Source organism: Pseudomonas sp., assembly GCF_017744435.1.
Classification (GTDB): domain Bacteria; phylum Pseudomonadota; class Gammaproteobacteria; order Pseudomonadales; family Pseudomonadaceae; genus Aquipseudomonas.
In genome coordinates, this window is record NZ_JAGIBG010000003.1 from 57,672 (window position 1) to 229,565 (window position 171,894).

The following is a 171,894-nucleotide window of genomic DNA, read 5'->3' on the forward strand; positions in this document are numbered from 1 at the left end:
ACTGACCGACCTCGACCGCCAGGCACGCGACCTGTTCGTCCAATGGACCGAGGCCGCCGGTTGCAGCGTCAGCGTCGATGCGGTGGGCAACATCTTCGCCCGGCGCCCTGGGCGTAACCCCAAGCTGCCACCGGTGATGACCGGCAGCCATATCGACACCCAGCCCACCGGCGGCAAGTTCGATGGCTGTTTCGGCGTGATGGCCGGGCTGGAAGTGCTGCGCACCCTCAACGACCTGGGCATCGAGACCGAGGCACCGCTGGAAGTGGTGGTGTGGACCAACGAAGAAGGCTCGCGCTTCGCGCCGTGCATGATGGGGTCGGGTGTGTTCGCCGGCAAGTTCACCCTGGAAGAAACCCTGGCCAAGCACGATGCCCAGGGCGTTTCGGTAGGCGAGGCACTGAACGCCATCGGCTATGCCGGCCAGCGCCCGGTGCTCGGCCACCCGGTCGGTGCCTACTTCGAAGCGCATATCGAACAGGGGCCGATCCTCGAAGACCAGGCCAAGACCATCGGCGTGGTGCTCGGCGCCTTGGGGCAGAAGTGGTTCGACCTGACCCTGCGCGGCGTCGAAGCCCACGCCGGCCCGACCCCGATGCACCTGCGCAAGGACGCCCTGGTGGGCGCTGCGGCCGTGGTCGAAGCCGTCAACCGCACCGCCCACGCCCATCAGCCACACGCCTGTGGCACGGTCGGTTGCCTGCAGGCCTACCCCGGTTCGCGCAACGTTATCCCCGGTGAGGTGCGCATGACCCTGGATTTCCGTCACCTGGAGGGTGATCAGCTGGACGCGATGATCGCCGAAGTGCGTGCGGTGATCGAGGCGACCTGTGCCAAGCACGGCTTGAGCCATGAACTGGTGCCTACGGCGGACTTCCCGGCGTTGTACTTCGACCGCGGCTGCGTCGATGCCGTACGCCAGTCGGCCCAGGCCCTGGGACTACCACACATGGACATCGTCAGCGGGGCAGGGCATGACGCGATCTTCCTCGCCGAGCTGGGGCCGGCGGGGATGATCTTCGTGCCTTGCGAGAATGGCATCAGCCATAACGAGATCGAAAACGCTACGCCCGAGGACCTGGCGGCAGGTTGCGCGGTGTTGCTGCGGGCCATGCTGGCGGCGTCGGAGGCGATCGCCCGCGGGCGCCTGGCAGCATAGCAACGCACTGAAAGGGGCCGCTTTGCGGCCCATTCGCGGGCCCGCCCGCTCCCACAGTGACCGCACATGCTTCAAGGCTTGCGCTAAACCTGTGGGAGCGGGCGTGCCCGCGAATGGGCTGCAAGGCAGCCCCGGCGATCTCAAGCCTGAACGGCGACCAGGCACCCATCACGGTCGATATGGTAACGCTGCAGGTCCTGAGCCAAAGTCAGGTGCCCGGAGTAATGGGCCTGCGCTTCATCCCGCACATCATCAATGCACGGGCTGCGTTTTGGGTCCCCCTGGTACCGCGCACTGAAATGCGTCAGCACCAGATTGCGCACCCCCGCCGTTTCAGCGAACTGCGCCACTGCCGCCGCCGTACTATGCCCGAACGTATTGCCACTGCGCTCGACAATGGGCTGGGTATAGGTCGCCTCATGCACCAGCACATCCGCGTTCCTTGCGACCTCGGCGAGCAATGCCGGGTTGTCGTTGTCGCCACACACGATCACCCGCCGCGGTGGCCGCGAGGCTTTCAGGTAGTCACGCGGCTCGAGCCGTTGCCCGTCATGCTCGACCACCAGCCCCTTGGCCAGGTCACCCCACAACGGCCCGCGCGGGATCCCTTCGGCCTCCAGCCGCTGAATGTCCAGGCGTGGTTCAGGGTTCAGTTCGGTGAACACGAAGCCAACGCTCGGCACCCGGTGCGACAGCTGCACGGTGCTGACCTGGATGTGCTCGCTCTGCCACTGCCCCAGGCCCTCGACCGGCAACAGGCGCAGTTCGAACGGCAGGTAGGTTTCACTGGCAACCAGGCTCAAACGCACCCAGTCCTGCAGGGCGGCGGGCAGGATCAGGTCGAGCGGTTCGCTGCGCCCGCCCATCCCGGCGCTGGCCAGCAGCCCGGGCAGGCCGAAGCAATGGTCGCCATGCACATGGGTGATGAAGATGCCGCGCAGGTCGCGCACCGAGAGCGAACTGTGCAGCAATTGGTGCTGGGTGCCTTCACCGCAATCGACCAGGTACCAGTGCTTGCCGCTGGCTTCGATGACGGCGGTGGCGCTGACGTTGCGGGCTTTTGTAGGCACCCCTGAGGAGGTGCCTAGAAACTGCAGGTCCACTTCAGGTCCCCCGGCGGCGAACTAACTTGATTTGCAATGAGCGCTTGTAGCTGAACATGGCTGCTGATGATCCTCACCCTTCGGTGCACAGCTCGCGAGCCGTGCGCCACAGGTAGTGCAGATCGTCTGCCATGCGTGCGGCCGTCTCACTCCTGCTTCGGGCATCAAGCAAGACTTCCAGGTGATCGTCACTCGGGCTCTTCATGTTCAGCTCGGTGCAGTAGCGCCAGAACAGGCCATTGCTGGTGTTGCCATTGTTCGGAACCACTTCGCCCAGTGCCTTCAGACGAGCGTGTTCGTGGGGATAGGTTTCAACATCGCAGCTGTAGCCCGTATAGAAACGATGATTGAGCTCGAGATAGATCGACCCGGGCATGAACCCGAGTGAATAGCTGAGGCCATAGTACTTGTTGTTCTTGGCGGTGCTGTAATAACGATCGATGATGCTTGCAGTTGGCGCCTCACAAGGCGCGGGCAGTTCAGGGTACTTTTGCTTCACTTGCTCGACCACGTCTTGCCACAGAGCCAGCTGGAGGTCCTTCAATGTCTCCATATAGGCCTTTTGCAGGTCTTTCACCAGTAGAAGATTCTTGTCCTTGAGCAGTGTCTGTTTGAGCATGTCCATGTACTTTTGGCCTTGGTCCTTTGAGGTCAACTTGCGAATCAGGTCGATGTACTGCAGCAGGCTTTCGCGTACCGCCGCTTCGCGAACTACCCAGGCCTGGCAGCGTTCGAGCCATTCCAGGATGTCGCTGGAGTAGCTGACTCGGTGGTAGTCGATCCCTTTGCAGCTCTTGCTGTCCGCATCTTCGCCATCGAGGGTGAGGTACAGGGTATCAATCTGTTGGAAGCCCTCGGACTGCAGCGTTTTTACGTAGCGGTAAAGCTGTTCGTGCTGGTCCTCTGCATGAATCTTGTTCTCAAGAATGATTGCCTGCTGCTTGCTGTTGCGGATGAGAATATCAATGTTTCGATACTCAACTTGAACAGTGGCACCTCGGCAGTCGAAGTGCGCAATGCCGAGGCCTTCAAGCAGCGACTGCAACGGTTTCGCACCTGCGTTGTGAGCACCTTGGGGATCCAGGAGGAATGCCAGGAAACGTGAGTGCAGGCGGACCTCATCAGAAGCGCTGCGCAGCAAGGTGAAAAGATTGAAGCTGGGAGGGCGATGATGCTCGGCACGCAACACCGCTGCGCGATTGATCAGATTAAGCAATTGAGCGTCTCCTTGTGCTCGCGATAGCGGCATTGATTCTATTGAGCCACTATCGCGCAGTACAAGCGCCGCATTCAATTGTTGGATGGCGCGGGGTTTCCAGCAGGTTCTTCGCGCCAGATCAGCTTGCTGGTGTCATAACCCTGCTTACGGGCAATCGCCAGCAGCTGGTCACGGGTCTGGTCAGTGATCGCTGGCGTGCGTGACAGCAGCCACAGGTATTCGCGGTTGGGGTGGCCGACCAGCGCCACGCGGTAGTCCTTGTCGTGGTACAGCACCCAGTACTCGCCCTTGGTCATCTCCGGCGCCAGGCGGCTGAACCAGTTGTCGAAGCGCACCCAGAGCTTGTCGGTCTTCCCCGGCACCTGGGCTTCGGCGATGCCGCGGGCTTCGTTCCATGTGCCGTCCTTTTCCTTGCAGCGGTTGGTCACGTCGATGCGGCCATCCTCGCGCAAGCCGTAATGGGCTTCGGACTGCATGCAGTTGCGCTGGAAGAACATCGGCAGGCGCGCCAGCTCGTACCAGGTGCCCTGGTAGCGTTGCAGGTCGACCTGCTCGGTGGTCGGCGGGGAGCGGTGATCGTCGTTGGAACCGATGCAGCCCATCAGGGCAAAGGTCATGCAGGAAAGCATCAGGGCCGTGCGCATCGCCATGGCAAACCTCCTGTCAGCGAGTGTGGGGCTTACCTTTGGTTCGATGCGGGCGGGGCGCAAAAGTTGTATCGGTTCAGGCATTGTCCGGTGGCAGGTCGAATGAGCCGGTCTGCACTTCGCCCACACGCACATAACGGGCGATGACCACGCCTTTGGGCGTCACTTGCGAATGCTTCAGGGTGAACGCCCATGGTGCAGCATCGTCGCCGAACAGGCGCTTGCCATGCCCCAGCAGCACGGGGTGGGTGAGCAGCTGAAGCTCATCGACCAGGCCGGCGGCGAGCAATTGTTGCACCACATCGGCGCTGCCCTGGGTGAGCAGATCGGCACCCTCCTGCTGCTTGAGGGCACGTACCGCCGCGACAATATCCGCGCCCAGCGCATGGCTGTTGTGCCAATCGAGGCTGTCCGGGTCATGGGTGGCGACGTGCTTGGCCACGCTGTTGAACAGGTTGGCGATGGAGAATTCCTCGGTGTCGTCTTTCACCTTCGGCCAGTAGCCGGCAAAGATGTCGTAGGTGCGCCGGCCCAGCAGCAATTCGAAAGGTTGGCTGAACAGTGCCTGCATCGCCTGGCCAAACACTTCCTCGGCATAGGGCACGAGCCAACCGCCGAAGGTGAAACCACCACTGGTATCTTCCTGAGGCCCGCCGGGGGCCTGCATGACGCCGTCGAGGCTGACGAAGGCGGCTACGATGAGTTTGCGCATGGGGGCTCTCCTGAAAGACCTGTCGGGGGTGATGATTCACCTATGGTCGAACGGCGCGCGGCGATTTCGACAGGGCAAGCAGTCCCGTTTTTGGCACAAGCACGGTCACCTGCCTGGGTTACCATCCACGCCGTGAACCCTTTCCCCACAGGAGTGCCGCCCGTGACCGAGTACACCGCGTTCAAGGTCGAACTGACCGACAACATCGCCCATGTGCAGATCAACCGCCCGGAAAAGATCAACGCGATGAACGCGGCCTTCTGGGCGGAAATCGTCGAGATCTTCCAGTGGATCGACGACACCGATGCCGTGCGCGCGGTGGTGATCAGCGGTGCCGGCAAGCACTTCTCCGCCGGTATCGACCTGATGATGCTGGCCTCGCTGGCCGGGCAGATGGGCAAGGATGTCGGCCGCAACGCACGCTTCCTGCGCAAGACCATCCAGCGCCTGCAGGCCTCCTTCAATGCCGTGGACAACTGCCGCAAGCCGGTGCTGGCGGCAGTGCAGGGCTACTGCATCGGTGGCGCCATCGACCTGATCTCCGCCTGCGACATGCGCTACTGCAGCCGCGATGCGCAATTCTCGATCAAGGAAATCGACATGGGCATGGCCGCCGATGTCGGCACCTTGCAACGTTTGCCACGTATCATCGGCGACGGCATGATGCGTGAGCTGGCCTTCACCGGGCGCAACGTGGAAGCCGATGAGGCGCTGCGCATCGGCCTGGTCAACCGGGTCTATGATGATCAGGCCGCGCTGCTCGACGGGGTCTTTGCCATTGCCCGCGAGATTGCCGCAAAATCGCCGATCGCCGTGGCCGGCACCAAGGAGATGCTCAGCTACATGCGTGACCATCGCATCGACGATGGCCTGGACTACATCGCCACCTGGAACGCCGCGATGCTGCAGTCCGAAGACCTGCGCGTGGCCGTGGCGGCGCACATGAGCAAACAGAAACCGACGTTCGCCGACTGACCGGGCCGGGGGACGCAGCAAAGGAACCCCCGACATGTCAGCTCGCTGGACTACCGCAGTACTCGACCCACAGATCACCGGGGGGCTGGCCGTGGCCCGCAGCCCGGAAGGGTTCCTGGTGGACGCCAACGGCGCGCTGTTCCCCCGCGACTGGCTCAAGCGCCAGGACCTCGACGTGCTGTGTGAGCACGGCATCGGCCACTTCGACGGCGAGCCGGTGTTCCTGCTGGAGTTGCGCAGCGCGGTCGAGGTGCCTGGCTGCAGCTGGCGCGGGCTGCGCGCGTTCATGCTGGAAGGCGACTTCGACACCTACAAGGTGCTCGGCTATGCCGCGCAGATCGGCACCTGGGCCCGCGAACACCGCTTCTGCGGCAGCTGCGGCCAGGCGATGACGCAGATCCGCTGGGAGCGGGCGATGTACTGCCAGCCCTGCGACCTGCGCAGCTACCCGCGCATCTCGCCGAGCATGATCGTGCTGGTGACCCGTGGCGACGAGATCCTGCTGGCCCGTTCGCCGCGCTTCGTCACGGGCGTTTACAGCACCCTGGCGGGCTTTGCCGAGCCGGGCGAATCCGCCGAGGACTGCCTGGTGCGCGAGGTGCGCGAAGAGGTGGCGGTGGAGGTGCGCAACATCCAGTACGTCGGCAGCCAGTGCTGGCCATTCCCGCACTCGATGATGCTGGGCTTCCATGCTGAATATGCCGGTGGCGAGATCGTCATGCAGCCGGACGAGATCGAGGACGCCCAGTGGTTCAGCGTCCATGACCTGCCGCCGCTGCCGGCCGGGCGGTCCATCGCCCGGTACCTGATTGACCTGTATGTCGCCAGACGTTTAGGCCTGCCCGAACCAGGATTGCCTCACTAGCCGTACCTTTTGAGCGTAAACAGGAAAAGGGGAACTATCATTTATGATAGTTTCAAGACTCGTTCTGAATACTTAGTCTGAACGGAAATCAAATGGGAGGCTCTATGCCACATTTCATTTCCGAGGGAGACGACTGTACAAGAAGTGGTGACCTGCTTTTAGACGGATCAGTGCTCGACCGCTCTCGCGCAACACCAATCACCACATTTAGCTATACGTCTTATGGGGATGATAACTACGCGCTTGGTAAGCGGCTTTTAGGATTTAACGCGCAGTTCCGAGATTCGCTGTCAGGCCTGTATCTGCTGGGTAATGGTTATCGAGCTTATAACTGTGAATTGCAGAGGTTTCACTCGCCAGACGCCTTAAGCCCGTTTCGTAAGGGGGGCGTGAACGCGTACGGTTACTGCGCAGGGGACCCCGTGAACTACCTTGATCCCTCGGGTGCCATTCGGTGGTGGTTTCGTAAGACGATAAGGTTCGAGGGTGATTATCAAATTCTTTATCCGGGCTCCGAGAAATCACCCAGTTCGTTCCACAAAGAAGTATTCAAGAGTGGTCACGCCGGGTTCGTGACCCACGGCAACGCAGAGAAAGGCCCGGTGCTGATGAATCAAAAAGGAGAGATGGTGCCAGCTAAGGATGTTACCAGGAAAGAAATTGCGCCCAGATTGAGAGGGTTGGGTTCATATGGCAAAGATTCGAAGAAGCCTATCTACCTGTTTGCTTGTTCGGCGGGGGCAAGCGGCGCAGCACAACAGGTCGCTGATGAGTTGGGTAGACCTGTTATTTCCTATAAATATCTTACCCTTCACCTCAAAGCGCAATTCATGAATCTCCAACCAGAGACTGACCCTGTACTGGGGATGATGGAGCTTCCTCCGGTTCCTTATGCGCCGAGAATAGCCGAGCCACTCACATTTATTCCCGGCGCAGTGAAGGCGGTTCGCAAGTAGAAAATACTTAAAGCATCATGCCTGCCCGAACCAGTGCTGCCACGCTAAACGCACGGTCAGCGCCAGCACCACGGTGATGAACACCGGGCGGATGAACTTGCTGCCGCCACTGATCGCCGTGCGTGCGCCGAAGAAGGCGCCGACCATCACCGACAGGCCCATGCACAGGCCGACGATGTAATCCACCTGCCCGGAAATGATGAACACCGTCAGCGCCGCGATGTTGCTGACGAAGTTCATGCTGCGTGCCACGCCGCTGGCACGGACCAGGTCGATGGGGTAGAGCAGCAACGTGCTCACGGTCCAGAACGCACCGGTGCCGGGGCCGGCCACGCCGTCGTAGAAACCGAGGGTGAAGCCTTGGGGGAACTGCCATTTCTTCTTGATCGGCGCATCGGCATCCAGCGGTGCCTTGGGCGTGCCGCCGAACAGCAGGTAGATGCCACAGGCGAAGACGATCACCGGCAGCATCTTGTTCAGCCATTCGGCCGGCATGTAGTGGGCCACCACCGCACCGATCGAGGCGCCGACCAACGTTGCGAACAGGGCCGGGCGCCATTGTGCCGGGTGGAACAGCTTGCGCTTGTAGTAGGTGAAGCCGGCGGTGGCCGAGCCGAAGGTCGAGCTGAGCTTGTTGGTGCCGAGCACCAGGTGCGGCGGCATGCCGGCGGTGAGCAGCGCCGGGGTGGTCAACAGGCCGCCGCCACCGGCGATGGCATCGATGAAACCGGCGACGAAGGCGACCAGGGCGAGGATCAGCAGGGTGAGCGGTTCAACGGTGAGTTCGAAGGGCATGGGTGTCTGGCAGGCAGAGGGCAGGGCGTGCGGCAAATCGCCGCGCTGGAAGAAAGACATGGTAAGCCTGGGCGCAAACGGTTGCCAGTACCGGCCTCTGTGGGAGCGGGCTTGCCCGCGAAGAGGCCGGTACAGCAAACCCTATCAACTCTGGATGAACGCCAGCAGATCCGCATTGATCACATCGGCATGGGTAGTCGGCATGCCATGCGGATAGCCCTTGTAGGTCTTCAAGGTGCCATTGGGCAGCAACTTGGCCGACAGCGGCCCGGAATTCTCGTAGGGCACGATCTGGTCATCATCGCCATGCATCACCAGCACGGGCTGCTTGATGCCCTTGAGATCCTCGGTGAAGTCAGTCTGCGAGAACGCCACGATGCCGTCGAAATGCGCCTTGGCGCTGCCGATCATGCCTTGGCGCCACCAATTGCCGATAATGCCTTCCGAAGCCTCTACACCCGGCCGGTTGTAGCCATAGAACGGCCCGGTCGGCACATCACGATAGAACTGCGCGCGGTTGCTGGCGACCTGGGCCTGGAAGCCATCGAACACCGACTTGGGCAGGCCGCCGGGGTTGGCCGGTGTCTGCACCATCAGCGGCGGCACGGCGGCGATCAGCACGGCCTTGGCCACCGGGTCACCGGGATGCCGCGCCATGTAGCGCACCACTTCGCCGCCACCGGTGGAATGGCCGACATGTACCGCGCCCTGGGTGCCGAGGTGCGCGACCACGGCGGCTACATCGTCGGCATAGTGGTCCATGTCGTGACCGTCCCACACCTGGCTGGAGCGCCCGTGGCCGCGGCGGTCATGGGCGACCACGCGAAAGCCTTTGGCCAGGAAGAACAGCATCTGCGCGTCCCAGTCATCAGAACTGAGCGGCCAGCCGTGGTGGAAGTGGATGACCGGCGCATCGCGCGGGCCCCAGTCCTTGTAGAAGATCTGAACGCCATCCTTCGTGGTTACGTAGCTCATGGTCGTGTCTCCTCAGTGCAGGAACCGAAGTGAGCTATTGAGAATAGGAGGGATTTCGTTCGGCATCGGGAAATGTGTTGGCAGTACCGGCCTCTTCGCGGCGGTTCGGCGCCCCGACATGCCCGCTCCCACAGGTATCGCACAGGCCTTGAGGCTAGCGCAGGACCTGTGGGAGCGGGCGTGCCCGCGAAAAGACCATCACCGATGTCACATGAACCAGCGGTACTCCCGCGCACTGACTTCCTGCATGAACGCCAGATGGTCCTGGCGCTTGTTCTCGCAATACACCATCACGAACTCCTCACCCAGCCCCTCGTTCACTGCCGGGTGGCTGCGCATGGTCGCGACCGCGCCAAGCATGTCCTTGGGAAAGTCGATGCCGCTGCTGCGGTCTTCGTTCAGCGGCGCAATCGGTTCCTGCCCGGCATCCAGCCCATGCTCCATGCCGCACAGGATCGCCGCCAGCACCAGGTAAGGGTTGGCATCCGCCCCTGCCAATCGATGCTCGATGCGCAGGTTGCGGGCATCCGACTCGGGAATGCGAATGCACGCATCGCGGTCTTCGAAGCCCCAGCTGGCGCGGCTGGCAGCATTGACCATGGCGCCATAGCGGCGGAACGCGTTGTGGTTGGCGGCGAAGATCGGCATGCAGTGCGGCAGCAGTGCCAGGCAGCCGGCCACGGCGTGGCGCAGCGGGCGTTGCTGGTTGGCGGCCAGCAGGTTGTTGCCGGCCTGGTCGTACAGGCTTACATGCACATGCATGCCACTGCCCGGCGCCTGCAGGTAAGGCTTGCTCATGAACGAGGCGCGCAAGCCGTGCTTGAGTGCGACACCCCGGGTGCTGCGGCAGAACAGGGCGGCCCAGTCGGCGGCTTGCAGGCCGTCGTCGCAGTGGCCGAAGTTGATCTCGAACTGCCCGGGGCCCAGTTCGGCGGTGATGACGTTGGCATCCACACCTTGGGCATTGGCGGTCTCGACCATGTCGTGCAGCACCTCGCTGAAGCGCGACAGCCGTTCGATGTGCATGTTGGGCTGGTCGTCCGGGTCATCGCTGAGCGGGTCGCGGGGGAACTGCGGCAGGCCCTGCTTGAGCGCGCGGTCGAACAGGTAGAACTCCAGCTCGAACGCCACCACCGGGCGAATGCCGCGTCGTTCCAGGCGCTGCAGCACACGGGCGAGGACCTCGCGGGGTTCGAACTCGATCGGCGCGGCAGTGCCGTCGGAGCTGATCAGCATCTGCCCCAGCGGCTCGCGCTCCCAGGTCACCGGCTTTAGCGTGCCGGGGATCAGGCGGCGGACGGCATCCGGGTCGCCGTCGTTGAAGCAGTAGTCGCCAATCGGGAACAGCCCACCTTGTACGCCCAGCAGCACGCAGTTCTGCGGCAGCTTCAGCGGGCTGCCGGCGGCGACTTTCTCCAGCATGTCGATGGGGTAGCGCTTGCCATAGAAGTGCCCGGGGATGTCCAGGCTGAGCAGGTCGACATGGCTGACGTCGGGGTAGCGGGCACGGAACGCGCGGACTTCACTGAGCAGATCGGGAAAGCCTGTTGTTATGGTCATGCTGTGCTCTCATCGGAAAACCCAGAGGACACGGGTCGTCTGGTCGGTCAGGTTGGCGTAGCGGAAGTGGCGGTTGGGCGGCAGCTGGAAGCTGTCGTTGGGCGCGAGGGTCACGGCTTGCTCGTCGTCGGCGAGCCACAGGGTCAGTTCACCTTCGAGGACGAAACCGCCTTGCTCGGAGCTGTCGTCCAGGTGCCCTTCGCCACTGCTGGCGCCGGGCGCCAGGTGGCTTTCGAGCATGGCGAAACGGCCGTTGAGCGTTGGCGAGATCAGCACGTCGCTGATGCCTTCGGCGTAATAGATGGTGCGCCGCTCGTTGGGGCGGGTGACCCAGTCCAGCGCGGGTGGCTGGCTGGCCTGGTAGAAGTAGGTGGTGGGCACCTGCAGGGCTTCGCTGATCGCCGTGAGGTCGGCCACGGTCGGCTGCGACAAGCCGCGCTCGACCTGGGACAGAAAACCCAGCGAGCGCTTGACCTTGCCCGCCAGCTCATCGAGGGTCAGCCCGCGGTGCTTGCGCAGGTCGCGGATCAGCAGGGCCAGGCCCTGGGCGTCTTCAGACATGATCGCGCATCCTGTACCAGGCCTTGGCCGCCGCCTCCAGCGGTGCGGCCAGCAGGTCACCGCCGGGGAAGCGGCCGTTGTCGATGCCCTGGTACAAGGCCAGCAGGTCGTCGTCGCCGAGGATGGCATCGCTCACTGCCCGCGCGGCGGCCAGGGTCGGCAGTACGCCGTGACCGGAGAAGCCTTGCAGCCAGTAGCGCTGGCCCTCGCGGCCGACGTCCGGGGTGCGCTGGATGCTGCAGTCGATGTGGCCGCCCCAGGCATAGTCGATGGCCACCCCGGCCAGTTGCGGGAACACCCGTTCCAGGTAGGGGCGGGTGGCGCTGGCGACGTCCTTGGGGATGCCGCCCAGGTAGGTGCAGCCGCCACCGAACAGCAGGCGGTGGTCGGGGGTGAGGCGGAAGTAGTCGGGCACGAACTGGTTGTCGATCACGCAGCTGTTGCGCGGCAGCAGCGAGCGGGCCAACTCGGCATCCAGCGGCGCGGTGGCCACCTGGTACGAGCCGACCGGCAGCAGCCGGCGCGAGAGGCTGCGGTCGAGGCGGTCGATGTAGGCGTTGCAGGCCAGTACCAGCACCCCGCAGCGTACCTCGCCATGCTCGGTGCGGGCCACATAGCCGTTGGCGCCGGGCTGATAGTCGAGCACCTGGCTCTGCTCGAAGATACGCCCGCCATGGGCTTCGATCGTGGCGGCCAGGCCCTGGGCCAGTTTCAGCGGGTTGAGGTGCGCGCCCCTGGCGTCATACAGCGCGGCCTGGTAGCGCGGGCTGTCGATCCATTGCGGCAGCTCGTCGCGGCCGATCAGGCGCAGGGCGTCGTAGCCCCATTTGTGCTCGGCGTCGTGCAGGGCTTCTTCGAGCATCTTTATCCGCCGAGGCAGCACGGCGGTCCACAGGCTGCCTAGCCGGTAGTCGATGTCGAAGCCATGGCGCAGGGGCAGCTCGCGCATCTCGTCGGCGGCCCAGCACATGCTGTCCCACAGGCGCCGGGTGCGTTCCACGCCCAGCGCTTTCTCCAGTGGCGGCATGTCGCACGACCAGCCCAGCAGCGCCTGGCCACCATTGCGCCCGGAGGCGGCCCAGGCCACCCGGCTGGCTTCCAGCAGGGTCACGCGCTTGCCGGCCAGGGTCAGGCGCAGGGCGGTGTGCAGGCCGCTGAAGCCGGCGCCGACGATCAGTACATCGGTGTCGTGCGGGCCTTGCAGGGTAGGGCGCAGGGGGATGCTGGCGGGGTAGGTCTGGGCGTAGTAGCTGGCGACGTGCTGGGCGGATTGCTTGAACATGCCTTGGCCTCGTGAAATTTATTGTGGTTATTTTCATGAAAATTTAGCAGGGAATTTTCATGGCGCCAGGACCGTTCGTCTTTGAATCCTCGTTGCATATATGATGCTGGGGCCGCTGGGCGGCCCATTCGCGGGGCAAGCCCGCTCCCACAGAGACCGCGCTGGCCCTGAATTCTGTGGGAGCGGGCTTGCCCCGCGAATGGGCTGCCCAGCGGCCCCAGAGGCCCTGACAGGAAAAACAATGCGCCGCCTGCCTTCCCTGACCGCCCTGCGTACCTTCGAATGCGCGGCCCGCCATGGCCATTTCGGCCGCGCCGCTGCCGAGTTGTGCGTTACCGACAGCGCCGTCAGCCACCAGATTCGCCAGCTCGAAGAGCAGCTCGGCGTCGCCCTGTTCGAACGCGTGGGGCGCCAGGTGCGCCCCAGTGCCGAGGCCGAACGCCTGCTGCATCATTTGCAACAGGCCTTCGAGCTGATCGGCAAGGCCTGCGACGAACTACGCGACCCGGCTTCGCAAGCGGTGCTGCGGGTCGCGGTGACGGCGGAGCTGGCGCAAAAGTGGCTGGTCGCGCGCCTGGCTGATTTCAGCAGCCGTTACCCGCACATCACCCTGCACCTGCACGATCAGCCGATCGATGCCGGAGCCCCGGCGCTGGACGTCGACCTGGCCATCACCTACGGCACCAGCGCCCTGGACGCCAGCACCCACTTCGTCCGGCCACTGCCGCTGCTGCAGTTCTTCCCCGTCTGCAGTCCGGGCTTGTTCAACCAAGGCGGCCTCAAGCGTCCACGCGACCTGGTGCGTCACTGCCTGTTGCACGACGACCAGGATGGCCGCACCTGGACCACCTGGTTGGCCACCCATGCCGAGGACGCGCTGCCCACCCGCCAGCTGTACTTCCCCCATGCTGCGCTGGCGCTGGAAGCCGCGTTGCTTGGGCAGGGCGTGGCGATGGGCGATAACCTGACCTGCCAGGCCGACCTGCAGAGCGGCCGGCTGGTGCGCCCGTTCAGTGCCAGCGTGACTGCCCAAGGGCAGTACGCACTGGTGTGCGAGCGACTGCGCCTGGAGCGGGCGCCAGTGGCTGACTTCATCGAATGGTTCATCGAACAGCTGGGCGATAGCTGAATTGAATTCAGCTATCGCTGAGTTTTCATCGTTGGATGCCGCAAGCGGGGCGGCGTAGCGTGCAGCCATCACTCACCGACACGAGGTTGACCCATGGCACGTTCGCTCACCACCACTCCCAAGGCCGATGGTTTCCGCCTGCCCGGCGAATTCGAGCGCAAGGCCGGCTGCTGGCTCGGCTGGCCAGAGCGCCCGGATGTCTGGCGCAATGGTGCAAAGCCTGCGCAGAAAGTCTGGGTCGAGATCGTCAGCGCGATCGCCTCCAGCGAGCCGGTCACGGTCTGCGCCTCCGCTGCCCAGTACGCCAATGCCCGGCGACTGCTGCCACCGCAGGTGCGGGTGGTGGAAATGACCTGCAACGACACCTGGTTCCGCGATAGCGGTGCCTGCTTCGTGGTCAATGACAACAGTGGTGAAGTGCGAGGTGTCGACTTCGAGTTCAATGCCTATGGCGGGCTCGATGGCGGCCTCTACTACCCGTGGGACAAGGATGACCAGATCGCCCAGAAGATCCTCGAGATCGAAGGCCTGGACCGCTACCGTGCGCCGCTGATCGCCGAGCTTGGCGGCATCCAGAGTGACGGCCAGGGCAGCCTGCTGACCACCGAGCAATGCCTGCTCAACCGCAACCGCAACGCCCACCTGGGCAAGGCCGAGGTGACCCGTCGGCTGGAAGACTACCTGGGTGCCGAGCAGGTGATCTGGCTGCCGCGTGGCTGCAAGTTCGACGAGACCGATGGCCACGTCGACGACCTGGCCTGCTTCGTGCGCCCCGGCGAAGTGGTGCTGCAGTGGACCGACAACCGTGACGACCCGCAGTGGGAGATCTACCAGGAGGCCTACGACATCCTGCGCAGCACCCGCGATGCCCGTGGCCGTGAACTGAAGGTGCACAAGCTGCCGCAGCCCGATGTGCTGGAGTGGACTGCCGAAGAAGCCGCCGGGCTGGACCAGGTCGACGGTACCCACCTGCGCGAAGCTGGCACGCGCATCTGCGCCTCGTACATCAACTATTACGCGGGCAACTCGGCCATCGTCGTGCCGCTGTTTGGCGACCGCAATGACGCCATTGCCCAGGCGACCCTGGCGGAGCTGTTCCCCGATCACCGCATCATCGGTATCGAGAACTCCCGCGAGATCCTGCTCGGTGGCGGCAATGTCGCCTGCATCACCATGCCGCAATACGCTGGAGGCCGCCGCTGATGAAGCTGAGCGCACTCACCCTTGCGCTCGCCCTGGGCTGCGCCGCCTCGGCGGCCCAGGCTGCCGACGCACAACAGCCGACCGTCAACCTGTACATCTGGGGCGAGTACCTCGCCCCCGATACCTTGACCCAGTTCGAGAAGGAAACCGGTATCCGCGTGGTCGCCGACCACTTCGATTCGCTGGAAACCGCCGAGACCAAGCTGTTGACCGGTGGCAGTGGCTACGATGTGGTGCTCACCGCCGGCCAGCACCTGAGCCGGGCCATTACCAGCGGCGCCCTGCAGCCGTTGGACAAGGCCCAGCTGCCGCACCTGGCAGGGGTGGGTGAAGAGTTCCGCCAGCACATGGCGTTGTTCGACCCAGGCAACCGCTATGCCGGGACCTATGCCTGGGGCACCACCGGGGTGGGTTACCAGCAGCAGGCAGTGACGGCACGCATGGGCGATGCACCGCTGGACAGCTGGGCGATGCTGTTCGACCCGCAGGTGGTGGCGAAATTTGCCGACTGCGGGGTGAGCCTGCTCAATGACCCCAACGAAGTGTTCGCCGCCGTGATGCGTTACATGGGCCTGGACATCAACCAGCAGCGCCTTGAGGACTTGAAGGCGGCGGAGGTGCAACTGCGCAAGGTGCGCCCGTACATTCGCTACTTCGACAATGATCGCAACATCAACGACCTGGCCAATGGCGAAACCTGCGTGGCGATGTCGTGGAACGGCAACGTGGCCATCGCCGAGGGGCAGGCGCAGCAGGCCGGCAAGGCGTTTGAGCTGGACTACAGCATTCCGAAGGAGGGCACGTTGATCTGGCTGGATGCGCTGGTAGTGCCCAAGGATGCGCCGCATCCGGACGCGGCGTGGAAACTGGTGGATTACCTGATGCGGCCGGATGTGATTGCGCCGATTACCGACACCATTCATTACGCCAATGCGATCACGGCGGCGGATGGGTTGGTGGATGCGCAGATTCGCAATGCGCCGGGGACCTATCCACCGGCCGAGGTGCGGGCGCGGTTGTATGGCAAGAATGACAACGGCAAAGCCTTCAACCGCGAACTCACCCGGGCGTTCAGCCGGCTGAAGAGTGGTACCTAGCTTATGATTTGTGCTGCCTGTGCTGGCCTCTTCGCGGCTAAAGCCGCTCCCACAGGGGCCGCGCCGCCCTCGGGACCCGCTCAACACCTGTGGGAGCGGCTTTAGCCGCGAGGAGGCCAGCACAAGCGCTGCATCAGCCAGAGGCCTTGCGCCGTGGCTGCCGCGGCTTGCTGGCAGCTGGCTTGCCATCAGCCGCCTTGCCTTTACTGGTACTGCGCCGCTTCTTCTTCCAAGGCGCCGCCTTGCCCACCGCTGGCCCGGTAATGGTCATGCGCATCCCGCGGCAACGCTCCACCAGCTTGCCCATCCACGCCGACTGCCGGGCAACGAACTCCTCCAGGCTCATCTCGCCGCTCTGCACCATGTCCAGCGCCTGTTCCCAGATGGCCGTGGTGCCAGGGTCGGCAATGGCGCGGGGCACGGCGTCGATCAGGCTGAACGCGGCCGGGGTGGCGGACAAGGCCTTGCCGTTTTTCACCAGATAACCGCGATCGAGCAAACCCTGGATGATGCTGGCACGGGTGGCTTCGGTGCCGATGCCGGTGGTTTCCTTGAGCTTCTGTTTCAGCCTTGGGTCGTCAACCAGCTTGGCGACGTTCTTCATCGCCTTGATCAGGTCGCCTTCGGTGAACGGTTTGGGCGGCTGGGTCCACAGGTCCTTCAACTGCACGCCGTGCACGTTGCACTCCTGGCCATCACGCAAGGCCGGCAGCACCTGGGCGGGCTGGGCCTCGCGGCCCTTGGCCGGGGTGAGTGCCTCGGGCAGGGCGCGGCGCCAGCCAGGCTCGACGATCTGCTTGCCGACGGCGCGCAGGGCATGGCCGGCGCAGTCGAACTCAGCCTGGGTGCGGTCGTACTCATGGTTGGGCAGGAACTGCGCCAGGTAGCGGGCCCGGATCAGCGTATAGACCGCCTTGTGCTTGGCCGGCAGGCGTGCCGGGTCGCTGGCGGCTGCCGTGGGGATGATGCCGTGGTGGGCGCTGACCTTGGCGTCGTTCCAGGCGCGTGAGCGGAGCTGCGGCTCCAGGTGAGCCTGCAGTGGCGCCAGGCTGGCGTCGGCCCGCTGCAGCGCCGCGAGGATGGCTGGCGCTTCGCCGTGCTGGCTGACGGGCAGGTAACCGCAGTCGCTGCGCGGGTAGGTGATCAGCTTGTGGGTTTCGTACAGCGCCTGGGCGATGTCGAGGGTTTCCTGGGCGCCGAGGCCAAACTTTTTCGAGCACAGCTCCTGCAGGGTGCCGAGGTCGAAGGGCAGCGGTGCGGCCTCGCGCACGCGCTCGGTGGCGACTTTCAGTACCCGCGCCGTACCGGCATTGCTCATATCGGCAGCGGCCTGCTGGGCCAACGCCTGATTCAGGCAGCGGCCCTGATCGTCGCAGGTGTCTTCCGCTGCGCGCCACTGGGCGTTGAAAACCTGGTCCGCACTTTCCAGTTGGACATCAATGGCCCAGAACGGTACTGGCACGAAGTCGGCGATGCTGCGGTCGCGGTCCACCACCAGGCGCAGAGTCGGGGTTTGTACCCGCCCAACGGGCAGCACGCCCTGGTAGCCAGACTGGCGGCCGAGCAGGGTGAACAGCCGGCTCATGTTCATGCCGATCAGCCAGTCGGCGCGGGAGCGGCCCAGGGCCGAGTGGTAGAGGTTGAAGGTTTCCTGGCCGGGCAGCAGCCGTGCCAGTGCCTTGCGGATCGAGGCGTCATCCAGGGCCGACAGCCACAAGCGCTGGATCGGGCCACGGTAGCGACAATGCTCGACCAGTTCGCGGGCAATCATTTCGCCTTCGCGGTCTGCGTCGGTGGCGATCACCAGTTCGCGGGCTTCGCCGAGCAGGCGCTTGACCGCCTTGAACTGGCTGGCGGTCTTGGGCTTGACCAGCATCTTCCACTTTTCCGGGATGATCGGCAGGTCGGCCAGGTTCCAGCGCTTGTAACGGTCGTCGTAGCTGTCGGGCGGGGCGGTTTCCAGCAGGTGGCCGATGCACCAGGTCACGCAGACGTCGCTACCCTGCCAGCAGCCGTCAGCCTTGCGGTTGGCGCCGAGCACCTTGGCGATGTCTTTGGCCTGGGAGGGTTTTTCGCAGAGGAACAGGCGCATGGCCGGGAACGCTTCATCGGGGAATGATGGGCACTAGGATGCGCAAGCGGGGGCGCAGAGGCAAGTTTTATCTGGATGGATGTACAGGTTTTTGTGAGGGGGAGTGTCTTTACCTGTGCTGGCCTCTTCGCGGGCACGCCCGCTCCCACAGGAACCGCACAGATTCTGCAAGCTGTGCAGTACCTGTGGGAGCGGGCGTGCCCGCGAAGAGGCCAGTGCAGGTTAAAGATCAGGCGCGCGAGTCGCGCACCATGTCCACGTGCGGAATGCCGGCTTCGAGGAACTCTTCGCTGACTACACGAAAGCCCAGGCGCTCGTAGAACGGCGTGGCATGAACCTGGGCACTGAGCATCTGCTGCTTCAGGTCACGGTCCTGTGCCTCGACGATCACTGCATTCATCAGCGCATCGCCGACCTTCAGGCCGCGCCAGTCCTTGAGCACCGAGACCCGGCCAATGGTGCCGTCGGGCAGCAGGCGGGCAGTGCCGATCGGGTAGTCGCCTTCCAGCGCCAGGAAGTGCGCGGCGCTCGGATCGTCCGAATCCCACTCCAGCTCCGGCGGTACATGCTGCTCGGCAATGAACACGGCTTCGCGGATACGGCGGATATCAGCGTTGTCCTTGTGCCAGTCGGCAAGGCGCACACGAATCTTATTCATTGGCGAATCCCAGGCTTCCTTGTTTGATCAGCTGCTGTACCAGCATAAGGCCATCTTCATCCTGCAACCACTGCTCAAGGTTGTCGATGTGTAACGCATCCGCCGAGCACACCAGCTTCAGCAGTTCGCGCAGCTTGGCCGGCAGTGGGCAGCTGCGGCCGCTGGCGAACAGCATCAGGTCGTCGCCGAGTTCGGACCAGGCCATGCGGGCGCTCGGGTTGCGGATCAGGATGGCGCCGTCTTCCAGGGCCTCGATCAGCTCGTCCTCGTCCATCTCTTCACCCACCACCTGCTCCGGGTAGCGCGGTTCGGTCATGAACTGGCCGAACCAGGTCAGCAGCAGGTCCTTGTCGTTGGTGTGCTTGTCGATCAGCGCCTTGAGGCGGTCGAGGGCATCGTGCTGGATCTGGTGCGGGTCGCTGGCAGGTTGCGCGTCGGCGTCGCTGTAGCGCTCTTCTTCCGGCAGGAACTGGCCAAGGAAGTCGGTGAAGTGGGTCAGCACTTCGGCCGCGCTCGGCGCACGGAAGCCGACCGAATAGGTCAGGCAGTTGTCCACGGCAACGCCGTAGTGGGCCAGGCGCGGCGGCAGGTAGAGCATGTCGCCCGGCTCCAGGGTCCACTCGTCGCTCTGTTCGAATTCGGCGAGGATCCGCAGGTCGGCGTGCTCCAGCAGCGGGCTGTCGCTGTTGCACATCTGGCCGACTTTCCAGTTGCGCTCGCCGTGGCCCTGCAGCAGGAACACGTCGTAGTTATCGAAGTGTGGGCCGACGCTGCCACCCGGGGTGGCGAAGCTGATCATCACGTCATCGATACGCCAGCTTGGCAGGAAGCGGAAGTGCTCCAGCAGCTCGGCGACTTCCGGGACGAACTGGTCGACGGCCTGCACCAGCAGGGTCCAATCCTGTTCCGGCAGTTCGGCGAAGGTGTCTTCGGTGAACGGGCCGCGGCGCAGTTCCCACGGGTGGGCGCCGTGCTCGAGGACGATACGCGACTCGACTTCCTCTTCCAGGGCCAGGCCGGCCAGCTCGTCGGGGTCGATCGGGCTTTCGAAGTCCGGGAAGGCCTGGCGCACCAGCAGTGGCTTCTTCTGCCAGTAGTCGCGCATGAATTCGCGGGCCGAGATGCCGCCGAGCAGCTGCAGTGGAGTATCAGGATTCATGTTCAACCTATTGAAAAAACGTAATTTTCGTCCGGGAATAAAAACGCCCGGCCAGGCCGGGCGTTGAGCGCGTCGGTCAGCTTAGATGCGTTTGGCCTGGGCTGCCGCGTTACCGATGTAGGTAGCGGGGGTCAGCAGCTTCAGTTCGGCCTTGGCGTCGGCCGGCATGTCGAGGCCATCGATGAAGGTCAGCAGCGCGTCTGGCGTGATGCCCTTGCCACGGGTCAGCTCCTTGAGCTTCTCGTAGGGGTTCTCGATGTTGAAGCGGCGCATCACGGTCTGGATCGGCTCGGCGAGGACTTCCCAGCAGGCGTCCAGGTCGGCGGCGATGCGCGCTTCGTTGACTTCCAGCTTGCCGATGCCTTTCAGGCTGGCTTCGTAGGCGATGACGCTGTGGGCAAAGCCCACGCCCAGGTTGCGCAGCACGGTGGAGTCGGTCAGGTCACGCTGCCAGCGCGAGATCGGCAGCTTGCTGGCCAGGTGCTGGAACAGTGCGTTGGCGATGCCCAGGTTGCCTTCGGAGTTTTCGAAGTCGATCGGGTTGACCTTGTGCGGCATGGTCGACGAGCCGATTTCGCCGGCCACGGTCTTCTGCTTGAAGTAGCCCAGCGAGATGTAGCCCCAGACGTCGCGGTCGAAGTCGATGAGGATGGTGTTGAAGCGGGCGATCGCGTCGAACAGCTCGGCGATGTAGTCGTGCGGCTCGATCTGGGTGGTGTACGGGTTGAACTGCAGGCCCAGCTCGTCTTCGATGAAGGCGCGGGCGTTCTGCTCCCAGTCGATCTGCGAGTAGGCCGACAGGTGAGCGTTGTAGTTGCCCACGGCGCCGTTGATCTTGCCCAGCAGCGGCACGGCAGCGACCTGGGCGATCTGGCGCTCCAGGCGGTACACGACGTTGGCCAGTTCCTTGCCCAGGGTGGTCGGCGAAGCCGGCTGGCCGTGGGTGCGCGAGAGCATCGGCACGTCGGCGTGGGCGTGGGCCAGGGCGCGGATGGCGTCGGCGATCTGGCGCATCAGCGGCAGCAGCACGTCGTCACGGCCAGCGCGCAGCATCAGGGCGTGGGACAGGTTGTTGATGTCCTCGCTGGTGCAGGCGAAGTGGATGAACTCGCTGACCTTGGCCAGCTCAGGCAGCTTGGCGGCCTGCTCCTTGAGGAGGTATTCGATCGCCTTGACGTCGTGGTTGGTGGTGCGCTCGATTTCCTTGACGCGTTCGGCGTGCTCGAGCTTGAAGTCGGTGGCCAGGCTGTCCAGCAGGGCGTTGGCTTCGGCGGAGAACGCCGGCACTTCACCAATCTGCGGGTGGGCGGCCAGGCGCTGCAGCCAGCGCACTTCGACCAGGGCGCGGAAACGGATCAGGCCGAATTCGCTGAAAATGGGGCGCAAGGCCTGGGTTTTACCGGCGTAACGGCCGTCTACAGGGGAAACCGCAGTGAGCGAAGAAAGCTGCATGGGGTGTTCTCGGACAGTCAGGCTTTTGGAAGGGCGCATATCATACATGAAAATTGCGCCCGAGTCGGGTGGCTGACCAAAGGTCGGCCCAATTTGAATCTGCTGGCAAACCCTGTGGGAGCGGGCGTGCCCGCGAACACCGGCGTAGCCGGTGCCAACCACCGAGTCGCCTGCTTCGCGGGCACGCCCGCTCCCACAAAGGTGCAGCTCAGCCCATCAGTTGGGGCTGCGCATCATGTCGTACAGTTCGTTGAGCAGCTTGCGCCGGCTGAATACCAGCTGCCAGCGATGCCCGCCCAGCTGGCGCCACAGGCGTGCGGCGCGGATGCCGGCGAGCAGCAGGGCGCGGATCTTCGAGGCGTTGCTGGCCTGCTGCAGGAAGCGCATGTCGCCGTGCACCTGGATACGCTGGCGCAAGGTGCTCAGGGTGTCCTGGTACAAGGCTCCGCTGGAAGCGATGACATTTTCGTGAACCAGGCCGAAATGGTCGGCCTGGGACTGGATCTGTGGCAGGCGGTTGCCGATGGTGTCGAGCAGGTCGCCGCGCTTGTTCAGCTGGCGCTCCAGACCGAGCATCGACAGCGCGTAGCGCAGCGGCTCGCGCTGCAGGCTGCTGGGGTCGCGTTCAAGGGCACCAACCAGGGCACGATAACCGTCACGCAGGTTGAGGTCGTCGCCGCCGAACACCTCCAGGGTGTCCTTGGGGTCACGTACCAGCAGGCTGCCAAGCATGCAGCCGATATTGGCTTCGCTGGCCTGGCCGGTGCGGGCGATACGGTCGACCAGCACGGCGGCCTGGAACACACCGCCCAGGGCAATCAGCTGCTCCTGCAGGTTGCTCATGCGCGCGGGCTCCACGGCTCGGCAGTTTCGATCACGCCGCCGCCCAGGCACACCTCGCCGTCATAGAACACCACCGACTGGCCCGGGGTCACGGCGCGCTGCGGCTCGTCGAACACGGCGCGGTAGCCGGTTTCGGTCAGCTCCAGGGTGCACTGCTGGTCGCTCTGGCGGTAGCGCACCTTGGCCGTCAACTGGCGTGGGCTGCTCAGGTCGATCGGGTTGACCCAGAAGATTTCCGAGGCGAGCAGGGCGCGGGAGAACAGCCACGGGTGTTCGTTGCCCTGGCCGACCACCAGCACATTGCGGGTCAGGTCCTTGTGCAGCACGTACCACGGCTCGTCACCGGCATCCTTCAGGCCGCCGATACCCAGGCCCTGGCGTTGGCCGATGGTGTGGTACATCAGGCCGTGGTGGTGGCCGATCACTTCACCTTCGGTGGTTTCGATGTTGCCTGGCTGAGCCGGCAGGTATTGCTTGAGGAAGTCGCTGAAACGGCGCTCGCCGATGAAGCAGATGCCGGTGGAATCCTTCTTCTTGGCGGTGGCCAGGCCGTGTTTTTCGGCGATGGCGCGCACTTCGGGCTTTTCCAGTTCGCCGACCGGGAACAGGGTACGGGCAATCTCTTTGCCGCCGACGGCGTGCAGGAAGTAGCTCTGGTCCTTGTTCGGGTCCAGGCCTTTGAGCAGTTCGGTCAGTTCGCCAGTGTCGCGGCGGCGCACGTAGTGGCCGGTGGCGATCAGGTCGGCACCCAGCGACAGGGCGTAGTCGAGGAACGCCTTGAACTTGATTTCCCGGTTGCAGAGGATGTCCGGGTTGGGTGTGCGGCCGGCCTTGTATTCCTCGAGGAAGTGCTCGAACACGTTATCCCAGTATTCGGCGGCGAAGTTGGCGGTGTGCAGCTTGATGCCGATGCGGTCGCACACGGCCTGGGCGTCGGCCAGGTCCTCACGGGCGGTGCAATATTCGGTGCCGTCGTCTTCTTCCCAGTTCTTCATGAACAGCCCTTCCACCTGGTAGCCCTGCTCCATGAGCAGAAGGGCGGAGACGGAAGAGTCCACGCCGCCGGACATGCCGACGATGACGCGGGTCTTGGCGGGGTCTTTGAGTGCTGGGCTGGTCATGGGTACCGGTGTGTATCAAGGGGGAAAAACGCCGATTCTATCAAAACCGGCGCGGCGCGTCAGTCACGCAGCAAGTCGAGACTGTGCAGCGGGCCGGCGAGGTAGTCGTCGAGGCAGCGTGGCACCAGCTCGCTGCGCCAGCGGGCGGGGTCGGCCAGCAGTTCGTCGCGGGTCAGCCACACGGCGCGGACGATGTCGCTGTCCAGGGCAAGGTCGGCGTGGTGGCGCACGGGGCGGGCGGCGAAGCAGATGCGCTGGTAGGTCACGCCGTTGCTCGGAGCGGTATAGAGGTAGATGCCGACCACGCCGGTGAGCTCGACTTCCCAGGCGGTTTCTTCCAGGGTTTCGCGCAGGGCGGCCTGGGGCAGGGTCTCGTTGGGTTCGAGGTGGCCGGCGGGCTGGTTGAAGACGTGCTGGCCGGCTTTGAATTCTTCGACGAAGAGGAACTTGCCTTCGTGTTCGACGATGGTGGCGACGGTGATGTGGGGTTGCCAGGTCATGAACAGCTCCATCAGGGCTGACACGGGCCCTGTGGGAGCGAGTTTGCCCGCGAATGCGTCAGTGGGCCCAGCATCGCATTCGCGGGTAAACCCGCTCCCACAGGGTTCGCGTTGGCCACTAGAAATCATTGAACTAGAAAGCACAAACCCCGGTGCGTGGCCGGGGTTTGTGCTGTTACTTCAAGCGAACCTTACAGGGCGGCAATGGCGCTGTTCAGGGTCTGGCTTGGGCGCATCACCTTGGCGGTCAGCGCGGCATCCGGCGCATAGTAGCCACCGATGTCGGCTGGCTTGCCCTGAACGGCGTTGAGCTCGGCGACGATGGTCTCCTCGTTCTCGGTCAGGGTCTTGGCCAGTGGCGCGAAGCGCGCCTGCAGGGCGGCGTCGTCGCTCTGGGCAGCCAGGGCCTGGGCCCAGTACAGGGTCAGGTAGAAGTGGCTGCCGCGGTTGTCGATACCACCGACTTTGCGCGAAGGCGACTTGTTGGTGTCGAGGAACTTGCCGGTGGCCTGGTCCAGGGTGTTGGCCAGGACCTTGGCGCGCGGGTTGTCGTAGGTGTTGCCCAGGTGCTCCAGGGAAGCGGCCAGGGCCAGGAACTCACCCAGCGAGTCCCAACGCAGGAAGTTCTCTTCCACCAGCTGTTGCACGTGCTTCGGCGCCGAACCACCAGCGCCGGTTTCGAACAGGCCACCGCCGTTCATCAGCGGCACGATCGACAGCATCTTGGCGCTGGTGCCCAGTTCCATGATCGGGAACAGGTCGGTCAGGTAGTCGCGCAGCACGTTGCCGGTCACCGAGATGGTGTCCTTGCCTTCGCGGATGCGGGCCAGGGAGAACTTGATGGCGTCGACCGGAGCCAGGACACGGATGTCCAGGCCTGCGGTGTCGTGATCTTTCAGGTACTGCTGCACCTTCTCGATCATCACGCCGTCGTGGGCGCGGGCCGGGTCCAGCCAGAACACCGCCGGGGTGTTGCTCAGGCGGGCACGGTTGACGGCCAGCTTGACCCAGTCCTGGATCGGCGCGTCTTTGGTCTGGCACATGCGGAAGATGTCACCGGCTTCGACGTTCTGTTCCAGAACGACCTTGCCCTGGCCATCGACCACACGGACCACGCCGTCGGCCTGGATCTGGAAGGTCTTGTCGTGGGAGCCGTACTCTTCGGCCTTCTGCGCCATCAGGCCGACGTTCGGCACGCTGCCCATGGTGGTCGGGTCGAAGGCGCCGTTGGCCTTGCAGTCTTCGATGGTGGCCTGGTAGATGCCGGCGTAGCAACGATCCGGGATGATCGCCTTGGCATCCTGCAGTTCACCGGCGGTGTTCCACATCTTGCCCGAGTCACGGATCATCGCTGGCATCGAGGCGTCGACGATGACGTCGCTCGGCACGTGCAGGTTGGTGATGCCCTTGTCGGAGTTGACCATGGCCAGCGCTGGGCGCTCGGCGTACAGGGCCTGGATGTCGGCTTCGATCTCGGCCTGCTTGTCGGCTGGCAGGTCCTTGATGCGGGCGTACAGGTCGCCGATACCGTTGTTGGCGTTGAAGCCGACTTCAGCCAGGGCGGCGGCGTGCTTGGCCAGCACGTCGTTGTAGAACTCTTCGACGATGACGCCGAACATGATCGGGTCGGAGACCTTCATCATGGTGGCTTTCAGGTGCACCGACAGCAGCACGCCGGAGGCCTTGGCATCGGCGATCTGCTCGGCGATGAAGGCTTTCAGGGCCTTGCGGCTCATGGTGGCGCAGTCGACGATTTCGGCGGCTTTTACGGCGGTCTTGGCTTTCAGCACGGTGGTGCTGCCATCTTTGCCGATCAGCTCGATGCGCAGGCTGTCGTCAGCCTCGATCAGCGCGGCTTTTTCGCTGCCGTAGAAGTCGCCGTTGTTCATGTGGGCAACGTGCGACTGCGAGTCGGCAGCCCAGGCGCCCATCTTGTGCGGGTGCTTGCGGGCGTAGTTCTTGACCGACAGCGGCGCGCGGCGGTCGGAGTTGCCTTCGCGCAGTACCGGGTTCACGGCGGAGCCCTTGATGCGGTCGTAGCGGGCGCGGGATTCTTTCTCGGCCTCGGTGGACGGCTCGTCGGCGTAGTCAGGGATGTTGAAGCCCTTGCCTTGCAGTTCCTTGATCGCGGCCTTGAGCTGCGGTACCGAGGCGCTGATGTTCGGCAGCTTGATGATGTTGGCTTCAGGGGTGGTAGCCAGCTGGCCCAGTTCCGCCAGGTGATCGCCTACTTGCTTCTCTGCGCCCAGTTGCTCCGGGAAGGCGGCAAGGATACGGCCAGCCAGGGAGATGTCGCGAGTTTCGACGGCGATGTCAGCGGAAGCGGTGAAGGCTTCGACAATCGGCAGCAGCGAGTAGGTGGCGAGGGCGGGGGCTTCGTCGGTGAAGGTATAGATGATCTTGGAACGGGTGGGCATGCGGGTTAACTCTCTGTGTGCTGAGCGTGCTCGAGTCTCGTGTTGCGCAGGGTAGGCGCATCGCCCTGGCAACGCCATGAGCGGAAAGTCGAGAGGCTGCGAGCGGTGATGGTGGATGCATCAGTCGAGCGTCAAGTGCTGGGGTGCGGTAACACGCCAGGCTTAGTGGCCATTCCTGGCCAAGGGCGGTCCGCATTTTCCTGGGATTCGCCCCGATGACCCTTCGGTCGCGGCGGAGTATACCAAACCATTCGGGCTAATCAGCAAGGCGAAGTGACATCGGCGCCATTTATAAGACCAAAGACGTAGGGGCAATGTGGTGTATTGCCGCACTGCTTGCAGGTCAGCGGATGTGGTTTAGGCTCAGTGGATCGCACGATGTCCAATCACACCCGACAGCGGAGTAGTGCAAGCATGGGATACCAGAAAATCAAGGTTCCGACCGACGGCACCAAGATCACCGTCAATGCAGACCATTCGCTCAACGTTCCTGACAACCCGATCATTCCTTATATCGAAGGCGACGGGATTGGCGTCGATGTCTCGCCAGTGATGATCAAAGTGGTCGATGCCGCCGTGCAGAAGGCCTACGGCGGCAAGCGCAAGATTGCCTGGATGGAGGTCTATGCCGGCGAGAAGGCCACCCAGGTGTATGACCAGGACACCTGGCTGCCCCAGGAAACCCTGGATGCGGTGAAGGACTACGTGGTTTCGATCAAGGGGCCGCTGACCACCCCGGTCGGCGGCGGCATCCGCTCGCTCAACGTGGCCCTGCGCCAGCAGCTCGACCTGTATGTGTGCCTGCGCCCGGTGCTGTGGTTCCAGGGAGTGCCAAGCCCGGTGAAGAAGCCCGGCGATGTCGACATGGTGATCTTCCGCGAGAACTCCGAGGACATCTATGCCGGCATCGAGTGGAAGGCCGGCTCGCCCGAGGCGAACAAGGTGATCAAGTTCCTCAAGGAGGAAATGGGCGTCACCAAGATCCGCTTCGACCAGGACTGCGGCATCGGCGTCAAGCCGGTCTCGCGCGAGGGGACCAAGCGCCTGGTGCGCAAGGCCCTGCAGTACGTGGTGGACAACGACCGCGAGTCGCTGACCCTGGTGCACAAGGGCAACATCATGAAGTTCACCGAAGGCGCCTTCAAGGACTGGGGTTATGAAGTGGCCCGCGACGAGTTCGGCGCCGAACTGCTCGATGGCGGCCCGTGGATGAAGTTCAAGAACCCGAAAACCGGCCGCGAGGTGATCGTCAAGGACGCCATCGCCGACGCCATGCTCCAGCAGATTCTGCTGCGCCCGGCCGAGTACGACGTGATCGCCACCCTCAACCTCAACGGTGACTACCTGTCCGACGCCCTGGCGGCGGAAGTGGGCGGCATCGGCATCGCGCCGGGCGCCAACCTGTCCGACACTGTGGCCATGTTCGAGGCTACCCACGGTACTGCGCCGAAGTACGCCGGGCAGGACAAGGTCAACCCTGGCTCGGTGATCCTCTCGGCGGAGATGATGCTGCGGCACATGGGCTGGACCGAGGCGGCCGACCTGATCATCAAGGGCACTAATGGTGCGATTGCAGCCAAGACCGTGACTTATGACTTCGAGCGCTTGATGGACGGCGCTACGTTAGTGGGCAGCTCGGGCTTTGGTGATGCGATGATCAAACATATGTAAGGCAATAGAAAACCGGCCGCTTCCGTTAAAGAAGCGGCCGGTTTTATCGTATACCGGCAGAGAGCAGGGGTCAGACTTGCACGGTTACGCCCTCGGGTTGGCCTGCGGCGCTGGCCGTGGTGGCAGCAATAGCGGCGGCGTCCCTGATATTGACCGCATGCAGGCCCTTGGGGCCCTGAATGATCTCGAATACCACGGATTGGCCGGCCTTGAGCGTCTTGTATCCGTCCATCTGCACCGCTGAATAGTGCGCGAACAGATCCTCGGTTTTACCCTCCTCATTGACGAATCCGTAGCCCTTGGCATTGTTGAACCACTTGACTTTACCGCTTGCCATCCCTATGTCCCTCTGCAAAGGACTCCATCACTGGAGTATCATCCACTTCATCCGCATACGAACCATGCGAAAAATCTGGTTGACTGCGCGGATCTTTATCGACCACGGTGGGTTCTTATTGGTTGTAACACCGTTTTGCCGATAGTCAAGGTCAGGTGGCGCGTGCGCCAGCGGCCGCAAATGCAGTCAACCCACAACCTTAACCTGACGCTCATGATGAAATTCTTTCCATGCATGCACCCAGTGAGATTCGACTAACATTCAATCAGGATCGCCCGCAAACGAACGAGGACGACGGCTCAGGTCTTGCCGTTCAGGAAGCCAAGCCGATCCTGCAGGCACCGCCGATGTACAAGGTGGTTTTGTTCAACGATGACTACACGCCGATGGATTTCGTCGTCGAAGTGCTCGAAACGTTCTTTAGTCTGAACCGCGAGCTGGCGACCAAGATCATGCTGACCGTCCATACCGAAGGGCGGGCAGTGTGCGGATTGTTTACCCGTGACATCGCCGAAACAAAGGCCATGCAGGTCAACCAATACGCCAGGGAAAGCCAGCATCCGCTACTCTGTGAAATCGAGAAGGACGGTTAATCGCCGACCACTTGGGTATGAGGTGAAGCTATGTTAAACCGCGAGCTCGAAGTCACCCTCAATCTTGCCTTCAAGGAGGCTCGTTCGAAGCGTCATGAGTTCATGACCGTCGAACATCTGCTGCTGGCACTCCTTGACAATGAGGCTGCTGCGACCGTTCTGCGCGCCTGTGGCGCCAATCTCGACAAGCTCAAGCACGACCTGCAAGAGTTCATCGACTCCACTACACCCCTGATCCCCGTCAACGACGAAGACCGCGAAACCCAGCCGACCCTGGGCTTCCAGCGTGTGCTGCAACGTGCCGTGTTCCATGTGCAGAGTTCCGGCAAGCGCGAAGTCACCGGCGCCAATGTGCTGGTGGCGATCTTCAGCGAACAGGAAAGCCAGGCCGTGTTCCTGCTCAAGCAGCAGAGCGTGGCCCGTATTGATGTGGTCAACTACATCGCCCATGGCATCTCCAAGGTGCCGGGCCATGGTTCGCATTCCGAAAGCGACCAGGAAATGCAGGACGAAGAAGGTGGCGAAACCTCCTCTTCGAGCAACCCGCTGGACGCCTATGCCAGCAACCTGAACGAGCTGGCCCGTGCAGGCCGTATCGACCCGCTGGTGGGGCGCGAGCAGGAAGTCGAGCGTGTGGCGCAGATTCTCGCCCGTCGGCGCAAGAACAACCCACTGTTGGTCGGTGAGGCGGGCGTCGGCAAGACCGCCATCGCCGAAGGCCTGGCCAAACGTATTGTCGACGGCCAGGTGCCTGACCTGCTGGCGCAGAGCGTGGTCTATTCGCTGGACCTCGGTGCGCTGCTGGCGGGTACCAAGTACCGTGGTGATTTCGAAAAGCGCTTCAAGGCGCTGCTCGGTGAGCTGAAGAAGCGCCCGCAAGCGATTCTGTTCATCGATGAGATCCACACCATTATCGGTGCCGGTGCGGCGTCGGGCGGGGTGATGGATGCGTCCAACCTGCTCAAGCCATTGCTGTCGTCCGGTGAGATCCGCTGCATCGGTTCGACCACCTTCCAGGAGTTCCGTGGCATCTTCGAGAAGGATCGTGCCCTGGCGCGTCGCTTCCAGAAGGTCGATGTCAGCGAGCCATCGGTGGAAGACACCGTCGGCATCCTGCGTGGGCTGAAAGGCCGCTTCGAGAGCCACCACAACATCGAGTACAGCGACGAAGCCCTGCGCGCCGCCGCCGAACTGGCCTCGCGCTACATCAATGACCGGCACATGCCGGACAAGGCTATCGACGTGATCGACGAAGCGGGCGCCTACCAGCGCCTGCAGCCGGAGGCTAACCGGGTCAAGCGCATCGACGTGCCGCAGGTCGAGGACATTGTCGCCAAGATCGCGCGGATTCCGCCGAAGCATGTCACCAGTTCCGACAAGGAGTTGCTGCGTAACCTCGAGCGCGACCTGAAGCTGACCGTATTCGGCCAGGATCAGGCCATCGACTCGCTGGCCACCGCCATCAAGCTGTCCCGGGCCGGCCTCAAATCGCCAGACAAGCCGGTGGGTTCGTTCCTGTTCGCCGGCCCGACCGGTGTGGGCAAGACCGAAGCAGCGCGGCAGCTGGCCAAGGCGTTGGGCGTCGAGCTGGTGCGCTTCGACATGTCCGAGTACATGGAGCGCCACACCGTGTCGCGCCTGATCGGTGCGCCGCCTGGTTACGTTGGTTTCGACCAGGGTGGGCTGCTGACCGAAGCCATCACCAAGCAACCGCACTGCGTGCTGCTGCTCGACGAAATCGAGAAGGCCCACCCGGAAGTCTTCAACCTGCTGCTGCAGGTGATGGACCACGGTACCCTGACCGACAACAACGGGCGCAAGGCCGACTTCCGTAACGTGATCCTGATCATGACCACCAACGCCGGTGCCGAAACCGCCGCGCGGGCCTCGATCGGCTTCACCCATCAGGACCACGCGTCCGATGCCATGGAAGTCATCCGCAAGAGCTTCACGCCGGAGTTCCGCAACCGTCTGGACACCATCATCCAGTTCGGCCGCCTGAGTACCGAGACGATCAAGAGCATCGTCGACAAGTTCCTCATCGAACTGCAGGCGCAGCTGGAAGACAAGCGTGTGCTGCTGGAAGTCAGCGATGCCGCCCGCGGCTGGCTGGCGGTTTCCGGCTACGACGTACAGATGGGCGCACGGCCGATGGCGCGGCTTATCCAGGACAAGATCAAGCGGCCGCTGGCCGAGGAGATCCTGTTTGGCGAGCTGGCCGAGCACGGCGGCGTGGTGCACGTCGACCTGCGCGATGGCGAACTGGTGTTCGACTTCGAGACCACGGCTGAGGTGGCTTGATAGTTTGGGGCCGCTTTGCGGCCCTTCGCGGGCACGCCCGCTCCCACAGGGGCTATGCGTATCCCTGTGGGAGCGGGCGTGCCCGCGAAGGGCTGCGAAGCAGCCCCCTGCAATCTCACAGGCACAAAAAAGCCCGGCACATGGCCGGGCTTTTTCATGGCTAGAGCTTAGCGCGCACGGTAAGTGATGCGGCCCTTGCTCAGGTCGTAAGGCGTCAGTTCGACGCGGACCTTGTCGCCAGTGAGAATACGGATGTAGTTCTTGCGCATCTTTCCGGAGATGTGCGCGGTTACGACGTGCCCGTTTTCCAACTCCACGCGGAACATGGTGTTGGGCAGGGTGTCGACGACAGTACCTTCCATTTCGAAGCTGTCTTCTTTCGACATGCAGTAGAGCCCTCGGATCCAGTGTTGGCCCGACGCATAACCGCACCGGGCAAAAAAGTGGCGTGGATTATGCCCGAAAACTGTGTGTCAAGCCAATGCTTTCAGTTGAGGGTGACCCAGCGCTGGTTTATCAACAACTCGATAGGCCGGTACTGCGTCTTGTAGTTCATTTTCTTGCAGTTCTTGATCCAGTAACCCAGGTACACCGCCTCCAGGTCCTGGCGCAGGGCTTCGGTGATCTGCCAGAGGATGGCAAAGCGCCCAAGGCTGCGGCGTTCTTCTTCAGGTTCGTAGAAGGTGTACACCGCCGACAGGCCGTTGGGCAGCAGGTCGCAGACGGCGACAGCCAGCAGGCGGCCCTCCAGGCGAAACTCGTAGAACCAGCAGAACGGCAGGTCGCGGACCAGGAAAGTGGAAAACTGGTCGCGGCTTGGCGGGTACATGTCGCCATCGGCGTGACGGGTCTCGATGTAGCGCCGGTACAGGTCGAAATACTCTTCCTTGAATGCCGGGCGGGCGGCCGTCACGGTCAGGTCGGCGTTGCGCTTGAGGATGCGCCGCTGCTGGCGGTTGGGAATGAAGCGCGCGGCGGGAATGCGCGCCGGTACGCAGGCATTGCAGTTCTGGCAATGCGGGCGGTACAGGTGGTCGCCACTGCGGCGAAAGCCCATTTCCGACAGGTCGGCATACACATGCACGTCCATCGGCTGGCTGGGGTCGAGGAACAGCGTGGTGGCCTGTTCGTCCGGCAGGTAGCTGCAGGAGTGGGGTTGAGTGGCATAGAACTTCAACCGCGCCAACTCTGTCATGATCAACCCCCTCGGTGAGACTTTGCTTTAAGTGTAAGCCAGCTGGCAGAACTCGCCTAGCAAACCCAGGTGGCGCTGTTGGGCTGGTCGAGGTGGCGCGTCAGGTAGTCGGCGAAGCGGGCGCGGCTGATGGCGCGGGCGCCAAGGCTGTGCAGGTGGTTGGTCGGCATCTGGCAGTCGATCAGCACGAAGCCGGCCTGGCGCAAATGTTCGACCAGCGTCACGAAACCGACCTTGGAGGCATTGTCGGCGCGGCTGAACATCGACTCGCCGAAGAACAGCTGGCCGATGGCCAGACCGTACAGGCCGCCGACCAGCTCGTTGCCCTCGCGCACTTCCACCGAGTGGGCGATACCGCGCCGGTGCAGCTCGCAGTAGGCATTGCGCATGGTGTCGGTGATCCAGGTGCCGTCGGCGTAGTCGCGTGGGGCCGCGCAGGCGGCAATCACCGCCGGGAAGTCAGTGTCGAAGCTGACCTGGTAGCGGCCCTGGCGCATCAGCTTGGCCAGCGAGCGCGAGACGTGCAACTCGTCCGGGAACAGCACCGTGCGCGGGTCGGGTGACCACCAGAGGATCGGCTGGCCGTCCTGGTACCAGGGGAAGCAGCCGTGTCGGTAGGCTTGCTCCAGGCGCTCGGGGCTCAGGTCGCCACCAGCGGCGAGCAGGCCGTTGGGGTCGTGCAGGGCCTTTTCCAGGGGCGGGAAGGTCAGCGAGTCGCGGGTTAGCCAGGTGAGCATGGTCTATCGTGCGGTGGGGGAGGGGAGAGGGCAGCATGGCGCGCAGGGCTTGCGGGGTCAATGCTGGCAGGGTCAAGAGTCATTGGCGGGCAGCAGAATGGGCAATTTCCTACACATTCATGAAAGCATAGGCACCATCCGCTACATTTGCTGTCACACCTGTGCAAAAACACAGCATAAGCCTTTGTCACAAAAGAAAATGCATGCTCAAATTGCACCTATACGAAAGTCGCCCCCACGCGAGAGCCATACGGCGTGCCGTCATGGCGGCTGGCGGGCAGTAATGTTAAAAGTAGTGGTTCATTGGCCAGACACCGGCCGATCACTACTGGACGCGCAGCACGCGCAGGAATAGACGCGTTTTGAAGAAATCCACCGCAACTCCAGCTCCCTTGCCCGTGCCCCTGTGGCGCCAGCAGCTGCATTACCGCCTCAAGGAAGGTGCGTTGATCGCTGTCGGCGCCCTGTGCCTGTACCTGTGGATGGCACTGCTGACCTACGACACGTCGGACCCGGGCTTCAGCCACACCAGCAACATCGACCAGGTGCAGAATGCCGCCGGGCGTGCCGGTGCGTACTTCGCCGACATCCTGTTCATGGTGCTGGGCTACTTCGCCTACATCTTCCCGCTGCTGCTGGCGATCAAGACCTGGCAGATCTTCCGCGAGCGCCATCAGCCGTGGCAGTGGAGTGGCTGGCTGTTCTCCTGGCGGCTGATCGGCCTGGTGTTCCTGGTGTTGTCGGGCGCGGCCTTGGCGCATATCCACTTCCATCCGCCGGCGAGCCTGCCGTTTTCCGCAGGCGGTGCGCTGGGCGAAAGCCTCGGCGACCTGGCGCGCAACCTGCTGAACGTGCAGGGCAGCACGCTGATGTTCATTGCCCTGTTCCTGTTCGGCCTGACCGTGTTCACCGACCTGTCGTGGTTCAAGGTGATGGACATGACCGGCAAGATCACCCTCGACCTGTTCGAGCTGGTGCAGGGCGCGGCCAGCCGCTGGTGGGAAGCACGCAACGAGCGCAAGCGCCTGGAAGCGCAACTGCGTGAAGTTGACGAGCCGGTGTTTGACCTGGGGCCGAAGGCCACCGACAAGCGCGAGCCGGCCAAGCCGGCACTGCGCGAGCGCATCTTCAAGCGCGAGGAAGCACCGGCCCAGCCCGTTGAACCACGCGAGCCGACCCTTGCCCGTGAACCTGTCGTGCGCAGTGAACCGACACTCGCCCGCGAACCTGTCGTGCGTAGTGAGCCGACCCTCGTCCGCGAGCCTGTCGTGCCGCGCGAGCAGCCGCCTGCAGCGACCCCGACCATCGTGCCACCGGCCGCGGCCAGGGCGCCGGAACCGAGCAAGCGGGTGATGAAGGAAAAACAGGCGCCGCTGTTCGTCGACAGCGCCGTGGAAGGTACCTTGCCGTCGATTTCCATCCTCGATCCGGCCGAAGAAAAAAAGATCGAGTACTCGCCAGAGTCCCTGGCCGGGGTCGGACAGCTGCTGGAAATCAAGCTCAAGGAATTCGGCGTGGAAGTCTCGGTGGACTCCATCCACCCGGGCCCGGTGATTACCCGTTACGAAATCCAGCCGGCTGCTGGCGTCAAGGTCAGCCGCATCGCCAACCTGGCCAAGGACCTGGCGCGATCGCTGGCGGTGACCAGTGTGCGGGTGGTCGAAGTGATCCCCGGCAAGACCACCGTGGGTATCGAGATTCCCAACGAAAACCGGCAGATGGTGCGCTTCTCGGAAGTGCTCGCCACGCCGCAGTACGACGAGCAGAAATCGCCGGTCACCCTGGCCCTGGGCCACGACATCGGCGGCAAGCCGGTGATCACCGACCTGGCCAAGATGCCGCACCTGCTGGTAGCCGGTACCACCGGTTCTGGTAAGTCGGTGGGTGTCAACGCGATGATCCTGTCGATCCTGTTCAAGTCCAGCCCGGAAGACGCGCGGCTGATCATGATCGACCCGAAAATGCTCGAACTGTCGATCTACGAGGGCATTCCGCACCTGCTGTGCCCGGTGGTCACCGACATGAAGGACGCCGCCAACGCCCTGCGCTGGAGCGTGGCCGAGATGGAGCGGCGCTACAAGCTGATGGCGGCCATGGGCGTGCGTAACCTGGCCGGCTTCAACCGCAAGATCAAGGACGCCCAGGAAGCCGGCGAGATCATCCATGACCCGCTGTACCGCCGCGAGAGCATGGACGACGAGCCGCCGGCGCTGAAGACCCTGCCGACCATCGTCGTGGTGGTCGACGAATTCGCCGACATGATGATGATCGTCGGCAAGAAGGTCGAAGAGCTGATCGCTCGTATCGCCCAGAAGGCGCGGGCCGCCGGTATCCACCTGATCCTCGCTACCCAGCGCCCGTCGGTGGACGTGATCACCGGCCTGATCAAGGCCAACATCCCGACCCGCATGGCGTTCCAGGTATCGAGCAAGATCGACTCGCGGACCATCATCGACCAGGGCGGCGCCGAGCAGTTGCTCGGCCACGGTGACATGCTGTACATGCCGCCGGGCACCAGCCTGCCGATCCGTGTCCACGGTGCATTCGTCTCCGACGATGAAGTGCACCGCACGGTCGAGGCGTGGAAGCTGCGTGGCGCGCCGGACTACAACGACGACATCCTCAATGGCGTCGAAGAGGCCGGCAGCGGCTTCGACGGCGGCGGCGGCGGTGGCGACGGTGACGATGCCGAAACCGATGCCCTGTATGATGAAGCCGTGCAGTTCGTGCTGGAAAGCCGCCGCGCGTCCATCTCGGCGGTGCAGCGCAAGCTGAAGATCGGCTACAACCGCGCCGCGCGGATGATCGAGTCGATGGAGATGGCCGGCGTGGTCACCCCGATGAACAGCAACGGCTCGCGGGAAGTGATTGCCCCGGGCGGCCCGCGCGACTGATGAACACCTTGCCGGGCGCCAACGGTGGCGCCCGGCCTTTTCAATGCTCAATGAGGATTCCCATGCGCGCGATTCGCATGCTGTTGGTTTCTGCCCTGACCCTGGGCTCGGTTACTGCTTATGCCGGTGAGCAAGACGTACAACGCCTGACCCAGCTGCTGGAAAAATCCCAGACCATCGAGGCCAATTTCTCCCAGCTGACCCTGGACGCCGGCGGCACCAGCCTGCAGGAAACGTCCGGCAAGATGACTGTGAAGCGCCCGGGGCTGTTCTACTGGCACACCAATGCGCCGCAGGAGCAGGTAGTGGTGTCCGACGGCAAGAACGTCACCCTGTGGGACCCGGACCTGGAACAGGCGACCATCAAGAAGCTCGACCAGCGCCTGAACCAGACCCCGGCACTGCTGCTGTCCGGTGACGTGTCGAAGATCAGCCAGAGCTTCGACATCACCTCCAAGCAGCAGGGCGACGTGATGGACTTCACCCTCAAGCCGAAGACCAAGGACACCTTGTTCGACTCGCTGCGCGTGTCGTTCCGCAAGGGCCTGATCAATGACATGCAGCTGATCGACAGCGTCGGCCAGCGCACCAACATCCTGTTCAATGGCGTCAAGGCCAACCAGGCGGTGCCGGACAGCCAGTTCAAGTTCGACATCCCCAAAGGCGCCGACGTCATCAAGGAGTAAGCAGAGCTCGCCATGGACCTGTTTCGAAGCGAACCCGTCGCCCAGCCTCTGGCAGCCCGCCTGCGCCCGTCCAACCTGGACGAATACGTCGGCCAGGAACACCTGCTGGCGCGCGGCAAACCGTTGCGCGAGGCGCTGGAGCAGGGTGCGCTGCACTCGATGATCTTCTGGGGCCCACCCGGGGTAGGCAAGACCACCCTGGCGCGGCTGCTGGCGCAGTTCTGCGATGCGCACTTCGAAACGGTGTCGGCGGTGTTGGCCGGGGTCAAGGAGATCCGCCAGGCCGTCGAAGTGGCCAAACAGCAGGCCGGCCAGTATGGCCGGCGCACCATCCTGTTCGTCGACGAAGTGCACCGCTTCAACAAGTCCCAGCAGGACGCCTTCCTGCCCTATGTGGAAGACGGTACGCTGCTGTTCATCGGAGCCACCACCGAGAACCCGTCGTTCGAACTGAACAACGCCTTGCTGTCGCGGGCGCGGGTCTATGTGCTCAAGAGCCTGGACGAAGCGGCGCTGCGCAAGTTGGTCAACCGTGCGCTGACCGAGGAGCGTGGGCTGGGCAAGCGCAACCTGCGCGTCGGTGACGACGCCTTCAAGATGCTCATGGCCGCCGCCGATGGCGATGGCCGGCGCATGCTCAACTTTCTCGAGAATGCCTCGGACCTTGCCGAAGATGGCAGCGAGATCGACGTCGAGATGCTGCAAAGCCTGCTCGGCGACAGCCGTCGGCGCTTCGACAAGGGCGGCGAGGCGTTCTACGACCAGATCTCCGCGCTGCACAAGTCGGTGCGCGGCTCCAACCCCGATGGCGCCCTGTACTGGTTTGCACGCATGCTCGACGGCGGCTGCGACCCGCTGTACATCGCCCGCCGCGTGGTGCGCATGGCCAGCGAAGACATCGGCAACGCCGACCCGCGCGCCCTGAGCCTGTGCCTGGCCGCCTGGGACGTGCAGGAGCGCCTGGGCAGCCCCGAGGGCGAGCTGGCGGTGGCCCAGGCCATCACCTACATCGCCTGCGCGCCGAAGAGCAATGCCGTGTACGTGGGCTTCAAGACCGCGTTGCGCGAGGCTGCCGAACATGGCTCTCTGGAAGTGCCGCTGCACCTGCGCAATGCCCCGACCAAGCTGATGAAGCAACTGGGCTACGGCGAAGAATACCGCTACGCCCACGACGAGCCCGATGCCTATGCCGCCGGCGAAGATTACTTCCCTGAAGAGCTCGAGCCGCGCCAGTATTACCAGCCCGTGCCGCGAGGCCTGGAGCTGAAGATCGGCGAGAAGCTGCGCCACCTGGCCGACCTCGACCGCAATAGCCCCCGCCAACGGAGAAAACCGTGATTGCACTGATTGCCGCCGTCAGCGCGGGCGGTATTGCCGGTACCTTGATGCGCTTCGCCACTACCAACTGGGTCGCGGCCCACTGGCCACGGCACTTCTATCTCGGTACGCTGGCGGTCAACCTGATCGGCTGCCTGCTGATCGGCCTGCTCTATGGCCTGTTCCTGCACAAACCGCTGGTGCCGGTCGAACTGCGTGCAGGCCTGATCGTCGGCTTCCTTGGCGGCCTGACGACCTTTTCCTCCTTCTCGCTCGATACCGTGCGCCTGATCGAAAGTGGGCAAGTGCCCCTCGCCTTGGGCTATACCAGTATCAGCGTGGTGGGCGGGCTCCTGGCCACCTGGGCCGGCCTGTCCCTGACCCGATTCTGAACCAACACCTACCTATAACGAGAGAACGATATGCTCGATTCCAAACTGTTACGCGGCCAACTTCAGGAAGTGGCGGATCGCCTGGCCTCCCGTGGCTTCAGCCTGGATGTCGCGCGCATCGAATCACTGGAAGAGCGGCGCAAGGCGGTGCAGACCCGCACCGAGCAGCTGCAGGCCGAGCGTAACGCCCGTTCCAAGTCGATCGGCCAGGCCAAGGCCAAGGGCGAGGACATCGCCCCGCTGATGGCGGACGTCGAGCGCATGGCCAATGAACTGGCTGCTGGCAAGAGCGAACTGGACGGTATCCAGGCTGAGCTGGACGGCATCCTGTTGACCATCCCCAACCTGCCGGACGCCAGCGTACCGGTCGGTGCCAGCGAAGACGACAACGTCGAAGTGCGCCGTTGGGGCACCCCGACCGCCTTCGATTTCGAGATCAAGGACCACGTCGCTTTGGGCGAAGTCAGCGGTGGCCTGGACTTCGAAGCCGCGGCCAAGCTGTCCGGCGCACGCTTTGCCGTGCTGCGTGGGCCGATCGCCCGCCTGCACCGCGCCCTGGCGCAGTTCATGATCAACCTGCACACCGGCGAGCACGGCTACGAGGAGCACTACACCCCGTACCTGGTCCAGGCCCCGGCTCTGCAGGGCACCGGCCAGCTGCCGAAGTTCGAGGAAGACCTGTTCAAGATCACCCGCGAAGGTGAAGCCGACTTCTACCTGATCCCGACGGCCGAAGTGTCGTTGACCAACCTGGTCGCCGAGCAGATCCTCGACGCCAAGCAGCTGCCGTTGAAACTGGTTGCCCATACCCCGTGCTTCCGCAGCGAAGCCGGTGCGTCCGGCCGTGACACCCGTGGCATGATCCGCCAGCACCAGTTCGACAAGGTCGAGATGGTCCAGGTGGTCGAGCCGTCGAAGTCGATGGAAGCCCTGGAAGGCCTGACCGCCAACGCCGAACGCGTACTGCAGCTGCTGGAGCTGCCCTACCGCGTACTGGCCCTGTGCACCGGCGACATGGGCTTCGGCGCCGTGAAAACCTACGACCTGGAAGTGTGGGTGCCGAGCCAGGACAAGTACCGCGAAATCAGCTCTTGCTCCAACTGCGGTGACTTCCAGGCGCGCCGCATGCAGGCCCGCTGGCGCAACCCGGAAACCGGCAAGCCTGAGCTGGTGCACACCCTCAACGGTTCCGGCCTGGCTGTAGGCCGTACCCTGGTGGCCGTGCTGGAAAACTACCAGCAGGCCGACGGTTCGATCCGCGTACCGGACGTGCTGAAGCCGTACATGGGCGGTGTCGAGGTCATCCGCTAAATGGATTACCTGCCGCTGTTCCACAAGCTGCAGGGCGGCCGGGTTCTGGTCGTCGGCGGCGGTGAGATCGCCTTGCGCAAGGCGCGCCTGCTGGCTGATGCCGGCGCCGCGCTGCGCGTGGTGGCGCCGGATGTCGACGGCCAGCTGGCCGCGTTGGCCCGGGAAGGTGGCGGAGAGGTGCTGGTGCGTGGCTATCAGGCGGCCGACCTGGTCGGCTGCCGGCTGGTGATCGCGGCCACCGACGACCCTGGGCTCAACGCCCAGGTGTCGGCCGATGCGCAGGCGTTGAGCCTGCCGGTCAACGTGGTGGATGCGCCGGCCCTGTGCACGGTGATCTTCCCGGCCATCGTCGACCGTTCGCCGTTGGTGATTGCGGTGTCCAGTGGCGGTGATGCCCCGGTGCTGGCGCGGCTGATCCGCGCCAAGCTGGAGGCCTGGATTCCGTCGGCCTATGGCGAACTGGCCGGGCTGGCAGCGCGGTTCCGGCACAAGGTCAAATCCTTGTACCCGGACGTCAATCAGCGCCGTGGCTTCTGGGAAACCGTGTTCCAGGGCCCGATTGCCGAGCGCCAGCTGGCTGGGCAGGGCGCCGAGGCCGAGCGCCTGTTGCAGGCGATGGTCGACGGTGCACCGGTGCAGCAGGGTGGTGAGGTGTATCTGGTGGGGGCGGGGCCGGGTGATCCGGACTTGCTGACCTTCCGTGCATTGCGCCTGATGCAGCAGGCCGACGTGGTGCTGTACGACCGCCTGGTGGCACCTGCCATCATCGAGATGTGCCGGCGTGATGCCGAGCGTATCTATGTTGGCAAGCGCCGCGCTGACCATGCCGTGCCGCAGGACCAGATCAACCGCCTGCTGGTCGACCTCGCCCAGCAGGGCAAGCGTGTGTTGCGCCTGAAAGGCGGCGACCCGTTCATCTTCGGCCGGGGTGGCGAAGAGATCGAAGAGCTGGCCGAGCACGGCATCCCGTTCCAGGTGGTACCGGGGATTACCGCGGCCAGTGGTTGTTCCGCCTATGGCGGCATTCCGCTGACTCACCGTGACTATGCCCAGTCGGTGCGTTTCGTCACCGGGCACCTCAAGGATGGCACCAGCAACCTGCCGTGGGATGACCTGGTGGCGCCGGCCCAGACCCTGGTGTTCTACATGGGGTTGGTGGGGTTGCCGACCATCTGTGCCGAGCTGATTCGTCATGGGCGGGCGGCGAGTACGCCGGCGGCACTGGTGCAGCAGGGCACTACGCGCAATCAGCGGGTGTTCACCGGTACCTTGGCAGATCTGCCGGCGCTGGTGGCCCGGCATGAAGTGCATGCGCCGACCCTGGTGATTGTCGGGGAAGTGGTGCAACTGCGCGACAAGCTGGCCTGGTTTGAAGGTTCGCAGAACAGCTGAAGCCGTCGGGGCCGCTTTGCGGCCCTTTCCGACCGGTCCGGCGCCCCGGCAAGGCCGCTCCTACAGGAAACGCGTATCCCCTGTAGGAGCGGCCTTGCCGGGGCGCCGGACCGGTCGGAAAGGGCTGCAACGCAGCCCCAGCGATCTCAAGCCTGGTAGATCCCTTTCCCCACCAACCGCTCCCGATCATGGGGCAGGTTGAAGTCCTGCAATGGCCCCTTGGGCACGATCCCGTTCGGGTTGATGGTCTTGTGGCTCATGTAATAGTGCTTCTGGATATGCTCCATATCCACCGTCCCAGCCACCCCCGGCCACTGGTACAGCTCGCGCAGCCAGTTGGACAGGTTGTGGTAGTCGCTCAACCGTCGCAGGTTGCACTTGAAGTGCCCGTGGTAGACCGCATCGAAGCGCACCAGGGTAGTGAACAGGCGCACATCGGCCTCGGTCAGGTATTCGCCAGCCAGGTAGCGATTGCGGCCCAGCAGCGCTTCCAGATGATCCAGCTCGTCGAATACCTCATCGAACGCCGCCTCGTAGGCGTCCTGCGTGGTGGCGAAGCCTGCGCGGTATACACCGTTGTTTACCGCCGGGTAGATGCGTTCGTTCAACGCCTCGATGGTCGGGCGCAGCGGCTCGGGGTACAGGTCCAGGGTATTGCCGGTCAGCTCGTTGAACGCGCTGTTGAAGATGCGGATGATCTCCGACGACTCGTTGTTGACGATGCGCTTCTCTTGCTTGTCCCACAGCACGGGCACGGTCACGCGGCCAGTGTAGTGCGGGTCGTCCTGAGTGTAGCGCTGGTGCAGGTACTGCAGGGCATCGAGGTGGTCGCCGGTGGAGCCTTGCTGCCGGTCGAAGGTCCAGCCATGGTCTTGCATCAGCCAGCTGACCACCGATACGTCGATCAGCGGTTCCAGGCCTTTGAGGGCGCGGAAGATCAGGGTGCGATGGGCCCATGGGCAGGCCAGCGAGACGTACAGGTGATAACGGCCGGCTTCCGGGGCGGGCAACTGATTGCGGCGCTGGGCGTTTTCCCGTTTGAAGGTGCCGTCCTTGCCGTTTTCATACCACTGGTCATGCCAGCGGCCGTCGATCAAAAGGCCCATGGTGAGCTCCTCGGAAACAAAGTTGTTTGTCGTTGGAGCCCAGTCTAGGTGAAATCGTTCGAATAACTAGCGCAAAGACCGCACCCTTATTATCTAGATATCCGATTGGTTTCGTGCGGCCCAGTAACCACGTGCGGTGGCGAAAGCCTGTTCGCGATCCTGGCCAAGGCTACGCAGCGCCAGGGCCATGGTCGCTACAACGGCCATTTCGCCGTAGCTGTCCTCGGCTTCGCCACGCCACACCGCCAGCAGCTGCTCGGGCTGCAGGCTCGGTGGTTTTACATGGCGGCGTTCGCTCAGTGCCGGCCATTCCTCGTCCCAGGCTTCGCCTGCGCTGGTGCCGTAGAGGTGGCTGATGACATCGGGGTTGACCTCGATCTCGCCGCCGTCGCCCTTGATCACCACGGCATGGTCGCCGAGCAGGCGGCTGGCTTCGCGGTGCACCGCCTGGTAGCCGGGGTGGAAGATGCTCTGCAGGCCGCAGCGTGCACCTAGCGGATTCAACACCCGCGCCAGGGAGTGGATGGGCGAGCGCAGGCCAAGGGTGTTGCGCAGGTCGATCATCCGCTGCAACTGCGGTGCCCAGTCGTGCAGTGGGGCAAAGGCCAGGCGCTGTTGGTCGAGCGCCTGGCTGACCGCCGCCCAGTCACGGCACAGCGGGATCTCCAGCAGTGCCAGCAGCTGTTCGGTATACATGCGCCCGGCGGTGTGGGCGCCGCCGCCGTGCATGAGGATGCGCACGCCATTGGCGGCCAGGCACTTGGCGCTCAGCAGGTACCAGGGCAGGTGGCGCTTCTTGCCGGCGTAGGTTGGCCAGTCGATGTCCACGGCGATACGCGGCGCCTGCAGGTGGGCACGCAGGGCTTCGGTGAAGCCGGCAAGCTCTTCGGCGCTTTCTTCCTTGTGCCGCAGCAGCATCAGGAAGGCACCCAGCTGGGTGTCCTCGACCTTGCCTTCCAGCAGCAGGGTCATGGCGGCGCGGGCTTCCTCGCGGGTCAGGCCGCGGGCGCCGCGTTTGCCTTTGCCAAGGATGCGCACGAATTCGGCGAACGGGTGTTCGGCCGGGGTTTCCAGGGTCAGCGGGCGGGCGTCGGTCATATGCAATTGGTCGGCTTGGGCAGGCCCGCCAGCTTGGCGGCGAGTTTGGCGGGGGTGCCGTTGAACAGGCGGTTGAGGTGCGGGCTGTTGCCCTTTTCCGTGCCCAGCTTGAGCGCGGTGTACTTGATCAGCGGGCGGGTGGCCGGCGATAGCTGGTATTCGTCGTAGAACTGGCGCAGCAGTTCGAGGATTTCCCAGTGGTCGGCGGTCAGGGCAATGCTTTCGCGCTGGGCCAGCGCCTCGGCGACGGGGTGCGACCAGTCTTGCAGGTCGACCAGGAAGCCGTCCTTGTCCAGGGCGATGGCGCGATCGCCAACGTTCAGCGTACTCATAGCCAGCTGTTGACCTTGTCGTAGTGCAGCGAAAGCTCGACGAAGGCCTGGTAGTCCACGGCCTTGGCCAGCGTGCTGCTGATGCCACGGGCCTGCAGGTCTTCGTCGAGGGCGAACAGGCGTTGCGCCAAGTTGGCAGCCTGCAGCTGGCGTTGCGTGTCACTGCCGTCGCGCAGGGCGTAGACCGCATCGCCGCACAGCAGCACGCCATCGTCAGTGCCCAACAGGCGCAGGCAGCTGTCCAGGCGCTCGTCGCCGAACGGGGAGTGGGATAACACGTGCAGGGTTGGCATCAGAGCGTCACCACTTGGTCGAAACGGGCAATCAGGGCTTGCAGGGCTGTGTCGTCGAGCACTTCCACCGGTAGATCCAGGCCATCGGCGGCCAGGCCACGGCGCGCCAGGCTGTGCTGACAGGCAAACAGCTCTTCGACGCCGAACATCGGCAGCGCCTGCAGGTTGGCGGCGAGGTTCTTCTGCTCCACGGCGGCGGGTTGCTGGCCGGGCGCCAGCTGGAACACGCCGTCATCGAGGAACAGCATGGCCAGCGGCAGGTCGAAGGCGCCGCCGGCCAGGGCGATATCCAGCGCTTCGCGGGCGGATGGGCCGTTCCACGGCGCCTGGCGGCTGATGATCAACATGGACTTGGCCATTTCAGTCGCCTCCGAAGCAGACCAGGCGGTCGGCAGTTTGTGCAGCTTCATGCAGTTGGCCGAGGCCAGACAGCTCCCACGGCTTGGGCAGGTTCACCGCCGGGCGCTGGTAGCGGCTGGCTTCGGCTTCATCGAGCACGCCACGGCGCAGGGCGGCGGCGATGCACACCACGGCGTCGAGCCGGTTGATGTCGATGAAGGCCCGCCACTGCGCGGCGATGTCTTGTTCATCCTGGGGCGTGACCACGTTGGCCGAGGCGCTGTGCACCCCGTCCTGGTAGAAGAACAGCCGGGCAATCTCATGCCCGCCAGCCAGCAGCGTCTCGGCGAAGCGCAAGGCGCGGCGCGAGGAGGGCGCATGGGCCGGGGAAAAAACCGCGATTGCGAATTTCATGGGCAACTCGTGCAAAGGAATGCCGCCATGATAAAGCAAAAAGCCCGCGCAAGTGGGCGCGGGCTTTGTCGGCAGGGCAAGCGCGGATCAGGCGTTTTCCTTGCTCTCCGGCAGGAACCAGTTCAGCAGCAGGGCGCAGATGCCACCGGTGGCCACCCCCGATTCCAATACATGGCGGATCGCCGCTGGCATGTGCGCCAGGAACTCCGGCACCTGTGCCACGCCCAGGCCCAGCGCCAGCGAAACGGCGATGATCAGCAGGGCGCGACGGTCCAGGCGAGTACTGGCCAGGATGTTGATGCCCGACGCGGCAACCGCGCCGAACATGACCATGGCCGCGCCACCCAGCACCGGCTCAGGCACCGCCTGAATCACACCGGCCACGCTCGGGAACAGGCCCAGCAGCACCAGCATGACGGCAATCCAGATACCGATATGGCGGCTGGCAATACCGGTCAGCTGAATCACGCCGTTGTTCTGGGCGAAGACCGAGCTGGGGAAGGTATTGAACAGGCCGGCCAGCAGCGAGTTGGCACCGTTGACCAGCACGCCGCCCTTGATGCGCGACATCCACAGCGGGCCTTCGACCGGCTGGCGCGAGACCTTGCTGGTGGCGGTAACGTCACCAATCGCTTCCAGCGAAGTCACCAGGTAGATCACCAGCATCGGGATGAACAGCGCCCAGGAGAAGCCCAGGCCGAAATGCAGCGGCGTCGGCACCTGGAACAGCGCGGCTTCGTGCATGCCGGTGAAGTCCAGGCGGCCGAGGTAACCGGCCAGGGCATAGCCGACCGCCAGGGCAATGACGATCGCGCAGCTGCGCATCCACACCACCGGGATACGGTTTAGGATCACGATCACCGCCAGCACAGCGCCCGACAGCAGCAGGTTTTCGCCGTTGGCAAAGGTGCCATTGGCCATGGCGCCGAAGCCGCCACCCATGCTGATCAGGCCGACCTTGATCAGGGTCAGGCCGATCATCAGCACGACGATACCGGTTACCAGCGGAGTGATCAGGCGTTTGACGAACGGCAGGATGCGCGACACGCCCATCTCGACGAACGAGCCCGCAATCACCACACCGAAGATCGCCGCCATCACGCTTTCGACCGGCGTGCCCTGCTTGACCATCAGCGCGCCACCGGCAATCAGCGGCCCGACAAAGTTGAAGCTGGTGCCCTGCACAATCAGCAAACCGGCACCGAACGGGCCGAAACGCTTGCACTGGACGAAGGTGGCAATACCGGAGATCACCAGCGACATGGAGACGATGAGGTTGGTATCGCGAGCCGAAACGCCCAACGCCTGGCAGATCAGCAGGCCAGGGGTGACGATTGGCACGATGATCGCCAGCAGATGCTGCAGCGCTGCCAGCAGGCCGATCAACAGCCGTGGCTTGTCCTCAAGGCCAAGTACCAGTTCGTTGGCAGGCGCCGTGGCGCCCGGGCTGTGTTCGTGTGAGCTCATCGGTGAAGCTGCCCCGGTAGAAAAAAGGAGCGCATTCTACGGGCAGACGTGCGATTGCGGTAGGGGAATGCACGATACCGACAAGATCGGCGATCATTTGCATAACTATCTGACTTTTAAGTCAAAGAATGGGCGCAAAAAAGCCCGCCTAAGCGGGCTCTTCTGTAAAACCAACCCAATCAGTCGTCGCGGCCCATGATGCCGAACAGCTGCAGCAGGCTGATGAACAGGTTGTAGATCGATACATACAGGCTGATGGTCGCCATGATGTAGTTGCGCTCACCGCCATGAATGATCGCGCTGGTCTGGAACAGGATGCAGACCGACGAGAACAGCACGAAGCCAGCGCTGATTGCCAGTTGCAGGCCGCTGATCTGGAAGAAGAAGCTCGCAACCACGGCACCCAGCAGCACAAAGAAGCCAGCGGTGATGAAGCCGCTGAGGAAGCTCATGTCCTTGCGGGTGATCAGCACATAGGCCGACAGACCACCGAACACCAGCGCGGTCATGGCGAAGGCCGAGCTGACCACTTCGGCGCCACCGGCCATGCCCAGGTGACGGTTGAGGATCGGGCCGAGGATAAAGCCCATGAAGCCGGTGAGGGCGAAGGTGGACACCAGGCCCCAGACCGAATCACGCAGTTTGTTGGTCAGGAAGAAGAGACCGTAGAAGCCGATCAGCACGACAAACACGTTCGGGTAACCGACACGCATCTGCTGGGCGACGAAGGCCATGACACCGCTGAAGGCGAGGGTGAGTGCCAGCAGGCTGTACGTGTTGCGCAGGACTTTGCTGACCTCCTGCTGCTCGGCTTGCTGGCCGTGGTGTACGGCATAATCCTGTTCGCGCATGGCGACACTCCTTATGGATCCATGGTTTTGGACGTTCAGATGCAAGCAGTCTAACAGAGGCTCCACAACCCGCGACACAGAGAGTTTGACAGCGTGTTTCATTACGGTATTATGGCGGCCGCAAAACGAGCTGGAAGCGTGGCCGAGTGGTTTAAGGCAACGGTCTTGAAAACCGTCGATGGGCAACTATCCTAGAGTTCGAATCTCTACGCTTCCGCCACTAATTCTGATTAAGACCCTGATAATTCAGGGTTTTTTTATGCATCCAATATCTCAGCCCATCCTTTAGCAGAGCGACTCATCGCACCTGCTAATCTGTCAAGCGGAAGCTGTCTCGCTTCAGTCAGGTGTTTGCCAACCGAAAACCATGCACTCATAGCTGGATTTCGACCCTTTAAGCGACAGGCAGCGAAGTCTTAGGTTTTAACTGTGCTTTGGATGCTGGGCATTGGAAGAGATGCTCCTTGGTTCGGCGGATAGGACGGTTTGTCTCAGCGGTGCCCAGTCACCCACTACCGCGTTCTGCAAAGCCACCTTGAGGCGTTATGCGCCAGTTCAAATGGGCCTCAGCTACCGGCAGATTTTCGAGTGGCAGAAACCCGACCAACATTCAGCGAGCTGACCGGTTCCTCTACCTGCAGTAGCACGCATTCGGCGGCGAGGTCACCTGGCAGACGTTCGGCACCGCCACCACTGAGCCGGCTATCAATCTGCTGCGCTTTGAGGAGAATCTGTCCGCGGCATGGCAACGCCTCGTCGGCACCTATGTCGAAAATTTGTCCTGGCTCGCCTGTGCCGAGCGCTACGATCGACCACACCTTCTTCTTCATGCCCCCTTACTGGCAGACTACTGGCTATGGCATGGAGCAAGCTGGCGAGGCCATAGCGGCGTAGCTTTTCGCAAGCTTGTCGAAGCGGCTAGCGTTCCTGCGCTTCTCATTCAGCCGGCCAAGCATGCGCTCAAAGATGTTGCACTGCCGGTACTTGGGCCGATCAAACAGTCTGGGTAAGCCAGGTTTGGCTTTGCGCTTCATTGAGCGCAGCGGGATGACAGGCTGCATTCGATGTTGATCGCAGTAGCGGCGTAGCGCTTCGGTGTCGTAGCCCTTGTCAGCAAGCAACCATTTACAGCGTTTACGCGGGCGGCCACGTTGGCTTGAGGGAATGCTGACGTCGTCCAGCAAGTCTGGGCGTAGCTGATGTCACTGGCTTGACCGCCAGAGAGAAGGAAGCGCAACGGTGTCCCGTTGGCGTCGCAGAGCATATGGTTTTTGGTTGTAAGGCCGCCGCGACTGCGGCCTAGAGCGTGATCGGGAGGTTCGTCAGGCTCATTCAGTCGCAGGTGCAAGCGTTTGAGCATTTGATCGAATGTCCCGTGGTTTCGCCAACCCCGAAACCGTTGATAGGCCGTTGACTGCGGGCCAAAGCGATCAGGCATATCTCGCCATGCGTCACCCTGGCAGAGCACCCAGAGCACGCCATCGAGCATCAACCGGTCGCTTAGTCGGGGCTGCCCCCGACTATGGTTTTCGATGGAGAGATCAGAGACCACGTCCCAGGCCTCGTCCGAGAGTTCGTAACGCTTTGCCATACAGAATTCCTCTCCGTCGATGGCGGGGGGCTTTACAAAATCTCAGCGTTCGAGGGGCGGTGATTGGGTTTCTCGGGATTTCGTTCAGAGCCTAGAACGGCATCCGAGCCCTGAGCAAGCTGCTCATCAACTACCGAGGCTGAGACGGCATGACAGGCGTAGGCGGTAAGGGCATCGACACTGTGCTGGAGACCATCAACCGCTGGGCGCCGAGCAACGAGAACGACACCCAGTCCTATGCTGGCGGGGCCTTCGTGATCATTGAGGAGTGCGCTTGATGATGTATGCACAGATTGAAGGTGGTATGGTCGTAGAGCTTTTCGAGACGGATGAGAACATCACCGAGATGTTTCATCCCGATCTCAACCGGGTGCAGACATCCGGATGATGTCGGGGTCCGTGCGGATGGTCTCATGTTAGCGGAGGCTTCTCGCCCGCTACCTCGTTGCAACCTAGGGAATCGTTGGATGAAGCGCGTGGGCAGCTGAGCGCATTTGTTCAATTTGTTATGGATGCCGAGGCAACAACACGAGGTTATGACAGTATCATTTCTCTTGTACGTATGCCTCGAGCACAAACGAGGTCTTCCGCGCTGAGGGGCAGGCTTGGGTATGAGTTGGTAAATGATGTAAAGGATGGGCGCACTGTCCCTACTGAGGAGGAACTGTTGAGCATGTTGCTGGCCATTAATTGGCCTCCTGCGGCTTAAGGGTTCTAGTTTAAAGGCGGTTGATTCACCAGGAAATGGTTATGCAGGGGATTAGTAAAAGCGCTCAGCGAGTTTCAAGCCTCGATGGTATTCGAGGGTGGGCTGCGCTGTTTGTCGTCATGTATCATGTTTTCGTACAGAATTTTCCTAGTGGCTCTATCTCGTCGGACTTCCTTGGTAGGCTGCTGCCTTTTCGCGGCAACTCAGCGGTATTTGCTTTTTTCATTATCTCTGGATATGCATTGTCGATTGGCTATCTTCGGAGGAATGATTTTGGAGTTTTAGCTCGCATTGCTGTTGGTAGGTATTTCCGTCTAGTTGTTCCAGTCGCGCTTGGGTGCGCAGTCGTCTACCTCTTTGTTGCTTCTGGTTTGGTAATTACCCCAGCTCGTAGAGAAGCAGCAGGGGATATTTCTGTGGTTGCGCACTTTGCATTCATTGGAGCATTTTCGTTCGATCAGACTGCGGCAGTGAGGCCTATACCTCAGCTTTGGACTATGCCCTATGAACTTGTAGGTTCATTTTTGACATTGTGTTTTGTTTTCATGCTGTCTCGAAGAAGCTGGAGGTTCTACGGATACACTGCGGTTTTCCTGGCGCTGCTAGCTGTTCAGCCAATTTACGCGGCATTTGTCGCTGGAATAGTTTTGGCTGAATCTAGAACGCTGATTGGTGATGGTCGTGTCAATTTTAACTATTCCGGGCTTGCCTTTTTGGGTTCTGCATTATTGCTCGCTTTCATTCCGCAAGTTGAATATGTAGTGCTTGTTGTTTTGTTGTCCGTCGTGATTGTGTGGTCTGCTGTTTTCAATGAGGGTATCCAGGAGTTTCTGGATAACTCCGTTAGCCAGTTTTTTGGTGCGATTTCTTTCCCGTTGTATATCTTGCATGGGGTTGTTATTCACTCCCTCGGGGTTTGGTTGCATCAGGTGTCAGATGATTCGTTGCCGGTTTGGGTGGTTGTGAACAGTGTAATTGTATGTGCTTGTGTTGTGTTTGCTCGGGCATTTAAGTGGATTGACGTTATGGGTATAAAGTTTTCGCATTTTGTGACCAGAATAGTGCTTCCTCAAAAATTGCAGCGTGTAACTATTAGCTAGCGTTAAAACACCTTTGTGAGGCCCGCCCTGTGCGGGCTTTTTTTTTGCCTGGAGAAACACAGTGGAGCGGGCAGAGGCTGGTCGGGTCTCTGCAAAGCGTGATAGCGGAGACCGTCTGGCCGAGGTGATCGGCGAGCGCGGCGCTCGGCAGGAAAAACGACGCGCCACGGCGCAGGAGGAAGCGAGAGTCCATGGCCAGGAAGAGCGAACGACTGCTGATGCTGGCGCTGCTGACGCCAATGCTGTTGGCCAGTGACCGCGCAGTGACGCCACCCAGCTCGCTGCCGCCGTCAGTTGCCCCGGCATGGATACCGCCGCTGTCGCCAGAGGCGAAACAGCCAGCCGCGCCGCCATGGCGCTCCCCGACCTGCTAAGCCGGTCTGTCGAAACGAATCGAGACCTGGGGCAAGTTTATGACCGCGCCAGGATTGCTGGCCAACAGTGCGAGCGTGAGCACGATGCCCTGATTCCGTCAGCCTAGATCAGTCGGTAAACCAGTGGGTGATGTCTATCCTGTGGTTGCAGCGTAATCGGTTGCCTATCTGCTCCAGGCGGACGTGGGGGCCGTTGGCGCGCAGGGACTCGGCGGCTCTCCTAATTGATCTCAACCAGTTTCGTGATGTTGGCCTGGGCCTTTGGGTGTGGTTTCGTGTCGGCAGAACGCCGGAGGAGGGGTGGCTGTCTAAAACCGCGCTACAGCTTCTCGGTTTTACTGTGCGAAAAACGCCCAAACTTGCCAATGCATATTAGACAGGCTCGACGCACAGGCCGCTAACGGCGCGGCCTGAGGTCGATTTTCCACACTACTGCTGCGGTACTGGAAGGCTGGGTACTGGCCCCAGCCTGGCTGGCTCAAATGAAATGGACCTAGTTGCCGGAGCCGTGAACGACCATGCCGATCATCGAACAGCCAAAGATGATGGAACAGATAGCATTCGTGATGCCGCGCTTGTTACGAGGAACCGAGAGCAAGATGATATACCAGAGGACCGTCAAGGCTAAGATGACAAGGATGTACTTCATGAAAACTCCATTGCTGAGCACTGAACGCCGTTCGTTCAGCTCGTGCTCAAACTGCTAATCGACACGTTTCCCAGAAATCTTTACTCCGGATCGGAAAAACTTTCAGCTTGGCCGTCCGATGAGGAGTTGAGCTCTGGCGAATGCACTTGAAGTAGCTCCCGAAGCCTGAATTTTCGACTCCAAAACCGAAACCGACACTCTTGCAGTATGCGGCCTGTAGTCGTGCTGTTTCGTCTTTGTTTTGGAATCGATTCTGCCCTACAATGCGCGCCGCACAAGGGGTTATGGCACGGTCTTGAAAACCGTCGATGGGCAACTATCCTAGAGTTCGAATCTCTACGCTTCCGCCATATTCAAAGCCCTGATTATTCAGGGTTTTTTGCGTTTCTGGGGCATAGGAAAAACCTCCCGTGGGAACACACTTGGGAATGACTGTGATGATCGACCTACCGCTGCTCCTTGCCTTCATCGCCGCTGCCTCGGTTCTTGCTGTAACGCCGGGTGTCGATACCGCCATGGTACTCCGGGCTGCGGCGGTAGATGGGCGTCGTACGGCACTCCTGGCAGCCGTGGGTATCGCGCTCGGATGCCTGGCCTGGGGCGGCGCCGTCTCGCTGGGGCTGGGTGTGCTGCTGCAGCGTTCCGAGGTTGCCTATACCGTGCTGAAGTCGGCCGGTGCCGCATACCTCCTGTGGGTTGGGGGCAGGCTCCTGCTCAAGCCTCGTCAGTCCTTCCAGAGCAAAGTCGAGGGCGGTATCACAGCTTCAGGCTGGAGCGCTTTTGCTCGTGGTCTTCTGACCAATCTCCTGAACCCCAAGGTCGGTATCTTTTACGTGACCTTTCTACCCCAATTCATCCCGGCCGGTGTTGCACTGTCGACGTACTCGTTTTTCCTGGCGTCCATTCACGTGCTCCTGACCGTCGTCTGGTTCGGCCTGCTGATCGCGGCCACGATGCCGCTGAAAAATCTGCTGAGTCAGCCGTCAACGGTGAAAGCGCTGGATAGGGTCACTGGGGGTATCTTCATCGCATTCGGGCTGAAAATCGCGGCCTCGTCTGCTCGATAGCGTTCGCTTGTTCAAGGCCAATATCGGCCTCAAACCATAGCGGGCGTTCTTCCCTGAGATCTGGTGGCAAGTGGGTGAGCTGCCGTCACCCACAAGCGCAGGGCCGCGCTGGTTGTTTCCAATGCGCGTAGCGATGACCTCCTGCAACGGCGCGCTATTGCCCAAGCGTGCTATCTCACGAAACCGTCACAGCCACCTTGGCGGAAGCCTTTACGCTTCGGCGATAGGCCAGCAACAGGCCGATGTACCAGAACGGCATCACGTACAGCGCTGTTCGTGTATCAGCTTCCAATGCCAGCAAGCACAACACGAACATGAGGAACACCAGGGAGAGCACAGCGCTGAACCTGCCACCAGGAAGCTTGAAGGTCGAGCGCTGGTGGGCCTCTGGAGAAGTACGTCGGTAGGCCAGGTACGAGAGCAGGATCAACGACCAGGTCACAACCACCATGACCGCCGAGATGGTCGAGACCAAGGTGAAGATGCCCATGACATCCGGGATGACAAACAACAGCGTCAGGGCGATGGTCATGCACAGGCCAGAAAACATCAGGGCACGAATGGGCGTACCGGCCCGCGACAAGATGCCGAATGCGTGAGGCGCTTGCTTGTTGTGAGACAAGCCGAACAGCATGCGCGAGCCGGAGTAGATGCCGCTGTTGGCGGACGAGGCAGCGGACGTCATCACGACGAAGTTGATCATGCCAGCCGCTGCAGGCAGGCCACCGAGCAGGAACAGCTCAACGAAGGGGCTTCGGTTTGCCGGGACGTGGGCCCAGGAAATGACGCTGATGATGCAAGCGAGCGCAGCCACGTAGAACAGCAGGATGCGCAGCGGGATGGTGTTGATCGCTTTGGGCAGTGTCCTTTCAGGGTTGTGGGCTTCGGCTGCAGCGGTGCCGATGAGCTCGGTGCCCACGAACGAGAAGATGGCAATCTGGAATCCGGCCAGGAAGCCCAGCACACCGTGGGGCATCATTACACCCGGCTCGACCAGGTGGCTGAAGGAAGCCGTGATCCCGTCCGGAGAGGTGTAGGAGGTGGCCACCATGTACAGCCCTGTGAGCACCAAGGCAACGATGGCGAGAATCTTGATCAGCCCGAACCAGAACTCCACTTCACCAAATGCCTTGACCGCCAGCATGTTGAGCGCCACCAGCAGGAACATCGTGCCGAAGGCGGGTATCCAGGTAGGCAGGTCAGGGAACCAGAATTGAAGGAAGCCTGCGACAACTACGACATCGCCGACGGCAACAACGACCCAGCTTAGCCAGTAGGACCAGGCGAGGATAAAGCCAGCCCGAGGGCCCAGGTGGTGGTGGACGAGCTCTGCAAACGAGCCCATTTCCAGGTTGGCGAGGAGCATTTCGCCCATGGCTCGCATGATGCAGAAAACGAAGAAGCCGATGATGGCGTAGACGAGAAGAATTGAAGAACCGGACAAGGCGATCATTTTTCCAGACCCCATGAACAGGCCTGTCCCGATAGCACCACTGATAGCAATAAGCTGAATGTGGCGATTCTCGAGCCGGCGCTTCAACGCTTGGCCGTCGCCACGCTTCGCTTCTTGCAAGTTGCACGCTTGATGCATAGTTGACCTCTTATTCTTTTTTTATGAAGAAAGCCGCTCCCCGCCCTCAAACAGAAGGTGAAGTCTTGACTCGGGGTTCTAAATGTTAAGCCCACTCACAAAGTCGAATGTAGAGTGGTACAGATGCAGACGATAAAGGCGAATTCCAGTCGAGCGCCTTCATCAGGGTTATAAAGTTGTCGAGAATCTCACCACGCTAAGTGTTGCCCCTCTGCACGCATGCATCCTGATGGGCTGGAGTGGCCATTCTGCCAGCCATAGTTGCCAATCGGAACGCTACAAACTGATATCCCTGCGGGAGGGGTTTGGCAAAGTGAATAGTGTCTGTAGCAATGTGCCAAACGGCACTGGCAGGGCGAAATGTTGAGCCGTCCAGGCTACATCTTGAAGGTCGATAGCAGGATGCTGGTCTCGGTATTTTCGATGTGCTGAATGGAGCGGATGGTGTTGAGGGCCTTGTCGAAAGCTTCCAGGGTGTCTGCTCTGAGCTCTGCCATGAGGTCCCATCGACCGTTGGTGGTGTGGATCGCCACGACGTTCGGATGCCCCCGCAGCGCGTGCTTTACCTCGGCAGCGTGGTGCCCACTGATGCTGATGCTGGTGATCGCCCGCACCCCCCGCTCTATGGCATCGGACTGCAGGCGGATCGTATAGCCCATGATGATGCCTTGCTCCTCAAGCTTGGCGATGCGGTTTTGAACCGTGGCACGAGCAACCTTCAGCTTCTTGGCCAAGGTCATCACAGGCGTACGTGCATTGTCTCGCAGAAGCGCGATCAGCTCGCGATCGGTGTTGTCCATTTGCCTCGTCCTACCATATTGTTGTTTTGAGTGAGCAGATTGTCTAGAAAGCTGTTGAATCTGGCAACCTGTAGGCTTCAAATTGCTTCATTTCTTCATCAGAATTTTGCAGGCAGAACAATTTACAATAAGCGTCCCTTTCTCATGTCATGAGGGCGGACGCACTTGCAAGGTGCATAATAATGACGCATTTCATCGACGTGCCTACTATGTCCGATCTCGTGAGTGATATCGGTGTAGTTGATTTTCTGGGTGAACTTTCGGATGTAATACGCGATGACTTCAAACGCTGGCCTGAGTTTGACAAGTCAGCGCGAGTGGCGAGCCACTCCGATGTTGGGGTGATCGAGTTGATGCCTGTGGCAGACGCCCGCCAGTACGCGTTCAAGTACGTGAATGGGCACCCCTCCAATACCTTCAAGGACCTCCACACGGTGATGGCCTTCGGTGTATTGGCGGACGTCGACACCGGTTACCCGGTGCTGCTGTCCGAGCTGACTATCGCCACTGCGCTGCGGACCGCTGCGACCTCGCTGATGGCCGCCAAAGCGTTGGCCCGTCCGAATTCTCGGAAGATGGCGCTCATCGGCAACGGCGCTCAAAGCGAGTTTCAGGCACTGGCATTCCACAAGCATTTGGGCATCCAGGAGATCATGGCCTATGACGTCGATCCCCTGGCAACCGCCAAGCTGATCCGCAACCTGCAGGAATACACCGACCTGAAAATCACGCGTGCCCAGAGCGTTGCCGAGGCGGTTCGTGGTGCCGATGTCGTGACCACTGTCACTGCCGACAAGGCTTACGCCACCATCATCACCCCGGAAATGCTTGAACCAGGCATGCACCTGAATGCCGTGGGCGGCGACTGCCCTGGCAAGACCGAACTGCACGCTGATGTGCTGCGTAACGCTCGGGTGTTCGTGGAGTACGAGCCACAAACCCGTGTCGAAGGTGACATCCAGCAGCTCGAAGCCGACTCGCCTGTCGTTGACTTGTGGCGGGTGCTGACCGGTGAGCAGGAAGGGCGTCAGAGTGATGAGCAAGTTACCGTCTTTGACTCGGTAGGTTTCGCCCTGGAGGACTACTCGGTGCTGCGCTATGTCCTGGAACAGGCCCAGAAGCGCGGGGTTGGCAGCAAGATCGACCTTGTGCCGTGGGTTGAGGACGATCCAAAAGATCTGTTCAGCCATACCCGTGGCCGTTCTGCCAAGAAAGGCATCCGACGCGTTGCCTGACGCCAAGACCCGCATCCAACATCGGTATACCTGAATGGCATTCCCTACGCGTTCGATTCAAGCCCCTGCGGCCGTGGTCATGGTCAAGCCCCACGCCTTCACCCCTAACCCGGAAACCGCTGCGGATAACGCTTTCCAAAGCTCAAACCCCGACATCGCGGCGCAAACGCTTGCCGAGGTGGCTCGGGATGAGGTTACCCAAGCTGCCGAAAGGCTGGAGGCCGAGGGTGTTCGTGTGCATCTGTTCGAAGACTTCGGCGAGCACAACACGCCAGACTCCGTCTTCCCGAACAACTGGTTCTCCACCCACCCTGGTGGCCACGTCGCCATCTACTCGATGTACTCGCTCAACCGTCGGCGTGAGCGTCGTGCCGACGTGATTGAAATGCTCAAGCAGCAATACAGAGTTCAGGACGTCATCGATTACTCTGGCCTCGAGCAAGATGAACTGTTCCTGGAGGGCACCGGCGCGATGGTGTTCGACCACATGTCTCGCGTGGCCTACGTCGCCCGTTCCAACCGGGCTGACCCGATTGCTCTGGAGCGGTTCAGCACGCACTTCAACTTCGAGCCGATGGTGTTCGACACGGCAGACGAGAAGGGCGCGCCGATCTATCACACCAACGTCCTGATGTGCGTGGCCACCGAGTTTGCCCTTGTTGGTTTTGGCACCTTCACCAACCAGGCTCGGGCACAAGAGGTGCGCATGCGGCTGAAGGAGTCGGGGCGGGATGTCATTGACCTGACCAATCAGCAGATCGGCGAATTTGCTGGCAATGCCATCGAGCTGTCCGGGCGTGATGGCCGGGTCCTGGCCCTCTCTCGCCGGGCGTTCGACAGCCTGACGCAGGAGCAGAAACAGCGCATCGAGCGCTCCGCCAGGCTCGTGCCATTGGATGTACCAACTATCGAGATGGCAGGGGGCTCGGTGCGATGCATGATCGCCGGGATTCACCTCTCACCTCGTCAGTAGTTCGATAACATCCCCACCCTTTGAGGTGGGGATTTTTCGAAGCCCTGAAGCCTGTTCACCGCTGATCGGATCGCACGTCGTGAGCAAGCTGCAATAACGAGAAAAATCTGGTTTCCTGACACGCTCAAGCAAACCGTTTTTCGGATGCTGAGTAGCCACCAGGATTGAAATGAGAAAGTACCTCACCGTAGTAATGGCACTGCTGGCCCCGCTGATGCTCTCTGCCTGCTCCACAACGGGCACCGCAAAGCCGCCCAGCGAAACGGCAATCACAACGCCCAAATACCTGAAAAGTGACCTGTACGGCGTCTGGTACTCCAACGCCGATGACGGCACTTCCCAGGCGCTGGCACTGTTGCTACTCAAGGCAGACGGTTCAGCCACCGACTTCCTGATCCTCAGCGAAAAAGACTCGATGCAAAAAATCGTGCAACAGTCGTCATGGTCGTATGACGCTGAACGTAATGTCTTCGAGCAGACAGTCAGCGAGGTAACCGTCCAGAAGGGCAAAGCGCCCGCGCAGGTCACTCATCCGCATGAAGTCATCCGGGCGTCGGTCGAGCTGGTAAAGCTGGAGAACAAAGTGATGGGCATCAAGTTCAAGCGAGAAGATGGCGAGGTCACCGGTTACCTCAAAGGCAGCGCCGCCATGCTCGAGAAACTCAAGCACATCCAGTAAGCACTAGTCGAAAGCCCGCCGAAGCGGGCTGATTGCTTTCACGGCTCCATGGCCGGGCATTCCACTCGCAAGAAGGGGAAAAGCTCGTCTGGATTTCGGCATTCATCGTTCAGCTTCACGCGCGCCGCTTCTGCCAGCGATCGGGTCGAGTAGCTCGGCTTCAAGCGCAGTTTTTCTTGATTGTCGTAAATGTCGAAGCCACCTGAATGGGTTGTGGCGTAGAAGCGGGATCCTGATTGAAAGGATTCTTTTTCGATGGGTACAGCTGGAACAATAACAAATCGTGTTTGCATGATTCGCGCCTCCCCAGGCATTAACCTTAGTATTAGCCTGAGGTGTTAAGGCATCAATATGACTCATCGAGACGATTCAGTGGCGCGTCGTGTCAGTGCTGTCAGGCAACCGTTTGCGCCGCTGGCGGCGGTTCAACGTTGAGCTTTCTGCCGCTGCGAGCGCTGGATACGGTTGACTGCGATCTGCACGCAGGCGGCCACGACGCAGAGCAAACCGACTTTCCAGCTACCCTCAAGGCCAAAATGCTCGGCCAGTTTCCCCGCGATGATCACGCACACGAAGATGGCCACAGGTAGGATCAGTTTGTTCATCAGGTCTTCCGGGGAGGGGCAAAGAAAGGCCTCAGTCTACTTCACTGGGCTTGCCCCGTGACAACGTGCACCAATAAGCGCTTCCCCGTGGCCCAGCTTCAGGCATCATGCTCCCAGCCCCACTCGAAAACCGACCTCTGCCAATGACCGACAGCACCAAACCCAACCGCGCCATCTACGACCTGGACATGCTCCGCGCCGTGGTCATGGTGGCCGACTGTGGCAGCTTCACCACCGCCGCCGCACGCCTGCATTCCACCCAGTCCACGGTCAGCCAGAAAGTGCGCCGGCTGGAGGAAATGGTCGGCCACCAGCTGCTCGACCGCAGCAACCGCGAGGTGCATCCCACCGACGCCGGGGAAACCCTGCTGCGTTACGCACGGCATCTGCTTTCAGTGAGCAACCAGCTGAGCGAAGCGATGTCGGGCGGGGTTTCGGTCACCGTGCGCATCGGCCTGCCGGACGATTTTGTCGCAGGCAAGACGATGCAGGCCCTGGCAGCCTTCAACCGGCTCAACCCGACGGTCAAGCTGGAAATCACCGGTGGCCTGAGCCGTGACCTGATGAGCACCTATGACCGTGGTGAGCTGGACCTGGTGCTGGTCAAGCAGCGGCGTCACAGCCGCGAGGCCAATGCTTGCCAGCCGGAGCGCATCGATTGGATCGACAGCGCGCAGTATCCCAGCTTCGCCCAGGACCCGATCCCGCTGGTGACCTTTCCGCCGCGTGGTCTGTACCGCGATGACATGATCAGCGCGGTCGAGGCCATGGGCCGCAGTTGGCGCATCGGTTTTACCAGTTCGAGCCTGGCGGGTATTCAGGCGGCGGTGGCCAATGGATTGGGTGTCAGCCTGCTGCCGTCGCGGGTGGTAACGGATGGGCATCGGGTGCTGGGGGCGGAGGAGGGGTTCAAGCCGATTCGGGTGTTCGAGGCGGCGATCTTCCATCGGCCTACGGCGGACCCGATGGTCAAGGAACTGGCCGAGATTCTGATCGGCATCCTGCGGGCGGAGGCTGAATAGGGTCCATGCCTGGTTGTAGGAGCGGCCTTGTGTCGCGAAAGGGCTGCGCAGCAGCCCCGGGATTTCAGCGCAGATGCAAGAGTAGCCGGGGCTGCTGCGCAGCCCTTTCGCGACACAAGGCCGCTCCTACAAGGGACCGCGTCAACGACGATTAGCGACGCAGTTCAGTGGTGAACTGCGCAGCCTTCAGTTGCAACTGCGCAGGCCCGCCCCAGAACGCGCCGTGGCGCACGATCACCCGTTCATGGATGGCGGCAGCCACGGCTGCCGCCGCATTCGGCGCCTTGAACAAGATGAAGCTGGCTTCATTACCCACCTTCAACCCGTAGTCCTGCTTGCCCATCACCCCGGCACTGGCCACGGTCGCCATCTCCAGCGCGACCCGCAGTTCCTCGTCGGTATTGAACCCGGAGCGGTAGCTGACCAGCATCGCCCGTTGCAACATGTCGCCGTTGCCGTAGGGCCACCAGGCGTCCTGGATATTGTCGTTGCCGGTGAATACCCGCACGCCACCCGCGCGCAGGCGCAGTACGGGCGGGAAGGCGTGTTCGCCGGGGGCGTTGGTCATGATCGACACGCCAGCAGCAGCCAGCATCTCGGCAGTGCGGTCAACCACGGCGTCACTGACATCACCCAGGCCGTAGGCGTGGCTGACCGCCACCAGGCCCTGCATGCCCAGTGCCTGGGTACGGGCGGAAATGCGCTCGAGCTGGGCAATGCAGATGTCGCCCGGTTCGTGCAGGTGGATATCGACCTTCACACCGTGCCGGTCGGCAATGCCGAACACGATATCAAGCTGGGCTTCGGCGTCGCCGTCCAAGGTGGTCGGGTCGATGCCGCCAACCACCTGAACGCCTTCGCGCACGGCGGCTTCCAGCACTTCGGCAGTGCCAGGGCAGGTCACTACACCGGCTTGCGGGAAAGCCACCAGCTCGATGTCGATCAGGTCCTTCCACTTGTCGCGGGCTTCGAGGATGGCGCGCAGGTTGGTCAGGCCGGTGCTGGCGTCGACGTCGACATGGCAGCGCATGGCCAGGGTGCCGAACGAGGCGGCCTGGCGCATCAGCGCGTCGGCGCGCTCGACGATCGGCGGGGCGCTGGCGAGTTCGCGCTTCTCCACGGCCAGGCGTTCGCGCAGGCTGGCAACGGGCTGGTGCGGGCGCCAGCGGTCGCCGACGAAGCTCTTGTCCAGGTGGATGTGGCCATCGACGAAGCCGGGCAGCACCAGCAGGCCTTCGAGGTCGATGGTCTCACCGGCGGCGGTGCTGGCCCGCTGTGGGCCGATGTGGCTGATGCGGCCGTCGCGCACGGCGATATTCAGGGGTTGGCCATCGGCGTCGATGGCATTGATGAACTCACGGTCGTTCATGATGGGGCCTTTTTTCCGAGGCTTGAGTACCGCCATACGGTAGGGATGATCCAGGCCCCCCACAAATTAATTATCAGGATCCACCGCAGTGCATTTCTTGATGCAGGCAAGTGCCGTTGGCCTGCATTAAAAAGTCCACTGAAGTCGATTCCGATAATTAACTTTCAAAGCCTTCGAACTCGGCCCAGGATTGACCGCGTGACCGGCCCGGCCGCCTGATACGGCGCTTTCAGGGCTGCTCAACACCCACAATAAAAACAAATGCCGTGTCGGAGTCCTCCCATGATCAATGATTCCAAGCTGCTGCGTGCCGCCTTGATTTTCATTGCCTGTACTTCATTCATCGTCTGTGGCGTGCAACCCATTTTCATGGGTTTGGTCACCGAGCAACTGAGCCTGTCGCTCGACCAGCAGGGCTGGGTGGTGTCGGTCGAGATGATCGGCATGACCCTGGGCACCTTGCTGTGCCCGATCCTGATGAAGCGCCACGGTGGGCGCAGCTTGTGCCTGGTGGTTGGCGCGCTGTGCGTGGCCCTGAGCGTCGCCACTGCCTTCGCCAGCACCAACACGGTGTTGCTGGTCGTGCGCCTGGCGGCCGGCACCTGCGCCGGGCTGGTGTATGCCTATGCGGTGTCGACGCTGGGTCGCCTGCCCAACCAGGACCGTTCGTTCGGGTTGATGCTGCTGCTGCAGACGCCTGAGTACTCGCTGTTTTCCGCGGCCTTGCCGATGCTTGCCGCGCAGAGCGGGACGGTAACCGCCTTGTGCGCGTTCGGCCTGTGGTACTTGCTGATCTGTGGCGCCAGCCTGGTGCTGCCGCGTCGCCCGGCAGTATCGCTGGCAAGCGGAGAAGGCTCGCCCGCCCAGGGTGGTTCGGCGCGCACCGGGCGCACGGCGCTGGTGGGCATGCTGTTCATGCAGATCGCCATCTATTGCGTGTGGGGCTTTATCGATCAGTTGGCGCGTGACCAGGGCATCGACGCTGTCGATATCGGCTGGGCGTTCGGGCTGTCGGCCATCGGCGGCCTGCCAGGGGCAGGGCTACCAAGCCTGCTGGGGGCGCGGGTCAACCGTCAGCTGATGATCGCCGTGGGGCTGGTCGCGGTGTTCATCTCCATTGCCATGCTCACCGGCCACACCCGTACGCCGATGCAGCTGTTCGTCGCGCTGCTGCTGATCAACTTTGGCTGGGTGCTGTCGCTGTCGTACTACATGGCGCTGATTACCACCAATGACCCCACCGGCAAGCTCACGCCGTTGGTCAGCATCACCTTGATGGGCGCTGCGGCGGTGACCCCGGCGCTGATCGCCCTGCTGGTGGAGGGCTCCAACCAGCAACTGATCTTCCTGCTGGGCACTGCGGCGTTGCTGGTTGCCTTCGCGGTAACCTGCCTGGGGGCGGGGACCCGGGCGATGCGCAGCAAGGCAGCCATCTGAACCATCACGCGTCGGTAATGGTCATTCAATCGACACATTACCCCCCTACAGTCGGGACAGGAGCCTTGCACGGCTCCTGACCGATCAACCGAACGGGATCGCGCGCGCATGAAGGCAATGGACACGGCTACAGCCAGACGCAAGGGCATCAAGCTTCGCGCCACGGTGATCTACCGCAAGGATGGCGAGGTGCTGTTCGTACGCAAGCGCAACGCCAAATGGAACCTGCCTGGCGGTACGGTGGAACACGATGAAACGCCGTTGCAGGCGGCGCATCGCGAGATGGTCGAAGAGACCGGCCTGGCCTTCGACGAATTGCGCTACATCGCCGAGTTCAGGGAAGACAAGGTCATCCACTACCTGTTCGAGGCCCGAAAGAGCGCGTCCAAGCCGCGCCCCTGCAACGAGATCGAGGCCTGCCGCTGGATCAAGCCGAAGGCGGTATCGAAGCGCCGGGTGAGGCGCCCGATCAAGACCATTCTCAAGCGCTGTGCTTGAGCTGACGCACGTGCAACAACGCCCCGCGCTGATGGGGCGTTTGCTTTTTTACTGCAGTGTCAGAGGTTTGGCCGCCTCAGGCAGTGCAGCCACCACGGCTTCTATCCGCGAAATATCCCGTCCCAGCCGTGCGGCTTCCTGGTGCTTGCCCTCGGCTTTCAAGCGATCCCGCTCTCGGCGCAGGTTGAGTAAATTCTTCTGCAAGGCCAGGCCAGATTTATTGTATTGATCCATGTTTCTCTCGTGCCATTGGCATCCGTGCCGTTGTAGGAAAAATGGACCGTAGCAGTCATAAAATCCTGCGGAAACTGAGGTTTCATACAGGAAAATGCCGTAATCACGATTCTCCTTACATGGCAGAGGGGAAGCTTCCTACAAATATGCTTGTAAGCTGTTTCAACTCATGTACATCAAATACCCGCCGGATGCCTGAATTTGCTGAGGATTGCGCCACAGCTGCTGTTTCAAATGCATGGCTAAAGCAACCCCGGCGTTCTGGCTCTAGCCGAAACGTTATGTAGCAATTGTCGCCCGTTCGGGAGGCGATCGGCATCAAGCAGTAACTACCTCAAGGCGGCTTGGCCGCTGCGCTGTGATCTGAGCTTTGCGTATTGCAGAGGTCAACCATGGCAAATACCCCTATCGCTGAACACTCCATCGACGCGTTTATCGCCAGCCGCCTGCCGGGCTGGTTGAGCCAGGCGCCTGTCTCGCGTTTGCACGAGCTCAATCGCTGCCTGCAATTGCAGCAAGATGTCCAGCACCAGTTGCTGCCCTTGTTCCGCGGGTTGACGCCCCTGGATAACTTTGCCGAAGGGTTGCTGGCACCGGCACTGGCCGAACGCCTGAAACGGTCGGTGAGTGTCCGCCAGGCCACGTTCGATTTGCGCTGGCTGCAACGTTTTCCCGCAGACCGAGCGGAAATAGCAGGTACCGTGCGTGTCTACCATTTTCGTAACAGCCTGCTGGCTGCGGCTTTGCACAATTTCAGCCACGTCGAGACCTTGCCACTAGGGTTGGCCGAAGGCACACAAGTGCTGGACGAGCAGGGGCAGCCCTTGCCGCTGAAGGCCCGGGCTTTTGCCGAACTCTGCCGCACGCTGGATGTGGGAGGCCAGTACCTGGCCTACCTCAAACGTCAGCTGACTCCGCAGGGCGAAGCCGGCGCGGCCATCGCGGAGTTGCTGGAACGGGGCCAGCGCTATGCACTTGAGGCTGCAGTACGCCTGGCGGCGTTGCGCGGCGAGATCGACGAGCAGATTTTCCTGCAATGCCTTCCGGCCATCAGGACCGACGAGGGCGCGGCCGATGGCGTGCAGCCCATGGGCCTGCGTCTGTTGGGCAAGCGTGTCAACGGCGTGGTGGTCTTCGAGGTGAATGGCAAAAGCCAGTCGCCAGCGGTGCCATCTGGCGTACTGTGCTGGATTCCCGAAGACCCGCAGGGGGCTGTGAGCTGGCACGCTTCCTGGGCGGCGTTGTTCGACATGCTGGGCAGGCGCATGCGCTTGCCGGGTTACCGCGCGTTCTTTCAACGCTTCATCAGCGAACGTGACCGCGTGCCATTTTCCCGTGCCCTTGCCAGTGCCGTGCCGGCGAGTGATGGGCAGGCAGCGGCCGTGCTGGATGGCCGGCCGCAGGCGATCGGCGAACCGTTGTACCGGCATCTGCGCAAGCGCCAGCTGGATGTGCTGTTCGATGATGCCAAGGTGCTCGCTGTGTCGACCGAGGCCCTCGATGAAGCCGAGCGTGCCCAGCGCTTGCATTTCTACTTGGGTGCGGGTCTCGACTTGCTGGGGCTGGCGAGCTTTTTCGTGCCGGGGCTCGGTGTCGCCATTCTCAGCATCGCCGCCTTGCAAGTGGTGGATGACCTCTATGAAGGTTACAACGATTGGACGTTGGGTGATCGCCAGGGTGCGTTGGAGCATCTGCTGAGCGTGGCGGTCAATGTCACGCAGACGGTAGTCACCGCAGGTGCAGGTACAGTGGCGGCGCGGCTGTTGAAGCGTTCTGCATTCGTCGATGGGCTGGCCCCCGTGGTCACGACCAAGGGCCAGCGCAAATTGCTCGATCCCGATCTGGGGGCTTACGCGTTGGCGGAGAGCGAAACGGCCGTTGGCCAGCATGCGACGGTTGACGGCCAGGCACGCCTGGGGACCCATCAGGCGGTCTATCAGGTGGCGGGTGACCCGGCTGACGAATCACTGCACCTTCTTCACCCCCAGCATGATGATGCCTACTCGCCAACGTTGCGGCGCCTGGACGCCGGTCGCTGGCGGCACGAGTTCGAGCAGCCGCACACCTGGCAAGGGGGGGAACTGGTGCAGCGCCTGAGTAGCACACTGGCCGATGTCGACGAGCAGACCGCGCATGAGGTGATGCAGACCACAGGCATGAGTGCTGACCACCTGCGCCTGCTGCACCTGAACGAGGAAAGCGCCCCGGCACGCCTGCTCGATGCCGTGCAACGCCACCAGTTGCATGAGCGCTACCCACGTCTGCGTGGGGACGCGTTCGAGCAGCATGTCGCCGATCGGCAAGTGCAACCAGGGCCTGCGGCACAGCTGTTACGTCGTGATTTCCCTGGGCTGACGGTACGCAGCGCGCAGCAGATTGTCGATCAGGCGGACGAACTGTTGGTCGAGCGTCTGATCGGCGAGCAGCGTGTGCCGTTGCCGTTGGCCGAGCAGGCCTGGTGGTCGGTCCGTGAAAGCCGGCTGGACCGTGCCTGTGCCGGGCTGGGGCAGGCTGCGGCAATCAACGCCGACACCGAGAAGCTGGCGTTCGGATTACTCGGCCAATGGTTGCAATGGCCCGACTCGATGCGCCTGGACTTGCGTGAGGAACACTCGGCGACCGCGCTTGCGCAGATCGGCGGGCAAGCAGCCAGCGAGGTGCGAGTGATTGTCAAGGGCGCGGCGGGCTACCAGGCCCGGGGCAGCTCGGGGCAACCCCTGGCCAATGCCAGGCCTGACGACAGCTTGATGCAAGCCTTGTGGTTGCAGCTTGACGCAGCGCAGCGGCAGGCGCTTGGTGAGGCCGGTGCCAGCGCCGAGGCACTCAAGCCAGCGCTGGTACAGCGCGCTTGTGACCAACGCGAAGCGCTGGCCGGGTTGCTTGGCATGGCACCACCGGGTAGCCGTGTGCGTCTGCCCAGGCGCTTACTGGATGGGCGTTTGGGCTACCCGTTGAGCGGGCGCGGCGAAAGCAGTGCGGCATCCCTGCGCTATGCGTTGATGCGCTTGTTCCCCAGCTTCAGCGACACCCAGGTCGAGGAATTTCTCGCCTCGTCGAGCCGACACGGTATGACGCCCTGGAATCGATTCTTCTCGCTGCAGGATGAATTCCGCCATTTGCAGAACGCCCTGGACACTTGGCGGCGTGAATCTGGCAGCCGCACTCAGGCCCTGCGGCGTAGCTGGGTCGCGCGACGGATTCGCCAAGCCTGGCAACGCAGGGGCCGCGACCAGCATGGTGGTTATCAACTGCACATCAACGGCTGGCGGGTGGGCGCGCTGCCCAGGCTTCCGGAACGAGTCGATTTCAGTCACGTCACGCACTTGAGCTTGAATCACATGAGCCTGCTGCGCATCGAAGACAGCTTCCTGCAGCGCTTTACTGGCGTGCAGCACCTTGATTTGCAAGACAACGTGTTGAGCGCCTTGCCCAATGGCCTTGAGCGATTGCCTGAACTCAGGGAGCTGCAGCTGGGGCATAACCACATCTTGCTGACGCTCGGCGATGCCAGGCGAGTCAACACCCTGCAGCGCCTGCACACGCTTGGCCTGAACGGCAACCTGCTTAGCCGGGCGCCAGAGGTCAGTGCGTTGTGGCGCTTGCGCAACGTGCATCTGCGCGCAACGGGTTTGCGCGAGTTGCCGCAAGCACTGCTGGCATCACCCTCGGTGACGTTTATCGACCTACGGGAAAACCACATCAGCGAAGTGTCGGATGCTGCGCTCGAACTGCTGCGCCATGATCCGCGACGGGTGTACCTGCACGACAACCCGTTGTCGGGGCAAGCTGTCCGGCGAATCCGGGCCTTGCTGGAAGACGTGGAAAGCGACCTGCTGCCGGTGCGCGGGCATGAGCACGGCCTGGAAGATGAACGCCTGCGCTGGCTCGAGGGAGTGGACCGGGCAGAGCAGCCCCGGCGCCTGGCGCAATGGGACCGGCTGGCGGCCGAGGGCGGGGCGCAGGACCTGTTCCGTTTCTTTGCGGACTTTTCCCGCTCGCGTGACTTCACCCGCCAGCCGCGGGAAATGTGTCGCAGGGCATGGGCGGTGATGGAAGCCTGCGAACTGAACAGCGAAGTCCGCGAGGCCGTGTTTCAGCAAGCGGCCGGGCCGCGCAGCTGCGCCGATCAGATGTTGCTGATCTTCAGCGCCCTGGAAGTGAGGACGCTGGCTGCGCAGCGTACGGCAGGGCTGGAAGGTGAGTACGCGATGCGCCCGCTGTTGCGTCTGGGGCGCGAGCTGTTCCGCCTGGACCAGGTCGACCTCATTGCATCGCGGCATATCCAGCAGATGCGAGAAGGTGATCCTTACCTGCCGGTGGATGATGTCGAGGTGCACCTGGCTTATCGGGTTGGCCTGGCCAATAGCCTGGCGTTACCCGGGCAACCTTCGCAGATGAACTATGCGACGGTCAGTGGCGTGCACAGCACCGACCTTGAGGTTGCCGAGCATGAAGTCTGGCGCGCGGAGACGCGTGATGCGCTCAGCCGATCGCTGGCAGAGCGGGATTTCTGGCAAGGCTACCTGCGCAGGTTGCATGCCGAATGGTTCGAGAACATGGACGAGCCGTTTCATGCGCGCCTGGATGCCTTGTACGAGCAGCGCCAGCACATGAGCGACCAGGACTATCGCGCTGCCGTCGAGGTCGTGCAGGACGAGCGGATGCTGGCGGAGCGGGCGCTGGTGCTGCAGCTGACCCGGAAGGCCTATGATCGGCACCCGAGCTGAATGGCTGCTGGGAGCTATTTGAAGAACTGGCTCGGCGTGATGCCGAACTGGCGCTTGAACATGCTGGCAAAGGCGCTCGGGCTATCATAGCCCAGCGTGCCCGCCACATCGATGATGCGCTCGCCCAGGGCGATGCGCTCCAATGCCTGCATCAGCCGCGCCTGCTGGCGCCACTGGCCGAAGGTCATGCCGGTTTCCTTGCGGAACAGGCGCTGGATGGTCTTCTCGTCGATGCCCAGGTGGGCGCCCCAGTCGGCCACTGTCGAGGTGTCGTGGGGCCGCTCGTGCAGGGCCGAGCAGATGGCTCGCAGGCGTTTGTCGCTGGGGTGCAGCAGTTTCAGCGGCAGGGTCGGCAGCACGCAGATTTCGTCGAGGATCAGGCGCATGATCCGCGCCTCTCGCGAGTCCTCGACAAATGGCCCGGCAAAGTCTACCGAGGCCTTGATCAGTTCACTGAGCAGCGGCGAGATGCTGATGGCCTTGCTTTCCAGCGGCAGCCCGCACGCCGCATCGGGGCGCACGAACACGCTGCGCATCTTCACGTCACCGACGCAGCGAATGGCATGCACCTGCCCGCAAGGCATCCAGATGCCGCGGCTGGGTGGCACGGTCCAGCGCTCGGCCTCGGACTCGACCAGCATCAGGCCTTTGATGGCGTAGATCAGCTGGTGCTTGGCATGCGAGTGGGGGGCGATGTGCCAGTCCGATGGGTAGTCGGTTGCCCGGCTACCCACCTCCCAGGTCCAATCATCGACCTCCATCAGCAGTTCGTGCTGGGGTTTGACCATGATGCTCTCGTCCAGTCCAACAGGCGCGGCCATCTTAGCAGCAGCGGGTAGGCCTCGCCTTCGAACGGGTTGCCGGCAGCAGTGCGGTGGCCAGGCCCAGCAGCGGCAGGAACGAGATCACCTGGTACACCCACTCGATGCCATGCAGGTCGGCCAGCTCGCCAAGGCCCGCAGCACCTATTCCGCTGATGCCGAACATCAGGCCGAACATCACCCCCGACACCATGCCGACGCGGCCAGGCACGGCTTCCTGGGTGTACACCACCAGTGCGGCGAAGGCCGACGACATCACCAGGCCGATGGCCACCGCCAGCACCGCAGTCCAGGCCAGGTTGGCGTACGGCAGGGCGAGAGCGAACGGGGCCACGCCGAGGAACGAGATCCAGATCACCGCCTTGCGCCCGATACGGTCACCGACCGGCCCGCCGGCAAAGGTGCCCAGGGCCACGGCGGCGAGGAACACGAACAGGTACAGTTGGCTTTGCTGCACGCTCAGGCCGAAGTGCTCGATCAGGTAGAAGGTGAAGTAGTTGGTGAACGACGCGATGTAGACGAACTTGGCGAACATCAGCACGGCAATCACGCCCACGGCGCGCCACATGGCACCTTTCGAAAGCCCGGGCGCCTGTTGCCCGGCCAGGCCCTTGAGCTGGGTCTGGCCGTGGCGGATGGTCCAGCCGGTGACGCGCAGCAACACGAAGATGGCCAGGCCTGCCGCCAGCATGAACCAGGCGATGGCGGGCTGGCCATGGGGAATGACGATGGCGGCGGTCAGCAGCGGGCCGATCGCCGAGCCGGTGTTGCCGCCGACCTGGAAGGTCGACTGCGCGGTGCCGAAGCGCCCGCCGGAGGCCATGCGCGCGACCCGAGAAGCTTCGGGGTGGAAGGTCGCCGAACCGATACCCACCACGGCAGCGGCGAACAGCAGCATCTCGTAGCTGTTGGCGAAGGCGAGCAGGGCGATGCCGACCAGGGTGAACAGCATGCCGGTGGGCAGCAGGTAAGGCATGGGGCGCTTGTCGGTGTACATGCCGACCCAGGGCTGCAGCAGCGAGGCGGTGACCTGGTAGATCAGGGCGATCCAGCCGATCTGGGCGAAACTCAGCGAGAAGTCGCTCTTGAGCATCGGGTAGATCGACGGCAGCACGGCCTGGATCAGGTCGTTGAGCAAGTGGGCGAAGGCGGCGGCACCGACGATGCGGACCAAAAAGCCCTGGGGTTGGTCGGCGGCTGTGGCGGCTGGGGCCAAGGAAGCGGCAGGAGTCGTCATGGGCGAGGCTCTTTTTCGAGTGGTGGCAAGGCATTGCCCGACGGAGGTTATCCAGCCGGGCAATGCCTGTCTCACGCCGAACAGGCACTCACTGTCGCGATTCGGACATTCAGTCGGCCAGGGTGGCGTTGTCGATCACGAAGCGGTACTTCACATCGCCCTTGAGCATGCGCTCGTAGCTGTGGTTGATCTGGTCGGCGCGGATCAGCTCGATTTCGGCGACGATCCCATGCTCGGCACAGAAGTCGAGCATTTCCTGGGTTTCGGCGATGCCGCCGATCATCGACCCGGCAATCGCCCGGCGCTTCATGATCAGGTTGAACACGTTCGGCGAGGGGTGCGCCGTGGCGGGCGCGCCGACCAGGCCGAGGGTGCCGTCGCGTTTGAGCAGGACAAGGAAGGCATCCAGTTCGTGGGGCGCTGCCACGGTGTTGAGGATGAAGTCGAACGACAGCTGGTGCCTTGCCATCGCCTCGGCATCGCGTGATACCACGACTTCATCGGCGCCCAGCGCCAATGCCGCTTCGCGCTTGGACTCGGAGGTGGTGAAGGCGACCACGTGCGCGCCCATGGCATGGGCCAGCTTGATCCCCATGTGGCCAAGCCCGCCGATGCCGACCACGCCGACTTTCTTGCCCGGCCCGGCGCCCCAGTGGCGCAGGGGCGAATAGGTGGTGATGCCGGCGCACAGCAGTGGGGCCACCGCCGCCAGCTGGGCTTGCGGATGGCGCACGCGCAGGACGTAACGCTGGTGTACCACGATCTGCTGCGAGTAGCCGCCGAGGGTCCAGCCCGGTTCGTCTGGCGTGGGGAAGTTGTAGGTGCCGATCATGCCGTTGCAGTAGTTCTCAAGGCCTGCGTCGCAGTCGGCGCAGTGCTTGCAGCTGTCGACAATGCAGCCCACGCCGACCAGGTCGCCGGGCTTGAAGCCGAAGACCTGGGCGCCGACGGCCGTGACCCGGCCAACGATTTCGTGGCCTGGAACGCAGGGGAACTGGGTGCCCTCCCACTCGGAGCGCACCTGGTGCAGGTCGGAATGGCAGATACCGCAGTAGTCGATGGCGATCTGCACATCCTCGGCACCTGGGGCGCGGCGGGTGATGCGGATGGGTTCAAGGGGCTGGTCGCTGGCGTGGGCACCATAGGCAATCACGTGCATGGGAGAGTCCTCGTGTGCGGGGGCAGGGTGTGCAGCATGTCCGACCGCTTCCGCTCAGGGGTAACTCGATCCGGCCGACGGATTGCCTGATTCTGCAGTTGCCTGTACCGGCCTCTTCGCGCCGAACCGCCGCGAAGAGGCCGGTACAGATTCCGATAATCAGTCAGGCAATCGGTTGTTCATCCTGCTATGCCTAAACATGGCGCATTCACCCGCCCCAGGCCCCGGCGCCCCCGGGGCGGGTGTCTGGCACAGGTGCCGAGCAACTGGGAGGTGCCATATGCTTTTCATCATTCAATGGAGCATTGCCCCGGAAAACCGCAACGCCGTCATGGCCCGCTTCGCCGAGACCGGCGGCAAGCCGCCCGCCGAGCTCAAGGTCCATGGCCGTTGGCATGCGGTAGGCGAGCTGCAGGGTTTTGCCGTGGTCGAAAGCAATGACCTGCAGCCGGTATTGCACTGGACGATGGACTGGAGTGACCTGGCGCACATGCAGGTCAGCCCGGCGATGACCGATACAGAGCTGGCTCCGATACTGGTGGCCGCAGTGAGCAAGATGACCCGCTGAGCAACGTCATCAGGATGGCTGGGGTGTTGTGCCTTCCCTGGCCATCCACTTCAACAGCGTAGCGATCGGTACGCGGCGATGCACCTCGTGACGCTGGGCATCGCCACCGTTGCCGTAACGTTCCCGATAACGGCTGACAATCAGCTCGCGCCCATCCTCCGAGACGCGGGCTTCGAGCTCGTGCAACAGCACCGGTTGCTCGGTCCCGCACTCCACGCGGCGGAACAGTGACACCGCATCATTCACCGGCAGGCCCTCCCTGGCACTGGCCCGGGCGCTTGCCGGGCGCGCCGAGCTGGCCCTCGACCACCCGGTTGGCGCGCTGTTGCGCGGTGAAATCGCGCACGGCCTGGTAGTAATCCGGCTGAGTGCGCAGTTTGTCGGTCACCGGTAACGCCTGCGCCCGGCCATCCACCATGCCGCCGGCCAGGGCCACGGTGCCCAGGGTTTCGACCGTATCGCTGTTGTCGCCGAACGGGTCCAGTGCCAGGCCCAGTACTCGGCCAGTCGCATCGCGCAGGTTGTGCGAGCCCAGCAGCGGCAACTCGACGATCGGGCCATCGGCGATGTTCCACACGCCGAAGGTCTGGCCGAAGTCCGACTCATGGCGGGCTAGCCCCATCTTGCCGGACACATCGATCAGGCCGGCCACGCCAAGGGTGGTGTTGAAGATGAAGCGGCTCAGGCTGGTCATCGCCCGCTCGCCGTTGCCTTGCAGCAGGTCGTTGACGAACACCTTTGGCTCACCGAAGTTGGCGGCAAAGTTGTGTACGCCTTGCTGGGCGAAGTTCGGCAAGGCGGTATAGCCGCGGGCGACCGGCGCCAGCACGTAGTCGTCGGCGCTGCGGTTGAAGGCGAACACGGCGCGGTTGGCAGGTTCGGCCGGGTCGCTGAGTTGGTAGGCGACCGGTCCGCAGGCAGTGGCCGGCGGGCGCTGGCTGCAGCCGCTGGCGGCGAGCAGGGACAAGGCCAGGACCGTGTTGCGGGCAGATAACCAGGCAGCGGAAGGGGTAGGCATGGGCACATTCCTGTGAAGAAGTGGCGCCGATGCTGCGGGGGATTGATTGCCTGGGAATGTCCGGATTATCTCGTGCCTGACACTTTGTTTCCGGGTTGAAATATATGACGGCAACCCGGTGATGGCCTTACAGTACACGGTAATTGCCTTTGTTTTCGGTGCCTGTTTTGAGCCATTTGCTGATTGTCGACGATGATGTCGAAGTACTCGATCTGCTGCAGAAGTTTCTCCGCCAGCATGGCTACGAGGTCGATGTGGCCCGCGATGGCAAAGGGCTTTGGCAAGCCTTGGAGCGGCGGGTGCCGGACCTGGTCATTCTCGACGTGATGCTGCCGGGCGACAGTGGCCTGGTGCTTTGCCAACGACTGCGTGCCGAGCACAAGGTAGCGGTGATCATGCTCACGGCCATGGCCGAGCTGAGCGATCGCGTGGTCGGCCTGGAACTGGGCGCCGACGATTACCTGACCAAGCCATTCGCTGCCCGCGAACTGCTGGCGCGGGTGCGGGCGGTGTTGCGCCGGGCAGGCGAAGCAGCGGACGGCGCGGCTGACAACCCGCGCACGCTGCTGGAGTTTTCCGGCTGGCAACTGGATGTGGTGCGGCGTGAGCTGCGTTCGCCGGAGCAGGTGATGATCCCGCTTTCCAACGGTGAATTCGAGCTGCTGCTGGTGTTCGCCGAGCATCCCCGGCGAGTGCTCAGCCGCCAGCAGTTGCTCGATCTGGCCCGAGGGGAGTCCTATGAGGCCTATGACCGCAGCATCGACGTGCAGGTCAGTCGGCTGCGGCGCAAGCTGGAGAGCGAAGCGGGCACCGAACCGCTGATCCGCACTCTGCGCAATGTCGGTTACCTGTTCACTGCCACCGTGGTCCGGCGATGAGCCTGTTGGCCAAGCTGCGCAAGGCCCTGCCGCGGCCACGCATCACCATCGCCCGCTGGATTGCCCTGACCACCCTGACGGCGATGTTCATCCTGCTGCTGCTCAAAGGACTGTTCAGCCTGTTGCTGAGCGTGTGGGCGCAGCCACCGTTGCTGGAAAGCGGGGTGATCGAGAAGGTCGCCACCGTCACCCGCATCCTGGATTCCGCGCCCGTGGCGCAGCGCGCCAGCATTGCCAGCGCGGCTGGGGATGGCTCTTACTCCGTGCAGTGGCTGCGCAGCCATGACCAAGCCGGTGTGCCTGAGCTGGTCGATGCCGAGTTTCGCAAGGGCACGCCAACCCTGCGTGCCTTGTTGAAGCGGCCTGATGCGCGGATCCAGGCCTTCGAGCCGTCCGACCTGCTGGAGTACGAACCGGCGCGCGGCTACGCGCTGATGATCGAATTGAGTGACAAGAGCTGGGTGCTGTACCGCGCCACGGACCGCAGCTGGGGCCTGGACGAACTGCCACGCAACCTGATCATCCTTACCTTGATGCTGCTTTCCAGCCTGGTGGTCGCGCTGTTCGCCACACGCTATCTGGCCCGTCCGCTGGAACGCTTCGCCGAAGGTGCTCGGCGATTTGGCAAGGATTTCAATGCCCCGCCGATCCCGGTGGTCGGCCCCCATGACCTGCGCCAGGCCATTCTCGCCTTCAATGCCACCCAGGCGCAGCTCAAGCACTTCGTGAATGATCGCACGCAGATGCTGGCGGCGATTTCCCACGACCTGCGCGCGCCATTGACGCGCATGCGCCTGCGCGGCGAGTTCATCGAGGACGCTGAACTGCAAGCCAAGCTGTTCAAGGATGTCGATGAAATGCAGGCGATGGTGGATGCCGCACTGGAGTTCTTCCGCGACGATGCGCGGCTTGAGCAGACCACGGCGTTCGACCTGGCCGAGATGCTGCAAACGGTGGTGGACGACTTCAAGGACGCCGGTATCAAGGTTGCCCTCGATGCGCCGCGGCGCTGCGTCTACGTCGGGCGGCCGGTGGGCATCAAGCGGGTACTGGTGAACCTGGTCGATAACGCCGTCAAGTATGGCCTGGCGCCTGAGATGCGGCTGGTGGTCACTGCCGAGCAACTGGAAATCACCGTGCTGGATCGCGGGCCGGGCATCGCGCCTGAATTGCAGGAGAGTGTGTTCGCGCCCTTTTTCCGCATCGAGGGTTCGCGCAATCGCGACACCGGTGGTGTCGGGCTCGGCTTGCCGGCGGTGCGCGCGATCGTGTTGGAGCAAGGCGGCAGCGTGACCCTGGCCAATCGCCTGGGGGGCGGGCTGGAGGTCAAGGTCAGCTTGCCCGTGGGCTGATCAGAGCCCCAGGTCGCTCAAGCCCGGATGATCATCCGGGCGCCGGCCCAGCGGCCAATGGAACTTGCGCTCCGCTTCGCTGATAGGGTGTTCATTGATGCTGGAAAAGCGGTTTTGCATCAGGCCATCTTCGGCGAATTCCCAGTTCTCGTTGCCATAGGCACGGAACCACTGGCCGCTGTCGTCGTGGTATTCGTAGGCATAGCGCACGGCGATGCGGTTACCGGTGAAGGCCCACAGCTCTTTGATCAGGCGGTATTCCAGTTCGTGGTTCCACTTGCGGGTCAGAAACGCTTCGACCTCGGCGCGGCCACGGGGGAATTCGACGCGGTTGCGCCAGGCGGTATCGACGGTGTAGGCCAGTGCCACTTTGGCAGCGTCGCGGCTGTTCCAGCCGTCTTCGGCGAGGCGGACCTTCTGGATGGCGGTTTCACGGGTGAACGGGGGCAGTGGAGGGCGGGACATCGGGTGGCTCCTCGGGAGTGGTTGGCAGGGAGTAGCGTAGTACTCGCTGGCTTGGCCGAGAATCCGTGCGGTTGGCATTTCATTGTTGCGCTTGGTGGAATAGTGGTCGGCGCTCGACCACATAGGCGACGCTAGCCTGAAGTCAGTCCCTTAACGCAACCGCAATTCCTCATCCAGCCCTCCCAGCATCACCCTGAAAAACGGATTCGAAGTCGCCCGCGAAAAGTTCCCCGCATCCACGATCAGCGCCCCACGCTCCCCGCGCATGTTCACGTTGCCCAGGTTCACCCCGTAATTTTCCTGGTCATCAGGGTGTTGCCCATACAGTGAATCGTCGATGGGGAATGGCAGTGCCACATGGGACAGCGAGATCAGGCTGGGCGGATACACCGCATCCAGCATCTGCTCGTCAGCCGTGGTTGCCAGGGCCGCGAAGCGTGTCGACTTGAGCTGCGCACTGCCCGGGCCTCGGGTCGCAATCAAGGTCCGCGCATAGGGGCGGGCCTGGGGTGTGAACATCCTGTCGCGCAGGGCCGCCACCGACGGCCTGAGCATGTCGTCGATACCCAGCGAGCCGGCAAAGCGGGCGTAGCGGCTGACGCCGATCATGGGCGAGATCAGCACCAGATGGGTGGGCCTGGCCAGGTGCGGGTCTTCCAGCGCGTCGAGGCTGTATTTGACAGCCAGTGCGCCGCCATTGGAGAAGCCGACGATGTACAACGGGCTGCCTGCGGGGGTGCGGCGGGTCGCTTCGCGCACGGCCAGGCGGGTGACGGCCATCCAGTCCTCCCAGTGGGCAGCGGTGAGGCCGGCCGGGACCGTGCCATGCCCGGGCAGGCGCGGGGCGAACACCACATAGCCCAGGTCCTGAAAGTGCCGGGCGAAGTGGCGCAGGCTGTACGGCGAGTCGGTCAAGCCGTGCAGCAGCACCACCGAGCCCTTGGCGGTCTGCCTGGGTTCGGCGATATAGGAGCGGTTCCAGTCATGGCTGAGATTGCCCGGAAACACCCGGCTGCTGGCCACGAAGCGGTTGTAGGCGGACGGCTGCTCGTTGACCAGCTGCTCGCGCATTTCCCGGTTGACCTGGTTGAACACGCGTTGCTCGGCAGCGAGGTAGTCGCCCCAGCTGGCGTGGTCGATGTCGCTGGCCGGCATCTTGTCCGGCACGTAGGTGTGCCACGGCTCCAGCTGGACATCGGCAATTGCGGTGATACGCAAGGCGAACAGCGCAGTGACCAGCAGGGCCAGTACCACCAGTACCATAGCCACCAGCAAACGGCGTATCGGCATCATTCCTCCCTGGACTGTTCCTATGGCGCTATCGGGCTGGCCCGGCTAGTGTCACTGGATTGTCCAGCGAGGCATCGAGCATGAACAGGACGTCAATTGCAGCGATCGGGCTGCTGGCAGTGAGTCTGGCCGTAATTGCCGAAGAAGGCGAGCGCGAGGGGGATTATTGGTACGTACAGACCAGTGCCTATACCAAGCACTGGACCCACGACCCGGAGCACAACAACCACCAGGAACTGATCGGCATCGAGCGCATCTACACCGACGGCCTGCTGTGGGGCGCGGCGACTTTCAAGAACTCGTTCTCCCAGCGCTCCTACTACGCCTACCTGGGCAAGGTCTGGGAGCACGAGCGCTATCCCGTGTATGCCAAGCTGAGCGCGGGGTTGATCGAAGGCTACAAGGGCGAGTATGACGACAAGATCCCGTTGAACCATTTCGGCGTTGCGCCGGTGATCATTCCGTCGTTCGGCGTGCATTGGGGGCCGGTGGGGGCCGAGTTCGTGGTGCTGGGAGGGGCGGCGGGGATGATCAACGTAGGACTGAGGTTCTGAAGGGGAGCAAGGGGGCTGCAAGGCAGCCCCCGGTGCCAATGCCTCAGTCCCAGGCCGGTGCCAGGTTTGCCGGGCTGACTTCGCGGCCATTGCGTTCGAGCGTGGCAATGCGCGCCATGTCATCGGCATCCAGGCGCAGGCTCTGGGCAAGCAGGTTGCTGGCCAGGTTCTCACGCTTGGTCGAAGACGGGATCACTGCGTAACCCAGTTGCAGGGCCCAGGCCAAGGCAACCTGGGCGACCGTGGCCTTGTGCTTGTTGGCAATCTCGGTCAGTACCGGGTCTTTCAGGACCTTGCCATAGGCCAGGGTCATGTAGGAAGTGACGGTGATGCCCTGCTCCTTGAGGAACGCCGTCAGTTTGCTGTTCTGCAGGTACGGGCTGAGCTCGATCTGGTTGGTGGCGATTTCGCCTTTGCCGACCACGGCGATGGCCTGGCGGGTCAGTTCGATGTTGAAGTTGGACACGCCAATCTGACGGGTCAGGCCCAGCTTCTTGGCCTCAGCCAAGGCTCTCATGTATTCGGCCAGTTCAACGCCGTTGCCCGGGGCCGGCCAGTGGATCAGCAGCAGGTCGACATGGTCGGTGCGCAGTTTCTGCAGGCTGTCGCGCAGGCTCGGGATCAGCTTGTCCGCGGCGTAGTTATCAACCCAGACCTTGGTGGTGATGAACAGCTTGCCGCGTGGCACGCCGCTCTCGGCGATGGCCTGGCCGACCTCGGCTTCGTTCTGGTAGATCTGTGCGGTGTCGATGACCCGGTAGCCCAGTTCCAGGGCCGACTTGACTGAATCGATGACAGTTTGGCCGGTCAGGCGGAAGGTGCCGAGGCCGAAGGGTGGGATGCTCATGGATCTGCTCCTGGTAAGTGAAAGACGAACCGACTGAGCCTAGTCGCTCAGCATCGCTCGATCTTCGAATGGGAACAGTGTGCGGGTTTGCCGAGGATTGATTAAGACCGGGCAGGGCCAAGGTCATTTGTCCTGGAGTCACGAATGGGTGGGGCGACCGTGATTCAGGTAAAAACAATGACGCAAACGAAACGGCCCGCCAAAAGGCGGGCCGTCGGGCATTGCAGGTGACAATCAGCGGCGGCGGAACAGCGGCAGCGGCTCGTCGGTGGCGCCCTGGTAGGTCACCGAGAAGTCCTTCAGGCTCTGCAGCGCGTCTTCCGGGTCCTTGTCGGCACGGATGGCGAACGCGTCGAAGCCGCAGCGGGCCATGAAGAACAACTGGTCGCGCAGCACGTCGCCGATGGCGCGCAGCTCGCCCTTGTAGCCGTAGCGGTCACGCAGCAGGCGCGCATTCGAATAGCTGCGCCCGTCGGTGAAGGCCGGGAAGTTCAGGGCGATGACCTGGAAGTGCTGCACGTCGTCGCCGATTTCTTCCGCTTCCTGGTCGCTGTCCAGCCACACACCCAGGCCGCCGTCACGGGCCTTGAGCACGTGGGCATGGTCGCGCCACATCTGCAGCGGGACGATGTAATCGTCGCAGTTGCTCAGCTCGTCGAACGAGAAGTCCTTGGGCAGCAGGTGCCAGGTTTCGTCGACGATCTGGTTGTTCTTAATGATTCGCTGCATAGACGCGTTCCTTGAAGGGGTCGATGCCGATACGCTGGTAGGTGTCGATGAAACGCTCTTCCTCGGTACGTTGTTCGACGTACACGGCGATCAGCTTTTCGATCACATCGGCCATGTCATCCTGGGCAAAGGACGGGCCGAGGATCTTGCCCAGGCTTGCGTCGCGCGCGGCGTTGCCGCCCAGCGATACCTGGTAGAACTCCTCGCCCTTCTTGTCCACCCCGAGGATGCCGATGTGGCCGACGTGGTGGTGGCCGCAGGCGTTCATGCAGCCAGAGATGTTCAGGTCGATCTCGCCGATGTCGAACAGGTAATCCAGGTCGTCGAAACGGCGCTGGATGGATTCGGCGATCGGGATCGACTTGGCGTTGGCCAGCGAGCAGTAGTCACCGCCCGGGCAGCAGATGATGTCGGTCAGCAGGCCGATGTTCGGCGTGGCGAAGCCGCCCTCGCGCAGTTCCATCCACAGCGCGTGCAGCTGGCGCTGCTCGACGTCGGCGAGGATGATGTTCTGCTCGTGGGAGGTGCGCAGGAAGCCGAAGCTGTAGCGCTCGGCGAGGTCCGCCACGGCGTCCAGCTGCTTGTCGGTCAGGTCGCCAGGGGCAACGCCGGTCGGCTTGAGCGACAGGGTCACAGCCACGTAGCCAGGGCGCTTGTGGGCGCGGGTGTTGCGCGAGCGCCAGCGGGCGAAACCTGGGAATTCGGCGTCCTGGGCGCTGTAGTCGACGTTGTCGAGGGCCAGGTACTCAGGGTCGACGAAGTGGCGCGAGACGCGCTGGACTTCGGCTTCGGTCAGGGTGGTGCTGCCGCCGCGCAGGTGGGCCATTTCGGCCTCGACCTTCTCGGCGAACACTTCCGGGGTCAGTGCCTTGACCAGGATCTTGATCCGCGCCTTGTACTTGTTGTCACGGCGACCGTAACGGTTGTACACGCGCAGGATGGCGTCGAGGTAGCTGATCAGGTCCTGCCACGGCAGGAACTCGTTGATGAACGAGCCGACCACCGGGGTACGGCCCAGGCCACCACCGACCAGCACGCGGAAGCCCAGCTCGCCAGCGGCATTGCGCACCGGCTCCAGGCCGATGTCGTGCACTTCGATGGCGGCGCGGTCTTCCTTCGAGCCGTTGATGGCAATCTTGAACTTGCGCGGCAGGTAGGCGAATTCCGGGTGGAAGGTGGTCCACTGGCGGACAATTTCGCACCATGGGCGCGGGTCGACCAGTTCATCCGCGGCAACACCGGCGAACTGGTCGGTGGTGGTGTTGCGCAGGCAGTTGCCGCTGGTCTGGATCGCGTGCATCTGCACGGTGGCCAGCTCGGCGAGGATGTCCGGGATGTCTTCCAGTGCCGGCCAGTTGTACTGCACGTTCTGGCGGGTGGAAATGTGGGCATAGCCCTTGTCGTAGTCGCGGGCGATCTTGGCCAGGGTGCGAACCTGGTTGGCGTTCAGCTGGCCGTACGGCACGGCGACACGCAGCATCGGCGCGAAACGTTGGATATAGAGGCCGTTCTGCAGGCGCAGAGGGCGGAATTCTTCTTCGCTCAGCTCACCGGCCAGGTAGCGGCGGGTCTGATCCCGAAACTGCTTGACGCGGTCCTCGATGATCCGCTGATCGTACTCGTCGTATACGTACATAAAAGTCCTGTCTCAGGCTGCATGCAGCTATTCGCGCGCACGGCCGCGCACTCCGGTTCGGAGCCGGGGAACGATAGCAGGTTGGGTTTATGCGCTAAAGTGATGTTTTTGCATATGAAAAGAACCAAAAGAACTAAGTGAGACTGACTGCCATTTGTTACCCCTGCGTGCGACAGGTTTATACTCGGCGGTTTGTTTCAACGGGTGTATCCGCATGCTCAAGGCGCTTTGCCAAAGCTTGTGCCTGGGCCTGCCACTGGCAGCCTCCGCTCAGGCCGCCTCGGTGGTGTTTCTCAATCCTGGCCTGTCGGACGAGACGTTCTGGACCAGCTACTCGCGTTTCATGCAGGCTGCCGCTGATGAGCTGGGCATGACCCTGCGCGTGGAGTACAGCGAGCGCGATGCTGCGCTGGCGATGAGCCAGGCGCGGGCGATTCTCAAGGGCCCGCAGCGGCCCGACTACCTGGTGCTGGTGAATGAGCAGTACGTCGCGCCAGAGATCATCCGCCTATCCCAGGGCACCGGGGTCAAGCTGTTCCTGGTCAACAACGGCCTCACCGCGACCCAGGCCAGAAGCATCCAGGCCCAGCCCGACCGGTACGGGCAGATACTCGGCACCTTGACTGCCAATGACGAGCAGGCGGGCTTTCGGATGTTGCACGAGATGGTCGCCTTGCTGCCGCGTGACAATGAGCCGATCGACCTGGTGGCTTTTGCCGGAGTCAAGACCACTCCGGCTTCACAATTGCGAGAAGCGGGCATGCGCCGGGCACTGGCCGACTTTCCCCAGGTGCGCCTGCGTCAGGTGGTGTACGGCGGCTGGAACCGTGAGCGCGCCTACGAGCAGGCGCAGCAATTGCTGCAGCGCTACCCGAAGACCCGGCTGGTGTGGGCGGCCAACGACCAGATGGCCCTTGGTGCGATGCAGGCGTTCGAGCAGGCCGGGCGCAAGCCTGGGCGCGATGTGGTGTTCGCCGCCGTCAACAGTTCGCCGGAAGCCTTGCGCGCCCGTATCGATGGGCGCCTGGGCGTGCTGATGGGCGGGCACTCCACGCTGGGTGGCTGGGCCATGGTGATGCTGCACGACGATGCCCAGGGCCTGGAGGTGAATCGCGACGGCAAGCGTGAGCACACGCTGCCGGTGCTGCAGTCGATCGACCAGGCCAAGGCGCGGCGATGGCTGAAGCTGCTGGAACGGGACGACTACGGCGTCGATTTTCAGCATTACAGCGCCGAAGGGCGTTCGCCGAGCTACCAGTACCCGTTTCTGACGTCACCCGTCGACTATTGAAAGACCTTGCTTGAGAGAAGGGCATTGCTCGTCTTAACTGCTGGTGGTGAAGTGCATTCCCATAACCACTACAAGAGGCAATGCAATGGGAAACTCTACCAAGGTCCGCAAAGCTGACAGCAGTGTCGATGCCTGGGCGATCCTCTGCCTGATCGTCCTGGTGGTGGTCACTGCCGTTTATTGGGTCAGCCACCAGTGACTTGAAACTCAAGACCGTGATACCGCCAGAACGCCTGCGGGAGGGATACCCGCAGGCGTTTTCGTTTTTGTAGAGCGCTCAGTGGGCCGTGAGGTGCAGGGCCAGTTGCACCAGGCCGATCAGCACAGCGATGAACACCAGGGTGAACAGGGTGCCCATCACGATGAAGTGGCTGGCTTTGCCGTGGGTGAAGTCGCGGGCGCGGTTCTTGCCGCTCTGCACGCCGAAGGCGGCGGCGAGGATGCTGTGCAGCATCTGCCAGAAGGTTGGGGGCTTGCCCTGGCTGGAATCGTCCATGGTGGCTCCTTGGGGTATCGGAGGCAATCAGGGACAGTGTAGGCAATGGGTGAGAGGTTGCCTGTGCCGGCCTCTTCGCGGGCACGCCCGCTCCCACAGGTACAGCGCAAGCCGTAAGAACGGTGCGGTCCCTGTGGGAGCGGGCTCATCGGGGCGCCGAACCGCCGCGAAGAAGCCAGTGCGGTCTTAGCTGTCGTACCCGAGGTTAGGCGCCAACCAGCGTTCGCTCACGCTGATGTCCTGCCCTTTGCGCGCGCTGTAACGCTCGATCTGGTCCTTGTCGACCTTGCCCACGGCAAAGTACTGCGCCTGCGGGTGGGCGAAGTACCAGCCGCTGACCGCCGCCGCCGGGAACATCGCGAAGTGCTCGGTCAGGAACACGCCACTCGGCCCGGTTTCGCCGATGGCGGTGCCATCGAGCAGGCGGAACAGGGTTTCCTTCTCAGTGTGGTCAGGGCAGGCCGGGTAGCCCGGGGCAGGGCGGATGCCGCTGTACTGCTCCTTGATCAGCGCCTCGTTGTCCAGCTGCTCGTCGCGGGCATAGCCCCAGTGCTCCTTGCGCACCTGCTCGTGCAGCCACTCGGCACAGGCCTCGGCCAGGCGATCGGCGAGGGCCTTGACCATGATCGAGCTGTAGTCGTCGCCCTTGTCCTGGTAAGCCTTGGCCACTTCCTCGGCACCGATGCCGGCGGTGGTGATGAAGCCGCCGACGTAGTCGGTGACGCCACTGGCCTTTGGCGCGACGAAGTCGGCCAGGGACAGGTTCGGCTTGCCATCGGGCTTGATGGTCTGCTGGCGCAGGTGGTGCAGGGTGGCCAGGGCCTGGCCGTCTTCGCCGTAGACTTCGATGTCGTCATCGGCGACCTGGTTGGCCGGCCAGAAGCCGAACACCGCGCGGGCGCTGATCAGCTGCTCGTCGATCAGCTTGTCGAGCATCTCGCGGGCGTCCTTGTACAACGCGGTGGCCGCTTCGCCGACCACTTCGTCGGTGAGGATGCGCGGGAACTTGCCGGCCAGGTCCCAGGAGATGAAGAACGGGGTCCAGTCGATGTACTCGGCCAGGGTGCGCAGGTCGATGTTTTCCAGCACCTTGACGCCGGTGAAGGAGGGCACTGCTGGCTGGTAGCCGGCCCAGTCGTACTGTGGCTTGGCGGCGATGGCCTGGGCGTAGCTCAGGCGCTCGGTGCGGGCGCTGCGGTTGGCGGTGCGCTCGCGCACTTCGACGTAGTCCTGGCGGGTCTTCTCGACGAAGCCGGGCTTGAGTTCCTTGGACAGCAACTGGGTGGCCACACCCACCGCACGCGAAGCGTCGGTAACGTAGACCACGGCGTCGTTGCTGTACTTGGGTTCGATCTTGACCGCAGTGTGTGCCTTGGAGGTGGTGGCACCACCGATCATCAGCGGCAGGTGGAAGTCCTGGCGCTGCATTTCGCGGGCGACGTGGACCATCTCGTCCAGCGACGGGGTGATCAGGCCGGACAGGCCGATGATGTCGCACTTCTGTTCGCGGGCGGTCTGCAGGATCTTCTCGGCTGGCACCATCACGCCAAGGTCGACGATGTCGTAGCCGTTGCAGCCCAGTACCACGCCGACGATGTTCTTGCCGATGTCGTGCACGTCACCCTTGACCGTGGCCATGAGGATCTTGCCCTTGGCTTCCGGCTTGTCGCCTTTCTCGGCTTCGATGAACGGGATCAGGTGCGCCACGGCCTGCTTCATCACCCGGGCCGACTTGACCACTTGCGGCAGGAACATCTTGCCGGCGCCGAACAGGTCGCCGACCACGTTCATGCCGTTCATCAGCGGGCCTTCGATGACTTCGATCGGGCGTGCGCACTGCTGGCGGCATTCTTCGGTGTCTTCGACGATGAAGGCGGTGATGCCCTTGACCAGCGCGTGCTCCAGGCGCTTTTCAACGGGCAGCGAACGCCACTCTTCGTTTTCCACTTCCTTGGTTGCGCCGCCGCCCTTGTAGTCGTCGGCAATCGCCAGCAGGGCGTCAGTGCCGTGCGGGGTGCGGTTGAGCACCACGTCCTCGACCTTCTCGCGCAGCGCGGCAGGGATCTCGTCGTAAATCTCCAGCTGGCCGGCGTTGACGATACCCATGGTCAGGCCGTTCTGGATCGCATGGTAGAGGAAGACCGAGTGGATCGCCTCGCGCACCGGGTTGTTGCCGCGGAACGAGAACGACACGTTGGACACGCCGCCCGAGCTCAGCGCGTGGGGCAGGTGATCGCGGATGTAGGCACAGGCCTCGATGAAATCGACGGCGTAGTTGTTGTGCTCTTCGATGCCGGTGGCGACGGCGAAGATGTTCGGGTCGAAGATGATGTCTTCCGGCGGGAAGCCCACTTCATTGACCAGGATGTCGTAGCTGCGCTGGCAGATTTCCTTCTTGCGCGCGGCGGTGTCGGCCTGGCCGACCTCGTCGAAGGCCATCACCACCACGGCGGCGCCATAGCGCTTGCACAGGCGGGCGTGGTGCTTGAACTGCTCGACGCCTTCCTTCATGGAGATCGAGTTGACGATGCCCTTGCCCTGGATGCACTTCAGGCCCGCTTCGATCACTTCCCACTTGGAAGAGTCGATCATGATCGGCACGCGGGAGATGTCCGGCTCACCAGCGATCAGGTTGAGGAAGCGGACCATGGCGGCCTGGGAATCGAGCATCCCTTCGTCCATGTTGATGTCGATCACCTGGGCGCCGGCCTCGACCTGCTGCAGGGCGACTTCCAGGGCTTCGGTGTAGTTTTCTTCACGGATCAGCCGGGCGAACTTGGCGGAGCCGGTGATGTTGGTGCGTTCGCCGACGTTGACGAACAGCGACTGGCGGTCGATGGTGAACGGCTCCAGGCCCGACAGGCGGCAAGCCTTGGCGATTTCCGGGATCTCGCGCGGCTTGTACTTGGCCACGGCTTCGGCGATGGCCTGGATGTGGCCCGGGGTGGTGCCGCAGCAACCGCCGATGATGTTGAGGAAGCCGCTGGCGGCAAATTCCTCGACCACCGCCGCCATCTCGGCCGGGGTTTCGTCGTATTCACCGAAGGCATTCGGCAGGCCGGCGTTGGGGTGGGCGGACACGTGGGTGTCGGCCTTGGTCGCCAGTTCTTCCAGGTACGGGCGCAGGTCCTTGGCGCCGAGGGCACAGTTCAGGCCCACGGAAATCGGCTTGGCGTGGCGCACCGAGTTCCAGAACGCTTCGGTGGTCTGGCCCGACAGGGTCCGGCCGGAGGCATCGGTGATGGTGCCAGAAATCATGATCGGCAGTTCGATGCCATCGGCCTCGAAGACCTGTTGCACGGCGAAGATCGCCGCCTTGGCGTTGAGGGTGTCGAAGATGGTCTCGATCAGCAGCAGGTCGGCGCCGCCCTCGATCAGGCCGCGGGTGGCCTCGATGTAGTTTTCCACCAGCTCGTCGAAGGTGACGTTGCGGTAGCCGGGGTCGTTGACGTCCGGGGAGATCGAGCAGGTGCGGCTGGTCGGGCCGAGCACGCCAGCGACGAAGCGCGGCTTGTCCGGGGTTTCCAGGGTCTTGGCATCGGCCACCTGGCGGGCGATGCGCGCACCTTCGACGTTCAGCTCGTAGACCAGCGATTCCATGCCGTAGTCGGCCTGGGAGATCTGCGTGGCGTTGAAGGTGTTGGTTTCGAGGATATCGGCACCGGCATCCAGGTAGGCTTTCTCGATCGCGGCGATCACGTCCGGGCGGCTGAGCAGCAGCAGGTCGTTGTTGCCTTTCACGTCGCTTGGCCAATCGGCGAAGCGCGTGCCACGATAGTCGTGTTCCTCGAGGCGGTAGCTTTGGATCATAGTACCCATGCCGCCGTCGAGGATCAGGATGCGCTCTTTGAGTGCGTGCTGGAGTGCTTGAAGACGAGCGCTGCGGTCGGACATAGGAACTACCTGGTCGGGCAAATATCAGAAGGTGCCGAATCATAACAAAGCTGCGCGGTTTTTAGGCGCATTGCCCATTTGCATGAATTCTGTTCATGTTGGGCGGGCGTCAGGCAAGTTATGCAAACAGAGCACCCAAGGACGACCAGGCAAATCGTGATGGCTTTCAAAAACCAGGACTTTCCGCACATGGTGCATCGTATCCTTGTCAGCGTCTTCGCTCTGCTCATCAGCAGCGTGGCGTTCGGACAGGCCCCCCAATCGAGCCCGGCCATTTCCTACACCCGGGACATCCAGCCGATCTTCACCGAGAAATGCGTGGCCTGCCACGCCTGCAACGACGCCGCTTGCCAGCTCAAGCTGGAAAGCCCTGAAGGCGCGGTGCGCGGTGCCACCAAGGTGCCGGTGTACCAGGGCGAACGCAGCAAGGCCGTGCCCCCTACACGGTTGTTCTACGACGCCCACAGTGAAGATGAATGGCGCAAGAAGGGCTTCTATTCGGTGCTCGACAACCAGGGCAGCCAGGCGGCGCTGATGGCGCGCATGCTCGAACTGGGGCACAAGACCCCGCTCACGCCCAACGCCAAGCTGCCCGAGGAGATTGTCCTGGGGCTCAACCGCAACAACATGTGCCCGCTGCCCGAAGAGTTCGACGCCTATGCCGGCGCCCACCCCAAGGAGGGCATGCCACTGGCAGTCACTGGCCTGACCGACAAGGAATACCACACGATGCGCCGCTGGCTGGCCGCCGGCGCGCCGGTCGAGTACCAGCCGATCCAGCCCAGTGCGGCCGAGGCCAGGCAGATCGCCGACTGGGAAGAGCTGCTCAATCGTCCGGGTTCCACCGAGGCGCTGGTCGCCCGCTGGCTGTACGAGCACCTGTTCCTGGCGCACATCTACTTCGTCGGCGGCGAGCAGGGCCACTTCTTCCAGTGGGTACGCTCGCGGACGCCAAGCGGCAAGCCGGTCGACATCATCGCCACGCGCCGCCCCAACGACCCGCCGGGCACCGACTTCTATTACCGGCTGATCCCGGTGCAGGGCGTGATCGTGCACAAGACCCACATCACCTACCCGATGGGGCCGCAGAAGCTCAAGCGCGTGAAGCAGCTGTTCTACGCCGGCGACTGGCATGCCAGCGCGCTGCCGGGCTACGGCCCACGCCACCGGGCCAACCCGTTCGAAACCTTCGAGGCGATCCCGGCGGTGGCGCGCTACCAGTTCATGCTGGATAACGCCGAGTACTTCGTGCGCACCTTCATTCGGGGGCCGGTGTGCCGCGGGCAGATCGCCACCGATGTGATCCGCGACAATTTCTGGGCGCTGTTCCAGGAACCGGCCCATGACCGCTACATCACCGATGCCAAGTACCGCGGCGAAGCCACGCCGCTGCTGGCCATGCCGGGGCAGATCGATGACGTCGGCAGCGTGCTGAACCTGTGGCATGCCTACCGTGACAAGCGCAACGATTACGAAAAACTGCGCCGCGAGGCCTATGCCGAAATGCCGGCGCCGGGCTGGGCAACCCTGTGGGCCGGTAACGACAACGCACTGCTGAGTATTTTCCGCCACTTCGACAGCGCTTCGGTGACAAAAGGCCTGATTGGCGACGTGCCGCTGACCGTGTGGCTGTTCGACTACCCGCTGTTCGAGCGAACCTATTACCAGTTGGCGGTCAACTTCGATGTGTACGGCAACGTCTCGCACCAGTTGCAGACGCGCCTGTACTTCGACCTTATCCGCAACGGCGCCGAGGTCAACTTCCTGCGCCTGATGCCGGCCGACCAGCGTGGCAAGATCCTCGGCAGCTGGTACCAGAACAGCGGCAAGGTGAAGATGTGGCTGGACTACGAAGACATCGATACCGACACGCCAAGCGGCATCAAGCTCGACCCACGCGACCCCAAGCGCGACTTCGGCCTGAAACTGCTGCAACGCACCGGTAGCCTGAACGCCGCGCCGGACCCGATCAACCGCTGCACCGGCGCCTATTGCTCGCGGCCGCAGATGAGCGAGGAATTCCGCAACGTCGAGCAGTCGCTCAGTCGCCTGGTGTCGCGCCCGGCCGCCGGCCTGAAGGTGATCGGCCAGCTGCCCGAGGCGACCATGCTGCGCATCGAAGGCGAGGGCGGCCAGCGGCAGGTCTACAGCCTGCTGCGCAACCGCGCGCACAGCAACGTGGCGTTCCTGCTCGGTGAGGCGTACCGCTACCAGCCGGGGCTGGACACCCTGACCCTGTACCCGGGCGTGCTCAGCAGCTACCCGAACTTCATCTTCAACATCCCGGCCAAGGATGTGCCGGAGTTCGTCGAGGACATGGAGTACGCCAAGGATGACCCGGCGAAGTTCGAGCGCATCGTCATGCGCTGGGGCGTGCGCCGCAGCCACCCGCAGTTCTGGCGCTACTTCCATGACCTCAGCAGCTACATCAAGGAAACCGATCCGGTGGAGGACGGGGTGCTGGACATGAACCGCTACGAGAACCTCTGATCGGGTGGGCTGACCTTTCCGAATACGCTGCGGTCGGAATCGGTAGGTGGCCCGGGGGCTGTTATAGCCTCCGGGCCTCAATGCACCGGCAATCGCAGGTATTCCATGCTGTATTCGCTTCAGGCACTGCGGGCGTTCGCCGCCTGGGTGGTGGTCTGCCACCACTTCATGCAGATCTTCTTCGACTTCCATGCCACCGGCCCCATTGGCCAGCTGCTCACCGACCGCGGCGCCGTAGGCGTCGACATCTTCTTCGTCATCAGCGGGCTGGTGATCTACCTGTCGACCCGCGACAAACCCATCGAACCGCGCCAGTTCCTGCTCAATCGGGCCCTGCGCATCGTCCCCGCCTACTGGTTCTACACCGCGCTGATGGCGGCGCTGCTGCTGGCGTTCAGCCAGTGGATGCCGCACCAGGCCTTCAACTGGCATCACCTGCTGCTGTCGCTACTGTTCATCCCGGCGGAAAACCCCGGCGGTTACGGTTTGTACCCGACACTGAACGTGGGCTGGACGCTGAATTTCGAGATGTTCTTCTACCTGTTGTTCGGCCTGGCCTTCCTGGTGCGCCAGCGCCACCACCTGCTGCTGGTGACGGCTGCGTTGCTGCTGGTCAGTGAAGTGCTCGTCCGCATGGGCGTGCTCAGCCGCTTCTACAGCAACGACATCATCTATGAGTTCCTGCTGGGCATCGGCCTGGGCGTGATCCAGCGCCGCGGCCTGATCCGCCAAGGCCTGTGGCTGCCACTGGCGGTGCTGGGCGTGGCGGGCTACGCGATCTATCACCTGGACGCTTCGCAACGCCTGCTGCACTGGGGCGTGCCAAGCGCCATGATCGTGCTGGCGTTCATCGCCCTGGAGCCGTACTTCAAGGGAAACCGCTTGCTCAAGGCACTGGGTGACTGCTCCTACTCGGTGTACCTGATCCACGTGCTGGTGCTGTATGCCGGCTGGTTCGCCAGCCAGCGCCTGCACCTGAACCCGTACCTGGTATTCGCCGTGTGCGTGCCGTCCATTGGACTAATGTCGTGGTTCAGCTATCAGTGGCTGGAGCGCGGCCTGTACCGGCGGATGCAGGCCTGGCTGGCGGCGCCACGGGAGCAAACTCAGGAATTTGCGCTTTCCCGAGTCAAATACTAGGACTTTGTACAAAGGCCAGGTTGGCGTACACTTGGCCGCAAGTCTGTGAGGAACTTCCATGAGCGCTATAACCATTACTGACGCCGCCCATGATTACCTGGCCGATCTGCTCTCCAAGCAGAACACGCCTGGCATTGGCATCCGTATTTTCATCACCCAGCCGGGCACCCAGTACGCCGAGACCTGCATCGCCTACTGCAAGCCGGGCGAAGAGAAGCCCGACGACGAGCCGGTCGGCCTGAAGAGTTTCACCGCCTACCTCGATGCGGTCAGCGTGCCGTTCCTGGAAGATGCGCTGGTCGACTACGCCACCGACCGCATGGGTGGCCAGCTGACCATCAAGGCGCCGAACGCCAAGGTGCCGATGGTCAACGAAGACAGCCCGATCAACGAGCGTATCAACTACTACCTGCAGACCGAGATCAACCCGGGCCTGGCCAGCCACGGCGGTCAGGTGAGCCTGGTGGACGTGGTCGACGACGGCATCGCAGTGCTGCAGTTCGGTGGCGGCTGCCAGGGCTGCGGCCAGGCCGACGTGACCCTCAAGGAAGGCATCGAGCGCACCCTGCTCGAGCGCATTCCGGAGCTCAAGGGTGTGCGTGACGTGACTGACCACACCCAGAAAGAGAACGCCTACTACTGATCTTTCCTGGTCAAGGCCTAGCAACAAAGTGTTACGGTTTCAACCCCTGCGACAACAGGCCGCAGCCCGTGTTTAAAGGGCTGCGGGCCATCACCGCCTTGGTCGGGTAGAAGCCCACCGGGTGTCATGCCAGAATGCCCCGGTTTTCGACCGGCCCGTCCCGAGGGCCGGCACCTTCCCTGTAAAGGATGGTTCAATGAAAGATCAGTTTACCCGGCGCGCGGTTGTCGCCGGGATGGGCGTTCTCGGGCTCGGCCTGCTGGCAGGCTGCAACCCGGCCCGGGGGCTCGAGTTCAAGTACGGCAAGAACATGAGCAACGAGATCCTAGGGCGCAAGTTCAGCCTCAAGGACCCCCAGGGCAATGTCCGCACCCTGTCGAGCTTCTATGGCAGCATGCCGATGATCTTCTTCGGTTTCACCCAGTGCCCGGCCGTCTGCCCGACCACCCTGGCGCGTGCGGCACAGATCAAGAAGCTGCTCAGGGGCCGCGACCGCGAGATCTTCCAGGTGGTGTTCATCACCCTGGACCCGGAGCGCGACACCCCGGAAGTGCTCGATGCCTACGTCAAGGCCTTCGACCCGTCGTTTACCGCCCTGACCGGCACCCCGGAAGAAATCGCTGCGGTGGCCAAGGAGTTCAAGGTGTTCTACGAAAAGGTCCCGGCCGGTGACACCTACACCATCTCTCACTCGTCCACCAGCTACGTCTACGATACACGTGGCACCCTGCGCCTGAGCCTGGGCCATTCGCTGAATGCCAAGGAATGCGCCGAAGACCTGGCAACCCTGATGGAGATCTGCTGAATGTCGATGCAACCAATCAAGCGCGGCCTGGCCGCCCTGGTACTGATGGGCCTGGCCCTGCCAGCCCTGGCGCAGACCACCGTGAGCGACGCCTGGGTACGCGCCAGCGTGCCGCACCAGCCGTCCACTGGCGCCTTCATGACCCTGACCGCCAGCACTGACAGCAAGCTGGTTGGCGTGGCTTCGCCAGTGGCCAAGACCGTGCAGGTGCACGAGATGACCATGAACGGTGACGTGATGGGCATGAAAGAAGTGAAGGCCGTGGAACTGCCTGCGGGCAAGCCGGTGAGCCTGGACCCCAATGGCTACCACGTGATGTTGATGGGCCTGACCCAGCAGGTTAAGGAAGGCGAGAAGGTACCGCTGACCCTGACCATCGAAGATGCCAAGGGTGCCAAGGAAACCGTCGAGGTTCAGGCAGAAGTACGCCCGCTGAACGCCGATGCTGGCGGCGGGCATGACCACATGCACATGAACCACTGACCAACGAAAGGGCCGCAACAGCGGCCCTTTTTCATTGTGCTGCGCGCTTCAGCTACGGAAGCGTGGCAGCGGCCTTTCGAGGGTCAGCGAGGTCAGCGTCTTGCGGACCTGGGCTTCATCGGCCTCCAGCGCTTTCAGGCTGGCGCGGATCTTGCCCGCAGCGGGCACATCGCCCTGGCGGTCGATCCAGTCGGCAATTTCCTTGCAGGCACTGCTCAGGCAGGCTTGGCGCTGGTTCATCAGCGATATCAGGGTGGTGAGCTCTCTTTCGGACATGACAGATCCTCCGTTCTGCTCTGTCAGTGTAGCAGTGGCTGGCCGGCTTGCCTGAGGCCTGGCGTCGCAGGCGCTAGCTGTGCAGGCAGGCGCTGCGATAGGCGCCCGGCGTCACGCCAAAGGCCTGCTTGAACTGCCGACTCAAGTGGCTCTGGTCGGCAAAACCCAGGGTAAAGGCCACGTCAGAGGCCGCCAGGCCGCTTTTCAGAAATTCCCGTGCCCGCGCCAGGCGCCTTTGCTTCAGCCAGGCATGGGGCGGCAAGCCCGTGGCCTGGCGGAACACCCGGGCAAAGTGGAAAGGCGATAGATTGACCGCAGCGGCCAGGGCTTCCAGCGACGGCGGGTCGACCAATTGGCTTTCCAGCAGCTCCCGCGCACGCGCTACCGCCAGCGGTTCGTTGCCGGGGGAGGTGGGTTCCGGGCAGTGGCCGTGGCGCTGTACCAGTGCCAGCACCGCCTGGCGCCAGGCGGTCTGTTGCTCCAGGGCGCTAGCGCCGGCTTCCGACAGCTGATGCAGCTGGCTGAAGGCCCTCGCCAGGGCCGGGTCCTGAATCACGCTGTCCTTGAAGCGCGGCATGCCGTGCCGGCCCAGTTCCAGCTCGTCCAGCACGCCAGTAACCCGTTCATGCTCCGGATAGAAACCCCGGTAGCGCCAGCCGGCTTCGTGGGCGGTGGCGCCGGTGTGCAGTTCGTCCGGGTTGATCAGCACCATGCTGCCGACCGGTGCCAGGTGCTCGCTGCCGCGGTGCCAGAAGCGTTGCGCGCCCGACTCGATCACGGTGAACACATAGCCTTCATGCACATGCGGGGCGAAGCGCTGTTGAAAGTAACGCGCGTGCAGCATCTCGACGTCGCCGAGGGCCGGCGCCTGCCAGAGGTGGGTCTGTTCGCGCAGGGGCGTGCTCATGCCAGCCAGCTGCGTAGCAGGAAGAAGATCAACATGCTCACCAGCATGCTCAGCAATACGCTGCGGGTCAACAACACCAGCGCAATGGCCACCAGCGCACCGAGCAGGTAGGGGTTGAGCGGGCTCAGGTCGAGCTGGTGGCCGGGCAGGAAGATGATCGGCCCGCAGATTGCCGTGAGCATGCCGGGTACGGCAAAGCCGAGGAACTGCCGGGCGTTGGAGCTCAGGCGCAGGGGCAGGCGCGGTTCCAGGAAGGCGTAGCGGTTGAGGAATACCACGGCGCCCATGGCGAAGATCAGCAGCCAGATCATGGGCGGCCTCCGGTGAATTTCTGACAGACGAAGCCGGCAGCCATGCCCAGCAGGCCGGCGGCGACCAAGGCGGTTTCCCAGTGCCAGTAACTGAACAGCACCGAGCAGAACAGCGACACCGCCACGCACACCACGGTGGCGAGGTTGCGCACCAATGGCGCGATCAGCGCGACGAAGGTGGCGACGATGGAGAAGTCCAGGCCGAGCTGGTCGAGGTGCGGGATGTTCTGGCCCAGCACGATGCCGGCCAGGGTGAACAGGTTCCAGGCGACATAGAACGTCAGGCCCACGCCCAGGGCGTACCAGCGGTTGAACTGCTGCTGGTCGTAGTGGCTGGTGAGGGCGAAGAATTCGTCGGTGAGCAGGAAGCCCAGGCCCAGTCGCCAGCGTACCGGCTGGTTGGACAGCACCGGGCGCATGGACAGGCCATAGAGCAGGTGCTGGGAGGTCAGCAGCAGGGTGGTGAGCAGGATCGACAGCAGGCTGGCGCCGCTCTTGAGCATGCCGATGGCGACCAGTTGCGCGGCGCCGGCGAAGACGATCGCCGACAGTCCCTGGCCTTGCCAGGCACTGAGGTTGGCTTCGATGGCCATGGAACCGGCGAGCAAGCCCCAGGGGGCGACGGCCAGGGACAGCGGCAGGATGGCGACGGCGCCGTGCAGGAATGCTTGGCGGGGGATGGGGGGACTACTGGGCATGATGGCTGCGACACATTTTGCTAGGCAGGGCAGCATGACAGAGCGGTGGGGCGGGTGGCTTGAACGATCTTGCTTGTTTGCTGCCTGTGCCGGCCTCTTCGCGGCTAAAGCCGCTCCTACAGGTTTAGCGCCGGGGCAGGTAATTATCGCTTGGTCAGCCGATGTTGCGCCGCCACGCAGCCATTGATGTCCACGGCCTTCTGCAGCAGTGCCTGGCGGTGCTGTGGATCGAGATCGCCCAGCAACCGGTAGACCTCGGCCTGGTAGTCGCGCTGGCGCCCCCACTGCATCTGCAAGCCCTGCGGGTGGCTGCGGCTGCAGGCCAGGCGGGCGGCTGGTTGCGGATAGTAAGGCGCGTACAAGGTCGCCATGCTGGGGATCGCTTCGAGGGCTTCGCGGTAGGCCGGGCTGGCATTGTAGGGTGGGCACCAGGTAGCAATTGCAGTTGCCGGCGGTGCAAAGCCTTGTTTCAGGCTGGCTTCCAGCAGCGGGCAGGCGGCATCGGCGATCTGCGCTGCTGGCAGGTAGGTGGTGTAGTACAGCGCCAGGCGATATTGCGCCACCGGGTGGCCAAGCTCCACCGATTTTTTCAGCAGGGCCACGGCCGTCGGCAGGGTATGTGCCATCGCCCGGCCTTGGCGATTGAGCTCCGGGTCGACGCCCATGGCGGTGCGCAGGGTGCCGTTGTCATCTGGCGTGTCGGCTTGCTCCAGCAGCGGCAGTGCCTGGCGGTAAAGCAGGTCGGCGTGCGGGTCGATACGGACATCGAGCGCATTTGCAGCCATCGGAGCCAGTGCGATGAACAGCGCCGATGCCAGAGCGACGCGGCTCACAGGCGTGCCTCGCGCAATGAGCGGGGCCGGCAGGCTGCCAGGTACGGGAGGGCGGCTTGATGAATGATCACAACTTCGCGTACGCCTCGGGCGAATCGGAACGACGGGGTATTCTAGCCAAGCGTGGGCCGAAACCGAAACCCCGTCGCTCGCCTGTCAGACGAGCTTGATCGGTGTGGCCTTGCGCTGGGCGTGTCGCTCCTGGGCCAGCCCCAGCTTGGCGGTGATCACTTTGGCCAGGGCATTGTTGCCCAGGTCGTTCAGGTGCAGGCGGTCGACAAACAGGTCGGCACCGAACACCGGCGAGCTGCTGAGCATGCTGTTCATGTCGTAGCAGGGCACGGGGTCCGCCTGGCTCTTGATGCGACGGAAGAACGCCATGTGCAGCTGGCTGTCGAATGCACCGTCGAGCAGGCGATCGAAATTCCTCGGTTGTTGCTTGAGGGCGGCCAGCATCGCCTGTTCACCCGCCGGCAGGGTTTCCCGGCACCAGGGCAGCAGGGGCTGGAGGATGAAGGTCAGGGTTGCGTGGCTGTCAGCCAGCATCCGCTCCCATTGGCGCAACGTGCGGCCGATGCTGTCGGCCGCCCGTGCCAGGCGTTTTTCCGGGGCGGACAGCGACCAGTTGGGGACAGGTTGCTGGCGCCGTGGTGCCAGTGCCTGGCCCAGGCGCTGCCACAACGACTCGCGGCGAGCCTGGCCAACGGGCGGCATGCCCTCGTTGAAACTGTTCAGGTAAGCCTGGTGAGCCTTGGCCTGTAGTGGGTCGTGCGGGCCGGCCAGGACTTCACCGAGGGCTTCATGGGCCAAGGTGTTGAGGCCGCTGAGCAGCACCACATGGCCCACTTCGCCCAAGCGATGCTGGTGAGTCAGGAACAGCAACAGTTCCTGGCTGGCATTGAGCCCACAGCCAGCCAGGCTTAGCCATGCCTCACCGGTGAGCATCGACAGGTGTGAGGCCACTGTATGTTCATCGGAGCTGGCGCCGATGCCCAGGGCAGTCGAACCGCCAACCAGCAGGTTGATGCGCGGTGCGCTGCCGCGTTCGGCAGCCGAGTAGCGCTTGCCGGCGCAATGGCTGTAGCGCAGGCCAAAGGCATCGGTGTTGATGGTGCCGGAGCGGTAACCGCTCTCGTGCACATGCAGGGTGTGCGGTGCGCGGCGGTTACCCAGCAGCAGGAAACGCTGGTAGTCCTGATGCAGCGGCGAAGCGAGGCCCGAGACATGTGTGGTGGTGACGGACGTTGTCATGGGCGCTCCTTCTCGGCTGGCGTTGCGGCGGTGCAGGGCGTTCAGCCCGCCAGCTCCTTGAGGTTATAGGCCAGGCCACCGGCGGCGATCAGCAGCAGGACGACCCCCGAGGCCAGGGAAATCAGGCGGTTGCTGCGCTGCGAGGTGATTTTGCCGATGGCGAAGATGTACAGGCTGAGCACGGCGAAATCGATCAGCACCCACAACAGCGACAGCACCACCATGCTCTTGCCGAACGACTCGGTGATCTGGATGAACTGCGGGAAGAAGGCGATGAAGAAAATGATGTCCTTCGGGTTGGAAATGCCCACCATGAAGCCCTGCCACAAGCCGCCGCGGCCGGGCTTGGCCGGCTGCAGCTCGGCCTCGTCGGCGACAGGCGCCTGCAGGCACTCGCGCAAGGTGCCCACGGCGATGTAGCCGATGAACAGGCAACCCAGCAGGCTCATGCCACTGAGCCAGGCCTTGTCGATGGCTGCGCTGGTGAGGATGACCCAGGCAGCGGCGCCGATCAGCACCAGTGACGCCCAGTTGGTGCCGACGGCGGTGAACATGGCCTTGCGCGAGCCGGAGGCCGCAGCGGTGTTGACGATCAGTGCCACCACCGGGCCGGGGGTGGCGATCAGCAGCAGGACGGTGAGTGCATAAGTCAGAGTCAGGGCGGTATTCACGGTCAGTTCTCGATCAGAGTGTCGGGTGTCGCACGGGCATGAGCATGAAAGGGGCAGCGCGACGGATTGAGCGAGCCTGCTTCCTGCAGTTGGTACTGCTTCCATTCGAAGTTGTCGTCCTGGCCAAAGAAGCCCAGGGTTTCGGGCATGACCCCGTCGTTGTAATGGCGTACGCGATCACGAATGCGGGCACGAATGCGTTGCCCGCTTTCGGTGCTGGCGTTGGCCACTTCGTCGAAGTTCTCCCGCGGGTTGATGACGAAGGTGATGTGCGGGCCGAGATTGCGGCTTTTCATCTGCTGATGGCCGGGGAAGTTCATGTTGATGAACAGCGGCATGCCGGCGTAGCAGAACGACCAGGCGTTGTCGTGCGGGTCGGTGGGAACTGCTTGAGGCCACGGATGCGGGTCACGGGCGTGGACCCCACGCAGTACTTTCCAGGCCAGCGCCTGTTGCTCGGCCAAGGTGCTGTCGGCAGCCGTCTCGAGAAACACCACCAGCGGGCTGCCGATGCGTTGCTTGATCGGCACAGGCGTTATGGTGCGTATATAGTCGGCCAGGCCATGAGCGATATCATCGGCCAGTTGTTCGGCACGGGCGAAGAGGATGTGGCAGGATGCACCGGCAACGGCTTTGCGCCCGAACAGGCACGGAAAGTCGGGGTTGGCGAGTACACTGCGAAAATGTTGCAGGGTTTGCCGCGTCCAGTGCTGAGTGTTCCGTACATGTTCATCGGCCAGCTCTAGCGCATCCAGGCGATAGCAGTTTCCATAAACCGTAAACATGATTTCCCCAGGAGATTGAAGTAAGAGAGAGTTCCACTCATATGCAGGCAGGTTGGTTACTTATCTTTGTTATTTACCTGCATTTTCTGAGACGCTCTTCACGTTGTAAAACGCGTGGAACTATGACCTACTATTAGTCTCACTCATGCTTCGAGGGCATCATGTCGGAACGGATTCAAGCACTGCACGCCTTGCGTGCCTTCGAGGTTGCCTCGCGCTACGGCTCGTTCACCCGGGCCGCCGAAGAGCTGGCGCTGACCCAGGGGGCGGTCAGCCATCACATCAAGACGCTCGAATCCATGTTCGGCTGCGACCTGTTCGAGCGCCGCGGCCCCAAGTTGAGCCTCACCGAGCATGGGCGGTTGCTGGCCCAGGAGCTCAAGGTCGGTTTCAAGATCATCGAAAACGCTTGTGCGCTGCTGCGCCAGGACCGCTATGGGCTGCGTCTGAAAGCCCCTTCGACGCTGACCGTGCGCTGGCTGCTGCGGGCACTGGACGGTTTCAAGAAGCTTGAAGACAACTGCAGTGTGCAGCTTTCGAGCGTGTGGATGGACATCGATTCGGTGGACTTCTACTCCGAACCCTACGACTGCGCCATCCTCCTGGCCAACGGCCGTTTCCCGGCCGACGTCGAGAGCGTCAAGTTGTTCGATGAGTGGCTGATCCCGGTGTGCCACCCAGACTACATGGCACAGGCGCAACCCGAACTGGCCGACCTGCGCCAATGTGAGTTCCTCCACCCGTCACCAGACCGCCGCGACTGGCGGCGCTGGCTGGCGCGCATGGATGCGCTGGACATCAGCATCGACCAGGGCCAAGTGTTCGACACGCTCGATCAGGGCATCTCCGCCGCGCAGCAGGGGCTGGGCATTTCGGTGGTCGACCTGGTGCTGGCCAGTGCCGACCTCGCGGCCGGGCGCCTGGTGACGCCGTTCAAGCATGCGGTGTCGACCGGTGACGGCTACTACATGACCTGGCTCAAGAGCAGCCCCAAGGCGCGGCAAATGCACAAGCTGCGTGACTACCTGCTCGGCCAGGTGCCGCCGCTGAGCTACAAGGACATCAACTACCTGTACGGCTGAACACGCGCTCCAGCATGAAGTCGATGAACACCCGCAGCTTGGGCGGCATGTGGCGCCCGGACGGCCACAGCAGGTAGAAACTGCCGCGCCGTTCGATGAAGTCGTCGAGCACGCTCACCAGTGACCCGGCGGCCAGTTCGCGGCGCACGCTGAAGTCCGGCAGGCAGGTGATGCCACGGTGGTTGAGGGCGAAGCAGATACGCGTCTCGACATGGTTGCAGACCATCGAGATGGGGATGTCGTAGCCCTGTTCCGGGTGCTCCTGGCGCAGCGGCCAGATTTCCAGTTTGCCATTGCTGGGGAAGCGGTAGTGCAGGCAGGTGTGTGCGCTGAGTTCGCGCGGGTGCAGCGGCGTGCCACGCGCCTGCAGGTACTCGGGCGAGGCCACCAGGCAATGCTGAAAGTGCCCGAGAAACTTGGCGTTGAGCCGCGAGTCCAGCGGCTGGCCGCCGCGCATCACCACATCGAAACCTTCACCGACGATGTCGACCATGCGGTCGGTGAACTCCAGGTCCAGCTCCACCTGCGGGTAGCGTTCCATGAACTCGGCCAGGGCCGGCATCACCAGCCCGGTCACTTGCGGCAGGCTCACACGCAGGCGACCGCGCGGTGTTTCACTGGCCTGTGACAGTGCCTGTTCGGTGGCCTCGATCTCGGCCAGGATGCGCCGGCTGCGCTCAAGAAACAGCGTGCCCTCGGCGGTCAGGGTGATACTGCGTGTGCTGCGGTGAAACAGGCGCACGCCCAGGCGGCTCTCCAGGCGCGCCACACGCTTGCCTACGGCCGAGGCGCTGATGCCCAGCGACTGGCCGGCGGCGACGAAGCTGCGGGTTTCGGCGACCCGGTTGAAGACCACGAAGCCGCTGAGGCTGTCCATCCTGTGCTCCAGATTACGGACATCCACGTCCTGAGTGAGCGGCATTGTAACCGCCTTTTTCCGTAATACGGAGCCTTGCAGACTGTCGGCCTTGATCGAAACCACAAGGCATCCTGCAATGTCCCAGACATCGACTGTTCCCCTGACCCGCGTCGAGCGCCTGCCCGTGAGCGGCCTGCTGGCACTGGCCATGACCGGCTTCATCGCCATCCTCAGCGAAACCCTGCCAGCGGGCCTGCTCGACCAGATCGCCGATGGCATGCACATCAGCCAGGCCATGGCCGGGCAATGGGTGACGGCCTATGCGCTTGGCTCATTGCTGACGGCCATCCCGTTGGTGACCCTGACCCAGGGTTGGTACCGGCGTCGGGCGCTGTTGCTGGCAATAGTCGGTTTCGTGCTGTTCAACGGCCTGACCGCGGTGTCGCTCTCCAACCACCTGACCCTGTTGCTGCGCTTTCTCACCGGCGCCGCTGCGGGCCTGGCCTGGGGCCTGATCGCCGGGCATGCCCGGCGCATGGTGCCGGCGGCCCTGCAGGGGCGGGCGATGGCCGTGGCCATGCTCGGTCAGCCGATTGCCTTGTCGCTGGGCTTGCCGATCGCGACCTGGCTGGGCGCCGGGTTGGGCTGGCGCGCCACCTTTGCCGTGGTCACGCTGGTGGCGCTGCTGCTGGTGTTCTGGGTGCTCAGGGCGGTGCCGGACTATCCGGGGCAGGCGGGCGGCCAGCGCCCGTCGGCGGCGCAGGTGTTGCGCACGCCGGGCGTGGCCCTGGTGCTGCTGGTGATCCTCGCCTGGGTCCTGGGCCACAACATCCTCTACACCTACATCGTGCCGCTGTTGGCGGCAGCGGGCATGACGGCCAAAGTCGGCCAGGTGCTGATGTTGTTCGGGCTCTCGGCGCTGGCCGGGATCGGCTTGGTCGGGCTGATGGTCGATCGGCACCTGCGCAAGCTGGTCGTGCTGAGCCTGGCAGGGTTTGCCCTGGCCACCCTGTTGCTGGGGCAGGCCGCGCCTTGGGCCATCTACCTGAGCGTCGCGCTGTGGGGCCTGACCTATGGCGGTGCGCCGACCCTGTTGCAGACCGCCTGCGCCGATGCGGCGGGTGAGGGCGGCGATGTCGCGCAGTCGATGCTGGTGACGGTATGGAACAGCGCCATCGCCCTGGGCGGGATCGTCGGTGGCGTGTTGCTCGCCGGCGTGGGCGTCGAGGCATTTGGCAGCGTGGTGCTGGCGCTGATCGCAATGGCCTTGCTGGCGGTACTGGCAGCGCGCAGAAGCGGCTTCGTGGCGGGGCCACGCTAGCGTAGAATCGTCCTTTTCAGCAGAGGTCGACGCGGTGGAGTTGCAGCAGGGCTTTGTCCTCACCCGGCATTGGCATGACACGCCCGAGGGCACCTGCGTGGAATTCTGGCTGGCCACCGATGCCGGGCCACGGCTGTTGCGCCTGGCCCCCCAGGAATCGGTGGCTTTCATCCCGCAGGCGCAGGCCGAGCACGCCCGGGTGTTGCTGGCCAAGGAGCAAGGCGTGCAACTCAAGCCGCTGCGCCTGAAGGACTTCGACCAGCGCCCCATGCTCGGCCTCTACACCCGCCAGCACCGCCAGCTGATGCAACTGGAGCAGCGCCTGCGCACGGCCGGTATCGACGTCTTCGAGGCCGATATCCGCCCGCCGGAGCGCTACCTGATGGAGCGCTTCATCACCGCCCCGGTGCAGTTCACTGGCCAGTGCGACGAGCAGGGCGTGTACTGCGAGGCCCAGCTCAAGCCGTTGCAGGGCTACCGCCCGACGTTGCGCCTGGCATCGCTGGACATCGAGACCAGCGAGCGCGGCGAGCTGTACAGCATCGCCCTGGAGGGCTGTGGGCAGCGCCAGGTGTACATGCTCGGGCCGGCCAATGGTGATGCCGATGGCGTCGATTTCGACCTGCATTACTGTGCTGACCGCGCCGAGTTGCTGACATGCCTCAACCAGTGGATGGCCGAGCATGACCCGGACGCAATCATCGGCTGGAACCTGATCCAGTTCGACCTGCGCCTGCTGCACGAGCACGCCAAGGCGCTGCAGGTGCCGCTGGCGCTGGGGCGCAACGGCGCGCCGATGACCCTGCGTACCCATGCCGGCGGCGGCCACGTGTTCGCCGATGCCCCCGGGCGGTTGCTGATCGACGGCATCGAGGCGTTGCGCTCGGCGACCTGGAATTTCCCTTCGTTCAGCTTGGAAAACGTCGCCCAGACCTTGCTCGGCGAAGGCAAGGACAGTGACACGCCTTACCAGCGCATGGACGAGATCAACCGCCGCTTCGCCGAGGACAAGCCCGCGCTCGCGCGCTACAACCTCAAGGACTGCGAGCTGGTCACCCGCATCTTTGCCCATACCCGGCTACTCGACTTCCTGCTGGAGCGCTCGTCGGTCACCGGCCTGGCGGTAGACCGCAGTGGCGGCTCGGTCGCCGCATTCTGCCACCTGTACATCCCGCACATGCACCGCCTGGGCTTTGTCGCGCCCAGCCTCGGCAGCCGCCCGGACGAGGCCAGCCCCGGTGGCTTCGTCATGGATTCACGTCCGGGGCTGTACGATTCGGTGCTGGTGCTGGACTACAAGAGCCTGTACCCGTCGATCATTCGCACCTTCCTGATCGACCCGGTGGGCCTGGTGGAGGGCTTGCGTCTGCCCGATGACGAGCACTCGGTGGAAGGCTTTCGCGGTGGGCGGTTTTCGCGCAGCGAACATTGCCTGCCGGCCATCGTCGAGCGCGTATGGCAGGGCCGCGAAGCGGCCAAGCGGGAGGGCAACGCACCGCTGTCGCAAGCGCTGAAGATCATCATGAATGCCTTCTACGGCGTGCTTGGCTCCAGCGGTTGCCGCTTTTTCGACCCGCGCCTGGCCTCGTCGATCACCATGCGTGGCCACCAGATCATGCGCCAGACCCGAGCCCTGATCGAGGCGCAGGGTTATGAGGTGATTTACGGGGACACCGACTCCACCTTCGTCTGGCTCAAGGGCGCCCATGGCGAAGAGGCCGCGGCGCGGATTGGTCGTGACCTGGTGGCGCAGGTCAACGCATGGTGGCGCGAGCACCTGCAGACGACCTTGAAGCTGGACAGCGCGCTGGAGTTGCAGTTCGAGGTGCACTACCGGCGTTTCCTGATGCCGACCATCCGCGGCACCGACGAGGGCAGCAAGAAGCGCTATGCCGGCCTGGTGCAGCGAGCCGATGGCCGCGAAGACGTGGTCTACAAGGGCCTGGAGTCGGTGCGCACCGACTGGTCGCCACTGGCCCAGCGCTTTCAGCAGGAGTTGTACGGGCGGATCTTCCGCGGCCAGCCGTATCGCGAGTACCTGCGCGAGTACGTGCGTCAGACCCTGGCGGGCGAACTCGATGAGCTGCTGGTGTATCGCAAGCGCCTGCGTCGGCCGCTGGCCGATTACCAGCGCAATGTGCCGCCGCACGTGCGCGCCGCGCGCCTGGCGGATGACTACAACAGCCGCGTCGGGCGCCCCAGGCAGTATCAGCGCGGCGGCTGGATCAGCTACCTGATCACCACCGCAGGCCCTGAGCCGTTGGAAAACCTGCAGGCCCCGATCGACTACGAGCACTACCTGAGCCGCCAGCTGCAACCGGTGGCCGATGCCATCCTGCCTTTTGTCGGTGATGACTTCGCTGCCTTGACCGATCGCCAGCTGCTGTTGTTCTGACCGCGTGGTAGCTATCTAGCCCTTGGCGCTCAAGGCCCGCGATTAGCGTCGCACCTCCAGACATTCGGAGGTGCGCCATGCACGTCAGTGATAGCCAGCCACATAGACGCACAGCCAACCAGACGGCGGAGCAGGGGTTTCAGGATGGCCTGATTGCCGCTCGCCTGCCGGCCTGGATACGCAACCTGCACATCGTCAGCGACACGCCTGGCCAGCAACCGATACGTGAGTCTTTGACGGCAGAACAGCTCAGCCACGTGCTCGAAGCGCTCAAGGCGAGTTACGCCTGCCGTCAACGCCTGAGCCGCGACATTGGCCGTATTCAGGGCATCCGCCAATACTGCGGGCCATTGTTGCAGCGCGAGCTGAGCAAAAGCCTGTATGCGTCGGTCGACAGTGAGGCGTTGTTCCTGCGCCACTTCTATTTCAGCGTTGCCCCCGAGCCTGAGCTCGCAACGGGTCGCCAGCCACAGCAGGAAAAGAACAGCTACGACATTCCATTGCTCGATGCGGCACTGGCCAACTTTACCGAAGACGAAGCCGGGCAGGGTGGACTACCGCGCAGCGACTGCGTGGTGGCGCGCGATGGCAGCACGTTCAAGCCGATGAGCGCTTCGGCGTTTGTCAGTGGCTGCCGCCAACTGGACCTGGGACAGCGCTATCAGGAGCACCTGGACTCGATCCTGCTTGCCCCGGCCGTGGAGGGCCACAGTTTCATGGCCTCGTACAAGACCTTGCAGGCTGCCTCGATGTTGCTCGAAGCCTGCAAGGCCAAGACCGAGGGCATATTGACGGCGGATGAGCTGGCACTGGTCATCGCAATCTGCCAGGGCGCGAAGTCAGCCACGTTGCAAGGCAAACCGGTCATTGCCAGGCAGCTGAGCGCTTATGGGTGCAAGATCGAACAGTTGGTCGTGTTCGACCAGACCACGTCGTCGCTGGGTGTCAGCGCCAGCCAGCGCGTGCTGGTGTACATCCCTGGTGACCCGGTCAGCCCCTGGAGCGCCGCCCGGGATCTGGATACGTTCATCCGGCGAATCCTGGGTAAGCGGTTGGCAGATGAAGCCTATCAGCGCTTTTTCAGCCGGTTCATCCGTCGCCGCGATAGCGCCGCGTTCTTTGCCAAGGTTGCCAGTGAGCTGATGGATGTCGCCATTTGGGCGTCGCGGGACATGGACCAGCACATGGCGGCCTACCCATTGCCATTGTTCGACCACCTGGCTCGGGGGTACATCGACCATATCAAGGATGATGCGGCGCTCATTGCGGTGCCCGTGCAGGCCATCGACGACCGTCAGCGCCAGGCCAGGCACGATCGCCTGATCTCGGCAGCCTGGACCGTGGCCAACCTGGCGGGTCTGTTTGTGCCCGGCATCGGCGTCATGCTCGGCGCGGTGATGGTCTGGGACATGCTCAAGGATGTTTTTCATGCCGTCGAGGACTGGCGTGAGGGCGATACCCGGGCGGCGCTGGAACATCTGGTGAGGATTGCCGAAACCGTGGCCATGATTGGTGTCACTTCAGCGATCGCGGGGGCAGTAGCGCGGGAGTGGCATCTGGTTGACGGCTTGGCAACGGCCCGCCTCGAGGACGGCAGCGAGAAACTGTGGCGCTTCGACTTGACACCTTTTCGCAGCGCGCCACCGCCTCTGCAAGCCCTTGCCGATGCCAACGGGGTCTACCGCCTGAAAGGCCGTTGCTGGGTGACCATGGACGGCTATTTCTACGAAGTGATGCAGCAAGGCGACGAGCAGTGGCAGATCGTGCCAAAGCAAGGGCATGGCCCGCAATTACGGCACAACGGTGCTGGCGCTTGGCGTGTCTGGTGCGAACAGCCAATCGAATGGGACGAGCCGCACCGCCTGTTTCGGCGCCTGGGCAATGACTTCAGCCAGCTTGAGGGTGAGCAGATCGATCAGCTACTGGTCATCCATGGCCTGGACGCCAACCATTTGCGGGGGCTGCATATCTGTGGCCAGGCGCCGGAGGCATGCATGGTCGATTCGGTCAGCCGCGTCGCGCTGGTTACCCAGGTCCAGGCGCTGGTCAGGCAACTGCGCACGGGCAGCCAGGTGGCGGACGCCGTGTTGCTGGCCAGGGTACGTCGATGGCAGGGCGCTGATTCGATGTCCGATGCCCACCTGGCCGAGCTGGTTGAAACCAGGCGACGGTCATTGGTGGGGCAGCTTTACTATGAGCAATATCCCGTGACGGCTGCTACCCAGGCACTGCAACGGGACTTTGTCAGCCTGCATCGCCTCGGGGCCGAAGCACTGCTGGATTCCGTGGGCGAGGATGACCTGGGCTTGGCAGCAGCAGCGCTGGTCAGGCGCATTCGCTGCGTTCGGGTGCATGAGGCGTTGCTGTTCGATACGCCGCAAACCCTGGACCTTGCCCGTGTGGCGCTCAAGTTGCTCGAGGCAATGCCGGGGGCCGTTACGGGCCCGCAATGGCAACTGTTCGATGGCGACCTGGCGGAGCCTCTGTTGAGCAGCCGCGGACGCGGAGGCACCCTGGGTCTTCGTTATCGGGCCGGAGCGTTTGAACGCTGTGACGAGCAGGGACAGGCGCTCGGAGAGCCAGGCGAACTGTTTCAACAGTTGGCTGCCGGGTATGCCAATGGGCAACGCGATGCACTGGGCATCGGTGAACCCTTTGCCTGGCAGCTGCGAACGCAGATGGCAAGCCGGGTCGCACAGCGGCGGGAGGTGATCGCCGAGTTGCTCGGCATCGCACAACCAGCTGACATCTTCAATCCGCCACAGCGCCTGGCCAACGGCCGGATCGGCTATCCGTTGAGTGGTTGGCGGCAGCGTTTCCACCGTGGTCGGGGCGCGGTGAGAAACCTGGCTGCAGAACTGCGCGATCTCTATCCAGGCTTCGATGATGACGACGTTGAACTGTGGTTGACCCACCTTCGCCAAGCGCAGCGTGATCCCGGAGCCGAGCTGGGGGAGCTGAAGCGTCAGCTCAACACCCTGCGCAAGTCCCTTGGCGTCTGGCGCCTTTCGACGCTCAAGGGCTGGCACTGGAAAGCACGCAGGGAGTTTGCGCAAGGCCTGATCGCGTGTTGGCGGTATCTGGTACCCAGGCAACTGGGGGCGGTGGAAGAGGGTGCGGGTTATCTCCTGAGCACCTACCGCAGCAACCTGGACGAGTTGCCTGACATTCCGCAGGGCGTGCGGTTTTCCCATGTGTCGGATCTGGCGCTGCGCTCGGTGCAGATAGCCCGTGTGCCTCAGAGTTTCCTGCACGCGTTTGATGCGCTTGAGTCCCTGAGCATGACCAACTGCCGCCTGACCCGCTTGCCGCTGACACCGGCGATGGCGCAGCGCCTGCGCATCCTGGACTTGTCTGGCAACCAGGTGAGCCTGAATGATTTTGGGGTCGACCTGCTCGCCAGCTGCCAGCGGTTGATCTACCTGAATCTTTCGCACAACCCGCTGCAGCGGGTGATTTCCATAGCCCAGATGCCCAGCCTGAATGCCTTGATGCTGCGCAATACCCAACTGACCGCCATCCCCGTTGGCGTGATGGGGGCCGGGAGCCTGCACACGCTTGATGTAGGCGATAACGCGATCCGCACGTTGCCATTCGGCTTTTATCGGTCTGCGCTGTGGCGCTCCGGCAGGGTCAGGTTATCCGATAACCCGTTGCAGGGGGGGCAGGATGCCTGGAGTGAAATGCTCGATACCCAGGTACCCGTCAAGCAGCGCTGGCTCGACCGGGTGGCGGACGGTCAGCGTGATCACCTGGCCAATCTGTGGGGCAAGATGCATGGCAATCAGGCCTCTCGGCACTTCTTTCATTTGCTGGATCGCCTGACTTCTTCGGCGGATTTCCAGAGCGAGTTTCTGTCTCGCTACCTGGCACTGCGCGTGCTGCGCATGCTCGACTACATGAGCGAACGGCCCGCGCTGCGAGCCGAACTGTATGAACATGCACTGACGGAACACTGCCAGGACAACGCCACGTTGCGTTTCAGCGACCTTGAAGTGCGTGTGCGGGTATGGAAAGCCCTCAACCGAGAATTGCCGGGCAATCAGCAGCGGGCATTGCTGGCCTTGGGTGGGCAATGCTGGCGCCTGGACATGCTCGATGAAGTGGCAGGGCTGCATGCCATTCGGGTAGGCAGGCCCAAGGAGTCGCTCGAGTTCGCCCTGTCTTATCGCCTGGAACTGGCTGACAACCTCGATTTGCCCATCGAGCACGACGAGATGCTCAACCCCGGCGTGGCCAACCTGTCGCGCGCGGACCTGCGCGCTGCCGCACACATTGTCAGAAATGCTCAGTCCCGGGAGGCGCTGGTGGATTATCTGGCGACGACACGCTTCTGGCGTGACTACCTGGCGCACAAGCATCCCGCACGCTTTCAGGTGCCGCAGGCCTTGCACGATGAACGCGAGGCAATGGAGGCGCGCAATGCCACAGCGGATGAATTCAATGGTCTGCAATACCGTGTGCAGCAGCGGGAACTCAACCTGTACAGGCAGCTCACCTGGGAAGCACTGGACCAGCACTTGACGGCAGTGATGATTGCGACAATCGCACCCTGGCACTAGGACCCACGTTGTGAGTGAGGGGTGCGGTAGTAGCCTGTTAGGCGCTGCTGCTTGCAGCCCGAAGGTAGCCTCGAGCATTCCATCCCGCAGAGGCTTCAGCCATGAACATTTCGCAAGATCAATACACGCTGATCGAGCAAGCGGGCCAGGACCAGATCATCGCCAGACGCTTGCCGGGCTGGCTCTGCTCGGCACGCCCCGAGCACCTGACCGCCTTGCGCCAGGCGCTGAATGGCAGCCTGGACTGTCGGTATCGCCTCGCTGGCCTGCTGGCGCTGGGTTGCCCCTTGCAACAGATCGTCGTGCTCGATGTGCGCGACGAGACCTTTGCGCCGATCTACACCTCCACCCAGCGTGTACTGGTGTACATCCCAGGTGATCCGCATGGGCCCTGGAGCGCGCATGAAAGTTTGCAGCACTTTGCCCGCAAAGTGCTCGGGCAGCGCTTGCGTAACGTCGATTACCGCCAGTTCTTTGCGCGTTTCGTGCGCCATCGCGACAGCCACGCGTTCTTTTCCCAGGTGGTTGCCGGGTACGACGACCTGGCAGGTTGGGCCAACATCGACCTGGGCGAGCATATGGAGCCGCTGGGGGTATCTGTTCAAGGACCTGGCCGCCATGCGCGTCAATCAGATCAAGGATGACGCGGCAATGGTTGCCGCCCCCGTGGCCAATCTGGATCGTGCCATTCAGCAGGCTCATGATCAGCGCCTGGAGACCCTGGGCTTGTCGCTGCTCACGGCTGCGAGCTTCTACCTGCCTGCCCTTGGCGTTGCGCTGTTGGCCCTGAGTGCATGGCATTGGCTTGGGGATATATTCGAGGCCGTCGAGGCGTGGCAGGAGGGGGACACGCTTCAGGCCCTGGACCACGTCGGCCATGTGGCGGCCGACCTCGCGGTCATCGCGGGCACGGCTGCCGGTGTCACGGCAGCACAACGATTGTGGGCACGCTCCGCGCTGGTCGACAGCCTGTCGGTGGCGCGTCGGGAGGATGGCACCGAACGTCTGTGGATAGGGGACCTGGCGCCTTACCGCAGTGAGCCGCCACCGGCAGGAGCGATGGTTGATGACGCGGGGGTCTGGCGCTACGAGCAAAAGGCCTGGATTGCGATGGACGGCCATCATTACCCGGTGGTCCAGCGCAGTACCGATGACCATTGGCAGTTGCAGCCCCGTGACGGGCATGGCCCGTTGCTGATGCATAACGGCGCAGGGGCTTGGCGCCTGTGGAGTGAGCAACCGATGCAATGGCGCGGTAATCACTACCTGTGCAGGCGCCTGGGTGGGCCGTTGGCTCAGCTCGATGATCAGCAGATCGACCAGCTATTGGCCATTCATGATGTGCAGGAGGAGCATCTGCGTGCCATTCACGTCCTGGGGCGCGCGCCCGAGGCCGGCTTGCTCGACAGTGCGCAGCGGGTGCTGCTCAATCGGCGTATACGGTCACTGGTGAACCGCTTGCGCAACGGCCAGCCGGTCGAAGATGTGCAGGCATTCGAGCTATTGCACGGGCTACCCGAGGCCCTGGGGCTCTCTGGCCAGGCGCTTGCCGAGCTGGCCTGGAACCAGAGGCGGGTGTTGCTGCAACGCCTTAATCGCATTCAGGAGTGGCAGGGCAGCGAGGCGGAAGCCGCGTTGCTGCGGGTTTTCCCGAGTTTGAACAGGCGTGTGGCCCAGTCGTTGCTGGCCAAGGCCTGCGCTGCAGAGCGTGACCGGCTGCTCGCAACCGGACGGCTACAGCTAGGCTTGGCCGAAGCCGCGAGGGGCATGCTCTTGCCGGTGCGTATGGCACGTGTCTACGAGGCACTGTACTGGGACACACCGCAAGGTCTGGACCTGGCGCGAGTGGCACTGAGGATGCTGGAGCACCTGTCCTCGGCCGCCAGTGGCATACGCTGGCGCCTGTTCGACGGAGTCATCGGCGAAGTGCCGCTGGCGTCCATGGGCGACGGTGAAACGGTCTGCAACCTGGTCTACCAGGACGGCGTTTTCCAGCGCTTCGACGTTCAGGCCCAGCCCGTCGGCAAGGCCGGTGAGTTGTTCGAAGTCATGAGCAGTGCCTATGGTAACGAACAGCGCGAGCTGTGGGATGCTTTCTGCAGTGTCCACGCCCGAAGAGGAAAGCACCACGCTGGTGTCGGCGCGGCTGCGCTGGATGGATGCTGCAGGTGCCGAATTGCGCACTGAACTCGGTAGCCATTGGCAGGCGCTGCAGGCTCCACCAGTGTCCACGGAGTTTTTCCATCTGCTCGTGCGGTTGGTGGAAACCGCGGATTTTCAGAGCCTCACGGGGGGCGCGTTACCTGGCCAGTCGGGTGCTTGAGATGCTACGTGCCTTGGTGGCGTCGGCTGAGCTGCGTGAATCAATTTTCAGCAATGCCGCGGCCTTGACGTGCCAGGACAGCGTAGCCCTGCGCTTCAGTGACCTTGAGTTGCGCATGATGGTGTGGCGTGCCGAGGCCGAAGCCATGGCGGGCGATCAGGAGCAGGCATTGCTACGCCTGGGGCGCCAGCTGTGGCGACTGGATGAACTGGACCGGGTTGCGCTGCAAGACATCCAGGCGTGCCGGCTCGATGGCGGCGATCCCGATCAGGTGGAAGTCGCGCTTGCCTACCGCCTGGCCTTGCGTGCAGACCTGGACTTGCCCGTGCGTACCCAGGGGATGGCGTTTCGGCCGGTCGCGGGGGTTGATGCAAGCCGCATCGCTCAAGCCCGGCAAGCGGTGCTGAGCAGCGAAAGTGGTGAGCGGCTGGCCGAATCACTGATCGAGCGAGGATTCTGGCAGACGCATTTGCGCAATGCTCACCGCGAGCGCTTCGAGGCGCTCGATGCACCGTTTCATGCGCAACTGGAAGATCTGCAGAACGACTCGATCCTGCCGGAAGGGCAACGCCTGATGGAAATCGACAGGATTGCCAGTCAGCGGCGGCACGCAGAGCGCGCGCTGATGCGGGCGTTGACGTTGAATGCGCTGGATGTGCGCAGCGAACGAGAGGTGATTGACCTGCGTTGAGTACGCGGGGCGCTCGATGGACTATGCTCAGGTCGGGGCCTGGCACTTTCTCGGGTGCCCTTTACCCAGGGGGAGACATGCGAAGTTACCTTTGTGTGAGCGATGTGGCTGATCAGTTGGTTTAGTCTCGAACGTCGGATCTTTCTCCATGATCTGTAGTCTTTGGTTTATCGAGAGAATAAGGAGATGTGCATGCTCGTCCGGTCACTGACCCTCGCCACCTTGCTCGCTGTTGCCGGCCCGCTGCTTGCGGCCGACAGTGACGCGCCGTTGGCCAAGGAACTGGGCAAGGCCAGGCCATTGGTGGTCATCGCTCCAAGCAGTGCCGACCCCACCTTGCGAGGGTTGAACGAGGCCCTCAAGGACCCCGCTACCCAGGCGGGATTCAAGGAGCGCAACCTGGTGCTGTTCAGCGTCGCCCAGATGATGGGCAAGCGTGAAGACAAGAACCTTGAGCAACAGACCACGATGGCCTTGATTCGCGAACTCAAGCTGGGCGCCAGCAAGGGCACCAAGGTGATCCTGGTGGGCCTGGACGGTGAGCGTCATGTGCTCAAGGATGATGAGTCAGGCGACAAGATCGACCCACAGGTGATCTTCAAGGCGGTCGACGAGCTACCCGCGACTGAAAAGGCAGCGACGGCACCAGAGCCCGTAGCGGCTGCTGCACCCGAACCCAAGGCCAAGGACAGTAAATCCGCGAAACCTGCGAAACCCGCCAAACCTGCGGCCCCTCCAAAGCCGTTGGATGATTGAGCGGCGCCAACCGCTGCGAGTGGTTGGTGGGTCCTACATGAATAGCCGAATCCGGCGATATCGCCCAAGCCTTCAGCACGGTTGAATAGCTCCACTTCCTGACCAGAGTGGAGCTTCACCATGACTCATACCCGTAACAAACTCGGACTGCTCGGTGCTGCGTTCATCGGCAGCATGGCCATTGGCAGCCAGGCGTTCGCTGTCGAACCGCTTGCCCAAGGCTACCAGCTGGCTGCGGCCAAGGCCCAAGGTGAGGGCAAGTGCGGCGAGGGCAAGTGCGGTGGCAGCGGCAAGGCCGTACAGGGCGAAGGCAAATGCGGCGAAGGCAAGTGTGGCGGCAGTGACAAGGCCGGCCAGAGCGAAGGCAAGTGCGGAGAAGGCAAGTGCGGTGGCAGTGATAGCCATGGCAAGAGCCAGTCCTGATTCAAATACCTGAGAAATGTGACAACGCCCCGTCTGCTGGCCAGACGGGGCGTTGTGCTTGTTATGGAGACGCAAAGATGAACATCACGCCCATGCACGCCGGCCTTGGCCTGCGTCGTAGTCTGATGCCCGACTTGCTCACACTGGACCCAGGTGCAGTGGATTTTCTGGAATGCGCCCCGGAAAACTGGATCGGTGTCGGTGGTGCATTCGGCCGGGACCTGGCGCAGTTGGCCGAGCGCTTTCCCTTGGTCTGTCATGGTTTGTCGCTGTCGCTGGGCGGCAGCTTGCCCCTGGATCGTGAGTTGCTCGAGCAGATACGGCAGTTCCTTGACCGCCATCAGGTACGCCATTACAGCGAGCACCTGAGTTACTGCAGCGATGATGGTTACCTCTATGATCTGCTGCCGTTGCCATTCACCGAAGCGGCCGTGCGGCAGGTCAGTGCGCGTATTCGCCAGGTGCAGGATGCACTGCAGCGCCGCATCGCCATCGAGAACATCAGCTACTACGCCGCGCCTTACCAGGCGATGAGCGAGCTGGAGTTCATCCGGGCGGTGCTCGACGAAGCAGACTGCGAGTTGCTGCTGGACGTCAACAATGTCTACGTCAATGCCTGCAACCATGGGTACGACGCGATGGCATTTCTGCAGGGGCTTCCCGTGATGCGGGTTACCGGCATGCATCTGGCGGGGCACCATGACGAGGCACCCGATCTCAAGGTCGACACGCATGGAGCAGCGGTCAAGCCACAGGTCTGGTCGCTGTTCGCCAGCGCTTGCGAGCGTTTCGGCATCCAGCCGACGGTGCTCGAACGCGACTTCAACTACCCGACCATGGGCGAGCTGCTGGCAGAAGTCGCGCATATTCGCACCGTGCAGCAGGAGGTGGTGCATGCACGCTGTATTGCGTGAGCAGCAATTCTGCCTGGCCCGTCACCTGCGGGACCCTGAACGCCATGCGCCACCGGAAGGGCTCGAGGATCGGCGCCTGAGGCTGTACAGGGAATTGTTCTACGGAGGCATCGAGGCTCTGTTGGCGGGAAATTTCCCGGTGCTGCGCAAGACACTGGGCGATCAGCTTTGGCATGCGCGGGTGCATGATTTCTATGCCAGCTACCGCTGCCGCTCGCCGTTGTTTACCAGGGTCGCGGAAGCCTTCGTCGACTATCTGCAGGGTACCGAGCCTGATACCCCCTGGCAGCGGGAGTTGGCCCATTACGAGCTGATCGAGTCGCAGCTCTACCTGAGCGATGCTCAGGACCCTGACCATGATCCGCAAGGTGACCTGCTGCAAGGCGAGCCAGTGTTGTCAGGCACGGCCAGCGTTGTAGCCTACCGCTGGCCAGTGGAGCGTATCGGTCCGGCGTTCCAGCCGCTTGAGGCGCCTGCATTGCCCACTCTGCTGCTGGTCTACCGCGATGCTGCATTGCAGGTGCGTTTCGCCCGGCTTTCGCCCATGGCCTACTGCTTGCTGACGCAGGTTCAGGGCAATGGGCGGGAGCGGTTGCAAGCGCTGGCTGCGGATCAGCAGGAGGGCCTGGCATTGCTCGAAAACCTGCGTGATCTGGGTGTCGTCATCGGTACGCGATAACGGCCGAAGGGGGCTGCCTGGCAGCCCCCTGATCTTTACCTCAGTACGCGGTTCCTGATCCAGTGGTCCAGGCTCAAGCGCCCCGAACCTTTGAGCAGCAGCGGCAGCAGGGCGACCAGATAGATGAGCGGCAGTTTGAAGTTGCCGAAGCCCTGGTCGGTGATGGCATAACCCTGGGCCAGTTCTGCCAGGCTCGACCAGTGGCTTGGCCAATGCACTGCCGCGATCGCCACCACGGTCACCACCATCAGCCCGGCCGATGCCAGCCGTGTGCCCAGGCCAAGCAACAGCAGCAGGGGGAGCAGCAGCTCCGCCCACATCGACAATTGCCAGTTGAGCTCCGCTGGCAGCACATTGAACGGGAACGGAAAGTTCGACTGCAGATCGCCGAACCAGTTGCTGCCGTTGAATTTCTCCCAGCCGGACTCGAAAAATTCCCAGGCCAGGAACAGCCGCAACGGCAAGTCGGCACTCCAGCTGCCAAAGCGATCGAAGGTGGTGAAGGTACGTGTCAGTGCGGTCATGGTGATCATCTCGTTTCAGGAAAGGGCAGAGGCGGTACGGCGTTGCTGTTGAGCCAGCTTGGCGATGAGCTTGAAAGCGATGGCACTGAAGATCAGGGCGAAGGCCAGCGGGTACCCGCCGCCCATGGGGATGCGGTTGTAGAACGACAGGCAGAACACCCCGGCCAGCACCCACATGCCGCTACTGTGCAGAGCTTTCCAGGCGCGGCCACCCAGCAGGCGCATCGGCGCCTTGAACGAGGTCAGGGTGAGCAACAGCAGGAACAGGTAGCCGATGCTTCCCGGCAGGCTCGAGGTGACTGTCCGCCCGGCCCAGAACAGCTCCGGGAATTGCTGCGCGTAGCGGTAGATCAGCAGCCCATGAACGGTGTGCGAAAAGGCGAAGGCCAGGCCCAGGTAGCGTCGCTCGCGGAGCAGGCGACGGCTGCCGCTGCCGGGCAGGAGCGTGACGAGTGACGAGGCCAGGAAGGCCAGCAGGAACAATGCGAAAGAACTGCGTGCGGTGGCGCGGATGGCGCTGCGCAGGCCATCTGCACCGGGCGGGTAGCTGAGCAGGACTGCGGCGGTCATGAGCAAGGTCAGGGCAGCAAGGGCGGCGAACAGCTTCCAGCCGGAGGGAAGGGTGAGCGGCTTCATGGGTGAGGTCTCCCGGAGTGTCGTTGTGTGACCGGGAGTGTGTGCGGAGCGGGTATCTGCAGTGTGTCGGTGAAAGCAGCATTGTGTATCGGACTGTAGCCCTGGGAGCTGTAGGGTGGCCCGAGCGGGCCACCGTTTCAGTCGTTACAGCTCAATCTGGGCGCACAACCCGCCGCTTTTGCGGTTGCTCAAGGTCAGCCTGCCGCCCATGGCCTGGGTCAGTTGCTGGGCGATGGCAAGCCCCAGGCCAGTGCCTCCGGTGCTGCGATTGCGCGAGCTCTCTACCCGGTAGAACGGCTTGAGGACCTCGTCCAGTTCTTCGGCGGGGATCCCCGGGCCTTCATCGAGGACCCGAATCAATGTCTTGCCCTGTTCGCGGCTGACCTCAAGTTGAGCTTTGCCGGCAAACTTCAGGGCGTTATCCACCAGGTTCACCAGCACTCGGCGCAATGCATGCGGGCGGGTCTCCAGCAGGCTGCCGGTATTGCCGTGGCGCTCCACCTGGGCGCCGCTGTCCTGGTAGTCGAACACCACGCTGTCGAGGAAGGCGTCGAGGTTGATCCGGCATGACGCCTCGGTGTTTATGTCCATGCTGCGGGCATAGGCCACGCCTTCGCGGACCAGATGCTCCATGGCGTCCAGGTCATGCCAGAGCTTGTCCTTCTCGACGCCATCATCCATGACCTCGACCCGCAGTTTCATGCGCGTGATCGGTGTTTGCAGGTCGTGGGAAATGGCAGCAAGCAGTTGCATGCGCTCTTTAAGGTAAGCGGCTATACGTGCCTGCAGGGCATTGAATGCCACCGCGGCGTACTTGACCTCGCGTGGGCCGCTTTCGTCCAGCAGTACGCCGGGCTTGTCCGGGTCGAGGTCGTCCACGGCCTGGGCCAGGCGGGTCAGAGGCCCGATGGCCAGGCGCACCGCCAGCCAGGTGCAGAACAACAGCACACCGAGCTGGATCAGTAGCACCAGTGGCAGCCAGCCCGCCACCGGTACTGGCGTTGGGGTGACATCGATGGTCAGCGGTGTGCCGTCAGACAGGTGCAGGTGAACCTGGAAGTGCTGTTTCGGCCCAGGAATATCCTTGAATTTCAGCTGATAGTGCTCGCCGATGGCCTTGATGATCGATTCAGCAGCCATGGGCGGTTGGTCGCTGGCCATCGGCGTGCCCGCCTGGCCCTGGTCCAGGCGGTAGCGGTAGGTATGGCGTTCCAGGCGCGGCAGCCAGCTGGCGCGCTCGGCTGCGGGCAGGCGCTCCAGGATCGCCATGGAGGTGGCGACATCCTGCTCCAGATGGCTGAGCATCATCGAGCGGCTGCTGACATAGCGCTCATAGGCTTGCAGGCTGAACGACAGCCCATAGGCAAGCACCAGCCCGGTGATGAAGATCAGCGCCAGACGCGAGGCGAGGGTGCGCGGCCATTTCATGCCGGTGACTCGAGCAGTTGCACGGCCAGCGAGAACACATAGCCCTCACTGCGCACGGTCTTGATGCAGCTTGGTTCACGGGCATCATCGCCCAGGCGTTGGCGCAGGCGGCTGACCAGCAGGTCGATGGAGCGGTCGAAGATATCGGCCTCGCGACCCTGGGTCAGGTTCAGCAACTGCTCGCGGCTGAGCACCCGCTGCGGATGGTCGAGGAATACACGCAGCAGGCGGTACTCGGCACCACTGAGCGCGACCAGGGTGCCTTCGGTGTCAAGCAGGTGCCGGGCGGTGGTGTCCAGGCGCCATTGGCCGAAGGCGAGCAGTCGGCTGCTTTCGCTGATGGTCAGGTTCGGTGGCAGCATGCGCGTGCGGCGCAACACGGCATTGATGCGTGCCAGCAGTTCGCGTGCGGAGAACGGCTTGGTCAGGTAGTCGTCGGCGCCCATTTCCAGGCCGATGATACGGTCGGTCTCGTCATTACGCGCTGTCAGCATCAATACCGGCGTGTTGCGGTGCTTGCCGGCGCGCAGTTCGCGGCACAGCAACAGGCCGTCGTCGCCGGGCATCATGATGTCGAGGACGATCAGGTCGACGCTGTTGGCTTCGAGGAAGGCGCGCATCTGCCGGCCGTCGGCGACGATGCTGGTGCGCAAACCGTTCTTTTTCAGGTAGTTGCCGACCAGTTCGCGGATCTCACGGTCGTCGTCGACGATCAGGATGTGATCGACATGTTCCATTCGCGGCGTTCCTGTTCAAGGGGGAGTGGGCGCAGTGTACCGAGCGCGTGGGGGCTTGCCTGTGGCGTTTTGTATTGCAGTGTATCTGGCTTGGGTTCAGATACAGGAAGAAGCAGATCACAGGCCGAGGCGACACATGCGAGATACCTGGCAGCGGTGGAATGGCTCTCGACCGGGGAGCACAGATCCCCATCCCTGAAAGTGATGCCAAGGAGAGATGCCATGAACTTCAAGACTATCGCCAGTGCCAGCCTGTTCGCCGTGCTCAGCCTCGGTGCCGTTGCCGCCAATGCCAGCTCCACCTCGATGAACGACGCCAGCGTCATGCAGTACCGCTACGGCGACCATCTGGATGTGAAGAAAGTGCTATCGGTGAAAGATGACCAGAGCAATGCCTGCGGTCCGGTCAAGACTCGCATGGACTACCTCGACTCCAAAGGCCAGCGCGAGAGCGTCGAATACCGCACCTACGCCACGAGCGGTTGCCATGACAACTGATCGCCGACTGCTGTTGAAAGTGGGGGGCGTGGCCTTGGCGCTGCTTGGCCTTGGCCTCGCGGGTGGGCAACTGATGGCTCGCGATAACTACGGCGCCATGCCGTCACTGGCTGGCGCCAGCCAATGGCTCAACTCACCGCCATTGGACGCCCCGGCGCTCAAGGGCAAGGTGGTGCTGGTGGACTTCTGGACCTGGGACTGCATCAATTGCCAGCGCAGCCTGCCGCACGTCAACGACTGGGCGCGGCGCTATGCCGACCAGGGCCTGGTGGTGGTGGGGGTGCACACGCCGGAATACGATTACGAGCATGATGTGGGGCAGTTGAAGAGCAAGGTGGCCAGCTTGGGTATCGCTTACCCGGTGGCGGTGGACAATGACTATCAGGTGTGGAATGCCTGGGGTAACCAGTTCTGGCCAGCACATTACTTTGTCGATCGGCAGGGGCAGGTGCGGCATGTGCACTTTGGTGAAGGTGATTATGCCGGGCAGGAGAATGTGATAAAGGCGTTGCTGGATGAGAAAGGGTAGGCCTGTGCCGGCCTCTTCGCGGGTAAACCCGCTCCCACAGGTACGGCGCCAACCTCAATGGCTGCGCTGTATCTGTGGGAGCGGGCGTGCCCGCGAAGAGGGCGGTGCGGTCTGTCAGGTAAAGCTGGCGAAATGCGCCTGCATCCGCTCGGCATCGGCCTGTTTGCCACTGAACAGCTCGAACGCCTTCACCGCCTGAAACACTGCCATGTTACTGCCATCCAGCGTGCGGCAACCCAGCGCCCTTGCGGCTTTCAGCAGTTCGGTCTCCAGCGGGAAATAGATGATTTCAGCCACCCACAAGCGCCGGTGCAACAGCGCCACGGGCAGTGGCGTACCGGGCAACTTGGCCATGCCCACCGGCGTGGTGTTGACCAGGCCATCGGCCTCGGCCACCTCGACCGCAAGGTCCGTTCCCAGCACCGCCCGGCCTGCGCCGAAATGGCCATTGAGGTTGTCGACCAGCGCCTGGGCGCGCGCCGCATCCACCTCGAACAGCACCAGTTGCTCGACCCCTTCGCTCAGCAGCGCATGGGCCACCGCCGAACCCGCGCCGCCAGCACCCATCTGCACCACGCGGCGCCGCGACACATCCGGCAGGCCACGGCGCAGGCCTTCGGCGAAGCCCAGGCAGTCGGTGTTGTGGCCGACCCGCTTGCCATCCTTGAGCACCACGGTGTTCACCGCGCCAATGCCGCGCGCCTCGTCTGACAGCTCATCGAGCAATGGCAGGATCGCTTGCTTGAACGGGTAGGTGATGTTGAGCCCGGTGAAGCCGGTGTGCTGGGCAGCATCGAGCAACTGCGCCAGGGCGCTGTCCTCAAGCTTGAGCTGGTCGGCATCGATCAGGCGATAGAGGTAACGCAGGTGCTGGGCGTCACCTTCATGCTCGTGCAGGGCAGGGGTGCGCGACAGCTGGATGCCACGCCCGATCAGGCCGGCAAGGATGGCGGGCTGGCTCATGTGCGTGGCTCCTGGAGCAGCTCGGCAAAGTGGCTCAGGGCCAGGCGGTAGCCGTGGCTGCCCAGGCCGCAGATCACGCCCACGGCAATTGACGAGACGAACGACAGGTGGCGGAACGGCTCGCGCTTGTGGACGTTGGACAGGTGCACTTCGATGACCGGGAGTTCGCTGGCCACCAGGGCGTCGCGGATGGCTACGGAGGTGTGGGTCCAGGCGCCGGGGTTGATCACGATACCGGCGCAGCGGCCGCGGGCGGCGTGGATCCAGTCGATCAGTTCGCCTTCGTGGTTGGTCTGGCGGAATTCGATCTCCAGGCCGTGGGCATGGGCAGTGTCGGCGCAACCCTGGGCCAGGTCGGCGAGGGTTTCATGGCCATACTGGGTGGGCTCACGGGTCCCCAGCATGTTCAGGTTGGGGCCGTTGAGCACGAGAATAAGGGGCTTCATGGCGGGCATCGCTTTGTTGTTGTTGAATGCCTCTATGTTTGTACCGGGTGGTTAATTTCGTCAATTGGATCAGGTGTCGCAGGTCGGCAAAGTGGGCGATTATCGGACTTGTTCAGGCAGGTCGCCGGATTACGGAATTGTAATGTTCGCGCCACCGCCTCGATAACCAGCCCTCCTTACAGTCCCTCGCCAATGCTTGCCGACGAGGACTTCCGAAGTGCCCATCCCCCGCAAGATCGCCTTGCTCAGCCTGTTGCTGGTCGCCGCCACCAGCGCCCAGGCCGGGCCAGGCATGAGCCTGCCCGAGGCGCTGAGCGCCGCCTTCGCCAACAACCCTGAGCTGGCCGCTGCCGGTCGCGAAATCGGCATTGCCGAGGGCGAGCGGCGCCAGGCCGGTTTGATCCCCAACCCTGAACTGGCCTGGGAAATGGAAGACACCCGCCGCGATACCCGCACCAGCACCGTCACCCTCAGCCAGCCACTGGAACTGGGCGGCAAGCGCGGTGCGCGCATCGCGGTGGCCGGTGCCGGCCAGGCCATTGCCCAACTGGACCTCGAACGCCAGCGCAACGGCCTGCGCGCCGATGTGGTCCAGGCGTATCACGCCGCCCTGCGCGCGCAGACTGGCGTGGAACTGGCACAGCAGTCGCAGGCGCTGACCGAACGTGGTCTGCGGGTAGCGCAGGGCCGGGTCACGGCCGGCCAGTCGTCACCGGTGGAAGCCACCCGTGCCCAGGTGCAACTGGCCCAGGCCCAGGCTGAGGTGCGCCGCGCCGAAACCCAGCGCACGGTGGCCTACCAGGCCCTGGCGCGGCTGACCGGTAGCCCGCTGGCGACCTTCGACACGTTGTCGGCGGCCAGTCTGTCACCTGGCGCTGCACCGTCAGCCGATGCCTTGCTCGGTCAGGTCGAGCGCACCGCCGAATGGCGCCTGGCAGCCGCCCAGGTCGAGCGCGGCGAAGCATCGCTGGGCTCGGAAAAGGCCCTGCGCATTCCCAACCTCACCGTCAGCGTCGGCAGCCAGTACAGCCGCGAGGACCGCGAGCGGGTCAACGTGGTCGGGTTGTCGATGCCCTTGCCGTTGTTCGATCGCAACCAGGGCAACGTGCTGGCCGCCGCCCGCCGCGCCGACCAGGCCCGCGACCTGCGCAATGCAGTCGAACTGCGCCTGCGCAGCGAAACCCGCAGCGCCGTCGATCAATGGCGCACGGCGATGCAGGAAGTGCAGGCATACGACCGCACCATCCTGCCGTCGGCGCAGCAGGCGGTGGACACCGCCACCCGTGGCTTCGAAATGGGCAAGTTCGCCTTTCTCGATGTGCTCGACGCCCAGCGCACCTTGATCGACGCGCGCGGGCTGTACCTCGAGGCCCTGGCGGCGGCAACCGATGCCAGGGCGCAGGTCGAGCGGATCTACGGCGACCTTGATGGTTTGAGCAAAAAATCGAGCAGCAGGAGCAACAATGACTAACCCCCGCAAACTCGCTCTCCTGATCGCTGCCCTTGCCGTTCTCGGCGCGGGTGGCCTGGTCTGGACCGGTAACCTGGGCCAGGCCAGCAATAGCGAGGCCCGCCATGACGATCATGGCGAAGACAGCCACGGTCACGCTGAGGAGGCTGGAGAAGAACATCAGGAAACGGAAGGCGCGCTGCACCTGTCGATCGCCCAGATCGAGTCGGCCGGTATCCAGCTAGCCGCAGCCACCCCACGCGAACTGGGCACTGCCATCAGTTTCCCCGGCGAGATCCGTTTCGACGAGGACCGTACGGCCCATGTGGTGCCGCGGGTGCCGGGGGTGGTCGAGGCGGTGCAGGCCGAGCTTGGCCAGTCGGTCAAGCGCGGCCAGGTGCTGGCGGTGATCGCCAGTCAGCAGATCTCCGACCTGCGCAGCGAGCAGCAGGCCGCCCAGCGTCGCCTTGAACTGGCGCGCCTGACCTTCCAGCGCGAGCAGCAACTGTGGCAGGAGCGCATCAGCGCCGAGCAGGACTACCTGCAGGCGCGCCAGGCCTTGCAAGAGGCCGAGATCGCCCTGGCCAATGCCCGGCAGAAGGTGGCTGCAGTCGGCCCGGCCGGTGCCGGTAACCGCTACGAACTGCGCGCCCCCTTCGATGCCGTGGTGGTGGAAAAGCACCTGACCGTGGGCGAAGTGGTCGACGAGACCAGCAATGCCTTCACCCTGTCCGACTTGAGCCGGGTCTGGGCCACCTTCGCCGTCGCCCCCCGCGACCTGGCCCGGGTCACCAGCGGGCGCAGCGTGACCGTCAGCGCACCGGACCTCGGCGCCGAAGTCGAGGGCAAGGTCAACTACGTCGGCAGCCTGCTCGGCGAGCAGAACCGCGCCGCCACCGTGCGCGCCACCCTGGCCAACCCCAACGGTGCCTGGCGCCCCGGGCTGTTCGTCAACATCGCGGTCAATGTCGAGCGCTTCAATGCAGCCGTCGTCGTGCCCGAGAGCGCGCTGCAGATGTGGGAGGAGCAGACCGTGGTGTTCGCCCGCACCGACGAAGGTTTCGAGGCCCGCCCGGTGAAGACCGGCCGCCGCGACGCTGGCCAGGTGGAAATCACCGCAGGCCTGGCAGCCGGCACCCAGGTGGCTGCCGCCGGCAGCTTCGTCCTCAAGTCCGAGCTCGGCAAGGCTTCTGCCGAGCACAGCCATTGATCGCGGGGACGCTTGCATGTTCGAACGCCTGATCCAATTCGCCATCGAGCAGCGCCTGGTGGTGATGCTCGCCGTGGTGCTGATGGCTGCCGTGGGCATCCACAGCTACCAGAAACTGCCGATCGACGCGGTGCCGGATATCACCAACGTCCAGGTGCAGATCAACACCGCCGCGCCGGGCTATACGCCACTGGAGACCGAGCAGCGCATCACCTTCGCCATCGAGACCGCCATGGCCGGCCTGCCGGGCCTGAAACAGACCCGTTCGCTGTCGCGCTCGGGGCTGTCGCAGGTGACGGTGATCTTCGACGATGGCACCGATATTTTCTTCGCCCGGCAACTGGTCAACGAGCGCCTGCAGGTAGCCCGCGAGCAGTTGCCCGAAGGCATCGAGGCCGGCATGGGCCCGATCTCCACGGGCCTGGGGGAAATCTTCCTGTGGACCGTGGAGGCCGAGCGGGGCGCGCTCAAGGACGACGGCACGCCTTACACGGCGACCGACCTGCGGGTGATCCAGGACTGGATCATCAAGCCGCAGTTGCGCAATGTGCCCGGCGTCGCCGAGGTCAACAGCATCGGCGGCCACGCCAAGCAGTACCTGATCGCCCCCGAGCCCAAGCGCCTGGCGGCCTACAAGCTCACCCTCAACGACCTGATCGCGGCGCTGGAGCGCAACAACGCCAACGTCGGCGCCGGCTACATCGAGCGCAACGGCGAACAGTTGCTGATCCGCGCGCCGGGGCAGGTAGCCTCGGCCGAGGACATCGCCAACATTGTCATCTCCAGCGTCGATGGCACGCCGATCCGCGTCAGCCATGTCGCCCAGGTCGGCCTGGGCGAAGAGCTGCGCTCCGGCGCGGCCACCGAGAATGGCCGTGAAGTGGTGCTGGGCACGGTGTTCATGCTGATTGGCGAGAACAGCCGCACGGTGTCCCAGGCCGTGGCGGCCAAGCTCGCCGAGATCAACCGCAACTTGCCCGAGGGCGTGGTCGCAGTGACGGTTTACGACCGCACCCACCTGGTGGAAAAAGCCATTGCCACGGTGAAGAAGAACCTGGTCGAAGGCGCGATCCTGGTGATTGCCGTGCTGTTCCTGTTCCTCGGCAACATCCGCGCCGCGCTGATTACGGCCATGGTCATCCCGCTGTCGATGCTGTTCACCTTCACCGGCATGTTCAGCAACAAGGTCAGTGCCAACCTGATGAGCCTCGGCGCCCTGGACTTCGGCATCATCGTCGATGGCGCGGTGGTGATCGTCGAAAACGCCATCCGCCGCCTGGCCCATGCCCAGCAGCGCCATGGCCGCATGCTGACCCGTGCCGAACGCTTCCACGAGGTGTTCGCTGCCGCCCGCGAGGCGCGCCGGCCGTTGATCTACGGGCAGTTGATCATCATGGTGGTGTACCTGCCGATCTTTGCCCTGACCGGGGTCGAGGGCAAGATGTTCCACCCGATGGCCTTCACCGTGGTGATGGCACTGCTGGGCGCCATGATCCTTTCGGTGACCTTCGTGCCGGCGGCCATCGCGCTGTTCGTCACCGGCAAGGTCAAGGAAGAAGAGGGCGTGGTCATGCGCACCGCTCGCCAGCGTTATGCGCCGGTGCTCGATTGGGTGCTGGGAAGGCGCAAGCTGGCGTTCGCCGCCGCCGCGGGCCTGGTGCTGCTGTCCGGGGTGGTGGCCAGCCGAATGGGCAGCGAGTTCATCCCCAGCCTCAGCGAGGGCGACTTTGCCTTGCAGGCGCTGCGGGTGCCAGGCACCAGCCTGTCGCAATCGGTGGACATGCAACAGCGCCTGGAGCAGGCGATCATCGCCCAGGTGCCGGAAGTGGAGCGGGTGTTTGCCCGCACCGGCACCGCCGAGATCGCCTCCGACCCCATGCCACCGAACATCTCCGATGCCTACGTGATGCTGCGCCCGCGCGAGCAATGGGTCGACCCCGGCAAGCCCCGCGAGGAGCTGATTGCCGAAGTCCAGCGTGCCGCTGCCAGCGTGCCGGGCAGCAACTACGAGCTGTCGCAGCCGATCCAGTTGCGTTTCAACGAATTGATTTCCGGTGTGCGTAGCGACGTGGCGGTGAAGGTGTTCGGTGATGACATGGACGTGCTCAACCGCACCGCCGCGCAGATCGCCAGCAGCTTGCAACAGGTGCCAGGCGCCTCGGAAGTGAAGGTCGAACAGACCACCGGCCTGCCGGTGCTGACCATCGACATCGACCGCGACAAGGCTGCACGCCATGGCCTGAATGTGGGTGACGTGCAGGACGCCATTGCCATTGCCGTCGGTGGGCGCACGGCGGGCACCTTGTATGAGGGCGATCGTCGCTTCGACATGGTGGTGCGCCTGTCCGAAACCCTGCGTACCGATGTCGATGGCCTGGGCAGCCTGCTGATTCCGGTACCCGCCAGCGCTGCCGCCGGCACAGCACAGATCGGCTTCATCCCGCTGTCGCAGGTGGCCACGTTGAACCTGCAACTGGGGCCGAACCAGGTCAGCCGCGAGGATGGCAAGCGCGTGGTGGTGGTCAGCGCCAACGTGCGTGGGCGCGACCTGGGTTCGTTCGTCGAACAGGCCGAGCAGGCCTTGCGCGAACAGGTGCAGATCCCGCCGGGTTACTGGACCCGCTGGGGCGGCCAGTTCGAGCAGCTGCAGTCGGCGGCCGAGCGCCTGCGGGTGGTGGTGCCGGTAGCGCTGCTGCTGGTGATGGCGTTGCTGCTGATGATGTTCAACAACCTCAAGGACGGCCTGCTGGTGTTCACCGGGATTCCGTTTGCCTTGACCGGCGGGGTGCTGGCGCTGTGGCTGCGGGATATCCCGCTGTCGATTTCCGCAGGGGTGGGCTTCATTGCCTTGTCGGGTGTGGCGGTGCTCAATGGCCTGGTGATGATTGCCTTCATCCGCAACCTGCGAGAGGAAGGGCGCGGTTTGCGTGCGGCGGTCGAGGAAGGGGCGTTGACGCGCTTGCGGCCGGTGCTGATGACCGCGTTGGTGGCGTCGCTTGGGTTCATTCCAATGGCGCTGGCCACCGGCACCGGGGCTGAAGTGCAGCGGCCGCTGGCGACGGTGGTGATTGGCGGGATTCTATCTTCGACTGCGCTGACCTTGTTGGTGTTGCCGGCCTTGTATCAATGGGCATACAGGCGCGAAGAGGATTGAGATCGCCGGGGCCGCTTTGCGGCCCTTTCGCGACACAAGGCCGCTCCCACAGGATCGCGCAGTCCCTGTGGGAGCGGCCTTGTGTCGCGAAAGGGCTGCGAAGCAGCCCCACGGGCCTTAAGTCGAAGTGCGGACCTGAGGGCTCGCATCATTACCGGCTTCATCATGCAACGATATCCGCGATGTCTCCGGCAAAGCCAACCCGCCCACCAAGGCCACCAACGCAATCACCACCAGGTAGAACGCCGGCGCCAGGCTGCTGCCGGTCTGCCCGATCAGCCAGGTCGCCACCAGCGGCGCAGTACCGCCAAACAGGGTGTAGGCCACGTTGTAGGTAATCGCCGAAGCGGTATAGCGGGTCCGGGTCGGGAAACTCTCCGACAGCAATGCCGCCGTCACCACGCCACTGCACAGCGCCCCCACCGCCAGCAGGATCACTCCCAGCAGCGCCCCCGACATCGACCCGGAACTGGCCAGCCAGTAAGCGGGGAATACACAGACCATCACCCACAGGCAGGTGAAGCCAATGGTCTTGCGCCGCCCGACCCGGTCGGAGAAGGCCCCGGCCAACGGGCAACCGACGGCGGCGAACAGCAACGCCACGGTGGTCACCAGCAGCGACTGGGCGCGGGTCAGGTTGCCGACCAGTTGCAGGTAGGTGGCGAAGTAGGTGGTGAACATGTAGAACGACAGCGCTGTCAGCGAGATGAACATGCCCAGGTTGCGAATCGCCCGGCCGTGGTTGCGCAGGGTCTCCTTGAGCGGCGAATGTTCATGTTCCTTGCCTTGGGCGATAGCCTCACGAAATGCCGGGGTTTCTTCCATGCGCCAGCGCAGGTACAGGCCCACCAGCCCCAGCGGCGCGGCCACCAGGAACGGGATGCGCCAGCCCCAGGCGGCCATGGCCTCGGTCGACAGGCTGGCCTCCAGGCCATAGGCGATCACCGCCGCACAGGCAAAGGCAGAGAAGGTCGAGACCGGCACGAAGCTGCCATAGAACGCACGCTTGTTCCGTGGCGCATGCTCCATCAGGTAGGCACAGGCGCCGGCGTATTCACCGCCGGCAGAGAAACCCTGCAGGCACCGCGCCAGGGTCAGCAGCGCAGGTGCCGCAAGGCCGATGCTGGCATAGGTCGGCAGCAGGCCGATCGAGGTGGTGGAGCCGGCCATCAGCAGGATGGTCAGCGACAGGATGCGCTTGCGCCCAAGGCGGTCGCCGAGCGCGCCGAACACGATGCCGCCGAGCGGGCGCAAGGCGAATGCCACGGCAAACACGGCGAAGGTCTTGAGCAGGGCGACGCTGGCATCTTCGCTAGTGAAGAACTGGCTGGCGATCAGCGTGGCGAGGAAGCCATAGACCGCGAAGTCGAACCATTCGACGAAGTTGCCGATGGCCGAGGCGGCGATGACCCTGCGCAGGGTGGCGGGGGATACCTCATGCGATGCAGACATACGGAAGCTCTCCGGTTTCCATAGGCAGCCTGGATGAATGTGGCGCGCTCAAGGCGCGCCATCGTTGTTATCAGGGCCAGTAGACCGGGTAGCGCAGTGAGGGGCTTCATTCAGTGCGACATCGGGATATCCGATATCACCGACAATGGCTACGGTCGGCCCACTCGCCAAGGTGCGTATTCCATTTTGCTGGACCCCTTGGCCACCCCATGCATATCTGGCGAAAAACCCGGCATGCGGCTCAGGTCCAGTGCCATGCAGCGATTGTTGAGTCGAGCTTGCAATTGGCCATCAAGGCGAAAGTCATCCGGCCGTAGGGGATGTTGATAGAGCTGCACCAGGCAACCTTCGACCTTACCCTGGGCATTGGCCTGGTAGTACACCGCTGCATTACCGATGCTGGTCACCGGCTCATCGCGCAACAGGTGCTGCCAGAGGTACTCGCGCTGTGCGTTTGCCACCCAGCGCGCACTGCCAGGCGCCTGCGCGGCCGGTAGATTGACGATCAGCGGCGCGACGATCTCCACAGTATTGTTTTCGTCATACAGGGCGTCGGGCACGATGGGGTAGATGGTCACCCAGCATTGCGCCTCAACCAAGCTGGCCAGTGCCTTGAAGTCCGAGCGGGGTATGTCGGCAGGCAGCGACAGGTCGTGGCTGGGGGGCGCCCTGAGGGCTTTGCAAGCGATGGGGGCGGAGTGCCTGTCTAAGGTGACCCGCAGCCTGACAACCCCGACCTGCTTGCCGGTGTTGGCGGTGGCAATACTGTAACTGAGGGCTTGTTGCATGTCGTAAATGAAGGTTTTAGGGACCTCAGGCGGCGCTGGTTTGGTCTGGCATCCTGCCAAGGCGACCAAGGTGGCGGTGAGAAGTGGGGGGGCTAACAATTTGAACACGAAACGTCCTTGCAGATGCTTGAGCCAGTGCTTCATGGGCTGGCGTGAAGGAGGATGCACATTATCAACCATGGTGGACCAAGAACGTGGCTGGTGGGGCTGTGGGAAACTTCCCAAAGTCTGTGCCGGCGTGGAGGCCGGCACAGACTTTGGCGTCAGAAGCGCACGTCCAGCGCCACTTCGAACGTGCGCGGTGCTCCCATGTAGTACTGCAGCCCGTAAGCCTGCTTGGCATACACCTCGTCGGTCAGGTTGCGCACCCGCCCGGTGATCGTGGTGTGTTCATCCAGCCGATAGCGGGCAAAGGTGCCGAACAAGGTATAGGCCGGCGCCTTGAGGGTGTTGGCGTTGTCGGCGTACACCGAGCCGACATAGCGCGCATCCACCCCCGCCGACCAGGCCGAGGTGAAGCTGTAGGTCAGCCACAGGTTGGCGACATTGGCCGGCACATTGACCGGGGCATTGCCCTTGCGTGACACCGATACGCCGTTGACCGCTTCGTTGAACTCGTCGTACTGCGCATCGACATAGGCGTAGTTGCCCTCTGCCAGCAACTTGGGCGTGACCTGCAGCCGCCCGGACAGCTCGATGCCACGTGACGTCTGTTGCCCGGCCTGGACCGTCAGGTTGGGGTTGCTCGAATCGCGCACGGCAAAGTCCTTGCGCACGATCTGGTACAAGGCCACGGTCGCCGCGCCTCGCCCTTCGAGGAAGTCGAACTTGCTGCCCACTTCCCATTGCTCGCCCTTGGACAGGTCGAAGGTGCCGACGTTGGCGTAGGTGGCCGCCGCCAGCGAACCGGCTGGCAGGTCGGCGGCGGTGCTGTATTGGGCGTAAAGGCTGGCCGACGGAGTCAGTTCGTAGGTCAGGCCGACGCGCCCGGACAGCGGTTCCCAGCGCCGCTCGAAGAATGCCGGCGAGCTCGGCGTCACCGCGCCGTAGTTGGTCACCTCCATGTCCAGGTAGTCGTAACGCAGGGCCGTGAGCAAGGCCAGGCGTTCGGTCAGTTGCAGGCGGTTCTCGGCGAACATGGCGCGGTTGCTGGTGACATGCCGGCGTTGCTTGGTCAGCCCGGCGTTCACCCCGGGGATGTCGTAGAAACTGCCCGGGTCGAAGTGATCCGGGTCGACCACATCGGTCCAGCTCCCGGACGTCGGGTACACGGTCTGGCGCATGTGCGAGTAGTCCAGGCCCAGCGACCACTGGCTGGCCAGGCCGAACAGCTGGTTGTCGTGGCGCAGTTCGATGCGGTCGCCCAGCACGCTCTGTTCATGGCGCTGCAGGTAAGGGCTGCCACGTTGCACATTGCCGTCGCTGGTATAGCTGTAGCGCTCGACGTTGCGGTAATCGCGCTGGGCGCTGTAGTGGTACAGGGTGTTGTGCACGCTGGTGCTGTCGTTGACCTGGTAATCGAGCATCGAGCGCAGCCAGCGCACCCGCTGCTCGTAGCGGCCGTCGGCGACGTTGTAGTTCTCGAAGCGGCGGCTGTTGTCGATCTTCATGGTGCTGCGCCCCGGCAGGATCGGCGCACCCCAGTAGGGGCTGTCTTCGCGGTCCTCCTGGTATTCCAGCGCCAGGGTGTGGGTGAGGTCGGGCGTCAGGTCGCTGAGCAGGGAAAACGCCAGGCTGTCGGTCTTGCGCTGGTTGCGGTCGATGTAGCCATTGCTACCGGTGTGGCTGAAATCCAGGCGCATGAAATGGCGGGCATCGGCCGGGTTGCTGGCCAGTGCCTGGTTGATGCCGAAGGCCACTTCCGAGTCGTCGTAGCTGCCGTAGCGCACGCGACCATCGATGATCTGCTGGTCGCGGCTGGCGGTCTTGGTGATGTAGTTGATCGAGCCGCCCACGGCGCCTGCACCATGCAGGAAGGACGACGGCCCGCCGAGCAGCTCGACGCGGTCCAGCACCCAGGCATCCACCGGCCGGGTGGCGCTGCTGTAGCCGAGGTTGATGCCGTTGTAGAGCTGGGTCACCTGGTTCTGGGTGAAGCCGCGGTAGCTGACGAAACCGCCGTAGCCGGGGTTGGCCGACGCGTTCACGCCCGTCATGGCGTTGATCACATCCTGGCTGTCCTTGGCGCCGCGTTCTTCGATGATGCGCCGGTCCGATACGCTGACCGAGGCGGGGGTTTCCCGCGCGGTGAGGCCCAGCCGCGAGCCGGTGCTGATGGGCACGTCCAGTTGCACGCCGGAGGGCGCATCGCGCTCGCCATCGATGGTAGTGGCGTTGAGTTCGACGGCGGCATCGTCCGCCCAGGCAAAGGTGCAGGTGCCCATGAGGAGCACCAGGGAGGTATTGCGGAGCATGTTGTTATGTCTTCCACGCAAAGGTCATGGCTGACGGCGAGCGCGCAGGCAGGCGCGCCCGGCTGAAGTCAGGCGATATGAGTAATGGCTGCGGAGAAGACGGCAGGGGGAGCGCGGGGCGTGAGGGCAGGGCGTTGGTAACGGGGCGGCGGTTGCGCCCAGCTGCGCACCACAATGGGCGAGGTGGCAGTGGCCTGTGCAGGGCTGAACGACCAGCCGCTGCTGGCCAGCGGCACGGCCAGGCCGAACGAGCAGCACACCGGGCAGTCGAGCTGGGCCATGTGCTGGTCGCCACCGGCGCCGTCGAGGTCGATGGCCACGCCATGCTCGCTGTTGATCGAGCAGAAACCGCCTTCCAGGCCGGCCAGGCGCAGGCCGCCCATCTGGCCGTGATGCAGGCCACACAGCAACAGGCTGAACAGGACGCTGGCATAGAGCGTCCAGGCAGTCAGCGTGCGGGTGTGCCGGGTGATTTTCATGGCGGCGAATCTATCACCCGGACGAACGGCAGGGTAGTGCCTGGCTGTGGCGTGTTGTCGCAGCTCAGGCGGCGCGTTCGAGCACGTCCAGCAGCTCGACGAACTCCTGCGCCAGCTTGTGGCGTGGCGCCATGTGCACCAGAGGCACCGAAACCTGGTGCGATTCGCGCATCTTGATAGAGCTGCTCAGGTACACCGGCAGCACCGGCATGCCTTCGCTGCGCAGCTGCTCGACCAGGGTCTGGTGCAGCGCGGTGCGCCCGGCGAACTGGTTGACCACCACGCCCTCTACCTGCAGCGACGGGTTGTGGTCCTGGCGCAGCTCCTCGACTTCGGCCATGACACTGAGCAGCGCCTGACGCGAGAAGCTGTCGCAGTCGAACGGGATCAGCAGGCGCTCGGCGGCCACCAGGGCGCTGAAGGTATAGAAGTTCAGCGCTGGCGGGGTGTCGATGTAGATCCGCTCGTAGTCCTCGCCCAGCTCCACCAGCAGCTTGCGCAGCTTGTTGATCTTGTACTTGCTCTCCAGCTTGCTCTGCAGGTCGCTGAGGTCGGGGCTGGCCGTCACCAGGTGCAGGTTGTCGTAGCGGGTTTCGGTGATCGCCACGCGGTGCTTCTTGCCGGAGGCGGTGACCGGCGAGAGGGTCTGGCGGAAGAAGTCGGCGATGCCGGCGGGAATGGCGTCGTCGGTCAGCCCGGTGAGGTAGTAGGTGGCATTGGCCTGCGGGTCGAGGTCGACCAGTAACGTGCGATAGCCTTCAGCGGCGCTGGCCGCAGCGAGATTGCAGGCGATACTCGATTTGCCCACGCCACCTTTCTGATTGAAAACCACACGACGCATGAGACGTTCATCCATGAAGAGAGAAAATGTCAGGTTGGGGTCAATCCTATGACTGAAACACGACAGATTTATGACAAGTCTTGAAACAATAGTTAAGTTCATCTTTGTCGAACCGCAAGCGCTCTGTTGCGGTGTTTTCACCGGGTCAATCAGGCGCCTGGTTTCTCCAGTTCCTCCAGCTCCTGCTCGACCTGCTGCATGCGCTGTTTGGCCAACGCCTGGACCTTTGCATCCTGCGCTGTCTCGCGCATCAGGCCGGTGAGCTTGTCGCTCAGGCGCTTGCCTTCCTCGGTGTCCTCCAGCGCCTTGGCCTTGGCCGGGTCCTGGGTGGCGGCGACGATGGTGGCGAATTCGGCGTCGCTGAAGTTCTTCTCGCTGTAGAGCTTGAACAGATCCTGACGCTGGTCCTCGACGGTGAGGTGCTTGCGCAGGACACCGCTGATGGTGGCTGCATCCAGCTGTGGGTGGGTGCGGGTGAGCAGTGCAGCCATGCGCTCGATGTTGTGGTCGTAGGCCTCCTGCAGCGGCAGGTTGGCCAGGATCTGCTCTTCGCGGGTGGGCTTCTGGTCGCAGGCGGCGAGGGCGGCGGTGAACAGCAGTGGCAACAGCAACTTCTGGATGCGGGGCATGGGGTGGCCTTGGGCGCGTATTGCAGAGGGGGGATTATAGCGGTGTCGGGTTGCCAGCCATCAGTCCCTGAGGTAGAAAACCCTTCGTTCAGACCACGTTTCCACGCCCATGACCCACTGGATCATCCAACCGCCCAGTCACGAGCGCATCAGCGAAGTCGTGGCCTTCATCGACAGCGCCCGTCGCGGGCTGTTCCCGATGCTGGCCGGGTCGCCATTGCCCAAGGACCTGGCCCATTTTGCCGAGACTTACCTGGACGGCCAGGGCCACTTTCTGGAAGCCCGCGATCAAGACCGGCTGATCGCAGGCATCGGTTATCTGCCTTACGATCATCGCTTCTCCCAGCTCGACTATCACGGCAGGCGCGTGGTCGAGGTGGTGCGCCTGTTCGTGCTACCCGAGTACCGCCGTCATGGCCTGGCGGCGGCATTGTTCGCCGCCTTGCGCGAGCACGCCGGTGCCGCTGCGGTCGAATGCCTGTACCTGCATACTCACCCGTTTTTGCCCGGCGCGATCCGCTTCTGGGAGCGCCAGGGCTTTGCGCTGACCGATGTGGAAGACGACCCGCTGTGGCACACGACGCATATGGAGCACTGGCTCGCCAGGTAGGACCATTCCTACTTCCTGCGGCTGACCGTCACCACCTCGTTCATTTCAATTGCCGGGCGATTTGCTTACCGTCGTCTCCTTCACGATGAAAGAGGAAGGATGCCCATGGCACATCTCGCGCTGTACAAACTCGACCTGCTCGACGCGTTCGAGAACCGCAGGGACGACTGGACCTATGTCGAATTCGAAAAACTGCTGACCAAGGTCAGGCCGTCAGCCAACTACCAGGAGGTCAAGGGCATCATCATTGCGGCGCACAAGGATGGCAGCTGGCCGAAGACCGTGAAGCGCTACCTGCTGAGCAGTTATCGTGTGCACCAGAATGTCAGCTCCGAGTTCAACGAGGTCTTTGCAGCCGTCGTGGCGTCTCTGACCGAGCAGGAGAAGCAGGTCTGGGGATTGTCAGAAACTGCCTGACAACGGCCATTCCACCGCCAGGCGGATCTGGTCGCCATCCAGCTCTGCCTGCGCCGTGTTGCCTCGGTGCACATTGTGCCGCAGCGAGAACGTGGTGCCCTTGGCTTTGCCACTCTGCACCACATAGCGCGCCTCGAGGTCCCGCTCCCAGTGCTTGCCACCCTTGCCATAACCCAGGTACGCATAGCCGCCGTTGGGGTCGACGTGGGTGCCGTCGATATCGAAGCCGCGCACATACAGGGCGGTCAGGTTCAGCCCCGGAATGCCATAACCGCCCATGTCCAGGTCATAGCGCGCCTGCCATGATTTTTCGTTCGGTGCGTTGAAGTCGGACATCTGCACGGCGTTGGCAATGTAGATGGCCCCGCGGGTGACGTAGTCGAACGGCGTGTTGCCATCCACCTGCTGCCAGCCGAGGCTGACGCTGTGCGGGCCCTGGCTGTAGCGCGAGACCAGGCTCCAGGTGGTGTTGTCGATGCGCCCGGACAGCGCCTTGCCGGTGTCGGTGGTGCGGTACAGGTTGAGGTCCAGGCTCAGGCTGCGGCGGTCGTCCAGGGCGTGGGTGAGGGTGCTGCCGAGGTAGTGCTGGTTCCAGGTGTCTTCGTAGCGTGAGGTGTACAGGCTGCCGCTGAAGGCGGTGCCGGGGTTCCACACCAGGCCGGCGAGGTCGAAGCGGTTGCCCTGACGGCCGTCGGAGTAGTTCACCACGAAGCCCTGGTTGTGGCTGGACGCGTTGCGATCGGTGCTTTCGTTGAAGTGGCCGGCGACCAGCTTGAGCGTGTCGATTTCGCTGCTGGTCAGGAAGAAGCCGGTGGCCGTTTCGGGCAGCAGGCAGCTGTCCGAAGAGCTGAACACCGGCGTCTTCACCCGCTGCTCGCCCCAGGACAGCACGGTATTGGATACCCGCAGCTTCAGCGCCGCGCCGCCACGGCTGTATTCGTTCTTCGGGTGGCCGTCGTTGTCCACGCCCAGCAGGCGCGCCTTGCCCGCACGGCCGCCGCCGCTGTCGAGCTGCACGCCCTGATAGGCGTGGGCATCGACGCCGACGCCGATCAGGCCCTGGGTGAAACCGGACTGGAAGGTGCCCATCAGGCCGTAGGCCCATTCCTCGGCCAGGCCGTTGCGCTCGTTGCGTGGCTTGTAGGCGTTGCGTGCGCTGCTGTTACGCCCGCCGTGCTTGTAGTCACGCTGGTCGTAGACGGTGCGGTTGAGGATGTTCCAGCTGCTGTCTTCGATGAAACCGCTGCCTTGCGATTGAGCCGAGTCCGCGAGGGCGAACGGGGTCAGGCCTGCCAGTGGCAGGGATAAAAGCACAGCAGCGGGGCGCAGCAACATGCGGGAACTTCCTGTCATTCAAGGGGCACGAAAACGCAGGATGCGCGCGCCGTCGAAGGGGTCGGTGAGGTAGTGGGCGTGCACGCCGAAGGTGCTCAGCAGGCGTTCGGGGGTGAGCACCTCCAACGGTTTGCCGAGGGCCACCAGGTGGCCCTTGTCGAGCACCGCCACACGGTCGCAGGTCAGCGCCTGGTTGAGGTCGTGCAGGGCCACCAGGGTGGTCACCGGCAGTGCCTGGACCTGTTGCAACAGGCTTAGCTGGTGCTGGATGTCGAGGTGGTTGGTCGGCTCGTCGAGCAGCAGCACCTGCGGGCGTTGGGCCAGGGCGCGGGCAATATGTACGCGCTGGCGCTCGCCGCCGGACAACGAGCTCCAGATCCGTTCACGCAGGTGCGTGGCGTCGAGGTCGGCCAGGGCCTGTTCGACGATGGCACGATCCTCCCGGGAAAACGGTGCCAGCGCCGACAGCCAGGGCGTGCGCCCCAGGGCAACGGCATCGAACACATTGATTGCATCGAGGGTGTCGGCCTGCTGCTCGACCAGTGCCAGCGCCTGGGCGACACGCCGGCGCGGCAGGCGCGCCAGCGGGTCGCCGAGCAGTTGCACACTGCCGGTGCCCGGCGTGCGCAGCCCGGCCAGCAACTTGAGCAGGGACGATTTGCCCGAGCCATTGGGGCCGACGATGCCCAGGGTTTCACCGGCCACCACGTTGAGGTCGATGTTGCACAGCACGGTGTTGCCCGACAATTGCAGGCCAAGCCCCCGGCAGGCGAGTGGAGCGACGTGCACGGTATTCATGACGGTCATGGACGCCCCCGGCGGCTGACCAGGATCAGCGCGAACACCGGTGCGCCGATCAAGGCGGTGACCACGCCGACCGGAATCACCTGGCCGCTGATCAAGGTGCGCGACAGCACATCGGCGGCAATCAGGAACAGCGCGCCGCCCAGGGCGCTGGCCGGCAGCAGGCGGCCATGGCCGGGGCCGAGCAGCAGGCGCAGGGCGTGGGGGATGACCAGGCCGACGAAACCGATGGCGCCGACGATCGACACCATCACGGCTGTTACCAGTGCTGCGCAACTGATCAGCAGCCACTGCGTGCGGCGCACGGCGATGCCCAGCGAGGCCGCCGAGTCGGCGCCGAAGGTGAAGGCATCCAGCGCCCGGCGGTGCCACAGGCACACCACCAGCCCGAACAGCGCCACCGGTAACGCCATCCACACCGACGGCCAGCGCACGCCGCTGAGGTTGCCCAGCAGCCAGAACAGAATGCCGCGCGCCTGCTCGGCGGTGGCCGACTTGGTGATGAGGAAGGCGGTGAGGGCAGTGAACAGTTGCGAGCCGGCGATACCCGCGAGGATCACCTGGGTGTTGTGACTGCTCGGCCCGGCCGCTCGGGCCAGCACCAGCACCAGGGCAAAGGCCGCCAGGGCGCCGACGAAGGCACCGCCGGACATGCTCAGGGCGACGCTGCCTAGGCCCAGCAGGCCGACCAGCACCGCACCGGTCGAAGCGCCGGCGGACAGCCCGAGCAGGTAGGGCTCGGCCAGCGGGTTGCGCAGCAGCGCCTGGAGGATCACCCCACAGGTCGCCAGCCCTGCACCGCAGGCGGCGGCGATCAGGGCGCGGGTCAGGCGGTAGTTCCAGACGATGCCGGCGTCGATCGGGTCGACCGGGTAGCCGGCCTGCCACAGGTGGTTGGCCAGCACCTGGTAGACCAACTGTGGCGACAGGCTGGTTTCGCCGATGGCGGTACCGGCCAGCACGGCCGCGAGCAGGGCCAGCATGGCCAGGGCGGTGAAGGGCAGGGCTTTCATCACTGCGCCGCTTTACCGCTGGCGAAGGCTGCAGACAAGGTCTGCAGGCCACGGAACAGGCGGATGCCGGCCTGCATGGCGTCGGCGTCGAGGATGATGATGCGGTTGTTCTTTACCGCGTCCATGTTCTTCGTCACCGGGTCGCTATGGAGGAATTCGAGCTTCTTCTGGTAGTCATCGGCGGGGAAGCGGCGGCGGTCCATGCGCGCGATGATCAGCCAGGTCGGGTTGGCCTTGGCCAGGGTCTCCCAGCCCACGGTCGGCCATTCTTCGGTGGATTCGACCACGTTGCGCACGCCCAGGGTGCGCAGCATGAAGTCGGCCACGCCCTGGCGACCGGCGACGTAGGGGTCGATGCCGAGGTCGGCGCTGGAGAACCAGAACAGTGCCGAGGTATTGCTCAGGTCCTTGCCGCTCAGTTGCTGTTGCGCACTGTCCAGGCGTGCCTTGAGGTTGGCATTGAGTGCGACGCCACGATCCTGCACGTCGAAGATCTCGGCCAGCTGGCTGACGCTCTTGTAGATGCTCTCGACTTTAAACGCCTGCAGGCGGGTGCCGTCGGCACCGACCAGGTTGTTCTTGCCTTCGCAGTCCGAGGGCAGCAGGTAGGTTGGAATGTTCAGCTCGCTGAACTGTTCACGGGTAGCGACCGCGCCTTGGGCGCCGACCATCCACTCGAACTGCACCGCCACCAGTTGCGGGCGCTTGGCGACCACGGCTTCGAAGCTGGGCTCGTTGTCGGCCAGGCGGGGCACCTTGTCGTTCAGTGCCTGGTATTCGGGCAATACGTTGTTGAACCACAACGAGGTGCCGGCCAGCTTCTCACCCAGGCCCAGGGCATAGAGCATCTCGGTACCGGCCTGGCCGATGGTGACCGCGCGCTCGGGCACCTGGGCGAAGGTCTGCGGCGCGCCGCAGTTGTCGACGGTCAGCGGGTAGTGGGTGGCAGCGGCCTGGGCCAGGCCGGTGAGGCTCAGGCCGGCGAGCAAGGTGGCGATACGGGGCAGCATGCTGGGCGATCTCCTGTCGGACAGTTCTGGTGAGGAACGCACGGACAGGCATCGCCAAGCCCCTGCACGCGCAGGGGCAACACGGATGGCCATCCCGGACACCCCGCCGGTTGGTGAATGTTGGCCGGCAGGTCTCCTGACTGGTGCGTCCTCGCCCGGCTCCGGCCTTCCCGGATGATGATCCAGTGGCATCGATGGAGCAGGCTCGGCACCTACAGTTGCGGGGGCAGTTCCGATTGGCACGCCTTGCTGGGCGGGCCTGGGATTCCCTATTAATTCCGTGGTGGAAACCGGCGGCCGGCATGGTAGACCATCCGGCCGCTGGGTGAAACGCAAAATCAGAAGTACTTCAGCCAGCGGATGTCGCGCCGGCGCGCCTTGAGCCGGGCAAACCCGCGCACCGGCAGGTACAGCGCCGCCGCCAGCAGCAGCGCGGCAAGCCACACCGCGCCGATGCCGTCGAAGCCGAAGTAGTCGCCATGGTTGAGGCCGAATAGCGCCACGCAGGCCAGGTACAGCAGCTTGAGCACGTACAGGTGCAGCAGGTAGAAGAACATCGGCGCCGCGCCGAACACCGCCAAGGTGCTGATCCAGCGGGCCAGCCCGGCGCGCTCGAAGGCGCGCAGCATCAGCAGGCCGCAACCCAGGGTCAGGGCCAGGAACAGCAGTGAAGGTGGGTACTTGGTGATGTTGAAGAAGCTCATCAGGGTCTGGGTGACGGTCGGGTAGCCGCTCCACGGCGCCTCGCCGTAGCCGTTGTAGATGCGCAGCACCATGAAGCCGAGCAGGGCGATGACGCCGGCCATCAGCAGGCGGTGCTGGCGCTCACCGGCGTCGCTGCCACGGGCGAACCACGGGCCGAGGCCGTAGCCCAGGGCGATCACGCCGACCCACGGCAGCACCGGGTAGGAAGTGCGCAGGCGCAGGTTCTCCGAGACCTCCAGCCAGCCACGGTCGTGCAGGATCGCCCACGGCACATGCAGGGCCGATTCCACGCCGAAGTGCAGGCCATCGAGCAGGTTGTGCCCGGCGATGATCAGCGCGCCCAGGGCGAGCAAGGCAGGACGCGGCAGCCACACCAGCAGCGACAGCGCGATCATGCTCACGCCGATGGCCCAGATCACCTGCATGTAGACCACGCTCGGTGGCAGCTGGAAGGTCCAGGCGAAATTGACCAGGGTGAACTCCAGCACCACCAGGAACAGCCCGCGCTTGAACAGGAACGCCGACACATCGCTGCGGCCCTGGTACTTCTCGCCATACAGCCAGGCTGACAGACCGGTGAGCAGGACGAACACCGGGGCGCACAGGTGGGCCAGGGTGCGGCTGGCGAACAGCGACGGGTCGGTGGCATCGATGGTCATCGGGTCGCTGACCTGGCGGTGCAGGAAGAAGGTTTCGCGTACGTGGTCGAGCAGCATGAACAGAATCACCAGGCCGCGCAGGGCGTCGATGCTCTGCAGGCGCTGGGTGAGCTGGGTGGGGAGGGCTGAGGCGCTGGTCATGGAAGGCGGTCGCAGGCAGGAATGATTGTCAAATGAAACGTTATCTTATAACTATTCCTTTTACACTTGATAGCAGTTTTTGTGTTGCCTGACCCGGCCTCTTCGCGGGCAAGCCCGCTCCCACAGGTTCACTACCCTTTTCAAGTGAGTGGAAATCCTGTGGGAGCGGGCTTGCCCGCGAAGAGGCCCTCAAGTCAGAAGGTGTAATCCACGGTAGCGAAGTACGACCTTGGCGCGCCCATCACCCACTGCTCGCCACTGAACACTGACGCCACATATTCCCGGTCGAACAGGTTGTTCACCTGCAACCCCAGGCGCACATCGGGCAGCACCTGCCAGCCGATGTTGGCATCGACCACGGTGTACCCCGGCGCACTCTGGCTATTGGCCGTGTCGGCATAACGTTCATCCACATACCGTGCGCCAATCCCGGCTTCCACCTGCTGGCCGAAGCCCTTCGTCAACCACAGGTTGGCCGTGCGCCGTGGCACATTCGCCGGGCGGTTGCCGGCACGGTCCAGGGCCACGCCATCGACCACCTCGTCGAAATCATCGTACTTCGCCCGCACCAGAGCGGCATTGGCCGACACCTGCCACTGCTGCCCCAGGGCCAGTTCCAGCGACGCCTCCAGGCCGTCGGAGGTCTGCTGCCCGGCCTGCTGGGCCTCGTGGGTGATCGGGTCATCCACCAGCAGCTTCTTCTTGACGATATGGAACGCCGCCAGCGTCCACTCGCCACGGCCCTCCCAGAAGCGCTGCTTGAGGCCCAGCTCGGTCTGCTTCGCCTCGGTCAGGTCGTAGTGCATCTGCGACGGGCTGAGGCTGACCAGGTTGTCCACGCCGTCCTCGCTGGTGGAGTACTGGCCATACAGCGACAGGTCGTCGGTGACGGCGAACACCAGCCCGGCGCGCCAGTTGCCGCCCTGCAGGCTGCGGTCGCTGCGGCTGCCATCGACCAGGTTGTCGCGGTCGATGTGGTTCTGGTCGCGGCGCACGCCGGTGACCAGCGACAGGCGCTCGCTGAGCTGCAGGCGGTTCTCGGCGAACAGGGCGAAGGTGTGGGTGGTGGACAGCGTCTGTGGGCGGGTTGGCGAGTCGCTGTGGAACCAGCCCGGGGTCGGCTGCCATGGGTCGATGTAGTCGCCGCCCACGTCGTTGTACGGCCGGTTGCTATCGACGTTGAAACGCACCTTGTTGTATTCGACGCCGACCAGCGTCTTGCTGGCCAGGCCGAACAGGCTGTGGTCGAAGGTGAAGGTCTGGCGGTCGCCGATCTGCTCCTGGTTGTGCTTGATCTCCAGGTAGCTCTGGCGCTCCAGCAGCGCGCGATCGGCGTCCCAGCTGTAGTTCTCGGCATTGCGCCAGTGGCGGCGGCTCTTGATGTAGTAGAGCTGGTTGCTGGCACTGAGCTGATCGTTGATCGTCCAGTCGGTGGTGAAGCGGGTCCACTCGTCGTGGTAGCGCTGCTCATCGTTCTGGACGTTGTAGTTCTTCTTGCGCAGGCTGCTGCGGTAATGGCCGTCGATCAGCGGCGTGCCGTAGTAGTTGGCGGGCTGGGCGTCGCCGCGTTCGTGGGCGAGGGTGAAGCTCAGGTCGTCGCTGGCATCGAAACGCAGCGCGGCACTGAGCGCCAGGCTGCGCGAGTCGGTGCGGTCGACCCAGCCGTTGCCGGCCTGCTGGTTCAGGGTCAGGCGATAGCTCAGGCGCTCGCTGAGGCTGCCGCCGCTGTCCAGGCCCAGTTGCTGGCGGTCCCAGGAACCGTAGCCCAGGCGCAGGCGGTTGTGGATGTCGCCAGCGAAGGGTTTTTTCGGGATCACGTTGATCACCGCGCCGGTCGCGCCTTCGCCATACAGCACCGAAGCCGGGCCGCGGATGACGTCGATCTGCTCGACCATCCACGGGTCGACCGGGAAGGTCTGGGTGCCGGCCCCGGTGTACAGGCGCGCGCCGTCGAACAGGGTCATCACCGAGCCATGGCCGGTGAAACCGCGCGCCGAAAGGCCAGTGCCGCCATCGCCCGGGTTGCCGATGAAAGTGATGCCGGGCGAGCGGGTCACGGCGTCCTGCACGGTGAGGTTGTTGCGCTGCTCGATCTGTTCGGCCGTGATGCTGCTGGTGCTGGCCGGGGTTTCCAGGGCAGTGAGGTTGAGCCGTGAACCGGCCTCGGTGGGCGTGGCCAGGTCGACGTGTTGCGGGTCACGGCTATCGGTGATGGCCGTGGAAGGGAGGTTCAGCACAGGTTCGTCGGCCAGGGCTGGCAGCGTGACGGCCAGGCAGGCCGCCAGGGGGTGAAGCTTGATGAATCGGGACATGTCGTTCCACTACTGCAGGAATGAATGGATCCCGGTGGAAAACACGCAAAGGCACACCACGCATGCAGGGGCGCACGCGGATACCGGCCTGCGCCCGCCCACCGCGGGTTGCCAAGTGAGGCTTCAGGCCGGTCTCCGGGCTTGCGAGGGGCGTGAGGCCTTCACCTTCCCATGCTGGCGCACAGTGGTGTGTCGAAGGCATCGCTCGCTTACCGTTGCGGGGGCAGCGCCGGACTTGTCGTGAACCACGACGCACCGGCTTCCCGTTTCACCCTGCGCACGGCGGCGCAGGACACCTGAAACTGGCGCGCATCTGACCATCGAATGGCCAGCACGTCAAATGCGCGTGTCAGCGCCCGCGGCGGCGCGACACCCGTGCTTCGATGTTCTTGCGCCCGATCAGCAGGGGAGGCTTCTCCACCACCGGCTCATCGGCCAGCCACTTGTACATCACCAGGCAGTCGACCAACCCCAGGCGGGCATGGCGATAGGCTTTGGGCAGGCGGCCGACGGTCTCGAAGCCCAGCTTGGTCCACAACGCCACTGCCACTTCGTTGCTCGCCACCACCGAATTGAACTGCAACGCCAAAAAGCCTTCCTGGCGCGCCAGCTTCTGCGAGTGCTCGCACATCAGCCGGGCCACGCCACGGCCACGGGCGGCGTCGCAGACCATGTAGCCGCAGTTGCCGACATGGGCGCCAGGGCCGGCGGCGTTGGCCTTGAGGTAGTAGGAGCCGAGCAGCTCGCCATCGGCTTCGGCCACCAGGGTATGCAGTGGCAGTTGCAGCCACAGCTGGCGTGCCTGCTCGACGTCCAGTTCGGGGTCGAAGGCGTAGGTTTCGCGGGCCTGGACGATGGCCTGGAAGGTCGGCCAGAAACGCTCGAAGTCATCGGGCGTCATGGGGCGGATGTGGATCATGGCGGTTCCTGCAGTGGCTAGGCCGCCAAGTCTGGGTGGCGCGGCGCCGTCGCGCAAGGGCGGCGACGCCGTCGGGCTTCAGCCGTTGGCCTTGCCCACCGCATCCATGGCGCGGGCCGAGTAGACCAGTGCGGCCCCGGCATTCATCGCCACGGCCACACCCAGCGCCTCGGCGATCTCTTCGCGGGTGGCGCCGTGCTTGACGGCTTGCTGTGAGTGCACGGCGATGCAGCCGTCGCAGCGGGTGGTGACAGCCACGGCCAGGGAGATCAGCTCGCGGGTCTTGGCGTCCAGGTGGTTGGTCTTGGCACCCGCGCCGCTGGCGGTCATGTAGCCGGCCACGGTGTCGGGGGACAATTGCTTGAGATCGCCGATGCCGGCCATCAACTGCTTACGGTAGGCGTCCCAGTCCATCATGCTCATCGTCTTCACCTTGGGAAGGTTGCGGGAGGAACTTCAGGCTAGTCGAAATTGCGCCTATCGCCGGTTGCCGGCGATAGGCTGCAGGAGGGGCGTCAGATGTAGACGAATACCAGTACCAGGGCCGCGACCACCAGCCACTTCTCCAGGTAGTAGCGCATGCGGTTGCGCTTCTTCAGCGCCTTGCCACGCTCGCGGATCTTGTAGATGCGGGTGAACAGGCGGTTGATGCCACCGGTCTTGTCGCCGGCGTCGTTGGGCGCTGCGGCGGCGGCCATGACGTTGCGGCTGAACCAGCGGTTGAACGCGGTGGCCCAGCGGTACTTCAGCGGGCGCTCGATGTCGCAGAACAGGATGATGCGGTTGTGCTCGGTGGTGTTGGCCGCGTAGTGGATGTAGGTCTCGTCGAAGACCACGCCCTCGCCATCGCGCCAGGAGTATTTCTCGCCGTCCACATCGATGTAGCAACCGTCATCGTTCGGCGTGTCCAGGCCGAGGTGGAAGCGGTAGGAGCCTGCGTACGGGTCACGGTGGCGGACCAGCTTGGCGCCGGGTGGCAGGGTGGCGAACATCGCCGCCTTGACCGTGCCAATGCCTTGCAGCAGCTCGGTGGTACGCGGGCACAGGGCCATGGCCGACGGGTGGCTTTCGCCGTACCACTTCAGGTAGAAGCGCTTCCAGCCGGTCTTGAAGAACGAATTGAAACCGACGTCGTCATAATTGTCGGACTTCTTGATCTCGCCCACATGCAGCAGCTGCTGGCCTTCGGCACGGATCTCCTGCCAATGGTCCATGAGCGGCTGCAGTTCGGGGAACGCCTCGACCGGCAGATAGGGCTTGGCCGGGTGCTTGGAGAACAGGTACAGGAAGCTGTTTACCGGGGCCAGGAAGCTGGAGTGGTCCCCCAGCTGGCGGGTCAGCTTGTGGCGTACCCGACCGCGCAGGTGAACATAGGCGATCGAGAGGACGAAGATCAGTACGAGTGCAATTTTCATGGACGTTTACTTGTCGAGAAATGGCCATGCGCCATGGCATAAGCTCGCCAGCATAAACAATCATGGGGGCAGTTTGTACTTATTGTTACGTTAATGCGGGGCGACATTGGTGTAATGCCCTATAGCGTGCAAAAACGTTTCACGTGATGGAGTTCACATGATTCAGGACATTCGCCCGAGTGGCACCCCGTTCAAAAGGCTGTTTTTCGCCTTGCCGGTCAGCGACGCCCAACGCCGTGCGATCAGCCAGTGGCGGCGCGGCCTGAATCTGCGCAGCGGCAAGCCGGTGCCGAGCGAAAACTTCCACCTGACCTTGCTGTTTCTCGGTGATGTGGATGCGGCGCAGGTGCCGGCCATCTGTGCCGCGGTGGACAACCTGGCGCGGCCGGGCGCGCCGTTGCGCCTGCTGCTGGATCAGCTGAAGACCTGGCAGCGCGCCAATGTGCTGGTGCTGGAGCCGCTGGAAACGCCTGTCGCCTTGCGCCAGCTGGTCTATGGCTTGCAGCAGGCGTTGTTGCCAATGGGGTTCGAAGAACAGGCCCGCGAGTACCGCCCGCACCTCACCCTGTCACGGGACTTTCGCGGCCAGGCCCCGGAGGCGGCCGCGGCGCCCGAGTTCCATCTCGGCGCCCGGCATTTCACCTTGTACGAATCGCGCAAGGGCCGTTATTGGCCGCTGGCGCAATGGCCGCTGACCGACTAGCGCCGCTCAGGCGATCTGGCTGCGGGCCGGCGTGAACAGCTGCTCGCCCAGGGCGCGGGCAGTACGCAGGTGCAGGGCGGCATCCGGCCCTTCGCTGTCATCCAGCAGGGTCGAACTGAGCACCTCGGCGCCGCAATAGTCGAAGATGCCGTGCTCGATCTGCACGCGCATCGCCTCGCCGTAGCCATGGCGCTCGAAGCTGCCGGCATCGGCACCCGCCACACCGACCAGGTGCACCTTCATGCCACGCAGTTTCTTGGTGGTGACGCCGCCCTGGTAGTCGAACGCCCAGCCATTGCTGAACACCCGCTCGACCCAGCCTTTGAGCAGGGCCGGCAGCGACCACCAGTAGATCGGGTAGACCAGCACCAGGGTATCGGCGCGGTCGATGCGGGCCTGCTCCAGCAGCACGTCGGCCGGTGGTGCGGCCAGGCCCCGGTGCACGGCGTGGTCAGCCAGGCCGAAACGGGGGTCGAAGCCTTCGCGGGCCAGGTCGGCGATTTCGCTACCGTGGCCGACGCTGGCCAGGCCTTCGGCAATCTGCCGGGCAAGGGCATGGGTCAGGGACTCGGGGTCGTGATGGCCGATGACGATCAAGGCTTGCATGGTGGTCTCTCCAGTGTGAAGGTGCGTTGCTGCCTTGAGCGCTATATACTCAAGGTAAGTTACGTTTAGTAAGTTACTTTTGGTAGGTAATTGATGTCAAGCGATGACAAGGCTCAGCCACGCAAGCGACTTTCCCGCGAAGAGCGGCGGCGCCAGCTACTCGACGTGGCCTGGCAACTGGTGCGCGAGGAAGGCACCGAAGCCCTGAGCCTCGGTCGCCTGGCGGAGCAGGCCGGGGTCACCAAACCAGTGGTGTATGACCATTTCGAGACCCGCACCGGGCTGCTGGCGGCGTTGTACCAGGATTACGATGCACGCCAGTCGGTAATGCTCGCGCAGGCGCTGGACGGCTGTGAGGCGACCTTGCCGGGGCGTGCCGGGGTCATTGCCGCTGCGTATGTCGATTGCGTCATGAGCCAGGGGCGGGAGATGCCTGGGGTGTCGGCGGCGCTGGCCGGGTCGCCGGAGCTTGAGACGTTGAAGCGGGCCTATGAACAGCCGTTTCTCGACAAGTGCCGCGCAGCGCTGGGCGATTTTTCCCCCCGTGGTGCGATTGGCGCGGCGGGCATGCGCCTGCTGGTGGGCGCGGCCGAGGCGCTGTCGCAGGCGGCTGCGGCAGGGGAATTGGAGGCGGGGCAGGCCAAGGCCGAGTTGCAGGCTGCGATCATTGCCATGGTCGAGCGGCAGTGACCCGGGCCAGGGTCAGACCGGCAGGCTCTGGTAGGGCAGCTCATCCCCCGGGCTGCGGGCAAACTGGCGCTTGTACTCGCGGCTGAACTGCGAGGTGCTCTGGTAGCCCACCCGATGCGCCGCCTGCGCCACCCCCAGCCCTTCACCGATCAGCATCTGCTGCGCCTTGAGCAGGCGCAGGCGCTTGAGGTACTGCATCGGTGCCATGTCGGTGCAGCGCTTGAAGTGCTCGTGGAAGGTCGACACGCTCATGTTGGCGCAGGCCGCCAGCGCCTCGACACTCAGCGGCTCGGTGTAATGCTCGCGCAAGTGCATGAGCGCCGCGCCGATGCGGGCGAAGTGCCCCTGTTGCTCCACCAGCGCCCGCAGCACCCCGGCCTGGGGGCCGCGCAGGGCGGTATACAGCACCTCGCGAATGCGCGCCGGGCCCAGCACCTTGGCGTCGACCGGGTCCTGCAGGCAGTGCAGCAGGCGTTCTACCGACTCACGCATCGGTGCATCGAGCGCCGCCGAGGTCATCGACTGTGGCGTTTGCGCCTGTACCGCCGGGTCGGGCGCCAGGTCCATGCTCTGCACCAGTTCACCCAGCACACCACGGTCGATGTCCACCGCCACGCCCAGGAGTGGCTCGTCGGCGGTGGCAAAGGTTTCGCACATGAATGGCACCGACAGCGCCTGCACCAGGTAATGGCCGGCACCGTACTCCAGGGTACGCGGGCCCAGGCGCGCCAGTTTGCTGCCCTGGGCCAGGATCATCAGGCTCGGCTCGTAGATTTGCGGGCTGCTGGCCACGTAGTGGTCCCAGCTCAGTACCTGCACCTGGGGCAGGTGCGTGGGTACGAAACCCGGGCGGGTGGCCAGGCTGCGGATCAGCGAACACAGCGGGGCGTTGGCGTCGACGTGGCGGGTCAGTTGCATGATGAACCAGGGCAGAGAATCAGACAGTTTCATGATCGCAGATTGGCTGGCCAGCGCCAGATGGCCGCCGACAGGTTCGGAGAATCAGGCATGGATGCCGGAGAATCAGCCGTGGGCCGGGAGGAGGATGGCGAGCAGAATGCGCGCCCTGAATCGTTTCACTTCCCTGTGAGGTCCCGCATGTACACCGCCATCGGTTACGCCGCCCAAACCCCGACCAGCCCTTTGGCCCCCATGACCTTCGAGCGCCGCGCACCGCGCCCGGACGATGTCGCCATCGACATCCTCTACTGTGGCGTGTGCCACTCCGACATCCACCAGGCACGCAACGAGTGGGGCATCGCCGTCTACCCGCTGATGCCCGGCCACGAGATCATCGGCCGGGTCACCGCCGTGGGTGACAAGGTCACCTTGCACAAGGTCGGCGACCTGGTCGGCGTCGGTTGCATGGTCGACTCCTGCCGCCACTGCGAGGCCTGCGCCAAGGACCTGGAGCAATACTGCCTGGAAGGCCCGACCATGACCTACGCCACCCCGGACCGGGTCGATGGCAGCAACACGATGGGTGGTTACTCCAGCAGCATCGTGGTCAGCGAGCATTTCGTGGTGCGCATCCCGGCCGGCATGGACCTGCCCAGCGCGGCGCCGATCCTCTGCGCGGGCATCACCACCTACTCGCCGCTCAAGCACCATGGCGTCGGCCCCGGCCACAAGATCGGCATCCTCGGCATGGGCGGGCTGGGCCACATGGGCATCAAGCTGGCCAAGGCCCTGGGCGCCGAAGTGACCCTGTTCACCCGCTCCCAGGCCAAGGCCGAGGAAGCCCGCCGCCAGGGCGCCGACCACGTGATCGTGTCCACCGATGCCGAGCAGATGCGTGCCGCCGCCGGCCGTTTCGACTTCCTGCTCGACACCATTCCGGTGCAGCACGACCTCAACCCGTACCTGGAGACCCTGAAGTTCGACGGCGTACACATCCTGGTTGGCCTGATCGAGCCGATCGACCCGGCCGTGCATGCCGCCAACCTGGTGATGAAGCGTCGGGTGCTGGCCGGTTCGCTGATTGGCGGCATCGCCGAAACCCAGGAAGTGCTGGACTTCTGTGCCGCCCATGACATCCGTTGCGACATCGAGATGCTCGACATCCGCAACATCAACCAGGCCTATGAGCGCATGATCGCGGGCGATGTGAAGTACCGCTTCGTGATCGACATGGCGACCCTGCAGGGCTGATCGCTGGCGGTACCGGCGCTAGCGCAGCAGTGCGCTGGCCCACTCCTGCCATAACAGCGCGTGCCGCACTTCGTCATCTTTGGCATGCGCCCGTAAGCTAACGTAGGCATTACCTTGGGTACAGCCGTCTTGGATGTGGCTGTCACCGTCGACCCGTGCCTGTTCGCTGCCGGTGGCAATCTCGCCGATCACCTCAAGCTGTTCGTTCAGCACCAGGTGCGGGCTGTTGTGTTCGCCGACCACGATCAGCCGGCCATCGGGCGACACGGCGCCGTGCGCCATCGACAGCCCCAAGGCGATATCGTCCGGGTCGGTGCCTGTCGCCAGTGCTTCGAGAATCTGCACCTGGCGTGGCAACAGGCGCGTGGCTCCTTTGCTGGCGAGCACGAAGATACCTTCGGCGCTGACCAGCAGCACCCGCTGCCCATCAGGGAAGGGGACCAGCGTGGTCGGTGTTGGCGGCAGGTCGAAAGGCTCGAACGGGTAACCCTTTGGCAGGCCCTCCAGCCCGTTCGGCCAGCGCAGCTTCGCCACCTGCGGGCCACCCCAGCCATCGGTCACCCGTACCCCATCGGCATTGGCCAGGGCGAAGTAACGGCGTTGCGGGCAGCGGCCGAAATGCGCGAGGCCGATGACGGGAACCACCCCGTGGTGATCGATACGCAGCACCTGGCCTGTTTCGCCGGGCATGCCGATGCGCGCCAGCAGGCTGCCGTCGTCCAGCAGCAACACGCTGCTGACGCATTGCCGGGAGGGCTGCTTGTCCATGGGCGGATGACTCCTTGTTCCGCAGTGCCGTACACATGAAGCGCGCATGGTACTCCCAATGCTGCCATGGTTGTGAGGCCCCGGCGTGACGCGTACCATGCGGGCAATCCATCCAATAACAAACCCGTGCCTCAGCGCGGCCGATACTTGGCCCCTGACGCGCGTCCTTTCGCTTTGCCTGTGGAGAACAGATTCCAGCCCATGAACGGACCCATCCCCACCCACTTGCCCCCGACCGCGGGTGGCGGCAGCTGGCTGAGCGTGATTGCCCTGGCCCTGGCGGCCTTCATCTTCAACACCACCGAGTTCGTCCCGGTGGCGTTGCTCAGCGACATCGGCAGCAGCTTCGACATGACCACCGCGCAGGTCGGCCTGATGCTGACCATCTATGCCTGGGTGGTGGCGCTGGCTTCGCTGCCGATGATGCTGCTCACCCGCAACATCGAGCGCCGGCGCCTGCTGCTGTTCGTGTTCCTGGTGTTCATCCTCAGCCACCTGCTGTCGTGGTTGTCGCAGAGCTTTGCCATGCTGCTGGTCAGCCGCATCGGCATCGCCCTGGCCCACGCCGTGTTCTGGGCCATTACCGCGTCGCTGGCCGTGCGCGTGGCACCGCCAGGGCAGCAGGCCAAGGCACTGGGGTTGCTGGCGACGGGCACGACTCTGGCGATGGTGCTTGGCATTCCACTGGGGCGGGTGGTGGGCGAGGCACTGGGCTGGCGCATCACCTTCCTCAGCATTGCTGGGGTAGCGTTGGTGACCATGCTGTGCCTGATGAATTCGCTGCCGTTGCTGCCGAGCCAGAACTCCGGTTCGCTGCGCAGCCTGCCGATTTTGTTCAAGCGCCCGGCGCTGGTGATTACCTACCTGCTGGTGACGCTGGTGATCACCGCGCAATTCACCGCCTACAGCTATATCGAGCCATTCGCCCTGCACGTGGCGCAGATCGGCGGCGAGCGCACCACGCTGTTGCTGCTGTTGTTCGGTGGCGCTGGCGTGTTCGGCTCGCTGCTGTTCAGCCGGTACAGCGAGCGCTTCCCCCATGGCTTCCTGGTGGGGGCGATCGGGGTGCTGGCGGCTTGCCTGCTGTTGCTGCTGCCGCTGTCGGGCAATTTCTATGTGTTCGCGGTGTTGAGCATGTTCTGGGGCGTGGCGATCCTCAGCTTCAGCTTGTCGCTGCAGTCCAAGACCCTGAAGCTGGCGTCCGATGCCACCGACGTGGCCATGGCGCTGTTCTCCGGCATCTACAACATCGGCATCGGTGGCGGGGCGTTGCTGGGCAGTATCGTCAGCAGCCAGATGGGCGTGGCGGACATCGGCATGGTTGGCGGTAGCGTGGCGGTGGTCGGTCTGCTGCTGGCCGTGGCCAGTACCCGGCGGTTCCGTGAGGCCCTGAACCACTGATTGCCTGCACCGGCCTCTTCGCGGGTAAACCCGCTCCCACAGGGACTGCATAGACCTTGAAAGCTGTGCAATTCCTGTGGGAGTGGGTTTACCTGCGAAGAGGCCAGTACAGGAAACCTCGAGATTCAACTCAAGACCGCAGCCCAGGCCGACACCAGCAGCAACCCCGCCAACCCCCGGTTGAACCACAGCAACCGCCCCGGCGCCTGCAACCAGCGCGCACTACCTGCCCCCAGAATTGCCCACACCGCCATGCACGGCACGGCAATCAGCAGGAACACCAGCGCCAACTGCCACACCGGCAGCGTCGGCGCGGCAAACACGCCAATGACGGCCACCGCCATCATCCACACCTTCGGGTTGACCACCTGCAAAGACGCTGCGCTGATCGCGCCGAACGGCTTACCGCCTGCACTCTCCAGCGGCTCGCCGGCACTGCACAACATGCGCCAGGCCAGCCAGCTCAACCACAGCACTCCAGCCCAGCACATCGCCTGCTGGGCCAACGGATGGCGCACCAGCGCTTCACCCAGACCCAGGCCGACCAGCCACACGATTGCCGCTGCCGCACCGCAGGCTGCCAGCAGCGGTGCCAGGCTTGCGCGCAGGCCTTGCCGGGCACCGTGGGCAAGGATCAGCAGGTTGGTCGGCCCCGGGCTGATGCTCGAGACCAGGGCGAAAAGGATGAAGGGCAACAACGATTGTGACATGGCAAGCGACTCCGATTGATCAGAGCCCCATGCTCGCAGCGGAGCTGGCGTCAGTCTGGAAGGTTTGAGCAGCGGCGGCGGTAATCGGCCGGGGTCAGCTGATAAGCACGCCGGAACCAGCGCCCCAGGTGGCTCTGGTCGGCAAAACCCAGTGCCATGGCCACCTCGGCAGGTGTCTGGCCCTGGGCGAGCAGGCGACGTGCGCGGGCCAGCCGCAGCTGGATCAGGTAGGCATGGGGCGCCAGGCCGAAGGCGGCCTTGAAGGCCCGGGTCAGGCGGAAGCGGTCGACTCCGCAGGCTTGGGCAACCTGCTCTAGGCTGATGTCCTGGTCGAAATGGGCATGCAGGAAATCACGCGCCCGCTGTGCGGATAGTGGCAGGCGCGGGTCGGGGTTGAGGCGCTTGCGCCAGTGCAGGTGGCTGGTCAAGGTGGTCAGCAGCATGTCCATGGCCGTCTGGCGCACGATGCGCAGCGCCTGGCCATGCACCGCCTGGAACGCCAGGGCGGTGGCGTGGGCCAGGCGTTCGTCGTGGCACAAGGTGTCGGCGAAACGCGGCAGGCTGTCGCCAGGAGCCTGTTCGAACAGCGCCCGCAACTCGCTGTCCAGCCAGTTCGCTTCAAGGTACAGGGTCGAATAGGTGAAGCCTTCGGCGGTCGGCGCGTGGCCGTCGTGAAGGTCGCCGGGTTCGAGCAGGAAGACCTGGCCTGCGGTGCTCTGGTGGCGCACCCGGCGGCAGTTGAACTGCTGCACACCCTGCTCGGTGAAGCCGACCAGAAAGCTGTCATGCCAGTGCGGGTCGTAGGCGTGGCCGACAAAATGCGCACGGACCGACTCGATGCCGGTGTCGGCGTCTTGCTTGAGGTCGATCCAGTTGCTCATGGCGCTGCGCTGCTGACGGGTAGGGCAGTTCACCTTACTCCAGATGCGTCAGCCGGTTTAGAACAATTGTGCAGGCTGCAGCGCGGCAAAACGCTCGCGCAGCCACAGGTGCAGTTGCGTCACCGCAGGCGACAGCTGCTTGCGGTGCGGGCACACCAGCGTTACCGGCGTGGCTTCGCCCTGATACTCCGGCAACAGGATTTCCAGCTCGCCGGCGGCGATGTTGGCGCTGACGTCCAGCCACGACTTGTAGACGATGCCTTCGCCCTCCAGCGCCCAGCGCCGCACCACGTCGGCATCGTCGCTGACCAGCGGCCCGCGTACCTGCACGGTGCGGTTGCCAAGCTGCCACTTGTCGTACACGCGGTTGTGCTGCAGGTACAGCAGGCAGTCATGCTGCTGCAGGTCATCGGGCGTGCGGGGGCGGCCGTGGCGGGCCAGGTAGCCGGGAGAGGCCACCACCACCCGGCGGTTCCAGGGGGCCAGCGGCAGGGCGATGTAGTTGGCGTCCTGGTTGAGGCCATAGCGGATGGCAATGTCCACCGGGTCACGGCTGAAATCGGCCATCTGGTCGGAGAGGAAGAAGCGCAGGCTCAGCGCCGGGTGCTCGCGGCGAAAGGCACTGAGCCATGGCAGCAAGAGGTTGCGGCCGATGTCGGAAGGTGCGGACACCTGCAACACCCCGCGCAAGGTGCTGTGGCTGGCGTGAAGCTGCTCGTGGCCCTGGCGCAGGGTGTCCAGTACACGCTGGGCGGTGGGCAGGTACAGCTCGCCCTCGGCGGTCAGGCGCAGGCTGCGGGTGGTGCGGGCGAACAGGCGCACGTCGAGGTCGCGCTCCAGGCGTTTGATCGCGGCGGCCACTTGCCCGGGCAGCAGGTCGGCTTCATGGGCGGCAGCGGTGAAGCTGCCCAGGGCGCTGCTGCGCACGAACAGTTCGAGGTCGGTGAAACGGAGCATTTTCACTCCAAGGGTGAAAGTGTTGCTGCATTCTGCCGCTTTTTTCGGTTTGCAGGAAAGATAAGATGCGCGACAAATCCCGTTTCGTTGATTGGAGTTGCAGCATGGATACCGTCTCCCTGGCCAAGCGCCGTTACACCACCAAGGCCTACGATGCCGCCCGCAAGATTCCCCAGGCCACGGTCGATGCGCTGCTCGAACAGCTGCGCCACAGCCCATCCTCGGTCAACTCGCAGCCTTGGCATTTCATCGTCGCCGACAGCGCCGAAGGCAAGGCCCGCCTGGCCAAGGCCACCGACGGCCGTTTTGCCTACAACTCGCCGAAGATCCTTGATGCTTCGCATGTGATCGTATTCTGCACCCGCACCGAGATGACCGAGGTGCACCTGAATGCGGTACTCGACCAGGAACAGGCCGATGGCCGCTTCCGCGACGAGCAGGCACGGGCAGGGCAGAACCAGAGCCGTCGCGGCTATGTGGACCTGCACCGTTTCGATCAGAAAGACCTGCAGCACTGGATGGAGAAGCAGACCTACCTGGCGTTGGGCACCGCGCTGCTCGGTGCAGCGGCCCATGGCCTGGATGCCACGCCGATCGAAGGGTTCGACAGCAAGGTGATGGATGCCGAGCTGGGGCTGCGTGAGCAGGGCTACAGCAGCGTCGTGGTATTGAGCCTGGGCTATCGCAGCGAGACGGACTTCAATGCAGGCCTGAGCAAGTCGCGCCTACCGGCGTCGACAGTGTTCACCTTCCTGTAAATGCGTTATGGGCAGTGCCGGCCTCTTCGCGTCGAACCGCCGCGAAGAGGCCAGCACTGCCGACACATTCGTCATGCATGAACGATACTGAGAAGCCCACTGACCGCTTCTGGATCTTGCCATGCCTGACCTGACCCCCAGCGAACAGATCGACGCCCGCATCGCCGCCTTGGACGACTGGCGCGGCCCGGCCCTCGCACGCCTGCGAGCCCTGATCCACCAGGCCGACCCCGACGTGCTGGAGGAAGTGAAATGGCGTGGCGTCCCGGTCTGGTCCCACGCCGGCATCCTGTGCACCGGTGAAAGCTACAAGGACAAGCTCAAGCTGACCTTCGCCAAAGGCGCACATCTGGCCGACCCGACCGGGCTGTTCAATGCCAGTCTCGACGGCAATACGCGCCGTGCCATCGACGTGTTCGAAGGGCATGCAATCGACGAGCAGGCATTCATCAGCCTGGTCCGGGCAGCCGTGGCACTCAACGCGAACAAGGCCTGAGCGGCAGCTACCAAAGCGCAGCCGAAGCTGCCGTCAAGACCCGTCCGAACACCGCGATCGCCGTGTCCACCTCGGCCTCGCTGGTAAACCGCCCGATACTCACGCGCACACTCTTGCGTGCCCGCGCTTCATCCAGCCCCAGCGCCAGCAGCACATGCGAGGCGGCGTTGCTCGCCGAGTTGCAAGCCGAGGTGGTCGACAGCGCCAGTTCACTGGCCAAGGCCATGCTGTTGAAGCCGTTGGCTTCGATGCACAGGTTCAGGGTGTGAGGGATCCGCTGCAGGGCGCAGCCATTGAGGCTGACCCCCGGCAATGCCAGCAACCCTTCACGCAGGCGCTTGGCCAAGTGTTCGATACGCTGGTGCTCGCTGTCACCCGGCTCACCGGCCAGGGCGAAGGCACTGCCCATGCCGACGATCTGGTGCGTCGGCAAGGTACCCGAGCGCAGCCCTTGCTCGTGCCCGCCACCGTGGATCTGCGCACACATCAGCTCACGGGCGCGAGGCCCGACATACAGCGCGCCGATGCCTTTGGGCCCATAGACCTTGTGCGCCGAGAACGACATCAGGTCCACCGCCATTGCCTGCAGGTCGATGGCCAGCTTGCCGACCGCCTGCGCTGCATCCACATGCAGCAGGGCGCCATGGGCGCGAACCCGTTCGCCAATGGCAGCGAAATCGGTAATGGTGCCCAGCTCATTGTTGACGGCCATCAGCGATACCAGGCGGGTGTCCGCGCGCAGTGCTGCCTGCACGGCGTAGGGCTGGATCAGGCCGCTGGCGTCCGGCGCCAGGCGGGTGATGGCCCAGCCCTGGCGCTCCAGCTCCTTGACCGTGTCGAGCACGGCCTTGTGCTCCAGCTGGCTGGTGATCAAGTGGCCCGGCTGGGCCATGCCCTGGGCGATGCCCTTGAGTGCCAGGTTGTTGGACTCGGTGGCGCCCGATGTCCAGACAATGTCGTCGGCGCGGGCGCCAACCCGCTCGGCCACTTGCCGGCGGGCCTGCTCGACCACTACGCGTGCGGCCTGGCCGTAGGCATGGCCACTGGAAGCGGGGTTGCCGAAGTTAACCTGGCGACCGAGGCAGGTGAGCATGGTTTCGATGACTCGGTCATCGACCGGAGTGGTGGCGGCGTAGTCGAAATAGAGCGGGGCGCTAGGCATGGGGTGGATCCGTGCAATGTTGCCGTGGTGTCGGCAATCGTTGCATCAAGCCTAAGCGCTGGGGAGAAAATGATTTTGCTTTTTATGCTGCAGTTCACCGGTTAATGGAGAATGTTTTTCTCTATTGATAGACCAATTAGAAATGGTTTTCTCTCTGTGGGCCCCAGGCGAGCCCACAGGGCCATGAGTGCTTCAAGCAGGCTCCAGCGCCCGTTCTTCTTCGGCCACCACGCGCTCGCACAATTCGATGATTTGCTCGCGCATCCAGCGGTTGGCCGGGTCCTGGTCGGTGCTTTCGTGCCAGTACAGGTGAGTCTCCAGCGCTGGCACCTCCACCGGCAGCGGCTGGAAACGCAGCTGGTGACGGCGGGCGAAGCGCTCGGGTACGGTCATGGCCATGTCGGTCTGCTGCAACACCTGCGAAGCCATCAGGTAATGCTGGGAGCGCAGCGCGACCTTGCGTTGCACGCCCATCTTGCCCAGTGCCAGGTCGACGTAGCCCAGGCCGTTGCGGCGGCTGGAGATATGGATGTGGGTCATGCCCAGGTAATTGTCGAGGGTCAGCTTGGTATCGGCCAGCGGGTGGCCCTGGCGCAGCGCGCAGACGTAGCGGTCCTGCATCAGCTTGACGTGGCGCACCTGCGGGTCGGTGTTCAGCGGGGCATCGACGGCGAAGTCCAGGCGCCCGGCGGCCAGTTCCTTGGTGGTCTCGCGGCGCTTGCACAGGAAGCTTTCGATCAGCACTGCCGGGGCCAGGCGGCGCAGGCGCTGGAACAGCGGCGGCAGGATCACCGCCTCGGTGAGGTCGGTCATGCTGATACGGAAGGTCTTGTTGGCCTGCTGCGCGTTGAAGATGCGGCTTTCCTGCACCGAGGTGCGCAGCAGCGCCAGGGCGTTGCGCACCGGGCCGATGATGTTCTGCGCCATGGGCGTGGGCACCATGCCCTGGGCGGTACGTACGAACAGCGGATCGTTGAAGGTTTCGCGCAGCCGTGACAGGGCGTTGGACACCGCCGGCTGGGTGATGCCGACGATCTGCCCGGCGCGGGTCAGGTTGGCTTCGGTGTAGATCGCGTCGAAGACGATGAACAGGTTGAGGTCGACCTTGCTGAGGTTCATGGCGCCGCTCTTTGTTGGAATTATTGGCCGATCATATATCGGTTATGAATGTTTATACACGCGGAAAATAGACTAGGTAGATCGAGGCTGGCTGCTCTAGGCTCTGCCCATGTACTTCGAACCGTGAAGGTAACCCCGATGGATTTCGCCTATTCGCCCAAGGTCCAGGCACTGCGAGAGCGCGTCAGCGCCTTCATGGATGCTTACGTCTATCCCGCCGAACCGGTATTCGAGCGCCAGGTCGCCGAGGGCGACCGCTGGCAACCCACTGCGATCATGGAAGAGCTCAAGGCCAAGGCCCGGGCCGAGGGTTTGTGGAACCTGTTCCTCCCGGAGTCGGAATATGGCGCTGGTCTGAGCAATCTGGAATACGCACCGTTGGCCGAGATCATGGGCCGTTCGCTGCTGGGCCCGGAGCCGTTCAACTGCTCGGCACCGGACACCGGCAACATGGAAGTGCTGGTGCGTTACGGCAGCGAGGCGCAGAAGCGCCAGTGGCTGGAGCCGCTGCTGCGGGGTGACATCCGCTCGGCATTCGCCATGACCGAACCGGATGTGGCTTCTTCGGACGCAACCAACATGGCCGCCACCGCAGTGCGTGACGGTGACGAGTGGGTGATCAATGGCCGCAAATGGTGGACGTCCGGTGCCTGCGACCCGCGCTGCAAGGTGATGATCTTCATGGGCCTGTCGAACCCCGATGGTCCGCGCCATCAGCAGCATTCGATGGTGCTGGTGCCGACCGATGCGCCGGGGGTGAAGATCGTCCGCCCATTGCCGGTATTCGGTTATGACGATGCACCCCATGGCCATGCCGAGGTGCTGTTCGAGAACGTGCGGGTGCCGTATGAAAACGTGGTCCTCGGCGAGGGGCGTGGTTTCGAGATTGCCCAGGGCCGCCTTGGCCCAGGCCGTATCCACCATTGCATGCGTTCGATCGGCATGGCCGAGCGGGCGCTGGAGCTGATGTGCAAGCGCTCGGTCGAGCGCACGGCCTTCGGCCGGCCATTGGCGCGCCTGGGTGGCAACGTCGACAAGATCGCCGACTCGCGCATGGAGATCGACATGGCGCGCCTGCTGACGCTGAAGGCGGCGTACATGATGGACACCGTCGGCAACAAGGTCGCACGCAGCGAGATCGCGCAGATCAAGGTGGTGGCGCCGAACGTGGCGTTGAAGGTGATTGATCGGGCGATCCAGATGCATGGTGGGGCAGGGGTGAGCGGCGACTTCCCGCTGGCCTACATGTATGCCATGCAACGCACCCTGCGGTTGGCCGATGGACCGGATGAGGTGCACCGGGCGGCGATCGGCAAATACGAGATCGGCAAGTATGTGCCGGTGGAGATGCTGCGCGGCGAGCGTTGAAAGGGAGCTGCTCGAGAGAGCAGCTCATTTATTTATGCGTGATGGATCTTGTTATGTTACTTGTTGCAGTCCTTGATCCATGTACAAATTTTCTGAACCTGCTGATTAAGGTCAAGTATGCTGAAGTCCGGCGAATATGACTTCACGTAGTGGTCAGCCACCTTGACTTTGTTGGCTGTACGGTCGATGCGGCCCTTGAATTTACGGTATTTCAGGAGATTGGCCCATTGCCCCTTTGATGTGAGACGGTGTGCTGACCGGTGTACTGCCTTTATGCAGGCAGTGAGAGCATCTTCGTCAAGATAGTTTTCGACCTCGCGTCCTTTTGTTACCCACGCGATACGTGATGACTTAGCGGTGAACTGCTTGATGAGGCGTCGCTTGGTTGTGTTCAGGTGCTTGCCTGGCGAATCTTTATCGCTGTCTATAAGGATGGCGGCATGGCGATTGAGTCGAGTGAGATCAATCAGGTCGTTGAGGTTTCCGTCATCGTCGCCTGCCAGATGGGAAAGAAGGCGTCCTCCGTAGAACATGATTGAGTAGTGCTGCCCTTCTACAAGGTCAGATGCTTGATGGGTGATCCAATGGTTGAGGTAAAGCCGATCGGAGGGCCCTTCGACCCAGATGATGCAATTGCTTTGTAAAAGATCAGAGGCCAGATAGCCCATTCTGTCGAGCGTATCACCGATATCCGGACGACACTCAATCGACGTTCCACTGGTTTGGAATATTTTCAGCTTGTGTTTGGCTGCTATATTGATGAGCGATGCGGAATGCGTGGTGAGAAATAGCTGATGCTCTCGTTCCTCGGTAACATTCATTATTGCTTCAAGTAATGCACGGGCCAGCATGGGATGGAGATGGTTCTCAGGCTCTTCGATAAGGCAGATAGAGTTATGAGGCAGTTGTTTTAACCAGGAGATGATATGCGCGCACGACTTCCAGCCGGAAGGTAACCAATCACTATGTAAAAGGTTTGACATGGCATGGTCGTCGTCTAGCCAAAGTCCAATGCGACCTTCTGGTGTCTCGTGGAAGGACTGGCTTGTGAACAGCTTTTTTCCTGTGGGTGATTTGTCTTTAATGGCTAGTCCCAATAATTTTTCCCGAAAATTATTGAGTTCTGCTATAAAAGCGCTGTCAACTTGGTAACTGCCACTGCCGGGGTGCAGGTAGTGTATGTTGGAGTGAGTTTTGACGCGGGGCCAAGGCGTATTGAGGTTAGCCTTGTAGAGCATGGCATCCATAATGCTCAAGGCCCTAAACCCTGGGAACTCGCTAGGTTCATCAATGTGCTGTTCGCAGGCCCAGTAGTAAAGAGGGTCTATTCCGTGCGGCACATCAGCGCTCTGACTGAAACGGTACCCCCATTTTGCACCATCCGCGAACTCGATGAGCATGCAGGGATGTGTTTGTTTTGGAGGGTTTTCTCTTGGAAGAGAGACTAAGACTTCGGGATAACGGATTGCCCTGATCGTGTCAATGACGGTGGACTTTCCGGAGCCGTTGGCTCCCAGGAAAACATTGATCGCGCCGAATTCGATCGATGGACGTTTTTGGAAAGCCTTGAAATGGCTCAGTGCTGGGAGTGGGGAGTTATCATGGTCTTCAGGGGAATTTAATGTGCGTATTCCCGAAAGCCATATTCTATTGATTTTCATGGGTGTCGAAAGTTGGAATGGGTATGAAGTTGATCTCGTTTTCAGGGTGAATGCAAGTGGTCAGTCTTGTTACGCGTCTTGATCAACGAAACCACCACCCCACCCAGCAACAACCCGAACGTCACCCCCAACGACAGCAACGCCGGCACCTTGCCCACCATGCCGTGGTAGAAGATCTTGCAGCCAATGAAGATCAACACCAGCGCCAACGCATACTTGAGGTAGACGAACCGGTGCATCAGTGCCGACAAGGCAAAGTACAGCGAGCGCAAGCCGAGGATGGCGAAGATGTTCGAGGTATAGACGATGAACGGGTCCTGGGTGATGGCGAAGATCGCCGGCACGCTGTCGACGGCGAATACCAGGTCGGCCAGTTCGATCAGCACCAAGGCCAGGAACAGCGGTGTGGCATAACGCAGGGCCTTGCTTTCGCCGGGCGGGGTCAGGCGCACGAAGAAGTGCGAGCCGTGGATCTGGTCGGTCACACGCATGTGCCGGCGGACGAATTTCAAGATCGGGTTATTGGCAAGGTCCGGGTGGCTGTCCTCCTTCGACAGGGCCATCTTCACCCCGGTGAACAGCAGGAAGGCGCCGAAGATATAGAGTACCCAGGCAAAGTTCTGCACCAGCGCCGCCCCTACGCCGATCATGATCGCACGCAGGAACACCACGCCCAGAATGCCCCAGAACAGTACGCGGTGCTGGTAGCGGCGGGGAATGGCGAAAAAGCCGAAGATCATCGCCATGACGAACACGTTGTCCATCGACAACGATTGCTCGACCAGGAAGCCGGTGTAGAACTCCAGCGCCGACTGCGCGCCCAGCTCATGCCAGACCCACATGCCGAACAGCACGCCGACGCTGAAATAGCCCGAATACAGCAACAGGCTTTCGCGCATTTCGATCTCGCGATCCTGGCGATGCAGCACACCCAGGTCGAGTACCAGCAAACCGATGACGATGGCCATGAACACCAGCCACAACCAGGTGCTGGTGCCCAGAAACGGGGAAGTGAGGAATGTCTGCAGAGCCGTCATGAGCCCCTCCTTGAATGTCGACGTTGCCAGGTGAAGAGCGCAACAGTGATCCGACATCACGGCTCGGCAGCCGTCAGAGGGGCCCGGTATCACATGACCTTGAGCCTAGACCCGTTTCCCGGTGAAGCCGAATGGTGAGCTGTTACATTTCTTTGCCTGTCAGTACACCCAGACTTCAACACGACGGTTACGCAAGCGGCCTTGTTCCATGTCATTGCCGGCGATTGGCAATTCATCGCCCATGCCGGTCACCTCCAGCACCTCGACGCCACCTCGTGCCAGTTCGCGGCGTACGGCCTGGGCCCGCAGGCGCGAGAGCAACGCTGCACGGCCGGGCGTTTCCTTAGGGTCGCCGAAACCTACCAGCACCGCCTTGCTTTGCAGCTTGCCAGCCTGGCGCAGGTATTCGGCAACCCGCTGCACATCGCGCAGGGCCTTGTTGTCGAGGCTGGCGCTGCCTTCCTGGAAGCGGAAATTGACGCTCAAGCGTTGCGCCTGCTGGGCCAGGCTGCGATAGCGCGGCGGCATGTCGGCCTGCGCCGCTACCGGTTGCGCCTTGACCTGCTGCGAGACGAAGCCCTGTTCGGCGACAATGGCCTGGCCGGCCGGGGTCTGGGCGAAGTCGGCCAGCGCCCGGGCCTGGGGTTTGGCATTGGCTGGCAGGTAGAAGTACAGCCGCCGCGACAACGGGTAGTCCTCGCTGGCGACCAGTGGGCGGTCAGGCAGCATGGCCGGTGCATCGCCCTCGGCCACTGCCAGCACCTTGGCCCCGTGCACCGCAGCCAGGCTGCTGAAACCGATGGCGTGACGATCAGCGCCGACCCGCTCGGCCAGTGCTTCGCTGGACTCGAAACGCTGCGCCTGCCTGGCCAGCGCGCCATGGTGCGGTTCCAGTACCAGTGCCTTGAAGGTTTCATAGGTCCCGGAGCGATCATCGCGGGCATACAGGTGAATGGCCCCACCCGCCACGCCCAGTTGCTCCCAGCGCTGGATCTGCCCGGAGAAGATCTGCGCCAGTTGCTGGGTGGTCAGTTGTGGCAGCGGGTTGTCGGGGTGGACGATGACGGCCACGCCATCCAGGCCGATGACCTGTTCGGCGCTGGCCGAGCGCAGGTCGCCCAGGGCCTTGAGCTGGTCCACTTCGGCATCGCTGATGGGACGCGAGGCCGCCGCCAGGTCTGCCTGGCCCTGGCCGAGGGCGGCAAAACCGGTGCTCGAGCCGTGGGCGGCAATGTCGATACGCAAGGGCTGGCCTTGTGCATCGCGGGCCCTGATCACGGTTTCGTTGGCCACCGCGCCTGGCTGTTGCTCGATGTCCGTCGCTTGCTGCGCACGCAGCTGCGCTTGCACCAAGGCTGGCAGCAACGCCGCGCCAATGGTGTTGGAGCCCTGTACACGCAAAGGCGCAGGTTCGGCCTGGGCCGTCAGGGTCAGCAGGAGAAGCAGCAGGAGCAGCGGGCGGCGCATGCCGGGCAACCTTTGGCATAGAGTTGCCCGGCAGATTACGACGGTGTCGTGACCGAAATGTGACAGTCAGGCGGCATCCAGTGCATCGACGATGGCCTGGCCGACCGCCTGGGTCGAGCGGCTGCCGCCCATGTCAGGCGTGGTCGCACCGCTGGCGATGACGGCTTCGATGGCCAGCAGGATTTCATCGTGTGCGGCCTGATAACGGGCGTCTGCGGTTTCCTTGCCAAGGAACTCGAGCATCAATGCACCCGACCAGATCATGCCGATCGGGTTGGCGATGTTCTTGCCGAAGATGTCCGGCGCCGAGCCATGCACCGGCTCGAACAACGACGGGAACTTGCGCTCGGGGTTGAGGTTGGCCGACGGCGCGATGCCGATGGTGCCGGTGCAGGCCGGCCCGAGGTCGGAGAGGATGTCGCCGAACAGGTTGGAGGCCACCACCACGTCGAAGCGCTCCGGTTGCAGCACGAAGCGTGCGCAAAGGATGTCGATGTGCTGCTTGTCCCAGGTGATCTCCGGGTAGTGCGCGGCCACGGCGGCGGTGCGCTCGTCCCAGTACGGCATGCTCACGGCCATGCCGTTGGACTTGGTGGCCGAAGTCACATGCTGGCGCGGGCGATTGTGGGCGAGTTCGAACGCGTATTCGAGGATGCGGTCGACGCCACGGCGGGTGAACACCGATTCCTGCAGGACGAATTCGTTGGCAGTGCCTTCGAACATGCGCCCACCCAGCGACGAGTATTCGCCTTCGGTGTTTTCCCGCACCACCACGAAGTCGATATCGCCAGGCTGCTTGCCGGCCAGCGGGCAGGGCACGCCGGGGAACAGGCGCACCGGGCGAATGTTCACGTACTGGTCGAAGTCGCGGCGGAACTTGAGCAGCGAGCCCCACAGGGAAATGTGGTCAGGTACCTTGTCGGGCCAGCCGACGGCACCGAAGTACAAGGCGTCGAAGCCCTTGAGCTGGTCGAACCAGTCGTCCGGCATCATCTTGCCGTGGGCCAGGTAGTAGTCGCAGCTAGCCCATTCGAAAAACTCGAATTGCAGGTCCAGGCCATGCTTGCGGGCGGCGGCTTCGAGCACGCGGATACCTTCCGGGAGTACTTCATTGCCGATGCCATCGCCGGGAATGGCTGCGATCTTGAAAGTCTTGGTCTTGGTCATGGCCACACCTTGTGTCTGGGGAACGGATGTGGGCCATGCTATAAGGGATCTTTACATAGATAATCGGCCAGTTCATGCATTCTTGGTGCACGTATCGTGAATAATCTGCCAAACCTCGACGACCTCGATATCTTTCTTCAGGTAGCCCGCCGTGCGAGCTTTGCGGCGGTGGCCGAAGCGCGCGGCATGTCGGCCGCGTTCGTCAGCAAGCGCATCCGCCTGCTCGAAGCGGACCTCGGCGTGCGCCTGCTGCACCGCACCACCCGGCGGGTGACGGTGAGCGAGGAGGGCGAGCGGGTCTATCAATGGGCGCAGCAGATCTTCGAGGCACTGCAGCGCATGGGCGATGACCTGGACGCCGGACAGCGTGAGCCGGCCGGGCAGTTACGCATCGCCAGCAGCCTGGGCCTGGGCCGGCGGATGGTGGCGCCGGCGTTGTCGGCGCTGGCGGCGCGCTACCCACGGCTGGACATCCGCCTGGACGTGCATGACCGCCTGGTGGACCTGGTGGCCGAGGGTGTCGATCTGGATATCCGCGTGGGTGACCAGATTGCCCCGAACCTGATCGCCAAGCGCCTGGCACGCAACTGGCGGGTGCTGTGTGCGGCGCCGGACTATCTTGCCCGTCGCGGCACGCCGAAGAGCCTGGCGGATCTGGCCAGCCATGACTGCCTGGTGATCAAGGAGCGCGACCATCCCTTCGGGCTCTGGCACCTGGAGGGGCCCGCTGGCGAGGAAAGTGTGCGGGTCACCGGCGCGTTGTCGAGCAACCATGGCGAAGTGGTGCACCAATGGTGCCTGGACGGGCGCGGCATCGTGTTGCGGTCGTGGTGGGATGTGCACGACAGCCTGGCGGATGGCCGGCTGGTGCAGGTGCTGGAGGGGTATCGGCAGAGTGCCGATATCTGGGCGGTGTACACCGCGCCGCTGGCCGGGTCGGCCAAGGTGCGGGTGGCGGTGGAGTTTTTCCGGGAATACTTTGCCGACAGGTTTCAGATTCCGGGTTGACAGTGCCGGCCTCTTCGCGGGTAAACCCGCTCCCACAGGGACTGCACCGTACTCAAGGTTGATGCGGTCCCTGTGGGTGCGGGCTTGCCCGCGAAGAGGCCGGTACAGCCACTAACCCACTGGGATCAATGCGCCCCGGCCGACTTGCTCAGGTCACTCTCGGCCCACTCGGTATAGATGCAGGCATCCGCCACCGCCCAGCGTACTTTCACGGTATCCCCCGGCTGCATCGGCATCCCGGCGGCAGACAGCGCCTTCACCGTCAGCTCGGTGCCGCCCGCTGTCACCACATGGCAGGTCTGGCTCTCACCCAGGAACAGCACCTCACCGACCTTGGCACTGACCTCGTTCCAGCCCGCAGGCAATGGCTCGCGTGCGGCCTGTTCGGCAGTCAGGGCCAGGGCTTTCTCCGGCCGCACCATGATCAGTGCATCCTGCTGTGCGCTGAGGCCCGGGGTCAGGCGAATCGCCACCGGCTGGCCTTCGAAGCTGCCCGCGCCATTGCTGCTGGCCTTGATCCGCAGGAAGTTGGAATTGCCCAGGAACGACGCGACAAAGGCATTCGGCGGGTTCTGATAAAGGTCGTATCCGGTACCCAGGCCGACGATCTTGCCGTGGCTGAAGATGGCGATGCGCTGTGACAGGCGCATGGCTTCTTCCTGGTCGTGGGTCACGTAGACGATGGTGATGCCCAGCCGGCGGTGCAGTTGGCGCAGTTCGTCCTGCAGGTCTTCACGCAGCTTCTTGTCCAGCGCCCCGAGCGGTTCGTCCATCAGCAGGATGCGGGGCTCGTACACCAGCGCCCGGGCAATCGCCACGCGCTGCTGCTGGCCACCGGACATCTGCGAAGGCTTGCGGTGGGCGAATTTCTCCAGCTGCACCAGCTTGAGCATGGCATCGACGCGCTTGGTGGTTTCAGTGGCGCTGAGCTTGCGGATGGCCAGCGGGAAGCCGATGTTGTCGCGCACGTTCAAGTGCGGGAACAGCGAATAGCGCTGAAACACCATGCCGATATCACGCTTGTGCGGCGGCACGTTGACCAGCGACTGGCCCTCGACCAGGATCTCGCCGCTGCTCGGCGTTTCGAAGCCGGCCAGCATCGACAGCGTGGTGGACTTGCCCGAGCCGCTGGAGCCGAGGAAGGTCAGGAATTCGCCGTCCTGGATCTCCAGGTCGAGGTTGTCCACGGCGGTGAAGTCGCCGTAGTGCTTGTTCAGGCCACGCAGGCTGACCAGGGTCTTGCCGTGGGCGTTGTCTTTGATGACTGCACTCATTGTTGTTTTCTCCGCACGCTCAGGCGTTGACTTCGGTGCGCCGGCGCAAGGCGGCGGCAATGAACATGACAAGCAGCGACAGGCCGATCAGCAGGGTCGAGGCCACGGCGATCACCGGGCTCAGGTCCTGGCGCAGGGTGGTCCACATCTTCACCGGCAGGGTTTGCAGGTCGGGGCTGGCCATCATCACGCTCAGCACCACTTCATCCCACGACACCAGGAAGGCGAACAGGCCACCGGCGATCATGCCCGGGCGAATCGCCGGGAAGGTCACCTTGAAGATCGCCTGCAGGCGCGAGGCACCGCAGATCACCGCGGCATCCTCGATCGACTGGTCGAACAGCTTCAGCGAGTTGATGATCGAGATGATGGTGAAGGGCAGGGCGACGATCACATGGCTGACCACGAAGGCGAACAGCGTGCCGGTGTAGCCAAGCTTGAGGAACAGCGCGTACACCGCCACGGCGATGATCACCAGCGGCACGATCATCGGCATGGTGAACAGCCCGTAGAGCATTTCACGGCCGGGGAAGCGCCCACGCACCAGGGCGAAGGCGGTGGGCAGGCCCAGCAGCACGGCAGCGATGGTGGTCAGCACGGCGACCTTGAGGCTGGCAAGGGCGGCGTCCATCCACTCCGGGTTGGAGAAGAACTGGCCGTACCACTTGAAGGTCCAGCCCGGTGGCGGGAACACCAGCCACTGGGACGAGCCGAACGACAGCAGCACGATGAACACCACCGGCAGCAGCAGGAAGGCCGCGATGACCCCGGTGGTCAGGTACAGGCCCGTACGCAGCGGGCGGCCCATGGCATTGGGAGACAGGAGCATGGCGGTTTACCTCGCGTTGCCAACCGGGGATTCCGGCTGCAGCTTCAGGTACAGGTAGAAGAGCACCAGGGTGATCACCACCAGCAGTGCGGCGGCGGCGCTGGCCAGGCCCCAGTTGAGGAACGACTGCACCTGCTGGATGATGAATTCAGGCAGCATCATGTTCTGCGCACCGCCGAGCAGCGCCGGGGTGACGTAGTAACCGAGCGACATCACGAACACCATCAGCGCCCCCGAGAACAGCCCCGAGCGGCACAGCGGCAGGAACACCTTCCAGAAGTTGGTCCACGGGCTGGCGCCGCAGATGGAACCTGCCTGCAGCACCATCGGGTCGATGGCGTGCATGGTCGCCTGCAGCGGCAGCACGATGAACGGGATCATGATGTAGCTCATGCCGATCACCACGCCAGTGAGGTTGTGCACCATCTCCAGCGGGGTGTCGATGATGCCCATGGCCATCAACGCCTTGTTGATCACCCCCGAGCTTTGCAGCAGCACCAGCCACGAGTAGGTGCGCGCCAGCAGGCTGGTCCACATCGACAGCAGCACGATGTTCAGCAGCCAGCGGCCCCAGCCCTGGGGCACCAGGGTGATCGCCCAGGCCAGCGGGAAGCCCAGCAGCACGCTGATCAGGGTGACCACGCCGGCCACCGAGAAGGTGTTGAACAGCACCCGTGCATAGGCCGAGTTGGCGAACAGCTGCTCGTAGTTGCCCAGCCCTGGCGTTGGCTCCAGCACCCCGCGCAGCAACAGGCCGACCAGCGGGGCGAAGAAGAACAGGCCGAGGAACAACAGGGCCGGCAGCAGGTTGCGGCTGCCTTTCCAGCGCTGGCCCAGGCTCACGCGGCGAGGGGCCGTTCCCGGGGCGCCGGTGCCCGTGGGGGCACCTTGCGCGTTCTGCAGGGCGTTGATGGCGACTTTCATTTGACCAACCACTCATTCCAGCGGGCTGCAATGGCCTGGCCGTTTTTCGCCCAGTAGGCGAAGTCCAGGGTGACCTGGTCCTGGGCGTAGGCGGTCGGCAGGTTCGGGGCGAGGTCTTTGTCGAGCTTGGCCACGCTGTCGACGTTCACCGGGGCGTAGGCGGTCTTGTTGGCGAACGCGGCCTGGCCTTCGGCGCTGCTGGCATTGGCCAGGAACTTCATGGCCGCGTCCTTGTTCTTCGAGCCTTTCGGGATGACCAGGAAATCGGCCATGACCAGGTTCTGCTTCCAGCTCACGCCCACCGGTGCACCGTCTTGCTGCAGGGCATAGACGCGGCCGTTCCAGAACTGGCCGAGCGACGCTTCACCCGAGGCCAGCAGCTGCTGCGACTGGGCACCACCGCCCCACCAGACGATGTCTTTCTTGATGGTGTCGAGCTTCTTGAAGGCGCGGTCCAGGTCCAGCGGGTAGAGGTCCTTGGGCGCTACGCCGTCGGCCAGCAGGGCCAGTTCCAGCACGCCGGGGCTCGGCCATTTGTACAGGGCGCGTTTGCCTGGGTAGGTCTTGGTGTCGAACAGCGCGGTCCAGTCGACCGGCTTGTTGGCACCGAGCTTGCCTTCGTTGTAGCCGAGCACGAAGGAGAAGAAGAACGAGCCGACGCCGTGGTCGGAGACAAACCGCGGGTCGATCTTGTCGCGTTTGATCTGGTTGAAATCGAGGGGTTCGAGCAGGCCTTCGCTGGCGGCGCGCAGGGCGAAGTCGGCTTCGACGTCGACCACGTCCCATTGCACGTTACCGCTCTCGACCATGGCCTTGAGCTTGCCGTAGTCGGTCGGGCCGTCCTGGACGACTTTGATGTCGGTGCTTTTGCTGAAGGGTACGGCCCATGCTTCTTTCTGGGCGTCCTGGGTGGTCCCGCCCCAGCTGACGAAGTTCAGGCTGTCAGCGGCCTGGGCGGCCTGACAGGCCAGGGTCAGCAGGCTGGCGGACAGCACTGCGGTTACACGTTTGCTCAACAGCATGGTTTACGCCCTCGTTGCTTTTGTTATTCGAGGCGGGGCTTCTGGTGCGCCCGCCAACAGTGTTCGGGGAGCAGCTAAAACAAGGTGTCTGGTGGCCGTTTGTAATTGTAGGTGCCGGCCTGCAGATTCAAGGTCTACGGGATATCATATTATGGTATTCCAAGCTTTTGGCAAGAGGTATGAGGCTACCGGCCATCACTCCGTCCTTGCAGAAACACCTGGGGCCCTGTGGGAGCGGGTTCACCCGCGAATGCGTCGGTTGCTTCAGCATCGCATTCGCGGGTAAACCCGCTCCCACAGGGCCCTGCCAAGTCAGTTGCTCAAGTGTTCTCAGCCAACCATCCCGGGCTCGAAGGGAATGCTCTGCACCACTTCCAGCTCATACCCGGCTAGCCCCGCATACTTCAGCGGCGGCCCCAGGTGACGCAGCTTGCCCACACCCAGGTCCTGCAGAATCTGCGCCCCGGTACCCACCTCCGAGTACACCTTGGACTGCCCACGCTGGTAAGGCCGCACTGGCTGGGTCAGCTGCGGTACGCGTTCGAGCAACGCCTGGGAAGATTCGTGGTTGGCGAGAATCACCACCACCCCGGCACCTTCCTCGGCCACCTTCTGCAGCGCTGCCCACAGCGTCCAGTTGGCGGGGCCGGCGTACTCGGCGCCGACCAGGTCGCGCAGCGGGTCGATCACATGCACCCGCACCAGGGTCGGCTGCTCACGGCGGATATCGCCCATGACCATGGCCATATGCACGCCGCCTTCGATGCGGTCCTCGTAGGTCACCAGGCGGAACGTGCCGTGCACGGTCGGCAGTTCGCGTTCGCCGATGCGCTTGATGGTCTGCTCGTTGCTCAGGCGGTAGTGGATCAGGTCGGCGATGGTGCCGATCTTGATGCCGTGCTGCGCGGCGAACACTTCCAGGTCCGGGCGGCGGGCCATGGTGCCGTCATCGTTGAGCACCTCGACGATCACCGAGGCCGGGGTGAAACCGGCCAGGCGGGCCAGGTCGCAACCGGCTTCGGTGTGCCCGGCACGGGTCAGCACGCCGCCTTCGCGGGCGCGCAGGGGGAAGATGTGGCCAGGCTGCACCAGGTCTTCGGGGCGGGCATCGGGCGCCATGGCCGCAGCCACGGTGCGCGCCCGGTCGGCGGCGGATATGCCGGTGGTGACGCCGCTGGCGGCTTCGATCGACACGGTGAAGGCGGTGCTGAACACGCTGCCGTTGGCCGGTACCATCTGTTCAAGGCCCAGGCGCTGGCAGTGGTCGTCGGTCAGGGTCAGGCAGATCAGCCCGCGCGCTTCGCGGGCCATGAAGTTGATGGCCTGGGCGTCACAGCGCTCGGCGGCGATCAGCAGGTCGCCTTCGTTTTCCCGGTCCTCGTCGTCCACCAGCAGGACCATCTTGCCTTGCCGGTAGTCCTCGAGGAGTTCCTCGATGGTGTTGAAAGCCATGTTGCACGCTCACTGTGGTGGGGTGATTTTTATGGTATACCATCATACACAAATATCGTTGTAACAGGAGAGCAGCGGATGAAGGCCTATTGGATCGCCCACGTCGACGTGACCGACCCCGAGCAATACCAGCAGTACACCCAGCGCGCTCCCGCTGCCTTCAAGGCATTCGGCGGCCGCTTCCTGGCCCGTGGCGGGCGCAGCGAGGCGATGGAAGGGCGACCCACTCCACAGCGTAGCGTGGTGATCGAGTTCGATTCGTATGAACAGGCGGTGGCGTGCTACCGGTCGGAGTTGTATCAGGAGGCGTGCAGCCATCGTCAGGGCGTGGCGAAGGCTGAGGTGATCATCGTTGAAGGCTTCGAGCCGTGAGTCTTTGCTGATGGCCCTTTCGCGGGCACGCCCGCTCCCACAGGTACTGCACAGTTTTCAGAATCTGTGCGGTACCTGTGGGAGCGGGTTTACCCGCGAAGAGGCCGGTCCTGCTTATGGCATGCCAGGCAACTCATGGGGCCGCAGGTCGAACACCAGCACCTCGGCATCCACCCCGTTACCCAACTCCAACAGCTGTTCATGCCTTACCCGCACCCCATCCCCCTCATTCAGCATCTGGCCATTGAGCTCGATGCTGCCGCGAGCCACATGCACATAGGCATGGCGGTTCTCCGGCAAGGTCAGCGTCGCGCGTTCCGCGCCATCGAACAGCCCGGCATACACCCGCGCGTTCTGCCGCACCTGCAATGACCCCTCGGCACCATCTGGCGAGATGATCAGGCGCAACCTGCCGCGCTTCTGCTCGGCACTGAAGTGCTGCTGCTGATAACGCGGCGTCGCCCCTTTCACATTGGGCACGATCCAGATCTGCAGGAAGTGCACCGGCTGCGCCTGGCTGTGGTTGAACTCGCTGTGCGCCACGCCATGACCGGCGCTCATCAGTTGCACGTCACCCGGCCGGATCACCGAGCCGGTGCCCAGGGTGTCCTTGTGCTCCAGCGCGCCTTCGAGCACGTAGGAGAAGATTTCCATATCGCGGTGCGGGTGCTCGCCAAAGCCCTTGCCAGGGATGACACGGTCGTCGTTGATTACCAGCAGGTCGGAGAAACCTTGCTCGTCGGGGTTGCGGTAATGGCCGAAGGAGAAGGTGTGGAAGGATTTCAGCCAGCCGTGGAAGGCCAGGCCGCGGTCTTGGGCGTTACGGACGGTGAGCATGACGAATCTCCAGTAAGGGCAGGGCACCTGGGCCCTGCCACGCGGTTGGCTGGCGTTATTGCAAATGCACGTTCAGTTCGTTTGCGGCCTGGCGCATCGCCGCTTTGACCGCCGGCACCTGGCTCAGCGGGTTGAGCAAGCCATAGTCATGGATCATGCCGTTGTAGCGCACCGAGGTTACCGTCACGCCCGCCGCATTCAGCTTGCGTGCATAGGCCTCACCTTCATCCCGCAGCACATCGAACTCGGCGGTCTGCACCAGTGCCGGTGGCAGGCCCTTGAGCTGTTCACTGCTGGCACGCAGCGGTGAGGCGTAGATCTGCTCCCGTGCCTTGGCATCGGTGGTGTAGTTGTCCCAGAACCACTTCATCATCCCGGTGGTGAGGAAGTGCCCCTCGGCGAACTGTTTGTACGACGCCGTCTCGAAACTGGCATCGGTCACCGGCCACAGCAGCAGCTGGAAGCGCAGGGCCGGGGTGCCGGCCTCCTTGGCCTTGAGTGCGACCACCGCCGCCATGTTGCCGCCGACGCTATTGCCGGCCACAGCCAGGCGCTTACCGTCGACACCAATTTCCTTGCCGTGCTCGGCGACCCACTGGGTCGCGGCATAGGCCTGGTTGATCGCCGTCGGGTAGTGCGCCTCGGGTGACGGGGTGTAGTCCACATAGACCGCTACCGCGCCGGAGCCGACCACCAGGTCGCGGATCAGCCGCTGGTGGGTCGGGAAGTCGCCCAGCACCCAGCCGCCGCCATGGAAGAACATGAACACGGGCAGCTCACCTTTGACATTGGCCGGGCGCATCACCTGCAGCTTGATCGACTGGCCGTTGGCCTGGATGGTGCGTTCCTTGACCTCGATACCGGACAGGTCGACCTTCACCGAAGCCTGGGCGCCGGTCAGTACGGCGCGGGCGTCTTTCGGGCTGAGCTGTTCGAGCGGCTTGCCGCCACCGTGTTCCAGCGCTTCGAGGAAGGCCTGGGTGTGCTGTTCGACGCCTGGGCTGCCGGCGGCGAACGCGCTGGAGACGGACAGGGCGAGTAGGGAGGCGGTGAGGGTCTTGTGGACAATGTTCATGAGCGAATCCTTTTCCATTTAAGTGCTGGTAATGGGCGTCTTGCCTGGCTTTCAGGGCCATCGCTGCGACCTGTGTGTAGATTAGGGAGATGCGCTGGCGGGAAAAAGCCGCTATAAAGCGTTTGACTGTCACCAAGAGCGAGACAATGAACCCCTACGAAGACATGCGCATCTTTGCCCAGGTCATGGAGGCCGGCAGTTTCACCGCCGCTGCCGAGCGCCTGGGCATGTCCAAGCAATCGGTCAGTCGCCGCCTGATGCAGCTCGAAGAGCGCCTCGGCGTGCGCCTGCTCAACCGCTCCACCCGCCGCCTGGACGCCACGCCGCTGGGCCAGCACTACTACCAGTCGGCGTTGCGCCTGCTGGGCGAGGTGCAACAGGTGGAACACGACATCAGCGGCCAGGCCCAGGCCTTGCGCGGCACCTTGCGCCTGAGTGCGCCGCTGTCGTTCGCCATGGCTCACCTGGGCTGCCTGCTGACCGAGTTTCTGCAACTGCATCCGCAGGTGGATGTGGAGGTGGACCTCAGCGACCGCCCTGTGGACCTGATCGGCGAGGGCTATGACCTGGCGCTGCGTATCGGCGCGCTGGAGGATTCCAGCCTGATTGCCCGGCGCATTGCCGATGTCGAGCGGGTGTATTGCGCGAGCCCGGCGTACCTTGAAGCCCGTGGCGTTCCGGTCAGGCCGGAAGAACTGGCCGAGCATGATTGCCTGCCCTATGGGCACTCGCGGCAGGTGCAGTGGCAGTTCCGCCAAGGCGGCAAGGCCCAGGTTATTCAGGTGACTGGGCGGATGCGGGCGAACAACGGCGAGCTGCTCAGGGATGCGGCGATTGCCGGGATGGGGGTGACCTATTTGCCGACCTTCATCGTCGGCCAGGCGCTTACGGACGGGCGGCTGGTGACAGTGCTCGATGAGTGGGTGCCGCCGGCGCTGCAGTTGTCGGCGGTGTATCCGCAGCACCGGCAAGTGGCGCGGCCGGTGCAGGGGTTTGTGAGCTTCCTGCGTGAGCGGCTGACACAGCTCTGAAAGCGCGTTGGCCCCTTCGCGGGCACGCCCGCTCCCACAGGATCACCACAA

158 protein-coding genes, 1 tRNA gene, 7 pseudogenes and 2 riboswitches (1 of these 168 cut by a window edge) are annotated in these 171,894 nt (G+C 63.4%); of the genes and pseudogenes, 68 read left to right on the forward strand and 98 right to left on the reverse strand.

What is annotated here, in order from left to right; translation table 11 throughout:
- On the forward strand, positions 1 to 1,159 hold the 3' portion of the coding sequence (locus J7573_RS03355; protein ID WP_294325649.1) for a Zn-dependent hydrolase. It extends 125 nt beyond the left edge of the window; only the last 1,159 of its 1,284 coding nucleotides appear in the window; the start codon falls outside the window, past its left edge; the stop codon is at positions 1,157 to 1,159.
- A 140-nt stretch (positions 1,160 to 1,299) separates the two neighbouring features.
- Here the strand turns inward: J7573_RS03355 and J7573_RS03360 are convergent, their stop codons facing one another.
- The 4 genes from J7573_RS03360 to J7573_RS03375 all read right to left on the reverse strand — a co-directional run bounded on the left by J7573_RS03360 (position 1,300) and on the right by J7573_RS03375 (position 4,840).
- Positions 1,300 to 2,262: a ribonuclease Z gene (locus J7573_RS03360; protein WP_294325651.1), complete on the reverse strand. Its 963-nt coding sequence runs from the start codon at positions 2,260 to 2,262 to the stop codon at positions 1,300 to 1,302.
- A 73-nt stretch (positions 2,263 to 2,335) separates the two neighbouring features.
- Positions 2,336 to 3,478 carry a PD-(D/E)XK nuclease family protein gene (locus J7573_RS03365; protein ID WP_294325652.1) on the reverse strand — a complete coding sequence of 381 codons (1,143 nt, stop codon included), beginning with the start codon at positions 3,476 to 3,478 and terminating at the stop codon, positions 2,336 to 2,338.
- A gap of 74 nt (positions 3,479 to 3,552) precedes the next feature.
- Entirely contained in the window at positions 3,553 to 4,131 is a 579-nt protein-coding gene (locus J7573_RS03370; RefSeq protein WP_294325654.1) for a lipocalin family protein, read from the reverse strand.
- A 73-nt stretch (positions 4,132 to 4,204) separates the two neighbouring features.
- On the reverse strand, positions 4,205 to 4,840 hold the full coding sequence (locus tag J7573_RS03375) for a dihydrofolate reductase family protein (RefSeq protein WP_294325656.1): 636 nt from the start codon (positions 4,838 to 4,840) through the stop codon (positions 4,205 to 4,207).
- Positions 4,841 to 5,002: 162 nt separating this feature from the next.
- Here J7573_RS03375 and J7573_RS03380 point away from each other — a divergent pair, with 162 nt between their 5' ends.
- The 4 genes and pseudogenes from J7573_RS03380 to J7573_RS03395 all read left to right on the forward strand — a co-directional run bounded on the left by J7573_RS03380 (position 5,003) and on the right by J7573_RS03395 (position 7,636).
- Entirely contained in the window at positions 5,003 to 5,815 is an 813-nt protein-coding gene (locus J7573_RS03380) for a crotonase/enoyl-CoA hydratase family protein (RefSeq protein ID WP_294325658.1), read from the forward strand.
- 34 nt (positions 5,816 to 5,849) lie between these two features.
- Positions 5,850 to 6,680, forward strand: coding sequence for an NAD(+) diphosphatase (gene nudC, locus J7573_RS03385; RefSeq protein WP_294325660.1), 831 nt, complete (start codon positions 5,850 to 5,852; stop codon positions 6,678 to 6,680).
- A 104-nt stretch (positions 6,681 to 6,784) separates the two neighbouring features.
- A pseudogene (locus J7573_RS03390) lies at positions 6,785 to 7,129 on the forward strand (RHS repeat-associated core domain-containing protein); the annotation flags it as partial.
- The gene (locus tag J7573_RS03395; RefSeq protein WP_294325975.1) at positions 7,103 to 7,636 is read left to right on the forward strand and encodes a hypothetical protein; all 534 of its coding nucleotides are present in this window, start codon (positions 7,103 to 7,105) and stop codon (positions 7,634 to 7,636) included. The pseudogene J7573_RS03390 and the gene J7573_RS03395, both read left to right, overlap by 27 nt.
- Before the next feature lie 15 nt (positions 7,637 to 7,651).
- On the opposite strand, the gene J7573_RS03400 is transcribed toward J7573_RS03395, so the two are convergent.
- The 5 genes from J7573_RS03400 to J7573_RS03420 form a co-directional block, all read right to left on the reverse strand.
- On the reverse strand, positions 7,652 to 8,431 hold the full coding sequence (locus J7573_RS03400; RefSeq protein WP_027919712.1) for a TSUP family transporter: 780 nt from the start codon (positions 8,429 to 8,431) through the stop codon (positions 7,652 to 7,654).
- Between the two features lie 144 nt (positions 8,432 to 8,575).
- On the reverse strand, positions 8,576 to 9,406 hold the full coding sequence (locus J7573_RS03405; protein ID WP_294325665.1) for an alpha/beta hydrolase: 831 nt from the start codon (positions 9,404 to 9,406) through the stop codon (positions 8,576 to 8,578).
- A 207-nt stretch (positions 9,407 to 9,613) separates the two neighbouring features.
- Positions 9,614 to 10,960 (reverse strand): glutamine synthetase family protein, encoded by a 1,347-nt coding sequence (locus J7573_RS03410; protein WP_294325965.1) that lies wholly within the window; start codon positions 10,958 to 10,960, stop codon positions 9,614 to 9,616.
- A gap of 15 nt (positions 10,961 to 10,975) precedes the next feature.
- Positions 10,976 to 11,527 carry an XRE family transcriptional regulator gene (locus tag J7573_RS03415; protein WP_294325666.1) on the reverse strand — a complete coding sequence of 184 codons (552 nt, stop codon included), beginning with the start codon at positions 11,525 to 11,527 and terminating at the stop codon, positions 10,976 to 10,978.
- Entirely contained in the window at positions 11,520 to 12,809 is a 1,290-nt protein-coding gene (locus tag J7573_RS03420; RefSeq protein ID WP_294325668.1) for an FAD-binding oxidoreductase, read from the reverse strand. The genes J7573_RS03415 and J7573_RS03420 overlap by 8 nt, the downstream gene beginning before the upstream one ends.
- Positions 12,810 to 13,050: 241 nt before the next feature.
- On the opposite strand from J7573_RS03420, the gene J7573_RS03425 reads away from it, so the two are divergent.
- The 3 genes from J7573_RS03425 to J7573_RS03435 all read left to right on the forward strand — a co-directional run bounded on the left by J7573_RS03425 (position 13,051) and on the right by J7573_RS03435 (position 16,238).
- Complete coding sequence (locus J7573_RS03425; protein ID WP_110631888.1) at positions 13,051 to 13,938, forward strand: LysR substrate-binding domain-containing protein; 888 nt, start codon at positions 13,051 to 13,053, stop codon at positions 13,936 to 13,938.
- A 93-nt stretch (positions 13,939 to 14,031) separates the two neighbouring features.
- Positions 14,032 to 15,141: an agmatine deiminase gene (gene aguA / locus J7573_RS03430; protein WP_294325674.1), complete on the forward strand. Its 1,110-nt coding sequence runs from the start codon at positions 14,032 to 14,034 to the stop codon at positions 15,139 to 15,141.
- Positions 15,141 to 16,238, forward strand: coding sequence for an extracellular solute-binding protein (locus J7573_RS03435; RefSeq protein ID WP_294325676.1), 1,098 nt, complete (start codon positions 15,141 to 15,143; stop codon positions 16,236 to 16,238). Before aguA ends, J7573_RS03435 begins: the two co-directional genes overlap by 1 nt.
- 133 nt (positions 16,239 to 16,371) lie before the next feature.
- Here the strand turns inward: J7573_RS03435 and J7573_RS03440 are convergent, their stop codons facing one another.
- The 8 genes from J7573_RS03440 to J7573_RS03475 all read right to left on the reverse strand — a co-directional run bounded on the left by J7573_RS03440 (position 16,372) and on the right by J7573_RS03475 (position 26,480).
- Complete coding sequence (locus tag J7573_RS03440) at positions 16,372 to 18,330, reverse strand: DNA topoisomerase III (RefSeq protein ID WP_294325678.1); 1,959 nt, start codon at positions 18,328 to 18,330, stop codon at positions 16,372 to 16,374.
- A gap of 229 nt (positions 18,331 to 18,559) precedes the next feature.
- A complete protein-coding gene (locus J7573_RS03445) occupies positions 18,560 to 18,988 on the reverse strand; it encodes a GNAT family N-acetyltransferase (protein WP_060511170.1) in 429 nt (142 codons plus the stop codon).
- Positions 18,981 to 20,147 (reverse strand): cupin domain-containing protein, encoded by a 1,167-nt coding sequence (locus J7573_RS03450; RefSeq protein ID WP_103448072.1) that lies wholly within the window; start codon positions 20,145 to 20,147, stop codon positions 18,981 to 18,983. The genes J7573_RS03445 and J7573_RS03450 overlap by 8 nt, the downstream gene beginning before the upstream one ends.
- 81 nt (positions 20,148 to 20,228) lie before the next feature.
- Positions 20,229 to 21,599, reverse strand: coding sequence for an adenylosuccinate lyase (gene purB, locus J7573_RS03455; RefSeq protein WP_033693092.1), 1,371 nt, complete (start codon positions 21,597 to 21,599; stop codon positions 20,229 to 20,231).
- 216 nt (positions 21,600 to 21,815) lie between these two features.
- A complete protein-coding gene (gene hflD / locus J7573_RS03460) occupies positions 21,816 to 22,442 on the reverse strand; it encodes a high frequency lysogenization protein HflD (protein ID WP_060511164.1) in 627 nt (208 codons plus the stop codon).
- Complete coding sequence (gene mnmA / locus J7573_RS03465) at positions 22,439 to 23,563, reverse strand: tRNA 2-thiouridine(34) synthase MnmA (RefSeq protein ID WP_294325690.1); 1,125 nt, start codon at positions 23,561 to 23,563, stop codon at positions 22,439 to 22,441. Before mnmA ends, hflD begins: the two co-directional genes overlap by 4 nt.
- 59 nt (positions 23,564 to 23,622) lie before the next feature.
- Positions 23,623 to 24,063, reverse strand: a complete 441-nt coding sequence (locus J7573_RS03470; protein ID WP_294325692.1) for an NUDIX hydrolase — start codon at positions 24,061 to 24,063, stop codon at positions 23,623 to 23,625.
- Between the two features lie 191 nt (positions 24,064 to 24,254).
- Positions 24,255 to 26,480 (reverse strand): NADP-dependent isocitrate dehydrogenase, encoded by a 2,226-nt coding sequence (locus tag J7573_RS03475; protein ID WP_294325693.1) that lies wholly within the window; start codon positions 26,478 to 26,480, stop codon positions 24,255 to 24,257.
- Positions 26,481 to 26,894: 414 nt separating this feature from the next.
- Between J7573_RS03475 and icd the strand changes: the two genes are divergently transcribed.
- Positions 26,895 to 28,151, forward strand: coding sequence for an NADP-dependent isocitrate dehydrogenase (icd, locus tag J7573_RS03480; RefSeq protein ID WP_159409684.1), 1,257 nt, complete (start codon positions 26,895 to 26,897; stop codon positions 28,149 to 28,151).
- 70 nt (positions 28,152 to 28,221) lie between these two features.
- Here icd and cspD read toward each other — a convergent pair whose 3' ends face one another.
- The gene (gene cspD / locus J7573_RS03485) at positions 28,222 to 28,488 is read right to left on the reverse strand and encodes a cold shock domain-containing protein CspD (protein WP_294325699.1); all 267 of its coding nucleotides are present in this window, start codon (positions 28,486 to 28,488) and stop codon (positions 28,222 to 28,224) included.
- A 230-nt stretch (positions 28,489 to 28,718) separates the two neighbouring features.
- Here cspD and clpS point away from each other — a divergent pair, with 230 nt between their 5' ends.
- Positions 28,719 to 29,081, forward strand: coding sequence for an ATP-dependent Clp protease adapter ClpS (gene clpS / locus J7573_RS03490; protein WP_016488124.1), 363 nt, complete (start codon positions 28,719 to 28,721; stop codon positions 29,079 to 29,081).
- A gap of 30 nt (positions 29,082 to 29,111) precedes the next feature.
- Positions 29,112 to 31,382 carry an ATP-dependent Clp protease ATP-binding subunit ClpA gene (clpA, locus tag J7573_RS03495; protein WP_152955990.1) on the forward strand — a complete coding sequence of 757 codons (2,271 nt, stop codon included), beginning with the start codon at positions 29,112 to 29,114 and terminating at the stop codon, positions 31,380 to 31,382.
- A gap of 167 nt (positions 31,383 to 31,549) precedes the next feature.
- Here the strand turns inward: clpA and infA are convergent, their stop codons facing one another.
- The 3 genes from infA to aat all read right to left on the reverse strand — a co-directional run bounded on the left by infA (position 31,550) and on the right by aat (position 33,314).
- Positions 31,550 to 31,768, reverse strand: a complete 219-nt coding sequence (infA, locus tag J7573_RS03500) for a translation initiation factor IF-1 (RefSeq protein ID WP_002553999.1) — start codon at positions 31,766 to 31,768, stop codon at positions 31,550 to 31,552.
- Positions 31,769 to 31,869: 101 nt separating this feature from the next.
- The gene (locus tag J7573_RS03505) at positions 31,870 to 32,577 is read right to left on the reverse strand and encodes an arginyltransferase (protein WP_054886817.1); all 708 of its coding nucleotides are present in this window, start codon (positions 32,575 to 32,577) and stop codon (positions 31,870 to 31,872) included.
- 56 nt (positions 32,578 to 32,633) lie between these two features.
- Complete coding sequence (gene aat / locus J7573_RS03510) at positions 32,634 to 33,314, reverse strand: leucyl/phenylalanyl-tRNA--protein transferase (RefSeq protein ID WP_294325716.1); 681 nt, start codon at positions 33,312 to 33,314, stop codon at positions 32,634 to 32,636.
- Positions 33,315 to 33,676: 362 nt separating this feature from the next.
- On the opposite strand from aat, the gene J7573_RS03515 reads away from it, so the two are divergent.
- The 6 genes from J7573_RS03515 (at position 33,677) to cysG (ending at position 41,306) form a co-directional block, all read left to right on the forward strand.
- Positions 33,677 to 36,208, forward strand: a complete 2,532-nt coding sequence (locus tag J7573_RS03515; protein WP_294325718.1) for a DNA translocase FtsK — start codon at positions 33,677 to 33,679, stop codon at positions 36,206 to 36,208.
- 62 nt (positions 36,209 to 36,270) lie between these two features.
- Complete coding sequence (gene lolA, locus J7573_RS03520; RefSeq protein ID WP_103448061.1) at positions 36,271 to 36,894, forward strand: outer membrane lipoprotein chaperone LolA; 624 nt, start codon at positions 36,271 to 36,273, stop codon at positions 36,892 to 36,894.
- Positions 36,895 to 36,906: 12 nt separating this feature from the next.
- Positions 36,907 to 38,232 (forward strand): replication-associated recombination protein A, encoded by a 1,326-nt coding sequence (locus tag J7573_RS03525; protein WP_110631922.1) that lies wholly within the window; start codon positions 36,907 to 36,909, stop codon positions 38,230 to 38,232.
- Positions 38,229 to 38,603: a fluoride efflux transporter CrcB gene (gene crcB, locus J7573_RS03530; RefSeq protein WP_294325723.1), complete on the forward strand. Its 375-nt coding sequence runs from the start codon at positions 38,229 to 38,231 to the stop codon at positions 38,601 to 38,603. Before J7573_RS03525 ends, crcB begins: the two co-directional genes overlap by 4 nt.
- Positions 38,604 to 38,633: 30 nt before the next feature.
- Positions 38,634 to 39,914, forward strand: coding sequence for a serine--tRNA ligase (gene serS / locus J7573_RS03535; RefSeq protein WP_294325725.1), 1,281 nt, complete (start codon positions 38,634 to 38,636; stop codon positions 39,912 to 39,914).
- Positions 39,915 to 41,306 (forward strand): siroheme synthase CysG, encoded by a 1,392-nt coding sequence (gene cysG / locus J7573_RS03540; RefSeq protein ID WP_294325727.1) that lies wholly within the window; start codon positions 39,915 to 39,917, stop codon positions 41,304 to 41,306.
- A gap of 146 nt (positions 41,307 to 41,452) precedes the next feature.
- On the opposite strand, the gene J7573_RS03545 is transcribed toward cysG, so the two are convergent.
- The 8 genes from J7573_RS03545 to J7573_RS03580 form a co-directional block, all read right to left on the reverse strand.
- Entirely contained in the window at positions 41,453 to 42,412 is a 960-nt protein-coding gene (locus J7573_RS03545; protein WP_294325729.1) for a glutathione S-transferase family protein, read from the reverse strand.
- A 93-nt stretch (positions 42,413 to 42,505) separates the two neighbouring features.
- Entirely contained in the window at positions 42,506 to 43,510 is a 1,005-nt protein-coding gene (locus tag J7573_RS03550; protein WP_294325730.1) for a glycosyl transferase family protein, read from the reverse strand.
- Positions 43,507 to 43,842 carry a TusE/DsrC/DsvC family sulfur relay protein gene (locus J7573_RS03555; RefSeq protein WP_294325731.1) on the reverse strand — a complete coding sequence of 112 codons (336 nt, stop codon included), beginning with the start codon at positions 43,840 to 43,842 and terminating at the stop codon, positions 43,507 to 43,509. The genes J7573_RS03550 and J7573_RS03555 overlap by 4 nt, the downstream gene beginning before the upstream one ends.
- Entirely contained in the window at positions 43,839 to 44,135 is a 297-nt protein-coding gene (tusB, locus tag J7573_RS03560) for a sulfurtransferase complex subunit TusB (RefSeq protein ID WP_294325732.1), read from the reverse strand. Before tusB ends, J7573_RS03555 begins: the two co-directional genes overlap by 4 nt.
- Positions 44,135 to 44,494, reverse strand: coding sequence for a sulfurtransferase complex subunit TusC (gene tusC / locus J7573_RS03565; protein WP_294325736.1), 360 nt, complete (start codon positions 44,492 to 44,494; stop codon positions 44,135 to 44,137). Before tusC ends, tusB begins: the two co-directional genes overlap by 1 nt.
- 1 nt (position 44,495) lies before the next feature.
- Positions 44,496 to 44,888, reverse strand: a complete 393-nt coding sequence (tusD, locus tag J7573_RS03570; protein ID WP_294325738.1) for a sulfurtransferase complex subunit TusD — start codon at positions 44,886 to 44,888, stop codon at positions 44,496 to 44,498.
- 87 nt (positions 44,889 to 44,975) lie between these two features.
- The gene (locus J7573_RS03575; RefSeq protein WP_294325741.1) at positions 44,976 to 46,355 is read right to left on the reverse strand and encodes a uracil-xanthine permease family protein; all 1,380 of its coding nucleotides are present in this window, start codon (positions 46,353 to 46,355) and stop codon (positions 44,976 to 44,978) included.
- A gap of 179 nt (positions 46,356 to 46,534) precedes the next feature.
- Positions 46,535 to 47,206, reverse strand: coding sequence for a Bax inhibitor-1/YccA family protein (locus J7573_RS03580; protein ID WP_294325743.1), 672 nt, complete (start codon positions 47,204 to 47,206; stop codon positions 46,535 to 46,537).
- Positions 47,207 to 47,338: 132 nt separating this feature from the next.
- Between J7573_RS03580 and J7573_RS03585 the strand changes: the two genes are divergently transcribed.
- Positions 47,339 to 47,426: transfer RNA gene (locus J7573_RS03585), tRNA-Ser, on the forward strand.
- Positions 47,427 to 47,710: 284 nt separating this feature from the next.
- Positions 47,711 to 48,073: pseudogene (locus J7573_RS03590) on the forward strand (DNA adenine methylase); the annotation flags it as partial.
- Here J7573_RS03590 and J7573_RS03595 read toward each other — a convergent pair.
- Positions 48,061 to 48,797: pseudogene (locus J7573_RS03595) on the reverse strand (IS5 family transposase). The pseudogenes J7573_RS03590 and J7573_RS03595 sit on opposite strands and share 13 nt — an antisense overlap.
- A gap of 95 nt (positions 48,798 to 48,892) precedes the next feature.
- Between J7573_RS03595 and J7573_RS03600 the strand changes: the two are divergent.
- The 3 genes and pseudogenes from J7573_RS03600 to J7573_RS03610 all read left to right on the forward strand — a co-directional run.
- Positions 48,893 to 49,042, forward strand: a pseudogene (locus J7573_RS03600) (structural protein P5); the annotation flags it as partial.
- Positions 49,043 to 49,547: 505 nt separating this feature from the next.
- Positions 49,548 to 50,606: an acyltransferase gene (locus J7573_RS03605; protein WP_294325745.1), complete on the forward strand. Its 1,059-nt coding sequence runs from the start codon at positions 49,548 to 49,550 to the stop codon at positions 50,604 to 50,606.
- A 58-nt stretch (positions 50,607 to 50,664) separates the two neighbouring features.
- Positions 50,665 to 51,087, forward strand: a pseudogene (locus tag J7573_RS03610) (DUF2514 domain-containing protein); the annotation flags it as partial.
- Positions 51,088 to 51,473: 386 nt separating this feature from the next.
- Here J7573_RS03610 and J7573_RS03615 read toward each other — a convergent pair.
- Positions 51,474 to 51,629 (reverse strand): hypothetical protein, encoded by a 156-nt coding sequence (locus J7573_RS03615; RefSeq protein WP_294325747.1) that lies wholly within the window; start codon positions 51,627 to 51,629, stop codon positions 51,474 to 51,476.
- A 437-nt stretch (positions 51,630 to 52,066) separates the two neighbouring features.
- Here J7573_RS03615 and J7573_RS03620 point away from each other — a divergent pair, with 437 nt between their 5' ends.
- Complete coding sequence (locus J7573_RS03620) at positions 52,067 to 52,696, forward strand: LysE family translocator (protein WP_294325749.1); 630 nt, start codon at positions 52,067 to 52,069, stop codon at positions 52,694 to 52,696.
- Positions 52,697 to 52,871: 175 nt separating this feature from the next.
- Here the strand turns inward: J7573_RS03620 and J7573_RS03625 are convergent, their stop codons facing one another.
- Together J7573_RS03625 and J7573_RS03630 are read right to left on the reverse strand one after the other, a co-directional pair.
- The gene (locus J7573_RS03625) at positions 52,872 to 54,287 is read right to left on the reverse strand and encodes an amino acid permease (protein WP_294325750.1); all 1,416 of its coding nucleotides are present in this window, start codon (positions 54,285 to 54,287) and stop codon (positions 52,872 to 52,874) included.
- 377 nt (positions 54,288 to 54,664) lie between these two features.
- Positions 54,665 to 55,087: an Lrp/AsnC family transcriptional regulator gene (locus J7573_RS03630; protein ID WP_200137194.1), complete on the reverse strand. Its 423-nt coding sequence runs from the start codon at positions 55,085 to 55,087 to the stop codon at positions 54,665 to 54,667.
- Positions 55,088 to 55,269: 182 nt separating this feature from the next.
- On the opposite strand from J7573_RS03630, the gene J7573_RS03635 reads away from it, so the two are divergent.
- From J7573_RS03635 to J7573_RS03645, 3 genes are all read left to right on the forward strand, one after another.
- Positions 55,270 to 56,322, forward strand: a complete 1,053-nt coding sequence (locus tag J7573_RS03635) for an ornithine cyclodeaminase (protein ID WP_294325757.1) — start codon at positions 55,270 to 55,272, stop codon at positions 56,320 to 56,322.
- A gap of 79 nt (positions 56,323 to 56,401) precedes the next feature.
- Positions 56,402 to 57,295: a citrulline utilization hydrolase CtlX gene (gene ctlX / locus J7573_RS03640; protein ID WP_294325759.1), complete on the forward strand. Its 894-nt coding sequence runs from the start codon at positions 56,402 to 56,404 to the stop codon at positions 57,293 to 57,295.
- Between the two features lie 169 nt (positions 57,296 to 57,464).
- A complete protein-coding gene (locus J7573_RS03645; RefSeq protein WP_294325761.1) occupies positions 57,465 to 57,974 on the forward strand; it encodes a hypothetical protein in 510 nt (169 codons plus the stop codon).
- A 38-nt stretch (positions 57,975 to 58,012) separates the two neighbouring features.
- On the opposite strand, the gene J7573_RS03650 is transcribed toward J7573_RS03645, so the two are convergent.
- Complete coding sequence (locus J7573_RS03650) at positions 58,013 to 58,267, reverse strand: hypothetical protein (RefSeq protein ID WP_294325762.1); 255 nt, start codon at positions 58,265 to 58,267, stop codon at positions 58,013 to 58,015.
- A gap of 132 nt (positions 58,268 to 58,399) precedes the next feature.
- Positions 58,400 to 58,579, reverse strand: coding sequence for a hypothetical protein (locus J7573_RS03655; RefSeq protein WP_103448047.1), 180 nt, complete (start codon positions 58,577 to 58,579; stop codon positions 58,400 to 58,402).
- Between the two features lie 143 nt (positions 58,580 to 58,722).
- On the opposite strand from J7573_RS03655, the gene J7573_RS03660 reads away from it, so the two are divergent.
- Positions 58,723 to 59,601: a LysR substrate-binding domain-containing protein gene (locus tag J7573_RS03660; RefSeq protein WP_294325766.1), complete on the forward strand. Its 879-nt coding sequence runs from the start codon at positions 58,723 to 58,725 to the stop codon at positions 59,599 to 59,601.
- 151 nt (positions 59,602 to 59,752) lie between these two features.
- Here the strand turns inward: J7573_RS03660 and J7573_RS03665 are convergent, their stop codons facing one another.
- The gene (locus J7573_RS03665; RefSeq protein ID WP_294325767.1) at positions 59,753 to 60,970 is read right to left on the reverse strand and encodes an amidohydrolase family protein; all 1,218 of its coding nucleotides are present in this window, start codon (positions 60,968 to 60,970) and stop codon (positions 59,753 to 59,755) included.
- A gap of 282 nt (positions 60,971 to 61,252) precedes the next feature.
- Between J7573_RS03665 and J7573_RS03670 the strand changes: the two genes are divergently transcribed.
- Positions 61,253 to 62,407, forward strand: a complete 1,155-nt coding sequence (locus J7573_RS03670; RefSeq protein ID WP_294325769.1) for an MFS transporter — start codon at positions 61,253 to 61,255, stop codon at positions 62,405 to 62,407.
- 108 nt (positions 62,408 to 62,515) lie between these two features.
- Complete coding sequence (locus J7573_RS03675; RefSeq protein WP_159409780.1) at positions 62,516 to 62,905, forward strand: NUDIX domain-containing protein; 390 nt, start codon at positions 62,516 to 62,518, stop codon at positions 62,903 to 62,905.
- A 48-nt stretch (positions 62,906 to 62,953) separates the two neighbouring features.
- On the opposite strand, the gene J7573_RS03680 is transcribed toward J7573_RS03675, so the two are convergent.
- Positions 62,954 to 63,139 carry a hypothetical protein gene (locus J7573_RS03680; RefSeq protein WP_294325773.1) on the reverse strand — a complete coding sequence of 62 codons (186 nt, stop codon included), beginning with the start codon at positions 63,137 to 63,139 and terminating at the stop codon, positions 62,954 to 62,956.
- 392 nt (positions 63,140 to 63,531) lie between these two features.
- Between J7573_RS03680 and J7573_RS03685 the strand changes: the two genes are divergently transcribed.
- A complete protein-coding gene (locus J7573_RS03685) occupies positions 63,532 to 67,866 on the forward strand; it encodes an NEL-type E3 ubiquitin ligase domain-containing protein (protein ID WP_294325776.1) in 4,335 nt (1,444 codons plus the stop codon).
- Between the two features lie 14 nt (positions 67,867 to 67,880).
- Here J7573_RS03685 and J7573_RS03690 read toward each other — a convergent pair whose 3' ends face one another.
- The 3 genes from J7573_RS03690 to J7573_RS03700 all read right to left on the reverse strand — a co-directional run bounded on the left by J7573_RS03690 (position 67,881) and on the right by J7573_RS03700 (position 71,083).
- A complete protein-coding gene (locus J7573_RS03690; protein ID WP_103448286.1) occupies positions 67,881 to 68,654 on the reverse strand; it encodes a helix-turn-helix transcriptional regulator in 774 nt (257 codons plus the stop codon).
- Between the two features lie 34 nt (positions 68,655 to 68,688).
- Complete coding sequence (locus J7573_RS03695; RefSeq protein WP_294325780.1) at positions 68,689 to 69,924, reverse strand: MFS transporter; 1,236 nt, start codon at positions 69,922 to 69,924, stop codon at positions 68,689 to 68,691.
- A gap of 109 nt (positions 69,925 to 70,033) precedes the next feature.
- On the reverse strand, positions 70,034 to 71,083 hold the full coding sequence (locus J7573_RS03700; protein ID WP_294325782.1) for an NAD(P)-dependent alcohol dehydrogenase: 1,050 nt from the start codon (positions 71,081 to 71,083) through the stop codon (positions 70,034 to 70,036).
- Between the two features lie 280 nt (positions 71,084 to 71,363).
- Here J7573_RS03700 and J7573_RS03705 point away from each other — a divergent pair, with 280 nt between their 5' ends.
- A complete protein-coding gene (locus J7573_RS03705) occupies positions 71,364 to 71,651 on the forward strand; it encodes a DUF3303 family protein (RefSeq protein ID WP_294325785.1) in 288 nt (95 codons plus the stop codon).
- Between the two features lie 9 nt (positions 71,652 to 71,660).
- Here the strand turns inward: J7573_RS03705 and J7573_RS03710 are convergent, their stop codons facing one another.
- Positions 71,661 to 71,897 carry a hypothetical protein gene (locus J7573_RS03710; RefSeq protein ID WP_294325786.1) on the reverse strand — a complete coding sequence of 79 codons (237 nt, stop codon included), beginning with the start codon at positions 71,895 to 71,897 and terminating at the stop codon, positions 71,661 to 71,663.
- Entirely contained in the window at positions 71,890 to 72,669 is a 780-nt protein-coding gene (locus tag J7573_RS03715) for a VacJ family lipoprotein (RefSeq protein WP_294325788.1), read from the reverse strand. The genes J7573_RS03710 and J7573_RS03715 overlap by 8 nt, the downstream gene beginning before the upstream one ends.
- Before the next feature lie 167 nt (positions 72,670 to 72,836).
- Here J7573_RS03715 and J7573_RS03720 point away from each other — a divergent pair, with 167 nt between their 5' ends.
- A complete protein-coding gene (locus tag J7573_RS03720; protein WP_294325790.1) occupies positions 72,837 to 73,547 on the forward strand; it encodes a response regulator transcription factor in 711 nt (236 codons plus the stop codon).
- Positions 73,544 to 74,899, forward strand: coding sequence for an ATP-binding protein (locus tag J7573_RS03725; RefSeq protein WP_294325792.1), 1,356 nt, complete (start codon positions 73,544 to 73,546; stop codon positions 74,897 to 74,899). Before J7573_RS03720 ends, J7573_RS03725 begins: the two co-directional genes overlap by 4 nt.
- Here J7573_RS03725 and J7573_RS03730 read toward each other — a convergent pair whose 3' ends face one another.
- Together J7573_RS03730 and J7573_RS03735 are read right to left on the reverse strand one after the other, a co-directional pair.
- Positions 74,900 to 75,364, reverse strand: a complete 465-nt coding sequence (locus J7573_RS03730) for a nuclear transport factor 2 family protein (protein ID WP_294325794.1) — start codon at positions 75,362 to 75,364, stop codon at positions 74,900 to 74,902.
- Positions 75,365 to 75,514: 150 nt separating this feature from the next.
- Positions 75,515 to 76,654, reverse strand: coding sequence for an alpha/beta hydrolase (locus J7573_RS03735; RefSeq protein WP_294325795.1), 1,140 nt, complete (start codon positions 76,652 to 76,654; stop codon positions 75,515 to 75,517).
- A gap of 80 nt (positions 76,655 to 76,734) precedes the next feature.
- Here J7573_RS03735 and J7573_RS03740 point away from each other — a divergent pair, with 80 nt between their 5' ends.
- Positions 76,735 to 77,208: a sn-glycerol-3-phosphate transporter gene (locus J7573_RS03740; RefSeq protein WP_294325797.1), complete on the forward strand. Its 474-nt coding sequence runs from the start codon at positions 76,735 to 76,737 to the stop codon at positions 77,206 to 77,208.
- A gap of 43 nt (positions 77,209 to 77,251) precedes the next feature.
- Here the strand turns inward: J7573_RS03740 and dkgB are convergent, their stop codons facing one another.
- The 3 genes from dkgB to J7573_RS03755 all read right to left on the reverse strand — a co-directional run bounded on the left by dkgB (position 77,252) and on the right by J7573_RS03755 (position 80,420).
- Positions 77,252 to 78,055, reverse strand: coding sequence for a 2,5-didehydrogluconate reductase DkgB (gene dkgB / locus J7573_RS03745; RefSeq protein ID WP_294325800.1), 804 nt, complete (start codon positions 78,053 to 78,055; stop codon positions 77,252 to 77,254).
- 234 nt (positions 78,056 to 78,289) lie between these two features.
- The gene (locus tag J7573_RS03750) at positions 78,290 to 78,784 is read right to left on the reverse strand and encodes a DUF934 domain-containing protein (RefSeq protein ID WP_159409794.1); all 495 of its coding nucleotides are present in this window, start codon (positions 78,782 to 78,784) and stop codon (positions 78,290 to 78,292) included.
- Positions 78,768 to 80,420: a nitrite/sulfite reductase gene (locus J7573_RS03755; RefSeq protein WP_294325803.1), complete on the reverse strand. Its 1,653-nt coding sequence runs from the start codon at positions 80,418 to 80,420 to the stop codon at positions 78,768 to 78,770. The genes J7573_RS03750 and J7573_RS03755 overlap by 17 nt, the downstream gene beginning before the upstream one ends.
- 214 nt (positions 80,421 to 80,634) lie before the next feature.
- On the opposite strand from J7573_RS03755, the gene J7573_RS03760 reads away from it, so the two are divergent.
- The gene (locus J7573_RS03760) at positions 80,635 to 81,711 is read left to right on the forward strand and encodes an ABC transporter substrate-binding protein (RefSeq protein ID WP_294325805.1); all 1,077 of its coding nucleotides are present in this window, start codon (positions 80,635 to 80,637) and stop codon (positions 81,709 to 81,711) included.
- A 277-nt stretch (positions 81,712 to 81,988) separates the two neighbouring features.
- On the opposite strand, the gene J7573_RS03765 is transcribed toward J7573_RS03760, so the two are convergent.
- Together J7573_RS03765 and metH are read right to left on the reverse strand one after the other, a co-directional pair.
- Positions 81,989 to 82,207 carry a DUF2970 domain-containing protein gene (locus J7573_RS03765; RefSeq protein ID WP_103448030.1) on the reverse strand — a complete coding sequence of 73 codons (219 nt, stop codon included), beginning with the start codon at positions 82,205 to 82,207 and terminating at the stop codon, positions 81,989 to 81,991.
- Positions 82,208 to 82,393: 186 nt separating this feature from the next.
- The gene (gene metH / locus J7573_RS03770) at positions 82,394 to 86,101 is read right to left on the reverse strand and encodes a methionine synthase (RefSeq protein WP_294325806.1); all 3,708 of its coding nucleotides are present in this window, start codon (positions 86,099 to 86,101) and stop codon (positions 82,394 to 82,396) included.
- Positions 86,102 to 86,290: 189 nt separating this feature from the next.
- Here metH and J7573_RS03775 point away from each other — a divergent pair, with 189 nt between their 5' ends.
- From J7573_RS03775 to J7573_RS03795, 5 genes are all read left to right on the forward strand, one after another.
- Positions 86,291 to 88,591, forward strand: coding sequence for a fatty acid cis/trans isomerase (locus tag J7573_RS03775; RefSeq protein ID WP_294325967.1), 2,301 nt, complete (start codon positions 86,291 to 86,293; stop codon positions 88,589 to 88,591).
- Between the two features lie 105 nt (positions 88,592 to 88,696).
- Positions 88,697 to 89,731: an acyltransferase gene (locus J7573_RS03780; protein ID WP_294325808.1), complete on the forward strand. Its 1,035-nt coding sequence runs from the start codon at positions 88,697 to 88,699 to the stop codon at positions 89,729 to 89,731.
- A gap of 58 nt (positions 89,732 to 89,789) precedes the next feature.
- A complete protein-coding gene (gene nfuA, locus J7573_RS03785; RefSeq protein ID WP_027919855.1) occupies positions 89,790 to 90,374 on the forward strand; it encodes a Fe-S biogenesis protein NfuA in 585 nt (194 codons plus the stop codon).
- A gap of 196 nt (positions 90,375 to 90,570) precedes the next feature.
- Positions 90,571 to 91,179 carry an SCO family protein gene (locus J7573_RS03790; RefSeq protein ID WP_294325810.1) on the forward strand — a complete coding sequence of 203 codons (609 nt, stop codon included), beginning with the start codon at positions 90,571 to 90,573 and terminating at the stop codon, positions 91,177 to 91,179.
- Positions 91,180 to 91,662 (forward strand): copper chaperone PCu(A)C, encoded by a 483-nt coding sequence (locus J7573_RS03795; RefSeq protein ID WP_294325812.1) that lies wholly within the window; start codon positions 91,180 to 91,182, stop codon positions 91,660 to 91,662.
- Between the two features lie 48 nt (positions 91,663 to 91,710).
- Here the strand turns inward: J7573_RS03795 and J7573_RS03800 are convergent, their stop codons facing one another.
- From J7573_RS03800 to J7573_RS03835, 8 genes are all read right to left on the reverse strand, one after another.
- Positions 91,711 to 91,938 carry a hypothetical protein gene (locus J7573_RS03800; RefSeq protein WP_012313790.1) on the reverse strand — a complete coding sequence of 76 codons (228 nt, stop codon included), beginning with the start codon at positions 91,936 to 91,938 and terminating at the stop codon, positions 91,711 to 91,713.
- 73 nt (positions 91,939 to 92,011) lie between these two features.
- Complete coding sequence (locus J7573_RS03805; RefSeq protein WP_294325818.1) at positions 92,012 to 92,845, reverse strand: AraC family transcriptional regulator; 834 nt, start codon at positions 92,843 to 92,845, stop codon at positions 92,012 to 92,014.
- A complete protein-coding gene (locus J7573_RS03810) occupies positions 92,842 to 93,156 on the reverse strand; it encodes an AzlD domain-containing protein (RefSeq protein WP_079227485.1) in 315 nt (104 codons plus the stop codon). The genes J7573_RS03805 and J7573_RS03810 overlap by 4 nt, the downstream gene beginning before the upstream one ends.
- Positions 93,153 to 93,854: an AzlC family ABC transporter permease gene (locus J7573_RS03815; RefSeq protein ID WP_294325826.1), complete on the reverse strand. Its 702-nt coding sequence runs from the start codon at positions 93,852 to 93,854 to the stop codon at positions 93,153 to 93,155. Before J7573_RS03815 ends, J7573_RS03810 begins: the two co-directional genes overlap by 4 nt.
- A gap of 143 nt (positions 93,855 to 93,997) precedes the next feature.
- A complete protein-coding gene (locus tag J7573_RS03820; protein WP_294325970.1) occupies positions 93,998 to 94,639 on the reverse strand; it encodes a sel1 repeat family protein in 642 nt (213 codons plus the stop codon).
- 204 nt (positions 94,640 to 94,843) lie between these two features.
- Positions 94,844 to 95,938: a hypothetical protein gene (locus tag J7573_RS03825; protein WP_294325828.1), complete on the reverse strand. Its 1,095-nt coding sequence runs from the start codon at positions 95,936 to 95,938 to the stop codon at positions 94,844 to 94,846.
- A gap of 41 nt (positions 95,939 to 95,979) precedes the next feature.
- On the reverse strand, positions 95,980 to 96,609 hold the full coding sequence (locus J7573_RS03830) for a LysE family translocator (RefSeq protein ID WP_159409804.1): 630 nt from the start codon (positions 96,607 to 96,609) through the stop codon (positions 95,980 to 95,982).
- Between the two features lie 2 nt (positions 96,610 to 96,611).
- Positions 96,612 to 97,394: a YqcI/YcgG family protein gene (locus J7573_RS03835; protein ID WP_294325830.1), complete on the reverse strand. Its 783-nt coding sequence runs from the start codon at positions 97,392 to 97,394 to the stop codon at positions 96,612 to 96,614.
- A 161-nt stretch (positions 97,395 to 97,555) separates the two neighbouring features.
- On the opposite strand from J7573_RS03835, the gene J7573_RS03840 reads away from it, so the two are divergent.
- Entirely contained in the window at positions 97,556 to 98,476 is a 921-nt protein-coding gene (locus J7573_RS03840) for a LysR substrate-binding domain-containing protein (protein ID WP_294325832.1), read from the forward strand.
- On the opposite strand, the gene J7573_RS03845 is transcribed toward J7573_RS03840, so the two are convergent.
- The gene (locus tag J7573_RS03845; RefSeq protein ID WP_294325834.1) at positions 98,457 to 99,353 is read right to left on the reverse strand and encodes a LysR family transcriptional regulator; all 897 of its coding nucleotides are present in this window, start codon (positions 99,351 to 99,353) and stop codon (positions 98,457 to 98,459) included. The genes J7573_RS03840 and J7573_RS03845 overlap by 20 nt on opposite strands.
- 118 nt (positions 99,354 to 99,471) lie before the next feature.
- On the opposite strand from J7573_RS03845, the gene J7573_RS03850 reads away from it, so the two are divergent.
- The 10 genes and pseudogenes from J7573_RS03850 to J7573_RS03895 all read left to right on the forward strand — a co-directional run bounded on the left by J7573_RS03850 (position 99,472) and on the right by J7573_RS03895 (position 113,399).
- Positions 99,472 to 100,656 carry an MFS transporter gene (locus J7573_RS03850; RefSeq protein ID WP_294325836.1) on the forward strand — a complete coding sequence of 395 codons (1,185 nt, stop codon included), beginning with the start codon at positions 99,472 to 99,474 and terminating at the stop codon, positions 100,654 to 100,656.
- Positions 100,657 to 100,690: 34 nt separating this feature from the next.
- Positions 100,691 to 103,051, forward strand: coding sequence for a DNA polymerase II (locus J7573_RS03855; protein WP_294325838.1), 2,361 nt, complete (start codon positions 100,691 to 100,693; stop codon positions 103,049 to 103,051).
- A 77-nt stretch (positions 103,052 to 103,128) separates the two neighbouring features.
- On the forward strand, positions 103,129 to 107,613 hold the full coding sequence (locus tag J7573_RS03860; protein ID WP_294325840.1) for an NEL-type E3 ubiquitin ligase domain-containing protein: 4,485 nt from the start codon (positions 103,129 to 103,131) through the stop codon (positions 107,611 to 107,613).
- Positions 107,614 to 107,714: 101 nt separating this feature from the next.
- The gene (locus J7573_RS03865) at positions 107,715 to 108,257 is read left to right on the forward strand and encodes a DUF6543 domain-containing protein (protein ID WP_294325841.1); all 543 of its coding nucleotides are present in this window, start codon (positions 107,715 to 107,717) and stop codon (positions 108,255 to 108,257) included.
- Positions 108,232 to 109,800, forward strand: a complete 1,569-nt coding sequence (locus tag J7573_RS03870) for a DUF6543 domain-containing protein (RefSeq protein ID WP_294325842.1) — start codon at positions 108,232 to 108,234, stop codon at positions 109,798 to 109,800. The genes J7573_RS03865 and J7573_RS03870 overlap by 26 nt, the downstream gene beginning before the upstream one ends.
- Positions 109,773 to 110,627, forward strand: a complete 855-nt coding sequence (locus J7573_RS03875; protein ID WP_294325843.1) for an NEL-type E3 ubiquitin ligase domain-containing protein — start codon at positions 109,773 to 109,775, stop codon at positions 110,625 to 110,627. The genes J7573_RS03870 and J7573_RS03875 overlap by 28 nt, the downstream gene beginning before the upstream one ends.
- Positions 110,628 to 110,819: 192 nt before the next feature.
- Complete coding sequence (locus tag J7573_RS03880; RefSeq protein WP_294325845.1) at positions 110,820 to 111,383, forward strand: DUF4174 domain-containing protein; 564 nt, start codon at positions 110,820 to 110,822, stop codon at positions 111,381 to 111,383.
- Between the two features lie 120 nt (positions 111,384 to 111,503).
- Positions 111,504 to 111,803, forward strand: a pseudogene (locus J7573_RS03885) (EF-hand domain-containing protein); the annotation flags it as partial.
- 80 nt (positions 111,804 to 111,883) lie between these two features.
- Entirely contained in the window at positions 111,884 to 112,720 is an 837-nt protein-coding gene (locus J7573_RS03890; protein ID WP_294325847.1) for a DUF692 domain-containing protein, read from the forward strand.
- Positions 112,701 to 113,399 (forward strand): putative DNA-binding domain-containing protein, encoded by a 699-nt coding sequence (locus J7573_RS03895; protein WP_294325848.1) that lies wholly within the window; start codon positions 112,701 to 112,703, stop codon positions 113,397 to 113,399. Before J7573_RS03890 ends, J7573_RS03895 begins: the two co-directional genes overlap by 20 nt.
- A gap of 35 nt (positions 113,400 to 113,434) precedes the next feature.
- Here the strand turns inward: J7573_RS03895 and J7573_RS03900 are convergent, their stop codons facing one another.
- The 4 genes from J7573_RS03900 to J7573_RS03915 all read right to left on the reverse strand — a co-directional run bounded on the left by J7573_RS03900 (position 113,435) and on the right by J7573_RS03915 (position 116,724).
- The gene (locus J7573_RS03900) at positions 113,435 to 113,923 is read right to left on the reverse strand and encodes a DoxX family protein (protein ID WP_294325850.1); all 489 of its coding nucleotides are present in this window, start codon (positions 113,921 to 113,923) and stop codon (positions 113,435 to 113,437) included.
- A gap of 15 nt (positions 113,924 to 113,938) precedes the next feature.
- Positions 113,939 to 114,559: a ferric reductase-like transmembrane domain-containing protein gene (locus J7573_RS03905; protein ID WP_294325852.1), complete on the reverse strand. Its 621-nt coding sequence runs from the start codon at positions 114,557 to 114,559 to the stop codon at positions 113,939 to 113,941.
- 144 nt (positions 114,560 to 114,703) lie between these two features.
- Positions 114,704 to 115,987, reverse strand: a complete 1,284-nt coding sequence (locus tag J7573_RS03910) for a HAMP domain-containing sensor histidine kinase (RefSeq protein WP_294325854.1) — start codon at positions 115,985 to 115,987, stop codon at positions 114,704 to 114,706.
- A complete protein-coding gene (locus J7573_RS03915) occupies positions 115,984 to 116,724 on the reverse strand; it encodes a response regulator (RefSeq protein WP_294325856.1) in 741 nt (246 codons plus the stop codon). Before J7573_RS03915 ends, J7573_RS03910 begins: the two co-directional genes overlap by 4 nt.
- Before the next feature lie 222 nt (positions 116,725 to 116,946).
- Here J7573_RS03915 and J7573_RS03920 point away from each other — a divergent pair, with 222 nt between their 5' ends.
- Together J7573_RS03920 and J7573_RS03925 are read left to right on the forward strand one after the other, a co-directional pair.
- The gene (locus J7573_RS03920; RefSeq protein ID WP_159409818.1) at positions 116,947 to 117,222 is read left to right on the forward strand and encodes a DUF2790 domain-containing protein; all 276 of its coding nucleotides are present in this window, start codon (positions 116,947 to 116,949) and stop codon (positions 117,220 to 117,222) included.
- A complete protein-coding gene (locus tag J7573_RS03925) occupies positions 117,212 to 117,751 on the forward strand; it encodes a thioredoxin family protein (RefSeq protein ID WP_294325859.1) in 540 nt (179 codons plus the stop codon). The genes J7573_RS03920 and J7573_RS03925 overlap by 11 nt, the downstream gene beginning before the upstream one ends.
- Before the next feature lie 114 nt (positions 117,752 to 117,865).
- On the opposite strand, the gene J7573_RS03930 is transcribed toward J7573_RS03925, so the two are convergent.
- Together J7573_RS03930 and aroQ are read right to left on the reverse strand one after the other, a co-directional pair.
- The gene (locus J7573_RS03930; RefSeq protein ID WP_294325861.1) at positions 117,866 to 118,714 is read right to left on the reverse strand and encodes a shikimate dehydrogenase; all 849 of its coding nucleotides are present in this window, start codon (positions 118,712 to 118,714) and stop codon (positions 117,866 to 117,868) included.
- Entirely contained in the window at positions 118,711 to 119,160 is a 450-nt protein-coding gene (gene aroQ, locus J7573_RS03935; protein ID WP_294325863.1) for a type II 3-dehydroquinate dehydratase, read from the reverse strand. The genes J7573_RS03930 and aroQ overlap by 4 nt, the downstream gene beginning before the upstream one ends.
- Before the next feature lie 217 nt (positions 119,161 to 119,377).
- Here aroQ and J7573_RS03940 point away from each other — a divergent pair, with 217 nt between their 5' ends.
- The 3 genes from J7573_RS03940 to J7573_RS03950 are packed head-to-tail and all read left to right on the forward strand — an operon-like array spanning position 119,378 to position 124,974.
- Positions 119,378 to 120,631: a TolC family protein gene (locus J7573_RS03940; protein ID WP_294325866.1), complete on the forward strand. Its 1,254-nt coding sequence runs from the start codon at positions 119,378 to 119,380 to the stop codon at positions 120,629 to 120,631.
- Positions 120,624 to 121,820, forward strand: coding sequence for an efflux RND transporter periplasmic adaptor subunit (locus J7573_RS03945; protein WP_294325867.1), 1,197 nt, complete (start codon positions 120,624 to 120,626; stop codon positions 121,818 to 121,820). The genes J7573_RS03940 and J7573_RS03945 overlap by 8 nt, the downstream gene beginning before the upstream one ends.
- Before the next feature lie 16 nt (positions 121,821 to 121,836).
- Positions 121,837 to 124,974 (forward strand): CusA/CzcA family heavy metal efflux RND transporter, encoded by a 3,138-nt coding sequence (locus J7573_RS03950; RefSeq protein ID WP_294325869.1) that lies wholly within the window; start codon positions 121,837 to 121,839, stop codon positions 124,972 to 124,974.
- A 117-nt stretch (positions 124,975 to 125,091) separates the two neighbouring features.
- Here J7573_RS03950 and J7573_RS03955 read toward each other — a convergent pair whose 3' ends face one another.
- From J7573_RS03955 to J7573_RS03980, 6 genes are all read right to left on the reverse strand, one after another.
- The gene (locus tag J7573_RS03955; protein ID WP_294325870.1) at positions 125,092 to 126,426 is read right to left on the reverse strand and encodes an MFS transporter; all 1,335 of its coding nucleotides are present in this window, start codon (positions 126,424 to 126,426) and stop codon (positions 125,092 to 125,094) included.
- 149 nt (positions 126,427 to 126,575) lie between these two features.
- Positions 126,576 to 127,358, reverse strand: a complete 783-nt coding sequence (locus tag J7573_RS03960; protein ID WP_294325872.1) for a hypothetical protein — start codon at positions 127,356 to 127,358, stop codon at positions 126,576 to 126,578.
- A gap of 119 nt (positions 127,359 to 127,477) precedes the next feature.
- Complete coding sequence (locus J7573_RS03965; RefSeq protein ID WP_294325874.1) at positions 127,478 to 129,628, reverse strand: TonB-dependent receptor; 2,151 nt, start codon at positions 129,626 to 129,628, stop codon at positions 127,478 to 127,480.
- A gap of 68 nt (positions 129,629 to 129,696) precedes the next feature.
- Complete coding sequence (locus J7573_RS03970) at positions 129,697 to 130,107, reverse strand: DUF2946 domain-containing protein (RefSeq protein ID WP_294325876.1); 411 nt, start codon at positions 130,105 to 130,107, stop codon at positions 129,697 to 129,699.
- A gap of 64 nt (positions 130,108 to 130,171) precedes the next feature.
- Complete coding sequence (locus tag J7573_RS03975) at positions 130,172 to 130,948, reverse strand: ParA family protein (protein WP_294325878.1); 777 nt, start codon at positions 130,946 to 130,948, stop codon at positions 130,172 to 130,174.
- Positions 130,949 to 131,097: 149 nt separating this feature from the next.
- Positions 131,098 to 131,577 carry a hypothetical protein gene (locus J7573_RS03980; protein ID WP_294325879.1) on the reverse strand — a complete coding sequence of 160 codons (480 nt, stop codon included), beginning with the start codon at positions 131,575 to 131,577 and terminating at the stop codon, positions 131,098 to 131,100.
- A gap of 109 nt (positions 131,578 to 131,686) precedes the next feature.
- On the opposite strand from J7573_RS03980, the gene J7573_RS03985 reads away from it, so the two are divergent.
- The gene (locus J7573_RS03985; protein WP_294325881.1) at positions 131,687 to 132,187 is read left to right on the forward strand and encodes a GNAT family N-acetyltransferase; all 501 of its coding nucleotides are present in this window, start codon (positions 131,687 to 131,689) and stop codon (positions 132,185 to 132,187) included.
- 105 nt (positions 132,188 to 132,292) lie between these two features.
- Positions 132,293 to 132,604, forward strand: a complete 312-nt coding sequence (locus J7573_RS03990) for a hypothetical protein (RefSeq protein ID WP_294325883.1) — start codon at positions 132,293 to 132,295, stop codon at positions 132,602 to 132,604.
- Here the strand turns inward: J7573_RS03990 and J7573_RS03995 are convergent.
- From J7573_RS03995 to lpxO, 9 genes are all read right to left on the reverse strand, one after another.
- Complete coding sequence (locus J7573_RS03995) at positions 132,590 to 133,939, reverse strand: OprD family porin (RefSeq protein WP_294325885.1); 1,350 nt, start codon at positions 133,937 to 133,939, stop codon at positions 132,590 to 132,592. The two genes, J7573_RS03990 and J7573_RS03995, sit on opposite strands and share 15 nt — an antisense overlap.
- An 18-nt stretch (positions 133,940 to 133,957) precedes the next feature.
- Entirely contained in the window at positions 133,958 to 134,746 is a 789-nt protein-coding gene (locus J7573_RS04000; protein ID WP_294325887.1) for an ABC transporter ATP-binding protein, read from the reverse strand.
- Entirely contained in the window at positions 134,743 to 135,759 is a 1,017-nt protein-coding gene (locus J7573_RS04005; protein ID WP_294325889.1) for an iron ABC transporter permease, read from the reverse strand. The genes J7573_RS04000 and J7573_RS04005 overlap by 4 nt, the downstream gene beginning before the upstream one ends.
- Positions 135,756 to 136,766, reverse strand: a complete 1,011-nt coding sequence (locus J7573_RS04010) for an ABC transporter substrate-binding protein (protein ID WP_294325891.1) — start codon at positions 136,764 to 136,766, stop codon at positions 135,756 to 135,758. Before J7573_RS04010 ends, J7573_RS04005 begins: the two co-directional genes overlap by 4 nt.
- Positions 136,767 to 136,874: 108 nt before the next feature.
- Positions 136,875 to 137,076, reverse strand: a riboswitch (cobalamin riboswitch).
- A 28-nt stretch (positions 137,077 to 137,104) separates the two neighbouring features.
- A complete protein-coding gene (locus J7573_RS04015) occupies positions 137,105 to 138,271 on the reverse strand; it encodes a DUF1624 domain-containing protein (protein WP_294325892.1) in 1,167 nt (388 codons plus the stop codon).
- A 194-nt stretch (positions 138,272 to 138,465) separates the two neighbouring features.
- Positions 138,466 to 140,583: a TonB-dependent receptor gene (locus J7573_RS04020; protein WP_294325894.1), complete on the reverse strand. Its 2,118-nt coding sequence runs from the start codon at positions 140,581 to 140,583 to the stop codon at positions 138,466 to 138,468.
- Positions 140,584 to 140,691: 108 nt separating this feature from the next.
- A riboswitch (cobalamin riboswitch) is annotated at positions 140,692 to 140,898 on the reverse strand.
- A gap of 34 nt (positions 140,899 to 140,932) precedes the next feature.
- Entirely contained in the window at positions 140,933 to 141,502 is a 570-nt protein-coding gene (locus J7573_RS04025; protein WP_294325896.1) for an N-acetyltransferase, read from the reverse strand.
- 78 nt (positions 141,503 to 141,580) lie between these two features.
- Complete coding sequence (locus J7573_RS04030; RefSeq protein WP_027919898.1) at positions 141,581 to 141,925, reverse strand: carboxymuconolactone decarboxylase family protein; 345 nt, start codon at positions 141,923 to 141,925, stop codon at positions 141,581 to 141,583.
- 92 nt (positions 141,926 to 142,017) lie between these two features.
- Positions 142,018 to 142,917 (reverse strand): lipid A hydroxylase LpxO, encoded by a 900-nt coding sequence (gene lpxO, locus J7573_RS04035; protein ID WP_294325900.1) that lies wholly within the window; start codon positions 142,915 to 142,917, stop codon positions 142,018 to 142,020.
- Between the two features lie 157 nt (positions 142,918 to 143,074).
- Between lpxO and thpR the strand changes: the two genes are divergently transcribed.
- Positions 143,075 to 143,620 (forward strand): RNA 2',3'-cyclic phosphodiesterase, encoded by a 546-nt coding sequence (gene thpR, locus J7573_RS04040; RefSeq protein WP_294325902.1) that lies wholly within the window; start codon positions 143,075 to 143,077, stop codon positions 143,618 to 143,620.
- A gap of 6 nt (positions 143,621 to 143,626) precedes the next feature.
- On the opposite strand, the gene J7573_RS04045 is transcribed toward thpR, so the two are convergent.
- Entirely contained in the window at positions 143,627 to 144,226 is a 600-nt protein-coding gene (locus J7573_RS04045) for an NAD(P)H-dependent oxidoreductase (protein WP_294325904.1), read from the reverse strand.
- 93 nt (positions 144,227 to 144,319) lie between these two features.
- Here J7573_RS04045 and J7573_RS04050 point away from each other — a divergent pair, with 93 nt between their 5' ends.
- Positions 144,320 to 144,916, forward strand: a complete 597-nt coding sequence (locus J7573_RS04050; protein WP_294325906.1) for a TetR/AcrR family transcriptional regulator — start codon at positions 144,320 to 144,322, stop codon at positions 144,914 to 144,916.
- Between the two features lie 12 nt (positions 144,917 to 144,928).
- Here J7573_RS04050 and J7573_RS04055 read toward each other — a convergent pair whose 3' ends face one another.
- Complete coding sequence (locus tag J7573_RS04055; RefSeq protein WP_294325973.1) at positions 144,929 to 145,834, reverse strand: AraC family transcriptional regulator; 906 nt, start codon at positions 145,832 to 145,834, stop codon at positions 144,929 to 144,931.
- A 180-nt stretch (positions 145,835 to 146,014) separates the two neighbouring features.
- Between J7573_RS04055 and calA the strand changes: the two genes are divergently transcribed.
- A complete protein-coding gene (calA, locus tag J7573_RS04060; RefSeq protein ID WP_294325909.1) occupies positions 146,015 to 147,067 on the forward strand; it encodes a vanillin reductase in 1,053 nt (350 codons plus the stop codon).
- Between the two features lie 162 nt (positions 147,068 to 147,229).
- Here calA and J7573_RS04065 read toward each other — a convergent pair.
- Positions 147,230 to 147,814, reverse strand: a pseudogene (locus tag J7573_RS04065) (hypothetical protein); the annotation flags it as partial.
- 222 nt (positions 147,815 to 148,036) lie between these two features.
- Here J7573_RS04065 and J7573_RS04070 point away from each other — a divergent pair.
- Positions 148,037 to 149,236 carry a sugar transporter gene (locus tag J7573_RS04070; RefSeq protein ID WP_294325911.1) on the forward strand — a complete coding sequence of 400 codons (1,200 nt, stop codon included), beginning with the start codon at positions 148,037 to 148,039 and terminating at the stop codon, positions 149,234 to 149,236.
- A 125-nt stretch (positions 149,237 to 149,361) separates the two neighbouring features.
- Here J7573_RS04070 and J7573_RS04075 read toward each other — a convergent pair whose 3' ends face one another.
- The 3 genes from J7573_RS04075 to J7573_RS04085 are packed head-to-tail and all read right to left on the reverse strand — an operon-like array spanning position 149,362 to position 151,784.
- Complete coding sequence (locus tag J7573_RS04075) at positions 149,362 to 149,946, reverse strand: LysE family translocator (protein WP_294325913.1); 585 nt, start codon at positions 149,944 to 149,946, stop codon at positions 149,362 to 149,364.
- Between the two features lie 50 nt (positions 149,947 to 149,996).
- Positions 149,997 to 150,827, reverse strand: coding sequence for an AraC family transcriptional regulator (locus J7573_RS04080; protein ID WP_294325914.1), 831 nt, complete (start codon positions 150,825 to 150,827; stop codon positions 149,997 to 149,999).
- 57 nt (positions 150,828 to 150,884) lie between these two features.
- Positions 150,885 to 151,784, reverse strand: coding sequence for a LysR family transcriptional regulator (locus tag J7573_RS04085; protein ID WP_294325916.1), 900 nt, complete (start codon positions 151,782 to 151,784; stop codon positions 150,885 to 150,887).
- Positions 151,785 to 151,888: 104 nt separating this feature from the next.
- Here J7573_RS04085 and nfsB point away from each other — a divergent pair, with 104 nt between their 5' ends.
- Both nfsB and J7573_RS04095 read left to right on the forward strand, forming a co-directional pair.
- Positions 151,889 to 152,542, forward strand: coding sequence for an oxygen-insensitive NAD(P)H nitroreductase (gene nfsB, locus J7573_RS04090; protein ID WP_294325917.1), 654 nt, complete (start codon positions 151,889 to 151,891; stop codon positions 152,540 to 152,542).
- A gap of 121 nt (positions 152,543 to 152,663) precedes the next feature.
- Positions 152,664 to 153,038, forward strand: a complete 375-nt coding sequence (locus J7573_RS04095; protein WP_294325919.1) for a DUF1801 domain-containing protein — start codon at positions 152,664 to 152,666, stop codon at positions 153,036 to 153,038.
- Positions 153,039 to 153,045: 7 nt separating this feature from the next.
- Here J7573_RS04095 and J7573_RS04100 read toward each other — a convergent pair whose 3' ends face one another.
- Positions 153,046 to 154,200 carry an aminotransferase class V-fold PLP-dependent enzyme gene (locus tag J7573_RS04100; protein ID WP_294325921.1) on the reverse strand — a complete coding sequence of 385 codons (1,155 nt, stop codon included), beginning with the start codon at positions 154,198 to 154,200 and terminating at the stop codon, positions 153,046 to 153,048.
- A gap of 192 nt (positions 154,201 to 154,392) precedes the next feature.
- Positions 154,393 to 155,319: a LysR family transcriptional regulator gene (locus J7573_RS04105; RefSeq protein WP_294325923.1), complete on the reverse strand. Its 927-nt coding sequence runs from the start codon at positions 155,317 to 155,319 to the stop codon at positions 154,393 to 154,395.
- 138 nt (positions 155,320 to 155,457) lie between these two features.
- On the opposite strand from J7573_RS04105, the gene J7573_RS04110 reads away from it, so the two are divergent.
- Entirely contained in the window at positions 155,458 to 156,687 is a 1,230-nt protein-coding gene (locus J7573_RS04110; protein ID WP_294325925.1) for an acyl-CoA dehydrogenase, read from the forward strand.
- Positions 156,688 to 156,743: 56 nt separating this feature from the next.
- On the opposite strand, the gene J7573_RS04115 is transcribed toward J7573_RS04110, so the two are convergent.
- The 4 genes from J7573_RS04115 to J7573_RS04130 form a co-directional block, all read right to left on the reverse strand.
- On the reverse strand, positions 156,744 to 158,348 hold the full coding sequence (locus J7573_RS04115) for an AAA family ATPase (RefSeq protein ID WP_294325927.1): 1,605 nt from the start codon (positions 158,346 to 158,348) through the stop codon (positions 156,744 to 156,746).
- A 41-nt stretch (positions 158,349 to 158,389) separates the two neighbouring features.
- A complete protein-coding gene (locus tag J7573_RS04120) occupies positions 158,390 to 159,385 on the reverse strand; it encodes a TerC family protein (protein WP_294325928.1) in 996 nt (331 codons plus the stop codon).
- 159 nt (positions 159,386 to 159,544) lie between these two features.
- Entirely contained in the window at positions 159,545 to 160,852 is a 1,308-nt protein-coding gene (locus tag J7573_RS04125; RefSeq protein ID WP_294325930.1) for a phosphate ABC transporter substrate-binding/OmpA family protein, read from the reverse strand.
- Positions 160,853 to 160,918: 66 nt separating this feature from the next.
- Positions 160,919 to 162,019 carry a tartrate dehydrogenase gene (locus J7573_RS04130; RefSeq protein ID WP_294325933.1) on the reverse strand — a complete coding sequence of 367 codons (1,101 nt, stop codon included), beginning with the start codon at positions 162,017 to 162,019 and terminating at the stop codon, positions 160,919 to 160,921.
- Between the two features lie 96 nt (positions 162,020 to 162,115).
- Here J7573_RS04130 and J7573_RS04135 point away from each other — a divergent pair, with 96 nt between their 5' ends.
- The gene (locus J7573_RS04135) at positions 162,116 to 163,027 is read left to right on the forward strand and encodes a LysR substrate-binding domain-containing protein (protein WP_294325934.1); all 912 of its coding nucleotides are present in this window, start codon (positions 162,116 to 162,118) and stop codon (positions 163,025 to 163,027) included.
- A 125-nt stretch (positions 163,028 to 163,152) separates the two neighbouring features.
- On the opposite strand, the gene J7573_RS04140 is transcribed toward J7573_RS04135, so the two are convergent.
- The 5 genes from J7573_RS04140 to ribBA all read right to left on the reverse strand — a co-directional run bounded on the left by J7573_RS04140 (position 163,153) and on the right by ribBA (position 168,528).
- Positions 163,153 to 164,301 carry an ABC transporter ATP-binding protein gene (locus J7573_RS04140; RefSeq protein ID WP_294325935.1) on the reverse strand — a complete coding sequence of 383 codons (1,149 nt, stop codon included), beginning with the start codon at positions 164,299 to 164,301 and terminating at the stop codon, positions 163,153 to 163,155.
- 19 nt (positions 164,302 to 164,320) lie between these two features.
- A complete protein-coding gene (locus J7573_RS04145) occupies positions 164,321 to 165,130 on the reverse strand; it encodes an ABC transporter permease (RefSeq protein WP_027919924.1) in 810 nt (269 codons plus the stop codon).
- A 6-nt stretch (positions 165,131 to 165,136) separates the two neighbouring features.
- On the reverse strand, positions 165,137 to 166,054 hold the full coding sequence (locus J7573_RS04150; protein WP_294325939.1) for an ABC transporter permease: 918 nt from the start codon (positions 166,052 to 166,054) through the stop codon (positions 165,137 to 165,139).
- Positions 166,051 to 167,076, reverse strand: coding sequence for a polyamine ABC transporter substrate-binding protein (locus J7573_RS04155; RefSeq protein WP_294325941.1), 1,026 nt, complete (start codon positions 167,074 to 167,076; stop codon positions 166,051 to 166,053). Before J7573_RS04155 ends, J7573_RS04150 begins: the two co-directional genes overlap by 4 nt.
- A gap of 330 nt (positions 167,077 to 167,406) precedes the next feature.
- The gene (ribBA, locus tag J7573_RS04160) at positions 167,407 to 168,528 is read right to left on the reverse strand and encodes a bifunctional 3,4-dihydroxy-2-butanone-4-phosphate synthase/GTP cyclohydrolase II (RefSeq protein ID WP_294325943.1); all 1,122 of its coding nucleotides are present in this window, start codon (positions 168,526 to 168,528) and stop codon (positions 167,407 to 167,409) included.
- A 78-nt stretch (positions 168,529 to 168,606) separates the two neighbouring features.
- Between ribBA and J7573_RS04165 the strand changes: the two genes are divergently transcribed.
- Complete coding sequence (locus J7573_RS04165; RefSeq protein ID WP_105948725.1) at positions 168,607 to 168,900, forward strand: DUF1330 domain-containing protein; 294 nt, start codon at positions 168,607 to 168,609, stop codon at positions 168,898 to 168,900.
- A 114-nt stretch (positions 168,901 to 169,014) separates the two neighbouring features.
- Here the strand turns inward: J7573_RS04165 and J7573_RS04170 are convergent, their stop codons facing one another.
- Both J7573_RS04170 and J7573_RS04175 read right to left on the reverse strand, forming a co-directional pair.
- Positions 169,015 to 169,737, reverse strand: a complete 723-nt coding sequence (locus tag J7573_RS04170; RefSeq protein ID WP_294325953.1) for a pirin family protein — start codon at positions 169,735 to 169,737, stop codon at positions 169,015 to 169,017.
- Positions 169,738 to 169,792: 55 nt separating this feature from the next.
- A complete protein-coding gene (locus J7573_RS04175; RefSeq protein ID WP_294325954.1) occupies positions 169,793 to 170,812 on the reverse strand; it encodes an alpha/beta hydrolase in 1,020 nt (339 codons plus the stop codon).
- Positions 170,813 to 170,958: 146 nt separating this feature from the next.
- Between J7573_RS04175 and J7573_RS04180 the strand changes: the two genes are divergently transcribed.
- Complete coding sequence (locus J7573_RS04180; RefSeq protein WP_294325955.1) at positions 170,959 to 171,843, forward strand: LysR family transcriptional regulator; 885 nt, start codon at positions 170,959 to 170,961, stop codon at positions 171,841 to 171,843.
- Positions 171,844 to 171,894 lie beyond the last annotated feature (51 nt).

Bases quoted from the DNA above. Each gene is read 5' to 3' on its own strand.
- J7573_RS03620 (WP_294325749.1), top strand. From the start codon at position 52,067: ATGATCGACCTACCGCTGCTCCTTGCCTTCATCGCCGCTGCCTCGGTT.
- tusD (WP_294325738.1), bottom strand. From the start codon at position 44,888: ATGAAATTCGCAATCGCGGTTTTTTCCCCGGCCCATGCGCCCTCCTCG.
- J7573_RS04165 (WP_105948725.1), top strand. From the start codon at position 168,607: ATGAAGGCCTATTGGATCGCCCACGTCGACGTGACCGACCCCGAGCAA.
- J7573_RS03660 (WP_294325766.1), top strand. From the start codon at position 58,723: ATGACCGACAGCACCAAACCCAACCGCGCCATCTACGACCTGGACATG.
- J7573_RS04070 (WP_294325911.1), top strand. From the start codon at position 148,037: ATGAACGGACCCATCCCCACCCACTTGCCCCCGACCGCGGGTGGCGGC.
- J7573_RS03400 (WP_027919712.1), bottom strand. From the start codon at position 8,431: ATGCCCTTCGAACTCACCGTTGAACCGCTCACCCTGCTGATCCTCGCC.
- J7573_RS04110 (WP_294325925.1), top strand. From the start codon at position 155,458: ATGGATTTCGCCTATTCGCCCAAGGTCCAGGCACTGCGAGAGCGCGTC.
- J7573_RS03445 (WP_060511170.1), bottom strand. From the start codon at position 18,988: ATGAATAAGATTCGTGTGCGCCTTGCCGACTGGCACAAGGACAACGCT.
- J7573_RS04170 (WP_294325953.1), bottom strand. From the start codon at position 169,737: ATGCTCACCGTCCGTAACGCCCAAGACCGCGGCCTGGCCTTCCACGGC.
- thpR (WP_294325902.1), top strand. From the start codon at position 143,075: ATGATTCAGGACATTCGCCCGAGTGGCACCCCGTTCAAAAGGCTGTTT.
- J7573_RS03370 (WP_294325654.1), bottom strand. From the start codon at position 4,131: ATGGCGATGCGCACGGCCCTGATGCTTTCCTGCATGACCTTTGCCCTG.
- J7573_RS03965 (WP_294325874.1), bottom strand. From the start codon at position 129,628: ATGCTCCGCAATACCTCCCTGGTGCTCCTCATGGGCACCTGCACCTTT.
- J7573_RS03975 (WP_294325878.1), bottom strand. From the start codon at position 130,948: ATGCGTCGTGTGGTTTTCAATCAGAAAGGTGGCGTGGGCAAATCGAGT.
- J7573_RS03415 (WP_294325666.1), bottom strand. From the start codon at position 11,527: ATGTCTGAAGACGCCCAGGGCCTGGCCCTGCTGATCCGCGACCTGCGC.
- aguA (WP_294325674.1), top strand. From the start codon at position 14,032: ATGGCACGTTCGCTCACCACCACTCCCAAGGCCGATGGTTTCCGCCTG.
- J7573_RS03665 (WP_294325767.1), bottom strand. From the start codon at position 60,970: ATGAACGACCGTGAGTTCATCAATGCCATCGACGCCGATGGCCAACCC.
- J7573_RS03755 (WP_294325803.1), bottom strand. From the start codon at position 80,420: ATGTACGTATACGACGAGTACGATCAGCGGATCATCGAGGACCGCGTC.
- J7573_RS03670 (WP_294325769.1), top strand. From the start codon at position 61,253: ATGATCAATGATTCCAAGCTGCTGCGTGCCGCCTTGATTTTCATTGCC.
- icd (WP_159409684.1), top strand. From the start codon at position 26,895: ATGGGATACCAGAAAATCAAGGTTCCGACCGACGGCACCAAGATCACC.
- J7573_RS04050 (WP_294325906.1), top strand. From the start codon at position 144,320: ATGTCAAGCGATGACAAGGCTCAGCCACGCAAGCGACTTTCCCGCGAA.
- J7573_RS03925 (WP_294325859.1), top strand. From the start codon at position 117,212: ATGACAACTGATCGCCGACTGCTGTTGAAAGTGGGGGGCGTGGCCTTG.
- J7573_RS03890 (WP_294325847.1), top strand. From the start codon at position 111,884: ATGAACATCACGCCCATGCACGCCGGCCTTGGCCTGCGTCGTAGTCTG.
- J7573_RS03875 (WP_294325843.1), top strand. From the start codon at position 109,773: ATGCTGCAGGTGCCGAATTGCGCACTGAACTCGGTAGCCATTGGCAGG.
- J7573_RS04030 (WP_027919898.1), bottom strand. From the start codon at position 141,925: ATGAGCATGATGGACTGGGACGCCTACCGTAAGCAGTTGATGGCCGGC.
- nudC (WP_294325660.1), top strand. From the start codon at position 5,850: ATGTCAGCTCGCTGGACTACCGCAGTACTCGACCCACAGATCACCGGG.
- J7573_RS03920 (WP_159409818.1), top strand. From the start codon at position 116,947: ATGAACTTCAAGACTATCGCCAGTGCCAGCCTGTTCGCCGTGCTCAGC.
- J7573_RS03650 (WP_294325762.1), bottom strand. From the start codon at position 58,267: ATGCAAACACGATTTGTTATTGTTCCAGCTGTACCCATCGAAAAAGAA.
- J7573_RS03630 (WP_200137194.1), bottom strand. From the start codon at position 55,087: ATGGACAACACCGATCGCGAGCTGATCGCGCTTCTGCGAGACAATGCA.
- J7573_RS03780 (WP_294325808.1), top strand. From the start codon at position 88,697: ATGCTGTATTCGCTTCAGGCACTGCGGGCGTTCGCCGCCTGGGTGGTG.
- J7573_RS03895 (WP_294325848.1), top strand. From the start codon at position 112,701: ATGCACGCTGTATTGCGTGAGCAGCAATTCTGCCTGGCCCGTCACCTG.
- J7573_RS04120 (WP_294325928.1), bottom strand. From the start codon at position 159,385: ATGACGGCTCTGCAGACATTCCTCACTTCCCCGTTTCTGGGCACCAGC.
- J7573_RS03680 (WP_294325773.1), bottom strand. From the start codon at position 63,139: ATGGATCAATACAATAAATCTGGCCTGGCCTTGCAGAAGAATTTACTC.
- tusC (WP_294325736.1), bottom strand. From the start codon at position 44,494: ATGGCCAAGTCCATGTTGATCATCAGCCGCCAGGCGCCGTGGAACGGC.
- ribBA (WP_294325943.1), bottom strand. From the start codon at position 168,528: ATGGCTTTCAACACCATCGAGGAACTCCTCGAGGACTACCGGCAAGGC.
- J7573_RS04105 (WP_294325923.1), bottom strand. From the start codon at position 155,319: ATGAACCTCAGCAAGGTCGACCTCAACCTGTTCATCGTCTTCGACGCG.
- hflD (WP_060511164.1), bottom strand. From the start codon at position 22,442: ATGAGCAACCTGCAGGAGCAGCTGATTGCCCTGGGCGGTGTGTTCCAG.
- nfsB (WP_294325917.1), top strand. From the start codon at position 151,889: ATGGATACCGTCTCCCTGGCCAAGCGCCGTTACACCACCAAGGCCTAC.
- J7573_RS03980 (WP_294325879.1), bottom strand. From the start codon at position 131,577: ATGCCCCGCATCCAGAAGTTGCTGTTGCCACTGCTGTTCACCGCCGCC.
- J7573_RS03615 (WP_294325747.1), bottom strand. From the start codon at position 51,629: ATGAAGTACATCCTTGTCATCTTAGCCTTGACGGTCCTCTGGTATATC.
- J7573_RS04080 (WP_294325914.1), bottom strand. From the start codon at position 150,827: ATGAGCAACTGGATCGACCTCAAGCAAGACGCCGACACCGGCATCGAG.
- J7573_RS03635 (WP_294325757.1), top strand. From the start codon at position 55,270: ATGACGCATTTCATCGACGTGCCTACTATGTCCGATCTCGTGAGTGAT.
- J7573_RS03740 (WP_294325797.1), top strand. From the start codon at position 76,735: ATGAACAGGACGTCAATTGCAGCGATCGGGCTGCTGGCAGTGAGTCTG.
- J7573_RS03820 (WP_294325970.1), bottom strand. From the start codon at position 94,639: ATGGCTGCAAATGCGCTCGATGTCCGTATCGACCCGCACGCCGACCTG.
- J7573_RS03705 (WP_294325785.1), top strand. From the start codon at position 71,364: ATGCTTTTCATCATTCAATGGAGCATTGCCCCGGAAAACCGCAACGCC.
- J7573_RS03575 (WP_294325741.1), bottom strand. From the start codon at position 46,355: ATGAGCTCACACGAACACAGCCCGGGCGCCACGGCGCCTGCCAACGAA.
- purB (WP_033693092.1), bottom strand. From the start codon at position 21,599: ATGCAGCTTTCTTCGCTCACTGCGGTTTCCCCTGTAGACGGCCGTTAC.
- J7573_RS03645 (WP_294325761.1), top strand. From the start codon at position 57,465: ATGAGAAAGTACCTCACCGTAGTAATGGCACTGCTGGCCCCGCTGATG.
- metH (WP_294325806.1), bottom strand. From the start codon at position 86,101: ATGTCCGACCGCAGCGCTCGTCTTCAAGCACTCCAGCACGCACTCAAA.
- J7573_RS03605 (WP_294325745.1), top strand. From the start codon at position 49,548: ATGCAGGGGATTAGTAAAAGCGCTCAGCGAGTTTCAAGCCTCGATGGT.
- J7573_RS03420 (WP_294325668.1), bottom strand. From the start codon at position 12,809: ATGTTCAAGCAATCCGCCCAGCACGTCGCCAGCTACTACGCCCAGACC.
- J7573_RS04015 (WP_294325892.1), bottom strand. From the start codon at position 138,271: ATGACCAGCGCCTCAGCCCTCCCCACCCAGCTCACCCAGCGCCTGCAG.
- J7573_RS03715 (WP_294325788.1), bottom strand. From the start codon at position 72,669: ATGCCTACCCCTTCCGCTGCCTGGTTATCTGCCCGCAACACGGTCCTG.
- J7573_RS03440 (WP_294325678.1), bottom strand. From the start codon at position 18,330: ATGCGCCTGTTCCTCTGCGAAAAACCCTCCCAGGCCAAAGACATCGCC.
- J7573_RS04075 (WP_294325913.1), bottom strand. From the start codon at position 149,946: ATGTCACAATCGTTGTTGCCCTTCATCCTTTTCGCCCTGGTCTCGAGC.
- J7573_RS04150 (WP_294325939.1), bottom strand. From the start codon at position 166,054: ATGAAAGTCGCCATCAACGCCCTGCAGAACGCGCAAGGTGCCCCCACG.
- J7573_RS04000 (WP_294325887.1), bottom strand. From the start codon at position 134,746: ATGACCGTCATGAATACCGTGCACGTCGCTCCACTCGCCTGCCGGGGG.
- J7573_RS03870 (WP_294325842.1), top strand. From the start codon at position 108,232: ATGCGCGTCAATCAGATCAAGGATGACGCGGCAATGGTTGCCGCCCCC.
- J7573_RS04130 (WP_294325933.1), bottom strand. From the start codon at position 162,019: ATGACCAAGACCAAGACTTTCAAGATCGCAGCCATTCCCGGCGATGGC.
- J7573_RS03845 (WP_294325834.1), bottom strand. From the start codon at position 99,353: ATGGACAGCCTCAGCGGCTTCGTGGTCTTCAACCGGGTCGCCGAAACC.
- J7573_RS03470 (WP_294325692.1), bottom strand. From the start codon at position 24,063: ATGACCTGGCAACCCCACATCACCGTCGCCACCATCGTCGAACACGAA.
- J7573_RS03550 (WP_294325730.1), bottom strand. From the start codon at position 43,510: ATGACCGACGCCCGCCCGCTGACCCTGGAAACCCCGGCCGAACACCCG.
- clpA (WP_152955990.1), top strand. From the start codon at position 29,112: ATGTTAAACCGCGAGCTCGAAGTCACCCTCAATCTTGCCTTCAAGGAG.
- J7573_RS03860 (WP_294325840.1), top strand. From the start codon at position 103,129: ATGCACGTCAGTGATAGCCAGCCACATAGACGCACAGCCAACCAGACG.
- J7573_RS03735 (WP_294325795.1), bottom strand. From the start codon at position 76,654: ATGCCGATACGCCGTTTGCTGGTGGCTATGGTACTGGTGGTACTGGCC.
- J7573_RS04175 (WP_294325954.1), bottom strand. From the start codon at position 170,812: ATGAACATTGTCCACAAGACCCTCACCGCCTCCCTACTCGCCCTGTCC.
- J7573_RS03435 (WP_294325676.1), top strand. From the start codon at position 15,141: ATGAAGCTGAGCGCACTCACCCTTGCGCTCGCCCTGGGCTGCGCCGCC.
- tusB (WP_294325732.1), bottom strand. From the start codon at position 44,135: ATGCCAACCCTGCACGTGTTATCCCACTCCCCGTTCGGCGACGAGCGC.
- J7573_RS03580 (WP_294325743.1), bottom strand. From the start codon at position 47,206: ATGCGCGAACAGGATTATGCCGTACACCACGGCCAGCAAGCCGAGCAG.
- J7573_RS04100 (WP_294325921.1), bottom strand. From the start codon at position 154,200: ATGCCTAGCGCCCCGCTCTATTTCGACTACGCCGCCACCACTCCGGTC.
- J7573_RS03805 (WP_294325818.1), bottom strand. From the start codon at position 92,845: ATGAGCACGCCCCTGCGCGAACAGACCCACCTCTGGCAGGCGCCGGCC.
- J7573_RS03930 (WP_294325861.1), bottom strand. From the start codon at position 118,714: ATGAGCCAGCCCGCCATCCTTGCCGGCCTGATCGGGCGTGGCATCCAG.
- lolA (WP_103448061.1), top strand. From the start codon at position 36,271: ATGCGCGCGATTCGCATGCTGTTGGTTTCTGCCCTGACCCTGGGCTCG.
- nfuA (WP_027919855.1), top strand. From the start codon at position 89,790: ATGAGCGCTATAACCATTACTGACGCCGCCCATGATTACCTGGCCGAT.
- J7573_RS03450 (WP_103448072.1), bottom strand. From the start codon at position 20,147: ATGAATCCTGATACTCCACTGCAGCTGCTCGGCGGCATCTCGGCCCGC.
- J7573_RS03375 (WP_294325656.1), bottom strand. From the start codon at position 4,840: ATGCGCAAACTCATCGTAGCCGCCTTCGTCAGCCTCGACGGCGTCATG.
- J7573_RS03955 (WP_294325870.1), bottom strand. From the start codon at position 126,426: ATGTCTGCATCGCATGAGGTATCCCCCGCCACCCTGCGCAGGGTCATC.
- J7573_RS04045 (WP_294325904.1), bottom strand. From the start codon at position 144,226: ATGCAAGCCTTGATCGTCATCGGCCATCACGACCCCGAGTCCCTGACC.
- J7573_RS03880 (WP_294325845.1), top strand. From the start codon at position 110,820: ATGCTCGTCCGGTCACTGACCCTCGCCACCTTGCTCGCTGTTGCCGGC.
- calA (WP_294325909.1), top strand. From the start codon at position 146,015: ATGTACACCGCCATCGGTTACGCCGCCCAAACCCCGACCAGCCCTTTG.
- J7573_RS04145 (WP_027919924.1), bottom strand. From the start codon at position 165,130: ATGCTCCTGTCTCCCAATGCCATGGGCCGCCCGCTGCGTACGGGCCTG.
- J7573_RS03475 (WP_294325693.1), bottom strand. From the start codon at position 26,480: ATGCCCACCCGTTCCAAGATCATCTATACCTTCACCGACGAAGCCCCC.
- J7573_RS04025 (WP_294325896.1), bottom strand. From the start codon at position 141,502: ATGATCCACATCCGCCCCATGACGCCCGATGACTTCGAGCGTTTCTGG.
- J7573_RS03910 (WP_294325854.1), bottom strand. From the start codon at position 115,987: ATGAAATGGCCGCGCACCCTCGCCTCGCGTCTGGCGCTGATCTTCATC.
- J7573_RS03825 (WP_294325828.1), bottom strand. From the start codon at position 95,938: ATGACAACGTCCGTCACCACCACACATGTCTCGGGCCTCGCTTCGCCG.
- J7573_RS04010 (WP_294325891.1), bottom strand. From the start codon at position 136,766: ATGCTGCCCCGTATCGCCACCTTGCTCGCCGGCCTGAGCCTCACCGGC.
- J7573_RS03835 (WP_294325830.1), bottom strand. From the start codon at position 97,394: ATGTTTACGGTTTATGGAAACTGCTATCGCCTGGATGCGCTAGAGCTG.
- J7573_RS04125 (WP_294325930.1), bottom strand. From the start codon at position 160,852: ATGCGCCGCCCGCTGCTCCTGCTGCTTCTCCTGCTGACCCTGACGGCC.
- J7573_RS03800 (WP_012313790.1), bottom strand. From the start codon at position 91,938: ATGTCCGAAAGAGAGCTCACCACCCTGATATCGCTGATGAACCAGCGC.
- J7573_RS03905 (WP_294325852.1), bottom strand. From the start codon at position 114,559: ATGAAGCCGCTCACCCTTCCCTCCGGCTGGAAGCTGTTCGCCGCCCTT.
- J7573_RS03815 (WP_294325826.1), bottom strand. From the start codon at position 93,854: ATGCCCAGTAGTCCCCCCATCCCCCGCCAAGCATTCCTGCACGGCGCC.
- cspD (WP_294325699.1), bottom strand. From the start codon at position 28,488: ATGGCAAGCGGTAAAGTCAAGTGGTTCAACAATGCCAAGGGCTACGGA.
- J7573_RS04155 (WP_294325941.1), bottom strand. From the start codon at position 167,076: ATGCTGTTGAGCAAACGTGTAACCGCAGTGCTGTCCGCCAGCCTGCTG.
- aat (WP_294325716.1), bottom strand. From the start codon at position 33,314: ATGCTCACCTGGCTAACCCGCGACTCGCTGACCTTCCCGCCCCTGGAA.
- dkgB (WP_294325800.1), bottom strand. From the start codon at position 78,055: ATGAGCATCCCACCCTTCGGCCTCGGCACCTTCCGCCTGACCGGCCAA.
- J7573_RS03865 (WP_294325841.1), top strand. From the start codon at position 107,715: ATGAACATTTCGCAAGATCAATACACGCTGATCGAGCAAGCGGGCCAG.
- J7573_RS03750 (WP_159409794.1), bottom strand. From the start codon at position 78,784: ATGCAGCGAATCATTAAGAACAACCAGATCGTCGACGAAACCTGGCAC.
- J7573_RS03945 (WP_294325867.1), top strand. From the start codon at position 120,624: ATGACTAACCCCCGCAAACTCGCTCTCCTGATCGCTGCCCTTGCCGTT.
- J7573_RS03725 (WP_294325792.1), top strand. From the start codon at position 73,544: ATGAGCCTGTTGGCCAAGCTGCGCAAGGCCCTGCCGCGGCCACGCATC.
- J7573_RS03625 (WP_294325750.1), bottom strand. From the start codon at position 54,287: ATGCATCAAGCGTGCAACTTGCAAGAAGCGAAGCGTGGCGACGGCCAA.
- J7573_RS03765 (WP_103448030.1), bottom strand. From the start codon at position 82,207: ATGGACGATTCCAGCCAGGGCAAGCCCCCAACCTTCTGGCAGATGCTG.
- J7573_RS03555 (WP_294325731.1), bottom strand. From the start codon at position 43,842: ATGAGTACGCTGAACGTTGGCGATCGCGCCATCGCCCTGGACAAGGAC.
- J7573_RS03795 (WP_294325812.1), top strand. From the start codon at position 91,180: ATGTCGATGCAACCAATCAAGCGCGGCCTGGCCGCCCTGGTACTGATG.
- J7573_RS04115 (WP_294325927.1), bottom strand. From the start codon at position 158,348: ATGAAAATCAATAGAATATGGCTTTCGGGAATACGCACATTAAATTCC.
- J7573_RS03700 (WP_294325782.1), bottom strand. From the start codon at position 71,083: ATGCACGTGATTGCCTATGGTGCCCACGCCAGCGACCAGCCCCTTGAA.
- serS (WP_294325725.1), top strand. From the start codon at position 38,634: ATGCTCGATTCCAAACTGTTACGCGGCCAACTTCAGGAAGTGGCGGAT.
- J7573_RS03915 (WP_294325856.1), bottom strand. From the start codon at position 116,724: ATGGAACATGTCGATCACATCCTGATCGTCGACGACGACCGTGAGATC.
- J7573_RS03685 (WP_294325776.1), top strand. From the start codon at position 63,532: ATGGCAAATACCCCTATCGCTGAACACTCCATCGACGCGTTTATCGCC.
- J7573_RS03675 (WP_159409780.1), top strand. From the start codon at position 62,516: ATGAAGGCAATGGACACGGCTACAGCCAGACGCAAGGGCATCAAGCTT.
- J7573_RS03790 (WP_294325810.1), top strand. From the start codon at position 90,571: ATGAAAGATCAGTTTACCCGGCGCGCGGTTGTCGCCGGGATGGGCGTT.
- J7573_RS03850 (WP_294325836.1), top strand. From the start codon at position 99,472: ATGTCCCAGACATCGACTGTTCCCCTGACCCGCGTCGAGCGCCTGCCC.
- J7573_RS04095 (WP_294325919.1), top strand. From the start codon at position 152,664: ATGCCTGACCTGACCCCCAGCGAACAGATCGACGCCCGCATCGCCGCC.
- J7573_RS03405 (WP_294325665.1), bottom strand. From the start codon at position 9,406: ATGAGCTACGTAACCACGAAGGATGGCGTTCAGATCTTCTACAAGGAC.
- J7573_RS03505 (WP_054886817.1), bottom strand. From the start codon at position 32,577: ATGACAGAGTTGGCGCGGTTGAAGTTCTATGCCACTCAACCCCACTCC.
- infA (WP_002553999.1), bottom strand. From the start codon at position 31,768: ATGTCGAAAGAAGACAGCTTCGAAATGGAAGGTACTGTCGTCGACACC.
- J7573_RS03775 (WP_294325967.1), top strand. From the start codon at position 86,291: ATGGTGCATCGTATCCTTGTCAGCGTCTTCGCTCTGCTCATCAGCAGC.
- J7573_RS04140 (WP_294325935.1), bottom strand. From the start codon at position 164,301: ATGAGTGCAGTCATCAAAGACAACGCCCACGGCAAGACCCTGGTCAGC.
- ctlX (WP_294325759.1), top strand. From the start codon at position 56,402: ATGGTCAAGCCCCACGCCTTCACCCCTAACCCGGAAACCGCTGCGGAT.
- J7573_RS04085 (WP_294325916.1), bottom strand. From the start codon at position 151,784: ATGCTCCGTTTCACCGACCTCGAACTGTTCGTGCGCAGCAGCGCCCTG.
- J7573_RS04055 (WP_294325973.1), bottom strand. From the start codon at position 145,834: ATGCAACTGACCCGCCACGTCGACGCCAACGCCCCGCTGTGTTCGCTG.
- mnmA (WP_294325690.1), bottom strand. From the start codon at position 23,563: ATGACCAGCCCAGCACTCAAAGACCCCGCCAAGACCCGCGTCATCGTC.
- J7573_RS03990 (WP_294325883.1), top strand. From the start codon at position 132,293: ATGGCACATCTCGCGCTGTACAAACTCGACCTGCTCGACGCGTTCGAG.
- J7573_RS03960 (WP_294325872.1), bottom strand. From the start codon at position 127,358: ATGAAGCACTGGCTCAAGCATCTGCAAGGACGTTTCGTGTTCAAATTG.
- J7573_RS03970 (WP_294325876.1), bottom strand. From the start codon at position 130,107: ATGAAAATCACCCGGCACACCCGCACGCTGACTGCCTGGACGCTCTAT.
- J7573_RS03840 (WP_294325832.1), top strand. From the start codon at position 97,556: ATGTCGGAACGGATTCAAGCACTGCACGCCTTGCGTGCCTTCGAGGTT.
- J7573_RS03985 (WP_294325881.1), top strand. From the start codon at position 131,687: ATGACCCACTGGATCATCCAACCGCCCAGTCACGAGCGCATCAGCGAA.
- J7573_RS03995 (WP_294325885.1), bottom strand. From the start codon at position 133,939: ATGTTGCTGCGCCCCGCTGCTGTGCTTTTATCCCTGCCACTGGCAGGC.
- J7573_RS03950 (WP_294325869.1), top strand. From the start codon at position 121,837: ATGTTCGAACGCCTGATCCAATTCGCCATCGAGCAGCGCCTGGTGGTG.
- J7573_RS03425 (WP_110631888.1), top strand. From the start codon at position 13,051: ATGCGCCGCCTGCCTTCCCTGACCGCCCTGCGTACCTTCGAATGCGCG.
- aroQ (WP_294325863.1), bottom strand. From the start codon at position 119,160: ATGAAGCCCCTTATTCTCGTGCTCAACGGCCCCAACCTGAACATGCTG.
- J7573_RS03655 (WP_103448047.1), bottom strand. From the start codon at position 58,579: ATGAACAAACTGATCCTACCTGTGGCCATCTTCGTGTGCGTGATCATC.
- clpS (WP_016488124.1), top strand. From the start codon at position 28,719: ATGCATGCACCCAGTGAGATTCGACTAACATTCAATCAGGATCGCCCG.
- lpxO (WP_294325900.1), bottom strand. From the start codon at position 142,917: ATGAAAATTGCACTCGTACTGATCTTCGTCCTCTCGATCGCCTATGTT.
- J7573_RS03810 (WP_079227485.1), bottom strand. From the start codon at position 93,156: ATGATCTGGCTGCTGATCTTCGCCATGGGCGCCGTGGTATTCCTCAAC.
- J7573_RS03545 (WP_294325729.1), bottom strand. From the start codon at position 42,412: ATGGGCCTTTTGATCGACGGCCGCTGGCATGACCAGTGGTATGAAAAC.
- J7573_RS03690 (WP_103448286.1), bottom strand. From the start codon at position 68,654: ATGGTCAAACCCCAGCACGAACTGCTGATGGAGGTCGATGATTGGACC.
- J7573_RS04180 (WP_294325955.1), top strand. From the start codon at position 170,959: ATGAACCCCTACGAAGACATGCGCATCTTTGCCCAGGTCATGGAGGCC.
- J7573_RS03900 (WP_294325850.1), bottom strand. From the start codon at position 113,923: ATGACCGCACTGACACGTACCTTCACCACCTTCGATCGCTTTGGCAGC.
- J7573_RS03525 (WP_110631922.1), top strand. From the start codon at position 36,907: ATGGACCTGTTTCGAAGCGAACCCGTCGCCCAGCCTCTGGCAGCCCGC.
- J7573_RS03730 (WP_294325794.1), bottom strand. From the start codon at position 75,364: ATGTCCCGCCCTCCACTGCCCCCGTTCACCCGTGAAACCGCCATCCAG.
- J7573_RS03695 (WP_294325780.1), bottom strand. From the start codon at position 69,924: ATGACGACTCCTGCCGCTTCCTTGGCCCCAGCCGCCACAGCCGCCGAC.
- J7573_RS03760 (WP_294325805.1), top strand. From the start codon at position 80,635: ATGCTCAAGGCGCTTTGCCAAAGCTTGTGCCTGGGCCTGCCACTGGCA.
- J7573_RS04020 (WP_294325894.1), bottom strand. From the start codon at position 140,583: ATGTCCCGATTCATCAAGCTTCACCCCCTGGCGGCCTGCCTGGCCGTC.
- cysG (WP_294325727.1), top strand. From the start codon at position 39,915: ATGGATTACCTGCCGCTGTTCCACAAGCTGCAGGGCGGCCGGGTTCTG.